Source organism: Limosilactobacillus agrestimuris (assembly GCF_943193105.1).
Classification (GTDB): domain Bacteria; phylum Bacillota; class Bacilli; order Lactobacillales; family Lactobacillaceae; genus Limosilactobacillus; species Limosilactobacillus agrestimuris.
In genome coordinates, this window is the sequence record NZ_CALPCW010000001.1 from 1 (window position 1) to 230,686 (window position 230,686).

Consider the following 230,686-nt stretch of genomic DNA (forward strand, 5'->3'; position numbering starts at 1 on the left):
AACATTAGCGATTAATCATGGGCTTTATCACTTAATTAAGTACAACATTATTCAGATTACTTTCGGTAACATTGTTTTTGCCTTTGTAGTAGCATTAATCATCTCGTTCTTAGCCGCATTATTGCCAGCACGGCGCGCAGCAAACTTGAACCCGATTGATGCACTTGCTGCCGATTAAATTAGAATAAATTTAGCAACCAGCGATTTAGATAAAACGAACCTGATCATTGGTTGTTTTTTTACACTTAATATACTATTTTTTGCTAAAATGACTATTTTATAATATTTAATCAAAAATATTTTTAGGCTACCCCAAATCGGCGTTATAATAGTAAGTGGAGGTGTTATAGATGACGACAGTTTATGTTCGCGATAAAGATAAAGCAACTCAAGAATTTAATTGTTCTGATGGTTCCACTGGGGTATTAAAAGTGGAAGATATGAAAACGGCACCAACATACTATTTTAAGTTTTACGCACACAGTCATCCAAGTTTTCGGTTGGCTGATAACGAATTTCATGATGGGGAAGAATTAACAATTCGGGATATTCTCGATAATGAGCAAGTAGCCCTAAAATTTATTTGATTTTAGTAATAAAAAGTGCGGCTAGACGTCTAAAAAGGTTGTCTTGCCGCATTTTATTGTATTATCGATGAATTATTTGTTCCGCATGTAAAAGAACGTCCGCAATTAATGTCATTACTTGTGGGTCTTCAAGACGGTAAATAATTGCTTTACCATCTCGTTTTTGCCCAACAAGATTGAACTGGCGAAGCAACTGTAATTGATGGGATACTCCTGATTGTTCCCAGTTCATTCGTTGACTGATCTCTGTAACACTCATTGAATCTTGAATTAAGAGATATAGTAATTGAAGTCGTTTGGGATTACCAAGTAACTTGAATAACTGGCTAATCTCCTCAATATCAGAAAAGGATCTCCCCGTTTGACTAATCATGTAATCACCCTTCTCACTATCTAAACAGGCCAAAACATATCAATAATATAATACTATTATATAACAAAAAGCGCTTAAATATGATTACTTTATCATACCTAAGCGTTTTGCCTTAATGATTTAATTATTAATTAAAGGACAATGTGTTGACCAACAATAATTTGGTTAGGGTTAGAAATATTATTTATCCGTGCTAATGTTTGGTAACTCATCCCGTAACGAGCAGCGATTGCTGAAAGAGTGTCACCAGCTTTAACGGTGTAAGAACCGTTATTGCTTGATGAAGTTGCTGCATAACGAGTGCTGGTATTGGCGTTAGCACCTAAGTTAAGAGCTTGACCAACATAGATCCGGTTAGGGTTGGAAATGTTATTTAACCGTGCCAATGTTTCATAGCTCATTCCGTAATGAGCGGCAATTGCTGAAAGTGAATCACCAGCCTTAACGGTGTAAAAGCCATTAGCGGAAGAAGCGGAAGAAGTGGTAGTAACATGATGTTGTTCAACAACATTTGATGAAGTGATCCCAGCACTTAACTTTAATACCTGACCAACATAAATGTGGTTAGGGTTAGAAATGTTATTCAACCGTGCTAATGATTCGTAACTAGTCCCATAGTGAGCAGCGATTGCTGAAAGTGAGTCACCGGCTTTAACGGTGTAGCTTCCAGTTGGAGTATTATTGGTTACTTGGTGACTTGGAGTTGAAGGCGTAGAATTAGCACTTAACTTCAATACCTGACCGACGTAGATCCGATTAGGGTTAGAAATATTATTTAAGCTTGCTAATGATTCGTAATTTGTTCCGAACCTATTAGCAATTCCGGAAAGAGTGTCGCCGGATTGAACAGTGTAGGTTCCTTTAGCATTAGTAGTTGTTGGACTAGTGTTATTGCTGTTGCTTGAAGCAGTATTACTAGTCTGTGAACTTGCTTGTTGCCGGACGAGAAGGTGTTGACCAACGTAAATCCGGTTAGGGTTGCTAATATCGTTTAGAGAAGCTAAATGGTTAACGGTAGTGCTAAACTGGTTGGCAATCCCAGAAAGGGTATCACCAGATTGAACAGTATAGTAACCAGTGATACTTACAGTTGAGCTACCACTGTTATAGTTATTGTTATCTCCATTATTATTTTTGTTAGTGACGACCTTTCCAGAAAGGGCAACTGAATCGAGTTGGGTTAAATTGTAGGACCGGACAAACTTCATTAGTGTATTAGCATAATTTGGATCGGTAGCATAGCCATCCTGGTGGAGCTTATTAGCAACGGAAGCAGGATTTGTATCGCCAAGGAGGTTTCGGTAACGGCTGTTAACATTTAAGAAGCGACCGTGGTCCTTAACGGATTCGGAATTATTAGGATATGCCCGGAAATTAGCGTTAACGTAAACGGAACGACCGCCATAAACTTCACGGGTCCGCATGGTTATGGAATGACCATTGTAGGATCCCTTGATTCCAAAGAGGTTATGGGCGCTGGTAGATAAACCAGAACGACCCCAGCTACTTTCAACGATTGCCTGAGCAACGGTAATGGATGGAAGAACGTGGTATTGGTTCCAGCCATCAACTGCTCCTTGAGCGACACTTTCAATAAATTGTTGTTGATAGGATGTGTTACTAAAGTGAAGAGAATTTAAATCAACTGAAGAAGCTGGTGCTTGAGCTGCATAGGCAGCAGTGGTGGTTGCTGAAGCAGTATTTGACTGTGGGGCAACTGAAGAGTTAGTAGCACTAGCTGGTACTGAAATGGCAGATGATGTGCTAACAGCCGAAGTGGCAGCACTAGCCTCACTAACAGCGGCACTGGTTACCTTAACATTTGATGCGGCTACAGTAGCTGAAGCAGTAACTTCACTACTGTCACTGGTAGCACTCTGACTAGCAGCAGGATCAGTTAAGCTGTTGTTAGTACTATTACTATTGGAATTAGTGGTTACTTCAGTGGCATTACTACTTGGTTGAGTTTCATCGGCATGAGCTACAGCACCGGTTGCGGTTAACAAGGTAACGGCAGTTAAACCGGCGAACATCCACTTTCGACCGCTTTTATACATCTTGTAGTGCGTTGTCGAATTTGATAGTTCTGAACGATTCATTATCTTGACTCCCCCTAGATAAACTTCTTGAAAATTTATTAACTAATCGAACAATAATTAAAAAATAACAAAAAAGTAAAATTGTTAAGAAACTATTAAGATTTCAAACTAAGTCAAAAATAGCATTATTAGCTTAAAAGAGCAAGTGATTTTAACATTTATTATTATAACTAAATTAATATTTAACTATTCTTATCAATTGAAAGGTAAAGCTCTAATACAATAACAAACAATTAACATTATAGTACCATTTGTCTGGTTAAAGTAATTTTATTTTAACTATTGCCTTTAATATTAGGATATAATGAATAACAGTTCGATAAAGATTGGGGAAGAAGTATGGTAGCTAAATTACAAGACGTGGCCAAATTAGCAGGCGTTTCAGTAACAACGGTATCACGAGTAATTAATAATTATAGTTCTTTAAGTGATAAAACAATCAAAAAGGTTCATCAAGCGATGCGCCAATTAAATTACCACCCCAATGCGCTTGCCCGTGCAATGCAAGGAAAACCTTCAAAGTTTATTGGCTTAATCTTTCCAAACCTTACTAACCCATTTTTTGCTGAATTAGTAAATGAACTGGAACATCAATTGTTCTTACAAGGTTATAAGACGATCATTGCGTCATCTGCTGAAAATCGTGAGATCGAGCATGAGTACTTAAATATGCTTTTTGCCAATCAAGTAGATGGAATTATCTCTGGTTCCCATAACCTAGGAATTGAGGAGTACCAGCAATTAACTGCGCCAATCGTTTCGTTTGACCGTTATCTTTCGGATAATATTCCAATTGTTGCTGCTGATAGTTATCGTGGTGGTCAGTTAGCTGCCCAATTTATGGTGAACCACAAAGTAAGACGGTTGGTTGCAATTGTTGATGAAGATACTTCAGTTTCACCAACATTAAACCGTCTTCAGGGAGTGGTTGACTGCCTAAATGATCAGGGACAAGATTTTACAACTTTAGCTAAAGAAGAAATTGCGAAAACTAACTTTGCCGACCAGTTTTCGGGTGTAATTGCGTCAAATGATGTCCAAGCATTAAAAATTATTTCCCAGTATCGGCAAAAGGGCTATCGACTTAATCAGGACTTCTTTGTTACTGGTTACGATGGTTCTCAACTTATTCGCCAAATTGCACCGCAGTTACCAACAGTTGTTCAGCCAATCCATGCCCTTGCTGAGAATCTTATTTCAACCTTACTTAAACGAATTGCTAATCCTACAAGTAAGGTTGATTCAGTAACATTACCGGTAAAATTTGAAGAATAAGCTTGTTTTATATAAAACAAAATGGATTTAGGTGAAATTTTTGAGTTTCACCTAAATCCATTTTTTGTTTGAGACTGTGTAGTACAATCCCTTTTATATCTAATGATTAATTTTGAAATTAATCATTACTACTACTGTTGTTACTTTGCATGAACCGTTCAATTAGTTCTGCTTCTTCTTCTGTTGCGTCACTATTACCAGATTTGATATCGTGAATTCGTTCAACTGATAAGTGGCTACCAAAGGCAACTTGGTTATCATTCATATCTTGTTCACGTTCAAATTTGATCAATTCTTGGGCAATTTCGTTCAAATTATCCATGAAATAAATTTCCCCCTTACTGCAATTAGCATGGCTAATACAAGATTAACTATTCCTATTGTAGAACATTCTTTGTTTCGATGCCAAAGTTAAGTTTATCATAGTTTTAAAAATTGAAATCGAATAAATATTTAAGTTTTGGTGTTGTGGGCGGACAAGGACGTCATTTTGTGTGATAATCAATATAAATCTATTGAGAAGAATGGAGAATTAGAATTATGAGTTGGAACTGGCTAGGCTGGTTAATGTGGATTCTTGGAATTGTATTTTTAGGCTTTGTAATTCACTATATTCGGGTAAAACAGTTAATGTTGATTGCCAAAACTAAAAAGCGGTTTGATGGTAAATTATTTATCCAGTATGTAGTGATGAGTTTAGCGGCAATTTTTTGGTTAGGTGGCTTGCTCTACCTTCACTTTCAACCAGTTGATTATAATGCTCACCAACAGATACGATTATCAACAAAGTATCAGCCATTACAATTGCATGACCAGGGAAACGATTACTACTACGTTCTTGCCAAGCGAAGTGTTGCAGGAAAAAAGACAATTGTTTCCTATACTTATTGGACTAATGATTCTAAATACATGGTTAGTTCTCATTTTAGTTCGATTAGTGATGGTGAACGACTTATCCCAGTTGAAGCGACAAACTTACCATGGAATAAGAAAAAGCTCCAAAAGATTGATAGTGAATCTGGACATGCATTTGCCGCTGTAATGACCGGACATTACCGGAACACGCCACTAAATGGTCTTAGTCTTCGTGCAAATCATGTTGCCTCTAGTTACACCCTTCTTCGGGTACCACAAAAAAACATGGTTGCTGAGCACTAGCTATTGTAAACACTAAATATGAGGCTGGGAGAAACTAACCTGGTCTCTTTCTTTTTATTAAGTAGTTCAAAAGTTGAGGAGTTAGAAAAGGAACGAATGAAAAAAGAAAAAACGGTTAAGCTAAAATGGGTTGCCCTAGCGAGTCTGTTGAATAATACGGGGGCCGCCTTTATTTGGCCACTAACGACGATGTACGTTAATAAATACTTGGGGCAAACACTAACGACAGCTGGAATAGTAATGCTGTTGGTTTCTGTTGCAATGATGTTTGGAAATTATATAGGGGGCTGGTTATTTGATCATTGGAGTTCATACCGAACAGCCTTGTTGGGAGTAATTTGTTCGACAATTCCAATTATTCTTTTAATCTTCATTCATGGTTGGCCCTGGTATGCGTTGCTAATGATAATTAACAGTTTTGGTGACGGGATTAATATGACGATCGTTAATTCCTACGGGACAGCCGTTGCCGATCATCCGGCACGTTTCGTTTTTAATTATGTCTACATGGCATTTAACGTTGGTGTAGTTTTAGGAACGCTCCTTGTTGGGGTCCTCTTACCAATTAGCGTTGTCCTTGTCTTCAGTGTTGCCGCTGTTTTCTATGTCAGCTTAACTTTGATGGTTTTGTTCACCTTTAATATTGAAGTGCGGAGTACAGGACAACGACAAACTAAGGCATCCCTTAAGGTTAAGGGACGACCAAAGTTCATTACTCTAGTAGTTTTGATCCTGGTTAACGTGATGACGATTCACATTAGTTATTCATTATGGGAGAGTGTCATGGCGGTTCACATGACTAATATGGGGATTCCATTTTATGCCTACAGCCTGTTATGGACCTTAAACGGGATTATCATTATTATCGGTCAGCCGTTAGTTAATAAGTTAAGTCCATATATGCGCCTTTCAACGCAGATTGTGATGGGAATATTGATCTTTGCTAACTCGTTTTTCTTCCTGATTTTTGCTAAAAACTTGCCAGAATTTGTAGTTGATTTTGTGATCCTAACGGTTGGTGAAACACTAAGTTTTGCCGGACTTCCTGCCTGGATTACTCAATTAACGGGAACCGAGAATGCTGGTCACTATCAAGGCCTTTACAATATTGTCATTTCCGTTGGGCGAGCAATTGGGCCATTATACGGGGGATATGTAATTGAACATGGCAATTACCAGGAACTATTTCTCTCTGTTTTTGGACTGATGCTGGTCACCTTATTGTTTGTTGGAGTTAAATTATTTCACATTCATCACCAGCAAGCCCGTTGAAAGGTACCAAAAGTCCGCTAGCTATGGTAAAATCACACATGGATAATCAGTAATAATTAAGTTTAACGATTAATTATAGAGAGACGATTTAATTTGCTAGTCGCCCTCTAAGGCGCTATGTCTTAGGAGGGCGCTTTATTTTGAAGGGAGTACCAGTATGGAATACCAAAAACCAAAAGGAACTGCAGACTTACTACCAGGAACAACTAATCTCTGGGAAAAGGTTGAAGGAGTTGCCCGTGAAGTCTTCGATCAATTTGGCTATCGCGGTATCCGGACACCAATGTTTGAAGACTATAATGTTTTTTCACGAAATGTTGGTGATACTTCAGATATCGTTGAAAAGGAAATGTATGACTTCCATGACAAGGGTGATCGCCATATTGCCCTGCGCCCAGAAGGAACTGCCGGGGTAGTTCGGGCATACGTTGAAAATAAGCTCTACGGTCCAGAATACCCGAAACCATACAAGGTTTATTACATGGGGCCAATGTTCCGTTATGAGCGGCCACAATCTGGTCGGCAACGTGAATTTCACCAAATTGGGGTTGAAGCATTAAATAATGAATCACCACAAATTGATGTTGAAGTTATTGCAATGGCAATGCAGCTTTTTAAGCGCTTTGGTGTTCCAAATGTTAAGTTAACAATTAATACTTTAGGTGATAAGAAGGTTCGCGAAGATTACCGAAATGCGTTGATTAACTTCCTAAAGCCACACTACGATGAATTAAGTTCTGATTCCCAAGAACGAATGTATCGGAACCCACTTCGGGTATTGGACAGTAAGGATGCTGGTGACCAAAAGATTGTTGCCCAAGCGCCATCTATTCTTGATTATTTAGATGATGAATCACAACAATATTTCGACCAAGTTCAGGCCCTTTTAAAGGAATTAGGAATTAAATACGAGATCGATACTAACATGGTTCGGGGATTGGATTACTACAACCACACAATCTTTGAAATTATGTCAGATTCTCCAGTATTCGGTGGTGGCTACACCACTGTTTGTGCCGGTGGTCGCTACAATGGCTTAATTAGCCAGCTTGGTGGCCCCGAAGAAGGGGGGATTGGATTCGGAATGGGTGTTGAACGGTTGATGCTCCTCCTTCAACAAGAGAACCCAAAGTTTGCCCCTAAAGATGAACTTGATGTGTTCTTTGCAAGTGCAAACGCTGATGGGGATGACTTGGCTTTTAAGATTTTGAACCAAATCCGTGATAAGGGCGTTGTTGCTGATAAGGATTACAGTGGGGTTAAGGTTGGAAAGCAAATTAAGGAGGCTTTCCGGCGTAATGCTAAGTACTTTGCTGTCTTTGGTGAGCGTGAAGTTGAGGAAGGACAATTCCAATTAAAGAACGCTGCCACTAAGGATACCGTTGATGTTAAAATTGCCGACTTTGTTGCTGAACCAACGAAGTATTTGCGTTAAAAAGAATAGGGTGGGAAAACAGTTTGTTTTCCCACCCTTATTTTGTTTAAATTATTAGTTTTATAAAATTATTTTACTTCAACCGGTGTTTCTGGAGTTTGGCCTTCCACTAACGCGAGGTTATTATCAAATGCCTTTACTACCATGTTGCGGACCGCATGGGTAGTGTAGAAGGCGGTGTGTGGAGTTACCAAAACATTAGGCTGGTCGATTAAATCTTTTAAGACCTTGTCAGGAAATTCCTTTCTAGTCCAATCTTCGTTAAAGATCCCGACTTCGTTTTCGTAGGTATCCATTACAAAGCCGAATAACTTGCCACTCTCAAGTGCGCGAACAACGGCAGCGGTATCCACTAATGGTCCTCGAGAAACATTAACAAGAACTGCGTCGTCCTTCATCTCAGCAATGGTTTCATCATTAATCATATGGTAATTACTATCCATTGCGGGAACGTGGAGAGAAACTACGTCGGCCTGCTTATACAAGTCGTCTAATGAGTCAACATAGTATCCCTTCTTGTCCAATTCAGGGTTCTTGTAAACGTCGTAGGCGATTACTTTAGCACCGAAACCTTCCATAATTTGCATGTAAACGCGACCAATATGTCCGGTCCCAATGACCCCAACAGTCTGATCACGAACTTCACGACCAATTGTTGGTGCCCAGCGAAGGTCGCCATGAGCAATTTTAGCATCAAGCCGTTTTGTTTGTCGTAAAATACGGGCTGTCTGAATTGCGGCATGTTCTGCAATTGCGTTTGGTGAGTAGACAGGAACATTGGTGATCTCAAAGCCTAATTCCTTGGCCTTATCCATATCAATGTTATCAATCCCAACGTTACGCAATGACATCCTGGTAATTCCCAGGTCAGCTAAAGCTTGGAGTGTTTCAGGAGTGTAATCTAACTGTTGGTAGACAACTACACCGTCAGCTCCCTTTGCTAACTTGGCTGTTTCAGGGGTTAATAATTTGTCCGTATAGTCTACCTCAACTGCTGGATGAGCAGCTGCCCATTCTTTTAAGTATGGTTCTTCGTCTTTACGGATACTAAAAGCAAAAATCTTACTCATAATGGTTCCCTCCATAATTAACAGTTCAACTGCAATAGTTAATTGGTTTATATTATTTTAAAAACCTTGAAATAATTATCTGGGATACCCTGAGTAAAATCAAGCGTATTGCACGATGGCTCATGGATTTAAACTAAAAATAAGAAATAATCGCAACAATGTTCTCTTGATAAAGAAGTGGTCATAAATTTTACGGTAATAATCCGCCAACTTTATCGGCAAGAGTGGGGTAAATTGCCATTACTTTTTGCCGATACTCAGCGCCAGTAATATTCAAGCCGATAATTGGTAAGAAGTTATTAATATCGTCAGCCGCGTAATCACCCATTTCGCTTGCACCCACTAGTTGTTGCCCTTTAAAGACTAGTGTTAGGGTACTTATTTTGTCATTTTGGCCAGCATAAAGGCTACTATATTTAAGTGGGATTGTCTTTACTTTATATTGTGGATTACTTTCAACTTCATTAGGGTTAACTCCGGCGCGGGCGACTTCAGGAAAAGTAAATGCCGCTTGACCAATGGTCGGGTAAGTAATCTTTTGGTTTGTTTTACCAGTTAGGTAGTTAAAAAGGTATTGCCCTTCAAATTCAGTGACAGGAGTTAACTTTGGTTGTGTTCGGCTGACAACATCCCCAATTGCGTAAACTCCTTCAACTGATGTCATCAGGTGGCCATCAACCTTAATTCCGTGCCGATCATATTTAATACTAGTGTTTCCTAATGCTAGCTTTTCTATGTTTGGATGGCGACCAGTTGCGTTGAGGACATAATCAGTTTTTATTTCCCCGTGGTCAGTTGTAATTAATAATCCCCTTTCGCGTTGGCTTATTTTTTGTGTATCGGTGTTAAAGCTGAACTTGATTCCCCGTTCTTCCATTGCTTCAACAAGGGCCTGATCTTCCGCCTTGGTAAATTCACGAAGGACACGATCGGAGTGAACGATTATTGTAACCTCAGCTCCAGCTGCTGCCACTAGTGTTGCTAACTCTAAACCAACGAATCCAGCACCGATTACCGTAATTCTTTTAGGAAGTTCTTTTAGTGAAAGAAGATCATAATTAGTGTGCAAATATTCTTTACCGGGGATGTCTAAAATGTTAGGCGTTTGGCCAGTTGCGATAATGATATGGTCTGCTTGATATTGGTGACCATTGACGCTAACCGTTTTATTATCAATAAAACTGGCATAGCCGTCTTCTATATCATGACTTCTCTTAATGATATCCCGAGTTTCAGCTGGCCATGGATCAAAACGGTTAAGTTTAGTTTTCATTAATGATTTCCATTCGAGCTTTGCTGGTTGACTAATTCCATGACCAAGGAGCTGTTGTGATTGAAGAACTGGACGGACGGCGCCTTCAAGGAAGATCTTTGGTTCACAACCATAATTAGGACAGGTTCCTCCGTATTCGAAACCTTCAATAACAAGAACCTTATGTTTCGTCTTTGCCAGTAGATTTGACATCTTGTATGCAGCTGGACCAGAACCAATTAAAATCTCATCATACTTCTTCATATCCATCCCTCCAAAATTCTTGTGTTGTTAGGTTAAGTGTAGTCTAAATCATGGATAGGGTAAAATAAAATTCTAGACAAAAAATCCCCAGAGCTAATACAAAGCTCTGGGAAAATTTAGTTTATTTACAATTACAAATGGCATTTAAGCCAGTGTAGTTAACATCACGATTCTTGTAGTCTTCGAGAAGAATATTAATGATCCGGTCAAGATCACGTTGTTCATTCTCACTCAAAGAACGGTAAGCTGCTTCAGCAATCTTTTCACGACGGGTGAGGAGCTTATGGGCAACTTCGATTCCTTCATCGGTTAAGCGAATCCGATATTTATCATTATCGGTTGTGGTTGTTGCGAGATTATTATTAACTAGAGCACTAGTGGCATTATCCAATTCACTTGGACGGAAATCATAGTCAAAGATTAATTGATCACTAGTAAGGCCATCCTTATGATCACGAAGGATCCGAAGAAGATGGTGGAAATTGTGCCGATCTGGGTATCCAGGTAAGCAGTATTCACCATGGCGTTCTTCATCGATGTGAACTTGGCACTTTAACATTTCTTGGTACTTTTCAAATTCTTTAATATCGAGAAATAATTTAGTTGTTAATTCTGACATTTCATTACCTCCAATTCGGGCTATAGCGTCATACCTTTCATTAATATAATAATATCAATAATAGAAAAATGTTACTATAACGACTTGGAGAGGGAAAATAAATGATTAGTCCTTTACTGGGTAAGTTCCCATATCGCTAGCGACTACGACCCGGCCAGCATAATCTTTACCATGACCTTTAGTTAAACCGATCTTATTCAAGGCAAAGGTAACGGTTGCAGTTGCTTTAACAGCGACACCCATTATTTCACCGGTATCGGTATTAATTCCTGATGGCATATCAACAGCGACAACTACGGCATTCCGATCATTGATAGCGCGGATTACATCAGCATAACTTCCTTCAACTGGCCGGTCAATTCCGATTCCGAAGATGGCATCGACAATTAGCGATGCATCGTTGAGAACATCAAGATCTGTAGTTTGGGGAATCTTGTAGTATTGGCAGATGTGATCCTGAACTTTGTGCTCTTCTGAGGCGTGTTCGGGATTGCCGACATTAAGAATAGTAACTTTTACACCGGCAATATGGAGGAGGCGGGCAATGTCGAGTCCATCGCCACCATTATTTCCACTTCCAGTGACAATGACAACATTTTGCAGGTTGAGTGGGAATGCGTTTAAAATCTCATCCCGAACTGCTAAAGCTGCCCGTTCCATCAATACTAATGATGGGATCCCAATTGTGTTAATTGTGTATGAATCATAGTGCCGCATTTGTTCAGCGGTAATCGCATCTTCTGCCATAATAGTAACCTCCTGAATAGATAAGCTACCTTTAGCTTAGCACTTTTTGGTAAGAGTAGGTGAAGGATAAGTAGAGTAGAATCTCTAGGAGAAGACAGGTAAAATATGGGTAGTTCAAAAGTTCGGAGGAAGATAACGGTGAGTAAAAAGGGAAAATACGAAGTACAGCGGTTTACGTGTATTCCAGTTGAAACTGATGATAACGGGAAATACCAATTAAAGGTCGATCAGCAAGGTAACGCTAAGATCCATATTTGGCGAACCGGAAAACACACCAAGGGGAAGTACCAACGACCGGGCCAATTAATGTTGACGGAAAATAACCTGATGGCGGTTATCATTGCGGCTGAACCAATGGTATTTAAGGATCGCCACAGTGAAACGCCACTCCAACGTTTTTTGACAACCTTTGTGGATGATGCAGTTTTGAAGCAGGGGTTAGCTTTGATGAAATAACTGGAAAAATAACCTAAGATTAGTTCAGAAGCTATGACATAATTAAAAATACTACAGCGCAGTACACAAAGGGGCTCTAGCGTTTGGATTTTCCGAACGCTAGAGCCCCTTTGTGCTTACGGGGTTTCCAAAGGCTAACTGCGTGTCGAATAACGAACTAGCAAGTTAGTTCTGTCACACTCTCTTTTTTAGAAAAATCTGGAAATATGTCATGTATAGTTGACGTGAAAAATATGGGATGATATGATTCTAATATCAAATGTCATGTATATATGACATTAAAATGATTGATAATTAACTGGAATAGGCATCCCAAATACAAAATTTGGTTTATTCTCTGGGAGGAAGCTAAGCATGAGAGAAACAGTTGGTACGAAAGTCATTAAGTGGTTCTATGGTATTCGAGGGCCATTAGATGAATATCGACGAAATGAAATTAATCGAATTGGTAATAATATTGCGATCTTTTTATTAATGTTTAACTTGTTACTTGCATTCATTGCTAGTCTAATAATTCTTGCTACCGATAATTATGAATTTACTCTTAGCGTTGTAGTAGGTTCAATGCTATTCGTTGTTTTTGGTATTTATATATATATTATCTACGAAATCGAACATCATCGTCTGGCACAAGTTGATATTGATGCCAAACAAGTAGTAAAGACTAAGAAAAAGATATTTAAAAAAGCCATTGGTTTAGGAGTTTACTTTGCTGTCGGGATGTATTGCTTAAATATCCTTACTGATTGGTTACCTGATCGGGGTTCTATCGTTCCGTTACTGACAGAGCGATCGAGGGTCATTGAGGCTATTATTATGGGAATTTATTTTGGTTCAGCAATGATGCTTGTTGATTTTCATCATATTAAGAAAAATCCTGAGAGAATTGACGGCAGGGCTTCATCGATTTGGCAACAACAAAAAAGGTGGTCAATTATTTGTATCATTCTCATAGTTGCCGCATTGTTTGCGATTTGTTTATTTTAACTAACGTTTTGGCTAAAGTTTAAATAATTTAGTAAGCTTTTATTCAAAAAGCTATTGCTAGTTAATTAGATCACATGCTATAACCAATTTATTCCATGTAGGTGTCCATAATTTGGATGCAAAAGAGGTACCCATCCCATAACCTAGTCGGGGTACCTCTTTTTTTGTTTAAACAACTAGTCAATGTCTAAATTAGATATCTATATTATGTTAACGAGGGAGCAATCTACCACTAAATACCTGAAATTAATATTTAGATACTTAACAGTATTTGCCGAATTAATAGTCGTTAAATCGTTGTCATGACGCTAATGCAAACAATCTTTGCTTGCCAGTAATTCCTTGGCCTAATATACTTACTTCAGCTTATTTGAAGAAGGGGAAAATGAATTATGAATTTTGGTACACAGCTACGGAAACGACGGGAAAAACTTGGCTTAACCCAAACTGACATTGCTAACAGGTTATTCGTAACACGACAGACAATCTCGAACTGGGAGCAGGGTAAAAGCTATCCTGACCTTAATATGTTAGTAAAGATTAGTGAGGAGTATAAGATTTCGGTTGATTCGTTACTAAAGAATGATGGTCAACTGAAAGGGTATTTAGAGCAAGGAAAGGCTTATAATACATTCAACATTTTTCAAGGATTATTTACCGTACTGTATGGATTATTCTTCCTGATAACAGGAGAACTAAACTATGATTCCTCCGTAACCCAATTTTGTCTGTGGGGAATTATTATTATCTTCTTAATTTTTTTTATTTACGGAGAATACACGAAACCGTTTTTCCTCGGAATAAACCAGAAAACATATTGGCTAAAACGGTCGAAAGTCAGACGAGAACGATCGTTACTTGGTAAATCGTGCAATGTGTTGTTATTAGCTATTATGTTTCTCATGGTAGTGATGAAGAATATTGCCGATTGCTTATTGATGATGGAATTGACGATTGCCGGGCTGATGTATATTTTTCAGAAATACATGTGGAAACAAACTTAGAGCGTTTTTGCATTCTAAAAAAGCTACTAACTTATCCATAATGGAGGTTAGTAGCTTCTTTTGTTACTTGATTGCATGGACCTTAACACCTAAGTCAGCAGCAAGTTTATCTGCAAGAACTACTGCTTGGTTGTGCTCTTCATCTTTGGCACCGTAAAGGAGGATTACATTTTGTGATTTTAACTCTTCCTGAACAATCGCACGGAGAGTGTTGTAGTAAGAAGGTGTAGCCGCAATTTCATTGAGGTAGCGTTCCTTAAATTCTGGGAAACGAGCAACATCGTGACCATACCATTTTCGTAAATCATTGCTTGGAGCCACTTCTTTCAGCCAGCGATCAAGATGGGCTTTTTCTTTTGAAATTCCACGAGGCCAAATTCGGTCGACAAGGATTCGGTAGCCATCTAAATCAGCAGGCTTTGTATAAATTCTTTCTAACTTTAGTTCCATTATAGTGAATCCCCCTCAAATTAGTGATACTTTTAGAATAGTACAAGTTGAGGAGGAATCAAGGATGCTGACAAAATATCAACAGTTTTTTACTGGTCGATCCACTGAGAAAATTGCCCAATCGTTATTAGGAAAGAAGATTGTTTATACCAATTCTGATGGTACAAAGACTGGTGGACTGATTGTTGAAACTGAAGCCTATCTTGGCGAAAATGATTCCGCTTCGCATGCATACAATAGTCGCCGGACAAATTATTCGGAATCGCTATATGGTAACCCGGGAAATATTTATATTTATCAGATTCGCGGACACTATTGTTTTGATGTGGTTGTTCAAGATGCGGAAGAACCACAGGGAGTGCTTATTCGGGGGTTAGAACCAACCATTAACCAAGAACAGATGGCAACTAACCGGAAAATGAGTGGATTTAATATTAGTAATGGGCCTGCTAAACTAGTTCAGGCATTGGGGATTCATTCGCGAGCGCTTGATGGAAAGCCACTAGAAACAAGTCCCCTTACAATTGATATCACAGCTGGTAAAAAGCCACGAGAAATCGTTACGGGTAGCCGGATTGGGGTGAATTTAAACGGTAAGGATGGCCTAAAACCTTATCGCTTCTATGTTAAAGGGAATCCCTATGTTTCAGGATTGCGAAAACGAGAAATGAACTTAGAAGATTATGGATGGGAGGAATAAGATTGGCCTTAACGTACCAACAGCTTTTGATTACGGTCCCATTAGTTTTACGTGCCGGTAATGTTCCGAGCATTGTTGGTGAGGCTGGATTAGGAAAAACTGCCTTAGTTGAAGAGGTTGCCGAAAAGATGGATGCAAAGTTGTTCACGACGGTGGTTAGTTTAAGCGAAAAAGGTGACCTCGCAATTCCAGTTCCCCCATTAACTAGTGATTCATTTGTTGAGACAAAAAATCATGGCCGGTTAGCGAATGTTCAATTTGGGTATTCTGAAACACTGGTATCGATTATTCGATACGCTGAAGAGAATCCCAACCAAGCAATTATTTGGTTTCTTGATGAGTTTAATCGAGGACCGCAAGCTGTTCAAAGTGAATTGATGAACCTGGTTTTACAACGACAAATTAATAGCCTTCACCTGCCAGAAACGGTTAAGATCGTAATTGCTGAGAATCCAGACAATACTATGGAAGGCTTTGAAAATAGTGAGTATGCAGTTTCAACTGGAGATGCGGCGATTAAGGACCGGACAGTTCGGCTTGTAATGACTAGTTCGACTAACGAATGGTTGGAATGGGCAAAAAAGCCGTTAAAACAAGGTGGCCGGTCACAAATTAACCCGTTGGTGATTGAGTATTTAACTCGGTATCCTAGTCGGCTAGTTCAGCCTCACCAGTTTGGCTCAGATTTAACGCCAACACCACGGGCATGGGAACGGGTTTCGAGAAACCTTGATCAGTTACAAAAACTTCCGAATGAGCTTCAAACACAGCTAGCGCCTGATCTCTTTAGTGGTGATCTAGGTACAGAAATAGGAGTTTCATTTGCCGAGTTTGTGCAAGCGCATGGGGTACGGTTACAAGTAACCGATATGATAAGGAAAATTGAATTAGAAGTAGATTTTCAACAACTAGAAGAAGCTGATAAATTAGCTCTTTTACGTGAATGGGTTGAAAAATATCCGGAAACCTTGGCTCAAAATAGTGGAGCAGCAAACTTTAGTGCATATTTAGCGGATATTAGTCCAGACGGGCAGTATGCACTAGTTCAACAAGTTGGTGAAAATGACGAACTTCTAAATAAGATGTACGCTACTGCAAAGGGAAATCCAGCGGGAGCAGTTGCTGAGTTGTATGAAATCGGGGCACAAATCGCAACCTATGGAGATAAGGGTAAATGAACCAGTTAGTAAAAATGCTGGAACAATTACGGCATAATCCTCAAGATAGCGAACTTGCTCAACGAGTTCTAACTCAGGCCATTATTCAGATTTTACAAAGTCAACGGGTCCTCGGGGAAGTCCTTCTTCAAGTTCCACGGCGGATTGTTTCCTACCAGAACCCGAAAGCAGTTGTTGGCTTGTTTTGGCGGAAGGATCAGGTTGAATTAAGGGTTGCTTCAGATAAATTAGCAGATTTACGAAGTGACGAAGTAGTGATCTTGCTAGAGCATGAAGCACTTCATCTCTTATGGCAGCATCCCCTCCGTTACGCAAATTCGCCGACTCCCGAGTTAGTGCAACTAGCAACTGATATTGCAGTTAACCAGTATCTTCCAGAAGTTCCACGGGAAACAATGACTTTAGCCCAACTACAACGATGCTTACATCGGCAAATCTCGCCGTACCAAGATTCGAGTGTTTATCTTCGTCTTTTGCAAAGTTTACCAGAGAAGGATAAAAGAAAGTTACGGAAACTTGGTGAACGGGAAATTCAACAAGCTGCAAATGATAAGTTGATGAAGACTTATCAAGAGACACATCAGGGATGGCAACTAGGTAGTAGTCAGCTTAATCCTGGCAACCAACAGCTGCGGTTAGCTCAATTAAAGAAAATTCTCCGGCAAGCGTGGCAAAATACTCCAAAAAAGGATCGGGGATTACTTCCGGGGGATGTCATGGAAACCTTGACTGAACTTAAATCAAAATCACAATTTAACTGGCAACGATTAGTTAGCCGGCAATTGGGAACGATTGCTGCGGGAAGAGAAGAAGTTGCCTACCGATTTAATCGTCGACAACCTTGGCGGATGGAACTTCCGGGAACAGTGAGTCGTCTTGTGCCCCGAATCCTGGTTTTTGTTGATAACTCAGGTTCAGTAACCGATGAAGAGCTAGTAAAAGTATTAAGTCAAATTAGTTTTTTGGCTAATAGCGATCAATTACCATTAGAAATTTATCCGTTTGATGCCCGAGTTCATTCTGAACAGCGACAGAAAATTGCGAATGGAAGACGGGTTAAGTTTCAACGAATTGGCGGGGGCGGAACAAGTTTCCAGTGTATTTTTGACTTTCTCCACGCGCAAAATGTAAATCCTACTAATTCATTAGTTTTAATTATGACTGATGGCTGGGGTGAGGAGAGTGTTAATACGTATAATTTCCGACATGTTGATTGGTTGTTAACAGGAGCGACAACAGATTTATCTATTCACCATCCGGTTGGTCGTATTTTTAGTCTAAAGAAGGGAACAGAATGACCGAATTATTAAAACCAACAGTAATGAAACAAATTTTAACTCATTCAAAAGAGTATCAACGTGCATTAAAACTCCTCAATGTTGATTGGAATTTAGGTAACCAGATGCTTTTTCGGGACCGGGTTACTGGGGCAGATGTAATGTTAGCTCGTCAACTACAACAACACCACCTGATAGTTGGCAATGTTAATCTTGATGATTATCAAGCGGTTGGGCAGTTATTAAACCAGCATTCTCAATGGTTCAGTGCTGCTGCACGACACGAACTCTTGAAACCGTTTAATGGTTAGTACCCAATTAAAAATAGTATAATGAAATTATGATTAATAAGGAGGATGAAGAGCGTGACAGTGAACGAACAAGAAATCAAAAAAGACCTGTACGATGCGGTTAATGGAGAATGGCTAAAGACTGCTAAAATTCCTGATGATAAACCGGCTACTGGTGGTTTTAACGATTTGGTAGATGAAATTGATAAGCAACTGATGGATGATCTCGATGCTTACGCGCAAGGCAAGGAGAAGAGTGACGATCCACGGTTTAATGAAATGGTAAAGTTGTACCGAATTGCGAAGAAGTTTGACTTCCGGAAAAAGGTTGGCCCACGACCACTAAAGCGGATGTTGACCGGTGTTGAAGAATTAAAGTCATATGATGAGTACCAGGGGCAATGGTGGAACTGGATTATGGTGGGGATGCCATCGCCAGTTGCCTTTGATATTGATGCTGATATGAAGAATGCAACTGTTTATGCGCTCTTTGCTGCGGCACCATCCCTAATTCTTCCAGATAAGAGTTACTATGAGGAAGGGAAGAAGGAACAACACGATCAGCTTCTAGAATTGTGGTCCTCAATGGTTACTGCATTAATGGATAAGCTTGGCTACGATAAAGATGAAGCCGCAAAGCATATTGAAAACGCCAAAAAGTTTGATGCCCTTCTTGCACCGAATGTCAAAAGTGCGGAAGAAGCAGCTGACTACAGTAAAATGTACAACCCACAAACTGTGGATGAACTAGCTAGTTCAACGGATCAACTTGATTTGTCTGATGTGATTAAGCGGTTAGTAGGAACAACCCCTGAAAAGGTAATTGTTACTGAGCCGGAATATTTTAAGGCCTTAGACGGGATTTTGAAAGATCACTTTGAATTATTTAAGAGCTGGGCACTAATTAATGTTATTCGGGCGAATGCAAGCTACCTTGATGATGAGATGCGTGAAATTAACGGCCGGTATAGTCGGGCGCTTTCTGGTAGTAAAAAGCCAATCAATCAGCGGAAATTTGCTTATTACTTGGCACGGGATGTCTTTAGCCAAGTAATGGGTGACTATTACGGGAAAAAGTACTTTGGTCCCCAAGCCAAGGAAGACGTTCACCATATGGTTGAGCAGATGATCAAGGTATACAAGGACCGACTAGCTAACAATGACTGGTTAAGTAAGGCTACCCGTGATAAGGCGATCTTGAAGTTAGATAAATTAGGCATTCAGGTCGGGTACCCGGATAAGATTCCAGCCCTTTATGATCAAATTAAAATTGATGAAGGTGAGTCATTAATTGCAAACCTCAATCAAGCCAACATTGTCGCAAATCGCGAGATGTTTAGTCGGTGGAATAAGCCGGTTGACCGGATGCGTTGGGAAATGAGTGCGGCAACCGTAAACGCATATTATCACCCGTTTAAGAATATTATCGTCTTCCCGGCCGCAATCTTGCAGGCACCATTCTATTCACTAAAGCAAAGTAGTAGTGAGAATTATGGTGGAATTGGCGCGGTAATTGCTCACGAAATTTCTCACGCCTTTGATAATAACGGGGCCCTCTTTGATGAATTAGGGAACCTCAATAACTGGTGGACAGAAGAAGATTCTGCCCATTTCAAGCAGTTAGCACAAAAGATGATCAAAGAATTTGATGGAATTGAATTTGCCGGTCAAAAAGTTAATGGGAAGTTGACCGTTTCCGAAAACATTGCTGATGCTGGTGGATTGAGCTGTGCCTTAGAAGCCGCCAAGCAAGAAGATGACTTTGACGCCAAGAAGTTCTTTATTAACTGGGCAACAATTTGGCGAATGAAAGCCACTAAGCAGTATGAACAACTATTGCTTTCCATTGACGTTCACGCTCCACAAAAGCTCCGGGCTAATGTTCAAGCCGAAAGCCTCGATGACTTCTACTCCGCTTTCAACATCCAACCTAACGACCCCATGTTCAAAGCTCCCGAAGATCGGGTGAATATATGGTAAAGAGAAGAGTGTGTGAGCCGCAACGAACTAGCAATCGAGTACTAAGGAATCCCGGACGATGATTGTTTACAATCAAGGACGGGATAGTTAGACGGAGATTGCGGTCACGGCTAACAGTCCTTGGTAATGTTGCATTAGAACTGTTAGCTCTAGGAAGGTTAGGCTGATCACGTTTTAGCTATGCTGCAGTAGGACTTATTGCGGTCGTGTTAGCAATGCTACACTTCTAAAGTAAGTTCATAAAAAGTTCTACTTGTCTTGTATGAGTAGACAAGCGGAACTTTTTTGTTGCCATGATCCTTAGCGTGACATTTAACGCACTTTTGGTTATCTTGGTATCAAGAATTATTTCCCGGGAAATTAATTTGATATCGGTGGAGGTTAATTATAGATGAATTTTGCTCAAAAAATGAAATCTTATCGACAGAAGAATAACTGGACGCAGCAAGAGGTTGCTGAAAGACTAAATGTTTCACGAAAAACAATTTCCAGTTGGGAAAATAGTCGAAGTTATCCTGATGTTTTTATGCTGGTTCAAGTTAGTGACCTCTATCGTGTAAGTTTAGATGATTTATTACGGGAGGATCATAAAATGATTGATAACTATAAACAAGAACATGAAATAAATAAAAAAGAACGCCAGACTTTTATCTTTAGTTACATTATTAACGTTATTATGTCAGTAATTTTATTAGCAAAGCCTGTGATAATGGGTAACTTAACTCTGCGAAAGTTTACGTGGGTATTAGTATTAGCGCTAATTTTCAACACGGTTGTTCTTCTAAAGTATATTGACTGGAAAAGGTTGAAGATGAAGTACGGATTCTATATTTGTTGGCTTGTCTTGGCTGTGATGCAATTTGAGCTAACGGCTTCGTCACTTTCAGTAATGCCAGGAGATATCCATAACTATTTAGGATATGTTTCTGGAAGAATTACGGGATATATTTTATTCGGCTTTTGCGTTACCGCTACAATTTGGCTATATCCGCAATTTAAATCCAAAATTGAACAATAGGAATCGACAGAGGAATTAAATCTTTGAAAGAGGGGATTTAGTTCCTCTTAAGTTCTATAATAAAAAATATCAGGACAGGAGGGAGAACAATGCACCAACTTAAAGCAATCCAAGGAGATATCACTCAGGTCCACGTGGATGCGATTGTCAACGCTGCTAATACGACATTACTTGGTGGCGGTGGGGTTGATGGGGCAATCCATCGGGCTGCTGGACCAGGACTGTATGCCGCTTGCTTACAATTTCATGGCTGTCCAACCGGTGAGGCGCGGATTACACATGGCTTTCGTCTACCAGCAAAGTATGTTATCCATACTCCAGGACCAATTTGGCATGGTGGCAATAATGGTGAAGATAAATTATTAGCTAATTCATACCGAAACAGTTTGCAGCTTGCTGAAGAAAATGATTGTCATACGGTAGCATTTCCCTCGATTAGTACTGGAGTGTATGCCTTTCCTTTAGCTCGGGCTGCCCATATTGCCATCACAACAATCCGTGACTTTCTTAAAACAAGTCAGGTTGTTGCTGAAGTTGAAATGGTTTGTTTTGATCCAACCACCTATGCAGCTTACCAAAGAGAAATCAAAGAAGAATAGTAAAAATAAACTTCAAGAACTTAATTGCGAAGCTCTTGAAGTTTATTTTTTAAAATCGTTTTCTTCTAAACGCTAAGTATCCTAGTCCTGAAATCAAAACGATATAGCAACAAGTTCCCCAGAAGAGTTGGCTGTTAGAAAGCATGGAAGTGGGGTGATAGGATGCGTAGTTATAATATTGAGTTGTGAGATTAGTCATGTTAAGGGGATTCCACTTGAGAATTTGATCGATTCCCAAGTTAGCGTTTAGTAAACTTGCAGAAAAGCCCCTCCCCATAAAAATGATAATCGCGTTAATCGCAATAACAATTGCATCGGAGTTGATCAGACAAGAGAAGAGACACAGTAAGCTGATAATTAACGTTGAAGTTATGATGTCAATACCAGTCGTCGCCAGCATATTTACTACTAGTGGCTGATGGTATTTATAAATACTTGTCCACGATACTGGTGCATTGAGAAGCGGAATAATATTTAAAAGAACGGTAAAGATAATTGCTAAAAGGTGAAGAGCTACGTTATAGATAAATAGTGCAATGTACTTTGCCATAAAGGTCGCTAGCTTGCTCGATGAATGATAAATCAGTGCAAGGATCGTATTGTTTTGAAATTCTGTTGAAAAAATAGTTGATCCAAGGATGACAAGAATTAGCATAATAATGTCGCTGGAATTGTAGCAGGTCATCACGAGCAGATTGGAATAATCTCTTCCCATTGCCAATCCCATAATAATCATTAAACCGATCATTATCACGGGCATCCACCAAGTGAGTTTGCGGTGACTGAGTTTATAAAGTTCACGGTGTAATTCGGGATACATACTTGTCCCTCCCTATTTTTGGTAGTTTTTAAAGGCCCACAATCCCAAAATAATGAATAGTAGGGTATAGCAACCATTACCGAGAAGTAATTCAAAATTACTGAGATGGGTAATTTTAATTGTACTTTGATTAGATAGTTGAACAATGATGTTAATCATATTGAGTGGGTTCCACGCCCATAATTGTTTCGGAAGGATATTCATTAATAGCCCAGAAAAGTTAGCTCCCAAAAAATCGACTGCGAGACCGATAATGATGACAATTGAATTTGACTTTAACAGGATAACCAAAAGTAGTGAGAGCGAAATGGTAAACATTAGGTAGATAAAGGCGCCTAGAAAGTTATATCCTAACGCGACGATCAGGGGATAACCATGAAAACTATCAGACCACGAATAGTTATTTCCTAGAAACAGCATCAAAATCAGTGAGCAGACAAAACCAGCCAACAACAGAGTAATCCCATAAGCTACTAGAGTAATCAATTTAGCAAGGTAAATGGTAAACGGATGGTTGCTTCTAAAAAGAAGCGTGACCATTGTATTATTACGATATTCCATTGAAATAAAGTCGGCACTAACAGCGACCATGATGATTGTGCACCATTGAATAGCCCCAAATCCTTGAGTGATTAAGAAAGGGTTAACCTTGTATGAAGGAATACTGCTGTAAAGCATTAGGGCAATCATAACAAGAAAGCCATAAAGAGGAGTTCGCTGGTGAGTGAATTTATAAATTTCTCGTGACAAACTATTTCCCATTTGAATTCTCCCGCCTTTCTTTAAGGACAGTAATGATTTTCTTTTCGAAAGATGGGACGTTAGGAACAAGCTCCCGTAACCAGATCTGGTTTTCGAATAGTATTTGCTGGATTTGAGAGAGCGCGTCCTTATTAACAATTAGTCCAGCAGAGGTAGGAATCACGGTAATGGAATTAGCAGTTAATAACTTAATGGCGGTTTGATTGTCAGTGGTCACCAAGCGATATTGCTGACTGTCTCTTTCTTGGAATTGGGAAACTGGAACATCCATAATGATATGTCCCTGGTTTAAAATGATTACGGAAGTCATTACCTTTTGCAGTTCGCTTAAAACATGGCTTGAAATAAGAAATGCGGTTCCCTTGTGTGCATACTCGTGAATTATTTTTCTAATAAGAATAGTGGTTTCGATGTCTAAACCATTCATTGGTTCATCTAAGATCACAAACTGGGGATGGTTAAGCAGGGCTAATGCGATCCCTAATTTTTGTTTCATCCCAATTGAATAGCTTTTAGCTTGGCGCTGAATGTAAGAATTCATTTGTAGCTTAGTAATTAACTCTGCGACCTCGTCCTTATCAGTTGAATAGAGGGAGAGATTATCCTTTCCGCTTAAAAATGGGTAAATTGCAGGGTTCTCGATTAAGGCACCAACATTTTGCAGCGCCTTGTGATTATTGGCAGTAATGGGCTGATTGTTAAAAGAAATCGATCCAGTGAATTTTGTTAGACCCAGAAGAGTTTTCATAATGGTTGTTTTACCTGCGCCGTTTGGTCCGATTAATCCCACGATTTCACCCGGCTTGATACTAAATGAAGCATTCTCGATTATCTGCTTACGACCATAGAAAATATTAAGATTCTTCACGGTTAGCATTGAATCATCTCCCCAATAAGTTGAATTCACCTTAATTCTATATGGGGGGGTTCATTAATCAATAGGTGAACAAACTAAAAACTCTTAGTATGCTGAATCTGGCAATACTAAGAGCTTTTTTGGGATTAATTTTCCTCAATTTGACTGTCAACGATTTGACGATATGTGCGGGTAGTCAATCCATAGAGAATAAGGTAAAGGATAAGGAGACTGATTGCTACAATTATTCCCACAGTGATCATTAGCGGAAGGTTATAGAAGTTAAGTTGGATCATGATTTGCCGAATTGCCGGAATGGCAAAGCAAAGGTTAACGATTGCACCAACTACGGGAAGAAGGAAGACCATCAAGACCTGACTGTGAATACTTTTAACGGTTTCCTTTTCACTAAGCCCAACCTGTTGCATTGTCTTAAATCGTTTCCGGTCAGCATACCCTTCAGAAATTTGCTTGAAGTAAATGACGATTGTTGTTGTGATTGCTAGTGCCAGGCTGATGAGGATTCCAACGAAAACTAGTCCACCGTAGAGGCAGTTAACCAAAGACGTAATCGTTGCCTTACCGGTAAATGAAAGATTATTAATCCTAAGCTTTGCTTGTAAGGCGTTTTCGAATTTAATTCGTTGCTTTTGGCTTCCTGGTAATTGGTAATTAAAAGTGGTTACGCTGGTTAATGGTAAAGACTTCGGAAGCTTATTAGCGATAATAAAGGTCGGGGTATAAATACTATGATCGGGATTGAAGTATCCTGAGAAGCGCTGAAGCTTTCTTGCATGATACTTTTGATCATTAACGATCAGTGCCCCAGCGTGCCCTTTATTATTGGTATAGGTCAAGGCTTCATTACCTGCGAGATGGACATGCTGATCAGTGATGCGGTTATATTCTTTGGTTGTTAATAAAATTACCGAACTGCTGGTTTTATTGTCCATTTTTTGAATGCTGCCCTGACTAATGAATTTGTTATCCCGCCAGTAACCATATTGCGGAGTTGTCATTTTGTAAGTTAGGTAATGATTAATTTTAGCGTGGTGTTGACGAGCAGTGGTGTTGATTATTCTTTTCTGCTCTTTTGTTAATCCTTGATTGCTTGTAATTACAACGTCTTCTGGGGCGTAGGATTTAACCGTACTACTAATCCCAACGTAAAGGGTAATTGAAGTGAAGAGAATTACAAGGATTGAACTACAAAGCAAACAAATAGTGGCAAGACTAGCACCGTTTTGCTGCATTCGCTGGATCATTCCAGAAACAGCAATGAAATGGCGAGGCTTGTAGTAGAAGTGGCTGTTTTTCTGGAGTAATTTTAAGAGAATGATGCTCCCGATGATAAACACTAGGTAGGTACCGATTACTAACAGAATTACTGCTAAAAGGAAATGTGAGATAGCAGAAATCTTGGGCTTAATTGTGAGGGTAATGTAGTATGCCCAGATTAAAAGAGCAAAGCCTAAGAGCCCGGCGATTGAATATAAAATGCCATGACGTTTTGGTGTTACTGCTTCGGGATGCCAGAGTTGGTTTGGAGTTAACCGGTGGAGTTTGACTAGATCAATCATCATAATGATCGCGAAGAGGCATCCGGTTAAAATAATTGTTTTGGTAATTGCTGATGAAACGAACCAAGGTTGAGAGATGTGCCCAATATTTAAAAGATAGCCAAAGCCAAGGAAGGCTAATTTTTCAAAAATGATCCCAAAGACTAATCCGGCAACGAGGCTAATAACCATTAAATAGCACTTCTCGATAATTGTCAGGAGTTGAAGATTATGACTGGTCATTCCTAACATGCTATAAAGTCCGATCTCCCGGCTCCGTTGCTGCCAAAGAAAGCGATTGACATAGATTAGGAATGCTAAGGTAACGAGGAAAATGAACTTGAAACCAAGATCCAACATTGCTGAAGTAACAGCCCCAGTATTAAGTTTCTTTAAGCTTGAGTTAGCTTCAATTGCGAGAAAAATGTAGTTAATAGTGACAAGCATAGTGGTCGCCATTAGGTAGGGACCATAACTTCGCATGTTTCGCTTAAAACTAGAATTGATTAATTTAAAGTACAGCATCCTTATTCACCACCGTTCGTAAGGGTCATCATTGTATTACTAATCTGCTCTTGGTATTCCTTAAGCGAGTCATCGCCACGGAATAATTCATGGTAAATTCTGCCGTCTTTAATAAAAAGAGTTCGCTTAGCATGACTAGCAGCGGCAGCACTATGGGTAACCATGATGATTGTTTGTCCATTACCGTTAACGGTATCAAAGAGATCAAGAATTTCGTTACTGGTATTTGAATCAAGGGCACCGGTTGGTTCGTCAGCTAACAGGAGATCGGGTTGAGCAATTAATGCCCGAGCAATTGCTACCCGTTGTTGTTGACCACCAGATGTTTCTGTTGGAAAGCGATCAATGATTTGGTTAATTCCTAATGCTTTAGCAAGCGGCTTAACCCGTTTAGTCATTTCTGCTACGGAAACCTGGGCTAGAACCAATGGGAGGTATATGTTATCTCGGTTGGAAAGACTATCCAGGAGATTAAAGTGCTGGAAAATAAAACCAAGGTGTTCGCGACGGTACTTAGCTGCCTCGTCAGTAGTCAGTTCGCTTAAATCTTGCCCGTTTAATAGAATTTCACCAGCACTAGCCTTTTCTAAGGTTGCGATAATATTCAACAAGGTGCTTTTCCCAGCGCCAGATTCACCCATGATTGCGATGTATTCACCAGCGTTAACGTCAAAGCTAATATCTTTGAGTGCGTGAACTGGGTGAGCTGAATTAGCATTATATGTTCGTTTAATGTGGCTAAGGTGTAAGAGGTTCATGATGATTGATCCTTTCTTTGATGGTTGCGTTTGTGAGGATTGGGTAACTGAGTTAAAATGTGCTTCGCTTTAATGTTTCTAATGCAACATAGTCAAAACGTGTTTGCCAGGAACTTGCTAGAGCTAACGTTCTAGGCAACTGAGTCGAAACGCGTTCAGCCTAAGCTCCCTCAAGATAACGACCTCTCTCCTAGGTGGTAGCCGCCTTCGTCGAGAGAAATCGTTATCATCCGGGAGCTTTTTACGGCTTCACGCTCTATTTCACGGCTCACACTCTATCATTATTATAAAAAGGCTCTCCGGCAATTGGTACTTACAGAATTGCGGAGAACCTTACAGAATTGTAATGTTTACGGACTGTGTTGTTACTTTTTAATGGCTTTGTGTTTGACATTATTTCCTGGGAAATGGAGAGTAGCACAAGTTCCCTGACCGGTTTTGGACGTGATTGTTAGATCAAAATTTAGTTGGACGGTGATCTTCTTAACTAAATATAGGCCCATCCCCGTTGATTTAGTTGTTTGGTGACCGTTTTTTCCAGAAAAGCCGTTGTCATATATTCGTGGGAGATCGCTGCTGGAGATTCCAACCCCTTGATCAATAATTTGCAGGCTATTATCAACCCAATTAAAGAAAATTGCTGTTCCATTAGGCGAATATTTAATGGCGTTTGCTAGAAGCTGGTTGATACAGAAGCGGAGCCACTTTCTGTCAGTTAAGACAGAGATTCCATTAAGGTGCTGGAGTTTGGGAACGATCTGGCGACTAATGAAAACAGAAGAGTTTTGCTTCAGGATCGTCATGATGAATGCTTGAAGGTTGATCCATTCAAAATTAAAATCATTGCTAGGCATTGCGAGCCGTTCATCATTTAATAACATTTCTAAATGGTAGTCTGCTTGCTGGATAGCTTGACGAATTACCTTGCTGGGGACCATATCGTTATTTTCCGCGGCTGCCTGTAGACTGGTCAATGAATTTTTGATTTCGTGAGAGTACAGTTCAACATGATCTAACTGCTCTTGTTGATGATTATGCAAGCTTCGGATTAAATGATCGCTTTTCCGTCGTTGTAACTTATTAGTGTGGAGAAGTTGAGCTTCAATTGGAGTGTTTGCGAGGATGTCCTGTTCCTTAGTGATTGCTTTTAGCCGTTTAGCAGATTGGTAGCTGTTGATGAAGAACCAGATTACTAGGAAGGGTAAGCTAAAGCGAATAACGTCCCAGAAAAAGCTTTGGGGGATGTAGTACAAAATTGTTAAGAGCTTAATAATCCCGAGAAGAAAAAGGTAAACAATGGTAAGTGGTAAAAATGACTTTAATTGGTAGAACCAGAATTTTTTATTTTGCATGACGGGTCACCAACCGATAGCCAATTCCACGTTCAGTTCGCAGATTATCATTCAAATTGACAGTTGCTAGTTTAGACCGCAGTCGACTGATATTAACGTTTAAAGTATTATCATTAAGGAATTTACCACCCTGCCAAAGCCATTCAAGAAGTTGCTCCTTAGTAACCGTTTGATTTAGGTGGGTAATAAGGACGCTGAGAAGGGCGCTTTCAGTGGGAGATAATTGAACAGTTCCCTTGGGTGTCGTTAGTTCATTAGTGAGTGAATTAAGATCATTCGTGTCCCAATTGAGGCTGTCCACATTGCCCGGTTCCTGACTTCTCCGGAGAAGCGCCTGGATTTTAGCTAGCAGGACAGCAGTAGAAAAGGGCTTCATGATGTAATCGTCAGCTCCAGAGGCGATTGCGTGCATAATATTACTATCAATATCCGCTGCTGAAATAACAATAATCGGTGCTTTTGTAATTTGCCGCACAGCACTAATCCAATAAAAACCGTCAAAAGTTGGTAGGGTAATATCAAATAAGATTAGGTCAGGGTCAGCTTCTTCCACTTCGTCCGCCACGTGATCCCAATTTTTAACGGTGATGATTGTGTGTTTCCATTTTGCTAATTCAGTTCTGATCGTTTTGAGAATTGTGGGATTGTCTTCCACAACGAATACTTTAGCCATTTTTGAACCCCCAAAAAAGTCAAATAACTAATCAGATCATACATTAAGAAAATCCCCAACTCAAATCACAAGGACCTGAGTTGGGGACTAGTAAGTTTATGTTAAGCTTGAGTATTTAAGTTAGCAGAGTACTTAGCTTCTTCTTTTTCAAGCCGGGCACGTTCACGCTTGTTGTACCATGGTGAAATAGTGAAGGCTAAGACATCATTGATGATGTAAACCATACTGTTAACGGCCATTGCTAATGAAGCATCACCTTGGGCAAATGTGATTCCCCAAAGAACCATCTGGAAGATTCCGGAAGCCAACCACCAGAAGTATTGGTTGTTGTACCGGAGGAAACAGATAACACCAGCAGTTAAACTAATTGAGAAGCTAATAGCATCGATCCATGGCCGTGGATCGTTAGTTAAAGCACCGATCAGGTAACCAGAAACAAGGTAAACAGCAATTGTTGAAAGAATTGCAATGACCCAAGTTTTACCGGTGAATTTCCGGATTTTGGAGACCATGTTTATATTCCAATTAGCAGAAAGCAGGACTGGAATATCTAGAGTAACAACGTAAGCAAGCTGTTCACCAATACTGAGATAGTTTTTGGCGCTGAAACCAACAATGATAAAACAGATAGCAGAGAGGATTCCCAACCAACCGTTAACGGATTTAGCAGCATTAATTGCTAAGATACAAAGAACTCCCAGTGTTGTTCCGATAAAGGTAATTACCGTGATCCAGGTAATTTTATCGTTTACCAAGGTCATTACCTGACAGCCAAGGCTGAAGAAAAACAGGTAGTAGTTTTGTTGAGGCCAACCCTTAAGCTGGTGAGCGAGAAAGTGTAAATAGTTCTTCATTACTCAAAGTCTCCTATATCAATATATTGTGTCCACGTTAAATGAATAAAAACAAAAAATACAATATGTTGTGGACAACGTGCGAACGCAACGAGATCTAGTATAGCATTCTTCGCTAGCGAAACAAGCAGAAAAACAGCCGATTAATCAGTCGATATTTGCCTTAATTAGGTTAGTGCAGGGGGCCGAGTTAATTTCAAAATATTTTTTCCAAAACTGGTTTAAACTGATTCCTCAGGTGAGGTTAATCGAACGGCTAAAATTTTAACCTGGTAGGTAGACTGTGGTGCCTGAACGGAAACTGTCTGCCCAACTTTTTGATGCAGTAGTGCTTGTCCAAGCGGTGAGTCAAATGAAATCTTTTGCTTTTGCAAATCAGCTTCTTGCTTACCAACAATCGTATAGTCGACCCGTTCATCATCGTCTATAAATTGAAGGGTGACTGTAGTTCCAAGATCGATGGTTTGTGAGTCAGTAGGTTTGATGATTTCCGCATATTGAAGTTGCTTATTTAAGTAGCGCAACCGGCTTTCCAAATGACGCAATTCACGCTTAGCTGTACTATACTCGGTGTTTTCTGATAAGTCACCAAGAGCTCGGGCGGCTTTTAATTGAGCAATCTTGGCGGGACGCTGTGCTTGCAGCTTTTCGATTTCCTGCTCAATTTCGTGATAGCCGGTTGGTGTCATTTTTTGAAAATATACGTGAGCCATTGCTTCTTGGATCTTTTTACGTTGCATTAAAAATCGCTCCTTGTCGTCTTGCTGGCGGCCTAATTAATTGTTCATCTGTAATTATGATATGATAGAGAAGATAATTCAATTTTTGATGGAGGAATAATTGGGAAATGAGCGAACAGGAAGAACATATTAAAGGGTTCTTAAATTCGTCCACGTATGACCAGTTATCTGCTAATCAGCAGAAACATGCTCAAAATATTTTGACCCGGTTCAATAAGTATATGACCGAAGAGCACCAACTGGATGATACCGCGTGGACACCCCAAGCGGTTCAACAAGTAATGGTTGGTCAATTTATTGCTGATCCAGCGTTAACTAATTCGTTTGGAATTGCCGTGTCACCAGTGCTGAAGGCTTATCAAAAGTTCTTGGGGAATAAGCAATTAGGTGCAATTGAAAATGCCATTGATGATCAACGACCAATGATGAATAAGTGTCGAAAAGCACACCAAACATTAGCTGAAATGAATGGTCAGCCGGAGAAAAAAGCTTCAATAGCGAAGAAAACTGTTGCAAAGACGGCAACCCAGAAAGGGCAAAAGACAACTAGTGAAGAAGTACAACAACCAAGCGCACCAGCAAAGTTGATCCCAGCCGGCAAAATGAAGCAGGAAATTTCTCGGATCAAAAAAGAAGTTGCAACTGCTCCAGAATTTAAGGGGAAAGACCTTAGCATTGCTGATCAGCAGTACTTGGTAGTTGAATTCTTACAATTAATGTACCAAGAATGTCACCAGGGCCTAAATCAATGGCGCTTCAATGACTTGCAATTGGTATTGGGGATGATGATGCCATTAGATCCTAACATTACTAAGCTAGAGATCTTAAACATTGTTCCAACTGCCCAAGCATTGTTTGACTACCTAAAGCGGACTGACCAAATTGATATGGAACAGTATCGGGTTGCTTTAAAGTCGATTGCCTATATGCAAACATCACAGAACATGTTAGCTTCGATGGAACGTCGTCAACGGACCACTCAATTGATGCTTTCGTATATCCAGAGTCAAGGTGTTGATACCGATGACGTGAAAAAGACGGAGAAGTGGATGGATGCCCACCAATCAGAGGTTGCTACCTTTATGCGGTCAATCCTTAGCCCGTGGGGTGAATATGAACGTCAACAACTTCATAAACGTCAGCAAGCTTCTCAACAACAGGTACCGGTTGAAAAAGATCGTCAGTTGTTACGAAAGAAGAGGGCTCCCCAAGGAATTAAGTTTAGTAAGAAGCGGCGAAAGAGACGAAAAAAATAGTCAGTCGCTCATTTTAAGATGAAAGGAAGCGGAGACTAGTGAGTGAATACATTCCTGAAAATATGGAAGAAGTAGCTGTTCAGGTCGCTAAGCACCAAGTTCACGGTGAAAAAGTGACACCTGAAGAAGTGATTGAACAAGCAGTTCCTGATATTCTTCAAGCATTATTAGATGAAGCACTTGAAGGCCGTTATGATGAAGTGAAGCGTGATGGTGATAAACTAATCGTAACGGACGTGATGGGCGAACAAGTTGGCGTAGTAACACCAAAAGGAAAGAATTTTGTTGACGATTTTAAGACTGATTCTGACAGCTTAATCAATTATCTTGAAGCGCAAGTCGCTCATATAGTTGGAGGACGGTAAAACTAATGAAAATTATAATTGCTCCCGATTCTTTTAAAGGGAGTCTGACTGCTCGCCAAGCAGCAAATGCGATTGCTCAGGGATTAAAAAGTGCTATTCCGGATGCGGATTACGATTTAATTCCAATTGCTGATGGTGGTGAAGGGACGGTAGAAGCATTAGTAACCGCTACAAATGGTCGAGTAATTACCGTACCTGCACATGATCCTAATGGGAACGTAATTAAGGCTTCGTTCGGGATCCTTGGTAATTCAAACACCGCTGTTATTGAAACCGCTGCTGCGAGCGGGATCCAGTATTTAAATTCCCAGAGTAACCCATTAACGGTTAATACGTTTGGGACTGGAGAATTAATTAAAGCTGCACTGGATCAAAATGTTAAGCGAATTATTGTTGGCCTTGGTGGTAGCGGGACAACAGACGGTGGTGTTGGAATGATCCGTGCGCTTGGTGCCCATTTTTACGGTCAGGATGACCAAGAACTTTTAGCTGGTGGTGATGAATTATCTCGACTGGAAAGAATCGGTTTGTCTGAGCTAGATCCACGGTTAGCTAAGACTGAAATAATTCTTGCCGCAGACGTGACTAATCCACTGACAGGAAAAGAAGGGGCAGTCACCGTGTTTGGGCCACAAAAAGGGGTAACTAAAGAAGTGATCCCGCACTTGGATCAAGCGTTGCAAAATTACGCTAAAGTAATCCATCGTGATACCGGAAAAAATGTTGCTAATCTTGCTGGTGCAGGAGCTGCGGGTGGACTTGGCGCAGCCTTCTTGGCCTTTACAAATGCGCAAATTAAGTCTGGAATTCAAACAATCCTGAATGCTAGTAATTTTGAACAGCGGGTAAAAAATGCTGATGTTGTAATTACTGGTGAAGGTCAATTAGATTACCAAACCCAATTTGGAAAGGTACCATATGGGGTAGCTAAACTTGCTAAGGAAGTTTCTCCGGAAGTAGTAGTAATTGCCGTTGCTGCAAGTTTAGGAGAGCGGGCTACTGACCTATACCAAACAGGGATGATTGATGGAGTATTTGCTAGCCAAACTACCGTTAAACCTCTATCCGTAGCTATTCAAGAAGCTGCAAGCGATCTTGAGATTACTTCTCAAGGAATCGGTCATTTAATAAGGGCATTTAGATAAAAATAACGAGGTCGGTGAATTATTCACCGACCTCGTTATTCTATACTCGCTTTTTAACCTCATATGCCTTAACTTTATCAGCCTTTGGTTCGGGTTGCGCATCCTTAGCATAGAAGATCGCATACTCCTCATCATCTGGACCTTTAGCAATGACGAGATCATCAGCTTCACGTTCACGTTTGAAGATTTGCCCTTTCCGCACGGCTTCATTGTAGTCATGAATATTGGCGATTGAATCACCAGGGTTAAAGAAAATTCTTGTTTCCATTTGTTTGTTCCTCCTTATGCACGACTTGGAATATCAAATTTAGCTTGGGCTAAAATGTGATCTTTAGCGGTATGGATAAAGTCATTTAGCCAGTACCGGTTCTCAAGTGGTAATTGCTCATCAAGTGCGTAAACCTTTAATGTATAATGATGAGTTTTATCAGGTGGTTGCGGACCAACATAACCACTAGAAATGGCAGGATTACCATTAACTAAAGAACCAGCATTACTGTTGTTTCCTTGAACAAATTTGTCGCTTAGTTCTCGGCTAGCATTTGCTGGAATAGTGGTCATTGTGGTAGGAATATTTGCCGCCAACCAGTGGATCCAAGTAAAACCACAAACCGGAACAGAATCATAGTCAACGAAAACAATGGCAAAGTTTTTCGTTGTAGTCGGGGCGTCACTAATTTTGATTGGAAATGATTTGATTGGGTGATCGGCTAACATTGAATTAGCTGGAGCATATTTCCCATACTCATCGGCTAACATTCCGTTAACAAGCGGGACAGAAATTTTCATTAAAATCACTCCTCTAAGCTAAGTATAACTGTTGCAATTCTTTAAGATCATCTGAAGATAAACCAAGATATTCTTTTAAATAACTTTGAACATTTCCATAATTGGTATTGATTAACCCGATTGCCCGTTTGATGTAGTCGGGAGAGACTGAGCCGAGAGCCCGGCGGTTTTCTACGACAATCTCACTTTCGCCCTTATCGCGAAGTCTTTGAAGCCACTGTTCTCGAAAATCGTGAGTGGCGTCATTGGTCAGAAGGTAATCCTGAAGAATCACTTTTTCCGGTACCTGAAGGGCGCTTAGGATAAAATAGGCAGCCATTCCCGTGCGGTCCTTTCCTGCAGTGCAGTGAAAGAGGCTAGCTTGAGTCGGCTCGTTGCTCAAAAGGAGCTTAAACAATTGCTGGTAAGCTGCTTTTGCGGTTGGTACTTCTACCATCCGTCGATAAACATCGAGCATGTGCTGGTAACCATTTCCCGGTTTCAGGATCCGACTCATAATCTCTTCATCGCTGTGTGAAGCATCGGTTTCATCAGATTTAAACACGGGAAGATGGTAGTAATTAGCAGTTTGGGGAAGTTTATCTGGCGCTTGCTTAACTTCTTCGGGGGCCCGTAAGTCAATATCAATTGTAACGGGGATCGCTGCTAAAGTATTTAAATCATGTTCGTTTAAGTTGGCAAGGGAACCGGAACGAATTAACCGGTGCCATTTTACATGACGTCCATCAGTAGTTTCGTAGCCACCCAGATCACGGAAGTTATGACCGCTCTGAATGTCTAGTAGGCGTTGATCCGTCATGGCAAAACCTCCTTCATTAGGACAATAAAATACTCACTTGTCCTAAGTACTTTACTTTATAATTGTACCCTACTTTAGCCAGTTTGATAACTTCTGTGCTAAACGGACGCCACTTTTTGTTGCTCCTGGCTGATCGGGGTGTAAACCATCAGTATAAGTTGTACACCATCCCGTGGTTTCAATTACTGGTAGCTGGTGGTTACCTGCTAGGCGACGAATAGGCTCCGCAAAGGTTTGACTAAACGGAATCATGATGAGAATCGGGGTAGTTGGAAAAAGAGAAGTAACAAGTGAGAGAAAGTGATCATAACGGCTAGTAAATTGCTCTAATGGGAAACGGCGATCATTAACTCCGAGATTGATGACCACTAAATCAGGATTATTGGCTTTCCAAGGAGTAGAGGCGTCAAGATAAGTTAAGAAATGTTCTGCAGTTGGCACCCCGCCCGTAGCCTGACGCAAGACACCACCCGCAGAATAGGCGATCCGGACGTCAGTAGCATGGAGGAGGTCAACAGCTGTTCCTACATAATTGCTCTCTGGGCGGTAGTCATAGGAGGCATGGTGCCCTGCAACCCAGCATCCTGCAGTGATTGAGTCACCAATAAAGTCAATTACAGGAACGGTTGAGGCACTTTCTAAAGTTCCCTGATCAATTTCAACTGAACTAATCGCAAACCCTTGATTACCACTCCATACCCGATCAAGATCTGTATTTCCAGCGGTTATGATTTCAATTAGGTGGGATTCAGGATTAGTTTTAATCTTCCAGCTATTTTGACTTGCCTGCTCCCGGCGCCACGGACCGTTGTCGATTCGCCAAGCATATATTTGTGAAGGTGAAAGTTCATTCCGGTTGTCTAACACATTAACCGTTAGTTTACTTACACCGTTAGTGGTAAAACGTAGTCGGCTACCGAGGTTAGTAGTATAGAGGGTAGAGACACTGTTTATTTCTTTGATGAACCAACGACCATGTTGGGGAATTAAGTTGTAAAGAGAACGCGGGGAGTAGTAATTCACGATAAATATTCCTTTCGTCATTTAAATAATTATAAAACTTTAGAACTTGCTAATGAGGACTAAATTAGCGGTATGACAGCTTTTTGCAGAAAGCGTTTTCAATGTTAACCATTCAAAAATGAAAGCGCTTGTTGACAAATGAGGTAAAAGAGTCTAAATTATAGTTTAGTAAAAGTTTACTAATTTGTTTAGCCACTTTGTTTAAGTGGTCATGGAGGTATTTTGACATGGATAAGCAAGATTTTCTTAAAGAATATCAAGACACATTTAAGGAACCCGGAAAGGACGTTTTCTTCTCTCCCGGTCGGATTAATGTGATTGGTGAACACACGGATTACAATGGTGGTCATGTTTTCCCATGTGCAATTAGTATTGGTACTTATGGTGTTTACGGTCCACGTGAAGACACTACGGTAGCAATCTATTCAGCTAATTCAGCTAAGGTTGAAAATAGTAAGATCATTACTTTTGATATTAATGATGAACAACCACAATCAGCTGATGATGAAAAGTGGGTTAACTACTTTAAGGGGATGCTTGTTTACCTTAAGCAACGCGGTTACAAGATTGACCACGGCTTTAACCTATACATTCATGGCTACTTACCATACGGTTCTGGCCTTTCATCCTCAGCCTCAATTGAAATGCTGATGGGGGACATTTTAAAGGAAGAATTCAATTTGGACATTGATGAGATCGATCTCGTTAAGCTTGGTCAAAAGACTGAAAATGACTTTGTTGGGTTGAATTCTGGAATCATGGACCAATTTGCTGTTGGAATGGGGAAGAAAGATAATGCTATCTTCCTCGACTGCAATAGTTTGGAATACAAGTACTTACCACTTGAATTGGGCGACTATGAAATTATTATCATGAGTACTAATAAGACCCACTCATTAGCTGGTTCAAAGTACAACGAACGTGTTCAAGAATGTGAGGAAGCTGTAAAGCGTCTCAGCAAGAAGTTAGATATTAACAAACTTGGTGAAATTGATCCAGAAACATTTGATCAATACACTTACTTAATTAATGATGATATTTTAATTCGCCGTGCGCGTCACGCTGTTAGTGAAAATGAACGGACTAAGCGTGCCATCGATGCAATGGAAAAGGGCGATCTTGAAGAACTTGGCCGGTTAATCAACGCTTCTCATGTTTCATTGAAGTATGACTACGAAGTTACTGGTAAGGAACTTGATACTTTGGCAGAAAACGCTTGGGATCAACCAGGATGCCTTGGTGCTCGGATGGTCGGCGGTGGATTTGCCGGTAGTGCAATTGCCATCGTTAAGAAGTCTGAAGCCGAAAACTTCAAGAAGAACATTGGTAAGATTTACCGTGACAAGATTGGTTACGACGCCAGCTTCTACGATGCCGAAGTTGTCGACGGACCACACAAGTTATAAGAGTGCGAAGCCAGTAAAGGACTTGCAGTTGCCTAGAACGTTCGAGGGAGTTTAGGCTGAGCACATTTCAGCTATATTGCCTAGAACAGGCTTGAGAAAAGAATTAAAGTGAGTGGGGGAATTAAAAGATGAAGTTAATCGAAAAATTTGCTGATGATGTAATTGCCAGTGGAGCATATAAGCCACTTGATAAGATTTATGTAATGAACAAGATTCGTGGCTTTGTTGGCGACGAAGATGTTGATGGTAATGAAGACCAACCGGTTGTTGCCCAATTAGTTGATCTAGCTGTTAAGCGGGGCAAGATTGAGGACGGTCAAACAGAACGGGAAATTTTGAATGATCAGCTTTATGACTTAATGACACCACGTCCATCTGTTGTTAATGAAGAGTTCTGGGAAAAATATCAACAATCTCCAGATACTGCTACTAACTGGTTCTACAAGTTAATGACATCAAATGATTACGTTAAGGTTGCTGCGATTAAGAAGAATATTGTTTTCGATCGCCCAACTAAGTACGGTAATCTTGAAATTACTATTAATCTTTCAAAGCCAGAAAAGGATCCAAAGGCGATTGCGGCTGCTGCTCATGACACCAAAAAGAAGTACCCACAGTGTGCCCTTTGCATGGAAAATGAAGGTTACAAGGGTCGTCTTGGACAAGCGGCACGGAGTAATCACCGGGTAATTCGGATGATGATTGGTGGTCATAAGTGGGGCTTCCAATACTCACCATATGCTTACTTCAATGAACACTGCATTTTCCTTGATAGCAAACACGAACCAATGCAAATTAATCGGCAAACTTTAATTAATTTAGTGAAAATTGAAAAGCAATTGCCAGCCTACTTTGTTGGTTCTAATGCCGACTTACCAATTGTTGGTGGTTCCATGTTGGCCCACGAACACTACCAAGGTGGTCGTCACAGCTTTCCAATGATGAAGGCTGAAATCAAGAAGCCATTGCACTTTGACGAATATCCTGATGTTGAATCCGGGATTGTTAACTGGCCAATGAGTGATATTCGGTTAACTAGTGCCAACACGACTGAACTAATTAACCTTGGTTCTCATATTATTGACGTTTGGGATCACTATGATGATGAAAGCCTTTCATTGAAGGCCTTTGACGGTGATACTCGTCACCACACAGTTACCCCAATTATGCACCGTGATGGGAAGAAGTTTGTTCTTGACCTTGTTTTACGTGATAACAACACTAGTGACAAGTACCCACTAGGTATCTTCCACCCACACGAAAAGTTATGGCACATCAAGAAGGAAAACATCGGTTTAATCGAAGTTATGGGCCGGGCAATCTTACCAGCACGGTTAAAAGATGAATTAGCTGAAGTTAAGAAGTTCTGGTTAGGCGAAGCAAATAATATTGCTGATAGTCACCTTCCATGGGCTAAGGAAATCGCTGAAAAGATGGATGTTAACGCTGATAACGTTGATGAAATTATGGAACAAGAATTAGCTAATGTTTTTGCTAACGTTCTTGAAAATGCCGGTGTCTTTAAGGATGATGAAGCCGGAAATGCTGGCTGGGATCGCTTTATCGCTCAATTATAATTCGGTCTAGACAAGTTAAAGGTGCTCCGGGTAAAATAAGTTCTAAAATAAAAAAGGAAGGGGGTGACTACCATGGCGGCAACGTTACGTGATATTGCCAGTCGAGCTGGTGTCTCAATTGCAACTGTTTCGCGAATCTTAAATAATGATTCGACGCTCTCTGTTAACGAAAATACTCGTCAACGGGTTTTAAGTACGGCGGAAGAGTTAGATTACACGAAACATAAACGGACGCGAAGTGACCAAGTGCAACGAGTAGCAATTGTTCAGTGGTACTCCCTTACTCAAGAACTTGACGACCTTTACTACATGGCTATCCGGATGGAAATTGAACGTTCTGCTCAACAGCGGGGAATCCAAACAGTTCCCATCTATCAAAATAACCTGGAAGAGATTCCGCGGAACGTGACGGGAATTATTGCAATCGGTAAGTTTAGTAATTCGCAGGTTCAAGAATTAAAACTAGTAACTAATAATATTGTCTTCGTTGACTTTGATAGTTTGGCCGCGGGTTATGATTGCTTAGTTCCAGACTTTGAAAATGCTGTTCATACGGTAATTAATGAGTTCCTGGATGAAGGAATTCAGGATATCGGGATGTTATCCGGAACTGAAAAGACGACGGATAATGAAGTTGTTCCTGATTTGCGGCGGCGTTATTTTGAGGCTGATTTACGACAACGAGGAATATATCATCCAGAGTTCATGCTTGCGGGTGACTATACTTCAATGTCTGGATACCGGGCAATGAAGAAGGCAATTGAGGAGCTAGGTGATAAGTTACCGCACGCAATCTTTATTGCTAATGATCCGATGGCTGTTGGCGCACTCAAGGCCGTTCAAGAAGCAAAAATTGATATCCCTAATCGGTTAGCGATGATTAGCTTTAATGACACGGCAATTGTAAAGTATGTCTATCCAAGTATGTCAGCAATCCATGTTGGTACTGATGAAATGGCATATGCGGCTGTTGATGTGATGGCTAAACGACTAGCACATCCAGCGAGTGATCCATGTAAAACAGTTGTTGGTACCCATTTGATTAAACGGCAGACAACTAAATAAAAATTAAAGGGGGGAGCGTGACAGAAGTCATTTATGACTTCGTCTTCACGCCCCCGCAAGCACAAATAGAGCTCCAGAGTTCGGATTTTCCGAGCTCTGAAGCTCATTTGTGTACTGCGCTGTTCGTGCTTTATCTATATAATAGGGCTTATGTCACAGCCCCTTTTAATTTACTGTAATTTAGTTCTATTAAATGAACGTGAGATAGTCACTACTCCAAATATTTTCATAGAAATTAATGGTATCTTGAGCCGTCATATATGAGTTATTACGGGTACTACTTGCTCCGTGTTTCATAACTAACTGATATCCTAAGCTATGTGCTACTTTAATTGTTGCATCAACGCAGTATTCGGTTTGGGCACCACAAATTTCTAATCTATCAATTCCTAAATTGGTTAATGTTTCTCGTAAATTAGTTTTATAAAACGAATTTGGATGAGTTTTTTTGATTACAATATCATTCGCTCGATAATCCAAAAGGGAAACAAATTTCCGATCAGTTGATCCTCTTTTTAAGGTGCTACCTTCATGTTGAATGAAAATAATTGGATAATTTTTATTGCGATAAAAACTAATCCTATTATTTACGCAGTTAATTAAGTTGTTAGAGTTAAATAATGATTTACAAACACCATTTTGTAAATCGATTATGAGAAGAGCTGGTGACATAAATTTAATATCCTATCTTGATTTATTTTATCTTAGAATACAAAAATAACTAGGGATTATAAAGTTGTTTTTTTAAAGGTCTAGGTAAGATACTTTAATTTGTATCTTACCTAGACTTTTATTCATAATTATAATCTATTAACAAATTACATAGCCAATATAATGTGACGTTTCTCGGCAACAGAGTCAAAATGTGCTCGCCAGGGACTTGCTAGAGCTAGCAAACTCCTTCCTAGGCGCAAGACGCCTTCGTCAGGAGAAATTGCTAGCCTTCCGTAAGTCCTTTGCTGGCTCGCACTCTAATCTACACACAACCTCTTTATTGCTTGGGCGTAGATTTCCATGGCTTTGAACATGTCCTTAAGTGGCCACTGTTCGTTAGCTTGGTGCATATAATCTGGGGTAGTAGGCAACATTCCACCAAAGGCCACACAATTGTTCATCGTCCGGGCAAAGGTAGCACCACCAGAAATTTGTGGAGTAGAAGAAGTATCACCAGTTTGCTCCTTGTAGACGTCCATAAGCGTCTGAATTAGCTTACTGTCCTTTGGTACGTATAATGGGGCCACGTAGTCAAAGCGGACGTATTTGAGGTCATATGGGGCTACTTTTTCTTGTAATGTTTCAAGAAGTTTATCCCGATCAACCGTTACGGGAATCCGGAGATCAATTTGCATCCGGGTTTCCTTTTCGTTAATCTCTAAGCTTGAAATATTCATTGTTAATTGGCCAGATTCATCTTCAACCTTGCCGAAGACGTTTGAACCAGTGGCATCTTCCTTGAATAATTCACCAATGAACTTTAGTGGCTTGAAGTCAAAGACATCATTCAGTGCAATAGCAAGACGCAAAACAGCGTTGGTGCCTTCTGGTGCTAACATAGCGTGGACAGATTTTCCGAGGACGGTGATTGAGTGATCATCACTGGTATATTTGAAACCGTGTTTATCAAGGGCGGCCTTAACTTCATCTTGCTTTGGCCCGTCATAAACGGCTTTATCTGGAACGGCGTTAAAGGCATTCTTTAGGCTCAATTTAAGTTGATCAGTTCCAGGACCAACAAGGTAGGATTGTTGGAGCCCTTTTTCAGCGTAAATTAATGGGAACTCAGCATCGGGAGAAATCCCACTATCAATTTGACTTTCTTTCTTGTTATACTGAGCAATTCCCCGCCAAAGGATCTCTTCGTCAGTCCCGTAAATAAACCGGATACGTTGATTAAACTGATAACCACGATCCATTAATGCTTTAACAGCGAAGAGGGCAGCGATTCCTGGACCCTTATCATCTTGGGAACCACGACCATAAACTGCATCATTGACGACTGTTCCCTTGAATGGATCATGTTCCCAAGTTTTTGGATCACCTGCTGGAACAGTGTCAAGGTGACAAATCACACCAAAGATCTTGTCACCTTCACCAACTTCCGCGTAGCCATAGTAGCCATCAGGATCTTCATAGGTTTTGAAACCAAAACTCTTGCAAATTTCCATCATTTTATCAAGGGCGTTACGAATGCCGCGGCCAAATGGTGCACCATCTTCAGTGGGTTGGTTAAATGATTGAACAGAAATTAAATCAGTAAGTGCCTTAACAGCTTCTTGTTGTTCTTGTTCAGTTACTAGCTGTGTCATAATTTATTCCTCCTAAAGTATTGCCGCAATTCCTAAGAATACACAAGTGACGATGAAGAGGTAGATCATTAGTTTTAACATCCACTTCCACCAAACACTGATATTAACGTGGGCAATCGTTAAGGCTCCCATAACAATTCCAGACGTTGGTGTAATCAAGTTAACCCAACCTGAAGCAGCTTGGTAAGCGGTAATAACTAAGCTTCCAGAAACATGAGCAAAGTGCCCTATTGGACCAATGATGCCCATTGTAGCAGCAGCTAATCCAGAAGTTGATGGGATCAAGAATGACATTGGAATATAGAAAATGTACGTCAAGATAATAAAGATGCTTTGGGAGAGACCGTGAAGGCCAGTTTCACCCCAATGAAGGACTGTCCCGGTAATCATCCCGTTGTTCATTATTACTTGAATTCCCCGAGCTACGGCAACAATAATTGCAACACTAAGGAAGTCAGCCATACCTTGCATGAAGGCGTCAATAAATTCACTTTCCTTCATATGGTAAACCCACATGATAATAACCGACATGAAGAGAAAGAGCATGGTAATTTCGTTAAAGTACCATGTCCCCAGTGGCGCCATATCTTGGCCTAAGAGTTTCCCTAAGAACGGAATTCCGGTCAACCACTTAGTAAAGCTATCAAAGAATGTCCAGTGACTATTAAGGTTTGTCCATGGAATTAAACCAAGGATCATAATTAAGAAAGTAAGACCGAAAAGCCAGATAACAGCCTTTTGTAGTTTTGTCATCTTAAAATCATCGTCATCAGAACGAACCTTAATGATAAAACGCTTTTCATCTTCAGCTCGTTGGTTATAAATTAACGATTTTTCGGGATGCTTTTCAATCACAGAAGCATAGTGGTAAACGTAAATAATACTAATCGTGGTGGTGATGATTAAAAGAAGAACCCGTGATCCTAAACCGTCACCAGGTGAAATATTTAATGTTTGTGAAGCAACACCAGTGGCAAATGGGTTAACGGTAGATGCCAGACACCCAACTTGGGTACCAACGAGGGCAATCGCAACCGCAACTAGTGAATCAAAACCAACTCCCATCATTACGGGAATTAGTAATGGGTAAAAGGCAATAGTTTCTTCACCCATTCCATAAGTGGATCCACCAATGGCAAAAAGGATCATCAAGATTGGGATCAGTTGCTTTTCACGTCCCTTGTAACGGTGGACAATTGAACTGATTCCTTCATTCAGGGCATCAGTCTTGTTTACAACCCCCAAGAATCCCCCAATAACGAGAATGAATAAGGAAACTGAGATTGCCCCTTCGGTTTTCTTATCGCCGACCATACCGATGACTGGGGCCATGAAGACGTCCCAGATCCCCTGAGGCTTACTAGCAACCGTCCGGTAGGTTCCAGAAATAATATTTCCTGCTTTATCAGTTGCATACGTTCCCGCCGGAATAATCCAAGTTAATATAGCAATAATAACAATGATAATGAATAAAATTGTAAAGGCAGACGGCATATGAAACCGGTGCTTTTTCTTAGCTTCTTGCAAATTCCTCACTCCAATTCTAATAAACCGAATTGCGAATTTATTCACAACCCTATTGTAAACTTCTTTGAAAACGGCTTCAATCACAAATTAGAGTGTGAGCCGTGACGGACTAGCAATCGAGCACTAAGAAATCCCGGACGATGATTGTTTTACAATCAAGGACGGGATATTTAGGCGGAGATTGCGGTCACGGCGAAGCGCAGTAGCTGAGTGGTTCCTGTCACCAACAAGTTGGTAGTTAGAAACCTACTCATCCTTGCGTGGGCTCACAGACGAAATCGATAAATCAATTTCTGGTTTGCTCCAACGTTTCGGCATCGTCGCCTAGTCGCAAGTTTACTAGCTCCAACAAATTCAGGCGAAGCACAATAGCTTGGCCCTAAAAAAACAAAAAGCCAGGACAATTCCCAGCTTCATAATTATTAGTTTTCAAATACTTTCTTCCCGGCCATCCAGGTTTCCTTAACGCGGACATTCTGTAATTCATCATGGGGAACGCTAAAGATATCTTTGTTAAGAATTACGAAGTCAGCAGCTTTTCCGACTTCGAGAGTTCCATTATCATCGAAGCCACCGATCTTGGCACCATCACGGGTGTAACCAAGGACAGCTTGAGGGACGGTAATTGCTTCGTTAGCATTCACAACGTCATCGTTTGCCGCTTTCCTGGTGACCGCTGCATAAATACTGTAAAACGGACTGTCTGGCTCAGCCCACGGGGTGCATGGGGCATCTGAACTTAAACCGAGCATTGCCTTAGAGTTCAGCATCGTCTTTACCCGGTAGGCTAACTTAAACTGTTCGGCATTGAGGTAATGACGGTAAGATTCATCTTCAGCAAAGAAGAAGATTGGTTGAGTTACCAATGCATACTTCATCTTGCTGTGGGCAATTTCATCAAACATCTCATCGGTCATTAGGGACGCATGTTCAATCCGGACTGAAGGCATTTCTTCAAGCCATGGTTCTAGGTCTTTAGTAACATCAATAACAGTTTGAATTGCCTGATCGCCCATCGCATGAACAGCTAATTGTAGTTTGTTTTCGCGGGCCATATTAACAGCTCGAGTTAATTTTTCCTTTGAAGTAAGGCTAACTCCCATCTTGCCTGAAGGGTATGGTTCAGCATTAAAGGCAGTTTCTCCAGAGATACTCCCATCCATAAAGACCTTAATTCCGGCGACCCGGAGTTTAGCATCACCACTTGGTTGAAGTCCCTTTTCTGGATCGATTTCGTCAAAGACATAGTAGATTGATGCTTTTGGAGCAAAACCACCCTTAACGGCATCTTGATAAAGTTTGAGTGAGGTATAAGGCTTCATCCGTCCCATCATTTCACCGATTGCAACGATCCCGTTAGCAAGGTAATGGTCGGAACTATTGATCATGTTTTGCACATCACCTTCATAGCTTTGCGCTGACTTGGCACGGATTAGTAGCTGAGATGCAGCAACTTCCCGCATAAACCCGGTTGGTCGACCATCAGCAAAGCGTTCAATCTTTCCACCAACTGGATCAGGGGTATTTTCGTCGATTCCAGCAAGTTCAAGAGCTTTGGAGTTTCCAACGGAGGAATGGCAATCTGAACGATAAATAAAAATTGGTTGGGTGGTCGAAACAGCATCAAGATCGTCTCGGTTAGGACTCCGGTGCTCAGCTAACTTAGTTTCGTCAAATCCCCAACCTTCGATCCAGACATTGTCGCCCTTACCGTAAGCTGGAGATTGCCGTAATGCTTCCTGCATTTCCTTAATGCTGTTAACGTTTGGTGGGGTACAAGCAACCCCGTGTAAAGCATCAGCAATGTATTTTGGATGTGTATGACAGTCGATTAATCCAGGAAGGACAGTTTGTCCGTGAAGATCAATAGTATCACCTTCAGGGGTTGGATCGTTACCAATCCATTTGATTCGACCATCCTCAACGATCATTCCATTTGCGAAGTGGTCTTCTGAATCACCAACGAAGATATGACCATTAATGTAAGTTTGCTTCATAATTCAATTACCTCTTTTAATGTTTGTAATTTAAGTGGTGGTGTAGCTTACTGAAAAAGTGGCGATCCGACCAACCAATTAGAGCTCCTTGGGTAAGGATGTTATAAACGGTCCCAAAGTTAACGGCAACTAATTGATGAGTCTTGATTACCGAGATAATGATTAAAATAATTGGTGGAATGTAACTTACCCATTGTGACCAAACAGCGGAACCATGCATGAATCTGAATCTCAGAATATAGGGGAAGTCGTCATTAGGGTGCATAATTAGGTTTGCCCGTTGATAGAGTGAAACAGCGGCAGCAATCCCGAAAAGACCAATGATATCAAGAATAATCCGGATCCAGATATTGAGTGAGGGGACGCCAATATAGTTAAAGAGTTCTGCAAACCATTGCAGAATATAACTAAAAGGGATGATGTAAAGAAGATTTCGGATTAACTGAAAGTAATCGAATTTCCCTAACAAGATTAAGTTAGTGATGGCAACGACAACTCCTTCGATTAGCAGCATGTTTCCTAGAGACCAGTGGAGCCAATTGCTAAGATTGGCAGCCGAAGCGGTCCAGATAGCACTCCCCATATTTGTAGACACCGTAAGACCGTTGGAACAAGCATTGAGCAAGATGGAAAATGCCAAGAAGCACCAGCGACCAGTGAGACTATTTGCCCATTGTTTGGTCAATTGTTGATTTCCTCCTTTGAAAACATATTTTAATACTATCCTACTTCTCTTTAGTAAAAAATAAAACCGCTTCCATCGTAAAGAATAAGTGAATAAATAATTATAAATATAAAATAACTGTTCGTCTTTTGATAGGTGAAATTTAAAATTTACTAAGAAAATACTTTGAAAATATGCTAAAGTAGAACAAGACAATTTTTAAGGAGTCTGATTTAAGGTGAAAAAATACCGGATTTCACGCCTAAGTATGGGTTGGCAAATTATGATTGGACTAGTGTTAGGGATTATCTGCGGGGTAATCTTTTATCATAATACCGGCGCCATTAAAGTCATGCAGAGCTTAGGAACAATTTTTATTCGTTTGATCCAAATGATCGTTATGCCGATTGTGGTTTCTTGTTTAACAGTTGGGATTGCGAATATTGGTGATATTAAGAAGTTGGGACGGATCGGTGGAAAGACATTAATCTACTTTGAAATCTTGACGACGGTTGCTATTATTCTTGGATTGGTGATTGGTAATGTTACTCATCCAGGGACATTTATTGATATTCATAAACTTCATGCCACTGATATTTCACAATACATGTCGAGTGCCAAGACTGCTTCACATAATAGTGGCTTCTGGGAATTGATTCTTTCAATTATTCCAACGAATATTTTTAAGTCAATGTCTGATGGGGATATGATGCCTGTAATTCTTTTCTCTGTCCTATTTGGGTTAGGAATTGCAGCAGTTGGTGAAAAAGCCAAGATCCTCATTGATGTCTTAAATGCAGTTGCTGAAGTAATGTTTAAGGTTACCAACTGGGTAATGAAGTTTGCACCGATCGGGGTCTTTGGTCTGATTGGGATGACAATCGGTGAAATGGGAATTAGTGCGCTATTGCCATTAGGATTATTTATTGTTATTGCTTATATGACGATGATCATCTTCGTGGTTGTAATTTTGGGAATTACGGCCCACCTGTTCCATCTGCGTTACTGGAAGACTATGCATGTGATTCTTGATGAAATCATCTTAGCCTTTACCACGGCAAGCTCAGAAGTTACGCTACCCCGGTTAATGGAAAAAACGCAAAAAATGGGTGTAAGCAAGGGGATTGTTTCCTTCGTAATCCCAACAGGATATACCTTTAACTTGGATGGTTCAGCTATCTACCAATCATTAGCTGCACTTTTCCTTGCTCAAGCATATGGGATTCATTTAACATTTGCCCACCAATTTACTTTACTGGTTGTGTTGATGATTACCAGTAAGGGGATGGCAGGGGTGCCAGGAGCATCATTTGTCGTTCTGTTAGCAAGTGTGTCAACGATTGGGGTACCAATTGCGGGATTAACCTTTATTGCCGGAATTGACCGGTTTGTTGATATGGGACGGACAGCAGTAAACGTTGTTGGGAACTCCATTGCGACTCTGGTTATTGGTGAATCTGAAAAAGAATTTAACCGTGAAGAATATAACCGCTACTTAGATTCTTACGGAAAGAACTAGGGTGCGAGTAAGTAAAGAAGCTCATAAGACGACAAATTCTCCCGACCAGATGTAGATATTTAGGAGGGAGTTTGTTGTCTATAGGGGCTTCCTTGGCGAGTTCATTTCGATTATATTGCAGTAGGAATAAGCAGATCCTCAGTTATTATTATCCTTAAAGGAGCAAAAGCCTAAGATCAGTTCAAAATGATTATTTTCACTTTGGACTAATCTTAGGCTTATTTTAGAAGTGTTTAACAAAAATTTTAAGCGTACGTAGTTCTCCGCCAATTACGGAAATTTGTGGAAGACTACCGCACTGCTGGTAGCCAGACTTTTGGAAAAGCTTCTGACTTGGGAGATTGTTTTCATAAACGTAGGCAATTACAGTCTTAATATCAAGCGTGGTTTTAATCTGCTGATCAATAAAGCTTAAGATCTGTTGACCATAACCGTGACCTTGAGCATCAGGTGCCAGGTAGATTGAAATTTCAGCAGAAAAACGGTAGGCACGGTGAGGATAAAATTGACCAAGTGCGCACCAGCCAATAATCTTGCTTTCATCTTTAACTACCCAAATTGGGAAGCGGTCATTAAAATGGTTGAGCCATTCTTGACGACTATCAACCGTAATTGGCATTTCATCATCAGTAATATCATGGCTGGGAACAGCACTATTATAAATTTTAACAATTTGAGGAAGCTCACTGGGAACAGCTCGTTGAAAATTAATCATGGTTAAAAGTCACTATTCCTTTTCCGTCGGTTCGCTTAATTGAACACCACGGTGGTTAACACTAGTGCTGAAAACAATCTGAGTACTGGTTTTTCCAAAGCGTTGTTGAATATCATTGATAAAGTCATCGAGATCGGTGGTGGAAGGGAAAACTACTTCCATTACTTCGGAAAAGTCACCGGTGACACAATTACATTCAATGACGTTTGGAATTTGTTGAACATAAGGGTAAAATTCTTTCTTTTGGCGTGGTTCAAGTTGAACTTGAATAAATGCCTTAACATGAAAATCAATTTTTTCTAAATTGATGGTTGCTTGATAGCCCTTGATAATTCCGGAACGTTCTAGTTTACTAATTCTTGCAGCGATTGCAGGGGAGGAAATAAAACATTTTTTCGAGAGATCCTTTAGGGATGCCCGGGCGTTTTTTTGTAAAATATTGACAATTTTGCGGTCGATTTTGTCCACTTGGATTACCTCTTTTCGTTAGATGCAAAATTAGAATTAATTAAGCATCCCTAATTAAATCTTAATATTATTCACCGTTGATTGTAATTGATTGCTTAGTGCAAGTCAAATAGTTAATAATTACGAGAATATAAATAAAAGTAAATGCATAGTTACAAGCAAGGGACAATTAATGGTACAATAGCCTTATAAATAGAAGAGGCTGAATGGAGGGTCTATTATGGATCAAGAATACGAAAACATCCTGGTTCCAATGGATGGTTCAAAGGAATCTGAATTAGCGTTAGGCCGTGCAGTTGCCGTAGCAAAGCGTAATGGTAAGGCACATATTGATGTATTAAACGTTATTGATACGCGTGCAATGGCTTATAATTTTGCTGGAATGTCTGATGGTAGTATTGCTTACCAATTAGTTGATAAGTCTAAGCAATACCTTGACGATGTTTTGAAGCGGGTTAAGGATAAGGATGGCTTTGATAACATTGATATCCACATTCGTTTAGGGAATCCCAAGACAATTATTGCCTTTGATTTTGTTCGTGACCACCACAATGACATGATTATGATGGGTGCTAGTGGTTTGTCACGGATGCAACGAGCTATCATGGGTTCAGTTACCTCTTATGTTAAGCGGAACGCTCCCGTTGACGTCCTCGTCGTTCGTACAGCGGTTGATCAGGTAAAGTAGGTTAGAGTGTGAGCCAGCAGAGGACTTGCGGAAGGTTAGTAATTTCTCCTGACGAACACATTTTAGCTGTGTTGCCTAGAATCCCAAGTAATATTTAACCTAATAAAACAAAGAGTACGGAGTCAAAACTGCAATTCAGTAAATTACGATTTTGACTTCGTACTCTTTTTAGTCTTATGATTTAATGAGACACTTGATTGCATCGAGAAACATTCCGATTGCCATTAGATCCATTGCAAGCATCATCTTATTCGTGAATGTTAGGAAGAGGACAACTGCCCAAAGAATAACGAAAAACCAAGCAACATATTTATTTTTAGCCATATTGGTCACCTCCATGGGCCATTATAGAACTAAAAAAGAAGCTGAGGAAATTTTCCTCAGCTTCTTTTTTACTATAGAGACGTAAGATTACTTATCTTGTTCCTTCTTTGTAACTTCCATAACGTTATCCGTTGTTGTAACCTTTTGATCTGCAGGGATAAGTTGCTTGAAGTTAAATTCTTCACTGTTTGTAACAGTAACGATAACAGTATCATCAAGACCAGCCTTCTTAATGGTTGGGTCCCAGAATTCCATCAATTCGTCACCTTTTTCAACATGTTGTCCCTTGTGGAAGTATGTAACAAATCCAGTACCATGTAATTTAACGGTATCAATACCAACGTGAATCAGAAGGGCAACACCGCTATCTGATACTAAACCAACGGCATGGCGAGTTGAGAAGGTTGCACGAATAGTACCACTGAATGGTGCGTAAACCTTACCATCAGACGGTTTGATAGCAAATCCTTGTCCCATACTACCATCAGCAAAGGCAGGGTCGCTAACGTTCTTCAAGTCAACAACTATACCAGCAACAGGGGCAGGAATATCTGTTACACCAGGCTTTGGTGCGACAGCAACAGTTTTAGTTGATGAGGTAGTATCTTCTGTACCGTTACCCTTGTTAAATTGCTTACCCCAAGTTTGTTCGAGCTTGTCAACAATCTTAGCGTGCATCTTTTCATCCAACTTAACCTTAGTGGCAAAGATGATGACAGAGATTGCTAACATAATGGCAGGAGCGAGGAACATAACGAGCTTAAATGTTGTTACACCTGATGCAGAAAGAGTAGATGCAGTAGCACCAGCAGTCATTCCGGCAGCAATAGCAGTAGGTCCGATAATCCAGTTAGAAACGGCACCAGCAAACTTATCAAGTAATGGACGAACAGAAAGGGTTAGTGATTCATCACGGTGTCCTAACTTTAATTGACCATATTCAACTGAGTCGGTAATCGTCATCAAAACAACCAAGAAAACAAGTGGTTGTGGAATAAAGAATAATTCAGCACCGATAAGAACAAGTACTAATGATTGACCAGCGAAGGCAAAGATTAGTAATCCTAATGCCAACATAATAATTGAACCGTAGAATAACTTCTTCCGGGAAATCTTACTAGTAAACATTGGGAACGTCAAAACAGAAATAACACCAACAACAGTGTTCAAACCACCAAGGATTGAGAAGGCCTTAGCATTACCAAGAATATAAGTGAAGTAGTAAAGCTCCATACTGTTAACCAGAGTAATACCAGTTGTGTAGAACAAGTAAGACATCGCAATTGAGAACAATTGGTCGTTCTTAACTAAGACCTTGAAAACATCCTTTAACTTAGTCTGTTCCTTGTTTTCACGAAGTAATGATTGTTGTTCATGAGTACCAAGACCAACACCAATTGCAGTAATAGCAGCAATGGCAGCGATAATAGCAGCAAAGATAAACCAACCACGGTCATCACCAGTACCGCCATTTTGGTTAGCTGAGAAGAACAGAACCATTGGCATGATAACAAAACCAACAATCTGTCCACCGACAGTAGAACCAACACGGGCAAAGGTAGCAATCTTATCACGTTCGTGAGAATTGAATGATAATGCTGGAAGCATTGACCAGAAACCAACATCATTAAATGAATAGAAGACATCCATTACGATGTATAGGATGGCAAAAATAATTAAGTAAAGATAAGGGCTAGAAATGTTTAAGCCACCTAGTGGTGTAAACAATACAGCAAGGATGACGGCAGAAATGATTCCCCCACCGACAACCCAAGGCTTAAATTTACCCCAACGAGTATGGGTCCGGTCGATCGCATTCCCGATCATTGGGTCAATTAATAATTCGACAATCCGCAGTACCGCGATGATTGAAGTGATCCAGAGGACCATGTGATCATCGAATACTTTGTTACCGGAATTAAATAAGTGTCCAGTAACATACATAATAAAGTAAGTAGAGAGTAAGGCATAGAAGGCATCGTGTCCAAATGCACCCATCGAGTAGGCAAAACGGGCACGGCCAACATGTTCTTGACTCTTTGAACTATTGTTCATTGTAGACTCCCCTTTTCTGCAACAGCTTTAATATAACTTACAGCCATTATGTTAAGCGCTTTCAAAAGGGATGTCAATATACTTTTAGTAAATTTTTACGAAAAGTTTTGATAAATAATTTGCTAATTGGGTAAAAATGTTTAATTGGTATAGTATTAATAGGCGAATCAGTGCAAACGATTACACGGTAGAAATAATAAAATGATTAATGGCGGAAATGAGTTAGTAAATGTTTATTTATGGTTGAATAAAAAAGACCTATGATCAAATTATCATAGGTCTTTTTTAAACGTAAATTTTATTAATTCTTTATTTATTGTTCTTCGTACCAACTGTAGTGGAAGTTACCAGGGCGGTCAGTCCGTTCATAGGTGTGAGCACCAAAGTAATCCCGTTGTGCTTGAAGAAGGTTTGCGGGGAGAACTTCAGCACGGAAGGAGTCGTAGTAACTGATAGCAGCACTCAATGATGGTACTGGAACTCCAGCTTTAACAGCGAGTGCAACCACATCCCGAATGGCTTTTTGATACTTCTTAGCAATATCTTTGAAGTAATCATCAAATAGCAGGTTCTTTAGGTCAGGGTTCTTAGTAAAGGCATCAGTAATGTTTTGTAAGAATTGTGCCCGAATAATGCATCCCGCACGCCAAATCTGAGCTAATTCACCGTACTTTAAGTTCCAGTCATAACGTTCTGAATCAATCCGCATTTGTTCGAATCCCTGAGCGTAACTCATTACTTTACCAAAGTAAAGGGCTTGACGAATCTTTTCAACTAATTCCTTCTTGTCATCAATTGAGATTGCTTCAGTATCAACAGGTAATTCCTTACTTGCTTGGACCCGTTCCTTCTTCATCATTGAGATGTAACGAGCGTAAACGGCTTCGGTAATAACAGATTGTGGTGCACCACCGTCAAGAGCAGTTTCAGAGCTCCATTTACCGGTTCCCTTGTTAGCCCCACGATCAAGAATCATGTCAACAATTGGCTTAGTCTTATCATCACCAAGGTCATCTTTGCGAGTAAGAATATCAGCAGTGATATCAACGAGGTAGCTAGAAAGTTCACCCTTGTTCCATTCAGCAAAGGTCTTTGCAATATCATCAACAGGCATCTTTAAGACATTCCGCATGATGTTATAACTTTCATCGATTAATTCTTCGTCACCATATTCAATTCCGTTGTGAACCATCTTAACGTAGTGGCCAGCACCATTAGGACCAATGTAAGCAACACATGGCTTGCCATCTTCTTCGGCCTTAGCAGCAATCTTAGTAAGAATTGGTTCAACAAGATCATAAGCTTCTTTTTGGCCACCAGGCATTAATGATGGACCATAAAGAGCACCTAATTCACCACCGGAAACACCCATGCCGATGAAGTTGATACCAGATTTATCTAATTTAGCATTCCGCGCCATGGTGTCGTGGAAGTTAGTGTTACCACCATCGATTAGAACGTCACCCTTATCAAGTAAAGGTAATAATTCATCAATAACAGCGTCGGTTGCTTTTCCGGACTTAACCATCATCAGGATCCGCCGAGGCTTTTCTAGTGAGTCAACAAAGTCCTTGATTGTGTAACTTGGCACTAATTTCTTATCGCCATGATCGCGGATCATTTCGTCAGTCCGATTACGGTGACGGTTATAAACACCAACTGTAAACCCGTGACTTTCGATGTTTAAGGCAAGGTTTTTACCCATAACAGCTAAACCGACAACACCAATTTGTGCTTTTTGATCTGACATATTCTTACGCTCCTTAGCTAAATTTGTGTTTAATTTCACAATAACTATTATACAGCACTCACTACTTAAAATACAAATAAAAAAGAGCCGAAAAGCAATTAATCTTGCTTATGGCTCTTTAATAAATTAAATTTAATTACTTGTTAAGATCGTAAACCCACTTGCGACCGTCACGAGCTAACAATTCGCTAGCTGCGGCAGGACCCATTGATCCTGGAGTGTAGTTAGGGAATTGTGGCTTTTCAATGTCCCAAAGGTTCCGGATAACATCAACGAACTTCCAGGCATAAGCAATTTCAGCCCATGAAGCAAAGTTGGTGTGGTTACCTTCAAGAGCATCGTGGAAAAGACGTTCGTATGGTTCTGGGGATTCCTTCTTAGCAGTGTCGCTTTGAACAAAGTTAAGGTCAACTGGTTCAGTAGTGAATCCTTGACCAACGTGCTTAGCATTAAGACGAAGACCGAAACCAGAGTTAGGTTCAACGTAAATAGTTAAGACATTAGACTTCAATGCTTGCTTGTCAGCAGTATCTGGATTAGCAAAGATGTCAATCAATGGCTTCTTGAAGACAATATCAATCCGTGTGAACTTGTCTGCTAACTTCTTACCAGTCCGAACGTAGAATGGAACGCCTGACCAACGGTAGTTATCAAACATTAATTTAGCAGCAACGAATGTTTCAGTACCTGATTCTGGATCAACGCCATCTTCATGACGGTAATCAGGTTGATCATTAACGGCACCATATTGACCACGAACAAAGTTAGCCGCAGCTTCTGATGGGGTGTAGACACGTAAACTACGCAAAGCTTTAATCTTTTCAACACGAACATCATCATCAGTGAAGGCAACTGGTTCTTCCATTGCTAATTGAGCAACCACTTGCATAATGTGATTTTGAACCATATCACGTAACGCACCAGAGTTGTCGTAGTAACCGGCACGTTCTTCAACCCCAAGTTTTTCACTCAAGGTTACTTGGATGTTATCAATGTAACGGTTGTTCCAAAGGGCTTCGATGATTGGGTTACCAAAACGTAATGCTTGGATGTTTTGAACCATTTCTTTACCAAGGTAGTGGTCAATCCGGAAGATTTGGTTTTCTTCGAATGTTTGTGACAATTCGTCGTTCAACTTCTTAGCTGAATCGAAGTCACGACCAAATGGCTTTTCAATAACAAGACGGTTGTAACCATTGTCAGTTAACAAGCCTTGCTTCTTGATGTTGATAGCAATAGTACCAAAGAATTGTGGAGCCATTGACATGTAGAACAACCGGTTACCTTCAGTACCGAATTGCTTATCAAGTTCTGCCAAACGATCCTTCAACTTAGCATAGTGTTCTGGTTTAGTAACATCGTGAGCGCAGTAGAAGAAGTGCTTTGAAAATGCTTCTGCTTCGCCATCCTTTGCAGGAATATCTTTAATAGAATTTAAAACCATTTCTTGGAATTCTTCATCGCTCATTTCATGACGTGAAGTACCAAGTAATGCAAAGTGATCAGCCAAGTAACCCTTTTGATAGAGCTTGAATAGGGAAGTGTAAAGCTTCCGCTTAGCTAAGTCACCAGTTGCACCAAACAATGTAATTAATGCCTTATTTTCTGTAGCCAAAATGTTCACTCCTTCTGAATATTCAGAAAATCTTCTAACGGTACAATTATATACTTTCAATGGCAATTCTGCATCAAAAATGGTAAACGTTTTCTTTGTGAAATACTTACAAATACAATGGATCAGCCGATTTATCGTCTGTATAAAGAGGACGATAAACCTAAAATAATGATTGGTCTAGAACAAAAGTTTTTTGATTTTTTATGCAAGATTGGCCAATATTTTAAGTGAAAACCTGGAAAAATTTCGTTCTATATAGTAGATGGAAATTTAATGCCTTATTTTGAGACACCTGTTTGACGAGACTCAAAATGAACCATATAATCAAAAAGGAAGATTTTAACGGAGGAAAAACATGACTGCACAGATATACCCGTATTTAACATTTGAGAATGCAAAGGAAGCAATGGACTACTATGTTCAAAACTTTGATGCAGAGATTGTTTACCATCAGCCATTAAGTGAAGAACAGGCAGAAAGTTTAGGCTTGAGTACAAATTCTTTAAGTTCAACAACGTTTCGTGCCGAATTTACAGTAGCTGGTCAAAAAATAATTTGTGCAGATGCCACGATGACTAATCCCCAACCCTCAGCAATGATTTCACTAGTGATAGATTTTGGTGATGATGAGGCAGCAGCAAAACGGTTATTTAATAAACTTGCTAGTTCTGATGATCAACGGGTTACAATTCCGTTTGGGAATCAGACAGCGAATAATCAACTTGGACAGGTAGTTGATAAGTATGGAATCACTTGGCTGATTTGTAGTGGTAAGTTAATAGAAGACTAAAGTAAAAGGAGACCGGAAATTTCTGGTCTCCTTTTACTTTATAGATTTTTATTGGTCATTCCACCGTTTGGTAAGCCGATCGTAAATTACTTCAATGTCTTGGGAAGTTCCCCGGAGTTCATAATCAGCGAGGAATGGTGCGTTAAATTGCTTAGCATACTTACGTGCGGTTAAGCAGTATTGCTCATTGAAGTTTCGGTTACCACTACCGACTACTCCAAGACACTTTTTAGGATTATCACCATAAGCGATGTATTCACCCAGAGAATTAGTCATAATTTCTGTAAAGCCAGAGGTAATACCATCTCCACCGTCCAAGTAGGTTGGAACAAAAACAAAAAATGGTTCCTGTTCGTTAGTTGGTTCAGTTTGCTCGGTGATTTCCTTAAGGTTTAAAAGTGGACTCTTGGGATTGAAACTATGTTGTTGTGTAGCGTATGTCGACATACGTTTAAGAAATGAACGCGTATTCCCCTCGATTGAAATATAAATAATGTTCATTGCTGTCATTTTAGCTCCTCTTTCTATGTGTAACTAACTATAACGTAATTTATCCTTAGTCTATTTTAGTTGAATAGGGCGATAAATAGTAGTATAAATTATTTTATCACACGGTGTTGCTAATTTTTGTATTTATTTGGCACAAAAGTAGCTATTTGTGAGGAAAATAAATAGTTATCTTTAGATAAAGTACATTAATCAAAACTGTGAAAATTATTTTAAGAGAGTAATGATCCAGTCCATTTAGGTAATTACATGATAAAATTAACTTAATAATATTTCTTATTTGGGGAGGACTAAATTTGAGTAGTATTATCTTAGATCAACTGACTTTTGACGCTAAGTCTGGTGATCGCTTAGAAAATGTTTCATTGGAGTTAACTTCACCACAAGTGGTTGCTTTTTGTAGCAATGATAATGGTGCGCCAGCAGCGTTAAAGCAGCTCTTAGATGCTCAAGGAAATATTGAGGAAGGTACAGTAACCGTTAATGGTGAGCCATTAGGAAAGATCAATCGTCGTCATGGTAATCCAATGGTTGCCCATTTTGATGATGTTGAATTAAAAGGGAAAACAGTTTTGAAGGCTGTTAAAAATTTCCTTAAACACCATAAAAATGTTTTAACAGTTGAGCAAACTAACCAAATGCTAGAGTCATTAGGAATAGTCCCCGGGAAGCGGGTTGCGGAATTAACTCCTGATGAACAGCAAAAACTGCGAATCGTTCTTTTACTTTCACTATGTCGTCCAATCGTCCTTCTTGATAGTGCTTTTGATGGCCTTGATGAGAATAGTCGGTTAACAATGGGGGAATTGATTGCGGACTACACTAAAAAGACTGATTCGTTAGTTGTTTTCACAAGTCAAAATGTTTCAACCTTAATGCGATTTTCAAAGACGATCTACTACTTTGAAGGAAGTCACCTTACCTCTGCTCGGAATGTTGAGATGGTTGATAGTGTCGATTGTGTAGTAACGGTTATTGGAACTGGCTTTCCAGTTGAAAATGCAGTGAAGTTAGGTGCTCATATGCTAGAAGAAGCGCCTAAAGAAACCCGTTTTCTTTTTACTGGTAATATTCAGGTTCTTCTCCCCTTGTTAGAACAAAGCACGATCACCGATGTCCGAATTGAAGATGCAACAGTAGAAGATGAATTAATGACTTGGTGACTCAAGGAGGAATGCTTGTGGGTCGAGTAGTATTGATTGATAATCGGGATGATGAGCTTGTGTCTAAACTTATCAAAAAAATGCCAGATGCAGTTGTATCAACTAACTTCAAGGTCCAACTTCAATCAGGAGACATTTTGTGCTGGTTACCGAAGCCAAATGATTATGTGGATGATGAAGTTCAAGAATTAGCCGATTTGATAGACCAGAGTGTCTTCTTACCGACTAAGATTGTAATGTTAAGTATTCCGGGAACTGCAGATGATGCTTCGCTAGAACAAGTTGGGAAATGGTATGGTAAAAGTGCCCGAACGATGATAATGATGCATCAATATGCAGTTAAAATGATTGATGAATTTGAAATACCGTATACAATTGTCCGTGTACCACCACTTACTGTTGCTAATACGGAAACGAAAATCACTGCTGAAGGGCAAGCAATGGATGGTGGTAAGGTCGGAATCGATCAACTGGTTTTGCTATTACAAACGGTTCTAAAAACTAATCGCTACCTTAATCAATCAATTGGGATTGTTAATAGTAAAGGAGGTCAATAATGACAAACTTAACAGAATTTAAACGTTGGGAGAATAGTATTTCCCGGATGCATTTTCCAAAATGGGAAGAACTACCTAGTCTTGGATTATACGTTGATCAAGTTGCTGCAGTGATTAATGAAAATTTGACAAGTTCGGGAATGGAACCCCTTACAAAATCGATGATTAATAATTACGTGAAGAAAAAGACTATCCAGGCACCGATTAAGAAAAAGTATGCTGTTAACCAAATTGTTGATTTATTATTGATTGGCTTCTTTAAAAATACTTTTGCAATTGATGATATCCGTCGGGGAATTCTTCAAATTACCTCGAAGGATTACCCGAAACAAGCTTATGACCGTTTTGTTGAAATCCTCAACGCACGGTTGAGAAACGAAACAATTCCAACTAATCCTAACTTTGATCCAGCAAATGAACAATTAATGAACTTTGGTATTGATGCAGTTTTGGCTGGCTTAAAGGCACGGTACCTGTTAAAGATGATGGCAAAAGAAAGCCAAGTTGAAAAAGATAATCACGAAAACAAAGAATAAAGCAAAAATGGCTCAGATTTCGGAATTCCGAATATCTGAGTCATTTTTGTTTAAATAAACAATTTTTTACTCTGCTGCTAGTCGATTTCGAGTATCTCGTCCAATAATTTTATAGATTGCGGCAAAAAGGGGAACAGTGAACATCATTCCTAAGATACCGTAGATTCCACCACCGATAATAACAGCAGTAAATACCCAGACACTAGGTAGGCCAATTGATTTACCAACAACTAATGGGTAAGTAACTCGATTATCGAATTGTTGAAGGACAACGATAAAGATCAAGAAAAAGCCAGCCTGAATTGGTGAAATTGCAAAAATAATAATTACACCGATACTTGCACCAAGAATTGCACCAACGATTGGAATAAGGGCACCAATTGCGGTTACAACACCAATCATTGATGCGTAGGGCATCCGGAGAATACTCATGCCGATAAAACAACAGATCCCTAGAATGGCAGCATCCTTGCATTGACCGATAATGTAGTTGCTGTAACTATCGTTAATCACCTTAATCACGTAAAAAATATGACTGCTCAACTTAGGCAGGTAAGCGTTAATAAGGTGTTTAATTTGACGAACTAGCATTTCCTTATAGATCAAAAGATAAATAGAAAAGAATAAGGCGATTAATGCTGTTGTGAATGCCGAAACGACTGAAGAGGCAGTTGAAACAACTGCTTTGAAAGTTCCGCCAAAGCCAACGGTGAGGTACTTACCAACTTGATTCCATTTAATTTTTTCTAAATCAAAGCTATTCCATAAAGTGCTAAGATCCTTATTATGTTCAATTGCTTTAATGAACCGGTTAATTACCTGGCCGTGATTAGTAACTAGGAGTTTAATACAAGAAACTAATTCTGGGATTACTAGAGAGGAAACAATAATAAGAATTAAGATAATTGTTATGTAAGCAAAGATTATTCCAAATAAGCGACAGTATTTTTGCGCCTTCTTAGTCTTAAATATTTTTGAATAAAGATGTTCATATTGGTTAAGAAGGAGGTTCACAATATAAGCAACTATACATCCAATTAAGAGTGGCATTGATGCTCTAGTAATTGAATGAATCAATTTAGCTACTGTCGGCCAGTACCGAATGGCAAGGTAGAGGACAAACAGGACAATCACTAGTGATAAATGATTTTTTTGAATTTTGACTTTCACGTTATGCTCCTTGGGCTAGTTTGTTAGCGAGATCAACAAGGTAGTGGTGGCTTTCGATTTGTTCGTGACAATTTGATTGATCACGAAGGTTAATTTCATAAATGCTGGTGGCATTTGGGTTTAATAACTTTAAAACAGGAGCCCAGTCAATTTTCCCTTTTCCTAATTGAAGACTATCATGAGTTTGCCCTAACGAATCCACGAGATGGTAGTGAACGACATGTTCTCGTAGATGCTTAAGGGATGCTTGGAGTGCTTGATTATCACCATGCATTTCGATAAAGCAGTGCGAAGTATCAAACGCTAACCGGTAATTATGACTTAGAATTTCATTCTCTTGCTCTGGATGACCATAAGCAAATACCGGTGCAATTGAGTTCTCAAACATAATATGGTTACCACCAGCACGGGCAAATCGATCGAGACGATCGTAAACTGCTTGGCGGGCCGCTTCAACGTTTGGGTAGAGATTAACCATTTTTTGAACTTCTTTCCCCGCATAACCACCATGGACTAATACCTGGATATTGCGCTCCTGGGCTAAGCTAATTAGTTGTTCAGTTGAGGTTTCGATAAACCGGTAAAGCTCTGGAAAGCATTTTTCAGGAGCGACAACTTCAGAATGCCATTTTTGAAAGACCATGGGATGGTGGATAACAATTTTTGAAACTCCCTTTGATTGAACATACTGAACAGCTTCGTCAAGGTGCTGGTAGCCTTCAGGAGTGAAGTTGTTAGCGTCCGTGTAAAATTCATAAACATCTGGATGGTATTGGAGCCGATCGTCAATTTGCTGACGATTACTGCTCCCTTTTAAACCGAGTAATGGTGAAATCATTTTATTTGCCTCCTCAAAAGTTACCTTTATTCTAACAGATTGAATTTAAATGAAATGGTGAAACTCTACTAAGCAAGTTCTGTTTCATATGAAACAACATAAATCCCCACTAGGAAAACAATGAACCTAGTGGGGATTTGACTTTGATAAAATTAATTACAGATTTTTATCCATAATGAATGTCAGTTTAGAAAGCTCAAGGCCATGCATGATCAAAGAACTCATTAATTCTTTAGTCCGCTTGGTCATTTCTGCGACCATCTTATGTGTTTCATCGCTGAGATAAGTGCAAGCATCCTTATCACTCATTCCCTTAACCTTTGGGGCGACTTCGTTAACCCACCGGTAGAGGTATTCACGTGAATCTTTTAAGTAGTTGAGATCGTCTTGAGCAAATTCAGCATGGTGAGATTCGACGATCATGGAAAGAGCCCGGTACATCCAATAAGCACTCTTCAAATCCATGTTAAGCTTCTTTGGAGTTTCACGGTAACTTACATCAATGTCATCCGCGTTTCCAAAGAATGGAATATAAGGGGTAAAGGTAGGAATACCGAAACTCATCCACATAATGGTTGATGCGGCTTCTGGTAAATCATTTCGTACTTGAAGAACATGTGAGTTTTGTGTCCGGTTGAGTGAGATTGGCCGGAAGAGGTGTTTTTGTTCTTCTGTACCATGACCTAGTGGATCATAAGGAGTGCCTTGATAATGACTACTTAAAATCTTTTGGACATCAGCAAGAGTAATCCGGTGATTAGTCCGCATAATAAATGGAAGGTCAAAATCAAGGGGATCTTGTTCCACACTAGGGTTAAGAACCTTGTGACCATACCATTGCCGTGGCGTGTTGTAATGTTGATCAAAGACGTCAGCAGTTCCAAAAATATGACGGAAATCCCAGCCGTACTTATCTGGATTAAGGTGATTCTTTTCAACAAATTCTTGAATACCTTCTGACCACATAAAGTTATCTGGATCATTAAAGTCTACTTGTTGAATTGCTACCCGGTTACCAGTTACCGCATAGGCATCATCTGGAATTCGTTCAGCTACCCAGTGATGGCCAGTAACAATTTCCATGTACCAAACGTCATTCTTATCACTAAAGATAACCCCGTTACCTTCAGCAGAACCATACTTAGCAATCAATTGACCGAGGTATTTAACACCATCTTTAGCACTATCGATGAATGGAAGTGTTGCGGCAACAATTAGGTCTTCATTGATCCCGGTTTCAGTATTTAGTGGATCACAGGCAAGAACACGTTCGTTAGCGTAAACACTTTCAGTAGCACTCATGCCGACATTCTTTTCGTTAAAGCCACTTTCGTCAAAGACACCTTCAGTCTTGTAGTTAACATTTGGTGTCCCTTGGTACCGGTAACCGTCGGCTGGACGGTCAACAACACACTTGTTTAAGTATGCCTTTACCTGGTTTGGGTGATTATGGTAAGCAGTATAGGTAACAAAACGTTGTGGCGTTAATGGACCAAACGTATCATCATTTCGTGCTGCCATTGTGGAGCCATCAATTGTGGCCTCCTTACCAACCAAGACTGTGGTACAAGCAGATAAGTTTTTCTTCATTTATTTCAAGACCTTTCTAGATAAAACATAAAAATTTGGTCATTATCATTTTAAACTTCTTAATACTGCTTAGCAATTTATCTATTTTATTCAAAAAATTACTAGTATTAGGAATGTTGTTCAAGATCGGCGAATTCAGCATGAACTAAATTAGCTAGGTCCTCAGCGTTTAACTTAACTGACCGACCAATCTTTCCGGAAGAAACGTAAATTTCACCTTGTTCTTTCGCTTCGTTATCGATAAAGATTGGATATTGAAACTTTTCGTAAATTCCGACTGGTGTGTTAGCTCCATGAACATACCCCGTTGTTTTTAAAAGTTTCTTTAGCGGAACCATATTTATTTTCTTGTTCCCAGAAACCTTAGCGAGCTTTTTTTCATCAAGGTGTTGATCAATTGGGATAACACCAACCAGTGGCCCAGTAACATTACCAGAAAGGACAAGTGTTTTATAGATGTGGTGTTCATCAACTCCAGTATGATCCACCGTCATAGAACGGACGTCACCATCTTGGTGAGTGGGAAATTCTGCTTGTTCATAGGCAATTTTATTTTTATCCAGAATTTGTTCAACTTGGGTTTTTTTCATTTTACTTTTTTTCTTTTTACTCATGGTAAATATTAGCCTCCATTTTTGTGGAACGAACCAATTTTTAGTGAAATAGATCCCAATTTTAAATAGGTCTGCTATACTAGAAACAGCATTAATCGTCTATCAAATAATCCGAGGAGTAAATGACATGGCAGATTTAGTATACCGCTCCGTGATGAGTGATATAAAACAAAAAATCCTAGCAAACCAATATCCGGGGATGAAATTACCCGATGAACGAAGCCTTAGTGCAAGCTATAAAGTGAGCCGTAGTTCAATCAAACGCGCACTTGGGGTTTTGGCCCAGCAGGGAATCATCTTTAAGAAACGTGGTTCAGGAACATTCATTAATCCATTATACCTAAAAAACCGTTCGTTATTTCGCTATGAAGGAAGTAACTTGGGGGTTACTGATAGCTTTAAATTTGGGGATAAAAAGCAAAGCATTAAGTTGATGGACTACCAAGTTATTCCAGCAAGTAAAGATCTACAACAGGATCTCTTCCTTGATGATAATGATTTTGTTTATAAGATCAAACGACTTCGTTTAATTGACGATCAGCCGTTTATTATTGAAACAGGATATATTCCAATTAAAATTATCCCAACGCTTTCACCCGACATTGTTAAGAGCTCGATTTTTAACTACTTGGAAACAGCTAAGGGTAAGCGAGTTACCAAGTCCTTTATGTCAATTAGTGTGGCTCCATCAAAGGCAGATGACCAACGGCTTCTTAGACTAAAGCCAACTGAACCAGTTGCTATTATGGAAGGAGTCTTCTTCTTGGATGACGGGACACCGTTTGAAGTATCTAACATGCGGGTTCACTATCGGTACATGAAGTACGATACATTTGTAAGTTTGGATCAGGAAAATTAGCTGTCTAGAAGATAAAAAAGATTAGGTCTGGGAATTTCCAGACCCAATCTTTTTAATTTTTAAGCTTAAACCAGAGCTTATGGAAACCATAGGCTGAGGCAAAAGAACAGGTTACGGTAAGCAGGTAAATAACGACTAATAGTAGAAGGGGATTAAAGACTAACCAGATGCCCTTACCTAACTGCCAAATCCAGTAAAGCCAAAAGACGTGTGAAAGATATGCACGGTGAGCATAGTCTGCAATATGATGACAACGAGCTAGCCAATAGCTACGACTGTGAATGTGATGGAGGTGGAATGCAGCAACAGCAAGAATGGCAGTAAGATTATAGAAAAGCATTGATGGAAGATAATAGGGAGCATTAGTAAAACTTACGGGGAGACCGAATGCAAAGAAATTACGAGTGACGAATATATAGAGCAGTCCCCAACAAATTAAGATTAACCACCAAAATTTGGAGAGAAGAGGAAACAGTTGCCTGTGGAAACACCAAAGAAGGGTACCAAAAATTGCAAAAGCGAAGAAACTAGGAAAGACACGGTCAAGAAGGTACCAGTCATGATCGTGGGGACCGTGAAATACTTGAAATTCATACATCAAGTGCCAGCAGAATTGAAAAATAATTGCTAAAGCAAGAGTAAGCCAGCCACGTTTGCTATTATTGTTAAACCACCTAGCGATCCACCAGAATAGTGGGGTAATAATGATGAATTGGAGCATCATGACGTTATACCAAAGGTGTTGGGCGGCATTTCCGTTAATGAATTGCCAGCAAAAAGTTCCTAAATTAGTGTAAGGACGTCCCTGTTGTAATTGGGGAGTAAGAAGTAAGTAGGCGAAGGTCCACCAGATTGACGGAATAAATAGCATGTGCCAGCGATTTCGCATGTATAGAGGATAGTTCATCATTGTCGCTCCAGGGTTTGTCCGAATTGTGGAATACATAATTCCGAAAATGAACATTGGTGCGGCATATTTAACTAATTCATATATTCCGCCAAATAAGAATTCTTGAGAACTTTTCGTGACTTCACGCATTACAACCGTTAATACTGATTGCAACATTACTGCTAATACTGCAAATGTTTTTGCATAATCTCCAACATCAGCTGGATACAAATGCTTCATGTTAGGTCTCCTCTGTAAACTAAATTTAATATAATTTTTCTGATGAATAGTATACAATAGTTGCTGTTACGTGTAATGGCGGATAGCTAAAAGTCGTGCTAATTTGAATTGTCAAAGTTCAATTTTAAAATTGGATCGGATCAATTTTGAAAAAGGTTGACTTTTTGTTTAAATCCGTTATTATTGTTATTGTAAATTTGAATGATTTACGTATTGTTTAACCGCAAGAACGTATTTATTTATTCAGAAGGAGTGTTTATTAGAATGGCAGTAGATTACGATTCCAAGAAGTACTTGGAAAGTGTTGATGCTTACTGGCGTGCAGCCAACTACCTTTCAGTTGGTACTTTGTTCTTAATGGGCGACCCATTATTACGCCAACCTTTGAAGGCTGAAGATGTTAAGCCTAAGCCAATTGGTCACTGGGGTACTATTGTTCCTCAAAACTTCATTTACGCACACTTGAACCGTGTAATTAAGAAGTACGACCTTGACATGTTCTACATTGAAGGTTCAGGTCACGGTGGCCAAGTTATGGTTAATAACTCATACTTGGATGGTTCATACACTGAAATTTATCCTGAATTTACTCAAGACACTAAGGGAATGGCTAAGTTATTCAAGCACTTCTCATTCCCAGGCGGTACTGCATCACACGCCGCACCTGAAACTCCAGGTTCAATCCACGAAGGTGGGGAACTTGGTTACTCACTTTCACACGGTGTTGGTGCTATCTTAGATAACCCAGACGTTATCGCCGCTGTTGAAATTGGTGATGGTGAAGCTGAAACTGGTCCATTGATGGCATCATGGTTCTCAGACAAGTTCATCAACCCAATCAAGGATGGTGCGGTATTACCAATCATCCAAGTTAACGGATTTAAGATTTCTAACCCAACTATTCTTTCACGGATGAGCGACGAAGAACTTACTAAGTACTTCGAAGGTATGGGCTGGAAGCCTTACTTCGTATCAGCTTACAAGGATGCTGACCGTGATGGTGAATTCAACGGTTACAAGGAACACATGGATGTTCACGAACAAATGGCTAAGACTATGGATAAGGCTATTGAAGACATCAAGGCTATCCAAAAGAACGCTCGTGAAAACAACGATGAATCATTACCACAATGGCCAATGATCATCTTCCGTGCTCCTAAGGGTTGGACTGGCCCTAAGACTGACCTTGATGGTAATCCAATTGAAAACTCATTCCGTGCTCACCAAATTCCTATTCCGGTATCACAAGATGACATGGAACACAAGGACATGCTTATTGACTGGATGAAGTCATACAAGCCAGAAGAATTGTTTGACGAAAACGGTCACCCAGTTGCTCTTGTTGAAGAGAACACACCAGAAGGTAACCGTCGGATGGCTATGAACCCTATCACTAACGGTGGTATCGATCCTAAACCACTTGTATTGCCAAACTACCGTGACTTCGCTGTTGATGTTCAAACACCAGGTTCAGTTGTAAAACAAGACATGCTTGAATGGGGTAAGTACCTTGACAAGATGGCTGAATTGAACCCTAACAACTTCCGTGGATTCGGTCCTGACGAATCTAAGTCAAACCGTCTTTACGCATTCCTTGACAACCAAAAGCGTCAATGGATGGAAGAAATTCACGAACCAAACGACGAAAACGTTGCTCATGAAGGTCGGATGATTGATTCACAACTTTCAGAACACCAAGCTGAAGGATTCCTTGAAGGTTATACTTTGACTGGCCGTCACGGATTCTTCGCAACTTACGAAGCATTCGGTCGTGTTGTTGATTCAATGCTTACTCAACACATGAAGTGGTTACGTAAGGCTAAGGATCTTTACTGGCGTCACCAATACCCAGCATTGACTTTTGTTGATACTTCAACTGTATTCCAACAAGACCACAACGGTTACACTCACCAAGATCCAGGTCTGTTAACTCACATGTTCGAAAAGGAACGTCCAGATCTTGTTAAGGAATACTTGCCTGCAGATACTAACTCATTGATGGCTGTATCAAACAAGGCATTCCGTAACCAAGAATGCATCAACGTTTTAGTTACTTCAAAGCATCCACGTGCACAATGGTTCTCCATTGATGAAGCTACTGAATTAGTTGACAATGGTCTTGGCTACATCAACTGGGCTTCTACTGATCAAGGTAGCGAACCAGATGTTGTCTTTGCATCAGCAGGTACTGAACCAACTGAAGAAGCTCTTGCAGCTATTGACATTCTTCATGACAACTTCCCTGAATTGAAGATTCGTTACATTAACATCATTGAAATTATGAAGTTAATGAACACTGACAAGAACCCAGAAGGTTTGTCTGACGCAGAATTTAACCAATACTTCACTACTGACAAGCCAGTTATTTTTGCATGGCACGGTTTCCGTGACATGATCCAAGCATTGTTCTTCGATCGTGCTAACCGGAACGTTCACATTCACTCATACGAAGAAAATGGTGACATCACCACTCCATTCGACATGCGTGTATTGAATGAACTTGACCGTTTCCACCTTGCTAAGGATGCTATCCAAAACGTACCTGGTTACGAACAAAAGGCTGCTGCTTTTGTTGCCAAGATGGACAACATGATTAACAAGCACAACCACTACATCCGTTCAGAAGGTAAGGACTTACCAGAAGTTACTAACTGGACTTGGAAGGGTCTTAAGTAATCACTGTTGATTACTAATTAAACACTTAATAAGTAAAAGAATGACTAGAGAGATGATATATCCTCTAGTCATTCTTTTTTAAATGAAGATTTGTAAAACGGTTACAAAAGGATTACGATTTAAATGTAGGTATAATTTTTGTTATAAAAGATTGAGGGCGAAAATCATTAGTAGGAAAGTATCAAGTCCCAAAAAGTTATCTTTTATTTCAATTTACTTTTTAGGCATTAATGGTGTTATTGGTTCCGGAGCTTTTGCTACCACAAGTAATTTATCGGGATATGAATCTCGCTAGTGTAATAGTATTGCTATGTGCTGCAATTACAGTTAGTATGGTTGCTGATCTGTCTAGCCGGTTTACTGGTTCAGGCGCAGCATGGTTATATTCGTATAATGCATTTGGTCGCTTCTGAGGTTATGAATTAGGAATCTTCACGTGGTTTTTAGGTTGTTGTCCACTATCAGTGGAAGTAGTTGCACTATTAACGACGCTGAAGAGTTTCTTTCCGATTTTTAGTAATCATTGGGTATATTATGGTTCAGTCTTTGGTTTGATCTTATTCTTCTCGATTATTAACTTCTATGGGCGAACGATTGTTAAGTTTGTCGATAATCTTTCATCGGCAGCAAAGATGATTACAATCATTGTTTTCATTGTTGTCGGGGCCTTTTGTATCCATTTTGCTAGTTATCCCGCATGCAGCAATGACTGGTGCAATGCCATTAGCTAAGCATTTTGGCTCTGCCTTTAGTGTTGTATTTTATATGTTTACTGGATTCTCGTTCATTCCGATTGCTGCTAAGCAGATGAATGATCCTGAAAAAATATTCCACGGGTCTTAATTGCTGTTATGATCAGTGTAACAATTTTGTACTCATTAATGATGCTTGTTGCAATTGGAATTTTAGGAACTAGCATGGTGAAATATAGTACGCCAATTGCGAATGCTTTTAATACTGGTGTTGGTAAGTGGGGTTACATTTTGGTTATTGTCGGAATGCTTATTAGTATTTTTGGAGTGGCATTTACCGCTTCATTTAATACCCCATCCTTGATTGCATCGTTAGCGAGTGAACACGCAATGTTACCAAAGTGGATCGGAAAGAAGAACTCACATGATGCTCCATGGGTAGCGATTATCTTTACTGCAGTTATTTCACTTCTTTTGGTAACTCAATCTTACCTCTTCTTGGTATCTTGTATTGTTCTTGCTTCGTTTATTCAATATGTACCGTCGATTTTGGCAGTAATTAAGTTTAAACACACCAATGAATTTCCAAATCATGGCTTTAAGTTGCCAGGTAAGTACATAATTCCTGCACTTGCCTTACTAATTTCTTGCTACATGGTAACTAACTTTACAATTAAGACGATTACGGTTGGTGTTGTTGTGGCAGTTTTAGCTGCTGTTTCGTACTTCTTTATTGAACGTGATGAAAAGCATGAAGCGCGGCACCAAGCTAAACTTCAAGCGATGAAGCAAAAGTAACTAAAAGGATAAATGGTTCAGGGGTTAACTCTAATGATCCCTGGACCTTTTAATTTGGTGAGTCAAATGTTTATAAAGATGGAGACTTGATCTGCTACTTTCTCGACAAGAGTTGTGTATAATATTAATGATAACTGAAGCGAGGTGTTTGTTAGTATGCAACGACAGTATCTGAGTATTGATATTGGTGGAACAACAATAAAGAGTGCACGAATTGATCATTCTGGAAATATTATGACCAAGGGAAAACTAACGACACCGCATTCTAAGGATGCTTTTATTCAAGCACTTCAGACGATTATTCGTGAGAACCCGATGATTGCAGCTGTTTGCGTAAGTGTTCCGGGAATAGTAGATCCTCAGACTGGTAATGTTCAGTTTACGGGAGTCTTAAGTTACATGGGTGAATTTCACTTAGCTGAATACCTTGAAAAAACTACTAAATTACCAGTTTATGTGGGAAATGATGCCAACTGTGCAACGTTAGCTGAGTTATGGTTAGGAAACTTAGTTGGGGTAGGTGACGGAGCAGTCATCACTCTCGGGACCTCTGTTGGTGGTGGAATTGTAATTAATGGGAAGCTCTTGCATGGTCCCCATAGTCGTGCAGGGGAATTGAGCGCAATTGTGACTAACCGTGATGATCCTGACGTTGAACAACGGACAGTTGGAGCTACCACATCAGCAGTTAAGATGGTTGAAATGATTGCTCGAGTATGTAAACTCCCTGATCCCACCGATGGTCGGCAGGCATTTCAAAAAATTTCTGCTCACGATCCGCTTGCCTGGAAAATTTTTGAGGAATATTGTCGCCGCGTAGCTTATTTGATTATTGATCTTCAGGCAGTATTAGACCTTGAAGTAGTGCTGATTGGTGGAGGAATTAGTGTCCAACCGATTTTAATTAAAGAAATTAAAACTCAATTTGCTAAAGTCCAAAAAAGTGATCGTCGGCTAATGGCTGATATTGCAATGCCGGTTATTAAAGCAGCTAACTTTGGTAATGAGGCTAACCTTCTCGGCGCCCTTTATGGCTTACTTTTAAAAATTGAAAATTAAATTATAGAGAACTCCCTAAGTCGACTTTTGCCGATTTAGGGGGTTCGTTTCAAATGGTTTATTATTTTAAATTACTACCGATTAATTTTTGTGGATCCTTTTCACTCTGCTTAACAAGAATTGAATTAAGAACATCCTGGAGAGAAGTTGCTGCTAACTTTGCTTTTGCAGCTGTTTCTGCTTGTTGGTAGAATTCACTTAAAGTTGATTGGATATTACCACCAACAATGCATTCAGGATTTGTTTTAGGATCAATTGTGAAAATGTGTTGTTCCTCTTCGACAGCAAGAAAAACGTCATAAAGAGAAATATCTTTTGGCTCACGTATTAATTTGGGGTCCGCAGAACCATGGACTGTCTTTATTAAACCGGCACTCCTTAACTTTCCCATTAACCGACGAACGACTACTGGAGACGTTTCGATACTTCCTGCAATGTTTTCACTACTTAATGGTAGTTTACCCTTATAGGTTTCAATAAAAGCGAGAATGTGGATGCTGTCGCTAAAACGGGTCGATATCCGCATACTAACCATTCCTTTCTACATACTAATTGTAACGATTTTAGTTACAATTATCTAGTGGGTAATTATTTTTCTTCCTTGACAAAGGAAATTCTGTAATATATATTTTAAACTGTTTAACGATATGATGAAACTTTTTTAGTTACTAATATACGAGGATGAGAATATGATAATCCGTTTAAGAAAATTAGTGCTTATTTTGGCACTTGCTTTAGGGACCTTGATAGTTGCTGACAGTTTACCGGTTAATGTGAGTGCCAATAGTAAGCCGATCATTGTAGGATCTAAGAGCTTTTCGGAAAGTAAAACGGTTAGTGAGATTTATGCGTTAGCTTTAGAGCATGCTGGGTATAAGGTTGTGCGAAAGCCAAATATTTCTAATTCAGTTGTTTACCGAGCAGTTAAGACTGGGCAGATTGATGTTTATCCGGAATATACAGGAACAATCGTTGAGGCTTACCTGAAAAAGAGTGCTAGTGGCAAGAATGCTTCTCAAATGGCATCCTTGGCCCAAAATGGTGTGAAAAAAGATGGGCTTGTAACATTCAACTATGCTCCAGGTGATAACCGGCAAGGGATTGGGATGCGGTCAAGCGTCGCAAAGAAGTACCATATTAAGACACTAAGCGATCTACAAAAGAATGCTTCAAAGATTCGCTTTGTTTCTCAGGGTGAATTTGACAAACGAGCCGATGCATTACCCGGGATGAATAAGAAGTATGGTAAATATAATTTTAAATCTCATAAGGATTATGACGATAGCCTTAAGTATAAGATTATGTCTCAGAATAAGGGGGATGCGGCACCGGTATCAACTACTGATGGTCAACTGGCTACCAGTAAGTTTACCCTCTTAAAAGATGATAAGGGACTATGGGCGCCATATAATTTAGTTCCGTTGGTCAACAAGAAGGCAGCAAAGAGTCACCCGAAGATGGAAAAGACCTTAAACCAGGTTGATGCGAAGTTAACGACTAAGCAACTGACAGCCCTTAATAAAAAAGTTGATGTCGATGGACAAAATTACAAGACAGTTGCTAAGAACTGGTATAGTGAACATGTTTTGAATCATTAGTGTTTTAAAAGAAGAGGAGAAAAGAACGCGTTGTTAACCCAGATTATTCATTATTTTCAAACTGATAGTAGTCAGTATTGGCTATACGTCTGGCAACATATTTACCTTAGTTTGATTACCCTCTCAATTGCAATGATCATTGCGTTGCCACTAGGGTATATTGGTTCACGGATAAAAACAGTTGCAGCTTTTTGTACTGCCTTTGCCCAGGTATTAAGGATTATCCCTAGTTTGGCATTGCTGTTCTTACTGATTCCGTTTATTGGAACAGGGATGTTTCCCGCCTTGCTTGCCCTTGTTATTTTAGCATTGCCTCCTCTTTTGATTAACACAATCCTTGGTTTTAACGAGGTTAGCCCATTATATGAAGAAGTCGGGACAGCACTAGGAATGGATCGACGTCAGTTAAGACGACAAGTTGAGATCCCGCTTGCCCTTCCTTATATCTTAAACGGGATTAAGTTAGCACTTGTTGAAATTATTGCGAGTGCTACTTTAGCTACCTATATTGGAGCTGGTGGTTTAGGAACGTTAATTTTTACTGGTTTAGGATTATATGATATGACCTATGTTGTTATTGGCGGTGTTAGTGTAGCGATCCTTTCGTTGCTTTCAATGATCGGATTTGATTTTTTAATTAGGAGGATCCAGCGATATGACAGAGCCAGTTATTCAATTTAAAAATGTTCAGAAGCGGTTTGGAAAGAATATCATAATTCCTGATTTAAGTTTTACAATTAACCGTGGTGAATTTATTACCATTCTTGGTTCTTCTGGTTCAGGGAAAACGACAACCCTGAAGATGGTTAATGGACTTTGGAAACCCAATGCTGGTGAGATCTTAATTAATGGTCAGAAAATAAGTAGTCTTAACCTAGTAAAGCTGCGTCGACACATGGGGTATGTCGTCCAACAAATTGGCCTTTTTCCGCACATGACCATTGCGGAGAACATTGCTGTTGTGCCCAAGATGTTGTATTGGGATCAGGAAAAAATTGAACAGCGAGTTGAAAAGCTCCTTGATCTGGTTCAACTCGATCCACAAAAATATGCAAAACGCTATCCAAACCAGCTTTCGGGAGGGCAGCAACAGCGGATTGGCGTAGCGCGGGCATTAGCTGTTAATCCACCGTTCGTTCTCTTTGATGAACCATTCGGAGCATTAGATGCATTGACAAGGATTGAATTACAAAAAGAGATTAAACGAATTCACGAATCATTAGCTGATAAGACCTTTATGTTTGTAACGCATGATATCAATGAAGCGCTTTTTCTTGGTCAGCGGGTAATGGTAATGCATGAAGGCCAGATCGAACAGTTCGCCACACCAGAAGAGATTGTCACCCACCCAGCGACGCATTTTGTGATGGAGCTATTAGGAACAGTTCAGCAAAATCAAAGTCTTTGGGGGCACTACCATGATTGAGTACTGGAAAACTAACTGGCCAATTATGGTAGTCGATTTACAACAGCATGCAACTATGGTTTTAGCTTCTTTAGGGATTGCTTTGGTAATTTCAGTATTAATCATTATTTTGCTGATGCACCGGAAAAACTGGCTGAATGGGTTAGTCTACTTTTTTTCCTTACTTTACTCTGTTCCTAGTTTTGCTTTTTTCGCCCTTCTATTACCCGTTTCCGGCTTGGGAATGCGAACAGCCATCATTGTTCTAACATTGTATTGTGAGTACGTACTCTTAAGAACATTTATTACTGGAATCCAAGAAGTTGATCCATCCCTGGTTGAAGTTGCGAAGGGGATGGGGATGACAGCACAACAGGTCTTCTTCAGGGTGCAGCTTCCCCTTGCCACACCAGCAATTTTTAGTGGATTGCAAGTTGCCCTTGCATCGACAATGGGCATTGCAACAATTGCCGCCACGATTAATGCAGGGGGACTTGGCCAATTATTATTTGAGGGCCTTCAATCGCAACAAGTTGTCCCAATTCTATGGGGCACTCTTTTAACGGTCATCTTAACTCTTGTGTGCGCCGGGATTTTGAAACTAATTGAATGGTTATTAATTCATCGTTGGCAATCGGTCGTTAATCAAAGAAAGGAGAAACGAGCTTGAAAGCAGTTGTAATTAAGAAAGGTGGTGGACCAGAACAACTGGTTTACCAAGATGTTCCTACTCCTAAGGTGAAGCCGGGATGGTCCCTAGTAAAGGTAAAGGGATTTGGAATTAACCATTCAGAGATTTTTACCCGAAAAGGACTATCACCAACAGTTAAATTTCCTCGTATCTTAGGGATTGAGTGTGTAGGGGAGATCATCCAAACTACTGATCCAGTTAAATTGCCGGTTGGTCAGAAGATAATTTCTATTATGGGCGAAATGGGACGAGCATTTGATGGATCGTATGCTGAATACGTTCTTCTTCCTAATTCACAAATCTATCCAGTAACGACCAATCTACCTTGGAAAACACTAGCAACAGTCCCGGAAACGTACTACACGGCATATGGATCATTGCTTAATCTTAAATTGACGAAGGATGATTCAGTATTAGTGCGTGGTGCAAGTAGTGGAGTTGGTGTAGCATTCTTAAAACTAGCTAAAGCTTGCTATCCTGGAATTCAGGTAGATGGAACGACAAGGACTAAGGATAAGGTTGAGAGAATGAAAGAGCTCGGCTTTGATGAAGTTATCCTTGATCAAGATGGTAAATTACAAACCGACAAGCGCTATTCCAAGATACTTGAGTTAATTGGTCCAGCAACAATTAAAGAAACTTTTAGCCACCTTGAAAAAGGGGGAATTGTTTGCAGTACGGGGCAATTAGGGAACCAATGGTATCTTGAAGAGTTTGATCCCATTTTTGACTTAGCGCCAAATAGTTATTTGACCAGCTTTTATTCGGGAAGCGTTAGCGGTAAGAAACTAAACCAATTATTACAAGTAATTGAAGGACACCACATTAATGTGGAACCAACGAAGGTTTACCGACTTGAGCAGATTCCGCAAGCACATCAATATTTAGAGAGTCACCGTAGTTTAGGAAAAGTGATTGTTTTGAATGATTAGGTTGGACGATGCTTAAAGCAAGAAGAGGATGGAAAAATATTTCATTTTTTCATCCTCTTCTTACTTTTTTAGTCTTGCACATGAGCCATTGAGGGAACTTGATCCCACTTTACTGGATAGCCAGCACCGTGGGCACAGAAAACGGAATCAGGAGTATTAGCTAGATCAGCAGTTGGATTATAATTTGCATCTGCAATGATCTCACTCGCATTATGACATTCCTGGTAACCCATTACAGTTAATTCTAATTGCCCTTGCCCGTGAGTATAGGCGCGAACAGTTTGCGCGTATTTTCGCATTTCGGTTACTGGTGCTGTTCCAGTAATAACCGTTGTGGAAGAGCTAGAATTATCATTATTGAGCTTAAAAGTCCCGGCCATTTGCTGAATATCATTAATTGCACGACCAACATGTTCCTGATCAATAGTTAACCGGAATTGATACCAGGGTTCTAATAATTTACACTGACCAGTTTGTTTGAGCATCATTAAGCCTTGGCGAACTGCGCGATAAGTTGCTTCCCGGAAGTCACCACCAACAGAGTGAACAATACTTCCTCGGCCGTTGATTAGGGTAATCTTCGTATCGGTAAGGGGTGCACCGATTAGGACTCCCCGGTGTTCCTTATTATGTAAACTTGTCATTATTTGCTCTTGCCAGTTATGGCTAAGAATATCGACACTACAGTCAGAGTTAAACTGGAGTCCACTTCCTGTCTTTCCTGGTTCAAGGAGAAGATGAACTTCGGCATAGTGACGAAGTGGTTCAAAATGACCGATCCCGATGACTCTTGAAGCGATCGTTTCCTTGTAAAGAATATTACCTTCATTAAACTCAATATCAATTCCGTATCGTTGGTGGAGAAGTTGTTGAATAATTTCAAACTGAACTTCACCGATGATTTGGAGGTGGATCTCCTGAAGGTGCTCTGACCACTGGACATTTAGGTGTGGTTCTTCATCTTCTAACTCCCGTAATGCTAATAAACACTTATGAGGATCAACACCATTTAGTTTAACCGCGTAGCTAAGGACTGGTTGAATTTCATTCAGTGGTTGGTCCTTAGCCTTTCCCAATCCCTGACCAGGGAAGGTAGAGGTTAAACCAGTAATTGCACAGACACCACCAGCTGGAATTGCTTGGTTAACAGTAAACTTAGCACCGTTATAAACTCGCAATTGGTTGGCCTTTTCGCCAGGGAGAACTTCTGCTTTAGCTTTTAGTGTTCCACCGAGGACTCGAATCCAAGTAAGTCGTTCTCCCTTGTTGTCATGAGAAATTTTAAATACCCGTGCCTGAAAGTCGGGGGAGAAAGGTGCTTCAATGGTCCATTTAGAGAAGCCAGAAATGAAGTCATCAACACCAGTGAGCTTCAATGCTGCCCCAGAATAGATGGGGAAGATCTTGCGTCGAGCGATAAGTTGACGGATAGTTTCGTCTTTGAGATTACCAGAATCGAGGTAGTCATTTAAGACATCATCATCCGTCATCGCAATTGTTTCAATTGTATCGGCAGTTAGTGATTCAGTAAATGGGAGGCAAGCAGAAGAAAACTCGGCTTGAAGTTCTTGAATTACCTTATGTGGGTTAGCACCCACCACATCCGTTTTATTAATAAAAATGAAAGTTGGCACTTGATATTTTTTTAGAAGTCGCCAGAGAGTCCTAGTAGAACCCTGGATTCCGTCAGTAGCTGAGATGACAAGAATGGCATAGTCAAGAACCGGGAGCACTTGCTCAGTTTGTCCGGCAAAGTCGACGTGCCCAGGAGTGTCGAGTAAGGTTAAGTTCAAGTCGTTATAGGTGACACTAGCTTGGTGAGAGAAAATAGTAATTCCCCGTTGTTTCTCTAGAGTATCTGGATCAAGGAAAGAGTCACCATTATCAACTCGACCAAGTTGGCGTTGTGTTCCTCCGTGGTAAAGAAGTGCTTCCGATAAGGTTGTTTTTCCGGCATCAACATGGGCAACTACACCCGCAACAATTCTTTTCACCGTTCTTCCTCCTGGCGGTTATTTTCAGTTCGTACAACAAGAACGTCACACGGAGCGTTTCGATTAACGTAATTAGTAACTGAACCGAGAACAAACCGTTCAACGCTTGATAAGCCAGTTGTCCCAATAACAATCAGGTCGTTATGGTGATCCTTAGGGAAATCTTGGGCAATAACTCGTTTAGGATTTCCAAAACGAATGTGGATGCTGACATCGAGGAGGCCCATTTTCCAGGCACGCATTTTAAGATCTTCTAGCCGTTCTTCGGTCGTCTTAACTAAATTATATGTTTGATCGGTACTGACTGTTGTACTGGTAATGTAGCCATCAGTGATTTGCCCCACCTGTTCGATCGTGAGGAGATCAAGATGGGCATGGTTATGGATTGTGGATTTAACAGCAGCGGTGAGTACAGGGAGCGTGGCCTTCGATCCATCAATCGCCGCAACGATATTTTTGTATTGCATATCCTTCATCAGACTTACTTCCTTTCAAGTGCTTTACCTTAATTATAAGGGTTTAGTTGGAGTGGCAGTTAATAAAATTAGGATTTTTAATAAATTTAACGTCAATAATTGAAAACGGTTGCAAAGAGGACTAAACTTTACATATAGATTAAAGAACATTTAACCGAATTTAGTCTAATTTTAGTTAGAATCTTCACAAAGGAGTTGCAGTTAATATGCGATATGTTTCAATGACTTCTCATAATATTGGGATGAATCTGGCAACTGAACAGTATTTGATGAACGATAAGGATTTTGGTCGTGAACCATTAGTACTCTTCTACTATGAAGAACCATGTATTATTGTTGGTCGTAATCAAAATACGCTTGAAGAAATCAACCAAGACTATGTTAGAGAACACAATATTAGAGTAACGCGGCGGCTTTCTGGTGGGGGTGCTGTTTACCAAGACTTAGGTAATCTTTGTTTTAGCTTTGTTGTTCCTAGTGATAGTGAAGAATTCGGTGATTTTAAGTCCTTTACTAAACCAATCGTTGATGTTTTACATAAAATGGGTGCAACTACCGCTGAAGTTAGTGGGCGGAACGATATTTTAGTTGATGGCAAGAAGTTCTCTGGAAATGCAATGTATTCTCGGAACGGCAAGACCTTCTCTCACGGGACATTGATGTTAAATGTTGATTTGAGTGTTGTTGCGGATGCTCTTCACGTTGCTAAGGATAAGATTGCCTCGAAAGGGATTAAGTCTGTTCGCTCGCGGGTCACTAATCTCCGTCCATTCCTTGATAAAAAGTACCAAGATATCGATGTTCCAACCTTCAGGGATGATCTAATTAAAGGATTATTCCATGTTGATAGCTTAGATGAAATTAAGGATAAGCAATACGTGGTTACTCCTGAAGATCAAAAGGAAATTGATAAGATTTACGAACAATACTACAACAACTGGGATTGGGTTTACGGTAAGTCTCCTGAGTTCACGCTTAAGCGGCGGAAGCACTTTGACATGGGAACGATCGATGCCCGGTTGGATGTTAAAGACGGTGTAATCAAAAATATTAAGTTCTATGGTGACTTCTTCGGTCCAGAAGATGTAAGTGCTTTAGCAGAGAAGCTTCAGGGTGTTAAGTATGACCATGACGCAATTGCTAAAGTCCTTAATGAAAATGGTACTCAACAATATATTACCGGGATTCCAACCGATCAGATTGCCGATCTGTTGGCTTAATTGAGCTTTACCGAGATATTTAGTAAAATGTGGTTGATTGATCATTTCCGGATGGTGGATTAGCCACATTTTTGATCCGGTGAGGAGATACGGAATAATGAAATTAACAGTTGCAGATTATTTAGACCAGCTTAGCGGTGAAAAGACGATTGTAACAGAAACCGAAACAACCGCATCAAAGGTTCAACAAAAATCAGTATTAAAAAAAGCGATTGAAGCAGTAATCGATGCCCTAGACACAGGTCATTTAGGTAAGTATCAAATTACGATTAGGGTTAAAAAAGGTGCTCCTGTTATTTTCCACCTTGATACTAACTTGATTAATATTCCGATGGCAGAGGCAGAACGATTAGACGGGAAACTACTGGATAAGGAAATTACTTATCCTGTAAACCTTTATATGGTGATGGAAAGCGAAGATGTTAATAAGTCGGGATTGCGGATTGACGAGTTAGCAAACGAGACGGACTTGGCAGGGGATGTTGATGTTCTTATTAAGCGTCTTCAAGAATGGCTTGCTGAACACCTGGCAGATGTCATGGAGGCACGAGCCGAGGCGTAAAACTTGCGAAAAAGATTAATTCGTGTTAAATTATTATTTGCGATGAGTCGAGAGGTCTGGTAGCAACCCTAATGGCTACCATAAGACATTTCGAATGTGGGGCACATAACTCACCGGATTGTGAGGTGTCCGGAAATAGTCGAAGTGGACATTAACTATTTCCTGAGATAGTATCAATACACGTAAAGAAGCTGGAAATTAACCTTCTTGAGAGTCTGATTGGCTAGCCTAGAACGATGAATGATGATGAAATCATCAGAGTCGTTCGTAGCCAAATAGACTTGCTTTACTGCACTAGACTCTAAGGCTCTGGTTAATTTCCGCGATTAGACTATGTAGGTTCTGAGAACATTAATCATAGTTTAAGGATAAGAAGAAGCTGGAGTTTTTCTCCAGCTTTTTTTGATCGGTTCGCTTAAGTTTACTAGTTTTATGAAATCGGTTACAATGAAGGTAGTAAATATCGAGGTGATCAATATGAGAGATTGGTACTTCTTCGGTTACTTTATTTTATTTGTTTTTCTAGTTTTTGGTTACTGTACACTTTTTCACTAAAAAAATATTCTAACATTATAAAAACTGGGACTAGTATCTAAGCTTGATACCAATCCCAGCTTTTATTTTTTAAAATCGTTTTGCGGTGTACTTCTTACTCAGAGTAAATACGAGAATTGTTGCAGCAATGCCATATACGGCACCAACATAACCAAGATTCCGCATTGGTGTTAAAGCAACTGCTTGAGATGCGGTAAAGGAACCTAATGAAATCCCAATGTTAGCAAAAATTGAGTTAAGGGATGACGCAAGGTCTAATGACTGTGGATATTCCTTTTCAGCAATGTCAAGGAACATTAACTGGGTTGAAGAACCATAGGAAGAAAAGGCCACACAGAGAAGCGCCACAATGGTAATTGCAACCCACTTGAATGAGAGTAGTGGACCGAACAAGAGATAGAGGATCGTCATGGCAATGTAAATAATCCCGAGGCGGTTAACACCACCATTATCTGCGATCCAACCACCAAATTTATTACCGATAATGAAGAAAATCCCCATCCCGAAGAGGAGCCAGTTTAACCAAGTGTTACTAAATCCCATTTCGTTGGTTATTAATGGACGAATATAGGTATAAATAGTATAGTCGGCTGCACAGACAGTAACAATAAAGATAACCCCAAGGAGGATTCGAGAATCCTTTAAAAGAGTAAATTGTTTACTAAGGGTACTCTTAAATTGAGGGGTATCACGAGGTACTAACCAAACGAGTGCTGCGAAGACAAAAAGGGTTAGTCCAGAAATCATCCAGAAACTATCGTGCCAGGAGAAAGTCGTACTAATTACCGTTCCAATTGGGATCCCGATAACTGAAGCAATACTAAATCCAGCAAAAACCCACGAAACCAAACTAGCGCGCTTTTCCCGTGGCGCTACAAAACTAGCCATGACCAAGACAATTGAAATAATTGCCCCGGCAACCGTAGCTGTTAACACCCGTGAAAAGAGCATTGAAATAAAGTTGCTAGCAAGGGCGGTCCAGGTGTTACCGATGAAAAAGACAACCATCAAAGCCAGCAAAACATGGTGTCGTCGCCAGCGGTTTGCTAGTGAAGTAATAATTGGAGTAAAAATGGCATAAACAAGTGCAAAAACAGTTACGAGGAGCCCCAGCTGTGATAGTGAATCATGATATTGAGCGGCGATATCGGGGAGGACCCCAACGATCATGTATTCATTACAGCCAAGCATGAACGCAACAAACACGAATAAAATTGATTGAAGACGGTATTTCATTGTATTCAACCCTTACTGACTGACATTGTGTCGTTCAGTTTTCCTTTCTTTAAAAATTTTAAACTTGCAATATTGTATCGAATAACCAGTCATAAAAAAAGACCCACATTGAAGTGGTTCTTAATTTACTTTGCGAGGTAGACTTGTTCATCGATTAAGTCAAAAGAGTGGAGGTAGTGGTTAACTTGTTGAAGCTTGTCGTCCTGGCTTAACTTTGCCTGTGTCCAAAAGGCCTTTGAGTCGGTTGCACCATCCTTTTCACCGATCACGAGGAGGTTAACTTCAGGATAACCCTTTCTAAGTAGTTGGAGGACTTTCCAATCTGTTTCCTGCTTGTCAGGTGCCCAAGACATGATTACGTACTTAACTTGGTCACCATATTTTTTAATTGCTTCGATCGCATCAAGTTTTTCAATTTGAGTAACGGGGTGTTTGCCGGTTTCGTTTTCCTTGATCCAGGCTTGACTATCCGTAGTGTAAATCTTTTGGGTAGAATTATTATTCCGGAGTCCCTTAGAAATGTAGCCATTACCAGCCATAATCTCGAGAACTGGTTCACCATCCAGGTAATCCGACAAAGCTTTAGCAAAGGGAGCATTAACGTACGACCACATCCCATAGGTGTCTTCCAAATAGTCACGGAAGTTTCGCAGTGCCTTATCTAGCTTTGGAAGGACCGTTGAATACTTATTCCACAGCGCGTCGCCTTGTGCGTCACCCTTAGCGTAATGTTGGTTTACGTATTTGAAAATTTGATCCTGGATATCATCCGGAAGAAGAAGTTGTGGTAATGGTTGCGGCAAGAGACCGTTCTTTAACAACCGATCACTTTCGAGAGCGTTATTAATTAAGAACTTAACTTCAGGGAAGGGATCAAACAAGTCTCGATATTGAGTTAATTCTTCAATGTATTTAGGCTGTTGGACAACCTTTTTGGCTTTTTTAACTCTTTTTTTGAGCTTCTTTAATTGCTTTGGATTCATAATTGCTCCTTATTTTAGCTTTAAATTAAGTTGCTCTTGCTTACCATAAAATTTATCAGTATCAAGGCGGTTGTTCCGTCCCTTTAAGTAACCGTCAATTAATTGAAAGATTTCATAACGGTCATCACTACTAATGTTAGTTTGGTTAAAGGTAAGGTTGCGAGCAGAAATTAATAATTTAGCGAGATCAAAGTCATCTCGATCAGACTTCCCAGTAAGGTAGTCAAGACTGACATCAAAAAATTCAGCTAATTTCCGTGCCTCAACGTAAGATGGCGTCCGAATTCCCCGTTCCCAGTTACCGATTTGTGATGCGGTATTAGGCTTTTCATTTGGACCAAGGTTTTCGTTAAGGTGTTTGGCTAATTCTTTTAATGTGATTTTCTGTCCTTTGCGTAAGGCACGTAATCTTTCTGGAAACATCAAGTCACTCCCTTTAGTACTAACTTTTATTTTAACATTGGAAACCACGATTCGTGGAAAAATGTGCAATTAAAAATATTCTATGATAAAATCAGGACCGTTAATAAAAATGCAACATGGGGTTAATCAATTTGGAAGAACAAAAAAAGAAACAAAAACATTGGCTGCGACGAACGATTATTGCGGTAATATTAGTGATTGTTGTAGCGTTATTTAGCGCAGGTACGTACTTTTATCATGTCGCAATGGTACCGGGGCATAAGTCATTTATTAATAATAGTCAAAAGATCGAAAAAAGTGATTCACTTTATACCCAGAAAATGTGGTTTAAAAATGCCAAAAAGCAACAGTGGGTAATGACTTCGGCAACGATGAACTACCGGTTAGACGCGGATTATATTCCGGCAGCACATAAAACGACTAAAAATGTGGTGATCCTCCATGGCTTCATGGGAAACAAGGAGAAAATGGGAGAATACGCAACACTCTTTCACCAGATGGGCTACAATGTCTTGATGCCTGATGCGCGAGCGCATGGTCAAAGTCAAGGGAAATATATCGGTTATGGGTGGCCGGAACGGTATGATGTTCGTAAATGGACGAAAAAATTAATTGCCCATAACGGTCAAAATAGTCAGGTAGTCATTTTTGGTGTCAGCATGGGTGGTGCTACTACGATGATGACTAGTGGGATCCAAATGCCAAAACAGGTAAAGGCATACGTGGAAGATTGCGGTTATACCAGTCTGAATGATGAATTAAACTATGAAGCAGGGAACTTGTATAGCATCCCAACGCCAATTCGGTGGCCCCTGATTAAGACTCTGAGCTTGATGAATCGGGTTCGAAATGGCTTTTATATTGGTGAGGCTAGTGCAGTGAACAGTTTGCACCATAATCATCGTCCAATGCTCTTCATTCACGGGAGTAAGGATCACTTTGTACCAACAGAAATGGTATACTCAAATTATCAGGCAAGTCGGGGGCCAAAAGAACTTTGGGTTGTAAAAGGTGCCGCACATGCTTCATCCTTTGCTAATAACCCAACTGCTTACCAACATCATATTGAGAAGTTCCTGGCAAAATACGTAAAATAAATGGGAGAGGTAAAATTGGGAATTGCATTTGAAATTGTAACGATCTTAATTGGAATTGAACATCTTGGAATCATGCTTCTGGAGATGTTTGCTAGTCCAGCAAAACAAGCAAGGGCATTTGATATGGATGAGGACTTCCTTCGGCAAAGACCAGCAAGAATATCAATGGCTAACCAGGGAATCTATAACGGAATGCTTGGTTTATCATTGATTGTCAGTCAATTTATCTTTGCGGGGATGACAGCAATTCTCGTTGGTCGTTTATTATTACTTTTTGTTGCAGTAGTAGGACTGTATGGTGCCCTAACTGCAACAAAGAAGATTTGGCTGTTCCAATTTATTCCAGCAATTATTGGATTACTCTTGTCTTTATAAAATATAGGATTAAAAAATTCCCACGATCAGTAGAGATTGTGGGAATTTTTTCTATTCAATTGATTGAACCATTACAAGCTCATCGGTAGAGATATGTTCATTAAGGGCATTGGCAAGAGATTGAGAAAACTTGCCATCAGCGAGGTTTTGTTGAACATAGGAGTGTTCAAGTTGAAATGCCTCAACGAAGAGGGCATTTATTCGGTCATCGTCAACCTTAGAGTCACGGTTAAAGAAATGAGAACGCTGGAGGTAGGCCCGGCGAATCATTGTGATTTCATTGATGTTCTTTGGTGTTTGAACTTTATCGAGGTATTTATTGATTCGCTGGTTAAGGAGGTTAAAGACGTTCTTAAATGACATGAACTGGTCTGGATGGAGTTGGTGTTGTTCAAGGTGGCGGCGATGCTGAGCCTGAATTTTGGTATTCCTGTGACGGATAATTCGCCACTTAATCCGGTGAATAACGGTTGAAATAAATGACATGAAGGTATGATTCCCCGTATTATAGATTGAACGAGCCACAATTCGTGAGTACCAATCTGCCTGACGTTCAGAGATCTTTTCTTCATCGGCAAGCTGTTCAATAACCTCTAACTCTAATTGGTGGGTTTTGCGGGCAATCTTCTCAAAAACATCAGCGTTGATCCGGTGGTATTGGGTCATTTGACTACTCAATTGATCCATAATAATAGCCTTTTCAGTTCGATCCTCAGTATTTGCCTTTAATTCATCGATGGCGTATTGAACTGTTTTAACCAGGGCATTATGGAATTCGGTTGCACTGTAATCATTTGCTTTGCGTGGCAAAATGATTGGAAAGGCAATCGCAGCAACAATAATACTGATTAGGATTATCAGTGCAGAAATAAGGATAATCGAATTTCGAAAGGCGAAGGGGCGTTCACGTACCAGAATTGGAAGGGAGAACGCTAATGAGAGAGTAATTGTCCCGTGAACACCACCAAGTGCGAGTAACCAACTATCACGATTACGGGTTTCCTTCTTTGATTTAAGGTTAACTAGCCGCCAACGAGCCCAGGCATAACGAAGGATAAGCATTACAAGGAAAAGAACCACAGCGAGACCAACGAGTTTCAGTAGATTGGTTGGTGTTGTCCGACCAATTACTTGGGGGATTAAAAGACCAAGAAGGACAAAAACAATTCCGTTTAAAGCCTCACTGATAATTGACCAGATAGTTTTGGTAGCCATTTGAATCTTTGCGGAAGTTAAGCGTAACCGATCATAAAGGATACTATGAATAATTCCGGCAGAAACGACAGCGAGGATACCAGAAAAGTGGAATTCTTCGGCTAACCAGTAGATAACCACTGGTGTCATTACGTTAATGGGAATTACGATTGAACCAATATCAACGTGGCGGCTCATCAACTTCATTCGGAGTGTGATTAAGAGGTTTCCCATAATTGCCCCAAAGATAATCCCACCAAAGAAGACGTAGGAGAAATACCAGATACCGTGAGTAACGGAAAATGTTCCAGAAGTAAAGGCAGCTAAGGCAAGATCTAACAAAACAATACCTGAAGCATCGTTGAATAGGGATTCAACTTCTAGTGTGGTATTAACGTTTTCAGGCATCGTTACGTTAGTAGTGAGTGATTTCACAGCAACCGCGTCTGTTGGTGTAATAATTGCTGCCAGCATGAATGCGAGGGGGAGCGAAAAGACTTGTGGAAAAGTGAAGTGCAAGGCTGTCCCAATAATAATTACAGCAACAAGAGCAAAAGCAACAGTTAAAGACAGAATATTTTTAATGTTTTTCGAAAGAACCTTAAATGACTGGTTCTGGCCATCATTAAACATTAATGGAGCGATAACTGCCATCATGAATAACTCCGGGTGCATTGTAAAGTCGGTAGCAGTAGTTGGTAAAGATGCCATCAGAATTCCGGCAACAATTTGGTAAATTGATAAAGGAATTTTGGGGTAAACCAGGTGAATGATATTTGCGACGACAACGGCGGTAAGTAATAGAAAAATTGTGAAAATAGTGTCCATTTTCTTACTCAGCTCCTTCTAAGAGACACTTTATTCACGACCGAGGAGAACCTTTACCGCCATTGCAATGTTATAGATGTAGAGAATTAATGCGATGAGGAGGGCAAAGGTTAACAGGACACCACTAAAGGCGCCGAGATTCACAACCATTGAATGCCAAGCAGCAACACTAATAAATAATAATGAGAAGATAATGTAAATTAATGGGAAAATTTGCGTCCAAAAAGCTGCTTTAGCTTGTTTCTTAACCCAAGGATTTTCTGGACCAGCAACTATCCACACGATTAATGGGAAGATTACTGGAAGAAAGAGAATACTGAGGTAGGAAAGAGCACCAATAATTCGTTTAGATAAACTAATATTATTCATAGTAAAATCTCCAATTCATTTTTTCTTAATTATGCCCGATCTCTTAATGGAGTGCAATTAGCAGGAATTGTAGTAATACCATACTAATAATCAGGATTATCCAATCTGTCCAATAGAGAGGAACTTTAACGGCGGTTGTTCGCGGCTGTCCCTCACGAAAGCCATGAGTTTCCATTGCTTGTGCTAGTTGATCAGACCAACGGATTGCTGAAAGGATTGCCTTGAAATAGAGCCTCGGTGACCACCAATGAAGATTAATTCCACGCATCTTACCCGCAATCCTGATTGAAATAACGGTTTGTTTAATTTTCGGTAAAATATTTAAGGCAGCCAAGGTCCCGTAAGCAAACTTACTTGGCAAGTGAAAATTCTGTTCTAGTGATCGAGCTAGAAGAAGGGGAGAAGTAGTGAAAGTCATTACACCGCCGGCAAAGACATAAACGTAAAAACGACTTACCATGCTCCAACCCGTAAGCCAATTATGCGCTGACCCGTAACCACCAATAGTAATTAAAACGGCAATTCCCGGAATTAGCGGAATTATCATTAACCACCAAAATTGTCGCCAAGTAAGGTGGTGGAAAAGGAGGACGATAAAGAGGCAGGCAATGAGGATTAAGTTGACAGTAAGATTATTTGTAAAACTTATCTCAAGGGAGAGCAAAAGAAGAAGCAAGAGTTTAACGCTGGGATTCATTTTGTGATCCTCCTTGATATGTAAGCTGCTGGTCTGTAAGTGAAAGGTGGTAATCAACAAAGCCCTCCAGGAAATCTAATTGGTGACTAACGATTAGTAGGGTTTGCGGAAAATGTTGACGACTCTTTTTAATGAGGGCGAGCAATTTCTTTAATGATGATTGATCGAGACCAGTAAACGGCTCATCCATTAATAAGAGCTTTTGTCCCATCATTAGCATGATCAAATTCTGGATCAGCTTCCGTTGCCCACCGCTTAAGGAGTAGATGACTCGTTCAGTAAGGTCAGGGAGCCCGACCATCGCTAAAAGCTCCTGGGATGATTTCCCTTTGAAAAATGTATTTCCCCCATTTTTGATACTTAAGCTTAATTCTTCGCCAACGGTAACGTTTAAAAATTGCTGGTTGGTTTCTTGGAAGATTAAGCCAACTTGAGAATAGTATTTCCCGGAGAATATTTTTTGAATGTTATTTCCATCATATGTTATTTGCCCTGAGTAGGAAGTCAACTTCGCGATAGATTTAAGAAGTGTTGACTTTCCGGAACCACTGGGACCAGTTAGCAGGGTAACCTTATTTTGAATTAATTTTAGGTTCGTTACCTCTATCAATGAAAGCTGGTTACGGGTAATGGAAAAATCGTGTAATTTTATAATTGACGGATCAGTCTGTAGGGGAAGGTTAGTGGATAAATTAGTGGAATGTTGATTAGCATTTATTAAAAGCTGGTGACTAGCATTACTTGAAAGCAGCTTAGCCTGGTGTTTATGAAATTGAATAATGAATTGAATGAAATTCTGGTAGTTCTGAAGGTTATGGTCACTGATAATAATAGTTATCCCTTGTTGAGACTGTAATTGAGCTAATTTTTGAAGTAAAAATTGGCGATTTGGTTCGTCAATACTAGCAAGTGGTTCATCTAATAGGATAATCTCAGCTTTCATAGCGATAATTACTGCTAAGGCTACCCTTTGTAGTTGCCCACCGGAAAGAGTAGTCAACTTTTGGTGCGCCACGTTTTGAAGATTAACAAATGCCAAGGCGGCTTTTACCTGATTGCTAATCTCGTTATGTGGTACTTGAAGATTCTCAAGGGTGAATTCTAGTTCGTGCTGTGGTGTGTCCATCGTAAACTGCATTGCCGGATCCTGAAAGAGCATTCCAATTCGTTGATCGTGCGGAAGCTTGATCTTTCCAGAACATGTCCCACCGTATTTAGGGAGCAGGCCAGCAATCAGCTTTAGGAGAGTCGTTTTTCCACAACCAATCGGACCATTTAAGAGAATCGAAGTGTGGAGTGGCAACTCAAGGTTAACGTTATTGAGAATTGGCTGCCCATCTTTATATGCAAATGTTAGGTTTTGAATAAGTATTTTTTCCATTTTTATCTCGCCAAAACGTGACTACGGTTTAGTAGGTTGATGATTAACTTAACTAGGATGCCGGTGAAGAAAAGCATCGATAGCCAACGAACGATTAATATTACAACTAACATGGAGAATGGGAAGTGGCTATAACCATTACGGAACCAGTCCCAGGCAAATGTAAGAATTGTCGTAGTAGTTGCGGTAAGTAGAAGTGTCACCCAATTGTATATTTTGTAAAGGGTGAAGGTAAATCCAAGCTCGGTACCAATTCCTTGTACCAGTCCCGAAAGTAGGGTGGTCACGCCCCATTGATCTCCAAGAAGCATTTCGACAACAGCACTAAGAAATTCGCCAAGAAATGACGCACCAGGAAGACGGAGCATAAATCCAGCTAATGGTCCGGCCATACACCAAATTCCTAACGTGATGTCATTAGCCATTGGACCGTAACCAAATGGAGTTAGTGCAATTGTAAGGCCATTGTAAATAATCCCCGTTACTAGATAGATTACCCCGAAAATAATCCCAATAATCGCGAGGAGGATAATATCCTTTAAATGAAATTGACGAAACATAATAATTTCCTTTCTTGGGGAAAATAAAAAAGTGGAAAAAGCGTAGTGACTTTTCCCACCTTTGATCTATTATTAATAGACTCCAAACTTACTAAGCATTCAAAATGCGCTTCCTTCGCTAGTATTACCTAGACAGGTTCGATGGGTCTAATCTCAGCCAAGTGGGCACCCCAGACATATATTTACTCTAATCATACAACAAAAATAACTAATTCGACAGCCAATTTAGTGATTAGCTAAAAGGCCAGTAAGGTGTTCCATGAAGTTAGGAACAAACCGCTCTTTATCGACGTTGATTGCAACATTGACATTTGGATGAGAAGTATTGAGCCTCATTTTATCCCCAATTGTTCGAGCATAATTATGTTCTTCAGTGATTACCTTCATCGGTAAAGCAAGGGTTGTGACAAATGTTGGGTCGATTGCAACGCCGACAGCAAGGGGATCATGAATAGCACAACCGTGTTTGTCAATCCCGAGATTATAGTAAGCATCAATGTAAAAATCAGTTAGGTCAGCATAAGCAATCCCCGATTTAGTTCCTAGTTGGCGCCACTTCGCTGTTTCTTTTTTTGTGAGCAGCGTCCGGAGAGTAACGTCAAGCCCCACCATTGTAATTGGAAGTGAACTGGTGAAGACTTCATTAGCAGCTTCAGCGTCTTGATTAATATTTGCTTCAGCAACGTCACTAACATTTCCTTCAACCGTAAGTGCCCCACCCATTAAAGTAACGTTACCAATCAAGTGGCTAATTTGGGGATCCTTGTGTAATGCAGCGGCAAGGTTGGTTAATGGACCAGTTGGAACAATGATTAAATTCTTACCGTATTGGTGTGCTGCTTCGATGATAAAGTCAACACCATCTTGTGTTTGAATTTTATGGGTTGGTTCTGGAAGAGAAATATTACCGATCCCGTTATTACCGTGGATTTCTTTGCTAACTTGCATTACGTTAAAATGATCGCTAGTACTTGAGTGTTCAAGGCCCTTAAATACAGGAATATTTTGTCCAAGCAATTCGAGGAGTTGTAACGAGTTTTTGGCGGTTTGTTCTAGTAAGTTATTACCGTAAGAAGCAACAACTCCGATTAGATCAACTGCTGGATCTGCAATGGCATATGCAAGTGCGAGTGCATCGTCAACACCGGTATCAAGATCCAAAATCATCTTCTTGGTGGCCATGGTAGTTTCCTCCATTTATTCAGTAATTATGTTAATAATAGCTAAATGATAAGTGCACCGCAATTTTAATTTTGTCTAAAATCAATTACAATAGTGAGAAAAGAAAAAGAGAGGAGCCGTCGTAATGGCAAAAATGTATGATATTACAATTATTGGTGGCGGTCCTGCAGGGATGTTTGCGGCCTTTTACTGTGGATTGCACGAACTGGATGCCCAGTTAATCGAGAGCTTACCGCAGCTTGGTGGTCAGGTTAATGCTCTTTACCCAGAGAAGCAGATTTGGGATGTTGCCGGACTTCCTGGTGTCACAGGTCGTGAATTGGTGGAGCGATTACAAAAACAAATTGCTGTGGCACCAATTGATCAATTTACAGGCGAAACGGTTGAAGAAGTTGTAAAGGAAGCGGATGGAACCTTTACTATTAAGAGTGCTAACCGTGTTTCACACTCCCGGGCAATCGTAATTGCATTGGGAAATGGGGCATTTAAGCCACGTAAATTAGCACTTGAAGGAGCAGAAGACCTCGAAGGACAACAACTCCATTATTTTGTCACTCATCGGGATGACTTTGCTGACAAACGGGTAGCAGTTTTAGGTGGCGGTAACTCAGCCATTGATATTGCATTGATGCTTGAACCGGTTGCAAAACAAGTTTCATTGATTCACCGTCGAGATCAGTTCCGGGGAATGGAACACTCGGTTTCTCTTCTGAAAAAATCAAGCGTTAACTTGGTTATACCGTTTCTACCTAAAGAGCTTCAAGTAGAAAGTGATCAATCCGTTACCTTGAAACTAAAGCGGATGCGGAGTGACGAGGTGACGGAATTGAACGTCGATCGGTTAGTTGTGAACTATGGATTTACGTCGAATAATGCTGCACTTGATCAATGGTCATTAGATTTGGCGGCAGAGCATCATTTGATCAAGGTCGACTCAACGATGCAAACTGATATTGATGGAGTATATGCAATTGGGGATGGGGTAACTTATCCCGGCAAGACTGCCTTAATTGCGACGGCATTTGGTGAAGCACCAATAGCAATTACAGCACTAGCTAAGAAACTTTATCCAGAGAAGCGCCTTGCAACGCATAGTTCATCAATGAAGATTCAAACACCCAAAAAAGATAATTAAAAATAGAGATATGAGGGAAAGTCGTTTGGTAACTTTCTTTCATATCTCTTCCTTATTTTTGTAAAAATAATTTAAAAAGATAACAGATGTTCAGGAGAATCCAAAATTTAAAGAAAATTCCCCATGAAATGATGGCTAACTGGAAATGAAATAGGTCATAGATAATCACGAGAAAAATATAAAGAACATTTCCGCGGAGAATATCTTTGGACCACTTATGCGAAATAGTATAAGTCCAAACCTTATTAAAGAGATTTTTAGTACTTTGCATGAAAATGCCTCTCTTGTTAAATTAAGTTAGCGCAAATTACCGTAACGATAAAAAAGAAAATCGCAGTTAAATAAGATATTTTTAAATCTAGACGCATCTGGTTACCTCTCAAAATATAATTGATTATCCAATAGTCTATAATATAATAGAAATGATTTTATTGATAGTTGGATTTAAAAGGGGAAAGTTAAAATCAATGAAAAAAAGTAGATACGTTATTTATGCGTTGTTCTGCCTAATTATTGCGTTTATTGGTGTTCACTCGAGCTTAAAAACAAGTGCGAATGATCAGGAAAAATCGGCGGCAACTACCATGACAAAAAAGGTTGCCCCAAAGCAGGCTACCACATCTTCCAAGAGTGAAATGCGGACGCCGATTGATTGGCAAAAGTCTTCAGAAACTAAGGAGTACCCTGATTTAAGTAAGGTTAAACATTTTTGGATTAAGGTCGATTTAAAAGCAAATCGGACTTACCTTTACGATGGTGACCATGTGATCTACACGATGTATTCTACTGGAGGTATTTATAAAAAGGATTCAAAGACTGGCAAGATGAAGAGCATGACGCCAACCGGAACTTTTTATGTTCAACAGGAACGGGGAGATAGTTTTTATAACGCTAAGTTAAAGGAAGGCGCTAATTACTATACTTCATGGTTGAACCATGGTGAATACTTGTTCCATAGTGTGCCAACAAATGCTGATGGTTCATATAATAAAAAAGAAGCTGCCAAACTAGGAAAATCAACAGGTTCACACGGCTGTATTCGTTTATCTGTCGCAGATGCTCGATGGATGGAAGAAAATTTACCGGTGGGAACTAAGGTTGAAATTGTTGGATAAGGCTAGCTGATTGGAGAAGAAAAAATGAAAAAGGTTATTACTTTTCTTTCGGCATTATTTTTAATGTTTTGCTGTATGGTATTTAAACCCCAGACAGTATCTGCTGATCAAATTGATGCGCGGTCAGCAATTATGATTGATGCTGATACAGGTCAAATTATTTACCAGCAAAATAGTGAAGAAAAGTTGCCAATTGCGTCAATTAGTAAGTTGCTAGCAGCGAGCGTGATTGAGGATGAGATTAACAACCATCAATTAACATGGAACACTAAGGTGAAGGTTGATAAAAAGATTGCTGACGTTTCTAATGATGCTAACTATTCGGCAATTGGGTTGCAAGCAGGTCAATCGTATACGGTTCAGGAACTTTTTAACGCGACACTGATTAAATCTGCTGATGGAGCTGCCCTAGCCTTAGCGACAGCCGATGGAAGCACGATTAAGCAATTTAACGCTAAAATGCAGACGAAAGCTCACCAAATTGGGATTACAGATGCCACAATTGTAAATCCTGTTGGGCTAAAGAATGGTGACCTGAAGGGGCTAAAGCAAAAAGGGATCAGTAGCAATGCTGAAAATGCCATGACTGCCCGTGATGTTGCCTTATTATCACAATATCTTGTTAAACACTACCCAAGTGTTCTTAAAGTTACTAGTCAACCAAAGGCACAATTTACAATTGCTAAGGGGAAGGTCAAAGAGGTGGAGAACCTCAATAAGATGCTTCCTGGCGGTAAGTACACTGTTGATGGGGTTCAAATTGATGGACTCAAGACAGGAACTTCTGATGCTGCTGGCGCTTGCTTTGTCAGTACAGGAACTTATCAGGGACATAGGTTGATTACGGTTGTTCTTCATGCGAACGGAAAAGATAAGGATGCTCGTTTCACCCAAACCCAACGTTTATACCAGTACTTTATTCAAAATGCGCACCAGCAAGTACTAACCCTCAATAAGAAACAATCACAAAAGCGGGTTACTAATGGTACTAAACGAATGTTAACAGTCGAACCATACTCGTTTAGCGTTTGGCAGATGCAAAAGACTGCGCGGTTTACGATCAAGCCGTATTATTATAAGCATTTAACTAACCATAAAGCGAGATTAAATGCCCCAGTTAAGAAGGGTGAACGACTTGGAAATATTATTGTTACCGGCTCTGATATCAGAACTGTCAATAATAAGCCAATTACTATCCCACTCCGTAGCGCCGAAACCATCAATCGCGGTAATCTTTGGCAAAGAATGTGGAACTAGTTAAGAGTGCGAGACCGTGAAAAACTCCCGGTGGCTAACGATTTCTCCGCCGAACGACGAACTTGTCGTCGGAGGGGGAGGTCGTTAGCTCGAGGGAGTTTAGGTCGAGCACATTTCGACCATGCTGCCTTAGATCAATCTTTCTAAAGACACTCAATCAACACACCAAAAAAGCATTTAACATTTCTGATTAACCAGGGACGTTAAATGCTTTTTAGTTTACTTATTATTTGCATCTGGATTAGTAATCTTAATTCGGTTGGAATCAGTTGAAGAGTGGTTTTGTTCTGGAGCATCAGTTGAGTAATCATCAACTGTAGAACGATTACCATTCTTTGAGAAGATACTAGTTGATTTATTACCCAGCTTCTTTTCAATCCGTTTTTCTCGTTTCAAACCATTTGAGTAGTTATAATCGGCTGGATTGACTTTCTTAAAGCCCTTTGGATGATAGAAGCGAAGCAGGTTCTTTTCGTTTAGAGAATCAGAAAGCGAAAGTTCTGTATTTACAAGCTTCTGATCCTTCTTTAACCGTTTCTTCTGCTTTGCTGTTAATTCAGCAATTTTTCCGGTCTTGTTGTTGTAAACTGTCCCACTAATACTAGAAAAATGTGGGGTTACAAAATCGCGGTTCCGGAAAGCAACTACTTGACTGTGCTGGCTAGAAAAGAGATCCGTACCAAACTGAATGTATCGTTTAGTGCTAATCCCGAGAAGGTGCAGGAGCGTTGGTAAAACATCGACTTCTCCACCATATTGATGGTAAATTCCACCGTGACCACCAGAGCCGGGGATGACAAACATTAGTGGAACCCGTTGAAGCTGGGCATTATCATAGTCGGTCCAATCATCAGGATTCCGGTCAAGAGCGGTTGCTAAAGCCTTATTTTCTGAATTTGAAATTCCGTAGTGATCCCCGTAAATCATAACGACTGAGTTTTTATCTAAACCAGTTTTTTGCAAGTAGGCAAAAAATTCGGCAAGTGACTGGTCTAAGTAGTGGGCCGTTACAAAGTAGTTATCAACAGTGGTATTTCCCGTGTTAGTTGTTTGGAAATTTGGATCTTTATCTTCGTCATCTAGGCTATACGGGAAGTGGTTAGTAACGGTAATAAACTTAGTGTAGAACGGTTGCTGTAAATTCTGGAGATAATTAATAGAATTCTTGAAGAGCAACTTATCTTTAAGACCATATCCCGTAGCTTTATCGCCAGAAGTATCGAAGTAACTAGCGTCGAAGAAGTATTGGTATCCTAAATTCTTATAAACGTTATTTCGGTTCCAGAAACTAGCAACATTTCCATGGAAAACGGCACTAGTATATCCAGCACGTTGATTAAGGATTGCTGGAGCACCTTGGAAGGTATTATCACTCCCAAGGGTTGCAAAAAGTGAGCCTTGAGGAAGACCAAATGTACTGGTTTCCAGCATGTTTTCGGCATCACTCGTTTTCCCTTGACCAACCTGGTGGAAGAAGTTATCAAACGCATAGGTATCTTTCCCATGATATAAGGAGTTTAAGAATGGCGTAACTTCTTGACCGTTTACTTTTTTATCAATCAAGAACTGTTGGAAACTTTCTAGGTGGATAACAATAACGTTCCGTCCCTTAGCGATTCCGTACATTTTGGGATTGGGTGCGGCATAATGCTTATCAGTGAACTTTTTAACCTTCAATAGTTCTGATTTAGTAGCACTTTGCCGCATTTTACTAATATGCTGTGATTTAACGACATCATATCCGGTAAAGGCATCGATCCCTAGGTACTTAACAATGTAGGTTCTGTCAAAGGTCCGGGTAAGTAATTGTGGGCGACTCATTTCCGCAAACGATAAGTTTACACCAAAGAGGGTTAATGACATTGAAGTGAACGCAAACGCTAATTTACTACTAACGGCACGTGGATCAAAATGAATCTTCCGCATCAACATCAGGATGAGAATGATAACAATATCAAGCCAATAAAAAAGATCGTGAACGTTTGTTAAAGCTAACGAGCTGCCACTTAAGCCTTGATTAACTTTTGAATAACCAGTCATTGTGGCAATCGTCATAAAATCCGTAAATTCACGATAATAAATGACGTTTAGGTACAGCAATAACGTGTTGGCAATGTCTAACCCCATTAAAACCGGGTAGAAGAAGCGAGCACGTTTAAAATAAAATGCAATGCTGTAAATTAATGCGGTAATTGGTATCGGGTTAATTAACAGAATAAGGTATTGAAAAATCCCCTCTGCCCCTAATTTGAAGTCCGTAAAGTAAGCAAATAATGTCTTTAACCAAAAAAGGACTACTAGAAGGGTGAAGAACCCAATCCTAGTGTCCACAAATTTGCTTAGTTTTTTCATTAGGAATGTTCCTCGCAATCGAGATTTAATAGTTGTTTAGTGCTAGCAAAACTAGCAAATCAACAGCCATTCTACCATAGATTAGCGAAGAAACATCGGTATAAGGAGGATTGTTGTCAAAATTTAATTATTTACTTTAGCTGGAACGGGCACTGGTCCAGTTAGCCAGTCATAGCTAAAGAGTTTCCGTAATTTTTTGTTTACAGGAATCCAAATACCGGCACGAAGGATATCTTTCAATGATTCGAGCATTGTTTTATCTTGACGGTACTCTTTAGTTAAGGGAATCATTAATAGATGACCTTCTTCGGTAACTACTGTAACTTTTTTGTTGCTGATGGCAATAATCTTAGCCGCAACAATATTTGGTTGAGAAGCAGTTTCTTTTAATGTCATTAGTCAATTCCTTCTTTCTTGTATTAAGAATAGGGGGAAAGTATGAAGAAGTTATGAAGAGGAAGATAAGCAAGTTCAAAGACCTGTCTTGCTTCTAAATTAATAATGGGAGCGCTATAATGAAGAAGAATCACAGGAGAACGGAGGATGAGTCATGACAAAATTGAATATTTATTTAGTACGACATGGTCAAACATATTACAACATTTACAATAAGCTTCAGGGATGGAGTAATTCTCCATTAACAGAAAAAGGGAAGCAAGACGCTAAAAATGCGGGTGAACGGCTTAAAAGCATTCACTTTGATGCTGCCTTTTGTAGTGATACGACGCGGGCAATGGAAACTATTCAAGAAATACTTGATTTGAATCAGGCAGACTCCGTTCGTGAACCAGTCACTGCCCCTTATTTCCGGGAAGAATTCTATGGTTCATATGAAGGAACAAATATGGATCTTGCTTGGTACAATGCGGGTGCACCTCACGGCTACAATACCTTTAAGCAAATCGTCCTTGCTAGCTCGATTGGTCAAGCTAAGGATTGGTTGAAGGAAGCCGATCCATTCCATGATGCAGAAAACAATCACGAATACTGGGAACGGATGAATAAGGGGATCGAAATGATCCGACATGCCGATCTCCCTGAAGATGCTAATGTTCTTTGGGTAAGTCATGGTAATACTTTACTGAGCCTTGTGGAACGCTTCGGTGAAGGTAAATATGACGTAACCGTTCGCCCAAAGAACGGCAGTCTCACCACCGCCACCCTAACCGATCATGAGTTTAAGATAGAGGAATATGATAAGTAGAGTGTCTTCGCCTTCGCCCCAAAGAGTTTCCGGAAGGCTAGCAATTTCTCCTGACGAAGGCGACTTGCGCCTAGGAAGGAGGTTGCTAGCTCTAGGAAACTCAGGCGAAGCACGTTTCGACTGTGTTGAAGTAGAATGTTAGCTCGAGGAAAGTTAGGGTGAGCAGATCTTGATTCGGTTGCAGTAGGAACTGTTAGCGCTCTAGCAAGTTCCTGGCGAGCTAAACTTAATAATTGAATAAAAACTTAAGAGCGTCTTCAAACAGTTGGAAGACGCTCTTTCGTAATGCATTTAATAAAAAATTAAAATTTTATTTGAATCTCCTCATTTACCCTGTTATAATTACCGCCAATTAATAAATATTCATTTTATTGAATAAAAGATAAAGCTACTTGAGGGTAAGATAGGAGTTGAGGCTAATGGGTGAGAAAAAAGGAATTAATACCATCGAATTGACATTATTGATTGTTGGTTCGACGATTGGTTCAGGAGTTTTTGGAATTACAAGTGACTTAGCAACAGCGGCTGCACCAGGTCCAGCAATTTTGGCATGGATTATTGTAGGAATAGGTGTTTTAACCCTGGTGCTATCGTTAAATAATCTTTCCCAAAAACGTCCTGACCTTAATTCAGGAATTTTTAGTTATGCTGGTGCCGCATTTGGTCCTTTAGGGGAATTTGTTTCTGGTTGGGCCTATTGGTTATCTGCATGGCTAGGAAATATTGCATTTGCGACGATTACGATGAGCGCACTAGGGACCTTTTTCCCGAAAGTCTTTGAAAATGGGCAGAACTTAGTATCAATCATTGTAGCAATTATTCTAACGTGGGTTCTGACATTTTTAGTTAACCGTGGGATTGAATCGGCAGCTTTTATAAATTCAATTGGAACAATATGCAAAATTATTCCGTTAATTGTCTTTATAATTTGTGTAATCATTGCTTTTAAAGCGAAAATGTTTACGGCGGATTTCTGGGGAAACGTTGCCCAAAATGTTCATGGTTTAAAGCAAACATCATTGTTTGATCAAGTTCGTTCTTCAATCATTGTAATGATGTGGCTCTTTGTTGGGGTTGAAGGTGCATCCGTTCTTTCAAGTCGTGCTCAAACACGGAAAGATGCTGAACATGCTTCAATCCTTGGCCTTGCTAGTCTATTAACAATTTACGTGATTGTCTCAATCCTTCCTTATGGTGTAATGACACGGGCACAATTAGCAGCTGGTGGACAACCCGCATTAGGGGCCATCATGCAACACTTAGTCGGAAGTTGGGGTGCTGCCTTAATTAGTATTGGTTTAATCATCTCGGTACTAGTTTCATGGTTATCATGGACGATGTTGCCGGCAGAATCATTGATGTTAATGGCAGATGACCAAACGTTACCAACTTCATGGGGAAAACTGAATAAAAAGAAGGCTCCTACACGGGCATTAATTATTACTGGAGTTCTTCAATCGATCTTCCTATTCACGTTATTATTCACAAATTATGCGTATAATTTTGCATACACATTATGTACGGCCGCAATTTTGATTTGTTACTTCTTAGTTGGAATTTACCAAATGGAATACAGTGGTCAGAATCATGAATGGGGTCAGTTTATTATTGGGTTAATCACTACCCTATTTGAATTGATGGCAATGATCCTTTCGGGGTGGAAGCAAGTAATGGTTGTCTCCGTTGGCTTTATTCCAGGTTTTATTTTCTACCTACAAGCATGTAAAGAATTCAAACATGTTGTTACCGTAAAGGAAAAGGTTGTGATGATTTTAATCGTTATCTTTGCCATCGTTTCATTAGTGTTAATTGGGAACGGAACAATTGCAATTAATAATTAGGAGGCTAGGAGTTATGGTTGAAATCGCCCCATTTGGTGTAGAAGCGTGGTTAAATAGGTGGGAAAAGAGTGCCACTTATGATATTTCACAGAGTACAATTGCTTCATTAACGATGCATGAAGTACTAAATCTTGACGGTAATAATGGTCATGAATTTTATGAAATGTTAGATCAACAAAAGATGAACTATGGGTGGATTGAAGGATCGCCTGAATTTAAGCAGGAAGTTGCAAAGTTGTATCAACATGTCGAACCAGATAATATTTTACAAACGAACGGTGCTACTGGGGCAAATATTTTGGCTCTTTATAGTTTGATTCAAGCTGGTGACCACGTGATTGCAGAATATCCATCATACCAACAACTCTATGACATTCCAAAGTCATTAGGAGCTGACGTGGACTTCTGGCATATTCACGAAGAAGATAATTGGTATCCAGATATTGAAGAACTGAAAAAGTTAATTCGTCCTGATACTAAGATGATCTGTTTAAATAATGCAAATAACCCGACCGGGACAGTCTTAGATGAGGCATTTTTGAAACAAGTTGTCGAAATTGCTAAGTCAGTGGGTGCTTATGTATTAGTAGATGAAGTTTACCTCCCACTGGATGACCCGACAAAGTTCACTTCAATCATTGATTTATATGATAAGGGGATTGCTACTAACTCCCTTTCAAAGACATATTCAGTTCCTGGTGTCCGGATCGGCTGGACCGCAACGAATAGTGAATTGGCAGAGCTTTTTCGGAAGTTCCGTGATTACACAATGATCTGTGGGGGTGTCTTTAATGACCTGCTTGCAACCTATGTCCTTCGTCACCGTGACCAGGTGTTGGCACGGAATAGAAAACTGGTCCTCGGTAACTTAAAGATTTACCAAGATTGGATTGAACATGAAGATCGGGCGTCAGTTGTGATGCCCCAGGCAGTTTCAACCTCATTCCCTAAACTAGATGTTCCAGTTGATATTCATACCTTCTGCGAAAACTTGTTGAAAGATGAAGGAGTTTTGCTAGTGCCAGGGGATGCCTTTGATACTCCAAAACATGTTCGTCTTGGTTACTGTGCCCCAGAAACAACCCTTAAGGAAGGACTTAAGCGTCTTTCGAAATATATGCACCAATATGATTAATAAAAAAGCTAGGAATTAACTTTCTTGCCAGCCTTAAAAGCTCCTGAGAAGATTAATTTCTAGCTTTTATTTTTTCGTTCCAGTAAGATCAGCTAACCCGTCAATAAAACGCTGGATTGTAATTCTCCCACCTGATTTTTGCTTACCTTGGCGGCAAAGCATTTCCGCGTGGACGTTTTCGTAGCCGAAAAGGAGGTTTGCGAGATCAGAAAGTTGTTCATCATAGGGATTATCAATTAAACGGTTTGCGGTATTTGCTAAGCCAACCTTAATTGCCCGGCGAATTCGTTGCTCAATGACTTTTCTTTCGTGTTCGCTGAGATCCAAAAGAGCATTTAAATCCAGGTCCCGGTAGTTAGTACTTTGACTTTTCATTAGCGGAATGATTTGAAGAATATCGGTAGTTCCTTTTTCTGAAGTCATCCCCAGATACTTTAATGTTGCACTTGCTTGATCTCCTTGCGGTGCACTTTGGGGAGGGTTAGTTTGCTGGTTAAAACTATGGATCATCTGGGAAATTGAAGAGAGTTGGGAAGCCATCGTTAAGCTTTGCTCGACTTTTTCTAAAACCGCCTTAACTTCAATGAGGTTGATCGGCTTATTAATAAAAAATTCGATCCCGGCTTGATAGGCTTTGGCACGCATCTCACTATCTTGGACCTTAGAGATCATTACAAAGCGGGTGTTTGGTTTAACCTTTTTAACTTGCTTAACGAGTTCGATGCCAGATAATTCAGGCATGAGAAGATCGACTAAAACAATGTCTACGTCACGAACCAGGAGATCTTTTAACGCTGCAGGTGAATGATCGTTCATTCCAACAACCTCATCATTAAAGTTTTGTTCAATAATGTTCTGTAAAACATAGAGGATCGATTGATCATCATCAACAATATAGTATTTCATTACCTTATTCTCCTTTCGCAGTCAATTTTTGTCGATTAAGTTTAACAAAGAAGGTTGTCCCCACTTTTGGCGTTGAGTCGACAGTGATTTGGCCACCAAATTCATCTTGAACAATTGTCTGAACATTAGAAAGACCAATTCCTCGGTAAATATCACCAGAAGCATCAAATTTAGTTGAAAAACCAGATTTGAAGATTAAGGGAAGAAGGTTATCCGGGATGCCACTACCGTTATCCGTTATGGAAAGGAAGACCCAATCTTGATTGTCCTTAACCTGGATTAAGATTTCGCCGTTATGTTGGTTACCAATGGCATCGATCCCGTTAAGAATTAGATTGGAAAGGATCGTTACTAGATAATAATGTTGAGGAACCGTAATATCAGTATGATTCTGGACGACCAAGTTAATATGGGCTTTCTTTTCTCGAATAATCATTTGAGAATAATTAGTAACGATCTTGAGGATATCCTTCATTGGCATTGGTTCGTTATTTCGGTCGTCAAAATAATCACCGAGACCCTTAATGACATTTTGGTAGGAATGTTTGATTTCATGAACGTTTTGGGCAATCTGGTAGGCCATCTTTTGTTCTTGGGGACGGTGTTCAGCGCCAAGGCGTTCGTTTAACTGGTAGGCATTCTTCGTTACTTGTTCAATTTCATTAATTGTTTTCTTCATAAAGTAGACTTCACTTTTAACGACCGAAGCGACCCAGATGAAGTGGTAGTATTGGCGTTCGTGACTTTCGCTGCTGACCGTAAGGAGTTGGCAATAATGAAGGATGAAAGAGAGGGCAAAGGCAACTGCGGATCTGGTGAGGGCAAGGATTAAGACCCCTTGTAAAATCCACCGGGAGAACGGCTGAAAGTGATTTAGAAAAGAGAGCTCAGCAAGGTTCGCAAAGTAATCACAGATAATAATTGTAAAGAAAAAGGCAATATTATTCTGGAAGGTCCGTAACCAATACAGGAGATAATAGAGGAGCGTATAGCAAACGAAAAAGATAATATCAGCGATGATATAGGTCACGACAAGAGCTGCGGTTGCCCCCTGGGTAGCTAATAAAACGAATCCCCGAAAAACGGGAGAAGCAATGGCGATTGCTAAGCCAATTTGGAAAGGATTGAGATCCTGATTGAAATACAAGAAAACAGGCAGAATAAATGCCGAGAGGGCGATCGTATTTCCCGGGACAAAGGCACTTACCTCAATCTGTGATGCCAGGGCAACGAGAATTGCAACAATAATAATTCGTTGGTATTTACGATAACGGAGGAAATTGAGATTCCGTAACATGTGAACTCCTTAATTATATTTTTGATGAAACGTGATTATTTTTGAATATTTACGTAAGCGCTTACTAAACTAATAAACGTAAGAGGTTAATTTGTTAATTCGTAATTAGCCCAATCAATTATCATTATACACTTGTCCACAATTAGATTTATGTGGCTAGTAAAATGGTAAAGCAATTATTTTTTAGTGAGGGGTAAGGTTATGGATGCTTCAGTTAAACCAAAGAAGAAGTGGAAATTAAAAATGCCTGGTGCATTTACCATCCTATTCTTCTTAACAGTTATTTCTGTTTTCTTAACATGGTTCATTCCTGCTGGGAGCTATTCAAAGCTAGCTTACAGTCATGACCATCTTCAGGTGACTGCGCCAAGTGGGAAAAAGACAATTTATCCGGCTACTCAAGCGACATTGGATAAGTTACACGTTAAGATCGATGTTGATCAATTTAAGTCTGGTGCAATTAGTAAGCCGGTTTCGGTTCCGGGAACTTACAAGCGACTTAAGCAGCACCCGATGAGTATTTACTCAATTTTCACCAGTATGGTTAACGGGACGATGCAGGCCGTTGATATTATGATCTTCATTTTCGTCCTTGGTGGATTAATTGGGGTCGTAAAAGCTAGTGGGGCCTTTGAATCTGGGCTGTCGGCGTTAACCAAGAAGTCTAAGGGAAAAGAATTTATCTTAGTCTTCATGGTTGCCGTGCTGTTGGCCTTTGGTGGCACCCTTTGTGGGATCGAAGAAGAAGCGGTGGCTTTCTATCCAATTTTGGCACCGGTCTTCATCGCCATGGGTTACGATTCAATCGTTACCGTTGGGGCGATCTTCCTAGCTAGTTCAATTGGGACAACATTCTCGATTATTAACCCATTCTCTGTTGTTATTGCTTCTAATGCTGCCGGTACCCAATTTACTCAAGGGATGATGGGCCGGATTATCGGTTTCACGGTAGCGGTAATTTGTTTACTGCTTTATCTTCACTGGTATGCACGGAAAGTTCAAAAAGACCCGAGTTTCTCGTACTCCTATGAAGATAAGGAGAAATTCGACAAGATGTGGTCAATGGATTCTACAGAAGAACATGACCGGACATTCACCCTTAAAAAGAAGATTATCTTAATCCTCTTTGCCTGCGCGTTCCCAATTATGATCTGGGGTGTTATGGCAAAGAACTGGGCATTCCCTAACATGGCCGCTTCATTCTTAACAATTGCGGTAATCATTATGTTCTTAACCTGCTTTGGTAAGAAGGATGGCTTAGGTGAATACAAGACCACGACTGCCTTTTCTGATGGTGCTGCCAGCTTGGTTGGTGTTTCCCTGATTATTGGATTGGCTCGGGGAATCAATATGATTTTGAGCGATGGTTACATTTCAGATACCATTCTGTATGCATCATCTAAGGTTGTTTCTCACATGAGTGGTTCATTCTTCATCATTGTAATGATGCTGATCTTCTTTGTACTTGGCTTTATTGTGCCATCTTCATCTGGTTTGGCAGTTCTTGCTATGCCAATCTTGGCACCGTTGGCTGATACCGTTCATATTCCACGGTATATCGTTGTTACGGCTTACCAATTTGGTCAATACGCAATGCTCTTCTTGGCACCAACCGGATTAGTTATGGCTACCCTACAAATGCTTGACATGAAGTATTCACACTGGGTACGCTTCGTTTGGCCAGTCGTTGTCTTTGTCCTCGTCTTCGGTGGCGGACTATTAGTTGCAGAAGTATTGATGGCATAGGCAAAGAACAATTAGAATGAGATATTAATTAACTTAATATACGAAACTCCCTAGGATACTAGAGGCTTTTTGTGTTAGAAAATAAATTAATTTATTTAAAATATAAATAGCACGTTAGTATTTAATTAAATACTAACGTGCTATTTTTTATGAGGGCGGTATGTGGGATTCGAACCCACGCGTCCCGGACCCACAAACCGGTGTGTTAACCAAACTTCACCAATACCGCCATATGAATCAAATAAAGTATAACATAATTATTTAAAAAGTTAATTAATTTTTTCTGAATAAACATAACTAAGAAAAAATATGCACTTTGGTAACGAAACATTCATATTATTTTTGTTATTGAATAATTGGTATGCAAGTGATATATTGAATTTGAACATTGTGCATATTCCTATTCCTTACAAATTCGATGTGAGGGATGTGTACAAAATGGCCGATGAAAATAAATCTCAGGCTGAGAAACTGGGACTTGTTGGTTTAGTTGCACTCTGTGTTAGTGCAATGGTCGGTTCAGGAGTCTTTGACTTGCCAAAAAACATGTCGATGGAAGCTGGGGTTACGGCCCAACTTCTCTCCTGGATTATAACTGGTATTGGTATTTGGTTCATTGCTGAAATGTTTGTTATTTTGAGTGATGTCAAGCCAGATTTAACTGCCGGACTTTATAAATATGCTCAAGTTGGGTTTGGTTCCTTTACTGGATTCTTTAGTGCATGGGCATACTTTGTTTGTGAATGTGCTGCTAATGCTGCTTATGCTGTTTTAGTTATGAGCACTCTTGATTACTTCTTCCCAGGAACGTTTACTGGTGGAAATAATTGGCCATCAGTTATTGGTGCTTCAATTATTACCTGGGCAATAACTGCCTTGGTTCTTCGTGGGGTTCAAGTTTCAAGTGGTGTTCAAAAAATCGCTACTGCAATTATGTTAGCTGTTGTTGTTGTTTTCCTTGTTTCAGTGCTATTTCACTTTAATCTTCATACATTTACAACTAACATGAGTGGTACGCATGCAGTCCCATCTGTAAGTGATAAGCCAATGGGTAGTGTTATGCACCAATTAATGAACACAATGATGGTTACTCTATGGCTCTTCGGAGGTATTGAAGGTGCCGTTGTTATGTCTGGTAAAGCCAGAAATGTAAAGCAGGTTGCGCCCGCTACGGTTATTGGTTTTGTCATTTGTTTGGTTATGTACGCTCTTGTTGGTATGCTTTCGTTAGGTGCATACTCATACGGTCAATTAGCTAAGATGACCTCACCTTCAACGGCATATATTTTAACTAACGTTTGGCATAATAATATTGGTCGTGACGTAATTGCGATTGCATTACTAGTTGCAGTGTTCTCAAGCTGGATTTCTTGGATCCAAATGTTAGCTGAATTGCCACAACATGCTGCAGCAGAAGATGGTTCTTTCCCACGGGCTTTTGCTAAAGTTTCTAAAACTGGGGAACCGATATTCTCAATTATTGTTGCCACTGTTTTGATTGAAATTATTATTTTGATCGCTCACTTTGATGAAAGTGCATATCAAATGCTTTTGACTATTGTTGGGGTTATGACTGTTCCGCCATATCTTTTATCTTCAATGTACTTAATTAAGATTAGTCGGAAAGAACACGGTGACTTCCCTACAAATACAAAACACCACCGGAGTTCAGGAATGATTATTGGGATCCTTGCATTCCTATACATCATCTTTATGGCCTATTCTGCTAATATTAAATATACGTTGATTTCATTTATCTTCTATGCAGTTGGTATTCCACTATATGTTTGGGCTCGTCATCAACACGGTAAGAAGATCTTTACGAAAGGTGAATGGATCTTTGCAATAGTTATCGTAGTAGTAGCTATTTATGGGATCTATGCCTTGCTTCACTAACCCCTGAAAATGTGAACTTGTGTGCTAAAAAACAATAATATGGCTGTAAACGGTATCAAAGAGTATTCTTTGGTACCTTTTTTCTTTACAAAAATAAACTAATTATTTTTAAAATTGTAATTTTTTAACAAATTTGGCGTTTCCTATTGACATATATATATTATATATATATAATGAAAATTGTAAGGAATAGGAAGCGCTTTCGTTCATTGCTATTGTTTTGTAATTTTTGCTTTTTAATTAATGGAGGTCTAATTATGTCCGAATTAGATACGAAACTTAATAAACTTGGTGTTGACCGAATTGCTATTAGTCCATATAAGCAATGGAGTCGTGGTTACATGGAACCGGGTAACATTGGTAATGGTTATGTAACTGGTTTGAAAGTTGATGCTGGTGTACGTGACAAAACTGATGACGATGTTCTAGATGGAATCGTTTCATATGACCGTGCCGAAACAAAGAACGCTTACATTGGTCAAATTAATATGACTACTGCTTCATCATTCACTGGTCCTCAAGGCCATTGTATTGGTTACGATATTTTGAGAAACCCAGAAGTTGATACTGCTAAGCCATTATTTACTGAAAAGCAATGGGATGGTAGTGAATTACCTATTTACGATGCTAAGCCATTACAAGATGCCTTAGTTGAATACTTTGGTACTAATGACGAACGTCGTCACTATCCAGCTCCAGGTTCATTCATTGTTTGTGCTAACAAGGGTGTCACTGCTGAACGTCCAATGAATGATTCTGATATGAAGCCTGGTCAAGGTTATGGTGTATGGTCAGCAATTGCTCTTTCCTTTGCTAAGGATCCTTCAAAGGACTCCAGTATGTTTATTGAAGATGCTGGTGTTTGGGAAACTCCTAACGAAGACGAACTAATTGAATACCTTAAGGGTCGTCGGAAGGCAATCGCTAAGTCAATTGCAGAATGTGGTCAAGATGCTAATACTTCATTCAAGAGTTCATGGATCGGCTTTGCTCACACAATGATGGAACCAGGGCAAATCGGTAACGCAATTACGGTTGCTCCTTATGTTTCAATGCCAGTTGATTCCATTCCTGGTGGTTCAATTTTAACACCAGATACAGATATGAATATTATGGCAAACTTAACTATGCCTGAATGGCTTGATAAGATGGGTTACAAGTCATTAACTGCTAACGGTGCTATTAAGTACTAGTAAGATTAAATAGCTAATAAGTTTTTTTAGTGATTAATTGATAGCAGGTCTTTAGTTCCCTTCCAAGAAATATTCTAGTCTTTTTAGTCGGGAAGAGGGATATAACATATTTGATTATATCCCTCTTCCTTTTGTTAGGTAGTGGTATTTATGTCAGATAATTATAGTGTAAGTATTCAAAGAATAAAAAAGGTGGTTCCCAAATCACTTATTACAAACGATTTTGAAAGTGCACTTAAAGATACACAAGATCGCATGTCTCAAGTAATTGTAAATGATAACCATCGCACAAAAGAAATTCTTATGACATCAATTCATAATTTCTATAGATATGTTGATGGTAAGATGACTTGTTTTAAAAAAGATGGAGTTAAAGACGTTAAATTCATTAAAGGAACACCCCACGGAAAATTAGTTATTGACTTTTACAATTTTAGTAGTTTACAACTTGATGATATTGTAAATGGTCGTGCATTTGATTTTATCCAGGATATAAAGCCTAAGACGATTAATCACGCAGGGTATGATAATACTATTCGCGGGGAATTCCCACAATTATTAGACCCAGATCATGCGGAAGAAATTGATCGGCTAAGGCGCTGGATGCAAGATGGACATATTAGTCATTACGAATATGATGATGCAAATCCTGTTTATCCCAAAGCTGGTAAGTAAAATTTTGTAAAAGTATATTGACAAATTCATACAATCGTTTATCATTTAATTAAAGAGCAACATATACTTTATTGTTGTTCTTTAAAAGATTAGTCGACTAATTCTTTTATTGATTTGTGAAACATCTTTAATTCACATTTTACTTATGTGAATACTAAAAATATTTCGTGATGGGGAGCGTTATTACCCCGGCGGGTGGTTATACCATTTACCCGGTGGAACACTTTACCTTTATGGTAAGTGTGAATTAAGGTAGTATAAAAAAGCTCCTCAACAAGTCTTTAAGGCTTGTGAGGAGCTTTTTGAGTTTGAAAAGGTGGGTTCTATATATGGCAAAAGCTAAAGTTAATTATCAACGTCCACGTGGTACAGTTGATATTTTGCCAGGCGAAAGTGAACTATGGCAAAAAGTTGAAAATATTGCACGTAATACATTTGCAGAGTTTGGTTATTCAGAGATTCGAACGCCGATGTTCGAAGACTATAACGTTTTTGCACGAAATGTTGGAGATACATCCGATATTGTGGAAAAGCAAATGTATGATTTCCATGATAAGGGAGATCGACATGTTGCCTTACGACCAGAAGGAACAGCTGGAGTAGTGCGGGCTTATGTTCAGAATAAGTTGTTTGGCCCTGAATATGCTAAGCCTTATAAAGTTTACTATATGGGACCAATGTTTCGTTATGAGCGGCCTGAATCTGGAAGACAACGTCAGTTTACACAAATAGGGTGTGAAGCATTAAACAGTGAATCGCCACAAATTGACGCAGAAGTAATTCTTGAGGCATTAATGTTCTTTAAACGACTCGGTATTTCTGGGTTACGAGTTGCTATTAATACTCTTGGTGATAAGGAAACAAGAGATAATTATCGTCAGGCTTTAATCGACTACTTGAAGCCACACTACGATGAACTTAGTGATGACTCTAAGGAACGCTTATATAAGAACCCATTACGTGTCCTTGATAGTAAGGATGAAACAGACAAGAAGATTGTTGAGAATGCACCTTCAATTCTTGATTCACTAAGTGATTATTCTGCTAAGTATTTCGACTCAGTAAAGAAAATTCTTGATAAGTTTAATGTTGATTACGTAGTAGATAATGAAATGGTTAGAGGACTAGACTACTATACTCACACTATTTTTGAGATTATGTCCAATTCACCAGTATTTGGTGGTGGCTACACAACTATTTGCGGTGGTGGTCGTTATAATGGATTAATTTCTCAAATTGGTGGACCTGATGAAGGTGGAATAGGCTACGGAATTGGTGTTGAACGACTTCTTCTTCTATTAAAAGAAGAAAATAAGAGCTTTGTTCCACAACCGGGACTTGATTTGTTCTTTGTTACTGTTGGTGAAAAAGCTGATGATTATGCTTTTGAATTAATGGAACCTCTTCGTAATATGGGAATTAAAGTTGACAAAGACTACCAAGGATTAAAGGTTGGTACACAAATTAAGGAAGCTAGCCGACGGAACAGTAGGTATTTTGCTGTTATTGGTGATAAAGAAGTTTCATCAAAGGAAATTGAATTAAATCTTACTGAATCGGACAGCAGTAGGAAAGTATCAATTGATGAGCTTTTAAGTAACCCACAAAAATATTTAAAGTAGTAACAAAAGCACAATAGCAATGAAATAAAAGAACGATAAAAAGCAATGACTAAGACGGACACTTAATCATTGCTTTTATTAGTATAAACTCTATTAGTTTTAAGATATATATGGTTAGTTATAGTAATAGGAATAAATGTAATTAACATTAAGAAAAAGGCTGTAATGAACAATGTATTGTATGAATAGGCTTCAATAATAATTCCACCAAGAAGTGGGCCGATTGCCCGACCAATAGAAATAGTACTGCTTATTAGACTCTGGTATCTACCAGATTTATTGATAGGAGTAATCTCTGAAACCCAAGCAGGAATTCCAGGGACACTAAGCATGTCACCAATCGTTAACATGATAAAATCTAAAGTGAATCCCAATAATGTGTGGATAAAAGGTAGAAAGATAAAAGAAAATGTAAATAGGAGTAACCCTGCGTATATTTGTTTATATAGTTTAATATAGGGAGCAAAGTAGCTAATAATTGGTTGACCAATTATAATGATGGCTCCATTCATCGTCCAAAGAAGACTATATGCTACAAAAGGAATGCCAAGATTTGTTATGTGAACTGACATAATACTTTCCCAAAGAGCATAAGCCAAGTAAATCATGATTAGGTTAATAAAAATAGTGTAGACAATAGTTATTCTAATACGCTGAGGACCTCTGACCTTGTGCGATGATATTGACTTCTTTTTTGACCGTTTATGAATTGGAACATTGAAGCAAAATAAAATTGTTAGTAAGAAGATAATGTAAAAACAAGAAGCGATAATAAATGTAAGATCAATACTAATTGGGTAAAGAATTCCAACTAGCAATGTTCCAAGAACAACGCCGACATTAAATGCTAAATATACCATATTGTAGACAAATCGAGTATCTTTACTTGGAACAAAGTTACCATATGAATTAATTGCAGAAGCACATATCCCATCACCAAAACTAACAAAACATATTAGTACTGGAAAAGCTGGCCAATTATGGAAAAAGATCATTAAGATAATAGCAACAGTAGCAATTATAGCGCCCCAAACACTAATAAAATATGCATTCCAGCGGTCAAATAAATAACCACCGAGGTAGTTTCCTAGTATCATAGTAATTGACATAATGAAAAGGACAATTCCAGCAACAGTCAATGATTCTCCTAAATGTTTATTAATAAAGACTGTTGTTAAAGGCCAAAGGAATGCTGCACCTGTACTATTTAATAAACTTGCTAAAGCTAGCCATTTTAGCTTAAGTGTCTTAGCTTTAGGCATAAAAATTCCTCCCTAAGCATTAACAATATCTACTTTTATTCTACTATAAATGGCACACTTTGTAAGTGGTTACAGCGATTAGTCAGAAGATAACCAGAATGTGATTTGAAAAAGGGGCTGTGACATAAGTCCCTAATAATAAGCGGAGTTAGATGAAATCTTCGGATTTCATTTAACTCCGTTTTCCTTTAAAATATGTATTAGTAAAAGAAAAAGACACCGACCAGCCCGTCGATGTCTTCAAAATACCCTCGAAAGGATATATAAAACATTGGAAACTAATTATAACCTGAATCAACTTAGTTTGAACATACCTACTGCCTATGAACTTGAATTAGACCATCCTGCTCGTTATATTAACCAATTAGTTGAAGGCCTTGCGATCCGCAAGCCTAATATTATGGGGCGACCAAAGGAATACGATCCGAGAATGTTATTAAAATTGGTCCTTTTAGCCTACAGTTACGGTATTATTTCCTGTCGGAAAATTGAACGCTTTGCTCGTGAAAATATTGTCGCAATGTGGTTAACTCAAGAACAGCGACCAACTTACCGTACGATCGCTCGCTTTGTGATTTCTAAGGACTTAGAAGAAATGATCCAAAGCAGTTTTAAGGAGTTTCATGACTACCTGAAAGCTCAAGGAATGATTGATGAGGCTTCATTTATTGATGGCACTAAAATTCTGGCTAACGCAAATAAGTACTCCTTTGTTGGGAAGAAGCGTACGATCAAATATAGTGAATTAAACGTTGAAAAAGCCCGTAAACTGCTTCAAGAAATCAAGCAAGCTGAAGTTAAAATCGCCGTTGGCGAGAATAACTTTGACGTTGATCAGCTCGATACTATTATTGCGCTTCTTGAACAACGTATCGAAGAATTGAATCAACAGGTAAGCGAAACCGCTAAGGTTTCCCCTAATCCGGCCAAACAAGAACGACGCCACGCCAAAAAATATCGCCGCGCTTTAGAACACTGTCGCCAAAAAAATTTAGAATATCGTACTCAAATGCAGATCGCTGGTTCACGGAATAGCTACTCTAAAACAGATCACGCAGCTACTTTTATGCGCGTTAAAGAAGATCCGATGCGTAATGGACAAACTAAGCCGGCATATAATCTTCAAATTATGACTAATTCGCAATTTACGCTTGGCTATGACTTAATGCAAAACCCCACTGATACGAGAACACTAATTTCATTTCTTAAGCAGCTCGCCCAGAACGAAGTTTTGGGACGAGAAATTGTAGCCGATGCTGGTTATGGGTCTGAACGTAATTATAAATATCTTGAAGATGAGTTGCCTGATTGCACCGCCCTAATTCCTTATAGCACGATGATTAAAGAGAATAGTCGCAAATGGCGCTCTGATGATCGAAAGGTTATGAATTGGGAATACCATGAAGATGATGATTACTATGTCAATCCAGCTGGAGTCCGCTTTAATTTTAAACGATGCGCTTACCGAAACGATAAATATATCCATCGCGACTTTAAGGTATATCAAGCCGAAAAGTACGATGAAAATCACCAAGTTATTCCTCAGGCATTAACGCCACGTGGAAATACTAAGTATATTATGGTTAATCTACAATGGGAGTATTTTAAAGCTAAAGCACGTAAGTCGCTTTCAAAGTCCACTACGTATTCTCGTCGCAAGTACGATGTAGAAACTGTTTTTGGAAATTTGAAAGCTTATTTGGGTTTCAAGAGGTTCACGGTGCGTGGTCTCAAGAAAGCCAAAAGTCAGATTGGAATTGCCCTAATGGCACTGAATATGAAAAAGATCGTCGGAAGGCTGTCCATATTTAGTATTAATTTTAAAAAAAGGAAGAACCGCTCAGAATTTCAAATGAAATTCCGAACGGTTCTCTTAATTTAAAGGACTTATGTCACAGCCCCCTTGTCGTTATTCTCCCCAATAATTTTGAACCCGTAATCACGAATATGATTTTTAAGCAACTGAATAAATTTCAGACTTAACTGGCTTGGCACAGTATGCTGATGTTGCGCAATCCCGATTGTTATGGGATCGTCAAGCTCCAAAGGAATAGCGACAATTTTGTCATCATTAAGCTTGCTGCTAATGATTCCTGAACTGATGGTGTAGCCATTCAGACCGACCATTAAGTTGAAAATGGTTGCTCGGTCACTAACCTTAATCTCCTTTTTATGGCTCAGAGTTGACTGAATCTCCTCGGAAAAGTAAAAGGAATTATTTTCACCTTGTTCAAATGAGAGATAGGGAAGCTCAGTCAGATCATCAAGGCTGATTGAGTGTCGTTTTGCAAGTGGATTATAACGGCTCAAAAAGACGTGTGGCTTAGCAACAAAGAGTGGCGTGAATTTGAGGCCATTTTCCGTTAACAATTTATTGATAATTCGCCGGTTAAAATTATTGATATAGAGTACACCTAACTCACTCTTAAAAGTTCGCAGATCATTAAAAATATTTTCGGTTTCTGTCTCGCGGAGAGTGAACTTATAGGTTGGCGAATTAATTTCCTTGATTAGTTCTACAAAGGCATTAACAACGAAAGCGTAGTGTTGTGCGGAAACAGCGAAGGATTGGTGAAGCGCTTGCTGATGTTTGAAGCGGTCATCAAGTAGACGAACTTGGTCCAGAATTTGTTTGGCATAATTCATGAATTCGCGCCCGTCAGCAGTTAAACGAGCTCCCGAGTTACTTCTTTGAAAGATCGTGATTCCCATTTCTTTTTCTAAATCCTTGATCGCACTTGAGAGACTGGGTTGGGTAAGGTAAAGTCGTTTAGCCGCTTCGTTAATTGAGCCAGTTTCAATCACGGCTTCTAAATATTCTAATTGTTTAATTCTCATTGGTCTGATCCCTTTTTATTTGCATTATAGTCTTTGCCTATATCCAGTTCAAATATTTAACAGTTATTCAATAGCAAGAATCCATGGTAGATTATTAGACAAATAAAAAGGCGAAAGAGATGAACGAATGATGACAACAACTACTACGATTATTGGCTTCCCCCGGATAGGTGAGAAGCGTGAATTGAAATTTGCTACTGAAAAATACTTTAAGAATAAGATTAGTCAAGAAGAGTTACGGACAACGGCAAAGGAACTGAGAAAAAACAACTGGAAACTTCTTCAACAGGCAGGGATCGATGCAATTCCGAGCAATGACTTTTCATACTACGACCAAACCTTAGACGCTGCCTTCCTATTTAACTTGGTTCCACAGGATGTTCAAGATTTACCGTTTTCTGAGTTGGATAAGTACTTTGCCCTAGCGCGTGGTTACCAGGGTGAAGAAGGAAATATCCTGGCTTGGCCAATGAAGAAGTGGTTTAACACTAATTACCACTACCTCGTCCCGCAGTTTAATCAGGACACCCAATTTAAGCTAACTGGAAATAAAATTTTTGCAGAGTTTGAAGAAGCAAAAGAATTAGGGATCATTACCCGCCCCGTATTGATTGGTCCCTTTACATTACTGAAGCTAAGTGAATATCAAAATGTGACTGCTCGTGACTTTATTAATGACGCTGTAGCTGCCTATAAAGCAGTTTTTGATCGACTTGCAGACAGCGGGGCACAATGGATTCAGCTTGATGAGCCGGCCCTCGTTAAGGATTTAACTGCTGAAGATCGTCAATTATTTAATGAGCTCTACCAGCCACTATTGAACGCTAAAGGAAAATTAAAGGTTCTCCTGCAGACTTACTTTGGTGACGTTCGGGATATTTATGACGACTTGATCGAATTACCGTTTGACGGCCTTGGCCTTGACTTTGTTGAAGGAAAGCAGACACTTCAATTAGTTAGTCATCATTTTCCGGAAGACAAGACTCTTTTTGCCGGAATCGTCAACGGAAAAAATATTTGGCGGAACCATTATGATAAGAGTTTGACGCAACTCAAGAAAGCTGGAGTGAAAAATCTTATAGTTAGCACCTCTTGCTCGTTACTTCATGTGCCAATTACAGTTGAAAATGAAAACTTTGAGCCAGCTGTTAAAGAGCACTTTGCGTTTGCTGTAGAAAAGTTAGCTGAGCTTAAAGAGCTTGCAGCAATCTACGAAGGTTCTGCTAAAGAAAAGCTTCGTGCTAACCAGGAATTGTTTGCGAAGCAGCGAGTTCAGGAGGATGCTGAATTACATGAGCAAATTGCAAACCTGAAGGATGAAGACTTTGTTCGTCAACCAGCTCGTCAGGTGCGAGAAAAGATCCAAAAAGCAGAATTTCACCTACCACTTTTACCAACCACAACGATCGGCTCCTTCTCACAAACTAAGGAAGTTCGGCAGACTCGTCGTCAGTTCCGTCGCCATGAAATTGATCAAAAACAATACGACGACTTTATTAAGGGAAAGATTGACGATTGGTTAAAGTGGCAAGAAAAGATCGGACTGGATGTTTTGGTACACGGGGAATTTGAACGGAATGATATGGTTGAATACTTTGGCCAGCACCTTTCGGGATATATCTTCTCCAAAAATGCCTGGGTTCAATCATACGGAACCCGCTGTGTTAAGCCGCCAATTATTTGGGGTGATGTTAAACGACAACAGCCAATTACCATTAAGTGGTCCAAGTACGCTCAAAGCCAAACCAAAAAGCTGGTTAAGGGGATGCTGACAGGACCGGTAACCATTCTGAACTGGTCATTCCCCCGTGAAGATATTAGCTTAAAGGAATCAACTCTTCAGTTAGCTTTGGCTATCCAAAAGGAAGTTCTTGACCTAGAAGCTAACGGGATTAAGATCATTCAGATTGATGAAGCGGCCTTGAGAGAAAAACTGCCGCTGAGGAAATCTGATTGGTATTCTGAATACTTGAACTGGGCCATTCCAGCTTTCCGCTTAGTCCATAGCAAGGTCAAACCAGAAACCCAGATCCATACCCATATGTGTTACAGCGAGTTTTCCGATATTGTTCCGGCAATTGATGCGATGGATGCCGACGTTATTTCCTTTGAAGCTTCACGTTCTAATTTGGAAATCTTGGATACACTGAAGAAACAACATTTTGAAACGGAAGTGGGACCTGGAGTTTATGATATTCACTCACCACGAATTCCATCCGTTGACGAGGTGAAGGCAACAATCAACTGGATCCTTGCTAAGATTGCTGCTCCAAAGGTCTGGATTAATCCAGACTGTGGTCTAAAAACCCGTGGTGTTGAGGAAACAAGGGCTAGTTTAGCCAATGTAATTGAAGCAACTCGCGAAGTTCGTCGTCAGTTAGGAGAGGGTGATTAAATGACAACTTTATCGTACGAAGTTTTTCCGCCTAATTCGACGGTGGGGATCAATCATCTTAACCAGGTACTAACATCTTTGCGTGATCTTTCCCCGGATTTCATCAGTGTCACTTGTAACAGCAATACAAAACAGCTTGCTCATGAAACGGTTAGGGTAGCTGATTACGTTGAGAACGATTGTCAGGTACCAGCAATGGCCCATCTTCCTGCTTGGTATCTCAGCCGGGAAGACGTTGATCGGATCTTGGAGCAATTGCGAGTATGCCATGTCGATCGGGTACTGGTGTTGCGAGGCGATGAACGACCAAATCTGGAAAAGAAAACTGACTTTGCTCATGCTAGTGATCTGATTGCTTATATCAAACAAAACTATCCTGACTTCCAAATTACCGGAGCTTGCTACCCGGAGAAACATCCCGAGTCACTGAGTATGGTAGATGAAATTCAACATTTAAAACTAAAGGTTGAAGCAGGATGTGACCAAATAATTACCCAGCTTTTCTTGGATAATCACAGTTATTATCGGTTCCGTGAGTTGTGTGCCATTGGCGGGATTGACGTACCAATTATTGCGGGGATTATGCCAGTCGTTAATGAACGACAAGCTAACCGAATTTTGCAAACTAGTGCGGTGACAGTTCCGGAGAAGTTTAAGGATATTCTGGCAAAATATCATAACCATCCCCAAGCATTGAAACAAGCTGGAATCACCTATGCAATTGATCAAATTGTTGATTTAGTGACCAATGATGTCTCCGGGATCCACCTTTACACGATGAACCATTCAGATACTGCCCGACAAGTTAAGCAGAACATTGGATCGCTTTTCCAAGTCTGTTGCTAAGGGAGATTATTGACGGTAAAAAATTGCCTGGGAAATCAATGAAGAAAACTGCTAACGTCCGATGAGACACTAGCAGTTTTCTTCTATTATTTAGTATTTAATTTTTAGCACGTTTTAATCCAATCCCAGTAAATCCGCTAATAACGGAGAAGACTGGTGAGAAAAGGCTGAAGAATGCGAATGGTAAGAAGTGGAGAACTGGTACGCCAAGAGTGGAGGCAGCGAACATCCCGGCAACTCCCCATGGAATCAGGTAGTTAATAACACTACCACCATCCTCAAGAACTCGACTAAGGGCTAATGGAGAAAGTTTCATATCTTTAAAGGCGGTCTTAAATGCTCGTCCTGGAAGGATTACTGAAAGGTATTGTTCACCAACGAAGAGGTTCACGCCAATTCCAGAAAGAATTGTAGTCAGAATTAAGCTCCCTGGAGTCTTAAGGTGCTTAACAAGGGGATCCATTGCAGATTGGATAACGTTAAATTGCATTAAGATGCCCCCAAGAGAAAGGGTCACAATAATCAAGGAGACCGTTCCCATCATACTGGTAATTCCACCACGAGAAAGAAGAGCATTAACTGAAGCATCATTAGTATGAGCAACGAATCCTTCACTAATCAAGTTAGTTAATGATTTAAGGGACGTGTGTGGATCCTGAACAAAAATCATGATTACGGTCACAATGATGTTGATAAATAGAGTTGGAATGGCAGGAACGTGACGCCAAGCACAGGTGAAGAGTAACGCAATTGGTAGCAAGGCCCACCAGCTAATACTAAAGTTGTTCATCAATGCTTGAGTAGTGTGAACGATCTTGCTGGAGTTCATCCTGCTACCGCTTTGACCGATAGCCCAGAAAAGAATAAATGAAACGATGAAAGATGGGATGGTGGACCACATCATGTTCTTAATATGGGCAAACAAGTCACTACCAGCAATTGCTGAGGCCAAGTTGGTAGAGTCGGATAACGGAGACATCTTGTCACCAAAAACTGCACCAGAAATAATTGAACCAGCAACTAAAGCCGGGTTAATTCCCATTGCGTGACCAACAGCGAAAAGTGCTAACCCGATTGTTGAAATAGTTGTAAAGCCACTCCCAATTGAAACCCCAACTAGTGAGCAGACGAGGAAAGTAGAAGGAACGAACCACCGTGCGCTGATAATCTTAAAGCCGATTACCATAATTGATGGAATAATCCCGGCTTTAATCCAAACGGCAATTAATGCCCCAATCAGGATAAAGATAAAAATAGGAATGATTGCTGTACCAATTCCATCTTGGATCCCCTTATGAAGGTCGTCCCAAGAAGCTCCCCGCAGTTTTGCCCAAAGCATGATTAAGGCGATGACGAAGAGGACCGGAATTTGTGGGGAGAGCCCAAACTTAATAACGGCTGTCCCTAAAATAATTAACATAATTAGTAGGATACTAACTGCTTCACCGAATTTAATTGACTTCATAATTCAAATCTCCCTTATAAAATAATTGATTGGTTAGTGTTTGAATTGAAGTTGATAACGGATAATGCCACCACAATTTTTCATTTTTTGCTCCTCCTTAATGAACTGCTTGCATAAAAAATCCCGCTGATGAAATGATTCATCAACGGGACGATTTATTAACCGCGGTACCACCCACATACGTATTGATCTAATACGCTCTCGTATCAGGTGGTAACGGCACTGACTATGGCCGAGCAATCTTATACTCGCGATAATTCATTAACTCCGCCTGACCGGTTCGCACATCCCCACCGGCTCTCTGACACCGAACGAAGCAATTACTGAAACGATAATTGTTGAAATTATTCTAGCGTGACCAAATTAAATTGTCAATACTATTATTAAAATCTAATGAGATTAATCTTTGGCTGGTTTTTCTTTTCCGTAACCGTTGAAGAGTAGGTTAAGAACAACAGCAGCAACACTACCGACAACCACACCGTTTCCCATCATAATCTGAAATTCGGTTGGTAAGAATTGAAAAATGTGTGGGTACATGGTTACACCTAACCCTAAACCAACAGAAACTGAGGCAACCAGGATATTTCCGTTATCAGTAAAGTCAACCTTATGTAGGATTTGAATCCCTTGAACCCCAACGATTCCGAACATAACAATCATGGCACCACCAAGAACCGGATCGGGAATAACAGTGGCTAACGCTCCGGCTTTTGGAAGCAGGCCAAGGAGTAAGAGCATAACGGCTGCATAATAAACGGGACGCCGGGTTTTAACGCCAGACATCCGAATAACACCAACGTTTTCGGAGAAGGTTGAGTAGGGGAAGGTATTAAAGAGACCACCAAGAATGGCGGCAATTCCTTCAGCACGGTAACCCCGTTTGATGTCATCGCTTGTAAGCTTTTGTCCGGTAACTTCGCTTAGGGCAAAGAAAACCCCGGTAGACTCAATTATCGTTGTCAAAGAGACCAGGATCATTGTAATCATGGCGCTCCCGTTAAAGTGTGGGACACCAAAGAAGAATAGTTGCGGGGTGTGAAGCCAGGCAGCTTCAGAAACCGTCTTTAATGAAACCATTCCCATTGCACCGGCAATAAAGGAGCCAATTAAAATTCCTAATAGGATTGCAATTGACTTTAAGAATCCCTTTGCCCAAGCATTAAGGAGCAAAATAACTGCAATGGTAATAAAACCAACAAGAAGGTTCTTTGGATCACCGAATGAATGAGCGGATGGGGTTCCGCCACCGAGATCTTGAAAACCAACAGGGACAAGGGTGAAACCAATGATCGTGATTAAAGAACCAGTAACAACTGGTGGGAAAAGTTTCTTTAATTTTGAAGAGATTCCAGCAATTAAGAAGACAAAGATCCCTGATGCAATAATTGCACCGTACATGTAGGTGATTCCTAATTTACTCCCGATTGATTCAAGAGGAGTAACGGCTTGAACAGCACAACCAAGAACGACTGGCAGGCCAATTCCCGTTAAAGCAGTCCGCTTTAATTGAAGAAGGGTCGCAATTCCACACATAAAAATATCAATGGAGACCAAGTATGTCATTTGCATGGCTGAGAAGTGGAGATAGCTCCCAATAAGTAGGGGAACCAAAACATCTCCGGAATACATTGCAAGTAAATGCTGGAATCCGAGTATGAAATCCTTCGGTGAAAAGAAAACTTTTCTTTGCTTAGAAGTGGTTGTTGAACTGAGCTCTTCCACGATTTAATCCTCCCTTAAATAAAAAAGAGGGGCTGCTGACAAATGCCGCAGTCCCTCTACAAACTAGTATTACTCTTGTTGCTTATAGTCCAAAGTTTAAGGCTTTGGGTAGAAACTCACCGACCATATTACGGTATTATATAGGCAGATAATGTTGTTATCCTACCACGACTTGAAAAAGCAGGCAAGAGAATCATGTTAAAAGTGTTATTATAATAGTAAACGCAACCGAAAGGACGGGACAAAATGAGCGTCAAAAAAATGAGCAGTTGTACTGCAATGTTGGTTGGTAAGAACGCGTCAATTGACGGCTCGACTATGATTGCACGAAACGAAGATTATTACGATGGTGTTAATCCAAAGACTTTTCAAGTATATCCAGCTAAAGACTATACAGGAGAACACTTCACATCCACATATAATGGCCTAGAAGTTGATCTTGAAGGTCAAGGATGTCGTTTTACTGCCACTACTAATGGTGATATTAATAATGGTCGGTGGGATGAGCAGGGGATCAATGAATATAATGTTGCGATGAGCGCCTCTGAAACCGAAATGACTAACCCACGAGTTCTTGGTCATGATCCATTAGTTGAAAAGGGCGTTGACGAAGATTCAATGATTTACCTTGTGTTGCCGTTTATTAAGAGTGCTCGTGAAGGGGTACAACGTCTCGGTCATTTGATTGAAAAGTATGGTACTGGTGAAAGTAACGGGATAGCTTTTAGTGATAACAATGAAGTTTGGTACTTTGAAACAGCTGGGGGTCATCAATGGGTTGCACAACGGATCCCAGATGATGCTTATGCAATTTGTCCAAACATTATGTGTATTGAAGAAATTAACTTTGAAGATCCAGATAACTTTATGTTTGCACCAACGATCCAACAGTTTGTTCAGGATAATAATTTGAATCCATATCCAGGCAGTTTCAACTTCCGGAAGATTTTTGGGACAAATGATGAAGCTGATCAATACTACAACACACCACGTTCATGGTATGGGCAGAAGCTATTTACCCCATCTCTCGAACAAGAACCAACAAGCTTGGATATTCCGTTTATTCAACGGGCAGAAAAGAAGATCGCCGTTGAAGACGTTGAATATTTCTTGTCATCTCACTATAACGGGACGCCTTACGACCCAACTGGTTCATATGCTTCCGGGGATGAAAAGGATCAAAAGAAGTTCCGTTCAATTGCTCTTGACCGCAACCAAAGCTCATGTATTCTTCAAATCCGGAATAATGTTCCGGCTGAATGTGCTGCAATTCAATGGATTAACTTTGGCTTCTTTGCTTACAGTCCATACGTTCCATTCTTTACAAATATTAATGCTACGCCTGCTTCATATAACCACGCAGGAAATGAAGTTGACGATAGCGCATACTGGCTGCAAAAACAACTAGAAGTAATTGTTGAACCACATTATCACGAATTTATTAATGAGGTTAATGCTTTCCGTGATGCTTCACAGAGTTATGCCGTTAAGCGGGTCGATATGATCACAGCAATTGCTAAGACTAAGCAAGGGGATGCCGTTACCGACTTCCTTACTAAGCGGAACGAAAAGACTGCCACCCACGCAATGGATACCACTAGGAGTCTTCTCAACAGTCTTATCCACCAAGCCCTCCTCAACTCCAAATTCCAATTCGAAAGAGGAGACAATTATTAGAGTGCGAAGCCGTAAAGAACTCCCGGTGGCTAACGATTTCTCCACCGAACGACGGTTAGTCGTCGGAGGTGGAGGTCGTTAGCTTGAGGGGGTTTAGACTGAGCACGTTTAGACTATGTTGCCTAAGACTACTATGGAGATTGCTAGCTCTAGGAAGCTCGAGCGAAGCATGTTTAGACTATGTTGAAGTAGAATAAACAAAACTTAACTAATAAAGCCTAAGTATATAGCCTTGAATGACTATGTACTTAGGCTTTTCTAAAGTAATTACGAAATACACCTGCAGGGAAGCACCTATAGACAACGAACTCCCTCCCAGATGCCATCAGCATCCAGTCGGGAGTACGTGCCTTCTCTGCTCGCGCCATGTTATTTCCACCAGTCTTTTCTAATTAAGAAGACGGCGCAAAGGAACATTAGGATCAGTGAAATTACAATGGTAATAATCCAGGAGTAGCTTTTATTTGCAAGGGGAAGGGCGACGTTTTCTCCGTAGAAACCACCAACAATGGTCGGGATAGAAAGCAGGATCGAATAGATCGTTAAGAATTTCATTGTGTGGTTTAGGTCACTATCTAAAACCTTACTGTATGCGTTAGAAACTCGTGCAGAAACGTCAGAAGTCATTTGAGCCATTTCCAAACCTTGCTGTGCTTCGACGATAACATCATCAAGATCGTTTTTCTGCCGAGCCGACATGATTGGGTTCATTCGTCGCTTAAATTCTTCTAGTAAGGAAACATTTCCCTTTAATGAAGTGAGCATATAAACTAGTCCGGTTTCAATTTCCATGAATTCCGTAATGGCCTTGCGACCTGTTCGAGCTTGAAGTGAACGTTGAATTTGCTGACGCTTTTGGTCAACTCGTCGTAAGGGACCAAAGTAATCAGTGGACAAACGATAAAGAACAGCGAGGACTAAGTTTAGCTTTTCAACAACAGTATCATGATTTTGCAACCGTTTAAGCTGATTAGCAATAATTCCATTAACAAAGTTCGTTTTTGCATTTGTAAATGTGATTAAGTTATTATTTGTGATCATGAGACCGATTGGTGCGGTTTGGGGAGCAGTTACCTCGTGCGTAGGAACATAGACGTCGAAGATCAACAGAGTAACCCCAGCGTCTGGATCAACTTCAACCCGGGCTTTTTCGTAGGGGTCAATGGCGTAGTCTAGGAGTTCCTTGGTGACCTCATATTTTTGGATGAGATCTTGACGTTCATGGGGAAGGGGTTCGAAAACACTGATCCACCAGCTATGTGCGTTAATTCTTTCTGTACTAAGCATGCTCTCCATCCCCCTACTTAAAATCGCTTATAATCCTATTCAACTATTTTAACAGACAAAAGTAAAGCGGTCTAAAAGCAAAAATATAACTATTTCCCGGGAAATCATATAGACTTAAAAATAAAGGTTAGGAGGAAAGCGATCATGTGCACGAGTATTTACCAAGTGACATTAGATAAAACACATTTACTAGCTAGAACAATGGATTGGCCAAAATTAGCCGTTTCCCCATTATTTGTTCCCCGGCAATTTCAATGGGCGACGGCATTTGACCACCGAGTTTATACCAATAAATACGCAATGGTTGGTGGTGGGAGCCTTTCAGCAACCAGAATTGATGTTTCGGATGGTGTTAATGAGTATGGCTTAATGGCGCAAAAATTAACCTTTGCTAATGGTGCTCACTGCGTTGATGAGCGGGAGCAGAATAAGGTTCAACTAGCAGCATATGAATTTGTTTTTTGGCTTTTGGGAAATTTTCGTACCGTAGCTGAGATAGAAGAGCATTTTGATGAAGTAGAATTGATGAGTGAAAAGAATAGCGATACCAAGTACGGTAATCCGGAACTTCACTTTGCAGTAGCTGATCGGACGGGGAGGGTCGTTGTGATTGAACCAACCCGTAATCCACTAAGGGTGGTTGAGAACCCATTAGGTGTTGTAACTAACAGTCCTAATTTTGAAAAGCAGCTTCAGCAAATGGAAAAGTACGTTGAATTTACACCTGAGTTTATGGAGCACCGGGTTCCTTTGAATACACCCCGGGTAACTACTGGTCGTCTTTCAGGCAAAACGAATCCTCCAGGCTATTATTCACCGAGTGCTCGCTTTATTCGGGCAGCCTACCTAAAAGAACGATCGGACGTACCACGAGACGAGAAGCATGGGGTGATTAGTGAATGGCACTTATTGGATAGTGTGACTGTTCCGCAAAATACTCGTCACCAAAAGACTTATTCCGTATACCGTGCAGTGACGGTGGCAGAAAGTTGCAGTTATTATTTTCAACCATACCATCGGGGAGATATTACTAAGCTACAGTTAACACCAGAAATGCTGAGTTGGGACAAGCCAAAAGTTTATAATGTTCCTGATCAGTTAACCGTTAGGGAGGTTAAATAAATGGTTGCATTTCGATGGCAGATCCAAGAACGATTGAGTGATGAACAACCCTTAGTTACATTGCGTGAGTTGCTCCAACACCAGTGGCTCCTTCCCAAACGCTTTGTCCATTACTTGCGGAGCCGGCGCCAAGTATTAATAAACCAGGAATACCATTCGGTAAACACGGTTGTTCATCCTGGAGACCAGATTACCCTGTTGTTTCAGGGAGATGAATTTCGTCACCCGGGAAATAACAGGTACCTCCTAACGACTAATCCTCATCTGAATATTTTGTATGAGAACCGCGATTTGCTTGTTGTTAATAAGCCGCGAGGACAAAAGAGTCATCCCAATGAAGAGGGTGAGACAGGAACATTAATGAATGATGTTGCTGGCTATTTACACCATCAAGCCTACATGGTTCACCGGATTGATCTGCAAACGAGTGGAGCAGTGATTGTTGCTAAGAACCCAATAGTTGTCCCAATTTTGAACAGGTTTATTAGTCAGGGGCAAATCCACCGGGAATACTTAGCACTAGTTAGTGGACACTTAACTGGAAAAGGAGAGTGGAATTGGCCGATTGGGGATGATCCAAGCGATCCATGGCGGCGGATGGTGAATGGAAAAAATGCTCAGCCAGCGCAAACGTTCTTTCATGTTTTAGCCACTAATGAAAAGTATTCACTCGTCCATTTGCGTTTAGGGACGGGGAGAACTCACCAACTCCGGGTGCATCTTGCTCACAGTGGGCACCCAATTGTTGGTGATCCGATCTATAATCCTGAATCTAACGGTGGAATGCTTCTACATGGAAGAAAGCAACGATTGGTATTACCATTTTCTAATAGTCAATTGGAGATTACGGCACCCCTCCCTCCCTATTTTGAGCAAGATCTGCTAAAATATCATTGTAGAATAATTAAAAAGGGGGACACTTGTTGTCACTTTTAGGAAAACTGTATGGTCCATTTTTTGATGGTCACAATTGGGCGACTGTCATTACTTCAGGCCAGGATTGGTTAATTATTTTTTCCTTGGTTTTGATTGAATGTATACTGTCAGTTGATAATGCGATTGTTTTAGCTGCGCAAACCCGAGTATTGCCATCATTAAAGGAGCAGGAAGAATCGCTCTTTTATGGGATCTGGGGTTCGTATATTTTCCGGTTCTTGGTAATTGGATTGGGAACTTACCTGATTCATTTCTGGGAAATTAAAGTTCTAGGATCGATATATTTAATCTACTTGGTATACCGGTTCTTCAGTTCAAAGTTCTCTGGTAAGGATAAACCAAAGAAGAAAAAACGGACATTTAAATTTGGTTCAAAATTAACCGGGCGAAAATTGTTCTGGTCAGTTGTGGTTCAAATTGAAATGATGGATATCATCTTTTCAATTGATTCTGTTTTAGCTTCGTTGGCGGTTTCCAATAATCCGGTAATTGTCCTAATCGGTGGGATGATTGGGATCGCATGTATGCGGGGAGTCGCTGAAGTGATTATGAAGCTAATGCGGAAGATCCCTGAACTTGAACCAATGGCTTACGTGTTAATCTTTATTATTGCGATCAAGCTATTTCTTACGATTCCAGCAATTGATATTGAGATCCCATCCAGTGTCTTTGGAATCTTTGTTTTAATTGTCTTTGTGGCAACGTTAGTGATCCACTATCTTCGTCGACCACGAAAAGGGGAGGAAGAATGATGGCAGAAGAAATTACAGATCTGACTTTTGCGGCGGCAACTAAAGATGTCCCACTGGCGATCGTTGACTTTTGGGCGCCATGGTGTGGTCCATGTAAGATGATGGCACCATCCTTAGAAAACCTCGAAAAGAAGTATGGTCAACAAATCAAATTCTTTAAAATCAATGTTGATGACAATAAAGAATTGGCATCCAAGTATAAAATTATGAGCATTCCAACCCTTCTCCTGCTCCGAGATGGTGTTGCTAAAGAAAAAGTCACCGGCTTCTATCCCCAAGTCAAACTCGATCATTATTTGGAGAGAAAGGTAAGGGAATAGAGTGTGAGCCAGCGAAGGACTTGCGGAAGGCTAGCAAGTCTCTGGCAAGCACGTTTTCGACTATACAGCCTAGAACTAATAAATAACAAAATCACCCACCAACATCTTATTTAACTAGAATGTTGGTGGGTGATTATTTATTTTAGTTAACTAATTCTTATCCTTATCAAAATGCGGTTGGTAAAACTTAAAGAAGATTAATGCAAGGATGAATGTTAGAACATCAGAGCAAGCTTGAGCTGCTAGGATCCCGTTGTATCCAAAGAAGTGGTTAAGGATCTCAATTGCAATGGCAAAGATTAATCCTTGCCGGCTAAAGGAAAGCCAAAAGGCAGGAACGGCCTTTCCCATTGATTGGAAGGATGTCGTAAAGACTAAGATAATCCCGGCGAGAGTGGTAGAAATAGTAAGCCACCGGATCATTCCAGTCCCTTCTCGGACAATCACCGGATCGGTCATAAAGAAGCGGATAACCGTTGGCGCAAAAGCAAATAAGATGATGGTTAAGATAAGCGCTAATGAAGCGACCACCATTAGATCAAACCGGATTACCTTATTAAAGCGTTCTTCATTTTTAGCACCGTATGAATAACCAATTAATGGTTGGGCACCAAAGGCAAATCCGGCCATCACCATCCCAATGATCATACTAACTTTAAGGGCAATTCCCATTGCGGCAACACTTGAAGCACCGTATGCAATTAAATAACGGTTAGTTAAAGCAGTCGCAATTGTTGCCATCACGTTGGTAACGGAGGCCGGGATCCCAATTGCGTAAATTTCCGCTTGTAGGTGAAAACTAATTTTTGTTTCGTGGATCGAAGTGGTTAATTTCTTACTCTTATAATGGGTATAGTAAATCATAATAATGTCACTAATTACGGTACTGGTGACAGTAGCGAGTGCGGAACCAGCTGCCCCTAAACCACAGGTGAAAATGAAAATTGGGTTAAGGACGATGTTAATTCCTGTTCCCACCATACTGGCAATCATTGATTGAACTGCAAGACCTTCAGTACGAAGAATGTTAGTTGGTGTTAACCCGAAGATGACAAAGGTTGCACCCCACGCCATAACAAGGTAGTATTCACGAGCATACTTCCAGGTGCTTGGTGAAGCACCTAAGAGATGAAGAATCGGTGTTTGGAATACTACCATAATAATTGTGACAATAATTCCACAAACGATTGATGCGTAAAAACAGTAGCCACTAACAAAACGACCAAGCTTATCCTGACGTTCACCGAAAAGCCGGGAAATTACAGAGCTACCACCAAGACCAAAAATATCCCCAATTGCAATCATCAAGGTAAAGATCGGTGCCCCTTGGGAAACACCGGCAACTAGGTCCGGGTTCCCAGTTTTTGAAACGAAAAAGGTGTCGACCATGTTATAAATTAAAGTCACGGTCATACTGATAACGACGGGCATTGCTAAGGTGAAATAGGCTCGCTTGATTGAAGTGTGTTCAAATAGTTCGTTCATCTTGTTCCTCCATTTAAAATCCAAAAGATTATTTTACATGGGGGAGGTGAGAAGAAGCAAATTATGGAGAATAATATAAGACAAAGAGAAGAACTAAAGGCTTATTTTAGCTTCTAGTTCTTTTTAATGCATATTCTTCGGGTGTGGTTCACCCTTAATTTCATGTTTAACGTGGTTCAGCATATCATCAATCATTTCAACGACGTGAGGGTCATCCAAGAGATAAAAGACTTGGGTGCCTTCTTTTCGTCGACAAACTAATTGGTAGCGATAAAGGATATGGAGTTGCTTCGAAATGATCGGTTGGGCGAGGCCGAGATCGCTGACCATTGTTTTGACATTTACTTCATGATGTTGGTAACGAAGATAATAAAGAATTTTGATCCTTGTACTATTACTTAAGACCTTATAGATTTTCGCGGCTTCATCAATTAGTTCTGATGCGGGGGTCAATATTAACGCGCTCCTTTCAACGAGGTAACTAGTTAATATTATACCAAGAGCTTGAAGAGGTGGCGAATAAGGTCACTATCCCAGAAGACGTACAAACCAACACCAATATAAATTACTTTCATTAGGATCTCGCTGTAACGTTCCATTAACCGGTTAACTACCGGTAGGTTACCGACTAACTTAATAATAATCACCGCAATGATCGCTAAGATGATAACGAAAGGGATAGTTAATAAAAAGCGGTTATAGGAAAGAACAGTAAGGATGGGAAGAAAGATGGAAAGGTTACATCCAGAACAAACAGCTAAATATGTAATTAGTGTGGTAAGTACCGGACGGGTATTGGTTTTACCGTTAAATTCCTCATCATTATCGTGAAGTGCCATATAAATTGGTAAAATACCAAGAAAACCAAGTACCCACTCAGGAAGAAAGAGTCCCAATAATTTACCGACAAAGAAACTGATCGTGATTAGAATTATCAGGCCAATGACATAGCCAATAATTACGTCCTTCACCCTATAACGGTTAAGAAGAAAGAGAAGGATCACAAAAAAATCCAGGTTAACAGCGAGAAAGGTAATCAGGATAATCCACCAATTCATAATAAAAGCTCCTTTAAAATCAAACATTCCAAAAATGATATGTTTAAAATATACCATTTTTGGAATATTATCAAGAGCTAATCTTCAAAATATGAATAAAGCTTGTCAGTATTGAGTTGACGTTTTTCATCGCCCGTAATGTCAGCCTTAATTTGACCATCCTTTAAGACGATTAGCCGGTTTCCGTAGGTGATGGCATCCTCTAAATGGTGGGTGATCATAAGTGCGGTAAGGTGATCCTGGTTGATCCGTTCATTGGTTGCGTGGAGCAAGTTTAAACTGGTATGCGGGTCAAGGGCTGCCGTGTGTTCATCTAGTAGCAGGATATCAGGACGCTTGAGAGTTGCCATGAGGAAGCTAAGGGATTGACGCTGACCACCAGAAAGAGCTCCGGTGGCTGTAGTCATTCGGTTTTCGAGACCATTGTTCATGGTTGCTGCAAGTTTAGTAAAGCGTTCCATGTTTTGCTTTAATTTCCGGAGGACTAGGTGTCGCTTTTCACCACGCTTTGTTGCTAATAGCATATTTTCCGCAACTGTCATCCGGGGAGCAGTTCCTAATTTGGGATCCTGGAAGACGCGGGCGAGAAAGGTTGTTCGTTGTTCTTCGGTTGAACTGGTAATATCTTTACCGTTGTGGAGAATTTGACCACTATCGGCACGCAGGTTACCACCAATAACGTTGAACAGGGTTGATTTACCAGCACCGTTAGTTCCGACAATGGTAATGAAGTCACCTTCGTTAATTTTAAGGTTAATCCCCTTAAGGATCGTGGTCTCGTTTGCGGTCCCCTTATTAACGATGGTCTTAACATCTTTTAGTTGCAAGATTGGTTTACTCATGTGGCTGCACTCCCTTCACGACTGTTTTTCTTAAGTTAACGAATTTTTCAACTTGTGGTAACATCATGCAGATTGCAAGGACGATCGATGAGATAAGGTTGAGGTTGTTGGCGGAGAATCCTAGTTGTAATACGGCTAACAAGATTAACCGGTAAATGATTGAACCAAGGGTAACCGCAACCAGCCGCTGGTTAAGGGTTAGATCACCGAAGGCCACTTCACCAATGATGATTGACGCCAGGGCGATAACGATTGTTCCAATCCCCATATTAACGTCAGCATAACCATTACTTTGGGCTACTAAAGCACCACAAAGGGCTACCATTCCGTTTGAAACCATTAAACCAACGTTAACCATTGAATCTGTGTGGATCCCCAGTGACTTGGCCATTGTCGGGTTATCACCGGTAGCGATAAATCCTTGACCATAATCAGTCGCTAAGAAAAGCATCATCAAGACGGTGATAACGACAATGACAATTAATCCAACAGTTACACTATCGAAGAATTGGGGAAGACTGCGGAGAAAACTACCATTAAAGAGGGTGGGTTTTCCTAGTAATGAGATATTGGATTTCCCCATGATCCGTAAATCAACGGAGTAAATCGCGGTCATGGTTAAAATTCCGGCTAAAAGGCTGGGAATTTTTCCCTTGGTATAAAGGAGACCAGTGATTAAACCGGCAATCATTCCGGCCCCGATTGCTAATAAGGTTGCGAGAAAGGGGTTAATGCCGTTTGCAATCGCAGTAACTGCGGTAGCGGCCCCTAGAGGAAAGGTTCCTTCAACAGTCATGTCGGCAAAATCTAAGATTCTAAATGTAAGGTAAAGGCCGAGACCAAGGAGGGCCCAGAGAAGACCTTGACCAATAGCTGAAACGATTAAATTCATTTGTATACTTCCCCCTTTGTCTGTGCTTCATGTTCGAATCGGGCAGGGATTTGCAAGTGGAGTTTCCGTGCCTGCTTAATGTTAAGAACGGGTTCACCGTGTTGAACGTATTCAATCGGCATGTTACCAACCTTTTTACCTTTAAGGACTTTGACGGTCATTTTGGCGCTCATTACACCAAGCTTATATTGGTTAACACTGTACGTGGCCACACCGCCTTGCTTAACCATTGTATCGGTAGCTGGGAAGATCGGCTTATTTACCGCATTCGCGTTTTTAACTAGCGTTTGCATTGCCCCGGCGACTGTGTTATCCGTTGGGACAATTACAGCATTGACCTGACTCAGCATCTGCTGGGAAACCTGGTTCAAGTCGTTACTATTTGAGATTGAATAGGCTTTAAGCTGGATGTGCATTTTCTTGCATTCACGGGCAATTTGGTGGTAGCCGGTTATTCCAGAACTATCATTTGAGGTATAGATGACACCGAGCGTTTTAAGGTTAGGAATAAATTGCTTAATTAAAGTTAATTGCTGGTGAACCGGAGCTAGGTCAGAAACGCCACTAATGTTGCCACCTGGATGATGGTTATTCTTAACTAAGCCAGCTCCTTGAGGATTTGAAACTGCACCAAGAATAATTGGCGTTTTATTAGTTGAATTTGCTAATGCTTGTGAGGCAGGGGTAGTAATCCCAAAGAGGACCGTTGGATTATTATTAGTTAAAGTGTTGGCCATAGTTTTAAGATTACTTTGGTCACCATTAGCGTTCTCATATTCAATTTTGATATTTTTACCGTTATGGTAACCTTCTTTAGCTAGTTCATCGATAAAACCCTTATAAATCTGATCCAATGCTGGATGGTGCATTAACGTTAGTACCCCAACTTTTGGAACCCGCTGCTTGATAGTACCGTGATTTTCAGTAAAAAAGGCAATCCCGAGAAAACCAAGTAGGAGGACAATCACCGTGTACATCCTTTTCATAAGTTCAACTTCCTTTCTAAAGAAAAACGGGAAACCACATGCAAATGGCTTCCCGCTTTTAAGCAAAAGAAAAGCCTGCATGTAGGATCCATGCAGACTGAATAAATGATCACTTCTCAGCCGGCACAGATGCAATCTGTCATCTCAGGTTGCATCCATGACGAATTCAACCCGAACTACCGGCTTTGCCAAGTATTTAACTTCGTAGTGTGAGACTTAATCATTTAACTTTCTCCCGTTCATATAAGATTGTCTATAGTTTAGCGAAGGAGAATCTGGATGTCAAGGTGAAAAAGGACATCTGACATTAATTAGTTTGGAGGGGAAATTGATTTGTGTTACCATATTAATCAGTTTAAACGGCAAAAATGAGGAGAGAGAAAAGACATGGCAGTATTAGACGTCAAGGGATTGACGATGAGTTATGCAGATAAGCAACTCTATGATGATGCAAGCTTTCAACTTGAGAAGCACGAACACATGGGGATTGTTGGCCAAAATGGTGCCGGAAAGAGTACCCTCATCAAAATTTTAATTGGAAAGGTTCTCCCGGTTTCTGGGACGGTAACCTGGGCAAAGAACGTTAAGATCGGTTACCTTGATCAGTATGTTGATATTCCTAAAGGGATGACGCTGATCAAGTTTCTTCATACTGCCTTTTCGGACCTGTACGAGATCAATAATCGGATGAATAAGCTGTATGAAGAGTATGCACAAAAGATGGACGATGAGTTATTAACCAAAGCTGGTCGGCTTCAAGAACAACTAGACGCTCATAACTTCTACGATATTGAAACGGAAGTTGAGCGAGTAATGAATGGTTTGGGGTTAACCGAAATCGGTAAGGATCACGTTGTTTCCGAATTGAGTGGTGGTCAACGTTCAAAGATTATTTTGGCAAAGATGTTGCTTGAAAAGCCTGACGTGATCCTGCTTGATGAACCGACAAACTACCTTGATACCGCCCACATTGAATGGTTGATTGATTATTTAAATGACTTTGATGGTGCGGCAATGATTATTTCTCATGACTATGATTTTCTGGAACAAGTGACGAACACGATCTGTGACGTTGCTTTTGGAAAAATCACCAAGTACCGGGGAAGTTTTGAACAAGCAATGCGGCAAAAGGAAGAACGAAAAGAAACTCAGGAACGTGAATACGAAAAGCAACAGGTTGTAATTGAAAAGACTGAACGGTTTATTCGGAAAAATAAGGCTGGTTCTAAGTCTACAATGGCAAAATCACGGGAAAAGATGCTGGCACGGATGAAGCGGATTGATCCACCTGCAGACAATTTAAAAGCTACCTTTAAATTCCCGTATGAAAACACCGGATCAGCCAATGCACTTCGGGTAGAAAAACTCTCCGTTGGGTATGGCCACCCGTTGCTTGCACCAGTTACGTTTTCAATGACGATGGGAGAAAAACTTCTCTTTACAGGATTTAATGGGGTTGGTAAATCAACTTTAATTAAGTCGATCTTAAAGAAGATTCCTGCATTAGGAGGTACAGCAACCTTTTCACCATCTGCTCGGATTAATTACTTTGATCAGGATCTAGAATGGAATGATCCTTCATTAACGCCATTGCAAACAATTCAAAATATGTTTCCAACAATGCAACCGAAAACTATCCGCCAGAAGTTAGCGCGGGCCGGAATTAACGCGGCAAACACAATGAAGCCTCTTCACCTGCTTTCTGGTGGGGAACAAACCAAGGTTAAGCTAGCAATCTTAGAGTTAACACCATCGAATTTCCTGATCATGGATGAACCGACTAACCACCTTGATGATGAAACTAAAGAAGGGTTAAAGACTGCCCTTCAAAATTTCCCGGGAAATTTAATTTTAGTTAGCCACGAACAAAGTTTTTATGAAGGCTGGCTTGATAAGATCCTGAATGTGGAAAAGCTTAGTTTAAAGTAGAAAAGTATGAGACAATAATTGATGAAGGGAGGATGCGGGATCATGCATTACTCATTATCAGAAATTATTGTCTTATTTTTTACCTATTCAGTAGTTGGCTGGTTATGGGAAACTTTTTACTGCTCAATTAAGGATCATCACTATGCATATCGTGGCTTTCTTTTTGGTCCATATTGTCCAGTTTATGGTTTTGCCATTACCACGATCCTAATTACTGCGGAACCCGTTAAGAATAATATTATTCTCCTGTTTATTGTCGGCTTTATCGTTGCTAGCATTTTTGAATATTTTGCTAGTTTGTTTTTGGAAAAGTTTTTTCACATGAAACTTTGGGATTACTCCAAATTGAAGGGAAATATCCAGGGAAGGGTTGCTCCTGAGATTTCATTATTTTGGGGAATTGGTGTTGTTTTTCTGGTTAGGGATATTCAACCATTTGTCCAGCGAATAATTAACTGGGAAGAAACCAAAACACATGGTTGGTTAGCGGCCATAATAGTCATTGCTATGGGAACAGATATGGTCTTAACCATGTTCAGTGTCCACAAGCTTCATATTTCTACCAAACAGTGGGATAACCGGATTAATCAACGCCTGGAGAACTTGCGTCAGCGGATTCGTGAAGCAGGTCCAGAAGAAGGGCAGCGGTTGCATCAACGGTTGGCTAACTGGTGTGCGGAAATTATTGACAATGGCGAATTACAACGGTTTAACCACAAGCTTTCTTGGAACCAACGGCGGTTAATTAAGAGCTTCCCGAAGATGAAGATTACCGACACCAAGCACTTTAATGAAATTAAGAAAAACTTGGTAAAGAAGTCTTAAAAGTCCTCACTTAGAATAAAAGAATGTTTTATAATAAGCGACGAATACTTTCTAAAGAGGAATAAAAAATGAAAAAAGAAACCAAAATAATTTCTGCAATTACAGTTATCTTTTTAGTGGTTGTTTTTACGATTTGTGGATTAACAATTAAAAACAGTCCATTGTCAGGATACCCACGGCAGATTCATGATCAGAATATGACCGTACAAGAATTTGTTTCTCAAGTAGCTCCGGCTGCCCAGCGTGAACAAAAAAAGTATGGAATTCCGGCAAGTATTACTATTGCGCAGGCAGGGCTAGAATCTCAGTGGGGGAATAGTCGTCTTGGTAATAAGTACAATAACTTGTTTGGGATGAAGGCAAACAAGGGTGAAGATAAGGTTCGAATGTACACCATTGAAAATATTAATGGCAAACAACGTTATATTCCTCAATACTTTGCCGTTTACCAAACTTGGGATGATTCGATTAAAGCTCATACGAACATAATCGTGAATGGGACTAAAGATAACCATCACCGTTTTGATGGTGTACGAACCAAAACTGACTACCAAAAAGCTGCCCAAGAACTACAAAAGAACGGCTACGCAACCGATCCCAACTACGCCAACAAACTCATCTACGCCATTCATAAATTCGGATTGGAGAAGTATGACAAGTAGTAGAGTGCCTTCGCTCCAAAGAGTTTCCGGAAAGCTAGCAATTTCTCCTGACGAAGGCGACTTGCACCTAGGAAGGAGGTTGCTAGCTCTAGCAGGTCCCTGGCGAGCACATTTCAACCTCGTTGCCTAGAATCTTCTTAGCTCGAGGAAGGTTAGAGCGAGTACAAAATTACACCAAAAACAGCACAGGATTTAATGTCCTGTGCTGTTTTTTACTTAATTTCTAACTTTATTAATTAACTTCCGTTTGGTTAATATTAACTCGATTGCGACGGAAGAAGTGGACAAGGAGACCAATAACTAACCCAACGAGAGCGGGAACAACCCATGAAAGTCCCATTGAAGCAAGTGGTAGCATACTTCTTACATTAGCTACCCAGAGACCAAATGAACTTTGACTAACAACTGCTGGGAAAGCAACCACCATATCACCGAGTGCTGGTACCACAGTTAAGAGGACAACGAAGAAGTAAACAACGCCATCGCGGTGGAAGAGTGGTGAAGCAACGGATAAGACAATCAAGACCATTGATAATGGGTAAAGGAACATGAGCATTGGTGTTGACCAAGCGATGATTTGATCTAAACCAAAGTTAGCAGTGAGGAATGAAGCCAGGCAGCTGAGAGCTAACCAGGTGTGGTAACTAACCTTTGGGAAGTGCTTATGAAAGTCTTGGGCAAACGCAGCGACTAATCCAACAGCAGTGGTTAAACAAGTAACGGTTAATAAGAAGGCTAAAACAACTTGACCAAAGGCACCAGCATAAGCGTTAACTAATTGGTTAAAAGCAACTCCACCATCAGGAGAAACCTTAAAACGACCAAGGGACATTGCACCAAGAACGATCAAGAGAAGGTAGATAAAGCCGATAGCACCAACAGCTAAGACACCTGACTTAGTAACAACTTTTGATACAGCACTGGGACGACGAACGCCCATCCCCTTGATTGCAGTCACAACTGTAACTCCGAAGGCAAGTCCTGCAAGAGCATCCATTGTGTTGTATCCTTCAAGGAAGCCGTTAGTAACCGCTGCATGAGTGTAAGCACTGGTTACCGGAGCGTTGGCTGGATTACCAAGAGGGTTAGCAAAGGCAACGACGAAGACCAAGAATAAGAGTGCGAGGAATACTGGGTTCAAAACCTTACCGACATTAGAAAGGATGCTATTTTCCTTGTAAGAGAATGCGAATGCTAAAGCAAAGAAAACAGCAGAGAAGAGGAAAAGGGCCCAACCTTGAGCAGCCTTGGGAACAAAAGGTGCCACCCCAACAGTGAATGAAACAGTAGCAGTTCGTGGTGTTCCGAATAAAGGACCGATAGTCGCGTGAATCAAAACCATGAAGACAAGGGCAAATACCGCACCAAGCGGACGACCAACATCATAAACCCCTTCTGCTCGGGTGACGGCGATGGCAAGAACAGAAAGTAACGGGAGTAAAACTCCAGTGACTAAAAATCCAAGAGCAGCTGGTCCCCAATTGGCCCCAGCTAATTGGCCAAGGTGAAGGGGAAAAATCAAGTTCCCAGCACCAAAGAATAACCCGAATAATAGCGAAGCAACAACTAAGTATTGCTTAAATGTTAACTTTTTTGTTGTTAAATCCTGCATAATCAATTCCTCCTAGGATATAAAAAGCATTTAATAATTGCTTTGATCCCAACAAAAAAGTCCCTTAACCAAAATTGCTTTGGTTAAGGGACGCTTGAGCGTGGTACCACCCTATCTTCGTATCATCATTGCTGATAATACCTTGTACGTACGGCCCGGGAATGAGCGATACGTCGGCACGTTAATGGGTGCTACCATTAAATCTTACTGTAGTTAAGATTTAAGCTCGAAAGTGATTTTCAATTAACGTTGAACCTATCTCCTTACACCTACCGAGACTCGCTGAAGGTTATCGTCAATCTACTCTTCTTTCTCATTGCGATCGAATAATTAAATTGTTGTTTACTATTCTAATGATTTTCTAATTAAAGTCAACAACTTTTTAGAATTTTTTATTTTTTCTCGTAATTTGCTAAATCTTCGCTCGTTTGTGCGTAGGCTGGATCACCATTTAATGCACGAGCAATTGCACGTTCTACAGCCGTATTTGTGGTTGTGTTGGCAATTGCTAATGGCTTTTCATAACGCTTTGCATGGTGGTTAGCAAGTTGACTAATCCGGTGATGGATCTTATCAATGCAGACCACAACAAAGTCGGCGTCACGAATTTCCCGTTTCATTTTACTGCTAGAAACCTTATCTTCCATGGAGGCATCGAGAGCGTGGTAAAGACCGTGGTGCTTGTCGACAACCGCCTTTAATTCTTGTGAACGTTCCCGATCACCAGTAATTACGAGAACAATTCGTTGCTTCAAATCGTAATCTAATTTTTTCTCATAATCATGTCGTGGGTGTGCAACCTTTTTAACTTGCTTTGGCTTTGCAGGTTGCTTAGTCGTATCAAAGTCTTGTTTTTCGTGTATCCAACGAATTGAACCATTCTTAGCATCTTCAAGACCGTTACCGTGATCGAAGTAGGCGTAGTCAATCACCATGCCAGCTTTAAGGTTTCGACCAGGAAATTTGAACGGATCAACGACAATGGTATTTGCGGAGGCTTCGTCGAGGATGGAGTTTCCTTTTAGTGTCGAATTGATCTGAAGAACGTCGGATCCAGGAACGCTGGTTAATTCAGCATATTCGATTACCTTAATTTTCTCTGGTTCATAGTCGTCAAGGTGATCAGCAGTTACCCGACGGATTGATGGGAGACCACGGACTGTTTGTTGGGGATCGAGTTGGACAATGTCACCATCTTCCACGGGAAAGTGAAGGGAGTGGATTAATGCTTCGTTGTAGTAACGGTGGTTAATCTCAGCACCACTTAGTTTCCGGTGGACCAAGTAGAGATCATCAGCGGCAAGTCGTTCTTTCTGTGAACCTGTTTCAACAGTAACAGGTTCAGGAGTAACTGAGTGGCTCAATGAACTAGTTGTAACTTCATGTGCTGGTCCCGTAAGGAGTGAAGAGTGACTTGCTTGACGGATTCGTGGGGTTGGTCGCTTGGCCTTATTCTCAGAATGGGGGATGCGTTTTGGCCGTTTCGTCACTGGACTTGGCGTTCCATCTTCATAGTGGTTTAAAATATTAATAACAGTGGTTAAACTTTGTAATGTTTGTTTGAGACTTTCTTGATCGTTACTGGTATTTTCCAATAGCTCAATTAGCTCATGACGATAATCATATAGTTGCATAGTACTTTATCCTTTCTAAATGCTTACTAATAATAATCATACCAAGAAGTTTATGAAGTGTCAGGACATAAGTACAGGTATCTTGTATAATTGATTAGGATAAAGCAAAGGGAATGGTATTAATTATGGCAAATCAGGTAATTAAAATTTTTTCACATAACGATTTGGATGGGTTCGGTGCACCCCTACTATTAGAAACCGTTAAAGAGACGATGTTTCCTAATTGTGAGTTTGATCTCACAAATTGTGGGGCCGGGCGGATCGATGAAGAGTTCGCCAAGTGGTTGCAAACAGCAGAAGCAAGTCGCGCTACGGATGTTTATATCATGGATATGACGCCGGATAGTGATTACACCTTTAAACAGTTAAATACTAACTTTGCCAACCACTGGCTAGTATTTGATCACCACGAGACGGAAGCGGAGTTACGGGAACAGTATTCTGCCAATAGTATTCGTCCTGCTAACCCAAAAATTAATCCAAGTGCAACGAGTCTTGTTTGGGATTGGCTAAAAGAGCAGCCTCACTTCACTGACCTTAGTGAGGAACGGCGTCAACAACTTGATTACCTGGTCGAACTTATTCGGGCATATGATACGTGGGACTGGCAAAATGATCCTGATATCAGTGAAGAAGAACGGGTTGCCGCAGATAACTTTGACCAACTATTCTGGTTCTACCCACTCCAGGATTCAGCATCATTTGTTGCAAACGTATTTAATGTTGGTTGGGAAGATTACGTAAAGCAGAACCAGCTTTTAATTAAGACCCTTAATGAGCGACGGGCAAAGTACTTGAAGAGCCACTTAAAAGATACCTTGATTACTAAAATTGATGGTCACCAATTAGGGTTAGTTTATGCTGATGACTATAAGTCCGAAATTGCCCACGAGTTATTAATTCAGCATCCTGATGTCGATGCTGCTTTGGTGATTAGTCCAGTGAGTGTTTCGTTAAGAAGTAATGGAAAGCTGGATGTGGCAAAGTTTGCTGAGAAATACTTTAATGGTGGTGGTCACGCAGATGCAGCTGGTGGCCGTCTTACCATTAACCCAATTGAGATTGGTGAGCAGGCTGTTGCCGATAACTTAGCTGAGGTAATTAAGAATAGCCAGCAAACAAAAGCAGAGAATAATACCGGAACCCTTGCGGATAACCTTGATCCTGAGGTTGCGGCTAAGATGGCACAATTATTTAAAAAATAAGTATGCAAGGGAGTGAGACAGAACTAGCTTGCTAGTTCGTTTTTCGACGCGAAGCTAGCCTCTGGGAACTCCCGCAAGCGCAAAGAGGGCTCTAGCGTTCGGAAAATCCGAACGTTAGAGCCCCTTTGTTGTACTGCGCTGTAGTATTTTTAACTGTGTTGATAACTTATGCCACAGCCTCTTGCGTATTTTTTTAATCAATTTTTAGTAAATCTTGTGGTTCATGAAGCGGATAGTCAGCATTTTGAATACTTTGGGGCTGTGATGAACCATATAAAGCACCGGCAAATTTGATTCCAGCATTATGGGCAGCTTTCAGATCATTAATGGTATCACCAACATAGACTGAATTTTCAGGACGGGCACCCATCTTTTCCATCGCTAACAGGATTGGGTCAGGATCGGGCTTATGCTTACTAGTTAATTCTTCAGTTACAACAACATCAAAGTATTTCGTCCAATCATAGTCGTTTACAAAATGATCCTGGTAGTCTTCCCGAACTTTGGACGTTGCAATTGCTAATTTGGCGTCTGACCGAGCAGCAAGATTCGTAATCATTTCTTTGATTCCAGGGAAAACTGTTACCAAGTTTTCACGTTGAAATGATAGTTTCCGCCATTCGTCAACCATTTCTGGAATATCCTCTTCTTTAACCCCAGCTTGGCGCAGAGAGTCAGCACCAGTAATTCCGAAGAGTTTCCGCTTTAATGAATCAACTTGGTCTTCGGGAACATGGTAGCCATGCTTTTCCATTACATCGATCATTGGTGGCATGTATTTCTCGTAAGTGTTGATGAGGGTTCCATCAATATCAAAAATGAAATTAGTAATTTGGTGTGCCATAAAGTAAACCTCGCAATCTTATGTTTTCCAATTCCATTGTATAATAAATGTGATCACGGATTAACCAATTGAATACTGATAAATAAAAAAGACTAGTTGATCGCCTAAAAAGGGATGAGCTAGTCTTTCATTATTATGCTTGTTCGCATTCACGAATAAAGTCGACCAGGTGCTTGTAGTAAACATCTGGATTATCAACCATGTGGTGGTGACCACCATTTGGCGTGGTAACGAACTTAGCGTTTGGAATTAATTCTGCCATCTTCTTACCAGTTGCAAGTGGCATTGATTCATGTTCACCAAAGGTAACAAGAGTAGGAACCTTGATGTTCTTTAGTTGATCACGGAAATGCCAATCCTTAAGCTTCCCGGTGATGACAAATTCGTTATCTCCTTGGAAAGCATTGTAAACGGCATCCCCACCAATATCTTTAAGGTGGTAAAGCTTCGAAGGTTGTTTCCGGTCAATGTAATTTTCATTCATTACTTGAACGTATTCTTGATACTTTGGATTGCTGTAGTCGTTCTTGGCTTCGCATTCCTTCATAAAGTCAACTGCTTCTTTAGAAAGGGTCTTTTCCCGGAGAGCATTAACGTTCTTAACGTAATCATCAATCTCATCAACCATTGATGAGATAATGGCACCCTTTAAGTGTTGGCCGTACTTAACAGCGTATTCTTGGACAAGCAAACCACCCCAGCTTTGGCCAATGAGGTAGAAGTTGTCGAGTCCAAGTTTTTCCCGTACTTCGTCAACTTCATCCAAAAAGTATTCGTAAGTTAAGTACTTCTTAGCAATTTTAGGATCTGAATAGTCTGGTTGGTCAGAATAAAGGGAACCAAGTTGGTCGTACATTGTAACTTGAACGTTTAACCCTTGTTTCTTTAACTGATCGGCAGCATCTTCCCAGTATTCATGGTTACCACCGGGACCACCATGAAGGGCTAATAGGTGAATATCACCTTCACCCTGAGTATTTGTCCAAAGATGGTAGCCATTATCTAGGGTAATGATCTTTGTTCCAGTTTTCATTTCTCCATCTCTCCTTTATTCGTATATTTATACGATATACAAACCATTTTAGCACAGGATCAAGTGGCTTGTGAAAAATAACGGGTTAGGTGATGAAGACTAGAGTGGCTTTACTCCTGGAATCATAAGTGAACTATCCTTAGTTTTAATGGTATAAGTAATTTCTTCATTACCACGGAGAGTAGCACCAAAATCAGTGCTATAGATGATCAGACCAAGTTGGTGTCCTTTGAGCAGGTGGTGGAAAATTGGTTGAAGTTCAAAGTGCAATTTCACAAATTGGTTTGCTGATAAATCATCAACTTGGGCAGCACTATGACGGTTTTGTAGGTTAATGTGGCCGTCTGCAATTACTTTAAAGTCGCTTGCATTTGCTTGCAACTTGAATTCACGAAGATCATCGCTTGCCCAGTGGAAACCAAGTTGGAGACCGTTGCGTTTCATCAATACTGGTGAGGCCGTCAACCGTTTAGCGTTTCCCAAATCAACTAATTGTGCACTGATCATTCCGTGATCTGCAGAAGCAGCAACCGTAACGTTAACTTCTGGTGTTCCGCGCAGTAAAAGATCTTGATCAACTGGCTCAGTCTTTAATTGGTAAGAGAACTGACCGCTGTCTTTAACTAAGGCGTTCTGCCAATCATTAATATTTTTGCACCATTTTTCAAATGTTTCTGGAGTTTGCTGGTCGTTAAAACGATATTCTGTAGAAAGTTGGGGATCATTTTCAGTTAATTCCGTCTTATTAAAGTAGAGGATCTTTTTACTTCCGGCGGTCCAATTATCATATGTCCACCACGTTTCTGGTTGTGTATTATCTTGAACGAGAACCTTTGGCAACGTTTCATCAGCATGGTTATCTTGATCCCAGAGCTTATTTGCTAGCCAGAGGTTCACCATTTCTGAAAAGTCGAGTGACTGGAATGCATTGATGTAAATGTGCTGTCCTTGGTGGAGAACTAGCTTACTGGTTACGGGAAGTATTTGAAGGCCATCATAGAGTGCTTTAACATTACTTGGCTTAACGTTTGTGTCATTTAGGCCATGAACCATCATTACTGAAGCTTTAATGTTTTTGATGGCAGGACGGTAGTTTCGACTAGCCCAGAAGTCGTTGTAATTACCGGTCTTGCGATCCATTGCTTCAGCAAGACCATCAATGTACTTGTTGTTCGTCTTCTCGATCCGGTGATAGTCAGCAGGGCGTTTTGTTCGGCTAAATGTTTCGTCAGCTAAGACATCCTCATCTTCACCTTGGAAGCCACCTGGTGCACGAACCAGACCATTTTCACGGTAGTAATCGTACCATGATGAAATTGCCGCTTCACTGATGATGGCCTTTAATCCCGGAACAGTAGTTGTAGCAACGGCTGTAGCGAGAGTTCCAAGGTAAGAACGTCCGGTCATTGCAACGTTACCGTTACACCACCAGGCCTTGATTTGGATCCCGCTATGACGATCGGTAAATGCTACCCGATCACCATGAAGCCATTCAACGACAGCTTTCATGGAGTCAGTTTGTTCAGGAGAACCACATGTTTGAAGACCATCGGAATCCTTAGTCCCAATCCCGGCTGAATAAACAATTGCGTAGCCTCGAGCGGCTAAGTAGTTATTAAGAGTATATGCTGGTGTTTCTGCAAAACTCTCCGTTGCATGTTTGCTTTCACTCTTGATTTTCTGGTGAGTAAATTTCTGTGGAAACTTTGGCTCAGCAGGAGCAACCTCTCCTGCATTTTTGTGGGTTAATGGATGATTAACGTGGTGAGTTACCTTTTCGCCCCATTCATCGTTTGTTCCTTGGTTGTATGGACTAGCGGTGAAGACAGCAGGCACTTTTAAGCCACTGTTGCTATCAATTGGTCGGAGAATTTCCACCTTAACCAGGTCTGCTTTGCCATCGTAATCAGTATCCATGTCAGTTTCAACGTAAACGACTTCACGGATAAACTTTGCCGGATCAAAAGAAGCAAGGGGTTTGCCGTTAAAGTAGAGAGGCTTTTTATAAGCCGGGAGTCGGTATGACCACGCCATGAAGCCCTCACTGGTTAGTTGATCGATAAATGACTGACCATCCTTATTGCGAGTGTTAAGGAGGAGGTAGAAGGCTTCCAAAACATCAGTGGTTGACCAGCTAGTGTGTTGACTAAACGGTAATCCAATATGAGCCCAATCTTCGAGGGGATGCTCAAGGTTAAAGTCAACTCCTGGTTCGAAATGAAGGAGCTGGAGAGCAACGAGGTAGAAAACATCTGTGGTTAGTGGTTGGTCGTGTCCAAGCCATTCGTCAATTGCAAGGTCTGGAGTAGCCAGAAAATCGTGAAGCCATTGGCGGACCGCAATCGGTTGTTCACTAGCCATATGGGTACGGGCAAGAAGAGTTAACCACATCTGTGTTGGTTCCAGTTCCGTCGCTTCATTTCCCCTTAGTAAATGTAATTTTTTCATTTCACGTAATTTTTGTTCCAAACTTGTTTTAGCAATACTATATTGATTAATTCGCATGATGATCACCTTTTTGAAAGAGAGTGCGAGCCAGCAGAGGACTTGCGGAAGACTAGCAATTTATCCTGACGAAGGCGTCTTGCGTCTAGGAAGGAGGTTGCTAGCTCTAGCAAGTCCCTGGCGAGCACATTTTGACAATGTAGCCTAGAACCGCTAGCTTTAGCAAGTCCCTGGCGAGTGTATTTCGACAATGTAGTCTATCTCGCCAGTGCCCAGTCAAGTACACATACTTTTATTATATATCTAAATTGTCATTGCATTGTAACCACCGTCAGAATAAATAAAGAGTATAATTAATTGGCTACGATGGACGAATTAAATAAACCGTGAGGGAAGATTATGGGAAAAAATATCTTGGAATTTAAACATGTTGGTAAGCGTTACGATGATAATGTTGTTCTTCGTGATATTAATTTTGAGGTTGAAGCTGGGAAATTTTATACACTTCTTGGCCCTTCAGGTTCCGGAAAAACAACAATTTTGCGAATAATTGCTGGCTTTGATCAGGCTAGCAGTGGGGAAGTCCTTTTTGATGGACAACAAATTAATAATGTGCCAGCTAATCAGCGACAGGTAAATACTGTGTTTCAAGATTATGCGTTATTCCCCCACATGAATGTTGCCGAAAACGTTGCGTTTGGTCTTCAAATTAAGGGAGTAAAGAAAGCGGTAATTCAACAACGAGTAAAGGAAGCTTTGCACCTTGTTCGGTTGGATGGCTACGGTAATCGGGAAATTACGGCGATGTCAGGTGGGCAACGACAGCGGGTTGCGATTGCCCGTGCAATTGTAAACCGACCGAAAGTCCTCCTCCTTGATGAAGCTTTGTCGGCCCTTGATCATAAACTTCGGGTAGATATGCAGCGGGAATTACGACAGTTACAACGGCAACTAGGGATTACCTTTATCTTTGTTACCCATGATCAGGAAGAGGCACTAGCGATGAGTGATCAGATCATGATTATCAACGATGGGAAGATCCAGCAAACTGGGACTCCTGTAGACATTTATGATGAACCGTTGAATCATTTTGTGGCCGATTTTATTGGCGAAAGCAATATTATTCCTGGGGTAATGAAGAAGGATTATGTTGTTGATATTAATGGTCAAGATTTTGAATGTGTTGATGCTGGGATGAAGCCAAACGAAAAGGTAGAAGTTGTCATTCGACCAGAAGATCTGGATATTACTTCAGTGGAAAAGGGAAAACTAAAGGTAACGGTTGATACGCAGCTTTTCCGGGGCGTTGATTACCAGATTACTGCTCATGATCAACGAAACCACGAATGGACGATCAACTCGATCCATAAAACAACTGTGGGTGCACAGGTAGGCCTCACATTTGATCTCGAAGATATCCATGTAATGCGGTATAACGAATCTGAGGAAGACTTTGATGCCCGACTTGATAGTTACGAGGAGGATGAAGATTAATGCGACAAAAAGCAATGTTCATCGTCCCTTATGCCTTATGGATTGTCCTGTTTGTAATTGCCCCGTTGGCACTGATCTTTTATCAGTCATTTTTTGATATTAATAGCCACTTTACCTTAGCCAACTATCATGACTACCTAACTTCGGCAACTTACCTAAAAATGACCCTTAATTCTGTTTGGTATGCGGCTTTAATTACCTTAGTAACCCTAGTAATTAGTTATCCGACTGCCTATGTTCTTACCCAATTACAGAACCGGCAATTCTGGTTACTGATCGTGATCTTACCGACATGGATCAACTTATTATTGAAAACGTATGCCTTTATTGGCCTTTTTTCACGGACTGGTTCGATTAACCATTTCTTGCAATTTGTTGGCTTAGGTAGCCACCAGCTTCTTTTTACGGATGCTAGTTTTATGTTTGTTGCGGCATATATTGAAATCCCGTTTATGGTCTTGCCTATCTTCAATGCCTTGATCGAAATTAAGCCATCGTTATTAAATGCTAGTAGGGATCTTGGCGCAACTTCTTGGCAAACATTCCGGCGAATTATCTTGCCGCTATCAATGCCTGGAGTTAAAGCTGGAATCCAGGCAGTTTTTATTCCCTCCCTTTCTCTCTTTATGATTACTCGCTTAATCGGTGGTAACCGGGTAATTACGTTAGGGACCGCGATTGAGGAGCACTTCTTAACTACGCAGAACTGGGGGATGGGATCAACGATAGGAGTTGTCCTGATCCTAGCGATGTTTATTGTGATGTTTATTACTGGCGATACACGGGAGAAAGGAGGTCGACATTAATGAAACAGAAAGTTGCATGGGGCAAAATCTACTTGGGACTAGTATTTATTATCCTGTACGCACCGATCTTATACTTAATGATTTTTTCCTTTAGTTCCGGAAAAACAATGGAACGTTACCACGGCTTTTCTTTTCAACACTATGTTGACCTATTTGCTGATTCACGGATGATTACGATTGTAATTAATACGGTCCTTGTTGCTGTTTTAGCATCTTTAGTAGCGACAATTATTGGAACCCTTGGCGCACTGGCGATCAAAGAAACTCATGGCCCTTGGAAAAATAGCTTATTATCATTAAATAATGTTTTGATGGTTTCACCAGATGTCATTATTGGGGCCAGCTTTTTGATCTTCTTTACCGTCCTCGGCATTCGCCTTGGTTTTATCTCGGTTCTTCTTAGTCACATTGCCTTTTCAATTCCGATTGTTGTTTTGATGGTGTTGCCAAAGATTAATGAGCTTTCACCAACATTGGTGGATGCGGCTTATGACCTTGGTGCAACACGGTGGCAAGCATTATCACGGGTAGTTTTACCAGCAATTTCGCCCGGAATTATGGCGGGCTATTTTATGGCGTTAACCTACTCTCTTGATGACTTTGCTGTTACTTTCTTTGTGACGGGAAATGGCTTTTCAACTTTATCAGTGGAAATTTATTCTCGAGCACGACAAGGGGTTAACCTGGAAATCAATGCCTTATCAACGTTAATGTTCCTTGTCTCATTTGTGTTAGTAATCGGTTATTACTTTGTTAGTAAGCATGCTGGTCGCCGCCAACGGATTGTGGCGGTTAAGGAGGGGGATGCTCAATGAAGAAACTTTGGGGCGCCCTTCTGGGAATTATTGCACTGTGCTGTGTATTAGCGTTAGGAGATTACCTGATGAACCGCCAGAGTAACGGAAGTGGTGGAAAAACACTGACCGTTTATAACTGGGGGGATTACATTGATCCAGCCTTAATTAAAAAGTTTGAACGACAAACTGATTATCACGTTGACTATGAAACGTTTGATAGCAATGAGTCAATGTTAACGAAAATTCGCCAGGGTGGGACAAACTATGATGTCGTAGTACCAAGTGAATATACTGTTCAACGAATGAAAAAGGAACACTTACTGGCGCCATTGAATCACCGGAAACTAAGCAATCTACATTACATTGATCCCCAATTTTTGAACAAAGACTTTGATCCGGGTAATAAATATTCGGTCCCGTATTTCTGGGGAACACTAGGAATTATCTATAATGACCAAAAGATTAGTGGTCAGGATGTTCAACACTGGGAACAGTTATGGAATTCGCGACTAAAGAATAACTTATTACTGATCGATAGTGCGCGTGATGTTTTCGCAATGGCATTAATTACACAGAGGAACTCGGTTAATACGACAAGTTATGCAAAGTTGAAGCAGGCCCAGCGCCACCTTCAGGCCTTAACGCCAAATGTTAAGGCGATCATTGCGGATGAGATGAAAATGTACATGGAACAGGATGAGGCAGCAGTTGGTGTGACCTATTCTGGGGATGCGCGAGAAATGATGAGTATTAACCATCACTTGCATTACGTTGTTCCTAGTGAAGGAAGTAATATCTGGTTTGATAATATGGTGATCCCGAAGTCAGCGAAAAATAAGCAGGGGGCTTACCAGTTCATTAACTTTATGCTCCAGCCAGAAAACGCAGCGAAAAATGCGGAATACGTAGGGTATGCAACTCCTAATCGGGCAGCCAAAAAATTGCTTCCTCGTTCGGTAACCGCTGATCAACAATTTTATCCACCAGAGTCGACAATGAAGCACTTGCAGACCTATAAGGATCTTCCTCGGCGAGTTCTTGGTGAATATAATGATTTGTTCTTGGAATTTAAGATGTTTAAAAAATGAATCAAAAAATGCTTGGAAAACAATTTATTTCCAAGCATTTTTTGATTAGTATTATTCAATTGTATTATCCCATCCTACGTTGGTCCATCCGTTTAACGAGGTACAAGATTGGTAATCCTACAATTACGATCCCAACGAAAAGCAGGACACCTGCTGGATCATTGAAAAGTTCACTAACGAGAACAAAGATCCCACCACCAATTGCGATGATTGGTACAATTGGGTAAAGCGGGGTACTGAAGGGGCGTGGTCCCTTATTTTTCTTCCTCAGAATGAAGATTCCGAAGAATGCCAAGAGATAGAAGCAGTAAACAGTGAAGACGCAGAGATCCGAAAGGTGGTCAGGATCAAAGAAGAACATCATCACAGTAGCCAAGACAACAATGAATAACGTGGCAACAACGGGTGACTTTCCTTTTGGCGTAACGAACGAAAGAAAACGCGAGAATGGTAGATCACCACGGCGTGCCATTGCATAAACAATCCGGGGGAAGGTAATCATTTTCCCATTTAGTGTCCCCATCATTGAAATAATGATTCCGGCCGAGAGAAGCTTTCCACCGATTGCACCAAAAGCCTTTGTTGCGAGGTAGGCAGTCGCATTTTCACCAAGACGGTGGATTAAGTTAGCTGGTAAGAATTTGAGAATTCCGATTGTAATTAGGGTGTAAATTACCAAGACAGCGGTAATCCCCAAGACGATTGCTTTAGGGAGTAACTTTTGTGGATTCTTCATTTCTCCACCAAGGTTAGCAATTAAGATCCAACCATCATAACCAAAGAGGGTGGCAAGAACAGCGACACCAAAGCCACCAGTAGCGTGTTGAACTTCAGTCACGGTTTGCCCAAAGGCGTGTTGGTCACCAAAGATTAACCCAAAAATGATAATTGCCGCGATGGGGATCATCTTTCCGGCAGTCGTGATGATGGAGAAGATTGCCCCAACCTTGTTTTCAAAAAGGTTCATAATCCCGATTGCGAGAACGGTAATTACCGCCAGTGGGATTCGCCATTCAATCCCGAGACCAAAGAAGTTCGCCATTAAGATACTCATAAACCCAGCAACCGATGCGATAATTGCCGGGCCATACACGATTACTTGCATCCAGCCGGCTAAGAAACCGAGAATTCTTCCGTAGAGGTTCTCGATATAAACGTAAAGCCCCCCGGTGTATGGCATTTGGGCACCAATTTCAGCAACAGTTAGGCCACCAGTTAAGGTAATAATCCCACCAAATACCCAAGCAGCAATGGCGAGGGTTGATGTGCCGGCACTATCAAGGACTGAACCCTGCTTAAAGAAGATCCCAGAACCAATAATTGTCCCCACGACAATCGAAATTGCCGACCAAAAACCTAACGACCGTTTTAATTCATCTGTTGGTTGATTATTCATCGCCATTCCTCCAATTCAAAATCGGCATAATAAAAGCCGGGTCCAATCTTAATCATCTGGAAGCTGCCAAATGATTAAGTGGACCCGGCACTACATTAAACCGTCTTATAGGTACACTAAAATCACTCAGCCCCGAATAGAGTTAGAGGCTGAGGAGGAAGATTGTTGCAATTGGTTAAAGAATACTAACATTGAACTTTCTCCTTCCGTGTACTTGATGTTTCTTAGAATACCATTAGAAAATTAATTTGGCAAGTCCCTGATTAAGATTGAATATAAAAAAGTCGTGAAATGAAATTTTTCATCTCACAACTTTTAAATTTGTTATTTATTTAAGCCTTTTTGTTCTAAAGCGAATCCACTTGTCTCCTTCAGTGAAAATCATGATCAAGCAGGAGAAGAGAATTACGGCACCCCATTCAATGAGGCTAATTCCAGTAACGTGGAAGGCTGCTTGCATGAACGGTACGTAAGTTAAGATTAGTTGGAAGATCACCGTCAATCCAATTACGCCCCAGGTATTTTTACTAATATCGTTAATTTGCGTTAAACCATACTGTTCAGTCCGAATGCTGAAGAAGTAGAAGATCTTACTAATAACGATTGTATTAACCATCATTGTGGTAGCACTAATTTCGCTAGCACCAGCGCGGATGAACCATTCGTAACCGATTAAGGCAAAGATAGCCATTAATGCGGAAACGTATCCCATCTGGAAGAGATCGTGGCGGTTCATTAGGCGTTGAGTAATTGGTCGTGGCGACCGTTCCATGATTCCGTCCTCTGCCTTTTCAAAGACAAAGGCGAATTGAATCGTGATGGCGGCAATTAAGTTAATCCACAATAATTGTGCAGGTTGAAGAGGTACCTGTTGACCAGTCAAAATTGAGAAGGCAACAACTAAACCTTCGGCAAAGGATGTCGGTAGGAGGAAGAGGATACTCTTCTTGATATTGTCATAGATCCGCCGACCTTCCTTGATTACGGCAGCCATCGTTGCAAAGTTATCGTCACCGAGAATCATATCCGCTGCATCTTTAGCAACGTCGGTTCCCTTGATTCCCATTGCTACTCCAATGTCGGCTTTCTTTAATGCTGGGGCATCGTTTACCCCGTCACCAACCATGGCGGTAACCTGTTGTTGGTTTTGCAGAGCTTCCACGATTTCAAGCTTGTTTTGTGGAGTTGTCCGGGCAAAGACTTGTGTATTTAATGCTACGGATTCCCGTTCCTTGCTTGATAACTTGTCCCATTCAGAACCAGTAATGGCATTGATTGGACCGTTAGTTAATCCTAGTTCTTTACCAATTGCCCGTGCAGTTTGCGGGTCGTCACCAGTAATCATCTTAACGTGAACACCAGCAGTATTCATCTTCTTGAGGGCTTCAATCACTTCTTCACGCGGTGCATCAAGAAGGGCAGCCAACCCAAGTAACTTGATTCCGCGGTACAGGTGGTCGTGTTCAATTTCGGTTAAGTTTTCGCCTTTTGGCACTGGTTGGTAACCAACAGCGATCACCCGTTTGCCAGCACTTGACCAGTCGTTAACCCGTTTTTGCCACTTAGCGAGGTCAAAGTTAGGATCTTCTTTTTGGGCCATTTCAAATAACTTATCTGGAGAACCCTTAATAAAGATTACTTTTTCGTTACTTCCTTGGTCTTCTGTCAATTCAGCGATGTACCGGTAGTCAGAATCAAACGGTAGTAAGTCAATTTCTGAGTATTGTGACTTGTGCTGAGGTCCGTATGCCTTGTGATAAAGCGTTAAGAAGGCCCCATCAGTCGGTTCACCGTTAATGTGCCATGCACCATCATTTTCACTCAAAACGGTATCGTTAGCTTGATAACCGGCTTCCACGAAGAGCTTTAATTGCTCAGTAAGTGGTGCTTTTTTACCGTCAAGCTTAATTTCACCATTTGGTGCGTAGCCGGTTCCTGAAACTTGGTAGAGCTGATCGCCAACCCATAGTTCAGTCGCTGTCATTTCGTTTTTGGTTAACGTCCCGGTCTTATCAGTCGCGATTACGTCGACCGAACCAAGAGTTTCAACCGCCGGCATTGACTTGATAATTGTCTTGTACAGCTTGGCCATCTTACTAATCCCGAATGCTAGAATTACAGAGGTAATTGCTGGAAGACCTTCAGGAATTGCACCAACAAGCATTGCTACAACCGCAAGAGCTAATGCAGGTAATGAGTAAATCTTTAACATGAAACCAACGATGAAGACAATAATTGACGTGGTGATGGTAATGTAGGAAACCACGGTCCCAACATGATCGATTTCCTTTGTCAGTGGGGTCTTCTTTGGCTTAATGTGGGCAACTTCTTGGGAGATCTTCCCAATTTCAGTTTGTTCAGCCGTTGCCACTACAATACCCAGACCACTCCCGCTAGTTACGGAAGTTGAGGCATAAGCCATGTTAACCCGGTCAGCCAACGGAACGTCATTATCAGTGAGGGCCTCATCAGTCTTAATCACTGAATTGGTTTCTCCAGTTAAAGCAGATTCCTCAATTCTCAAATTATCTGCAGAAACGATCCGTAAGTCAGCTGGGACATTATCCCCGGCTTCAAGGAAGACAACATCCCCAACTACCAGGTCCGCAGCGTCAATATCTTGCCGCTTGCCGTCACGGTACACCGTTGCTTGGTTAGCCATCATTTCCTTGATTTTTGCTAAAGCATTGGCCGCACTAGTTTCCTGGAAGTACCCGATGAGGGAATTTAGGATCACCACAGCACCAATAACGATGGCATCCGTGTAGTGACCAATGATTACGGTCAGTAAGGTTGCTACTAACAAGATATAAATCACAATGTTGTTGAATTGGCGAAGAAAGATCTTCCACTTTGGCGTTGGCTTTACTTCAAGGACGTTCCGGCCGTCTTCAGCGAGTTTTTGCCTCACTGTTGCGTCACTTAAACCTTGAGTAAAGTCCGTTAAGTTAAATTCTTTCTTCAACTCAGTCGTAGTTAATTGATATTTCTCTTTCATTTTGCTCCCCTCTAATAACTTCTTTAAAGCAATATCGTAGGTTCCCATCCCCGCGAAGAATATTAAAAATGCTTTGAGTTAGATTACTTTAATCAGTCCTTTTCTTATTTTTCGTAAGAATATTATACCATTATGAATGATGGTGAAAGCTGCTGTTAAAGGATTTTTAGATAATAGTTCAATGAAAATTCATATTTAAAAAAGAGCTGGAAATTAACCCTGCTTTGATTAATTTCCAGCATCAGTTTTAGATGAATTTTGGTGAGGTTTCGGGTGCCCAGAAGAGGCAAATGAGGCCACCAACAATTAGGACAATGGTACAAACAAGCATTGCTAAGGGTGCACCACCGAGATTAGTAAGGATGGGAAGTAAGAAGGTTCCGCTTGCGACACCGCCCCGACTAATGGTGATACAAGTTCCTACTCCAGTAGCACGAACTTTAATATCGAATAGTTCCGTCGGGTAAGGGTAGTCGAGCGTTAATCCTGAAGAAAGGATGATGGCAAAGAGGGCAAATATTCCGATTTGAAAGCCAAATGATGATGGCCCAATTAGCATTGCAATCAGAGCGGCAGCCGAAAAGAGAAATGTACCGACAAGAAACGCTCGACGACTAATTCGCTTAAAGACCCAACTACCAACTAAAACACCAATTAGTAAGCAACCGTTGTAAATGATTCCTGATAAGTCACTATCTTCCATCCCCATATTCTCTAGCAGAATTGGCAGAAAAATACTAATTCCAAAGAATGCAAACGCTTGACAGGCATAGAACAATCCACCAACAAGGGTCCGTCGCCGGTATTTTTTTGTAAATAGAATAGTCCATGAAATGTTATCAGCTGGCTTCGCTCTGAGAAGGCGTAATGGAAGGCCCCACCGTTTACCAATATGTTTCTGGATGAGCTTTTGGGCCTTCTTATTTTTACCTTGGCTGGCAAGCCAACTCGGTGAAGCAGGGAGATTTGACACTGAACGAAAAATTCCAGCAATTAGTCCTGGAACAAGGGATGAGGCAAGAATTATTTGCCAATTATGACTCCCAAATCCACTGATGGTGATTCCGGCAATGTAAGAGAGAATAAAGCCAATTGTCCAGTAAACAATTAGCTGACTTTGACGTTTGCCGCTTTCCTTAGTGGGTAACCATTCGACTAACAGGGAGTTACCCACTGTATAATCAATTGCAATCATTAAACCAATTAGGAACCGGAGAATAAATAGTAAGAATAAGTTAGTAGTAACTAATTGGAGAGCTGGAAATAACGAAAAAAGGTACATGTCAACCATTAACATCTTTCTTCGCCCAAATTGATCAGCAATTCGTCCCATTAAGGCGCTACCCATGAGTCCAATTAAACTACCAGCTCCGATCAAACCGACCTAAAATTCATTAATCTGAATGTATTCTTGGGCTTGTGTAAGTGCGGTGCCACTAATCCCTAGGGCATAACCACAGGCAATCTGTCCAAGGATAATTGCCAGGAGAACGCGAAAGTGCACAACTTTAAGTGGAGCTTTTTTATAATTCTTTTTTGTATATTCCATAAAGTAATAGCCGTTTCATAAAGCGGCTATTAATAGATTCCTCCTTGAAATTAAAAGTAAACTATAAAAAACATAACAAAGTTCAAAAAAGACTGTCAAACATCTATCAGTCAATAAGAAAGCGGATTAGCTCTGAAGTTAGAGCCAATCCGCAGCGTTCAAAATTTAATTTTCTTGGTTTATCTTACTGTGACGGTAACCGTATGCAAAGTAGATAATGATCCCGATAGTAAACCAGATTCCTGCACCAATGTAGGTTTCAGGCTGTAGTTGGGTCATCATTGCTAGGCAAAGGAACCCAGAAAGAATCGGAATGAATGGGTAAAGAGGAACCTTGAAGCCTCCCCGATTACCAATATCTTTCCGTCGCCGAAGAGGGATAATCCCAAATGAAACAAGGGTGAAGGCGAATAAGGTCCCAATATTAACTAGACTGGTTAATTGATCAAGTGAAACCAGGCCACCCATTGCAGCAATAATAATTCCGACAATCCATAAAGCAATTTGTGGAGAATGACTTTTTGGATCTAACTTTCCTAAAAATGCAGGTAAGAGACCATCCCGACCAATTGCGTAGATCAACCGTGAGCTGGAATAAATCATTGCCACCATCATGGTGAACATTCCGATTAGCGCCCCAATTGATAGGAGTTCGGCCAACCAGTTTTGGTGAACTAGTTGGAGAGCGTAGGATACTGGGTTAGCAACATCCAACCGTGTGTAATGGACCATTCCAGTTAAGACGATTGCCACTCCCATATAAAGGAGGGTAACAACCCCTAATGTTCCAATAATCCCTAGAGGCATGTTTTTCTTAGGATTTTTAACTTCAGCAGCTGAGCTAGAAACGGTATCGAATCCGAGGTAAGCGAAGAAACCAATCGTTGCCCCATGAACAACCCCACTCATATGGTAAGGAAGAAATGGGTGGTAGTTCTTCGGCTTAATGAAGAATAAACCGGCAATGATGAAGATAACGATAATTGCTACCTTGATTACCACCGCAATATTATTGATTCGGACTGATGATTGAAGTCCACGGGACAGCATTACTGTAACAAGGAGGACGATTACCACCGCAACGATGTTAATGTAAGTACCGTGTGCGGGGTCAAAAGGTCCTGATAAAGCGTGCGGAACTTTTAACCCAAAACTTTCGATAAAAGAGTTAAAGTAGGCTGCCCACCCTGTTGAAACTGACGCTACGGCAAGCATATATTCAAGAACCAACGCCCAGCCAAGCAGCCAGCCGAAAAATTCGCCGAACACCACGTTACCATAGGAGTATGCACTACCGGCAACGGGAAGTGCCGATGCAAATTCGGCATAACACATTGCGGCAAATGCACAAACAATTGCAGACAGCAAGAAGGAGAGGGATACCCCTGGTCCAGCTTGCTTTGCTGCAATGGTCCCGGGAAGAATGAAAATCCCGGTACCAATAACGGTTCCGATTCCGATGGCCATTAAATCGCGAGCGGTCATTGATTTAACAAACAACTTATCCGCTCCAAGATAACGATCAAGACTTTCTTTTCGGAAAATGTTTAAGCCCATCTTTAACCTACCTTTGCTATAATAAATTTAGCGGCAGGAGTAGTACCTGTCGCGCATACTAAATATAATACATTTGGTTAATATTAAAAGTCAATGAGAAAAATTAAATTAATTTTAAGAGGAGTCAATCGACTATGGCAATTGAAATTACTAGTGGCGCTGTTGTTTACCGGAAAAATAATGGTGAGATTGAATACTTATTACTAGAAAGCCAAAATAAGGGTCACTTTTGGGGATTCCCTAAGGGGCATGTTGAAGGAAACGAAGCGCTAGAAGAGACCGCTAAGCGGGAAATTAAAGAAGAAACGCAATTAGTATTGCCAATCGACACTAGTTTTCATGTTTATACGGAATATGATTTACCCAATGGCAACCGGAAGCAAATGACCTTGTATACCGCTGATCTAACACAGAGTGAAGATATTCATTTGCAGGCTGAAGAAATCAAAAACTGTGGCTGGTTTAACTATGCGGATGCTCGTGAGCGTTTGACGTATGATAATTTGAAACAGTTGCTTGATCAAGTTAACGATCACCTAACAAAGTAAGATGAGAACCGGAAAAGTATTTGTAATCGCTGGTGCAGCTGGCTCAGGTAAAACAACGGTAGCAAAGTTTCTCCATGATCGTTACCGTATGGAGCGCGTGATTACCCATACGACAAGAGAAGCGCGCCCGAATGAACGGAATGGGGTTGATTATTATTTTGAAACGCCGACTTCAATGAAGAAACTTCATCTATTAGAGTCGGTTGAATATGATCAGCACCTTTATGGTTCGTCGTTAGAAGGATTGGCTGCTGGATGGCAAAAGGGACATGATGACGTCATTGTCTTGGATACTAAAGGAGCATTTACCTACCACCAAAAGTTGGGCGATCAAGCAGTGATTATCTTTTTAACGGTGAGTCATATTGCCTCGTTAACACAACGGATGATAAAACGTGGCGATGACTTATCTGCCATTCATTCGCGATTGAAGAGCGCAGAGTACCACCGTGATCTTCATTTGCCAGACAGTTTAAAAGAGATTGCCAATGTAGTTGTAAATGATTCGTGGTCGCAAACAGTTGCTCAATTAGAGCAAATTATCAAACAAACTAGTTTAGAAAATAGGTAGACTATGATAGAATAATTTCCTTATTGGGGAGGTGGCATTATGATGACCCTCGTAGAACAAGCTCATAAAATATTAAAAGATAATGGTTCGCGTTGGACAAAACAACGACAGCAAATGATTGAGATCTTAGCAGAACACCCTGATCACTACATTGATTTTACTGACGTTGACCAACGCTTGCGGAAGGATAATCCTGGGCTTAGTTATGGAACCGTCTATCGCAACCTTAAAGAATTTGAGAGTTTAGGGATTGTTGAGACCCGACAAGCTGACGAACGAATGCAGGTTAAGGTCTGTTGTGATTCAAATCATCACCACCACTTTATTTGTGATGTTTGTGGTCGGGTACAGGAAATTCAAATGCCACCAATTGACTATGCCTTTTTTGCTAAGCAATTACCAGGAGCCAAAATTAATGGACATACGTTTGAACTACATGGTATTTGTGCTAATTGCCAAGCAAAAAGGGAAACGACAAAATAACTTCAATTTTCCTTAATGTTTATGGAGGAAAAAAGCGAGTATGATAGGTTGTAGAAAAGGAGCATTTATTTATGTCAAATAAGATCCCACCTATTGTTACCCCCTTTGCTTTATTTTCGATTGTTTTAGCATTGGGGGCGACAAACGTTGTAGTTAATCACGCAACGCATACCTCTGAGGGTGCACGAGTAAGTTCAACCTCATCAGTTCGGCGAATGGATTCTGATGATAGTAGTGCGCTTAGTAATTCTTCTTCGCAACAGGATGATGATCAGCAATCCTCCAGTACTCGTAGTCAGAATAATAATTCAACTACTCAAGAGAACCAGGGTAATGCTGGGAATGATACTGAACGTTCATCATCAACCACTACTACGCATACTCAAAGTAAAGAAAATAGTGGTGGTGGCAATACATCGACTGGTAATCAAAACCAGACTGGTCAATCGAATAGCGGGCAGAGTACTAATACTCAGGCCACAACAAATAATCAGTAAGCGGGGTGAACCTAACAGATGTTTAGTTTTCTCGATATGATTAACTCATCGCTAAGTTACTTCAATCTGGATGTTAAATTAAAGAACCGAATATACATTGCTTTAGCGGCCCTAGGAGATATTTACTTGGTATACGTAACCTTCCGCTTATTTATGAACCATGCATGGATGCGGGGATTCTTATACTGCCTAGCGATGGTAGCAATTACATATTTTATTTATGTTAACTTTGTCTTCTACTTCTTAGGAAAGACCTCGCAGTTTGACTTTTTATCTCCACGAATTGCGAAGGTAACGGGACAAAAGTTTGCGGAAAATAACTCAACGCAACCAGGTCGTCCTGGAGATCGCTATTCAACAGGACTGGCTAACCAGTCAAACGGACTTTTTGCTGGAGCAGATACAATTCCAGCAACAGTTGAAATTGATTCCAAGGAGCAGGAAAACTTACAGAAAGTGGTTAAGCAGCTCCTAGCTAAAAAAGTCTTTGTTAATGATTTTGATGGAATGGGAGAGCGGGAGATTATCCGCCAGTACCAAGAGACAAATAAGCCGGTTCAGGCATTAAATACTGAGTCAATTCCACCGTTCTTTGAATTAGTTCATGACGCCCTTCGTCACCGCCTTGAGATCTATATGGGGATGAACCAAATGGAACGGCGGCCTGTTGGGCATATTACGAAGATTGGTTTGACTGATGTTCATGAGGCACACCAAAAGTACCGGATTTACCTGGCAAACTTAGTTGTTGTTGGTGGACCAAATAAGATCCCTGGTCGGAGCGGTACAACAATTATGACAACTGCTAATTATGGGCTGAAGGCGCAAGTTGCCTATCGTGAACGAACCCCTAAACATAATTAAATAAAATGTTGTATAGTAAAACTATTGTCTCAATTCTATGAGACAATGGTTTATTTTTGTCTTATTTTAATATAAATGTACCAAATTAACTCTGTTGTCTATTTTTGATACGGTTTACAATGCTTATTGTAAAATTTGAGAAAAGGGGGAAAGACTGGTGCGAGTCACAAGAACGGTGCGCGATTTTCAAAATGCATTGTTAACACTACTTGAAGAACATTCTTTTGAGCACTTAACCGTTGACCAGATTTGCCAAGAGGCATTGTTACACCGAAGCAGCTTTTACCGCTACTTTCGGGATAAATACGATCTGTTAGAGCAGACACTCCGGACACAGGTTAATCGGTTGGTTGATAGTAGTGATTCCGAAGATGACTTGATCAAACAATTGATTTATTACGTCAATGACCATAAGAATGTTTTTCGTCATTTGGCCTCTGAAAGTGCACATAATTCGCTGTATGCTGAAATGATGCATATTTTAAGCCAGATTATGTTGGAACGTCGGCAAGAAAAAAGCAATGATCCAATTATTAAATTATTACAGCAAACCGATGATCCAGAAATGCTAGCGTACGTATTAAGCGGTGCATTAATCGGCACATTTTACTGGTGGCAAGGCAAAAATTATGATGTCTCAATTGATCACGTGATTGATTTTGCTAAGCGTTCAATGCAATCACTTTCGGCTAACTGATGATTGAGATAAAACAGTAAATATTTAGGGGATAAGAGGAGAATATAAATGTGGAATGCGATTAAAGCGGAATTTAAGAATGTTCTGCACAATCGACTTTTGTTAATCTCCACTACCGTTATTTGTATTATCCCGTTCCTTTACAGTATCTTCTTCTTGAAGTCTGTTTGGGATCCATACGGGAGTACTGAAAACTTACCGGTAGCGGTTGTTAATAAGGATGTCCCAGTTGAATATCGTGGACAAACGATGGATGTTGGGAATCGAATGGTAAAAGAATTAAGAAAGAATAAGCAATTAAAGTGGGAAATCGTTTCACCCGAAAAAGCACATTACGGTTTGACCCACCGCAAGTACTACACTGTTGTTACAATCCCAAAGGACTTCTCTAAGGACGCAACGACGGTTCTCAATAAGCATCCTCAACAAATGCAACTGAAGTACGAGACTAATGGTTCATTGAACTACATTGGTCAAGTAATTAGCGAATTGGGGATGACCAAGCTAAACGAAAAGATCCGGGCTCAAGTTACCCAAGCTTATGCAACTGCAATGTTTAAGGCCCTCCACACTGTTGGTAAGGGGATGAGTACCGCCGCTAATGGTGCTCACCAACTAAGCACCGGTTTAGTTACCCTACAAAGTGGGACTAACCAATACGTTGCCGGAGTTTCCCAAGTTAATAATGGTGTTCAGAAACTTCGGGTAAGTGTTGCTCCATTAGCTGCTGGTGCGCAACAATTGGCATCTGGTAGCCAAACGCTTGCTAACGGAATTCGCCAATACACTGGTGGTGTTGGTCAACTTGCCGCTGGTTTAGGTCAATTAAACGCCAATTCTGGTGCTTTGAATTCTGGTGCAGGTCAATTACAAAGCGGTTTGGGACAATTAAGTGGTAAGTCTAATGAATTGCGAGGTGGCTCAAATAAGTTAGCTTCTGGAGCAAGTGAGTTGAATGCTGCTGTAAATGGTAGTAATAGTCAATTAACTCAATTAGGTAATATGGACTTTAATGGAATCATGGGTGTCATGAATCAAGCACAAGACCTACAAAGTGGATTGACCCAATTACAAAGTGGGTTAACTACTGCTAAAGCTGCTTTAGCTGGTGTTCAAGAAAGTGCTGGTAAACTCCAACAGGCTTCTGGTGCATTAGCTGGTGTAGGCCAAGTTAAGGGACAATTAACCAGTGCGGCAACTAACGCTGGTAACGTTGCTAAGAGTGATGCTGAAATAGCTGGTAAACTACAAGCTATTGCAGGTTCAACTAGTGATGATAAGATTAAAGGTGAATTAGGTGCATTAGCTGGCCAAGCCGCATCTAATGCAAGTGCTGCTAAGGAAAGTGCCACAACAATTGCTGGTGTCGGTAATACCTTGAATAGTCTAAATAGCTTGGGTAGTTCTTTGAATGACATGCAAGGGCAACTTAACCAGCTATCAAAGATGAATGCAATTCTCGATAATGCTGATGGAACGATTAAACAGGCAAATACATTGCTTAACACCTTAAATGGGTATAAAGGTGCGTTGTCAGGTCTAGCTGGTTCAAAGGATCAAATTAAGGCATTACAATCAGCCACTAGCCAAATTGCTTCTGGTTCTGCAACTCTTAATGCCGGTGTCAACCAATACACTAATGGTGTTGATACTGCAGCTGCCGGTGCTGGAACGCTTACTTCTGGTATTAACCGGTACACTGCTGGTGTTGCTCAAGCGGGTGCCGGTGTTGGTCAATTAACTGCTAACTCTGGTCAATTGAACTCCGGTGCTGGTCAACTTGCTGGCGCACTTGGCCAATTAAACGGGCAGGTACCAGCATTGACTGCTGGTATAAACCAATTAGCTGCTGGTACTCAACAATTAGTTGATAATTCACCTGCATTAGTTCAGGGAATTATTAAACTGAATGCTGGTGCTTCCAAGTTATCTTCTGCCCTTGGTAAGGGTGCGAAGACGATTAACGGTATTAAGACTTCACCACGGACAGCTAAGATGATTGCTGAACCATCAGTTGAAAAGCACACTAATTACAGTTACGTACCAAACTATGGTCACGCATTGGCACCTTACGTATTATCAGTTGCCTTGTATGTTGGTATGCTGGTCTTCAACTTTGTTTACCCAATTCGACGGGTTGCCGATCAAAATGCTTCAGCAACCGCATGGTGGTTTAGTAAGGTTGTTGTCGGTGGCTTAGCAGCAATTGCTATGGCTGTTGTTGAATGTGGAATCATGATGATGTGCGGTTTGACTGTTGATCACGTTCCGTCATTCTTCGCTACCACGATCCTCTTCGGGCTTGCTTCAATGGCTGTTGTGATGTTCTTATCAATGACCTTTGATAACCCTGGACGGTTTGTTGCCATGGTTCTCTTAATGCTACAACTTGGTGGTTCCGGTGGGACGTTCCCAATGGAAGTTACTATGAAGTTCTACAATGTAATCCACTGGTACTTGCCAATGACTTACTCAATTCTTGGCCTTCGTGATTCAATTAGTGGTGGCCTAGGAGCACATTACACATTATTCTGTAACCTTGTTCTCTTGGCGATCGCGGTTGTCTTCAACCTCCTTCTCTTGTTAACAATGAAGGGGATTGCATCCCACAAATTCCATGCACCAACTGTTGAAAGCATGAAAGCTAACCAACATGGTCCAATGGGTAAGGGCGATGGCTTTAGCTCAGATGATCAAAAATAAAAATTTTTAAGATAATTGATTATTCTTAATATATGGACTCAGGTATTCGGAAAACTCTGAATGCCTGAGTTTTTTAATTAAAGTTAAAGAAGGGAGAAAGGTAGTGCTTCTTGCTATTCAGTTATTATTATTGATGATAAAATATACAATGTAAGCACTTACGTATTTTAAATGCGTACATAAAGGATGGGATTACAAAATGAAGTTAATTATGTTTGGCGTCGATGATAAGGAAGTACCTTATGCTAAAGAGTGGGCAGAAAAAACAGGAAATGAAGTTAAGATCGTTGAGGATCAACTTAGTTCAACAAACGTTGATTCAGTTGATGGTTACGACGGAATTTCTGTTTTACAAACCAGTAAGATTGATGATCCAGCAATTTATGCTAAATTAAATCAATTTGGAATTAAACAATTATCAACCCGGACAGCAGGGTACGATATGTTCGATCTTGATTTGGCAAAGAAAAATTGCTTGAAGATTACCAATGTTTCTATTTATTCACCACGGGCAATTGCTGAGATGGGGTTAACGCACGCAATGTACCTCTTACGGAAGATTGGCGAATTTAAGCAACGGATGGTAAATAATGCAGACTTTCGTTGGAGTAAGGATTTGGTTAGTGATGAAATCTATAACCAAACCGTTGCCATTGTTGGTCTGGGACATATTGGTGGGGCAACTGCTCAAATCTATAAGGCCCTCGGTGCGCGAGTAATTGCGGTTACCCGGGCAACCAGCGTTGTGTACGCTCCATACGTGGATGAATTTGTCGACTTAGAAACTGCACTAAAAGAAGCAGACATTATTACTCTTCACGTTCCGTTGACTTCAAGTACGGAGAATATGTTTGCAGCTCCACAGTTTAAGAAAATGAAGAAGAATGCTCTTCTTATTAATATGGCTCGGGGAAAGGTAGTCAATACTGCTGATCTGATTGATGCATTGAAGAACCACGAAATTGGTGGAGCTGGCCTTGATACATTAGGTGATGAAACAACCTACTTTAGTAAGAAAGTTGCCTCAGAAGATGTTCCAGCCGATTTTAAAGAATTAGTCAAGATGCCGAATGTAGTTGTTACACCTCACGTTGCTTTCATGACTGATACAGCTGTTCGTAATATGGTTCAGATTAGTTTAAATGATATTGCGGCAATCGTTGAAGGCAAAAATGTTAAAAATGAAGTTCGTTTTTAATTCATAATTGATAAACATAATGGTAGATGAAAAACGTGGAAATGCTGTTTTAACGGTATTTCCACGTTTTTTGTTATCCTTAATAAAAATTTAATAAGTATTAATGATTTCATAAGTAGAGTGACAAGGTGTCGTCAATGAAACCGCTTCTTGTTATGATTAAACCATCAAATAAAGTTACTAGCCACAGTCACTCAAACAGATGAAAGGAGAGTCGGTTATGACTAGCAAAAAAAGTATTAAAAATAGAGTTGTCGGAAAACTGAAGCAGGTTGAAGGCAAGCTGACTCAGGACAAGGTCCGTGAGGCAGAGGGAAAAGTCCAAGCAACACATGGTAAGGCACAAGCAAAGGCAGAAAAATTAAAGAAAAAGGCTGCCAAGGAAAAAGCTAAACTAGCTGAATAAAAAGGAGGGAATACTAATGTTACACTGGATTTGGGTATTAATTGTTGGTGGAATTATCGGATTGATTGCTGGAGCGATTACTCATCGTGGAGGCTCGATGGGAGTCATTAGTAATATAATTGCCGGATTAGTTGGTTCGTCACTCGGGGAAGCAATTTTAGGCTCCTGGGGACCACAAGTTGCCGGAATGGCGATTGTCCCTTCGATTATTGGGGCTGTAGTCTTAGTATTAATTGTCTCCTTGATTGTCGGAATGATTAATCGCAGGACGGCTTAAATGTTAAATAAATCGAGGCTTGGAAAACAATTTTTCCAAGCCTCGATTTATTTAGTGAATAACGTATTTTTGGTATTTATCGTAATCTTTTTGCGAGAGTTCAACGGTAAGAATTGTCCCGCTGTTTTGGTATTCAGTATTTAGAATATTAGTATTTTCGTTAAGGTAGGAAACAACATTACCATCCGCAAATGGAATCAGCATTTTAGTCTCAACGTAGTCTTTAAAAAGATGTTTCTTAATGGTAGACACAAGAAGATCGAGTGACTCATCATCTTTAGCGGAAATTACGACTTGATCGTCACCTTCCAAAACGGGGTATTCCATGTCAGTTTTATCTGCCTTATTGAAAACATAGATCATTGGGATATTTTCAATTCCAATCTGCTTCAACGTCTTCTCAGTAGTCTTCATCATGTCCTCATAGTGAGGATCAGATGCGTCGATCACTTGAATTAAGAGATCAGCATTTGCTGCTTCAGCCAATGTTGACTTGAACGATTCGACAAGATGAGTTGGTAACTTGCTTACGAACCCAACAGTATCACTAAGGAGGAAACGTTTTTGGTCGGGTAGTGTTAACTGACGAACACTAGTATCCAAGGTGGCAAAGAGCATGTCTTTTTCAAAAACGGTCTTGTCTTCACCAGCACCATATTTTTCAACGAGGCCATTCATGATGGTTGACTTGCCAGCGTTGGTGTAACCAACAAGGGCGGCAGTTGGAATCGCACTTTTATCTCGTTGCTTCCGTTTAACCTCTTCAGAACGATCGATCGCCCTTAATTCTTTTTGCAGGTGACTAATTGAATTCTGAATTGTTCGCCGGTTCATTTCCAGTTTAGTTTCACCAGCACCACGGTTAGTAAAGCCACTCCCACCACCGGTTTGCTGATCAAGGCGTTGGTTAGCACTGGTTTGAAGACGTGGTAGTCGGTATTGGAGTTTGGCAATTTGAACTTGCAGCTTAGCTTCCTTTGATTGAGCACGTTCAGCAAAGATTTCAAGAATTAATGCTGTCCGGTCAAGAACCCGGCAACCAAGTTCATCTTCTAAGTTCCGTAATTGACTAGGTGTTAATTCATCATTAGTAATGACGGTTGAAATGTTTTCAGCTAAAACTGCTTTCTTGATTTCATCTACCTTACCACTCCCAAAATAAGTGGCTGGGTTAGGACGGTCGATTGCTTGATCAATCCGGTCAACGACTTCCATATGGTTAGCCTGAGCTAATTCAGCAAGCTCTGTCATTGAATAATCGAAGTCTTCTTGTTCGGTATTTAATCCAGTGATTAATACTGGTTCTTCAGTTTGTATGTTATCCATTGAAAAGTAGTGTTCCCCCTTTTAATTCAGTTATTTTATTTATCAGGAATATGAAGTTGATTATAAAAGTCTACATGTGTATCAGTATCAGTTAGTGTCATTTTCATGATGCTACCGTTACGTGGCGAAACGTTTTGGTCGACGCCTTCAAGGTAATGATCGGCTATCGAACGAATTGCAGCCCCATGTGAAACAACAACAGCAACGGAACCGTCTGGTAGGTTACGAAGCCGGTTAAATCCTTTGTTCATTCGTTGCCAGAAACGCTGTGCATCTTCAGCATCGCCATATTGATCAGCTTTGGCAATCCGGTCCTTTAATTCATCTGTTCCCCAACCGGCAGCCATTTGTGAGAAGGTATGATAACCGTATTTCCCACCGACAATATCTGCTACTGCGCCACCATTTGCTCCTTCAAAGAAGCCAAAGAAGATTTCACGAAATGCTGGTTCTTGAATTGGTTCTTTAATGTCGGTATTTGGATCGGCAGCGAGGAGTAAGCGCGCGGTATTAACAGCTCGTGAAAGATCGCTACTGAAGATGTAATCGAATTTAATCTTTGCTAGTTCCTTTCCAACACGTTTAGCATCCTCAATTCCCTTTTCAGTTAGGGGAGCGTCAGACCAGCCTTGCATCCGGTTGTAACGATTGAGGTAGGTTTGACCATGACGAACAAAGTAGACAGTTATTGCCAACTTAACCAGCTCCTTTACGTAATTACAATTATCTACTATTTTACCATGCTTTCATGGGGAGTGTGAACCATGACAAACGCTGGTTAGAGCATTTTATTTCGTTTAAGGATCTTTCGCCGGAAGTGGCGGATGAGCGCCAGTATGGCAACAATTGACAAGGCAGCAACGACAAAAATAAGGATGATGAGTGAGAAGTGTTCCTTAACGAATGGGATGCTACCGAAGTAATAGCCAACTAAACTGGCAGCTAAAACCCAAATAATGACCCCGATAAGGTTACCAAGCATAAATCGACGAAAGTCAAAGCGCATCGTCCCAGCGATGAGCGGGATAAAAGTACGAATTAAAGGAACAAAGCGTCCAAAGGCAACGGTTTTTACCCCGTGCTTTTCTAACAATCGGTGGGCTTTAACCATCCCTGGACCATTTACCCGTTTTGAGAGCCATTGCCACCTTGAGAGTGAGCGGCCAATGAAGTAGTTTACAGTATCACCAATAAAGGCCGCAAAGAAGAAGACGGGGATCACAATCTCTAATTTGAGAACTGGGTGAAAGGCGATGAATGAAGCGGTGAGGAAAATCAGTGATTCCCCCGGGAGCCAGGGAAAGACAACTAGCCCGGTCTCCATAAAAATGATTGTAAAGAGCAAAACGTAGCTCCATGGACCGAGCCATTCAAACATTGGAATGATGACTTCAGCAATATGGGTCAAAATATAAAATAAGTTTGCCAATCGACAAGGCTCCTTTCTAAATCGAGTTATTATACTATTTTACCTTCATTCCGTTTTCAAAAGTGATGATTACCCATAATATTTAAAGATAATTTAGCATTCGTCGGCGAAGAAGCGATATTTCTTCGGTCAGCCCGTTATCAATGATATAATAGTAAGACAATTCTACGAATGGAGGTAGAGAGTGTGACCGAACAGTCAGTACAAGAATTTGAACAACAACATCTAGATCATGTTATTGATAAGATCGAACAGGCTAAGGATAAGGCCGAAAAGAAGATCCAAACTGCCCGCACAGACATTAAAGGGATCAATAAGCAGATCGATGACATTCACCTAAACACCACGACCTATTCTGGGATGATGGATACGGCAATGTCGTTCCGCGCCCAGCAACAGATGTTAGATGAACGGCAAAATAGCTGGCAACACGCTGCCGATCACCTTTCAACTCTAAAGAGATTAGAGAAAAAGCCTTACTTTGCCCGGATTGATTTCCAAGAAAAGGGGGCAGAAAAGCCCGAAACCGTCTATATTGGGTTAGCGTCCTTTAGTGATCGACCAGATCATTTCTTGGTTTATGACTGGCGGGCACCGATCTCATCAATTTACTATGAAGGTAAATTAGGGGATGTCAGCTACGAGACTCCTGTTGGGACCCAAGAAGTTAACATGACTTTAAAGCGACAATTCCAGATTGAGGACGGGACAATCGTAACGATCTTTGATACTGATGAACAGGTTGGGGACCAAATGCTCTTGGAAGCCTTAGGAAACCACTCTAGTACCAAGATGAAGAGTATCGTAACCACGATTCAACGGACACAAAATGAGATTATCCGAGACACTAAAGATGATCTTCTCTTTGTTCAAGGGGCTGCTGGTTCTGGAAAGACTGCCGCGGTTTTGCAACGGGTTGCGTGGCTCTTATACCGTTACCGGGGAAATCTAAGTTCATCCCAAGTCGTCCTCTTTTCACCAAACCAACTTTTTAATGACTATATTGACCAAGTATTACCAGAACTTGGGGAACACAATATGGTTCAAATGACCTACTACCAATTTGCTAATCGGCGGGTGCCACGACTTCATGTCCAAACTTTGGCACAACGATTTGAGAGTAGTCAGGATCCCACGACTAAAAAGGCCGTTGCATTAACGACGAGTTTAGCTTACTTCAAGGCAACTGGCCGTTACGCTAAGCACCTTGGTAAGGCAAATATGCGTTTCCGTAACCTGATGTTCCGGGGAAAGGTCTTCATTAGTAAGGAAAAGATCAAAGAGATTTACTACTCATTTAATAATAATTACAATCTTGGAAACCGCCTCGATGGTACCAAAGAGGCATTGATTAAGTACCTGAACCACCGGATTAGCGTGGAAATGCGTAGTAAGTGGGTTGAAGAAGCTGTTCAAAACTTGAGTAAAGAGCAGATTGATGACATGATGGGCAACCAACCACGGGAGTTTGCTGATGAGGATCAACAATTCAAGTTCTTAGCTCGGCAGATTGTAATGCAAGCCCTCACACCTGTAAAACGGGTAATTGACCATAATTTGTGGTTGAACATCAATGCTCAATTCATCCACTTCCTTCGGGCAACACCGAAGCTTTTAGACTTAGATAAGTTTGGAATTACGGTTGATGAGTGGCAAGCCTATGTTGAAAGGACTAAAGAAGAGCTTAAACAGGGAAATATTAGTGCTAATGGGATCACCATTTACCTCTACCTCTACGATCTAATGACCGGGAGAAAGGGACAACGTGATATCCGCTACGTCTTTATTGATGAAGTTCAAGATTATGACGCGTATCAGCTCGCATACTTAAAGTTCCGGTTCCCTCATGCGCGGTTTACCCTTCTTGGTGACTTGAACCAGGCAATTTTTACTCATGAAAATAGTCGTTCATTATTACGGCAGTTAAGTACGATGTTTGATCCGGAAAAGACTAAGGTTGTTCAACTAACTAAGTCTTACCGGTCCACAAAGCAGATTACTGATTTTACAAAGCACCTGTTAACTAATGGTGAAGCAATTGAAGCGTTTGATCGTAATGGGGATCTGCCAACGGTAATTGAAGCTAATGATTACACTGCCGGAGTAGCTAGTGTCGTTAAAACACTAAAGAAGTACCAAAAAGAGCATGATGCGGTTGCAGTAATTGGTAAGACTCTTGAGGATTGCGAAAGACTCTATGATGAATTGAAGCGGCAAAACGTTAAGACAACCCTCATTCGGACTGAAAATCAGCGGTTAGTTGATGGGGTGATTATTGTCCCATCATACTTGGCAAAGGGATTGGAATTTGATGCTGTAATTGCATGGAATACTAACGCTAAGGAGTATTCAGATGATTCTGAACGGCAACTCCTCTACACCATCGCATCTCGGGCAATGCACTCCCTAACGATGGTTTCTGTTGGTGAAGTAACACTATTACTAAAGGATGTCCCAGAAGAATTGTATTCACTTGTAAAAGAAGCTGGAAATTAACCTTCTCGAGAGCCTGGTTGGCTAACCTAGAACGATGAATGATGATGAAATCATCAAAATCGTTCGTAGTTAGACTCTAAGGCTCTGGTTAATTTCCGCGATTAGACTCTATAAGTTCGGAGACTATTAGTGACAAAAAGAGAGTGAGAAAAAAACAAAATGTTTTTTCTCGCTCTCTTTTGCGATCTCAAAAAATTAATTTTCTGTTTTAAGTCTGACCTTTCTGAAATCAAGTTGCATGATCACATTAGCCATGATAATTAAGATTCCACCAAGAACTAAACGTGGTGAAAGTTGATCGTAGCCCAAAAGGACGGAAATGACAGTTGCAAAAAATGATTCACTCATCAAAATCAGACTTGCGGAAGTAGCATCCGTGTATTTTTGGGCTCGAATTTGAATTCCCCGTGCTGCAAAGGTAATTACAACGGCAACAATTAACAGAGGAAGAAGAGCTTGAAGCCAGTTGACATGGACAAGGGATGAGCGCTCCATTGTTAGTGCCAATGGAGTTCCACATATTACCTGAACCAAACCAATAAGGGTAATGATAATCCAGGGGCTCGAGGCACGACTGGCATACTTGCCGAAGATAATGATTTGGAATGCCCAGAAGAAGGCGGAAAGGAAAGTGATCAGGTCACCTGGCTGGAGCCCCCAATTACTTATCGTCATCCCGGTTAAGATTGCCATCCCGGCGAGTGATAAAGGGATGGCAAAGATGATTTTGAATTTTGGTCGTTCATGCCAAAAGAACCACAGGACGAGTGGGGTAAGGATGACATAAGTTACGGTGATAAAGGAACTCTTGGCTGGTGTTGTGTAGTGCAAACCAAGCGTCCGTAAATAGTAGCCACAGAAGTTGACCACTCCAACGATCAGGCCGACTTTGATATCAAAACGAGTGGCTTGGCGTAGTTGACGGTGGAATAAGGTAATGCCACCGATGACGCACATGGCACCGCGAACGGCATTGATGGTTCCTGACTGCATTCCCGCATTGACCACCATTTTATTGAAAATATAAGTACTTCCCCAGAGGACTGTTACAAAAACAAGGAGGAGGTTAGCGGTTGATTTGGAAAGCTTCATGAGCTTCCTCCTTTCGACATCCAGGGAATCCCTGGTAAAAAGATAGTTGCAGGGTATCAATTATATCAATAAAAAGCAACTAATTTGCTCGTTTAAGGAACGGGAGACGGTGAAGATCAGTCTGCATAATGGCATTGGCAAGAAGTAAGATTGCTCCACCAAGAATCAAGGAATGGGTCAACGTATCGTAACCAAGAATAACTGAAAGAACACTGGCAAAAAATGATTCAAGCATCAAGAGGAGGCCAGCAGATGTGGCGTCCGTATACTTTTGGGCGGTGATTTGGAGACCTTGGGCGATAAAGGTAACAAGAATTGCTAGTAAGGCAACCGGGATTAAGGCTTGAAGCCAGTGGATATGTGCAAAGGTTTGGGTTTCAGTCGCAAAGGAAACTCCCCAGCCAGCTGCGCCTTGAATTAATCCGATCATAAAGATGATTACCCAAGGACTAGAAGCTTTAGAAGCAATTTTGCCGAAGAAGATTAATTGAAGAGCCCAGAAAATCGACGAGATCAAGGTAAGAAGATCACCGTAATTAAGAGCTAGGCCACTAGCCGTAACATTAGTTAAAATGCCCATCCCAATTAAAGCCAACGGGATCACAAAGTAAGTTTTCCGTCGCGGCCGTTCATGCCAGAAGACCCACAAAAGGATTGGTGAAATGGCAACGTACATTGTAGTAATAAAGGCATTCTTCGATGGTGTAGTAAAACGAAGACCATCAGTTTGTAAGTAGTAGGCAATAAAGTTGGTGATTCCCATTAGTAGACCAGCTTTGAAATCAAAACAGGTCATTTTACGAATGCTCTTGCTGAAAACCACAAGACAGCCAACAACACACATCGTTCCCCGAACGGCATTAATCATTCCCGAATGCATTCCGGCATTGATTGCCATTCGCACAAAAATATAACTTGCACCCCAAAGAATGGCAACTGTTAATAGGAGTAAGTTTGCTTTCCGTTTTGACATTAAGAATTCTCCTCTCAATATTTTACCTATCTTAGTATAAATTGATTTGTTGCAAATACAACCAAAAATTAAGGATTTGAGGGATTTATTTGGAGCAAACCAGAAATTGATTCATCAAAGCCTATGCAAGGATGAGGAAATTCCTGGCTATTAACTAGTTGGTAAGAGAAGCTAGGCTACTGAAACTGAGTTGAAATGAGCTCGCCCCGACTGCACGCTCGAGCCTAACTACGCCTGATTCCGATGCAAGTCATCGTTCATCAGGCTAGGTTAGTCAACCGCGTGCTAATTCGTCGGGGCTCGCACTCTATTTATAAAGTTTTTTTGAAATAAGTTTTTAAAGGTTGCTCATGCGAAATTGTTGTAATATTGTAAGTATTGATATTTTTTAATGGAGGAACGATTATGAAAACAGCGTTGCAGAAGTTGTGGCATGGCTTGAATACCAAGCTAGGCTTTTTTCTGCTAGTAGTACTCCTATTTGGAATCAAGAGTTACTGGGCATATAGTACTGAGTTTAACTTAGGGGTTAAGGGAAGCGTTCAGCACTTTCTGTTAGCGTTTAATACTATTCCCAGTGCCTTAGTGTTTCTAGGGATCGCATTGTATTTTAGGGGACGACTATCGTACTGGTTAATGTTAATCATTAACGTTCTACTTTCGACGTGGTTGTTTGCAAATATCTTGTACTACCGTGAATTTTCCGATTTCATCACTTTCAATGTTATTAAAGGGTCAGGAGCAGCTTCTAATAATTTAGGGACTAGTATTTTAGGAATCATCCGTCCTGAAGACTTCCTGGTTTATGCTGATGTGGTGATTTTGGCCCTGATATTGCTATTCCATGTTATCCGGGTTGATATGCGGTACTTCAAGCTCCGTTATGCGATGACAATTACTGCTTTAGGCTTTGTCTTATTCGGTGTTAACTTGGGAATGGCGGAATCAAACCGTTCACAATTGTTGACCCGGACATTCGATAATAACTACATTGTTAAGTACCTTGGGTTGCAAGCATATACAATCTATGACGGGGTTAAGACGACCCATAATAGTGTGGTTAAGGCTAAGGCAAATAAGGAACAACTAAAACCAGTTCAAAAGTTCCTAAAGCAAAACTACGCTAAACCGAATATTGAGTATGAGGGGACAATGCGGGGGAAGAACATCTTTGTTATTCACCTGGAAAGTTTGCAGCAATTTATGATTGACTATAAGCAAAATGGTCAAGAAGTAATGCCAAACTTGAATAAGTTGTACCACTCATCAAATACTCTTGCATTTGATAACTTCTTCCACCAAGTTGGTCAGGGGAAGACAGCGGATGCTGAAATGATGCTGGAAAACTCATTATTTGGTTTACCAGAAGGTTCAGCAATGGTTACTGATGGAACCACTAACACTTTCCAATCAGCACCAGCATTGTTACACCAAAAGTTAGGTTATACTACTGCTTCGTTCCACGGTGATGTTCCTAGTTTCTGGAACCGGGATAATGCCTACAAGTCCTTTGGTTACCAGTACTTCTTTAGTAAGGGTTATTATCCAAAGGTTAGGGACCAAGAATTGGGTTACGGATTGAAGGATAAGATCTTCATGAAGGAATCAATGCACTATATCGAACAGTTGCCTCAACCGTTCTATGCTAAGCTGATTACGGTAACGAACCACTATCCATACATTATTGATAAGAAGAATACGTCAATTGAAGCTTGGAAGACTGGGGATGACACGGTTGATCACTATATTCAAACCGCCCATTACCTTGACCAATCAATTGGTGAATTCTTAGACTACCTTGATAAGTCTGGGTTACGGCAAAATAGTGTCCTTATTCTTTATGGTGATCACTATGGGATTTCAAATAACCACCGTCCTGCAATTGCTCAAATTTTGGGTAAGAAGAAGATTACTAATTATGACTTAGCGATGTTCCAAAAGGTACCATTTATGATTAATGCCCCAGGCCTTAAGGGTGGAATTGATCATACTTATGGTGGTGAAATTGACGTTCTGCCAACGCTGGAAGATCTATTAGGAATCAGCTCTGATAAGTACATTCAATTTGGTCAGGACCTTCTTTCTAAAGATCGTAACCAAATCGTACCGTTCCGAAACGGTGACTGGGTAACACCTAAGTATACGAAGTACAATGGTGATTACTACCACACCGCAACCGGAAAACAAATCAAGAACCCAACAGCAAAAGAACAGAAACAGATTGATAAGATTCAAAAGTATGTCACTACTGAACTAGGATTGGCTGATAAGGTAATGAATGGGGATCTTCTTCGTTTCTACAAGCTTTCAGGATTCAAGAAGGTTAATAAGAAAGATTATACTTACAACATGAAGAAGAGTCTGAAGAACCTCAAGAAGGATCAAAAGAAGCACAAGACAAGTGTGAAGGCCCAGAATGATAATCAAAGTACCTATGATGATTACTCAACTGACGCCCCTGAATTACAAGATTCCCAACCATCATTCCCTAGTAATTAAACGAAAGTCTTGTAGCTTAGGACAGACATAAAAACTAAAGAATGGATTGTTCAAATTAGGGATTCAAAGTCTGGCAAACCCACGCTTTGAATCCCTATTCGTTAAAAAAGTAAAAATAGTCCAAATATGGTATGATTGATGTTAATCGCTTACATTATATAATGAAGGAATCAGTAACTATGGATGAATGGATGAACTATGAGCGCTTTGAGCGTCAGCAATGGCATAACTTTTTTCCCACTGACACTGTTCGCTTGAGTCAAGAAAACCTAGATGATATTAAGTCGCTTAATGACCGAATCTCAATTGAAGATGTGCAGGATATTTACCTTCCCCTGATTAAACTATTGCAGTTGCGTTATCAGACACATTTGGAATGGCAGATGCAGAAGGCAAATTTCCTCCACCAAAAAATTGAGCGCGTACCTTATATTATCGGTATTGCTGGTTCGGTAGCCGTCGGTAAGAGCACAATTGCTCGTTTATTGAGTATCTTGCTAAATAAGCTATTACCAGACAAGCGGGTAGAGTTGATGACGACTGATGGTTTCCTCTTTCCTAATGCTGAGTTAAAGCGGCAAGGAATTTTAGATCGCAAGGGTTTTCCAGAATCATACGATATGGAAAAACTGCTCCAATTTATGAATGATGTTAAAGCCGGAAAGTCTGTAGTAAAGGCTCCTACTTACTCACACCAGGTTTATGATGTGATGCCTGATCAACCATTAGTAATAGATCATCCCGATATTCTTATTGTTGAAGGGATTAATACACTTCAGCTGCCATCAAATCAGCAAATTTACGTCAGTGATTATTTTGATACCTCAATTTACGTTGACGCTGATCCACAATTGATTGAAGAATGGTACTTACAACGGTTTGGGATGCTATTAAACTCTGCCTTTACGGATCCAGATAATTATTACTACTCATACAGTAAGGGTCCACGGGAGAAGGCTTTTAAAATGGCTAAAAAGGTTTGGCAAACGGTCGACCTTCCTAATTTGACGGAATATATTTTGCCAACCCGGAATCGGGCGAACATTATCCTTCACAAAACGAATAACCATGTTGTTGATCGAATTTACTTAAAACGAGGATAAATAAAGGACTCCTGTCACACTATCTATTGAATAGTATGCCAGGAGTTGTCTATTTTAAAAACGAACTAATAATGACCATTGACCATTAATCGTCTAGCTTGTAAACTATGATGTTAAGAATAAGAAAATCAGAAAAGGGAAGTGGCAACGTGGCAAAATTAAACTTGGATGCTTTCGACAAGATCATCGTGCTTGATTTCGGTAGTCAATATAATCAATTGATTACTCGGCGGTTACGTGACTTTGGAGTTTATTCCGAACTTCTATCGCATAAGATTACTGCTGATGAGATTAAGCAGATTAACCCTAAGGGGATTATTTTCTCTGGTGGTCCCAACAGTGTTTATGATCCAGATGCCTTTAAGGTTGATCCGGAGATCTTTAAGTTAGGTATTCCAATTTTAGGAATTTGTTATGGGATGCAATTAATGTCATACGACCTTGGCGGTAAGGTTGAAAAGGCCGATAATTCCGAATATGGTCGTGCCGATATTGAAGTCTTAAAAGATGATGCAGTATTGTTCAAGGGCTTGCCAAAGAAGCAATACGTTTGGATGAGTCATGGTGACTTAGTAACCAAGGCTCCTGAAGGCTTTGAAGTTACTGCAACCAGCAAGAACTGCCCAATTTCCGCAATTGCTGATAATCAGCGGAAGTTTTACGGGATCCAATTCCACGCTGAAGTGCGGAACTCCGAATACGGCTTAGACATTTTACGGCGGTTTGCCTTTGACGTTTGTGGCGCAAAGGATAACTGGACGATGGATGACTTTATCGATCTTCAGGTTGAACATATTCGTCAAGAAGTCGGTAATAAGAAAGTTATCCTAGGTCTTTCTGGTGGGGTTGATTCTAGTGTTACTGCTGTTTTGATCCACAAGGCAATTGGTGACCAATTAACTTGTATCTTTGTAGATCACGGATTACTGCGGAAGAACGAAGCGGATCAAGTCATGAAGGCGTTAAACAAGGATCTTGGTGTTAACATCATCAAGGTAGATGCTGCCGACCGCTTCCTTGGTAAGTTAAAGGGAGTTACCGATCCTGAAACCAAGCGGAAGATTATTGGTAAGAAATTTATTGAAGTCTTCAACGAAGAAGCAAAGAAGATTCCTGATGCAGACTTCCTTGCCCAAGGGACCTTGTACACCGATGTGATCGAATCCGGAACTGACACTGCCCAAACAATCAAGTCACACCACAATGTTGGGGGCTTGCCAAAGAAGCTCGGCTTTAAGCTGATCGAACCATTACGGAAGCTCTTTAAGGATGAAACCCGTGAATTGGGTGAAAAGCTTGGTATTCCGCACGAATTAGTTTGGCGACAACCATTCCCAGGTCCAGGGCTTGGGATCCGGGTTATTGGTGAAATTACTCCAGAAAAGCTGGAAATTGTCCGTGAATCAGACGCAATCTTGCGTGAAGAGATTAAGAAAGCTGGACTTGATGAAGAAATTTGGCAATACTTCACTGTCTTACCGGGAATTCGTTCAGTTGGTGTCATGGGTGATGGCCGGACATATGATTACGCCGTTGCCATCCGTGCCGTAACCTCAATTGATGGGATGACTGCTGACTTTGCGAAGATTCCATGGGATGTCCTACAAAAGATTTCCGTACGGATCGTTAATGAAGTAGATCACGTTAACCGGATCCTTTACGATGTCACGAGTAAACCACCTTCGACTATTGAATACGAATAATTCGGCTTTTGCGCTAGGAGAAGGAATACCGATATAACAGCATTTTGGGCTACTACGTCAATTCAAAAATAAGCAAAAATCGGGTTATTCCCTACCAAAAACCCTACCAAAATTCGTGGTAATTATTAATGCTTTTGTGACGAAATGTAATATATACATTGGGGTAAATAGGAGAGGCTAACATAGTCTTTCCTATTTTTTATAGCTGTTCCCTACCAAATGGTAACTTTAGTCTAGTAAACTGTTTCGATTAGCTATTTACTGCTAGCTGCAAGCTACTATTTAGCTGTTTTGCTTACTTTTAATAAAAGTAAATGACTTGCTATCTTGGTCAGTTCAAGATAGTGACTGTTGTCCTACTTATCGTCAGTGATAAGCTGGGCATTTTTTGTTTCTTCTTTGTTGCCACAAAAAGAAATGGCGGAATCCAAACGGGCCAGTCAGTTTGGGCGGTGTTGTTACTTATGACGAAAACATAAGTAAATCGCCTGGGGAATATCAAAAGTTGACCTTGAATGAAATCTCAAGGTACTCAACGCTTTGAATGGAACAGGTGATACAACGACGGGGTGCAGGGAGAGCGTGCAGGCTCCCCGCCAAGCAGTAGGAATGTAATACAAACTCGTTTGGTATTACAGCCTTAATTGCTTGCACGTCTAGTTAGTTTTGCATTATAATATAGCCAGAAAATGTGGAACGTACCAATATTTAATTGATACGTTCCAAAAACTAGACCCGACGATTTTAGAAATTTAGTCAGCCGTTGTCGCGAATACGCGAAGGCTGAAAATTTCTTTTTGCCGGGATGGCAAACATGAGGAGGTAACTGGATGATGAAGCCACTTAAAGATAAGCTAGTTCAAAGTCGTTTAGATGAAAATGAGTTGGCACGGTTCCGTGATGTAAAAAAATTTTTGGGTACTAAAACAAATTCGGAGACCGTTCGTCAGATGGTTGTTGATGAGATTTTTATTCGGCGTGTACAAGATGAATGGAAAGACGGTAATACCGATGAAGTCATGAAATGGGTACAGATAATGAACAATCTTGGACGCCCAGCAATGGCACAAGCATTGATGGGAATTACTGATTCTAAAAGCAAGGTGATGCTGTGTCGTGCTATGGATACCTACCAGGATATGCAAGATCAACTTGCTGGACTGATGTGGTCAGTTGCCAATATCAGCAACAATCTTAACCAAATTGCTCACGTGTTGAACACTGCTAAAAGCGAAGACCCAGCCGATGCCGATACTTGGAACTGGGTGAATAGCCGACTGTCTCAGCAGCAGACGTTAAATGACGATTTGAAGCAACAGCTACAACGGTTCAAACAGAAATACTTGGTGACTAAAGATGAGCGTTCTGGAAACTCACAGTTGTCAGCATAGTTATAACCGGTTAAAGTATATCTTCAACGAGCCAGCTCATTCTTATCAAAAGACCAGCCGCCGGGTTTTAGCAACAACTGGCTTTAATATCCGAATGCTTCATAACAGGAGTGGTCGCATCAGCACAACCCAAAGTGGCGCTTATCTGGAGCATCAGTTCAAGGATAATTTACAACGAGCCCATAATCCACAACGTCGGTATCAAGCACAATCCATCATTGTTTCATTTGACCCCAGCGAGTTTGATACTATCAACCTCCAACGACAATCCCAGCAAGCCTTGCAGTTAGTTCAACTCTATGTTCAGAAGCACTTTGCTGATGCACAGTCGGTTATTGCTATCCAAGCCGATGGCAGTGGCGGTAAACTCCACGCTCATATTCTTATCAATACCATTAAACCCAATGGTAAAACAGTCCCTACTAATCGCTTCAATATCCATAAAATCCGTAAAGATTTTGATCAAATGATGTATGACAATTATCAATATATTACCGGCCAACCATGGTCAGATCCCATACATAATAATCTTCAGTATCGTCAAGACCAAAATAACCTCACTAGCCGCTCAGCGTGGCAAGCATCGTTAAAGAAACTAATTAACCAATTAAAGCAAGAAGCTACTTCTATTAAAAGCTTTCTAGTCAAACTTAGTGACCATGGGGTAACCGTCACTGAACGACAACATAGTCAAGCCTGGACCTATCACCAGTACGTTAAAACTGAACACGGTACTAAAGAGCTGAAAGTCCGTGATTTCTACCAACGGGTGGATAAACGAACCGGAGAAGTTAAATCAACCCGTGGACTAGGTAAAGACTTTACCAAGTCGGCATTAGAACATTATTTTCAACCTAGTCAGCAAGATGAAACGGAGGAAGATAAGCATGACATTGATGAAACCAGTGAACTCGTCAAACTTAAAACCATGGCCGCCGATGCCCGATTCAGAGCACGACAAAAGCAATCTATCAATCAGCTCAACCGCCAGCGACTCCAAGCCGCCCAAGTTGAAGAACAAAAGCAAAGAGCTCAACGACAAACTAGAGAAAATCAACGCAAGCGTCGCGAAGAAAGGCGATTTGAAGAACTTAGCCGACAAAGACGACGTCGCCAAGCTGCACGCCGCCGTCAATCAGAACAACGAACAAGTCAAAAATCAACTGGCGGACCAGAGCTCTAAGGTCGTTAACGCAGTATCACAAGCGCGGGAAATTGGCTTTAATGATGGTTTGGGCAAGCGGGTTGACGCCTTATCTCAAAAGTACGATGGCTTAGAGACTAATATCAATCTAAGGGAAGCTAAGTTAGATAAGACCACTCAAAAGTATTTTGCTCAACTAGCAGACTTGAACCAGGTAGGACGTTACTTACAAAATTACACAGGAGTAGTTAATGACGACTTAGTTCCTGTCTTGCGGTCATTAATTTTAGCAGTTCAGAATGGGATTACTCACCATACCGAAGAGGTAATGCACGATGTTTATCAACAAATCCGGCAAGAAACTGGACTAACAGTTGACCAGATTGTCCAAAGAGCCCTAGCTCAAGAATTTGCTAAACAACGTCGTGATGCCCAAGAAGCGGCACTTGGCGCAAAGCTGAATGCCGAAGCGAGTAAAGAGAATGTTAATCAATTACTAGAAGTAGCTGATGCAGTTAAGGACTATTTAACTGTCCTAGTATTTGAGCTGATTTTCATGATGGCAGTTATACTGATTGTTCCAGGTTGGTGGAAAATCGGCATAGCGCTTGGATTAATAGCAGTTATTGATTTTGTGGATTATGAATTATTGAAAAAGGACGGAAAAACAGATGTCATTTGACGTAAACACATTATCAGACCAGCAAATTGATGCATTATTACACATGACTGTCAAAATTCCACGCTGGAGGTTGGAGAACACTCAAACTGAACGGGAACGAAAACGGATTCGTCGAGCTCAGCGGCATTTGAAAGAACTTGAGGAACAACGACAGGAACAAGAGCAACTCAAAAAGCGACGATTGGTAGGCTTGCGTAAAGCTAGGGCTGAACGTGAAGCGGAAGTCCGTCGTAAGAAGCAACAGCAAAATAAAAAGCCATCACATAGTAAAGATGGTGGCTTAGAACTGTAGCTAAAAAAACGCCTGATCCGAAGACAGGCGCTGAAACTATTACTTGAACAGTTTGTTGATTAGATGTTTAACGTGCTTATTAGGCACGATAATGATGAAGAGGAACCAATGTCCCATAGGAGTTCACCTCCTAGTGCACATGGTTTAAGTGGAGGCTATCCACCCGATGTGCGCTTCTTATTGTATCATACTTAAGATGTGATATAATGTAGTCATGATGATGAAGAGGCCGGTGTGCAAAATGGTATTGAGGTAGCTCCTCGATTACCGAACCGGTTGCGGGCGCTTAATAAGCGTCCTTTTTATTAGGAAAACAAAACCCGAGAGCTTTATTTACACTCTCGGGCTTTTTTATTTGATTACTATATGATTAATGTTGCTTTTTGTAAGCAAAGCCAAATGAGAACATAGCTGCCATAGCTAAGCCTGCAATTGCAAGAATATTATCATTTTCATTACCAGTTTGTGGCAATTGACCGTTGCGTAATGAAGAACGAGATGGAGTTACAGAAGCGGTTGCTGATGGAGTAGCAATCTTTTCACCACCAACCTTGCTACTATCATTTTCAATCTTCACCACATTCCCATTGGCATCGACGCTGTATCCAGCAATTACATGGCCGTTCGCGTCTACAACGTGACCGTTAACAATCTTCCAGCCACTTGGCAATCCGGCAATTGCAGCATCGACATGCAACTTGATTTGCTTAGTAACGGTGCTGCCGTCTGGGAATGTAACTAATACATCTTCGACGTAGTCGCGTGGTACTTGGCTGTCAGCTAAGGCCTTGGCGCTGTCCTTAAAGCTTACCTTGGTACCCGTAGGAATTGTGTCGCCTGGCATGGTAGCCATTTCGAGCATTAAGCCGTCCAGTTCGCTTTGGGTTGGGTCATCAGCCGTGGCGTTCTTCAAGGTTAAGCTTGGGAGTGCTTCCTTGGCGTACATCTTGGCATCGTTGACTTCCACCACGTTGCCATATACCTTGGCGTCCGTGATCAAGTTGGCCTTGGCTTGGGCTAACTTGGCGTTGGCTTTATCTAAGGCCTGCTTGAGATCGTTAATCTTAGCTTGAGCCTGCTTAGCTTCTGGCGCAAGCTTGGCAATTTGTGCTTGATCAGCCTTGATTTGAGCCTTGGCAACGTCTAAGTTGTGTTGCGCGTCCTTAACACTCTTGATGGCTTGTAACAAGGTTTGGTTGCCCTTGGTAACCCGATCTAATTCCGCGTTGGCCTTCTTGAGAGCATCTTGAGCCGTCTTGAGGGCACTTTGGGCTTGGTCGTTAGCCGTCTTAGCAGCCGTTAACTTTGCCTTGGCTTGGTCGGCCTTGGTTTGGGCTTGACTAACGGCTTGGTTAGCAGCTTTTAAGTTGGCCTTAGCTTGGGCTAAGTTTTGCTTAGCCTTGGTCAAGTTAGCTTGTAAAGTAGCTGGGTCCTTAGCTCCATTAGTCAATTGAGCGTAGCTAGCTTGCGCCTGTTGCAAGGCTTGAGCAGCTTGCGCTTGAACATTCTTAGCTTGCGCAAGGGCTGATTGAGCTTGGACCAAAGCTTGCTTGTCTTGGTTGACAGCGGCTTGGAGAGCGGTAGTGTTAGCAGATGCGTTGGAAACAGGCGTAGCATAGAAGATACTTAGATTACCTTCTTGGACTTGGACTGCAATGGCATTGTCATCATTTGAATCTGATAACAGATATCCAAAATTACTATCAGTATAGAGTTGCGTCAAGCCTTCGTAGGCACCGCGGTGTAAATTATCCATTGATTGCCAACCGTATGATGGACTGTCAACCCGATTATGACTGCCTAGCATATTCCCAAAGGCATTGGTAATATCTACTTGGGTGTTATCATTGATATTGAATTGCTTCAATAATTGTTGTTGTGCATCCCATTGTGCTTGAGACATTGGTGGCTCAACATTGTGGGTTTTGGTGAGATTGTATGCATTGTTAATAAGTTGCATATTTGTAGTCAATGGCTTTAAGCCCTTGCTTACCCGAATCGGATTGACTAATTCAAGTACATAGTTGGTTAAATTAATTGATGCATCTTTTTCAAGATAATTATGTTCATCAGTACTGGTTTGGGTAAATACATGTCGAAGATTTGGATCGGTTTGATAATAGTTCATGTCATTACGTCCGTACCAGTGGTTGGAGTCAACTGTGCTTAAGTCTAGGCCACGAAAATGAGTCATTGCAGGAACTTTACTATTACCATTAAGGTAGATAGCATTGCTGCTTGGGTTTTCGTTTGCATATTCTTGGTTGATACGGTTAAAGTTAGCGGACATGGTTTCATTAGTTGTTTGACTGCTATTATCACCATTTCCTGGAACATCAGTGCCGGCGTTGCTCAACTTAGTTTGATCGTTGTCTAACTTAGTCTTGGCGCTATTAAAGGCGCTTTGTTTGGTGTTGACGTCGTTGTCGGCGTTGGTCTTGGCGGTCTTAGCTTGGCTAACCTTGTTAGCCGCGTCATTGATGGCTTGGCCTTGATTGCTCAAAGCGTCCACGTTTTGTTGGGCGGTAGTCAAGTTAGCTTGCGCATTGTTAACGGACTTGGTAGCGGCTTGTTGGATTCCTTGCGCCTTTTGCAAGTCAGCATTAGCTTGGTCACTAGCCTTTTGAGCGTTGCTCAAATCAGTTTGTGCTTGATTAGCCTTGGCCTGTGCACTGTCAGCGTTAGCCTGTGCCGTTTGGGCTTGGTGTTGTGCGTTGGTAACACTGTTAACGTCAATGCCTTGTTGCTTAGCAGTTGTTTCAACTTTTTGTTCGAGTTGGGTCGCCTGGTTGACGTTAGCTTGGGCCTTATCTTGTAAGGCTTGGTCGTGCGTCAATTGAGCTTGTGCGTCGCTAGCCGCCTTGATAGCATCGGAAGCTTGGTTGTAGTTACTTTGCGCTTGCTTTTGCGCTTCGTTAGCCTTTGCATAGTTGGCCCGGCTTTGGTCTTGGGCCTGCTTCAAACTCGAAACGGATTGGTTTTGGGTCTGTTGCGAAGCGGCTGGCTGTTGATCATTGGCTGGTGTGGTAGCATCCGCATGTGCCGTGTTAGTTGCCACAGCCCCCGCAGCCACCGTTGCCGCAGTGGCTAATGTGATCTTGGAAACCTTTTTAACAATAGCTTTATTATTAGACATATATACGTCCTCTCCTTCGTGTATTTAATAGCCATTAAAGTACAAATGAGTGTACATAATCATTATAGTATTGTTTCTATTTAAATAATAGTGAAAATAAAAACACTAATATTTTAACTATATCATTTTGCTAAATTGTAATAACATGCCGTTATAAAATTCACCTTTATACATTAATTTGTAGTTAAAAAATGATTAGGTGATTTTTATGTCAATCGGAGATAATATAAAACGGTACCGGAATGCGGCAGGGTTAACACAACAAGGCCTGGCTGAAAAAGCGGGGTTATCAATTAATTTTGTTTCTCGTGTTGAGTGGTCAGATAATCAAAACATCAGTTTGAAAAATCTAACTAAATTAGCTCAAGCCCTCAGTGTTCCATTAACAAGTTTAGTCAAAAGTGATGATGTGAAAGACAACCCGAACATCGAAAAACTAGTTTCCTTACTATATAGTCTAGAAGGCAAGCAGGCCGATATTTTAAGTCAGTCTTTCGTAAGAATAATTAATTCGTTTAATAAATAAAGACCCGTCAAATTTGCGGGTCTTCTTTTTATTTAATCATTCATTAATATATGTAGGGCCTTATCTACAGCCTTTTCCAATACATATACCCGAACTAAGACGTCTAGTTGCTCGGGACTACAATCTGTTACATTTGAATCAGGACAAATAGTAGTGATAGCTTCTTGTATTAATTTCCAATTACCATAAAGGCAGCGTTCAGCTTTTAGCTCATTACATGAATAAGAACCAGACCCGTTACCGGTTATACTATCCTCAGCATCCAGTAATTCCGTGATCGAGCTGATTAACGCATCTCTGTCGTGATTGCTTAATTTAATTAGCGTGCTTAAATCCAGATTACCTTTAATATAGCTGACCACATCTTTAGTTTCTTCATCTAAATAGTTATATATCTTTATGTTTTCTACATCATAATGTGAATCCATAGTAATGCCTCCGTTTCGTTTGGTACGAAGACAAAAAAGGCCACGCTTGCGTGGCATGAAGATTCTTAAATTAATGAACTAGGGTCAATATCCGGATTACTTTCCATAACGGTTTTGAGTCGCGGTATGAAGTTTAGATCTGAAATAAATTTGTAGGTGTTTTTTTGATTGTAAAATAGATGTTTTGGTATGCCCAACAGTCCATGATTATCCACTAGGTTCAGAAATGATATTTTACAAATTCGATGGTATTCAAAAGTGATTTTTACTTTATCATCATCTATTGGGAATTCCTCAAAAGATGTGATTTCACAGATATAGGCGAATGATGGAATGGCTGGGTTGATTTCTTTTAATTGTCTCATGACTTTAATATAGTTACCGTCTTCATCTGTTAAATAATTGCCGTTTTTATCTGCGTAAACTTCCTCGCCATCTTTATTTGTAATAATTTGGCAGCTTTTACTATCGGTGATGTAGTTTGGAAATTCATAGTCGCTGAATTGACCAAAGGGTGACTCTCTAGATTTATCTTCGTGCGTGTATATGAAGTGGAAAATGATTATGCCGGCGTGCATAAAATTTTCTTTCTGGGATTCCCATTGGCTTTTAGAGATGATAAAACTATCATTTGTGTTTTGAGCAGGGTTTTGATGGGTCACAAGTACTGAAAAATGCTGTTTGAAGAAATTATCATGAAATCTTTTGCTGAAAATTGAAACCACAAGTTTATATTGATTTGAAGGCCTTTTGAGGCCTTTTTTAATTGATTTACTTACTGGAGAGTTTATAGAAGTTGAAGAAAGTTTTGAAGAATTTCCCCAAGCATCGGCATCGGCAATAACCCTCTTTAATTGCTCAAATAAAATATCGGCAACACCACCAGGATAAATTTTTTTGTCGAAGCCTTGCTCTAAAAGGGCGTCTCTTAATTTGGCCCGGCTGATATTAGATATTTTTTGAATATTTTGCTTGAATTTATCCTTGTCAAATTGTCCTTGTATCTTATTAGCAATGTGTTGAATATTTTCTCCACGAGCATATCTACTTGCGGTAGCTCGTGAAATTTTAAGATCATCCTCAGGAACCTTTTCAGTATTAGTTATCCAAGTTAAAAGGTTATTTATTACTTCAAATTGTGTAAATGGAGTGTTGTCCTTAAATATTTTGACAATTTGAGCAAAAGTTAATTTAGGCATTTGCTTACTCATTACTACTCTCCCCCCCTTTAAAGATGAAAATAGCTGCAATTAGGTGAATTTCACTGAAACGGTTTATGGATTAATTAGGTGTAAAACTAATGACGATGGCTGATGTCATACGCACATCCATCATCATTGTACCTTTTGGAAAAGATTTTAGGAAGAAGGCTTGGATAGTGGTCACTTAAAAAAAGATCAGAAAGAAGAATATCACATTGCTAACGGCGTTTACAACGCCGTCACTGCCGCTCCGTCAAGCAGCCCCAAACGAATTAGTTTGGAAAGAGGTTAAAACACCATTATAATGGGTAATTTTATTCTTGATGGCGTGGCGTTCCAAGACTAGAAAGGCAAGCGGATTAAAGTGTATTGCTGATTTGATAGGGCTTATTACCACTTGCCGAATTAATAAGGAAGGAAGTTTTAGCTGTGACAAAAAAGGCAACAATTAATCAAAATTTAGATAAGAAGCGGAAGGCCGCTGAACAGATGTTAGCACGTATGAAGCACTCAAGTGTGCCTTTACATAAGGCAATTGTGGATGTGCTTACCCAGCTACCACTGTCGCAGAGTGATGGCGCAATTAATGTTACGAATGTTAAAGTCGCCTGGCATTACAAGCAGATTGTTGATGATTTAGCGGAATCTTCACGCCGGTGGGCGATCAGTAAACACTACATTTACGATATGTGTCTACCGCGAATTGTTGACGTCAATAATCCAGAATATTCGCCGGTGTACCAGCGATATGCTGGTGATTTACCCGGCGACCAGTTTGGTGAATTGGAACAAGAGATTTTTCTCAAGACTGACTCGAAAAATACTACTGGGAAACTTGTTAAACGCCGTGAACGGTTAACTGGCGATTCCCGGTTGCAAAACATTAGTAATTTTGGTAGCGCGTGGAATAGTACTGGCGAGCTGGTTAAGAGAGACCAAGAAGGCAAACCTGTTTTGGATGGCTACGCTGGTGTTCAGGCTAAACACATTGAGAAGATTGTTCATGATGAGTTGAGACACACCCATCGCGACCGTCACATCCAAGCTTTCATGATCGCGCATACGCGGGACCGCGAAGAGGTTGGGTGGACAAGTGAACCCCGGTTGAAAGAATCTCACATCCATGCTGTCATTGCTCTTTCAGCACAGAAGAGTCGTTACCAGATGATGAAGCTGATGGGGTACAACTTTGACGATATTACTGAAACATTTTCTTGGATTAAAGGTCACAGTAGTAGCGCTAAGAACATGAGTCAACGAGCAGAAGCATTCCTTAGCACGTTAAGTGGGGCTATTAAAAATTACACAGTCCCTGTTGACTACGGTGCGTCGCTACGTTACCTGGTTCACCAGAGCAAAGCAGCCGTTCATGACCCACGAAAGGCTACTTACTCATCAACGGAAGTCATCTCATGGTTACCTGATGATGAAGGGCGAACTTACGACAGTATTGCTGACGTTTACGATAATGAGGCGGTAGCTGATAACTCTAAGAGTCAAGTGTTGTATCATCTTGAGCATTCTGCATACTGCCGGGCTCATCACATTTTAGAAAAGTACGTTGGTGATCACTTAGGTGAAAAGGCCTTGACAGTAAGTCAAGTTGTGGCTTTTCGTCGACTTGGGAAAAAAGAACCTCGTAAGTTCATTTTTACTAAAAAGTCCAAACAACTGATTTTAAACACCTTAATTTTATGGATTAGGTCTAAGAAAATTGAGTTTAGTGACAGTCAGATGTTGATTCACGCTGCATTTGATGATAATGACGCTGATGCACTTCTATCAGATAAGGATTTTGTGGATCGGCTAACGCGAATTTTACAGACCGAGGAGCAAGCAATCATGTCTGATCCAGCCGCAGTGAGAAGCATGACAACTTACTGTGTTTTTGCCGCACAAGGTGGAATTGGAAAAACACGATTAGCCAACACAATGGCCCTTTTAATGGATAAATATCGTAAGCCATTTCAAGTGGTGACACGGAATAGGCAAATTACCTTTGATCCTTTTCAAAATTATGAAAGTGAAACGTCGGTGATCATGGATGAACTGAGTCCGGCAAGCTTCGGGTGGTCACAGCTTAAGGACTTGTTGGATCCTTACAAAATACCGTACATTGGATCGCGTTTCCACAACAAGTCGCCTTGGAATCTCAAGCACACTTTCATCACCAATGTGTTTGAACATGGTATTTCTGACTACGTGACGGGCGTTTTGAGGTATGCCGAAGGGGTGTCGAGTCTTGGGTACCTTCGCAAAGATGATGGTGACTGGAATTTAGTTACTGGTGATATAGAAGCTGGCAAGCATTATGTATCCCAGTTAAGTCAGATTTTAAGACGATTACCCTTTGTCATTACTTTAGCTCCAACCGCAAATGGAGCAGGAACGTCTATTAAAGTTTCAATCATTAATTTTAAACCGTCGGGTCTGCATGTAGACCACTATGACTATGTTCATACAAAAGATAGTGTTCATGTTTTTCGGACAGTGATTAATGATGATTTAAGTGAAGCCGCGATGGAAAAAATTGCTAAAAAAGTTATCGCAATGATTTCTAAGTTGAAATCCCAAACTAAACTGGCGTTTCAACAGCATCCAGGACAGTTACTTGATGAAATTGAGGGATTTATACCTGATCATTGTAACTTCCTGGTTCAGTACAACGGTAATCATGACCCAGTACTAGAAACGGTCAGTACTGCACTTGTTCATACCATGTTTGGTAATAATGAAATTGCTGCACCTAGCCAGAATTTAATTACTATTTTAGGGCGAACCAAGTTATTTTTGTGGCCTGGTACTGATAAGGATAAGGCGCATGTCGAACCATCATTAAATCAGCTGGACGCTTTACTTAAAGGGTACGAAGTTCCTATTGAAAAGGTTGGCTTTGATGAAATCAAAACGGTGCGTCTGACTCCGGAAGCAATGAAACTGGTGAATGCCGGTCAAACAGCGGCAATTTGGAAGGAGCTTAACAAGGCTTCAACGTCAAATGCTACGAGCATTAGTAGTCAGTATTTTGCAATTCAAACTAATGAAAACATTGCCGCTTTTAAAGTTGAACAATAAAGAAAGGGGTTGATATTGTTGGAAGCTAAGTTGCAATTTATTGGGACTTTCTGTGGTGTTGGGCTAGGTCAAGATAATTTTCGGCAACTCCTAGTCCCAAAGATTTTTTTAAGTAACCTTAAGTGGCACGTGGTTAATAGGGTATTTGTAGCTAGTGAGTTTGAATTAGACTATAGTGAAAGCTTTGTATCACTAGGTCAATTAATTCCCGGTGAACGCATTAGTTTTGAAGCTGATATGCGTTGGAAATCAGGGAAATATGAGCTATGCAACTTAATGAATATTAGGTTCATTTACTCATCTGGTGATCGGCGTTATCCATTACCAAAAAACAGGGTGGCTTTAATTGGTTATGTAATGGAGGTTAATAAAAACTATTACCTTAGCCATGACATGTTCTTTGATCAGAGATATGTTGATATTTATGATGCTTGGTGTGATAGCTTAGCATATAAAAAAGACTTTGCCGCCCGCCAAAGCAATGCAAAGTCCTCAACAACGAAATTCTCAAACCAAAATCGTCATTACCATGATTATTACACGATTTCACCTGAAAAGGAAGGAGGTCGTCGTAATGGCAAAGCAAACGGCTAATTATAAGGATTTGATGGCTGTTGGGTTTAAGGAGCACCAAGCTCGGGAAATTATTCATCAAGCTAAGATTAATCTTGTTAATGATGGGTTAGCTCTTTATAATGGAAAACGAATTGGGGTTGTTCCTGCTTATGCTGTTGAAAAAATTATTGGTTTTCCTTTATTTGGAGGTACCGATAATAATGGCTAATACTAAGACTCGGTACCCCAATGTATATGTCGACAAGAATGGGCATTTTTACTATCAGTTAGAGTTAGGACATGATAACTTAACGGGGAAGCGGATCCAGAAAAAGGGACGACGTGATGTCCATCATCATAAGTTTACATCAGCACATGATGCGTATAAGGAAGCACTTCGCATCAAAAATGAGTATCAGGCACGAAACGGTTTTTCCAATTACAGCTTAAGCTATAGTGATTTCTTAGATGATTTCTATATTCCATCGTATGAATCAGATGTTGAGAATAGTACGTTTAAGAGCCGTCAGAGTACTTTCAAGCACTTGAAGAAATGGTTTGGTGATGAGAAATTGAGAGAAATAAGGCCACTTGATTGTGAAAAGTTCCGAGTATATTTATTAGGAAAGAGTGGCTATTCTCAAGGCTTTGCTAGCATGGTTTACTGCTTATTTCGTAACACATTAGACTATGCTGTTCGGATGGATTTCCTAGTTAATAATCCTTCTCGCAAGACTAAGGCGATTAATAAAGGGAAGACCATGGTTGATTATTGGACTAAGGCTGAATTTGAGAAAGTCTTATCAGTGATTTATACCAAAGATTATTATCAACATATGTGTTTTGTGATTTTGTATCTTTACTTTACCTGCGGAATGCGGGTTAGTGAAGGTTTAGCTTTAACTTATGATGATGTTGACTTTAAGCGGCATCGTTTGAAAATTCATAAGACGCTTGAAATGAAGAACAAGCATGACTATGTAATCAAACCTTATACTAAGACCATTAATGGAATCCGAACTATTTCATTAGATAATGATACAATTCGTGTCTTAAAGGATTGGCGAAAAGATCAAGAGAAGCACGGAGTTCATAACTTTATTATGTCGTATGATGATACGCCGATGAGTAGAACAACAATTCCATTGATAGTGAAACGCTTTGCTAAACTAGCTGGTGTAAAACCGATTCAAGCAAAGGGATTACGTCATAGTCACGTTAGTTACCTTATCAACGAATTTAATGCTGATGTATTAACAGTATCACGTCGGCTAGGTCATTCAAGCCCGGAGATTACATTAAAATATTATGCTCATCTTTGGCCACGGAATGATGAAACAATTGCGGATGAAATGGAAGGTAATATTAAGTTTCAACCAGCGAAAGAGAATCGATTACGATTCACAGGCAATCAAAATATTCATTCTACGAAATAAGGTTCCCTACCAAAACCCTACCAAAATAAATAATAATGCTTTGAAATAGCGTCATTATAGGGCCGGTTGCGGGCATCATCATTTGAATACGAATAATAAAAAAAGCGCTGCATAAATTTCTACCATGCAGTGCTTTTTGTGCTCTTGATAAAATTATTGATATTTTTTACTACTTACTTTCTTAATATCAAGCAATTGCTGTTTAGCAGCCTTAGCCAATGATTTTTAATCACTCTTGACATTTGTGATTTTAATAAACTCTTGAAGCTTAATTAGGTTGGATTGATTCAGGGCGTCAATGACTTTACTATCTTGGCAATTGTAGTCGATATATTGAGCATGGTTAGCGGCTAATAATTGAATGAATAATCTAGTTGTTCGTCCGTTACCCTCTCTAAAAGGGTGAAGGTAGTTAAGTGAATCAAGCCACTTATAGGAATGAAATTAGTAATCACATTAGGAAAAAAGCGTTAAAATAAATACTCGTCACTTAATACAAACGATAAGGTAGATTTAGAATGCATAACTTAATTTTTCTTACAGATTTAGCAAGACCCGATTTGGATCCTTACGTTCGCCTTAATGAAGCCCAGCTCTTCCATGCCTTAGAACCGCAACCTGGACTGTTTATTGTGGAAAGTCCAAAGGTGATTGAACGGGCTTTACGAGCAGGGTATCAACCAGCCTCTCTTTTGGTTGAGGAAAAGGCGCTAGAACGTGATCTAGCTGATTTGGATCACGAAATGGCGGCAAACCAAACGAGTGGCTTAGGGCAAACACCAATTTATGTGGTTGGTAGCGAGTTGCTTAGCCAGTTATCTGGGTACAATCTTTTGCGGGGAGCATTAGCCGTAATGCATCGGGTAAAGCGGCCAGGTCTAGCTAGCTTTTTAGCAACGATGCCGAAAGAACATCCAAGAATTGCGGTTCTTGAAAGGGTAGTCAATCCAACTAATATTGGGGCGATTTTTCGTTCAGCAGCGGCTCTTGAAATCGATGGCGTAATTGTGACGAGTGATTCTGCTGATCCGTTTTATCGACGGGCTTCCCGTGTATCAATGGGAACAGTTTTTCAAGTACCGTGGACCTATGTTGATGCGAAACTCTGGCAAACAGAAGGAATTAGTCTCCTTCATCAGTTGGGTTACCGAACCGCAGCGATGGCATTACGGCACAACACCGTTAATATCGACGATCCGCAGTTGGATGAAGTAACCAGGCTTGCTATTATTCTTGGCTCAGAAGGTCCGGGGCTAAGAGAAAAAACGATTGCGCAAAGTGATTTTACAATTAAGATCCCAATGGCACCGGGAGTCGACTCCTTGAATGTGGCTGCGGCTTCGGCTCTGGCCTTTTGGGAGCTGGGAAACCAGAAAGAAAAATAGTGCTCAATGCCCAGCAAACGGTATTGGGCATTTTTTTATTAAGTTTGAAGATATAAACAGATATAAAGCTCGAATCAAGATATAAACAGATATAAAATAGATTCGAGAATATAAAAAGTTATAAAGGATAAACCAATGACATACGAATTTAAAAAGAACAAAAAGAACTTTACTGTCCGGGAAAACGACCAGCAATCATCAAAGTTCCGCCAATGAATTACCTTGCAATGCAGGGGAAAGGTGATCCCAACGCTGAAGATGGCGAATATAGCCAGGCACTTTAGCTTCTCTATGGGATTGCTTATACAATCAAGATGAGCAAAAGGGCGATTACCAGATTCCGGGGTACTTTGACTTTGTTGTTCCGCCACTAGAGGGGCTGTGTGTGCAAATATTACACGTCGGACCATACGATGATGAACCAGCGACCGTTGAAAAGCTGCATGAGTTTATTGCAAATAATGATCTCCAACTAGACATTAATGATCATCGTCATCACCATGAAATCTACTTATCTGATCCCCGACGCACGCAACCAGCTAAGTTAAAAACAGTTCTCCGCTTACCGGTAAAAAAGCAATAATAAGATAATTAAGAAAGTCTGTGGGATGGAGATGATCAGATGGAGTTAAATTTAAATGATGCAATTCAAGCATGCTGGAAGCGGATCGATGAGGGGAAGGTGGCAACCTATATCCCAGCCCTAGCGAAGGTCGATCCTTACCAGCTTGGTGTCTGTCTTTTCAATGTTGATCGTGCTCAAAAAGTCTGTGCTGGGACAGCCAATATCCGTTTTGCGATCGAGAGTGTCTCTAAAGTGATTACCCTTCTTTATGCAATTGAATGCCTCGGTCTAACTGCAGTGGAGGATCAGGTGGGAACCCGCCAAACTGGTTTTGCCTTTGACACGGTTTTAAACATGGAAATTACCAAGGAAACCAAGCCCCTCAACCCGTTTGTTAACAGTGGAGCGATCTTGATTTCGTCGCTGATTGAAGAAGAAGATCAACTTTCACCATTTGACCGGATCCTTAACTTTACACGGCAGATTTGCAATGACCCGCAAATCACCCTGAATGAAGAAATTTATCAATCTGAATTACGAACGGGAGATATGAATCGGTCACTTGCCTATTACTTGAAGGCGAAGGAAACCTTGGCAAACGATGTTACGACAAGTCTGGAGACGTATTTTAAGCAGTGTTCAATGATGGTGACCTGTGAAAGCCTAGCTAACCTAGGGGCGGTCCTTGCCAATGATGGAATTGCCCCATGGAATGGCGAGCGATTAATCTCTAGTGATGCGGCGACCTATGCTAAGTCAGTCATGATGACGACTGGTCTCTATAATGAGTCAGGGACCTATTCTGTAAAAATCGGAATCCCGACGAAAAGTGGCGTTGGTGGTGGCTTAGTCGCCAGTGCCCCTAAATACGGGATTGGTATTTTTAGCCCGGCCTTGGATCAAGCCGGAAATAGTGTTGCTGGTTTAGCATTACTTGAAATGATTAGTCACGAGCTGAATTTGGATATTTTTAGATATTAAATGAGAAAAGCCACTCATCGAAGCAATCCGATGAGTGGCTTTTAAGCTTGAAATTACTGAGTCTGATCGACCAATCAAGCTTCTACCGTATTAACCTGCTTTTGTGGAATCTTAACCAACATCCCGGCAACAACAGTCAAGATGGTTACGAGGAATGGGAAGAACGTCCATGGAATAAATTGCAGTGGGTTGATTTGGAGGGTAGTTGCGATGAAGACTCCGGAAACACTCCACGGAACGATGGCGTTGACCGCGGCTCCAGCATCGTTAAGGATCCGTGTGAGGTCGACCCGCTTCAAACCAAGCTTATCAAATGAAGGTAAGAATGATTGACCGGGCAGGATGATGGCAAGGTAATGTTCACCGACTAACAGGTTAACCCCGATACAGGTAATGGCGGTTGCCAGCGAAAGCCGACCAGGAGTTTTTACGATTCCGGTAAGGTGGTTAATAATTGTGCTAATGATGTTGAATTTAATTAACAAACCACCTAATGCTAGGGCAAAAACGATTAAAGCAAGTGAAGTCAACATGCTTGAAATTCCCCCCTTAGAAAGCAGGGTGTCAATTGTCTTGTTACCAGTGTGGGAAACGAAACCAGTCATAATCGTCTTGGTAATCGTCGAAATGCTAGTACTTGGTGCATGAAGCCAGCCGAGGAGTACGGCAAAGAGGGATCCCAGACCTAATGACGGAATTGCTGGGACTTGAAGGATTGCTAGGACGACTAAGAGAAGGACTGGTAATAAGGCCCAACCGGAAACCCAGAAGCCGTTACTCAAACCGTTCATCATCTGGTGGACAGCGGCAAGGCTAACGTTTTTTGAGTTCCAACCGAGGAATGTGTAGAGAACTAGACAGAGCGCCCAAGCAGGAATATCAGTAGTGAGCAATGATTGGATATGCTTGTAGATGCTAATTTCACCAACACTGGCGGCTAAGTTAGTAGTACCAGAAAGTGGGGAGATGTTAGAACCGCAGAAAGCTCCTGAAACGATGACCCCAGCAGTTAGTCTAGGGTTGATCTGTAAGGTAGCACCAATCCCGATAAAGGCAATCCCCATGGTGGAGACGGTAGTAAATGAACTTCCGCAGGCAACCCCAACTAAGGTACAGACAATGAAGACGGTCGGTAGGAAGAACTTAACGGAAATAATTTTGAAACCGAAGTACATGATTGTGGGGATGGTTCCCGAAAAGATCCAGGTTGCAATCAAAACCCCAATCGAAAGGAAGATTACTAGTGGGTCAACCCCGGCACGGAGCCCTTCCCGCATGCCGTCCATCACTGTTTGCCACTTAAAGCCTCGCAAGTGACCGTAAACGGCGAGCACCATGAACGAAATGAAGAGCGGTGCTTGCGGTTCCTGCTTCTTGACAATGATCAGGTAACCTAGAATATAAAGGATCCCGAGGAGGACTAGTAAACTTTCACCAAAACTGAATTTGGGCTCTGGATGATTAGTATCTTTCTCCTTAAATATTAAAAACCACCAGCTCGCGGGCAAATACTGCTCAATCTAGCTGGCGGTCTAATAGAAAGACGGAATTTATCGAGATGACTCACCATTACTAGGTTTGATCTCACCTAGCAATAGTTCACTAAATACAACCATGCTGAGGTGCGAACAGATTTGCCCGCACCATCATTGTGCAGACATTAAAGTTGCTGAGCATAGCGATAATAATTGGTACTTAGTGAACGTGTAGTCATGCTTTATCTTTCCCTTCGTTAAATGATGGCTTTATTAAAACATTCTCATTTTATTTTGTCAATCTCTAATTTTAATTTAGCGAAAATTATTGCTGGAACCGATTTAACAAATATTGCTTCAAAATTCCTTCAAAACGGTGATACTTTACTTAAAGGCGGGGCGACTGTTTCTTGGGCAAACGACGTTCCAACTGCTAACCAACAAGATGGAAGTGGCTTCTACTCAATTATCTGGGACGATTAAAGTAATGTATACGGATGGCACAAGTACCGATGTTCAGATTCAATATATGGTTGAACCCCAATCACAGCTTCAGCCAAATACCTTCTACTATGTAAATAAAGTAGGGGACACGCTAGATTTTAATATCCCTGACGTTAATGGTAATGATTTCTCTACGATTCTTTATAATAATTTAGCACCCACTTCGACAGCCTTTTCTTACAAGGTATTAGGGACAGTTGATACTAGCACAATCGGTATTCATTGGATTGATGTTTAAATACATTTAGTGGTGGGCCAATTAGTGAAGATAATCCTAAAGACATCGGTGATTCTTACGTTGTTCAGATTCCTTATGTAGTTCAAGGACTAAAATTGCGTGATGATATTCCAACCGATGCTGGCGGTAATCCAGTAATTAATGCACAGCTTGCTACGACCCCGCAGTCGACTATTGCGCTAGGAGAAGGAATCCCAATATAACGGCATTTGTCGGAACTATGCTAATTCAAAAATAAGCAAAAATCGGGTTGTTCCCTACCAAAAACCCTATCAAAATTGATACTTATTATTAAATATTTGGTAGCAAAATTCAGTATAGACATTGGGATGAAATGCTGCTGGGAATTAACTATTAATTTTTAGCCCTCTAGCATTGAAATCCGGGCTATGATTTTGAAACGCTTCAAAATCATAGTCCGGATTTTAGATTCTTTATAAAATAAGCCCTTAATCGGTTAATTGACTGGCCCAATAAGCACTATTACTTAGATAAAAGACGAACAGCGCAGTACACAAAGGGGCGTGAAGACGAAATTATAAATGACTTCTGTCACGCTTCCATTTTCACAGCCCGTTGTCCACGTAAATGAGTTCGGTGTATACTAAAATTCCTCTTTATGTGTCCAAGGACTGGCTCAATGTCGAACTTTCGTCGACGATAGATTGCCTTAATTTTGTCACTTGAGAGGATTGCTTTTACTATAGCCTTGTAATAATTCTAGGTCGGATTAACCTATATGGGGGGCTTTGCCAATTTATCTAAGTGCACTGACAGTTGATGTTTATCAGACTGATAGAGTTTGAAATCACGTTTTAGTTTTTATTGGTTCGCTTACTATATCGATAAAAACTAAAACAGACTTCTAAATGATCAATGTAATAATCATCTTTGGCATTATACTGCCAATTTTGTGATTTGGTTAGATCGTTTTTGAATTTACGTTTCTGTTCCTTTTGATAGGTTGTGTAGGGATAACAGGTTGCTAGCGTGTTGACTACGCCGAAAGTTATTGATGGTGTGGTAACTATAAGTATAATCATGGGCCAGCCAACGTATTGGTAGACTCTTATCCAACATCATTTCAATCTTTCTTCCAGAATAAGTTTGCCGTGAGTAGGCAAGTAATAGGATTTTAAGCATAATCGCTGGATGTGATGCGAAGGGCGCTACGTATTCCGTTAACAAGACATTTTGAGGAATTGAATTGACAAAAGCATTAATTGGTCGCACAACATGATTCTGTGATAGATCATAGTTATAGTTTAGTCGAATTTGGTTTTGCCCTATGGTATAATCTTGATATATGGAAATCGCTCCTGTTGTTTGCTTTTTAGGGGTACATCATATTAGGAATGATTTCCTGTGTACATAAAAACCGGATGATGAATCTGAAAACGGTTCATCATCCGGTTTTTATTTTAGACTAGAAGTTTTTCCAGTCTCATTTATTTTGACTAATTATCAGTGAACTAGGTGGCTGCCGAAACGCACCAAGTAGATAATTAGTTGATTTGATTAATAGCTTGTTCCTCTACAAATGGGTAGGTAATCATCTGGTCACCTTGTGCATCTATCTTGTTGAGGTCAACATGGTTGATTTGGTTATTAGTGTAAGTAGTGTAATAAAGCTGCCTTTGATCAAGGTTGTAGCCAACCGTGTAGATCGTGTATTCAAATTTTGCCGGATTATCAGCTACCTGGTCACTACCGCTTTGTTGTTCAACGGAATGCATAATGTGGAAAAGTTCGGTTACGTTAGACAATTCATCAGTTTTAGCCCAAACAGTATTATACTTAGTAAAGGTAGCCCGAACAAAACGACTTGCTGAATCCATCCCACCAGGTAAATTATGGGTACCGAGGCCACGACTGTAATCCAGTAATGGTACTTGACTATTGAAGGTATTATCTGGATTGTTAGCGGAAAGAGCACGATAATTGTTTAAATTGAAAAGCTGCTTAGGGAAGGAAGGGTTATTAGTGAGGACACTGACAGGGTTATCATAAACATGAATACCATCCTGATCACTTTCCAAAACGACACTCGTCTGCCGATCAGTAATAATCCAGTGAAGGGTAGCCGGTTCTAATTGGGCGCTAAAAGCGTGATTAGTGATATTAACCTTTGCTAATAACTGCTTAACTTCTTGGATAGACGAACATTGACCAAGAACCCAGGGAATAATTTCGTAAGAAGCGATGTTATCCTTTCCCGCGATTGAATCACGGTAGTAAGCATTATCCGGATAATTTAATCCAGCCATTGCTAAGCCCTGGTCATTCATCGCATCGAAAAAGAGTGGTGTGCCATCGAAAACCGCTGCAATACCGAGAAGTGGATAGTGGTGTTCCAGTGTGGGCATTTGATAAAAATTAATGGGATCATTCGCTGGTGAAATCACTACCTCTTCCCCGTAAGATCGCTCGTAATCAAAGTTACGACCAAAATAATGGTGACCATCAACAGTAAAACTAAGTGCGGTACACATGTAAATCATCCTTTCAAATTCGAATCCTGTTAATTATGTAATAATTATAGTAATCTTACGTATTTTTGTAAAAGAATAATTATTATAAACTGGTAAAAAGTTTATATATAGACTTATATTCAGCTAGATAAAATGCCCCCCGAAGTGATAATAGTGATTATCTCCAATCATTAGTGACTAAGTAGATTGCTTGTTACTTAATCATGGGAAGATTCTACTTAAAATAGAGCGATTGAGGAGTCGAAAATGAGTAAAAACAATCAACAATAAAGAGCAATTCCAAAATTCAAAAATTATAAATTATACAAGGCAAAGGAGCAGTAGGCAACTAGCATTTACCGTATTGGTAACGTTAGGAGTGACTACACTTACTAGTGTTAGCGCTGATGCTGAAAATGCATTAGCAGAAAGTAAAGCCCCTAGCGAAAATATTATTCCAGTAGTTTGGGCAACGGCTGAGGGTGCATCAGTTAACTCGAAATTAACTTTAACTGAAGTCGATGCTACTAAGTTTATTAAAAATGCAACAGCAGAGAAGCTGACTGGCAGTTCAAACGCTGATAAGTTAGCATTTGCCATCCTTGCGAATAATGTTGCTTTTTAACTTGACAGCGGAATACCGATGTAACAGCATTTGAACGGTACTAAATATAAAGAAATGACTATTCGTAGAAAATCAAAATAAGCACTGATGTTAAATCTATCAGTATTTAAAATTGTAGAACCGTTATTTCAATTACGATCAGCTGGCCGTCAATCACTTTTTGGAAGACCCTAAATAAACTATTCTAGGATGAGCTAAAGTTATTTTAGGTCTTATCAGACAGTGTATATTTAACTATAATTTAATTGTACTTAACTTAAAGGAGGAAATATGTTGGTTAAATATAATAAACAGGAATATCAACGCAGCCATATGCAAGAGCAGCAGCGGTTCGGTTTGCGCAAACTTAGTATTGGAGTTGCTTCCGTTTTATTAGGAACTAGCATTGTTGTTGCTGGAAACACAACCGCCCACGCCAGTAGTAATGCAGAGCTGGCCGACAGTAACGACCAGTCTGTGGCAACGGTAGCGGCTTCCCCGGTCACCCACCAGGATACGGTGGCACTTAAGGCAAGCAGTCTACCATAACGGAAACGACCCAGGCCACTAGTGACCAATCAGGAGCGTCGATCAATAGTGCCCAGCAGGTGGCTTCACCAGCGGCGGCTCGTTCAGTGCAGGCGATTAGCACTAACAAACCGGTCAAGCAGCCCGCGACGGTGGACTTGACCTTTGTCGATGACGACAATAATGGTGCAATTATCGAAAGCCCGTACTTGCCAAGTGAAAATAACGGCCACCATTATGCACACGGTTTTATTGGCGAGAAAATCAGCACCAACGCGTACAATAACGGTACCCGGAGTGTTGACCGGATGCTGGGGGCACTGACTGGTCGTCATGATCCCTATGTCCTGAATGGCAGCTATACCCTGCCGACAGAATTTACAGATTCGTTGATGACGGTGCAAATCCACCTAAAGCACCGGGTAGAAACACACGCCGACTACCCAACGAAAACAATTACCCGGACTATCCATTACCGCCGGGCCTATCCCTATAATGGCAGCCAGATGGTGGATGATAATGGCAAACTGATTCCAGATTACCAGGTCCAATACGAAGTGACACCGGTGGTGATAATTGATAAGGCAACGGGAAAGCAGACCGTCACTTATACGATTAAAAACCGCCAAACTGGTAAGGCCACGACTATTGAAAATGGTGGGACCGACCCAATTACAATCGACTATGACCAAGTTGCTTCGCCAACTGTTACGGACTGGATTGCAGACGAAGCAACGGTCGAGGGCCACTACCAAATGAACTTTGGAATCGATCACTGGAAGATTGCCGCTAACGACTTGCAGGATCTTCAAACGGTGAACTATAAGTACAACGAGAGCAATCTCAAGATTGGCGATGTGGTTCCTAACGCCGCTCTTCATACTGTCCCAATAGTGGAAACTTCCGCAGACGGTACTCGGATGACGGTTACCCGGACCTTCTACTATGGTTTCACTGACGATTCTGGTGACAACCTTGACCACCCGGAGATTCAGCACTATGGAGGTTCGCAGTCACTTGAATTTACTCGGGAAAAGACCACTGATAGTGACGGTAACATCACTTATAGTCCTTGGCAGGCGGTAACTACGAACACCTTCCCGAAGTACGTTTACCAGGAACACTATGGACACCCGCAGGGCTATGACTTGCCGTATGGCTACTCTCCGGCAGTCACGATTGACCCGAATGCGGATTTAAGCACCCTTTCAGGGATTACCGTTTACGATCCTTACGGGCCAACTTACAAGGTTTCAATTATCGATGATACGAATAACAAGGTCCTAAACGTGTACGGTGGTGACCGTGATAACTACTTATCAGTTCCCGAAGCTGGGGATGGTTACCAGCATACCCGGGATGCGGCGGAACAAACGCGACAGACAATTTATGCCGCGGTTGCTGGTTACCAGGACCAGGGCTACGTGGTAGTTTCCGATGACTTTGGTCAGATCAGTACTAATAATGCTGCCAACCAAAGCCACAGTGAGGGAATTGAGGACTATGCTAAGTATGTCTATACGATTCACCTGGCAAAGAAAGCCACTCCAAAGACGGAGCAAAAGACGGTTAAGCGGATCGTGCACTTTGTGGCTGATAACCCGGCCCACGACCAGCTGCAGGTTAGTCAAACACAATGGGTTCACTACATGACGTCCTATTTCACGGACCCGGACGGCAACTTGGTCAATGCTAAGAAGCTGGTAGATAAGGACGGTAACGTTGTTAAAGATGACGCTGGCAACCCAATTTATATTGTTGATTCAGCTAACCAGACGAAACCACGAAAGACCTGGACGGTTGATAAAACGCAAGGTGCGTCAGAAAATAATGGAAAAGCTAGTTACGACCAAATTAAGCAGGACCAAATTGTTATTGACGATCCCTAGCAGTCCATTGAAGGGACAATGGAATATAGAAAAAGCTACCTCAGAAAAAGTTGATGGATCGCCGATTAATACTAAAGATGCGCCAAAGGAAAATCTGAGTAATGATATCGCCGACGGAACCGTTGAAAATATTTATCTGATTTACACTCAGCCAACGAATCCAGATCCAGTTGAACCACAGCCAACTACTCCAGGCCAGCCAGCTCAACCTGGCGAGCCGGGTGGACAACCGGTAAGTCCAGATGAAGGTGGCAATGGTAATCCAGGGGAAAACGTTAATGTTCCAGTGGACAATAACCAAGTTCCTGGCCACATTGCTAACGATCAATCGCTTACTTCTCAAATCGCTCACCATGTTAACGGTACAAACAAGCAGACTCACCAATTACCACAAACTGGTAATGGAGCAAACGAAAAGGCATCCGCCCTTGGATTCCTCTTCGCCGGGCTCGCAAGTATCTTTAGCTTGGCCGGACGCCGCAAGAAGAAGCATTAAAATTAGGAGAAGGTTAGTTAATTCTCCTTCATAAAAATGACCCTCAGTGTTCGTTAATTCGGACACTGGGGGGTGTTTTGTCTTAAAGATTAGCTTTTCTTAAAGAAGACGAGAATTACTACTGAATTCACATATTCTTCATAGCCATTATGCTATAATTCCCCTACTAAAGTGCTAGTAACTTATTTGAAAATGAAATTTTGGAAAGAAGGGATGAATAATGGCAATTTACATTCGGCGAGCGCAGGAAAAAGATCTTGCGGAGATCAGTAGGCTGATTGAATCTGGTAAGAAAGTACTAAGTGACCGAGGAAACCCGCAATGGCAAGATGGACACCCAACTGTAGCAATGATGAAGGATGATATTGAACATGGCTATAGCTGGGTATTAATTGACGGCAAGCAGGTTGTTGGGACAGCAGTTCTCCAACTGCGGGCTGAGCAAAATTACGCTGAGATTACGGATGGTCAATGGGCAAAGCCGGATGAACCATATGCAATTATTCATCGCCTGACCATTGATCAAACAGCTCATAGTCAACACTTGGGTAAGTTTTTTCTATCAAATTTGATTACAGTTGGCTACCTTCAAGGTGTCCGCAATTTCCGTTACGACACTCACCTGAAGAATATTTCAATGCAAAAGCTTGGTGAGGGGATGGGCTTTGTCCAACGAGGAACTGTTTACATTAAGGATGATACGGATCCAGAACACCTCGGCTATGAATTATGCCTTGAAGATGAGCAAGCAGTTGCGGAAAAATAATGAAAGGTGGGGAATCTAATGAGAAATTGGCAACGGAAATTATTCCGGTCTGCGGCAGTCTTGGTTGCCCAAACTGTTGCGACAAAGGTTGTATACCGTTTGTTTAAGCCCAAACCTGGTCGACGGTAGAAGAACCTAAGAGTGACTTCTAGTATTTCCTTGTAAATATTGGGAGTCACTTTTTATTATGAATTTACTGCCTGAAAAATTACCATTTTATCTCAGCAAAAATAGAGAAGTTTGATTATTTTGATAATAGATATTGAGCATCTACCCTTTAAATGTTATTAATAAAGGCAAACTTGTTGGTAGTTGCACTTTATTATTGGGAGGGCATTACTATAAAACATAATAGTAATAAAATTGTTGCTTTAGTTGCCGGACTGACAACTGTTGCTTCAATGTTTAGTGTAACCACGGTAAACAAGTGTTTTAATTAATTACACTTAGAATGGTCCTTTTAACTTAAGTAAAAGGATCAGCGAATTTGAAGTGCCCTACAATTGTTAGACAAAAAATCTAATGATTGTGGGGCACTTTTCATATGGTCAAATATAAGCCTGAATTAAAGGTACAGATTGTTAATGAAGATCTTTCAACGTCTCAGAACACTTATAATTTAAGAGAGAAATATCAGATTGATAGCCGACGCATTGGAGAATGGGTCCGAAGATATCAGATAGGTGGAATTGACGCGCTTAAACGTCGTCGTCATAAGCGAACCTTTACCCGCGATTTTAAGTTAAATGTGATAGATTACTACCAAACTCATGAGGATTCCATGGCAGAAGTGGCAGCTCACTTTGATATTTTAACGAGTTAAATCTCTATTTGGCGTTCACAATTTAAGCGTGACGGAATTACAGCCTTGGAGCCTCACCCGAAAGGTAGGCCGTCAAAAGTGAAACGAAATAAAAAGCAGGTTCGTCAACTCACTAATAAGAGTGAGTTAGAACGTTTGAAGGAAGAATTGGCGGAGAAGAATCAAGAGCTTTACGACGCAAAGTTGGAGCGTGATATCTTAAAAAAATCGCAATCCCTGTTCGGACCCTCAAGGCCAGGAAGAAAACTCAAATAATAGATCTGATCAGGGACGATCAAGCATCACTCCCCAAAAAACAGCGTTATAAGATTGGTGATCTGCTCAAAGCAATTAAGCTCCCCAAAGCAACTTATCACGATGAACGCAAGCAAATCGCCAATTCTTACGATAAATATCAAGAAGTTAAAACTCAAATTCTTAAGATTGCCCAACGATTTAGGGTTCGTGGACGTTGGATTGCAGGCTATCGCCGCATTCAAACAGAATTAGCGAAACTTGGACTACATTTGTCTGGCGATACAATTCGTAAATTAATGCGGGAATTAAACGTTCAAGTAACGCTATATAATCGGCATCGTAATGCTAAATATTCATCTTATCATGGTAAGGTTGCGGATAATAAATTGAAGCAAGAATTCAATGAAGCTCAGCCCTATCGAATTATTCATACTGATGTAACACAGGTACGATTAGCTAAGCATCAATGGGCTTATATCTCAGTAATGATTGATGAAGCAAGTCAAGAAATTCTGGCCTTCCAGATTAGTACCAGCCCGAATAAAGACTTGATTATGCGAACTCTAGAAGAATTAATTAATAACTTACCTGATGATGCTCGACCAATTATCCATTCAGATCAAGGTTGGCATTATCAGGTGGCTTACTATACGCAAAAACTAGCTGATCATCACTTTATTCAGAGTATGTCACGGAAAGGGAACTACTTAGATAACGCTCCCGTAGAAAGCTTCTTTCACTTGTTTAAGACTGAATTACTAACTGGTTTTCCACCATGCAAAGATATTGAAGAATTAACCGGACTTTCTCGAAACTATGTTCAATACTTTAACCATATTAGAACAACTTTAAAAACAAAGGGCATGACTCCAGTTGAATACCGGAATCACACCTTAGCAGCTTAATATTCTAATTTTGTCTAACTTTTGTCTTGCACTTCAATTTCGCTGGTCCTTTTATATTAACGGTAGCTCTTTCGTTTAAGGTAAATGCTAATAAGAATTGCGAGAAAAAGTGAAAAGCCAAGAATAAGCCAGAAGCCCACGTGGCTATCCTTCCAGGGAAGACCACCAACGTTCATTCCCATAAATCCAGAAACTAGTGCAGCAGTGGCAATGACTAAGCCTGCTGAGTCAAGGAATTTCATGAGGTTGTTTAAACTCGAATTCATCATTTCTGTAAATAAACTACTAATTGAATCAAGAAGATCACGAAAAATATGGATCGCTTTAGTAAGGTGTCGTTGCTGGATCGCTAGTTTGGAGACTAGTGCCTCCACATTACTGGTATTGATTTGTGGATCGTTAAGAAAAGCTTCAATTGTTTCCGTCTGGTCATTCATCGTGTGTTCAAAGAAGACCAATTTTCGGGTTAGGTTAGTTAGTTGTCGCAGCTCGTTGTTACCGAATGAATTTTGTGCTGCAGCATCAAGTCGGTCGATAATTGGTTTGTACGATGTTAAGGTAGCCATTAATTTATTCTGACATTGCAGAACGTACGTGGCAACAAACTTAATAATGTTGTTTTCCCTTCCAATTAATTCTTGATTTGGTCCTGCATTATTAGTACATATAATCAGGTGATCTCGATTAAAGATCATAATGACAGGGGTTAATTGCTCCTAGATTTTAGTTGCTTCCTCGATAAAATCATAAACTACTAAAAGATGGGCATCCGGTAAGAACTGACTAGTAATCTTGTGGTACCGTGAAACCTCTTCAGGTGAAGAATGGTAGGCAAAGGTAAGTGGGGCGAGATCGAAGGTACGACAAACTTGTTCTAGTTCTTGCCGACTCGCTCGGGAGAGAAGAACCAAGTTGGAGTCCTTAAGTCGTCGAGTAGGCTCCTCTTTAGCTCCTTGAGAGGAAAAATGGTATTTTCTCAGCATGATTCACCTCCTGATAGCTACTTAAATTTTTGGTAAGCTAAATCTAACATATATGGACTTAAAGTTGGTGAAACGGGCGCAACCTTAACGGACTTCTTAGTCATTTAGGGAATCCTTTAACTTTTCTTCATTCTTCTTTCTTTTTATAATGAATGATTAATAATTATTCATTTTTTGTTGCATTTACAATAAAAATCACTATAATGTAATTTAGTAAGGAGACATTTACCATGATTGACATTTTGCGCGAAGTTGGGATGATCGAGCGAGCACTGGATTCAATTGCCAACAAGGAGTTTAAGCAGTTTAACTTATCAAATCTTCAGTTCCTCTACGTGGTGCGAATTTATGAGCATCCGGGGATCATTGCTGAGCAGCTTGCCAACTTGATAAAGGTCGATCGGACAACTCTGGCCCGTGCTGTTCGGCGGTTAGAGAAGCAAGGTTATGTTTACCGGGAAAATGATCCCAAGAACAAGAAGATCAAGCACCTCTACGTTACCGAAAAGGGGAGGGAGATTTATCCTTTCATTATGCGGGAAAATACCCATTCCAATGAGGTTGCTTTGAAGGGGTTCACCACCGAAGAAGCACAGCAGGTCCATGATTACTTAGTCCGGATCCGCCAGAATATTGATTCTGACTGGAATTTTGTAAAGCATGGTGGCAAAAGAGAATATTAATTAAAGGAGCGATTGAGATGGATCAAGTTACTGTTGATCAAGGCTTTTGGGATCTCTTCCCAGACGCCCAAGTAAATATTTTGTACGTTGATGGGATTGATAACCACGATAATGACGAGAACTTAGCTGAACGGCGTAAGTTACTTCACAACGCTACTGATGAAGCGCAAAAGTTCTTAACTAACGAAACATTTCGTTTGAACCCTGTTGTTGATCAATGGCGTAAAGCTTACCAACAATTCAAGAAGAAGAAGGGTGCCCGTGCATCTGTTGAAGCATTGTTAAAGCGGGTTGACCAAGGACGGACATTTGACCCAATTGATCCAATGGTTGATGTTTACAACAGTGTTTCCATGACTTACGGTGTTCCAGTTGGAATTGAAGACCGGGATAAGATTTCCGGTGACATGCACCTTGGGATTGCTAAGGGTGGCGAACCATTCCAACCAGTTGGTGCCGATAAGGATGAACCAGCTCTTGAAGGCGAAGTAATGTATTACGATAATGAAGGTGCAGTTTGCCGTTGCTTGAACTGGCGTGATGCCCAACGGACGATGTTGACCCAAGATTCTAAAAACATTGTGGCGGTTATTGAAGCCATTAATCCGGAACAAATTCAACGGGCTAACGAAGCAATGGACGAATTATCGAAGCTTATCCAACACTACTTCAAGGTTGAACCTAGCCAAGTCTTCCACCTTACTAAGGACAACCCAACAGCAGTAGTGCCAAAGTAAAAAAAATAAATGATACAAGGGAGTGAGACAGAACTAGCTTGCTAGTTCGTTTTCGAACCCCCGCAAGCACAAAGAGGGCTCTAGTGTTCGGATTTTCCCGAACGTTAGAGCCCCTTTGTGTACTGCGCTGTAGTATTTTTAACTGTGTAAATAACTTATGTCACAGCCCCTCCTTATTTTTAAAAGATGGCTGGTGATGAGGGACTCTCAGACTGACGCTCTTTCTGGTATAATCAATTTAGTAATATTACACTGGATTTATTAAGGAGTGGTATTGATGGAGTACGCAGGAAAATCACCAGAATTATGGGCAGCAATCAAAAACGAAGAACAGCGTCAACAAGAGACGATTGAGTTGATTGCTTCTGAAAATATTGTTTCTAAGGAGGTCCGGGAGGCTCAGGGTTCCGTTTTAACCAATAAGTATGCCGAAGGATATCCGGGTAAGCGTTACTATGGTGGGTGCCAATACATCGATCAAGTCGAACAGTTGGCAATTGACTACGCCAAAAAGCTATTTGGTGCCGAATACGCAAACGTGCAACCACATTCTGGTTCACAGGCTAATATGGCGGTCTATCAAGCACTCCTCAAGCCCGGCGATAAGATCCTTGGAATGGGGATGGATGCTGGGGGACACCTAACCCATGGTGCCAAGGTTAATTTTTCCGGCAAGGTTTACGAATCTTACAGTTATGGATTAAATCCGGAAGCGGAAGAGCTGGACTTTGATCGGATCGAACAACTCGCTCTTGAGATTAATCCAAGTTTAATCATCGCGGGGGCTTCAGCCTACAGCCGGATTATTGATTGGCAAAAGTTCCGTGAAATTGCGGATGAAGTTGGTGCATACTTGATGGTTGACATGGCCCATATTGCTGGACTTGTCGCTACTGGTGCTCACCCTAATCCAGTCCCGATTGCGGATGTTGTCACGACTACTACCCACAAGACATTGCGTGGTCCGCGTGGTGGAATGATCCTTTCCAAGTCACCAGAAACTGGTAAAAAGATTAATTCGGCACTCTTCCCTGGAACCCAGGGTGGCCCACTAGAACACGTAATTGCCGGGAAAGCTCAAGCATTCTATGAGGATCTCCAACCACAATTTACCGATTATATTAACCAGGTAGTTAAGAATGCTGCTGCTATGGCTGATGAATTTAATCAGTCAGAGAATATTCGGGTCGTTTCTGGCGGAACTGAAAACCACCTCCTAGTAATTGATATTACCAAGACTGGGATCACCGGTAAGGATGCCCAAGACCTATTAGATGAAGTCCACATTACAACCAATAAGGAATCAATTCCTAATGATCAACGGAGTCCATTTGTTACTAGTGGATTGCGGATTGGAACACCAGCTGTTACTAGTCGGGGATTTAAAGAAGATGATGTGCGGCAAGTAGCCGATTTGATCATTAGGTTATTGAATAATGCTAATGACGAAGCAGTTAAGGCAGAAGTTGCTAAGCAGGTCCATGAGTTAACCAGTAAGCACCCAATTACCGAATAAGTGAGTTGATCTTATTCGTGATTTGCATAGGTAATAATAAAAAGAAAGGATTTTCATTTAGGGCTCTTTTTTCTATAATAAAGGAGAATTTTAAAAACGAAGGGAGTCTGCATAATGAAAAAGGCGTTTTTTGCTAAAGCAGGACAGATGGAACTAAAGGACGTCGAAAAGCCGAAGATTCAGGCTGCCGACGACGTAATTTTGAAGATTGTTCGGACCTGTGTTTGTGGTTCCGACCTTTGGTACTTCCGGGGAATTAACCCACTTAAGGGTGGCGAAGAGAACTCTGGTCACGAAGCCTTGGCAATCGTTGAAGAAGTTGGGGATGAAATCACAACTGTTAAGCCGGGTGACTTTGTGATTGCTCCATTTACTCATGGTTGTGGACACTGTGCCGCATGTCGGGCAGGCTTTGATGGTTCTTGCCAAAGCCATACCGATAACTTCAGTAATGGTGTTCAGGGAGAATATTACCGGTTCACTCATGGTCAATGGTCACTAGTCAAGGTTCCTGGTCAACCAAGTGATTACAGTGAAGGGATGCTGAAGTCACTGTTAACTCTTGCTGATGTAATGGCTACTGGTTACCACGCTGCTCGAGTAGCTAACGTTAAAGCAGGTGATACCGTTGTTGTAATGGGTGACGGTGCTGTTGGTCTCTGTGCAATTATTGCCGCTAAGATGCGGGGTGCTAAGAAGATTATTTCTACTAGTTGCCACGCCGATCGTGAAGCTTTAGCTAAGGAGTTTGGTGCAACTGATAACGTTGCTGAACGTGGGGACGAAGCCGTAAAGAAGATCATGGAATTAACCCATAGTAACGGTGCTGATGCCGTTCTTGAATGTGTTGGAACTGAACAGTCTACTGACACTGCAATGAAGGTTGGTCGTCCAGGCGCAATTGTTGGTCGAGTTGGCTTGCCTCATACTCCAAAGCAAGACATGACCACACCATTCTACAAGAACACCATTGTTGCCGGTGGTCCTGCATCAGTTACTACTTATGACAAGGCAGTTCTTCTTAAGGCAGTCCTTGATGGTGAAATTAACCCTGGAAAAGTCTTTACCAAGACCTTTACCCTTGATCAAATTCAAGAAGCTTACCAAGCAATGGCTGATCGTCAAGTTATTAAGTCATATGTGGTAATAGATTAAGCTGAAAATCAACCTTTTAAATCGCCCTTTATCTCGTCGAAGCGTTATTCTTGACGAAATGAAGGGTGATTTTTATATTGTAGACGAAGAGAGAAAGGAGGGTGGTCGATGCGTCGTTACTTTTTGATTCTCATGGCCATCTTTACGGTAGGCATAGTTAGTCAACCGGTATTGGCAGATGATGGTTCATCATTACCGACAAACTATTTTAGCCAAGACGCTGAAGATAATAGTACAAGTGATTTCAGCTTTAATGATCCTAATCAGACGCCAAGCACTAAGAAATTAGCGATTCCTCGTGATACACCGACACCTCTTGAAGGAGTTCGGTGGCGAAAGAAGACGATCCGGATTTATATGCGGACGACTGATCCCCACTTGAAGAGTGCATTTCGGAATGCAGTCAAGAAGTGGAACAAGGTTAAAGCAATCAAAATTAAGTGGACAAAGGATGAGAATAAGGCAAACATCATTGCAGCAGATGGCGACCTTTCAGCCAATAGTACCAATAATGGGGTCGGGTACCAGACTGCGCAGTTAGGTGAAACAAAGACTGAGTACAATCCAGATACCCATGAACTTCATAAGGCAACTTCGATTTTGGATCCGTACCAATTAGATTACACAAATCCTAATTTTCGGAGTGAAGTTGCGCAACACGAATTGGGGCATGCCTTAGGATTAGCCCATGCTCCAGAGTACGAACATAGTGTGATGGTGCCACGAAATATCCGTACCGAGATTACTAAAAATGACCGGAAGAGTATTCAGTTACTTTACCAGTAGTTTTATGTTGACAAGTGTAAACAATGATTTACAATAGAATTAAAGATTACAAACGTAAACGATAAAAGTGGAGGAAGTTATTATGACACAAATCATCGTTTTAATTATCGCTGTTGCTTTAATTCTTGGTATTATTTGGTGGTTCTTTGGTAAGCACGCGGAAAGTAGTGAGACTGCCAAGGTTAATGATCAACACCAAACAGCAACGGTTGTCGTTCATGGTGGTTACTCACCAGAAAAGATTGTCCTGAAGAAGGGGATTCCAGCAACCGTTAACTTTGAAATGAAGGATGGGACTGCTTGCTTATCTCACGTTATTTTCAGTAAGTTAGGAATCGACAAGGATTTGACGAAGAAGCCAGTAACGTCAATCAATATCCCAACTGATAAGGCGGGTGAATACAACTTTGCTTGTGGGATGGACATGTTCCACGGAAAGGTGGTTGTTAAGTAATGAAACTATCTAGTATCCAACGCTTTTGGATTTCATTTATTTTAACCATCCCGATGATTATCCAAATGCTGGCAATGCCATTTCATTGGATGATGCCGGGGTACAGTTGGATTGCGTTTGTTACCACTACTCTAGTAATGCTAATTGCGGCATTGCCTTATTGGACAAGTGGCTGGATGGCATTTAAGAATCATCATGCCAATATGAACACTTTGGTTGCGATTGGTACAGGAATTGCCTACTTTTACAGTATCTTTGCGATGGTAACTGGGCGTGAAGTCTACTTTGAAAGTGCTGATTTTATTGCGGTCTTTGTATTGCTCGGTGACACGATGGAAGAACGGATGCATAATAACGCTTCGAATGCCTTGAAAAAGCTATTAGACTTGCAAGTAAAAGAAGCGGACGTTCTCCGGGATGGTAAATTTATCCAGGTCCCACTAAGCCAGGTGAAGAAAGGTGACATCATCCGGGTTAAGCCGGGGCAAAAGATTCCGGTTGATGGTGTTGTTACTAAGGGATCAACAACGGTTAATGAGTCAATGGTGACTGGTGAAAGTATGCCGGTAAGGAAGAAGGTTGGCGACACCGTTATTGGTTCGACAATTAATGGTGATGGGGCAATTGAGTTTAAAGCTACCAAGGTTGGCAACGAAACTGTCCTTGCCCAAATTGTTGAAATGGTTAAGAAGGCCCAAACCAGCCATGCACCAATTCAAAACCTGACCGACCGAATTTCAGGTATTTTTGTTCCAGCTGTTTTGATTATTGCAATTATCACCTTTGTTGTTTGGTTCGTCTTTCTTGGTGCTACTGCAGTTAATGCGATGCTGTTCGCGGTGGCAGTGATTGTGATTGCCTGTCCATGTGCACTTGGTTTAGCGACCCCAACTGCTTTGATGGTTGGAACAAGTCGTGCAGCCAAGATGGGTGTTTTGATTAAGGACGGTCAAGCACTTGAGGAGATCAATGCAGTTAAGACAATTGCTTTTGATAAGACTGGGACAATTACTGTCGGCAAGCCAGTTGTTACTGATGTTGTTGGTGATCAAACACAAACGCTACAAGTTGCGGGAAGTTTGGAAGCGTCATCTGAACACCCGCTTGCTAAGGCAGTCGTTGAGAAGAGTGAAGGGGAGCAGGTCAAGCTCCTTCCGGTTACTGACTTTAAGGCAGTAGAAGGCCAGGGAGTAACTGGAAAGGTCGATGGTCAAAGGGTGTTTGTCGGCAGCTTGAAGTTAGCGGAAGATACCCAAGTACCGCAAGAATTTAAGGAGCAAGCAAGTAAACTCCAGAATGAAGCTAAGACGGTAGTCTATATTGGCCTTGGAAATAAGGTTATTGGCTTGATTGCAATTCAGGATACACCAAAGAAGAGTTCAGCAACCGCAATTGCCCAATTAAAGGCTCGAGGATTGCGGACTGTAATGATTACTGGTGATAATGAGCAAGTTGCTAAGGCGATCGCTAAGCAAGTCGGTATTGATGATGTGATCGCTGAGGTAATGCCAAACCAAAAGTCAGCGGTCATTGAATCATTGCAAAAGGATGGTCAAAAAGTAGCCTTTGTTGGTGATGGGATTAATGATGCGCCCGCTTTAACAACCGCGGACGTTGGGATTTCAATGGGTTCAGGAACTGATATTGCGATTGAGTCAGGTAGCATTGTGCTAGTTCATAATGATTTGCGTGGGGTCGTTCGGGCATTGTCAATTAGTCAGAAGACCTTTAACCGGATTAAACTCAACCTTTTCTGGGCATTAATCTACAACGTTATCGGGATCCCGATTGCCGCTGGTGTCTTTGTTGGTTTTGGCTTAACTTTAAGTCCGGAATTTGCAGCACTTGCAATGGCATTTAGTTCCGTTTCCGTTGTAACCTCTTCATTGCTGCTAAATTGGACGAAAATAGAAGACGCTGGCGACTAATTTTTAATTTTGGCTAACTTGGTGTGGTAGGTGTGATACAATAAGAATCGAATGCTTTATGAGCAAAATTACGAACGAAGCCGTGAAAACGGGATCAATACGATCCTGGATCATACTCTCACTGTGAGAGCGTAGTTCAAAAATATCATGAAGGAGTTTTTAGTTATGATTCAAACAATCGATCTGAAAAAAGGGATGGTTTTTGAACGCGGTGGCAAGTTGCTCCGGGTTCTCCAAATCAACCACCACAAGCCAGGTAAGGGTAACACTTTGATGCAAATGGACATCCAAGACGTACGGACTGGTTCCATTGTGCACACTACTATGCGTCCATCTGAAAAGGTTGAACAAGTTAACGTTGACAAGCGTCAAGCTCAATACCTTTACGACCAAGGTGACTCTTCCGTATTCATGGACATGGAAAACTATGACCAATACGAAGTTTCTGCTGATCAATTAGGTGACGACAAGAAGTACTTAGTTGAAAACATGAAGGTTACTGTTAACTTCGTTGATGGTGAAATCGTTGGTATCGAATTGCCAACCACTGTTGAACTTGAAGTTGCTGATACCCAACCAATGATCAAAGGTGCTACTATTGATGGTGGTGGTAAGCCAGCTACTATGACTACTGGTTTAGTTGTTAACGTTCCTGCATTCATCAAGAACGGTGACAAGTTAATCATCAACACCACCGATGGCTCCTACAAGTCACGGGCATAAATTAGAGTGTGAAGCCGTTAAAACTTTCCGGTGGCTAACGATTTCTCCACTGAACGACGAATTCGTCGTCGGAGGTCGTTAGCTTGAGGAAAGTTAGGCTGAACACGTTTCGGCTATGTTGCCGAGAACACAAAAGAGGTCGACAAAATTATTTTGTCGACCTCTTTTATTATCCTTTTTATTGGATTTTCATTTATTCAGAAAGTTGGGGATTCGGTTTCAGAAAATCTATTCAGTGAGTTATTTATTTAATTCATTTTGGAATTTTTTTAGCCAGTTTGGTAATGCCTCATTTAGACTATTGTAGGTATTCTGAAATTTATGGGTAATCCACGGATCAACAATGTAGTGGTCTGTTTTACCAGGAGTGGCTTCGTATATTCCATGAACTTTTTTGGCTAGTCCTGCTGGTGCCATGGCTTTCGCATCAGCAACGTTCATTTGATCCATTGCAATAATGTAATCAGCATCGTAATAATCTTGGAGGCTAAGTTGACGAGCAATCATTCCGTCATCTTGAATGTTATGCTGATCTAAAATGGCTTTTGTCCTACTATCTGCTGGAGAACCTTCAGCAATGTTACTTGTTCCAGCTGAATCAACTGTAATTTGATCACTTAAACCAGCTTCAGTGACCATTTGTTTAAACATTGCTTCAGCCATCGGTGAACGACAAATATTACCGAGACAAACAAAAATTACTTTCATCTTGGCACCTCATCTTTATTGAAGATCAGGGTTAATCTTAATCACTGGTTTGATCACTTCACCCTTGGCGGAGTCATCGAATGCTTGATTAATGTTTTCAAAGTCGTATGTTTTGATTAACTTGTCAAACGGGAACCGACCTTCTTGGCAGTACTTTACAAGTTGGGGGATGAATGATTGTGGTTGACTATCCCCTTCAACCACACCAGAAAGTTTCTTGGATTCCAATAGAAGATCGTTCATCAGGTTAAGCTTAATCTCACCACCAACACCGACAAGGACACATTCGCCAGCTGGGGCAAGGGAGTGAATTCCAGAAAGGATTACTCCAGAATTACCAGTGGTATCGATAACATAAGTAACGCCACGTGGCACGGCTTTACGAATTGCTTCTTCAGTATCTTCAACCGAATTATCAATTACTTCGGTTGCACCAAGTTCACGGGCAAGATCAAGGTGGTTACCATTTCTGTTAACGGCAATGATGTGTTTCATGTTAGCAACCTTAGCGGCCATTACAGCAGAAAGACCAACTGCACCAACACCAAGGATTGCAATTGTGTCTTCTGGATTTGGCTTCAGGTAGTTAAGAACAGTTCCAGCTCCAGTTTGAATTCCACAACCAAGTGGTCCCAAAAGGTTGATATCAACGCTTGAGTCAACCTTCACCACGTTATGTTCATCAGCAACAACGTGATCCGCAAATGATGATTGGCCGAAGAAGGTGCTGATATTTTGACCGTCTGGCATGTGTAGACGATGGGAGCCGTCATAGTTAACCCCGGAGAAATTTAATTCATTAAAATGCTCACACATTCCTGGATGACCGTGTTCACAGTTATAACAATGACCACAGTAACTAAATGAGAGGACAACATGATCCCCGGGCTGAACACTTGTAACGTTTTTACCAACCTTCTCGACAACACCCGCACCTTCATGGCCTAATGCAACGGGAAGGAGAGTAGTTGCACCATCACGTCCAATAGCATCCGTATGGCGGACACCGGTGGAAGCAATCTTAACTAAGACTTCGTTATCCTTTGGTTCATCAAGCACTACACTCTGAATTTGCAAAGGCTTTTCTGGAATGGTAGAAACTGCTGCGTGAATCTTCATCTTTTCTGTTCCTCCTTTTGATTGTTGATAATTGAACAATAAAATTGTAGCATCATTCACTAATGGTGTAGACTGGTAGAAAACGACAGGAGCCGGACATAAATATTCGGGTAGGAGGGGAGAAAATGAATCAGGAGCAGCTAGAACTCTTTTTAGAAGTTATTCAACTAGGAAGTTTCCAAAAGGTAGCAGAGAAGAGGTATGTCTCGCAACGTGCTGTTTCTCGTCAAATTCAACGTTTAGAAAGGGAACTGAATACCCAGCTCTTTTCTCGGGAAAAGAATAAAATTACTTTAGCCCAAGCAGGGAAATTTTTTGAGCAGCGTTGCCGGACAATGCTTAAAATGGTCAATGACACAGAGCATGAGTTGCATCGCTTTTCTTATCGTGGAGAAACTCAACTTTCAATTGGTTATTTTTCACCATTTGATGCCATATTTATTCATGATCTTATGGCAGCCCTCCCTCAAGAAATTAATACCTTTATCAGCGAAGAAGGGGTGGAGCATTTAGTATCGGATGTGATGCTGGGAAGTCTTGATTGTGCAATTATTTTAGATAACTATGGCTTTAATTATGATTATTCCAAAATGGGGCTGGAAGCAATACCGATCCACCAGGATAAGATGGTGATGGGAATTAGCGAACACCTTGGCCAACAAGAAAAGATCGACTTGGGGTTAATTAAGAAAATGCCGGTTGCTTATTATAGCAATGAAGATTCAGTTTACCTCAAGCATGCTTTTATTAATAGTTTACAAGGGGTAGTGAAGCCGTTAGAAGTTTTACGGGTTGATTCATACGAGCAATTGCAGTTATTAGTTGGCTCTGGACAGGCGCTTTCTTTTTATCCCCAAAAATTAGTTCAGCGTTTACAGCGTCCGGTAGAACGTATTGATTACTTACCCTTAAAGACTAATGTTGAGCAGAACTGTGAGTTCAAACTAATCTATAAACGAGCGTCAAAGGCTCCGGGATTAAAATTAGTTAGAGATTATTTTCGGGAGAATTGACTTCGAACTAATGTTCTTGTACCCTAGTAGGGTTAGGAGGAACGGAAAATGGAGAAGTTGGTTACCTTAACCTATCAGCGACGAATTGCAATTTTAAGCCAATTAACTGCTGAGCAGGTAGCAGCATTGAACGAATTTACCCGCTATGCCTTGTTATCCCAGTTTCATACGCGGCATTATTTGAAGAATACTGATTGGGAATTTACCGGTTTGGTCATCGATCCGTATTATGATCGGGCTAGTAGTCACCGTGGAGAAAATCTATATTGCGACTGCAGGCGACGGTTAAAGAACCAATTCATCCTTCGTTCTCGGTCATCCGGAAGACAGTTAAAATTAGGAATTACCCATTTCCAACAGCACGCTAGTATTCCAGAGAAGGTCGCTAAGGAGATTCAAGCTGGAGTTAACGAAATTCACTTATACATGGATAGTATTTTACAGCGCTATGTTGCTGGATACTCATTTCCCCATGCTGCCTTTGATTATGTGGTTGAACATGGTGGCTTTACTAACCGTGAAAGTACGATCCTATACCAGCGCTGTCAGTTATTTGCAAACGTTGACTTGCCGCTTTACCAAACCGATGAATTGGCGTTACGACAACTAGTCCGTGAATTAAAAAATGGTACTCGTCCTCGGCTAACTAAAAAGCAAATTTTGCAGTTAAAAGAGACAATTGCAACGGATTGGAGACAACTTGAGCAACAGTTGACGTTAATTCAATTTCAATTAAGTGAAGCTGGTGTGACAGATCAAGATCTTCACCGGATTAAAAGTAACGGGATTAACTATGCTCTCCAGCGGCGAAAGAGCCGTTTCTTAGTTCACCAGTGGAAAGAGATCACTGCCCTAACCTTAAGTAAGGCCCGTGCTCAACTCGCAATTAAGTTACGTGAGTTAGCCTTCTACGCCTTAATATTAGGAGATGAAGAAAAATTCAGCTTGCAACAAACACAAATTCGTCAATCTTTAGCAGCTCATCATATTAGCGTTAAGGGATCCCGGTCATTCGGTGTCCGTGAGGCACAGAAGATTATTGAAGAACTTTCCGCTGCTAGTTAGGGCGTGTAAAATAAACATATAATTTAGAGAGATGAGTCAACGTGGAAACACTTATTGCTTTATTTATTGGCGGAATTGTTATTGGAACGATTGTGGTAATGTTTGGTGGTGGCGGAGCAGCGATTTATTTAGGAATATTAACTGCAGTTATTGGTTTACCCGCTGCCGCCGCGACATCTACCTCATTAGTGACCGCATTACCATCAGTAATTATTGGAGCAATTACCTATTACCGGCAGGGGAGAATTAATTTCAAATATGGTAATCAATTACTGATAGCAGCTTTGCCGACTGTAATTATTGGCTCATTAGTAGCGCCATACATTCCTACACCGCTATATTCATGGATTGTAGGGATCATTTTGATATTATTAGGAATAAATATGTTTTGGCAATTGCACGCACCACAACATGATGAAACAACGATTAATGGGAGTAATCGTTTGAAGGCGGTTCTTTTTGGAATTTTAGCAGGATTAATGGTTGGTGTTGGCGGTATGAGTGGTGGAGCAGCCGTGATCGCAGGGCTTTTCCTATTAGGCTTACCAAGTGTTAGTGCTGCGGCAACCTCTTCATACGTTCTGGCTTGCATGTCCTTGTTGGGAACTACTTTACACATTAGTAGTGGAAATGTTGATTGGTCCATTGCAATTAGTTTGATGATTGGCGCAATGATTGGTGCAGCTGCCGCACCTCATTTGTTGACCGTTGTGATAAACAGTAAGGTTGGTAAATATTTTCAACCAGCAATGGCAGGCTTGCTAATAATTTTGGGAATTAAAACATTGATTGGGGCGAGTTAATGATGACAAAAAAACTTTTTTGCGATTAGTAATGGTCAACCACTTAATGATGCAAAACCTTTAGTAGCTCATCATTTGTTGGTGGTCGGCCAAACGGGTAGCGGGAAAACCACGACGACGTTATCGTTACTCGACCAATTACAACATGCCAATTACACGACGATTATCCTTGATCCGACAGGTGAATACTCAAAGCTCCCCAATTCGGTTACCTATAAGCTAGGTGAAAATGCTTATCTAGAGGCTGGCCAGTTAAGTGCCCACCAACTGCGTGAAGCACTCCAGATTCAGGGAAACCAGCTTTTAAATGATAAATTAGTGCAAGCTGTGAATGCATTACGGATCCAACAGAACCTGGTTCAATCAAAGCAACCTTATGTTAAAATTGGGGTTCCAATTGCAACTTATCAAAAGCAACTTACAAGGCTAAGTGAGTGGGCACGCTCTTTTGCTCCGCAGAAATTAGCTGCCCAACTAATTGAAGAGTTCGTAGTGCCATTTACCGACGAACGAGCTGACTACTCCCTCCTTGGTCAACAGTATGATCGGCAAACGATTAACCGTGAATGGAATCTGATTGCAACCCTCCGCCAGCGCTTAACAAGTGATGCTTTTCGAATGCTTTTTGATCCCGATTCACATCCAGGACAGTTTAAGACAGAATTAAACTTTGTCATTAAGATGTTTCTGGAGCACCGGAGTAGCCACCGGACGTTAGTAATTGATCTTTCAGCATTAAAACGATACGAAGAGAGTCAACGGGTAGTTATTTCACTACTACTTAAGAATTTTCTGACGGCACGTTTACAAAAGCTAAATAACTTCCCGATAAATGTTGTCCTGGATGAGGCTCACCGGTACTTACCAAAGGATGAGCACCAATTAGCCGATAACGGGATTTTTCAGATTCTTCGTGAAGGGCGAAAAGTTGGCTTATCAATGACATTGATAACTCAGTCACCCCTTGATCTTCCCGCTCGCTTACGGTCGTAGTTCGCTAACCTTTTATTGCACCACATGACGAGTCCGGAAGAATTATCCAGTTTAGCCATTGCGGATGAGGTGGATTTAGGTAAAATTAGTAAGCTTTCAACTGGTGAGGCGTTGCTCTTGCTAGCCAACGAGTCACAGAAGAAGGTTAAAGTTAACCTGCCAAAATGGTGGGATAAGCAAGAATGATAGGAATGAAAAAATGAAAGTACAAAAACAAGGGCCGACACCATTCGTAAAGTGGGTCGGTGGGAAACGTCAATTATTAACAGAATTAGAAAAATACTATCCACAAGATTTTCACCGTTATTTTGAACCTTTTATCGGTGGGGGTGCCAATTTGCTGAATCTCTTACCAAAGAATGCAGTGATTAACGACTTTAATGAAGAATTAGTAAATGCTTGGCAAGTAGTTAGGGATCAGCCTGATGAATTGATTAACCTAATTGAGAACCATGCTAGTAATGATAATAAGGAATACTATTTGGATATTCGCTTAGCCGACCGTGATGGGCGTCTTTCCCAAATGTCTCCAGTTGAACGTGCTGCCCGCTTTATTTACCTAAATAAGGCAGGCTTTAACGGTCTGTGGCGGGTTAATTCTAAGGGACAGAATAACGTTCCCTATGGTGCTCATAAAGCCGTTAATGTGCCAGTTGATGCAATCCGTAATGATCACCAATATTTAGCCAGCAACAACGTCAAAATCCTTCAGGGTGATTATCGGGATGCAGTGGTAGAAGCTAAAGAAAATGATTTCGTTTATTTTGATCCGCCATACATTCCTGTGAACCAGACCGCAGCATTTACTAGCTACACGAAGAATGGCTTTGGCTTGGCACAGCAAGAGGAGCTGCGTGACCTAGCACTAGAATTAGCCAGCCGTGGTGTTAAAGTAATGCTGTCTAATTCTGATATACCATTGATTGAACAACTTTATACTGACCAGCAATTCCACATTCACCACGTTCAAGCACGCCGTAGTGTTAATTCAAAGGGGGATAAGCGTGGTAAAGTTGGCGAGGTAATTATTACGACTTATGGAGAAAAGTAATGATAGAGAACGGAACTGGTGGGGCTAATACTAACCGTAATGGTCTTACTTTTGAAAAACAGACTGATCTAGCACAACATTTAAAAAATGATTTTAATGGAAGGTATGTATTAGCAGAATACCCAATTGAAGATAAGAATATGGTTAAAAAAGCTGCAAAGGATCATCGCTTCCTGGTACACGATCAACTCAATAATGAGGATATTGGTGTCATAACGAAGCAATTTCAGTTTTATAACGTATTAAAACAAGTTTATGGAATTGAAAATATTCACCATAAATTCTGGAAACCGGATGAGGCCTTCTTTAATTTTAAACGGCGAACGGTCTTTATCGTGGAGAAAAAATACCAAAATGGTTCTGGATCCGTAGATGAAAAATTATTTGGCTTTAACGCTAAAAGAGTGCTTTATCAAGAGCTATTTAACCGTCAAATGAACGAACCAGTTGTCCCGGTTGAGTTTATTGCGATGTTTAACCGTTCATGGTGGCTAGATGGTCAGACTTCAGATAAAGATACCGGTAAAGTAAGAAAACAGCAATCAGTTGATTATCATGATTACTTTGATAGCTTACGGAATAATGGTGTCCGAATCATGTTTGATCGCTATGAGGACTGGTTTTTAGGCTTAAGTGATTGAATGAGCAAAATAATAATTTATAAATAAAATAGGACAAAATTATCATTTTATGGTATAACTAATTATGGATTGTTTTATCCAATCAATTACTTTGAATCACAAAAAGGGTGACGATGTTTTAAATCGTCGCCCTTTTTGTTTTAAATTATTAATGTTTATAGGCAGTTGATTGAAGTTAATGATAGTATAGAAAACAGGTTGAATTATTTTGGGTGGTGGTAGTTAGTGATTGAAATTTTTAACCATAAATATTCGTTTCCAAAGATCTTAACTTGGGGATTTTTAACCATTATTTTTATGGGGACGATCTTATTATCTTTGCCAATTGCAACGCGCTCTGGCCATAGTTGTGATTTTATGACGGCTATTTTTACTTCCACTAGTGCAACCTGTGTAACGGGGTTAACGTTGGTTACGACAGCAACTTATTGGTCATTCTTTGGCCAAGTAGTAATTATGATCTTGATGGAAGTTGGTGGACTGGGGTTCATGACATTTGCGGTCATGATGTCTCTCCTGATCCACCAACGAATGAGAATGTCGACCCGTTTATTGACACAGGAAGCATTAAACTTAGAGCACCTTTCCCAATTGAATGTGGTGAACCTGATTATTCGGTTATCAATTATTATTCAAATTGCGGGAATGGGTTTGCTATTTATTGACTTTTATCCACGGTATGGCTTAAAGAAGGGATTATGGTTTAGTATCTTCCATTCAATCTCAGCCTTTTGCAATGCGGGCTTTGATTTGACTGGTAATAGTTTAGAGGATTACGCCAATGACCCATATATGTTAACGGTAATGGCAATTTTAATCATTGCTGGTTCGTTTGGATTCTTGGTTTGGCAGGATCTCTTACGTTATCCCAAACGTCACCACCTATCACTCCACACCCACCTTGTTTTAAGGACAGGTGCAGTAATCTTTTTGATCTCACTGGTTGTTTATTTTCTTACTGAACATAACTTAAGTCAGTTTAACAGTGAACTATCCTATCCTAAACGTTTAATTAATACTGTCTTTATGGCAATCACGCCGCGGACCGCTGGACTAATTACTGTCCCCTACACGAAACTTAGTGCTGCGGGAATTAGTACAACGATTATTTTAATGTTTATTGGTGGTGCTCCGGGATCAACAGCCGGGGGGATCAAGACAACAACGATTGGGTTATTAACTCTACAAAGTATTGCGACGCTACGGGGACAGCGTGAGACAACGTTTGCTCATCGGCGGTTTACTGATAAGAATGTCTTTCGGGCTTTAACCTTGTTGTTTGTTGCATTTGCCATCTTGATGGTCTCAATATTAATATTAGTCGAAACACAAGCACTTCCACGGCATGATTCATTAACTTATGTTACGTTTGAAGCAACGGCAGCATTTGGGACAACGGGGATTTCCCTCGGAATTACGCCAAGTTTAAACTTTATTGGTAAAATAATTATCATGTTCCTAATGTTTATTGGTCGGGTAGGGATCTACACCGTAATGTATTCAATTTTGAACGCCCAGCCTAAGCAACGAGAATACAGGTATCCAAAGGAGGGTGTCTTAATTGGTTAAACGTGAGAGTTATGCTGTGATTGGTTTGGGACAGTTTGGTTCATCTATTTGTGAAGCACTTGTTCAAGCGGGTCAAGAAGTTCTGGCAATTGATAGTAACGAAGAGGTACTTAACGAGTATTCTGATTCAGTAATGCGGGCAGTGATTGCGGATGCCCAGGATGAGGATGTCCTTCGTGATCTTGATATTGGTAGTTTCGACCATGTTTATGTATCGATTGGGAAAAACGTTGAAGCAAGTATTATGGTAACGTTAATTGCTAAGGAACTTGGGGCTAAGGATGTGATTTGCCGGGCTGAGAATGCCAATCACGCTCGGGTCCTAGAGAAAATCGGGGCAGATCAAGTTGTCCGGCCTGAGCATGATCTGGCAAAACGACTGGTTTTCCAGCAGTTAAATCCTGGCGTTGTTGACTATGTTCAGCTTAGCAAGGAAGTGACACTGGCTGAGGTAAACATTAACAATCCAAAGTTTTTCGGGAAAACTCTAGATGAACTTGACTTCCGAAACCGCTATAATGTCAATGTGATTATTATTGTGGACGCAAATGATCAGGTTAACCAGATGCCCCAAGCAAATGACGTCATCAAGCCACACGATAAGGTGACTGTCGTTGGTGACCTAAAAGATATTAAAAAGCTCAATAGTATTGTGGCTTGATAAAAAGAAGGTAAATTATGAAAATATTATTAACCATTATTGTTATTTTAATCTTATTAGTTATCGTCACTTACTGTAATACCTTATTTCGGGGACGTCCTTTAATCTGGAAACAGGTCCTAAGTCAATTAAAGATGCCTACGGATTCACAAGTTGCGATCCTCGGATTAAACTACGCTGGCTTGTTTATTGACATTGCTAAAATGCTTAAAGCTCCCGGTAAGGTCACTGGGGTAAACATTGGTAATGACAACGTGGTAAAGCAGGAGCAGCAACGGATTAAGGATAATCAGGTTGCTGATCGGGCAAAGTTAGTTGATGGTAGTTTAGTAAATTTACCGTTGGAAAGCCGTCACTACGACTATGTTTTCTCAGCATTTACTTTCCATAGTGTTAGTCCTGCAATTAATCGTGGACGAGCAATTCAGGAGGCTGCTCGGATAATGAAGCCTGAAGGGACACTTGTAATTGTTGACTTTGGTGACCTCCAGCAGTATCGCCCACTCCTCCATCGGCTTGGTTTCCAAAATGTGCGGATAATTCCTACTGGCATGGACGGCTGGTGGGGCGGTCCATGGTTGAAGACAGGTATTTTGGTAGCAAAACGATAAAAAAGTAAATGAAAAGTCCTTAGCAGTTCGGCTAATTTCGAACGCTAAGGACTTTGCTATTTTAAAATAACTTTTAGAAGAATAGTTTACTCATGATAATCATGTAGATCAGCAGGCAGGTTGAACTAATAACAGCAGCACCAAAGACTGCACCACCGCGTTTGAAGATTACCTTGAAGTTAACGGAAATTCCGAGAGCCGCCATTGCCATTCCCAAGAAGATGTAGGCTGCTTGAACAAGGCCATTAAGAAAGCCAGCAGAAAATGGTAAAAATGTTCCAAGGATACTAGTAAGGATAAAGCCACCAAGGAACCATGGAATTGGAAGTTTCTTTGGTGCTTGTTCGTGTTCCTCAATACTTTCCCGGACTAGTCGCCGTTGGTACCAGTAACCAACAATAAGGGCTACCGGGGCCAGAAGAAGGACCCGGGAAAGCTTCATGATTAAGGCATTATCTAGGCTAGTTTCACCAAAGGCCCCTCCGGCAGCAACTGCGTGGGCAATTTCATGGAGTGATCCACCAGCAACAATCCCAAATTGGGGAGCAGTAAGGCCGAGAAGTGGTTTAAGGCCGATTTCAACCAGTGTAAAAACTGTTCCCATTACACAAACAACTGCAACTGCGAGAACTTCATTTTCGCGTTTTCGTTCTTCATCAGTGGTTTCAATTTGTGGTGAAACTCCCATTACGGCAGCGGCACCACAGATCCCACAACCACAGGCAGAAAGAATTGCTAGCTCATCTTCTGCACCGAACTTGCGACTTAGCCAGTATGTCAGGCAGATCGTTCCGGTAACACCGATCATGGCTACCAGGATAGTTTTAACTCCGGCTTGGGCAAGGGCTTCAAGATTTAGTCGAAAACCCAGCAGGATAATTCCCAGCCGTAAAAACTTGTTTGAAATAAAGCCCATCCCTGGCTTTGCTTCTGTTTGGAGCTTGTTTGGTGTTAATTGCATGGCAATCCCTAGTAGCAATGCGATTACTAAAGCACCAATTAGGTTAACATACGGTAATTTAGCTAAAAGAACTCCGGCAACCGCACAGATTAGGGTCATGATTGCGGCTAACCAAAAGCTCTTAGTTTTTATAATTGACATTATCTAATAAATCTCCTCTCTTTAATCCTGTATAACTTTAGCAGATTCATGGGCATAAACAAGAGGATTGGGTAATAAAAAATAATGTAAACGATTACTTAGATGATTTTCCTTGCAGACGCTTTTAAAAAGCAAGAAAATAAGGGTGTTACTAAAAAAGGAGCGATATTAATGGATATTCAAAACGTTTCACTATTTCAATCTTATTCTTCCCTTGACGTTTACCACAGTAATAGTGATGAACCGCTTCCTGGTGTTGTCATCATCCCCGGTGGCAGTTATAACAAGATTATGGAGCGTGATTCCGAACGGGTAGCAATTACCTTGGCTAGTCAGGCTTTTCAGGCTTTTGTTGTTCGTTACCCGGTAGTTGAGCATAAGGACTACCAGGCGGCCAAATCTGCTGTTGCTCAAGCATTTGATCATATTGTTGCCCATGCGCAAGAATTAGACGTTGATGTTAACCGCTTGGGAGTTCTTGGCTTTTCAGCTGGAGGCCAATTAGCTGCTGCATACGGTAATACCGCTCACACAAAGGCCAAGTTTGTAGGTTTAGGTTATCCGGTAACTAAGCCAACAATCGATCAACGGATGGGCGTTACTACTGAAGATGTTACTCGGTTAGTTAACAAGACAACGCCAGCAACTTTTATTTGGGGATCGTTTAATGATGAGTTAACCCCATTTGATGAACACATCCTTCCCTATGTCCAAGCATTAAGAGAGCACAATGTTCCGGTAGAACTTCATGAATTTAGTACGGGAAACCACGGCTTAGCATTAGCAAACGAGTATACGGGAATCGTAAATAATAACCGGACTGATGAGCATATGGCGCTTTGGTTCCCGCTATTTTTAGATTGGCTAAAGAGACTTGGCTAAAATATTCCTAATAAAAAAGCTAACGATTGTTCAAGCAGTCGTTAGCTTTTCTTAATTTATAGAGTTCTTTTAGTTTAGTTCACCGTCAGCAATCTTCTCAAGTAATGGCCGAGACGGAATGAAGAATAGTTGGCCAGAAAGAATGTCGGAGAATGAAAGAAGGTAATCGTTCTTCTTTAACATATTTTCTAGCATTGTCTTGGTAACCTTCCAGTAACGAGAGTAACCAATGAAGTAAGTACCGGTATTACCAGCGACTGGATCGGAGTAAGGAACGTTCATCCGGATAATCTTTTGCTCTACCCCGTTAATTTTTGCTTGTGAAGCAACATTATGAGCGTTAGCAAACTTTTCGCCATCTTCAAGTTCAAGGTCGCTAAATTTCTTTCGCCCAACTGCTCGTTCCTGATCTTCAGTTGTTAGTTGGTTCCAAATGTCCATGTGGTGACGCCACTTTTGAGCAAAGGCGTAGGAGCCATTTTCAAAGAATGGGTCTTCATCCCCAATGATGGCATAGTGGGCAGCATCTTCAACTTGAGGAGCTTCTGTTCCGTCAATGAAACCGATAATTGCTCGACCTTCAAAGTAACGGAAGCCCTTTGTTTCATCAACTACCGTAGTGAAGTCCTTTAGGAAAAGACGACACTGGCGAAGCAATTCATAAACAACAGCTTCGTCATTTGCCCGGATATGGAGAAAAATGTCACCCTTGGTTGCTGGCATCGTATATTTTTCGCCAGAAAGGGTCTGGTAAGGTTCAAGTTCTTTAGGCTTAGGAGCATTTGGAAAAAGATAATCCCATGCGTCACTACTGAATCCAAGTGCAGTCTTTAAATTACCTTTATTATCCCGGATTCTTAATGAGCGGATAATTGCTTGGTAGCGATCAACAAACTCTTGGATTGCCTCTTGTTCTTTTGCTTGATCTTTACGGTTTAATTCAAGGACTGTAAATTGGACATGTTCACCGACATCTTTCCAGACATCTTGAGCCTTGCTAGGATTCATTACCATTTAATTACTCCCTTTCTAAAGACATTATCTTTCTTTTCTTTCATATTATACCATTCTAAGTTCTTAAAATAATCTTCCAAAGTGCTTTAGTGGGTTATAATAAAAGTGTAAGGAAGAACTAAATCTTTATTATAAAATTAATAGGTAGAGATCGTGATAATAATTGCATTCGACCTACAATAGATATAGGATTTATTCTGAGAACCTAGAACAAGTAAATTAAAAATTTACTTTTAATAAGGAAATATTTTTATTGGTCCATTAGTGATAGTTCTCACGAGGACTTTTTTGATAATGGGTAATAATATGCAAAGAAAAGCAACTTACTACCATGATGGGATGCAAACCATAATTAGAGTCTGTATAGTAAGTTAGAAAGATAAAGTGACGGTGGGATAATGAATATCAATGAGCAAAATCAACCAATAGATACAAGTCAACTATCTGTTGCTAATAATGAATATTTTGATGATGGTCAGGAACAGTATGGATCGGTTATTCTTCATAGTTTGGATCAGGCATTAAAACAAGAAAAATTACATTCAATTCCTTATACGCGAAACGAGGATGGATCATTTAAGAAAATAAGGATCCCTGTTGAAGGCGGTTATGCTGCAGTAACTAGTGACGGGAGAGTTATTAGTACTTTTGATCCTGCAACATTAAAGGATCCGACGGAGAATATTGACGTTTACTATATTGTTTATTACAGTTTAGTTGGACAAACGACTGCAAACCTATCAAATGAGACCCAAGAGATTAAATTGGAGCACTTTTATAGTGTTAGCACTTCAGGAGATGAAATGTGGCCAGCTACTTTTGGTCCGATGACCCTTACAAATAATTTAAACCAAACTTTTGGCAAGAATGCTTCAATTTGGGTTGAAGGAAATTATATTGATACTGGACGGAATTCAGTAAAAATGGTTGCTCAAAAGATAGATGAAAGTGATAAGCCGGTTCCTGAAACCAATATTGGTACTTATACATTAACGTCAAAGGGTGCCCATCGTGGTGCAACGGTTAGTTTTGAATTAACTGATCCGACTTATAACGGACCTGTTGCACCGGCTTACGTCATTCTATCTGATAGTAACTTTGGTTATATTGGTTTTGTTCGTTTCCAACCAAAAATTATTTATGGAAAAGTATCTAGCCCAGTAACAATTGGTTGGCAAGGGAAAGAACAGCATGGAAAAATCTCCATTAAAAATAATTTCCCAGTTATCACTCAAGAAGATAACCCAATAACTGATCCTTTCTACCAGAGGACTAGCCTTGAGAGTAAGATTAAGCAGAAGAAACCATCAAATATCGGTGTTAAGGATATTAAGTTCTGGGTTAACGGGAGTGCTACGGGTGCTCAGACAATGGACGCAATTTTAAATAACGAAAAAATTGGTGTTTACCGTCTTGATCGGCGAAACAATGAGATTATATTCCAGCCAAGTGGAACCTTTGTTGGTCGTCCGCAACCAATTCAGTTTATTGCCTATGGTACGGATGGTCACAGTTATCTCGGTAATTTTAGTCAAGCAGTTTTGGGGATCCAGTTACAAAATACCCATGCAATCCAGGGAGTTGCCCAGACTTCTCAAATTACGATTGTTTCAAGTCCTAATGAGCCTGGCCGGCCACTTGATCCTAATTCACCAATCGATATTATTAGTAATGGTCAAGCAAGTAAGCAAGCAAACGCAACGAAAAATGGTCAGACTGTGGGAAGTTTCCAAATTGATGAAAGTAGTGGGACCGTTTCTTTCATCCCAGATAAGAACTTTATTGGCCAACCAGACAAGGCTACTATTCGGGTAATGTCTGCAAGCGGCGAACCAACAATTCTTCAGTACCAACCAACAGTTGATGCTGTGCGTCCAAGTGCTAAGATTGCACCAACAATTGGTGAGCAGGGGCAAAGCCAAACGTCTAAGGTCAGAATCACTAGTGGAAGTGATCAAGTGATGGCTCGGATTGATGCTAACCACCCGGCACGCTTTATTATTAACGGTCAAGTAAGTAATGCTGAAAAGCTTACTATTACTGGAATTGGTAGTTATATTTTGGAACCAACTACTGGGTTAGTGACATTTTCACCTGACTTTGAATATTTTGGGAAGCCAAAGGGAGTTAATATCCAGGTAACGGATGATAATAATACTCCTGCAGTCGCAACTTATAATGTTACAGTTTTGCGTCACCAAGCTGTCCAACAGCCTTCACCGACAGTAAATAGCGGTGATCAGGGAGTGATTGAAGAGTCACCTGCTGGAACAATAGTTGTTCAACAACCAGCTAATCAGCAAGCCCAATCAACAACGGCTCCACAATCGCAAGAAGTTGTTGTTCAATCAGCACCACAGGAGCAACAACAGCCGGTAAACGGACAACCTCAACCTTCTAATAATCCACAAGAGGTTATTGTTCAAGAAAATGTTCAGCAGCCAGTTCAACATTCTTCGGTTCAATCGCAGGTAGAGGTTCAGCAGACTCAAACGACGCCTTCATCACCAGTTGAGGTTGTTCAAGAAAATAGCCAACCAACAACTGCTCAACAGCAACCAGAGCCAACCACTCAGCAACCAGGAAAAGAGGCACAGCAACCTCAAGAAGAAGCAGAGCAGCAGACCATTAGTGATGCGGAATTGCCAATGATTGATGATACTAATGCTTGGTACTTAATAGCAATTGCTCTTCTGGGTGCATTATCTGGTAATGAAGAATAGTTAATAAGACGAAGCTGGGAATTAACCTCCTTGAGAGCCCGGTTGGTTAACCTAGAACGATGAATGATGATGAAATCATCAGAATCGTTCGTAGCCAAATAGGCTTGCTCCGCTGCGTTAGCCTCTAAGGCTCTGGTTAATTCCCGCGATTAGACTCTATAAGTTTGGAGACTATTAGCGACAGAAAGAGGATGGGAAAAATGTTTTGTTTTTCCCATCCTCATTTTATTTGGTAAATTGATTAATTTACTTCTTCAGAAAATCAGGATCAGCAAATTCTGGGTTTGGGTAGTGGTAGAACCCTTGACCAGATTCTTGACCAACATGTCCGGCATCGATCATTTCTTTTAACTTTTGTGCAATGACTTGGTGAATCTCATTTTTAGTAGTCTGGTAGGCATTTAATTCCATTTGGTATGGGGTCCGTAAACCAACCATATCGAGGATCATAAATGGACCCATTGGTGAATGGGTGGAAATCATCCAATCTTTATCAATAGTTTGGGGATCAGAAACGCCATTTGCCCATAATTGCATTGCAGAAGCAAGGAGGGGCATGAGAACAGCATTAAGGACATAACCATGTTGTTCTTTATGGAGTTCGATTGGAACCATCTTAATTTCCCGAGCAAATTCAACTACTTCTTGGTAGACAGCAGGATCGGTTTGGTCGGTTCCCATGATTTCAGCGACGTTAAACCGCCAAATCTTATTAGCAAAGTGCATGTGTAAAAACTTGCTTGGTCGATCAACAAATTGTACTAATTGACTAGGAACAAAGGATGAGGAGTTGCTAGTGAAGACTGTTTTTGCAGGGGCAACCTTAGAGAGTTCGGCATAGAACTTTTCCTTCAGTTCAAGTGATTCTGGAAGAGCTTCGATAACATAGTCTGCGTCCTTCACTGCTTCTTTAAGGTCGGTGGTAATTGTGGTGATGTTGTCTAACCCAGCTTGAAATTCTTCATCGCTGAGGTTTAAATCCCTCTGGTAATCAGCTTTTAGTGCGTTAATTCGGCTTTCAGCGGTATTAATATGGTGATTATAGACGGTAACCTTAAAACCACTAAGTGCAATCTGGTAAGTAATTTGGCTACCTAAGACTCCGGCACCGGCGACAGTAATATTTTTAAATGACATAGTGACGTGCTCCCTTCTACTTCTTTAGAAAATCAGGATCAGCAAATTCTGGGTTCGGGTAGTGATAGAATCCTTGACCTGATTCCAGTCCTTCGTGACCAGTGTCAATCATTTCC

Annotated in this window: 214 protein-coding genes, 1 tRNA gene, 4 pseudogenes, 2 riboswitches and 1 other annotated feature (1 of these 222 cut by a window edge); of the genes and pseudogenes, 123 read left to right on the forward strand and 96 right to left on the reverse strand. The window is 40.6% G+C overall.

The features are described 5' to 3' along the window. Positions 1-350 precede the first annotated feature (350 nt). Positions 351-587, forward strand: coding sequence for a hypothetical protein (locus NFR46_RS00005; protein WP_251573754.1), 237 nt, complete (start codon positions 351-353; stop codon positions 585-587). Between the two features lie 61 nt (positions 588-648). Here NFR46_RS00005 and NFR46_RS00010 read toward each other — a convergent pair whose 3' ends face one another. Then, positions 649-960, reverse strand: coding sequence for an ArsR/SmtB family transcription factor (locus tag NFR46_RS00010; RefSeq protein WP_251573755.1), 312 nt, complete (start codon positions 958-960; stop codon positions 649-651). Positions 961-1,091: 131 nt separating this feature from the next. Further along, positions 1,092-3,059: a LysM peptidoglycan-binding domain-containing protein gene (locus NFR46_RS00015; protein ID WP_251573756.1), complete on the reverse strand. Its 1,968-nt coding sequence runs from the start codon at positions 3,057-3,059 to the stop codon at positions 1,092-1,094. Positions 3,060-3,398: 339 nt separating this feature from the next. Here NFR46_RS00015 and NFR46_RS00020 point away from each other — a divergent pair, with 339 nt between their 5' ends. Beyond that, the gene (locus NFR46_RS00020) at positions 3,399-4,334 is read left to right on the forward strand and encodes a LacI family DNA-binding transcriptional regulator (protein ID WP_251573757.1); all 936 of its coding nucleotides are present in this window, start codon (positions 3,399-3,401) and stop codon (positions 4,332-4,334) included. 118 nt (positions 4,335-4,452) lie between these two features. On the opposite strand, the gene NFR46_RS00025 is transcribed toward NFR46_RS00020, so the two are convergent. After that, positions 4,453-4,656 (reverse strand): LBP_cg2779 family protein, encoded by a 204-nt coding sequence (locus NFR46_RS00025; RefSeq protein ID WP_251573758.1) that lies wholly within the window; start codon positions 4,654-4,656, stop codon positions 4,453-4,455. Between the two features lie 218 nt (positions 4,657-4,874). On the opposite strand from NFR46_RS00025, the gene NFR46_RS00030 reads away from it, so the two are divergent. The 3 genes from NFR46_RS00030 to hisS (NFR46_RS00040) all read left to right on the forward strand — a co-directional run bounded on the left by NFR46_RS00030 (position 4,875) and on the right by hisS (NFR46_RS00040) (position 8,199). Further along, a complete protein-coding gene (locus tag NFR46_RS00030) occupies positions 4,875-5,492 on the forward strand; it encodes an LVIS_2131 family protein (RefSeq protein WP_251573759.1) in 618 nt (205 codons plus the stop codon). Positions 5,493-5,588: 96 nt separating this feature from the next. After that, positions 5,589-6,764, forward strand: a complete 1,176-nt coding sequence (locus NFR46_RS00035; RefSeq protein WP_251573761.1) for an MFS transporter — start codon at positions 5,589-5,591, stop codon at positions 6,762-6,764. Positions 6,765-6,921: 157 nt separating this feature from the next. After that, on the forward strand, positions 6,922-8,199 hold the full coding sequence (hisS, locus tag NFR46_RS00040) for a histidine--tRNA ligase (protein ID WP_251573763.1): 1,278 nt from the start codon (positions 6,922-6,924) through the stop codon (positions 8,197-8,199). A 68-nt stretch (positions 8,200-8,267) separates the two neighbouring features. Here hisS (NFR46_RS00040) and NFR46_RS00045 read toward each other — a convergent pair whose 3' ends face one another. The 4 genes from NFR46_RS00045 to NFR46_RS00060 all read right to left on the reverse strand — a co-directional run bounded on the left by NFR46_RS00045 (position 8,268) and on the right by NFR46_RS00060 (position 12,151). Then, positions 8,268-9,269 (reverse strand): D-2-hydroxyacid dehydrogenase, encoded by a 1,002-nt coding sequence (locus NFR46_RS00045; protein WP_251573765.1) that lies wholly within the window; start codon positions 9,267-9,269, stop codon positions 8,268-8,270. A 190-nt stretch (positions 9,270-9,459) separates the two neighbouring features. After that, positions 9,460-10,791, reverse strand: coding sequence for a dihydrolipoyl dehydrogenase family protein (locus NFR46_RS00050; protein WP_251573767.1), 1,332 nt, complete (start codon positions 10,789-10,791; stop codon positions 9,460-9,462). Positions 10,792-10,906: 115 nt separating this feature from the next. Continuing rightward, positions 10,907-11,404, reverse strand: coding sequence for a helix-turn-helix domain-containing protein (locus tag NFR46_RS00055; RefSeq protein WP_251573768.1), 498 nt, complete (start codon positions 11,402-11,404; stop codon positions 10,907-10,909). A gap of 105 nt (positions 11,405-11,509) precedes the next feature. Beyond that, positions 11,510-12,151, reverse strand: a complete 642-nt coding sequence (locus NFR46_RS00060; protein WP_251573770.1) for an NAD(P)H-hydrate epimerase — start codon at positions 12,149-12,151, stop codon at positions 11,510-11,512. Positions 12,152-12,289: 138 nt separating this feature from the next. Here NFR46_RS00060 and NFR46_RS00065 point away from each other — a divergent pair, with 138 nt between their 5' ends. The 3 genes from NFR46_RS00065 (at position 12,290) to NFR46_RS00075 (ending at position 14,598) form a co-directional block, all read left to right on the forward strand. Next, positions 12,290-12,607: a DUF7671 family protein gene (locus tag NFR46_RS00065; RefSeq protein WP_251573772.1), complete on the forward strand. Its 318-nt coding sequence runs from the start codon at positions 12,290-12,292 to the stop codon at positions 12,605-12,607. Between the two features lie 354 nt (positions 12,608-12,961). Then, positions 12,962-13,594: a DUF3278 domain-containing protein gene (locus NFR46_RS00070; protein ID WP_251573773.1), complete on the forward strand. Its 633-nt coding sequence runs from the start codon at positions 12,962-12,964 to the stop codon at positions 13,592-13,594. A 392-nt stretch (positions 13,595-13,986) separates the two neighbouring features. Further along, on the forward strand, positions 13,987-14,598 hold the full coding sequence (locus tag NFR46_RS00075; RefSeq protein WP_251573775.1) for a helix-turn-helix domain-containing protein: 612 nt from the start codon (positions 13,987-13,989) through the stop codon (positions 14,596-14,598). 63 nt (positions 14,599-14,661) lie between these two features. On the opposite strand, the gene NFR46_RS00080 is transcribed toward NFR46_RS00075, so the two are convergent. Further along, a complete protein-coding gene (locus tag NFR46_RS00080; RefSeq protein WP_251573777.1) occupies positions 14,662-15,048 on the reverse strand; it encodes a DUF488 domain-containing protein in 387 nt (128 codons plus the stop codon). A gap of 64 nt (positions 15,049-15,112) precedes the next feature. Here NFR46_RS00080 and NFR46_RS00085 point away from each other — a divergent pair, with 64 nt between their 5' ends. From NFR46_RS00085 to NFR46_RS00115, 7 genes are all read left to right on the forward strand, one after another. After that, complete coding sequence (locus NFR46_RS00085; RefSeq protein ID WP_251573779.1) at positions 15,113-15,748, forward strand: DNA-3-methyladenine glycosylase; 636 nt, start codon at positions 15,113-15,115, stop codon at positions 15,746-15,748. A gap of 2 nt (positions 15,749-15,750) precedes the next feature. Continuing rightward, entirely contained in the window at positions 15,751-16,926 is a 1,176-nt protein-coding gene (locus tag NFR46_RS00090) for an ATP-binding protein (RefSeq protein WP_251573780.1), read from the forward strand. After that, positions 16,923-18,224, forward strand: a complete 1,302-nt coding sequence (locus tag NFR46_RS00095) for a vWA domain-containing protein (protein ID WP_251573783.1) — start codon at positions 16,923-16,925, stop codon at positions 18,222-18,224. The genes NFR46_RS00090 and NFR46_RS00095 overlap by 4 nt, the downstream gene beginning before the upstream one ends. After that, positions 18,221-18,514 carry a hypothetical protein gene (locus tag NFR46_RS00100; RefSeq protein WP_251573785.1) on the forward strand — a complete coding sequence of 98 codons (294 nt, stop codon included), beginning with the start codon at positions 18,221-18,223 and terminating at the stop codon, positions 18,512-18,514. Before NFR46_RS00095 ends, NFR46_RS00100 begins: the two co-directional genes overlap by 4 nt. A 45-nt stretch (positions 18,515-18,559) precedes the next feature. Beyond that, positions 18,560-20,473, forward strand: a complete 1,914-nt coding sequence (locus NFR46_RS00105; RefSeq protein ID WP_420908559.1) for a M13 family metallopeptidase — start codon at positions 18,560-18,562, stop codon at positions 20,471-20,473. A 391-nt stretch (positions 20,474-20,864) separates the two neighbouring features. Further along, positions 20,865-21,491 (forward strand): helix-turn-helix domain-containing protein, encoded by a 627-nt coding sequence (locus tag NFR46_RS00110; protein ID WP_251573789.1) that lies wholly within the window; start codon positions 20,865-20,867, stop codon positions 21,489-21,491. An 89-nt stretch (positions 21,492-21,580) separates the two neighbouring features. Next, entirely contained in the window at positions 21,581-22,090 is a 510-nt protein-coding gene (locus NFR46_RS00115; protein WP_102167929.1) for an O-acetyl-ADP-ribose deacetylase, read from the forward strand. Positions 22,091-22,139: 49 nt separating this feature from the next. On the opposite strand, the gene NFR46_RS00120 is transcribed toward NFR46_RS00115, so the two are convergent. The 9 genes from NFR46_RS00120 to greA all read right to left on the reverse strand — a co-directional run bounded on the left by NFR46_RS00120 (position 22,140) and on the right by greA (position 30,989). Beyond that, positions 22,140-22,910, reverse strand: coding sequence for an ABC transporter permease (locus tag NFR46_RS00120; protein ID WP_102167928.1), 771 nt, complete (start codon positions 22,908-22,910; stop codon positions 22,140-22,142). 12 nt (positions 22,911-22,922) lie between these two features. Further along, positions 22,923-23,672 carry an ABC transporter permease gene (locus NFR46_RS00125; RefSeq protein ID WP_251573790.1) on the reverse strand — a complete coding sequence of 250 codons (750 nt, stop codon included), beginning with the start codon at positions 23,670-23,672 and terminating at the stop codon, positions 22,923-22,925. Continuing rightward, complete coding sequence (locus NFR46_RS00130) at positions 23,662-24,549, reverse strand: ABC transporter ATP-binding protein (RefSeq protein ID WP_191912818.1); 888 nt, start codon at positions 24,547-24,549, stop codon at positions 23,662-23,664. Before NFR46_RS00130 ends, NFR46_RS00125 begins: the two co-directional genes overlap by 11 nt. 125 nt (positions 24,550-24,674) lie before the next feature. Beyond that, complete coding sequence (locus NFR46_RS00135; RefSeq protein WP_251573792.1) at positions 24,675-26,612, reverse strand: FtsX-like permease family protein; 1,938 nt, start codon at positions 26,610-26,612, stop codon at positions 24,675-24,677. A gap of 2 nt (positions 26,613-26,614) precedes the next feature. Continuing rightward, a complete protein-coding gene (locus NFR46_RS00140; protein ID WP_251573794.1) occupies positions 26,615-27,370 on the reverse strand; it encodes an ABC transporter ATP-binding protein in 756 nt (251 codons plus the stop codon). A gap of 365 nt (positions 27,371-27,735) precedes the next feature. Further along, positions 27,736-28,722, reverse strand: coding sequence for a sensor histidine kinase (locus tag NFR46_RS00145; protein WP_251573796.1), 987 nt, complete (start codon positions 28,720-28,722; stop codon positions 27,736-27,738). Continuing rightward, on the reverse strand, positions 28,712-29,395 hold the full coding sequence (locus NFR46_RS00150; RefSeq protein ID WP_251573797.1) for a response regulator transcription factor: 684 nt from the start codon (positions 29,393-29,395) through the stop codon (positions 28,712-28,714). Before NFR46_RS00150 ends, NFR46_RS00145 begins: the two co-directional genes overlap by 11 nt. Positions 29,396-29,496: 101 nt before the next feature. Then, positions 29,497-30,249 (reverse strand): nicotinamide riboside transporter PnuC, encoded by a 753-nt coding sequence (gene pnuC / locus NFR46_RS00155; RefSeq protein ID WP_251573799.1) that lies wholly within the window; start codon positions 30,247-30,249, stop codon positions 29,497-29,499. A 221-nt stretch (positions 30,250-30,470) separates the two neighbouring features. Beyond that, positions 30,471-30,989, reverse strand: a complete 519-nt coding sequence (gene greA, locus NFR46_RS00160) for a transcription elongation factor GreA (protein ID WP_191912814.1) — start codon at positions 30,987-30,989, stop codon at positions 30,471-30,473. Between the two features lie 107 nt (positions 30,990-31,096). On the opposite strand from greA, the gene NFR46_RS00165 reads away from it, so the two are divergent. Genes NFR46_RS00165 through NFR46_RS00175 form a run of 3 tightly spaced genes read left to right on the forward strand, consistent with a single transcriptional unit; the run spans position 31,097 to position 33,755 of the window. Further along, positions 31,097-32,245, forward strand: coding sequence for a hypothetical protein (locus NFR46_RS00165; RefSeq protein ID WP_251573801.1), 1,149 nt, complete (start codon positions 31,097-31,099; stop codon positions 32,243-32,245). Between the two features lie 38 nt (positions 32,246-32,283). Beyond that, the gene (locus tag NFR46_RS00170) at positions 32,284-32,610 is read left to right on the forward strand and encodes a hypothetical protein (RefSeq protein WP_251573802.1); all 327 of its coding nucleotides are present in this window, start codon (positions 32,284-32,286) and stop codon (positions 32,608-32,610) included. Positions 32,611-32,615: 5 nt separating this feature from the next. Next, positions 32,616-33,755 (forward strand): glycerate kinase family protein, encoded by a 1,140-nt coding sequence (locus NFR46_RS00175; RefSeq protein WP_251573804.1) that lies wholly within the window; start codon positions 32,616-32,618, stop codon positions 33,753-33,755. Between the two features lie 40 nt (positions 33,756-33,795). Here the strand turns inward: NFR46_RS00175 and NFR46_RS00180 are convergent, their stop codons facing one another. The 4 genes from NFR46_RS00180 to NFR46_RS00195 all read right to left on the reverse strand — a co-directional run bounded on the left by NFR46_RS00180 (position 33,796) and on the right by NFR46_RS00195 (position 36,366). Beyond that, on the reverse strand, positions 33,796-34,023 hold the full coding sequence (locus NFR46_RS00180; protein WP_251573806.1) for a hypothetical protein: 228 nt from the start codon (positions 34,021-34,023) through the stop codon (positions 33,796-33,798). 14 nt (positions 34,024-34,037) lie between these two features. Further along, a complete protein-coding gene (locus NFR46_RS00185) occupies positions 34,038-34,544 on the reverse strand; it encodes a YbhB/YbcL family Raf kinase inhibitor-like protein (protein ID WP_251573808.1) in 507 nt (168 codons plus the stop codon). Positions 34,545-34,557: 13 nt separating this feature from the next. After that, positions 34,558-35,343, reverse strand: coding sequence for a tyrosine-protein phosphatase (locus NFR46_RS00190; RefSeq protein WP_251573809.1), 786 nt, complete (start codon positions 35,341-35,343; stop codon positions 34,558-34,560). Positions 35,344-35,412: 69 nt separating this feature from the next. Then, positions 35,413-36,366 (reverse strand): GDSL-type esterase/lipase family protein, encoded by a 954-nt coding sequence (locus NFR46_RS00195; RefSeq protein WP_420908569.1) that lies wholly within the window; start codon positions 36,364-36,366, stop codon positions 35,413-35,415. A gap of 227 nt (positions 36,367-36,593) precedes the next feature. Between NFR46_RS00195 and NFR46_RS00200 the strand changes: the two genes are divergently transcribed. The 3 genes from NFR46_RS00200 to NFR46_RS00210 all read left to right on the forward strand — a co-directional run bounded on the left by NFR46_RS00200 (position 36,594) and on the right by NFR46_RS00210 (position 40,414). Further along, positions 36,594-37,772: a galactokinase gene (locus NFR46_RS00200; protein ID WP_251573811.1), complete on the forward strand. Its 1,179-nt coding sequence runs from the start codon at positions 36,594-36,596 to the stop codon at positions 37,770-37,772. A gap of 128 nt (positions 37,773-37,900) precedes the next feature. Next, positions 37,901-39,349 carry a UDP-glucose--hexose-1-phosphate uridylyltransferase gene (locus NFR46_RS00205; RefSeq protein ID WP_251573812.1) on the forward strand — a complete coding sequence of 483 codons (1,449 nt, stop codon included), beginning with the start codon at positions 37,901-37,903 and terminating at the stop codon, positions 39,347-39,349. Between the two features lie 72 nt (positions 39,350-39,421). Then, complete coding sequence (locus NFR46_RS00210; protein WP_251573813.1) at positions 39,422-40,414, forward strand: LacI family DNA-binding transcriptional regulator; 993 nt, start codon at positions 39,422-39,424, stop codon at positions 40,412-40,414. A 189-nt stretch (positions 40,415-40,603) separates the two neighbouring features. Here the strand turns inward: NFR46_RS00210 and NFR46_RS00215 are convergent, their stop codons facing one another. The 5 genes from NFR46_RS00215 to NFR46_RS00235 all read right to left on the reverse strand — a co-directional run bounded on the left by NFR46_RS00215 (position 40,604) and on the right by NFR46_RS00235 (position 46,929). Further along, positions 40,604-41,086 carry a cysteine hydrolase family protein gene (locus tag NFR46_RS00215; protein ID WP_251573814.1) on the reverse strand — a complete coding sequence of 161 codons (483 nt, stop codon included), beginning with the start codon at positions 41,084-41,086 and terminating at the stop codon, positions 40,604-40,606. Between the two features lie 299 nt (positions 41,087-41,385). After that, positions 41,386-42,720 (reverse strand): M20 family metallopeptidase, encoded by a 1,335-nt coding sequence (locus NFR46_RS00220; RefSeq protein ID WP_251573816.1) that lies wholly within the window; start codon positions 42,718-42,720, stop codon positions 41,386-41,388. A 12-nt stretch (positions 42,721-42,732) separates the two neighbouring features. Next, positions 42,733-44,214, reverse strand: coding sequence for a YfcC family protein (locus NFR46_RS00225; RefSeq protein WP_420908570.1), 1,482 nt, complete (start codon positions 44,212-44,214; stop codon positions 42,733-42,735). Positions 44,215-44,669: 455 nt separating this feature from the next. Beyond that, positions 44,670-46,244 (reverse strand): amidohydrolase, encoded by a 1,575-nt coding sequence (locus NFR46_RS00230; protein ID WP_251573819.1) that lies wholly within the window; start codon positions 46,242-46,244, stop codon positions 44,670-44,672. A gap of 16 nt (positions 46,245-46,260) precedes the next feature. Next, the gene (locus NFR46_RS00235; RefSeq protein ID WP_251573821.1) at positions 46,261-46,929 is read right to left on the reverse strand and encodes a DUF6198 family protein; all 669 of its coding nucleotides are present in this window, start codon (positions 46,927-46,929) and stop codon (positions 46,261-46,263) included. A gap of 217 nt (positions 46,930-47,146) precedes the next feature. On the opposite strand from NFR46_RS00235, the gene NFR46_RS00240 reads away from it, so the two are divergent. Beyond that, positions 47,147-48,427: a dicarboxylate/amino acid:cation symporter gene (locus NFR46_RS00240; protein WP_251573822.1), complete on the forward strand. Its 1,281-nt coding sequence runs from the start codon at positions 47,147-47,149 to the stop codon at positions 48,425-48,427. 223 nt (positions 48,428-48,650) lie between these two features. On the opposite strand, the gene NFR46_RS00245 is transcribed toward NFR46_RS00240, so the two are convergent. Next, positions 48,651-49,142 carry a GNAT family N-acetyltransferase gene (locus tag NFR46_RS00245; RefSeq protein WP_251573824.1) on the reverse strand — a complete coding sequence of 164 codons (492 nt, stop codon included), beginning with the start codon at positions 49,140-49,142 and terminating at the stop codon, positions 48,651-48,653. Between the two features lie 12 nt (positions 49,143-49,154). Further along, positions 49,155-49,610 (reverse strand): Lrp/AsnC family transcriptional regulator, encoded by a 456-nt coding sequence (locus NFR46_RS00250; RefSeq protein ID WP_251573826.1) that lies wholly within the window; start codon positions 49,608-49,610, stop codon positions 49,155-49,157. A 220-nt stretch (positions 49,611-49,830) separates the two neighbouring features. Here NFR46_RS00250 and NFR46_RS00255 point away from each other — a divergent pair, with 220 nt between their 5' ends. After that, a complete protein-coding gene (locus NFR46_RS00255) occupies positions 49,831-50,298 on the forward strand; it encodes a universal stress protein (RefSeq protein ID WP_251573827.1) in 468 nt (155 codons plus the stop codon). Positions 50,299-50,472: 174 nt separating this feature from the next. On the opposite strand, the gene NFR46_RS00260 is transcribed toward NFR46_RS00255, so the two are convergent. The 4 genes from NFR46_RS00260 to zwf all read right to left on the reverse strand — a co-directional run bounded on the left by NFR46_RS00260 (position 50,473) and on the right by zwf (position 56,042). Continuing rightward, the gene (locus tag NFR46_RS00260) at positions 50,473-50,622 is read right to left on the reverse strand and encodes a hypothetical protein (protein ID WP_191684221.1); all 150 of its coding nucleotides are present in this window, start codon (positions 50,620-50,622) and stop codon (positions 50,473-50,475) included. Positions 50,623-50,709: 87 nt separating this feature from the next. Further along, positions 50,710-52,677, reverse strand: a complete 1,968-nt coding sequence (locus tag NFR46_RS00265) for a sugar MFS transporter (RefSeq protein WP_251573829.1) — start codon at positions 52,675-52,677, stop codon at positions 50,710-50,712. A 313-nt stretch (positions 52,678-52,990) separates the two neighbouring features. Then, positions 52,991-54,427, reverse strand: a complete 1,437-nt coding sequence (gene gndA, locus NFR46_RS00270) for an NADP-dependent phosphogluconate dehydrogenase (protein WP_251573831.1) — start codon at positions 54,425-54,427, stop codon at positions 52,991-52,993. 136 nt (positions 54,428-54,563) lie between these two features. Next, positions 54,564-56,042 carry a glucose-6-phosphate dehydrogenase gene (gene zwf / locus NFR46_RS00275; RefSeq protein WP_251573832.1) on the reverse strand — a complete coding sequence of 493 codons (1,479 nt, stop codon included), beginning with the start codon at positions 56,040-56,042 and terminating at the stop codon, positions 54,564-54,566. Between the two features lie 355 nt (positions 56,043-56,397). Between zwf and NFR46_RS00280 the strand changes: the two genes are divergently transcribed. Continuing rightward, complete coding sequence (locus NFR46_RS00280; RefSeq protein ID WP_251573834.1) at positions 56,398-56,832, forward strand: VOC family protein; 435 nt, start codon at positions 56,398-56,400, stop codon at positions 56,830-56,832. 48 nt (positions 56,833-56,880) lie between these two features. Here NFR46_RS00280 and nrdI read toward each other — a convergent pair whose 3' ends face one another. Continuing rightward, entirely contained in the window at positions 56,881-57,342 is a 462-nt protein-coding gene (gene nrdI, locus NFR46_RS00285; RefSeq protein WP_251573835.1) for a class Ib ribonucleoside-diphosphate reductase assembly flavoprotein NrdI, read from the reverse strand. A gap of 293 nt (positions 57,343-57,635) precedes the next feature. Between nrdI and NFR46_RS00290 the strand changes: the two genes are divergently transcribed. The 3 genes from NFR46_RS00290 to NFR46_RS00300 are packed head-to-tail and all read left to right on the forward strand — an operon-like array spanning position 57,636 to position 59,595. Further along, positions 57,636-58,502, forward strand: a complete 867-nt coding sequence (locus NFR46_RS00290; protein WP_251573836.1) for an ATP-binding cassette domain-containing protein — start codon at positions 57,636-57,638, stop codon at positions 58,500-58,502. A gap of 17 nt (positions 58,503-58,519) precedes the next feature. Then, entirely contained in the window at positions 58,520-59,059 is a 540-nt protein-coding gene (locus tag NFR46_RS00295) for a saccharopine dehydrogenase related protein (RefSeq protein ID WP_251573837.1), read from the forward strand. Further along, positions 59,059-59,595, forward strand: a complete 537-nt coding sequence (locus tag NFR46_RS00300) for a DUF1836 domain-containing protein (RefSeq protein ID WP_251573838.1) — start codon at positions 59,059-59,061, stop codon at positions 59,593-59,595. The genes NFR46_RS00295 and NFR46_RS00300 overlap by 1 nt, the downstream gene beginning before the upstream one ends. 66 nt (positions 59,596-59,661) lie before the next feature. Here the strand turns inward: NFR46_RS00300 and NFR46_RS00305 are convergent, their stop codons facing one another. From NFR46_RS00305 to ybaK, 4 genes are all read right to left on the reverse strand, one after another. Then, positions 59,662-60,765 carry an AI-2E family transporter gene (locus tag NFR46_RS00305; RefSeq protein ID WP_251573839.1) on the reverse strand — a complete coding sequence of 368 codons (1,104 nt, stop codon included), beginning with the start codon at positions 60,763-60,765 and terminating at the stop codon, positions 59,662-59,664. Position 60,766: 1 nt separating this feature from the next. Next, positions 60,767-61,603 (reverse strand): sugar phosphate isomerase/epimerase family protein, encoded by an 837-nt coding sequence (locus NFR46_RS00310; protein WP_251573840.1) that lies wholly within the window; start codon positions 61,601-61,603, stop codon positions 60,767-60,769. 156 nt (positions 61,604-61,759) lie between these two features. After that, positions 61,760-63,193 (reverse strand): C69 family dipeptidase, encoded by a 1,434-nt coding sequence (locus NFR46_RS00315; protein WP_251573841.1) that lies wholly within the window; start codon positions 63,191-63,193, stop codon positions 61,760-61,762. Between the two features lie 107 nt (positions 63,194-63,300). Continuing rightward, complete coding sequence (gene ybaK, locus NFR46_RS00320; protein ID WP_251573843.1) at positions 63,301-63,807, reverse strand: Cys-tRNA(Pro) deacylase; 507 nt, start codon at positions 63,805-63,807, stop codon at positions 63,301-63,303. Between the two features lie 127 nt (positions 63,808-63,934). Here ybaK and NFR46_RS00325 point away from each other — a divergent pair, with 127 nt between their 5' ends. Further along, on the forward strand, positions 63,935-64,666 hold the full coding sequence (locus NFR46_RS00325; protein ID WP_251573845.1) for a GntR family transcriptional regulator: 732 nt from the start codon (positions 63,935-63,937) through the stop codon (positions 64,664-64,666). Between the two features lie 52 nt (positions 64,667-64,718). On the opposite strand, the gene NFR46_RS00330 is transcribed toward NFR46_RS00325, so the two are convergent. Continuing rightward, positions 64,719-65,795, reverse strand: coding sequence for an acyltransferase family protein (locus tag NFR46_RS00330; RefSeq protein ID WP_251573847.1), 1,077 nt, complete (start codon positions 65,793-65,795; stop codon positions 64,719-64,721). Positions 65,796-66,059: 264 nt separating this feature from the next. On the opposite strand from NFR46_RS00330, the gene NFR46_RS00335 reads away from it, so the two are divergent. The 3 genes and pseudogenes from NFR46_RS00335 (at position 66,060) to NFR46_RS00345 (ending at position 71,020) form a co-directional block, all read left to right on the forward strand. After that, positions 66,060-68,471, forward strand: a complete 2,412-nt coding sequence (locus tag NFR46_RS00335; RefSeq protein WP_251573848.1) for a phosphoketolase family protein — start codon at positions 66,060-66,062, stop codon at positions 68,469-68,471. 166 nt (positions 68,472-68,637) lie between these two features. After that, a pseudogene (locus NFR46_RS00340) lies at positions 68,638-69,961 on the forward strand (APC family permease). A gap of 156 nt (positions 69,962-70,117) precedes the next feature. Beyond that, the gene (locus NFR46_RS00345; protein ID WP_251573850.1) at positions 70,118-71,020 is read left to right on the forward strand and encodes an ROK family protein; all 903 of its coding nucleotides are present in this window, start codon (positions 70,118-70,120) and stop codon (positions 71,018-71,020) included. A 61-nt stretch (positions 71,021-71,081) separates the two neighbouring features. On the opposite strand, the gene NFR46_RS00350 is transcribed toward NFR46_RS00345, so the two are convergent. Beyond that, positions 71,082-71,546, reverse strand: a complete 465-nt coding sequence (locus tag NFR46_RS00350) for an Rrf2 family transcriptional regulator (RefSeq protein WP_251573852.1) — start codon at positions 71,544-71,546, stop codon at positions 71,082-71,084. 163 nt (positions 71,547-71,709) lie between these two features. Here NFR46_RS00350 and NFR46_RS00355 point away from each other — a divergent pair, with 163 nt between their 5' ends. From NFR46_RS00355 to NFR46_RS00375, 5 genes are read left to right on the forward strand one after another with little or no spacing between them, the layout of a single operon-like run. After that, positions 71,710-72,618 (forward strand): glycine betaine ABC transporter substrate-binding protein, encoded by a 909-nt coding sequence (locus NFR46_RS00355; protein WP_420908561.1) that lies wholly within the window; start codon positions 71,710-71,712, stop codon positions 72,616-72,618. A gap of 30 nt (positions 72,619-72,648) precedes the next feature. Then, entirely contained in the window at positions 72,649-73,299 is a 651-nt protein-coding gene (locus NFR46_RS00360; protein ID WP_251573853.1) for an ABC transporter permease, read from the forward strand. After that, positions 73,274-74,044: an ABC transporter ATP-binding protein gene (locus NFR46_RS00365; protein ID WP_251573855.1), complete on the forward strand. Its 771-nt coding sequence runs from the start codon at positions 73,274-73,276 to the stop codon at positions 74,042-74,044. The genes NFR46_RS00360 and NFR46_RS00365 overlap by 26 nt, the downstream gene beginning before the upstream one ends. Continuing rightward, positions 74,037-74,693 carry an ABC transporter permease gene (locus NFR46_RS00370; protein ID WP_251573857.1) on the forward strand — a complete coding sequence of 219 codons (657 nt, stop codon included), beginning with the start codon at positions 74,037-74,039 and terminating at the stop codon, positions 74,691-74,693. Before NFR46_RS00365 ends, NFR46_RS00370 begins: the two co-directional genes overlap by 8 nt. Beyond that, the gene (locus tag NFR46_RS00375) at positions 74,690-75,646 is read left to right on the forward strand and encodes a zinc-binding alcohol dehydrogenase family protein (RefSeq protein WP_251573859.1); all 957 of its coding nucleotides are present in this window, start codon (positions 74,690-74,692) and stop codon (positions 75,644-75,646) included. Before NFR46_RS00370 ends, NFR46_RS00375 begins: the two co-directional genes overlap by 4 nt. A 68-nt stretch (positions 75,647-75,714) precedes the next feature. On the opposite strand, the gene NFR46_RS00380 is transcribed toward NFR46_RS00375, so the two are convergent. Both NFR46_RS00380 and NFR46_RS00385 read right to left on the reverse strand, forming a co-directional pair. Beyond that, the gene (locus NFR46_RS00380; RefSeq protein WP_251573861.1) at positions 75,715-77,640 is read right to left on the reverse strand and encodes an elongation factor G; all 1,926 of its coding nucleotides are present in this window, start codon (positions 77,638-77,640) and stop codon (positions 75,715-75,717) included. Next, positions 77,637-78,116 (reverse strand): universal stress protein, encoded by a 480-nt coding sequence (locus tag NFR46_RS00385; RefSeq protein ID WP_251573863.1) that lies wholly within the window; start codon positions 78,114-78,116, stop codon positions 77,637-77,639. The genes NFR46_RS00380 and NFR46_RS00385 overlap by 4 nt, the downstream gene beginning before the upstream one ends. A 206-nt stretch (positions 78,117-78,322) precedes the next feature. On the opposite strand from NFR46_RS00385, the gene NFR46_RS00390 reads away from it, so the two are divergent. Together NFR46_RS00390 and NFR46_RS00395 are read left to right on the forward strand one after the other, a co-directional pair. Beyond that, positions 78,323-79,336 carry a lipoate--protein ligase gene (locus tag NFR46_RS00390; RefSeq protein WP_251573865.1) on the forward strand — a complete coding sequence of 338 codons (1,014 nt, stop codon included), beginning with the start codon at positions 78,323-78,325 and terminating at the stop codon, positions 79,334-79,336. Positions 79,337-79,433: 97 nt separating this feature from the next. Continuing rightward, on the forward strand, positions 79,434-79,898 hold the full coding sequence (locus NFR46_RS00395; RefSeq protein ID WP_251573867.1) for a hypothetical protein: 465 nt from the start codon (positions 79,434-79,436) through the stop codon (positions 79,896-79,898). Between the two features lie 624 nt (positions 79,899-80,522). Here NFR46_RS00395 and NFR46_RS00400 read toward each other — a convergent pair. From NFR46_RS00400 to NFR46_RS00410, 3 genes are all read right to left on the reverse strand, one after another. Continuing rightward, a complete protein-coding gene (locus NFR46_RS00400; protein ID WP_251573869.1) occupies positions 80,523-81,689 on the reverse strand; it encodes an MFS transporter in 1,167 nt (388 codons plus the stop codon). 125 nt (positions 81,690-81,814) lie between these two features. Beyond that, entirely contained in the window at positions 81,815-82,672 is an 858-nt protein-coding gene (locus NFR46_RS00405) for an SAM-dependent methyltransferase (protein WP_251573871.1), read from the reverse strand. Between the two features lie 9 nt (positions 82,673-82,681). Then, complete coding sequence (locus NFR46_RS00410; protein WP_251573873.1) at positions 82,682-83,095, reverse strand: helix-turn-helix domain-containing protein; 414 nt, start codon at positions 83,093-83,095, stop codon at positions 82,682-82,684. 116 nt (positions 83,096-83,211) lie between these two features. Between NFR46_RS00410 and NFR46_RS00415 the strand changes: the two genes are divergently transcribed. Together NFR46_RS00415 and NFR46_RS00420 are read left to right on the forward strand one after the other, a co-directional pair. After that, positions 83,212-84,192 (forward strand): alpha/beta hydrolase, encoded by a 981-nt coding sequence (locus tag NFR46_RS00415; protein WP_251573874.1) that lies wholly within the window; start codon positions 83,212-83,214, stop codon positions 84,190-84,192. Beyond that, the gene (locus tag NFR46_RS00420; protein WP_420908562.1) at positions 84,193-84,567 is read left to right on the forward strand and encodes a DUF1304 domain-containing protein; all 375 of its coding nucleotides are present in this window, start codon (positions 84,193-84,195) and stop codon (positions 84,565-84,567) included. Positions 84,568-84,618: 51 nt separating this feature from the next. Here the strand turns inward: NFR46_RS00420 and NFR46_RS00425 are convergent, their stop codons facing one another. The 6 genes from NFR46_RS00425 to NFR46_RS00450 form a co-directional block, all read right to left on the reverse strand. Next, entirely contained in the window at positions 84,619-86,589 is a 1,971-nt protein-coding gene (locus tag NFR46_RS00425; RefSeq protein ID WP_251573876.1) for a cation:proton antiporter, read from the reverse strand. 30 nt (positions 86,590-86,619) lie between these two features. After that, positions 86,620-86,958: a magnetosome magnetite crystal formation protein family gene (locus tag NFR46_RS00430; RefSeq protein ID WP_251573877.1), complete on the reverse strand. Its 339-nt coding sequence runs from the start codon at positions 86,956-86,958 to the stop codon at positions 86,620-86,622. Between the two features lie 43 nt (positions 86,959-87,001). After that, a complete protein-coding gene (locus tag NFR46_RS00435; RefSeq protein ID WP_251573880.1) occupies positions 87,002-87,655 on the reverse strand; it encodes an energy-coupling factor transporter transmembrane component T family protein in 654 nt (217 codons plus the stop codon). Continuing rightward, positions 87,639-89,036: an ATP-binding cassette domain-containing protein gene (locus NFR46_RS00440; RefSeq protein WP_251573882.1), complete on the reverse strand. Its 1,398-nt coding sequence runs from the start codon at positions 89,034-89,036 to the stop codon at positions 87,639-87,641. The genes NFR46_RS00435 and NFR46_RS00440 overlap by 17 nt, the downstream gene beginning before the upstream one ends. Positions 89,037-89,038: 2 nt before the next feature. Continuing rightward, positions 89,039-89,596 carry an ECF transporter S component gene (locus NFR46_RS00445; RefSeq protein WP_251573884.1) on the reverse strand — a complete coding sequence of 186 codons (558 nt, stop codon included), beginning with the start codon at positions 89,594-89,596 and terminating at the stop codon, positions 89,039-89,041. Positions 89,597-89,688: 92 nt separating this feature from the next. Beyond that, a riboswitch (TPP riboswitch) is annotated at positions 89,689-89,779 on the reverse strand. Between the two features lie 42 nt (positions 89,780-89,821). Continuing rightward, positions 89,822-90,778 carry a nucleoside hydrolase gene (locus NFR46_RS00450; protein WP_251573885.1) on the reverse strand — a complete coding sequence of 319 codons (957 nt, stop codon included), beginning with the start codon at positions 90,776-90,778 and terminating at the stop codon, positions 89,822-89,824. 124 nt (positions 90,779-90,902) lie between these two features. Between NFR46_RS00450 and NFR46_RS00455 the strand changes: the two genes are divergently transcribed. The 3 genes from NFR46_RS00455 (at position 90,903) to NFR46_RS00465 (ending at position 94,285) form a co-directional block, all read left to right on the forward strand. Then, entirely contained in the window at positions 90,903-91,913 is a 1,011-nt protein-coding gene (locus NFR46_RS00455) for an NAD(P)/FAD-dependent oxidoreductase (protein ID WP_251573886.1), read from the forward strand. 584 nt (positions 91,914-92,497) lie between these two features. Continuing rightward, positions 92,498-93,028 (forward strand): L,D-transpeptidase, encoded by a 531-nt coding sequence (locus NFR46_RS00460; RefSeq protein ID WP_420908571.1) that lies wholly within the window; start codon positions 92,498-92,500, stop codon positions 93,026-93,028. A gap of 24 nt (positions 93,029-93,052) precedes the next feature. Further along, the gene (locus tag NFR46_RS00465) at positions 93,053-94,285 is read left to right on the forward strand and encodes a D-alanyl-D-alanine carboxypeptidase family protein (RefSeq protein ID WP_251573888.1); all 1,233 of its coding nucleotides are present in this window, start codon (positions 93,053-93,055) and stop codon (positions 94,283-94,285) included. Between the two features lie 219 nt (positions 94,286-94,504). Here NFR46_RS00465 and NFR46_RS00470 read toward each other — a convergent pair whose 3' ends face one another. Continuing rightward, positions 94,505-96,637 (reverse strand): LTA synthase family protein, encoded by a 2,133-nt coding sequence (locus NFR46_RS00470; RefSeq protein WP_251573889.1) that lies wholly within the window; start codon positions 96,635-96,637, stop codon positions 94,505-94,507. 123 nt (positions 96,638-96,760) lie between these two features. Then, positions 96,761-97,033 (reverse strand): hypothetical protein, encoded by a 273-nt coding sequence (locus NFR46_RS00475; RefSeq protein WP_191684152.1) that lies wholly within the window; start codon positions 97,031-97,033, stop codon positions 96,761-96,763. 154 nt (positions 97,034-97,187) lie between these two features. Here NFR46_RS00475 and NFR46_RS00480 point away from each other — a divergent pair, with 154 nt between their 5' ends. From NFR46_RS00480 to NFR46_RS00490, 3 genes are all read left to right on the forward strand, one after another. Further along, on the forward strand, positions 97,188-97,841 hold the full coding sequence (locus NFR46_RS00480) for a histidine phosphatase family protein (RefSeq protein ID WP_251573890.1): 654 nt from the start codon (positions 97,188-97,190) through the stop codon (positions 97,839-97,841). Between the two features lie 419 nt (positions 97,842-98,260). Then, positions 98,261-99,682, forward strand: a complete 1,422-nt coding sequence (locus NFR46_RS00485) for a basic amino acid/polyamine antiporter (RefSeq protein ID WP_251573892.1) — start codon at positions 98,261-98,263, stop codon at positions 99,680-99,682. A 13-nt stretch (positions 99,683-99,695) separates the two neighbouring features. Next, complete coding sequence (locus NFR46_RS00490; RefSeq protein WP_251573893.1) at positions 99,696-100,817, forward strand: aminotransferase; 1,122 nt, start codon at positions 99,696-99,698, stop codon at positions 100,815-100,817. 66 nt (positions 100,818-100,883) lie between these two features. Here the strand turns inward: NFR46_RS00490 and NFR46_RS00495 are convergent, their stop codons facing one another. Beyond that, positions 100,884-101,723: a response regulator gene (locus NFR46_RS00495; RefSeq protein ID WP_251573894.1), complete on the reverse strand. Its 840-nt coding sequence runs from the start codon at positions 101,721-101,723 to the stop codon at positions 100,884-100,886. 4 nt (positions 101,724-101,727) lie between these two features. Continuing rightward, the gene (locus NFR46_RS00500) at positions 101,728-103,020 is read right to left on the reverse strand and encodes an ATP-binding protein (protein ID WP_251573895.1); all 1,293 of its coding nucleotides are present in this window, start codon (positions 103,018-103,020) and stop codon (positions 101,728-101,730) included. 201 nt (positions 103,021-103,221) lie between these two features. Between NFR46_RS00500 and NFR46_RS00505 the strand changes: the two genes are divergently transcribed. After that, positions 103,222-104,766, forward strand: a complete 1,545-nt coding sequence (locus tag NFR46_RS00505) for a YfcC family protein (protein ID WP_251573896.1) — start codon at positions 103,222-103,224, stop codon at positions 104,764-104,766. A gap of 154 nt (positions 104,767-104,920) precedes the next feature. Here NFR46_RS00505 and NFR46_RS00510 read toward each other — a convergent pair. Then, positions 104,921-104,995 (reverse strand) — tRNA-His (locus NFR46_RS00510). Between the two features lie 209 nt (positions 104,996-105,204). Between NFR46_RS00510 and hdcC the strand changes: the two genes are divergently transcribed. From hdcC to hisS (NFR46_RS00530), 4 genes are all read left to right on the forward strand, one after another. Next, positions 105,205-106,662, forward strand: coding sequence for a histidine-histamine antiporter (gene hdcC / locus NFR46_RS00515; protein ID WP_251573897.1), 1,458 nt, complete (start codon positions 105,205-105,207; stop codon positions 106,660-106,662). Positions 106,663-106,919: 257 nt separating this feature from the next. Further along, entirely contained in the window at positions 106,920-107,855 is a 936-nt protein-coding gene (hdcA, locus tag NFR46_RS00520) for a histidine decarboxylase, pyruvoyl type (protein ID WP_251573898.1), read from the forward strand. Between the two features lie 150 nt (positions 107,856-108,005). Continuing rightward, the gene (gene hdcB / locus NFR46_RS00525) at positions 108,006-108,530 is read left to right on the forward strand and encodes a histidine decarboxylase maturation protein HdcB (protein ID WP_251573900.1); all 525 of its coding nucleotides are present in this window, start codon (positions 108,006-108,008) and stop codon (positions 108,528-108,530) included. A 329-nt stretch (positions 108,531-108,859) separates the two neighbouring features. Then, positions 108,860-110,152: a histidine--tRNA ligase gene (gene hisS, locus NFR46_RS00530; protein WP_251573901.1), complete on the forward strand. Its 1,293-nt coding sequence runs from the start codon at positions 108,860-108,862 to the stop codon at positions 110,150-110,152. A gap of 62 nt (positions 110,153-110,214) precedes the next feature. Here the strand turns inward: hisS (NFR46_RS00530) and NFR46_RS00535 are convergent, their stop codons facing one another. Continuing rightward, positions 110,215-111,414 carry an MFS transporter gene (locus NFR46_RS00535; protein WP_251573903.1) on the reverse strand — a complete coding sequence of 400 codons (1,200 nt, stop codon included), beginning with the start codon at positions 111,412-111,414 and terminating at the stop codon, positions 110,215-110,217. Between the two features lie 271 nt (positions 111,415-111,685). Between NFR46_RS00535 and NFR46_RS00540 the strand changes: the two genes are divergently transcribed. Continuing rightward, complete coding sequence (locus NFR46_RS00540) at positions 111,686-113,296, forward strand: IS1182 family transposase (RefSeq protein ID WP_251573905.1); 1,611 nt, start codon at positions 111,686-111,688, stop codon at positions 113,294-113,296. 5 nt (positions 113,297-113,301) lie between these two features. On the opposite strand, the gene NFR46_RS00545 is transcribed toward NFR46_RS00540, so the two are convergent. Continuing rightward, positions 113,302-114,252 carry a LysR family transcriptional regulator gene (locus NFR46_RS00545; RefSeq protein ID WP_251573907.1) on the reverse strand — a complete coding sequence of 317 codons (951 nt, stop codon included), beginning with the start codon at positions 114,250-114,252 and terminating at the stop codon, positions 113,302-113,304. A 127-nt stretch (positions 114,253-114,379) separates the two neighbouring features. On the opposite strand from NFR46_RS00545, the gene metE reads away from it, so the two are divergent. After that, positions 114,380-116,647, forward strand: a complete 2,268-nt coding sequence (gene metE, locus NFR46_RS00550) for a 5-methyltetrahydropteroyltriglutamate--homocysteine S-methyltransferase (RefSeq protein ID WP_420908564.1) — start codon at positions 114,380-114,382, stop codon at positions 116,645-116,647. Beyond that, entirely contained in the window at positions 116,648-117,493 is an 846-nt protein-coding gene (metF, locus tag NFR46_RS00555) for a methylenetetrahydrofolate reductase [NAD(P)H] (RefSeq protein ID WP_251573908.1), read from the forward strand. Between the two features lie 97 nt (positions 117,494-117,590). On the opposite strand, the gene nhaC is transcribed toward metF, so the two are convergent. Together nhaC and NFR46_RS00565 are read right to left on the reverse strand one after the other, a co-directional pair. Further along, positions 117,591-118,958: a Na+/H+ antiporter NhaC gene (gene nhaC, locus NFR46_RS00560; RefSeq protein WP_251573910.1), complete on the reverse strand. Its 1,368-nt coding sequence runs from the start codon at positions 118,956-118,958 to the stop codon at positions 117,591-117,593. A gap of 399 nt (positions 118,959-119,357) precedes the next feature. After that, entirely contained in the window at positions 119,358-120,617 is a 1,260-nt protein-coding gene (locus NFR46_RS00565; RefSeq protein ID WP_277612835.1) for a nucleobase:cation symporter-2 family protein, read from the reverse strand. A 131-nt stretch (positions 120,618-120,748) separates the two neighbouring features. Continuing rightward, a riboswitch (purine riboswitch) is annotated at positions 120,749-120,847 on the reverse strand. 82 nt (positions 120,848-120,929) lie between these two features. On the opposite strand from NFR46_RS00565, the gene NFR46_RS00570 reads away from it, so the two are divergent. Then, positions 120,930-122,360: a C69 family dipeptidase gene (locus NFR46_RS00570; protein WP_251573912.1), complete on the forward strand. Its 1,431-nt coding sequence runs from the start codon at positions 120,930-120,932 to the stop codon at positions 122,358-122,360. A gap of 369 nt (positions 122,361-122,729) precedes the next feature. On the opposite strand, the gene NFR46_RS00575 is transcribed toward NFR46_RS00570, so the two are convergent. After that, on the reverse strand, positions 122,730-123,647 hold the full coding sequence (locus NFR46_RS00575) for a magnesium transporter CorA family protein (RefSeq protein ID WP_251573913.1): 918 nt from the start codon (positions 123,645-123,647) through the stop codon (positions 122,730-122,732). A 144-nt stretch (positions 123,648-123,791) separates the two neighbouring features. Here NFR46_RS00575 and NFR46_RS00580 point away from each other — a divergent pair, with 144 nt between their 5' ends. Genes NFR46_RS00580 through trxA form a run of 4 tightly spaced genes read left to right on the forward strand, consistent with a single transcriptional unit; the run spans position 123,792 to position 126,777 of the window. Then, a complete protein-coding gene (locus NFR46_RS00580; protein WP_251573915.1) occupies positions 123,792-124,769 on the forward strand; it encodes a linear amide C-N hydrolase in 978 nt (325 codons plus the stop codon). Continuing rightward, on the forward strand, positions 124,770-125,705 hold the full coding sequence (locus NFR46_RS00585; RefSeq protein WP_251573917.1) for an RluA family pseudouridine synthase: 936 nt from the start codon (positions 124,770-124,772) through the stop codon (positions 125,703-125,705). Continuing rightward, positions 125,693-126,457, forward strand: a complete 765-nt coding sequence (locus NFR46_RS00590) for a TerC family protein (protein ID WP_251573919.1) — start codon at positions 125,693-125,695, stop codon at positions 126,455-126,457. The genes NFR46_RS00585 and NFR46_RS00590 overlap by 13 nt, the downstream gene beginning before the upstream one ends. Then, positions 126,457-126,777, forward strand: a complete 321-nt coding sequence (gene trxA, locus NFR46_RS00595) for a thioredoxin (protein WP_251573920.1) — start codon at positions 126,457-126,459, stop codon at positions 126,775-126,777. The genes NFR46_RS00590 and trxA overlap by 1 nt, the downstream gene beginning before the upstream one ends. A 150-nt stretch (positions 126,778-126,927) precedes the next feature. On the opposite strand, the gene NFR46_RS00600 is transcribed toward trxA, so the two are convergent. The 6 genes from NFR46_RS00600 to trpX all read right to left on the reverse strand — a co-directional run bounded on the left by NFR46_RS00600 (position 126,928) and on the right by trpX (position 132,040). Beyond that, entirely contained in the window at positions 126,928-128,262 is a 1,335-nt protein-coding gene (locus tag NFR46_RS00600; protein WP_251573922.1) for an MATE family efflux transporter, read from the reverse strand. 123 nt (positions 128,263-128,385) lie between these two features. After that, a complete protein-coding gene (locus NFR46_RS00605) occupies positions 128,386-128,715 on the reverse strand; it encodes an ArsR/SmtB family transcription factor (protein WP_251573924.1) in 330 nt (109 codons plus the stop codon). A 38-nt stretch (positions 128,716-128,753) separates the two neighbouring features. Then, complete coding sequence (locus tag NFR46_RS00610; RefSeq protein WP_251573926.1) at positions 128,754-129,320, reverse strand: cadmium resistance transporter; 567 nt, start codon at positions 129,318-129,320, stop codon at positions 128,754-128,756. Positions 129,321-129,397: 77 nt separating this feature from the next. After that, positions 129,398-130,162, reverse strand: coding sequence for an ABC transporter ATP-binding protein (locus tag NFR46_RS00615; RefSeq protein WP_251573927.1), 765 nt, complete (start codon positions 130,160-130,162; stop codon positions 129,398-129,400). Continuing rightward, positions 130,155-131,054: an ABC transporter permease gene (locus tag NFR46_RS00620; RefSeq protein ID WP_251573929.1), complete on the reverse strand. Its 900-nt coding sequence runs from the start codon at positions 131,052-131,054 to the stop codon at positions 130,155-130,157. Before NFR46_RS00620 ends, NFR46_RS00615 begins: the two co-directional genes overlap by 8 nt. Continuing rightward, the gene (gene trpX / locus NFR46_RS00625; RefSeq protein WP_251573931.1) at positions 131,051-132,040 is read right to left on the reverse strand and encodes a tryptophan ABC transporter substrate-binding protein; all 990 of its coding nucleotides are present in this window, start codon (positions 132,038-132,040) and stop codon (positions 131,051-131,053) included. The genes NFR46_RS00620 and trpX overlap by 4 nt, the downstream gene beginning before the upstream one ends. Positions 132,041-132,427: 387 nt before the next feature. Here trpX and NFR46_RS00630 point away from each other — a divergent pair, with 387 nt between their 5' ends. From NFR46_RS00630 to NFR46_RS00640, 3 genes are all read left to right on the forward strand, one after another. Beyond that, the gene (locus tag NFR46_RS00630; RefSeq protein WP_251573933.1) at positions 132,428-133,969 is read left to right on the forward strand and encodes an ABC-F family ATP-binding cassette domain-containing protein; all 1,542 of its coding nucleotides are present in this window, start codon (positions 132,428-132,430) and stop codon (positions 133,967-133,969) included. Positions 133,970-134,011: 42 nt separating this feature from the next. Continuing rightward, the gene (locus tag NFR46_RS00635; RefSeq protein ID WP_251573934.1) at positions 134,012-134,794 is read left to right on the forward strand and encodes a putative ABC transporter permease; all 783 of its coding nucleotides are present in this window, start codon (positions 134,012-134,014) and stop codon (positions 134,792-134,794) included. 68 nt (positions 134,795-134,862) lie between these two features. Then, positions 134,863-135,456 carry a glycoside hydrolase family 73 protein gene (locus NFR46_RS00640; RefSeq protein WP_251573936.1) on the forward strand — a complete coding sequence of 198 codons (594 nt, stop codon included), beginning with the start codon at positions 134,863-134,865 and terminating at the stop codon, positions 135,454-135,456. A 232-nt stretch (positions 135,457-135,688) separates the two neighbouring features. On the opposite strand, the gene brnQ is transcribed toward NFR46_RS00640, so the two are convergent. Beyond that, positions 135,689-137,068: a branched-chain amino acid transport system II carrier protein gene (gene brnQ / locus NFR46_RS00645; protein WP_251573938.1), complete on the reverse strand. Its 1,380-nt coding sequence runs from the start codon at positions 137,066-137,068 to the stop codon at positions 135,689-135,691. An 83-nt stretch (positions 137,069-137,151) separates the two neighbouring features. Beyond that, positions 137,152-137,394: a binding site (T-box leader), on the reverse strand. A gap of 66 nt (positions 137,395-137,460) precedes the next feature. Then, positions 137,461-138,702: a DUF2325 domain-containing protein gene (locus tag NFR46_RS00650; protein ID WP_251573940.1), complete on the reverse strand. Its 1,242-nt coding sequence runs from the start codon at positions 138,700-138,702 to the stop codon at positions 137,461-137,463. Positions 138,703-138,827: 125 nt separating this feature from the next. Between NFR46_RS00650 and NFR46_RS00655 the strand changes: the two genes are divergently transcribed. Further along, a complete protein-coding gene (locus NFR46_RS00655) occupies positions 138,828-139,907 on the forward strand; it encodes a DHHA1 domain-containing protein (protein WP_251573942.1) in 1,080 nt (359 codons plus the stop codon). A 193-nt stretch (positions 139,908-140,100) separates the two neighbouring features. On the opposite strand, the gene NFR46_RS00660 is transcribed toward NFR46_RS00655, so the two are convergent. From NFR46_RS00660 to NFR46_RS00670, 3 genes are all read right to left on the reverse strand, one after another. Then, entirely contained in the window at positions 140,101-140,751 is a 651-nt protein-coding gene (locus NFR46_RS00660) for an HAD family hydrolase (protein WP_251573943.1), read from the reverse strand. A gap of 133 nt (positions 140,752-140,884) precedes the next feature. Continuing rightward, entirely contained in the window at positions 140,885-141,784 is a 900-nt protein-coding gene (locus NFR46_RS00665) for a proline-specific peptidase family protein (RefSeq protein WP_251573945.1), read from the reverse strand. A gap of 99 nt (positions 141,785-141,883) precedes the next feature. Then, on the reverse strand, positions 141,884-144,289 hold the full coding sequence (locus NFR46_RS00670) for a Xaa-Pro dipeptidyl-peptidase (protein ID WP_251573947.1): 2,406 nt from the start codon (positions 144,287-144,289) through the stop codon (positions 141,884-141,886). Positions 144,290-144,628: 339 nt separating this feature from the next. Here NFR46_RS00670 and NFR46_RS00675 point away from each other — a divergent pair, with 339 nt between their 5' ends. The 4 genes from NFR46_RS00675 to NFR46_RS00690 are packed head-to-tail and all read left to right on the forward strand — an operon-like array spanning position 144,629 to position 148,414. Next, entirely contained in the window at positions 144,629-145,723 is a 1,095-nt protein-coding gene (locus NFR46_RS00675) for an ABC transporter ATP-binding protein (RefSeq protein ID WP_251573948.1), read from the forward strand. Then, entirely contained in the window at positions 145,723-146,529 is an 807-nt protein-coding gene (locus tag NFR46_RS00680) for an ABC transporter permease (RefSeq protein WP_251573950.1), read from the forward strand. The genes NFR46_RS00675 and NFR46_RS00680 overlap by 1 nt, the downstream gene beginning before the upstream one ends. Further along, positions 146,529-147,344, forward strand: a complete 816-nt coding sequence (locus tag NFR46_RS00685; protein WP_251573952.1) for an ABC transporter permease — start codon at positions 146,529-146,531, stop codon at positions 147,342-147,344. The genes NFR46_RS00680 and NFR46_RS00685 overlap by 1 nt, the downstream gene beginning before the upstream one ends. Then, positions 147,341-148,414: an ABC transporter substrate-binding protein gene (locus NFR46_RS00690; protein WP_251573954.1), complete on the forward strand. Its 1,074-nt coding sequence runs from the start codon at positions 147,341-147,343 to the stop codon at positions 148,412-148,414. The genes NFR46_RS00685 and NFR46_RS00690 overlap by 4 nt, the downstream gene beginning before the upstream one ends. A 64-nt stretch (positions 148,415-148,478) precedes the next feature. On the opposite strand, the gene NFR46_RS00695 is transcribed toward NFR46_RS00690, so the two are convergent. The 4 genes and pseudogenes from NFR46_RS00695 to NFR46_RS00710 form a co-directional block, all read right to left on the reverse strand. Further along, positions 148,479-149,810, reverse strand: a complete 1,332-nt coding sequence (locus tag NFR46_RS00695) for an APC family permease (protein ID WP_251573955.1) — start codon at positions 149,808-149,810, stop codon at positions 148,479-148,481. A gap of 328 nt (positions 149,811-150,138) precedes the next feature. Then, entirely contained in the window at positions 150,139-152,808 is a 2,670-nt protein-coding gene (locus NFR46_RS00700; RefSeq protein WP_251573957.1) for an HAD-IC family P-type ATPase, read from the reverse strand. A 247-nt stretch (positions 152,809-153,055) separates the two neighbouring features. After that, positions 153,056-154,357, reverse strand: a pseudogene (locus NFR46_RS00705) (MFS transporter). A gap of 165 nt (positions 154,358-154,522) precedes the next feature. Beyond that, a complete protein-coding gene (locus tag NFR46_RS00710; RefSeq protein ID WP_251573959.1) occupies positions 154,523-155,914 on the reverse strand; it encodes an APC family permease in 1,392 nt (463 codons plus the stop codon). A 134-nt stretch (positions 155,915-156,048) separates the two neighbouring features. Here NFR46_RS00710 and NFR46_RS00715 point away from each other — a divergent pair, with 134 nt between their 5' ends. The 10 genes from NFR46_RS00715 (at position 156,049) to NFR46_RS00760 (ending at position 164,158) form a co-directional block, all read left to right on the forward strand. Next, positions 156,049-156,462 (forward strand): bis(5'-nucleosyl)-tetraphosphatase, encoded by a 414-nt coding sequence (locus NFR46_RS00715; RefSeq protein WP_242334626.1) that lies wholly within the window; start codon positions 156,049-156,051, stop codon positions 156,460-156,462. Position 156,463: 1 nt separating this feature from the next. After that, positions 156,464-157,033: a guanylate kinase gene (locus tag NFR46_RS00720; protein WP_251573961.1), complete on the forward strand. Its 570-nt coding sequence runs from the start codon at positions 156,464-156,466 to the stop codon at positions 157,031-157,033. Positions 157,034-157,072: 39 nt separating this feature from the next. Further along, positions 157,073-157,516 carry a Fur family transcriptional regulator gene (locus NFR46_RS00725; protein ID WP_251573963.1) on the forward strand — a complete coding sequence of 148 codons (444 nt, stop codon included), beginning with the start codon at positions 157,073-157,075 and terminating at the stop codon, positions 157,514-157,516. A 71-nt stretch (positions 157,517-157,587) separates the two neighbouring features. Continuing rightward, the gene (locus NFR46_RS00730) at positions 157,588-158,013 is read left to right on the forward strand and encodes a hypothetical protein (protein ID WP_251573965.1); all 426 of its coding nucleotides are present in this window, start codon (positions 157,588-157,590) and stop codon (positions 158,011-158,013) included. Positions 158,014-158,031: 18 nt separating this feature from the next. After that, complete coding sequence (locus tag NFR46_RS00735) at positions 158,032-158,877, forward strand: DUF6681 family protein (RefSeq protein WP_251573966.1); 846 nt, start codon at positions 158,032-158,034, stop codon at positions 158,875-158,877. Positions 158,878-159,034: 157 nt separating this feature from the next. Further along, positions 159,035-159,574 (forward strand): TetR/AcrR family transcriptional regulator, encoded by a 540-nt coding sequence (locus NFR46_RS00740; protein WP_191684125.1) that lies wholly within the window; start codon positions 159,035-159,037, stop codon positions 159,572-159,574. Between the two features lie 48 nt (positions 159,575-159,622). Beyond that, complete coding sequence (locus tag NFR46_RS00745; protein ID WP_251573968.1) at positions 159,623-162,277, forward strand: YhgE/Pip domain-containing protein; 2,655 nt, start codon at positions 159,623-159,625, stop codon at positions 162,275-162,277. Positions 162,278-162,476: 199 nt separating this feature from the next. Continuing rightward, complete coding sequence (locus NFR46_RS00750; protein ID WP_251573970.1) at positions 162,477-163,475, forward strand: D-2-hydroxyacid dehydrogenase; 999 nt, start codon at positions 162,477-162,479, stop codon at positions 163,473-163,475. A 220-nt stretch (positions 163,476-163,695) separates the two neighbouring features. Next, on the forward strand, positions 163,696-163,881 hold the full coding sequence (locus tag NFR46_RS00755) for a CsbD family protein (RefSeq protein WP_251573971.1): 186 nt from the start codon (positions 163,696-163,698) through the stop codon (positions 163,879-163,881). 16 nt (positions 163,882-163,897) lie between these two features. Then, a complete protein-coding gene (locus NFR46_RS00760; protein ID WP_251573972.1) occupies positions 163,898-164,158 on the forward strand; it encodes a GlsB/YeaQ/YmgE family stress response membrane protein in 261 nt (86 codons plus the stop codon). 51 nt (positions 164,159-164,209) lie between these two features. Here the strand turns inward: NFR46_RS00760 and hflX are convergent, their stop codons facing one another. The 3 genes from hflX to NFR46_RS00775 all read right to left on the reverse strand — a co-directional run bounded on the left by hflX (position 164,210) and on the right by NFR46_RS00775 (position 166,913). Further along, complete coding sequence (gene hflX, locus NFR46_RS00765) at positions 164,210-165,484, reverse strand: GTPase HflX (protein WP_251573973.1); 1,275 nt, start codon at positions 165,482-165,484, stop codon at positions 164,210-164,212. Positions 165,485-165,519: 35 nt separating this feature from the next. Beyond that, a complete protein-coding gene (locus tag NFR46_RS00770; protein ID WP_191684118.1) occupies positions 165,520-166,179 on the reverse strand; it encodes a histidine phosphatase family protein in 660 nt (219 codons plus the stop codon). An 83-nt stretch (positions 166,180-166,262) separates the two neighbouring features. Further along, positions 166,263-166,913: a DedA family protein gene (locus NFR46_RS00775; protein ID WP_251573974.1), complete on the reverse strand. Its 651-nt coding sequence runs from the start codon at positions 166,911-166,913 to the stop codon at positions 166,263-166,265. A gap of 171 nt (positions 166,914-167,084) precedes the next feature. On the opposite strand from NFR46_RS00775, the gene helD reads away from it, so the two are divergent. After that, entirely contained in the window at positions 167,085-169,409 is a 2,325-nt protein-coding gene (helD, locus tag NFR46_RS00780; RefSeq protein WP_251573975.1) for an RNA polymerase recycling motor HelD, read from the forward strand. A gap of 195 nt (positions 169,410-169,604) precedes the next feature. Here the strand turns inward: helD and NFR46_RS00785 are convergent, their stop codons facing one another. After that, the gene (locus tag NFR46_RS00785; RefSeq protein WP_251573976.1) at positions 169,605-170,501 is read right to left on the reverse strand and encodes a DMT family transporter; all 897 of its coding nucleotides are present in this window, start codon (positions 170,499-170,501) and stop codon (positions 169,605-169,607) included. A 79-nt stretch (positions 170,502-170,580) separates the two neighbouring features. After that, positions 170,581-171,474, reverse strand: coding sequence for a DMT family transporter (locus NFR46_RS00790; protein ID WP_251573978.1), 894 nt, complete (start codon positions 171,472-171,474; stop codon positions 170,581-170,583). 405 nt (positions 171,475-171,879) lie between these two features. Here NFR46_RS00790 and NFR46_RS00795 point away from each other — a divergent pair, with 405 nt between their 5' ends. The 7 genes from NFR46_RS00795 (at position 171,880) to NFR46_RS00825 (ending at position 180,288) form a co-directional block, all read left to right on the forward strand. Next, entirely contained in the window at positions 171,880-173,973 is a 2,094-nt protein-coding gene (locus tag NFR46_RS00795; protein ID WP_251573979.1) for an LTA synthase family protein, read from the forward strand. Between the two features lie 179 nt (positions 173,974-174,152). Beyond that, a complete protein-coding gene (gene coaA / locus NFR46_RS00800; RefSeq protein ID WP_251574177.1) occupies positions 174,153-175,076 on the forward strand; it encodes a type I pantothenate kinase in 924 nt (307 codons plus the stop codon). A 149-nt stretch (positions 175,077-175,225) separates the two neighbouring features. Then, on the forward strand, positions 175,226-176,779 hold the full coding sequence (gene guaA / locus NFR46_RS00805) for a glutamine-hydrolyzing GMP synthase (protein ID WP_251573981.1): 1,554 nt from the start codon (positions 175,226-175,228) through the stop codon (positions 176,777-176,779). 830 nt (positions 176,780-177,609) lie between these two features. Continuing rightward, on the forward strand, positions 177,610-178,170 hold the full coding sequence (gene mobC / locus NFR46_RS00810) for a plasmid mobilization relaxosome protein MobC (RefSeq protein WP_251573983.1): 561 nt from the start codon (positions 177,610-177,612) through the stop codon (positions 178,168-178,170). Next, entirely contained in the window at positions 178,136-179,353 is a 1,218-nt protein-coding gene (locus tag NFR46_RS00815; RefSeq protein ID WP_251573985.1) for a relaxase/mobilization nuclease domain-containing protein, read from the forward strand. The genes mobC and NFR46_RS00815 overlap by 35 nt, the downstream gene beginning before the upstream one ends. Continuing rightward, positions 179,253-179,996, forward strand: a complete 744-nt coding sequence (locus NFR46_RS00820) for a hypothetical protein (protein WP_251573986.1) — start codon at positions 179,253-179,255, stop codon at positions 179,994-179,996. Before NFR46_RS00815 ends, NFR46_RS00820 begins: the two co-directional genes overlap by 101 nt. Beyond that, positions 179,986-180,288, forward strand: a complete 303-nt coding sequence (locus NFR46_RS00825) for a hypothetical protein (RefSeq protein ID WP_251573988.1) — start codon at positions 179,986-179,988, stop codon at positions 180,286-180,288. Before NFR46_RS00820 ends, NFR46_RS00825 begins: the two co-directional genes overlap by 11 nt. Positions 180,289-180,658: 370 nt before the next feature. On the opposite strand, the gene NFR46_RS00830 is transcribed toward NFR46_RS00825, so the two are convergent. Beyond that, the gene (locus tag NFR46_RS00830) at positions 180,659-183,424 is read right to left on the reverse strand and encodes an LPXTG cell wall anchor domain-containing protein (RefSeq protein WP_251573990.1); all 2,766 of its coding nucleotides are present in this window, start codon (positions 183,422-183,424) and stop codon (positions 180,659-180,661) included. A 208-nt stretch (positions 183,425-183,632) separates the two neighbouring features. Between NFR46_RS00830 and NFR46_RS00835 the strand changes: the two genes are divergently transcribed. After that, positions 183,633-183,950, forward strand: coding sequence for a helix-turn-helix domain-containing protein (locus NFR46_RS00835; RefSeq protein WP_251573992.1), 318 nt, complete (start codon positions 183,633-183,635; stop codon positions 183,948-183,950). 32 nt (positions 183,951-183,982) lie between these two features. Here the strand turns inward: NFR46_RS00835 and NFR46_RS00840 are convergent, their stop codons facing one another. Next, on the reverse strand, positions 183,983-184,378 hold the full coding sequence (locus tag NFR46_RS00840; RefSeq protein ID WP_251573993.1) for a hypothetical protein: 396 nt from the start codon (positions 184,376-184,378) through the stop codon (positions 183,983-183,985). 65 nt (positions 184,379-184,443) lie between these two features. Continuing rightward, a complete protein-coding gene (locus NFR46_RS00845) occupies positions 184,444-185,589 on the reverse strand; it encodes a hypothetical protein (RefSeq protein WP_251573994.1) in 1,146 nt (381 codons plus the stop codon). Positions 185,590-186,009: 420 nt separating this feature from the next. Between NFR46_RS00845 and NFR46_RS00850 the strand changes: the two genes are divergently transcribed. From NFR46_RS00850 to NFR46_RS00865, 4 genes are read left to right on the forward strand one after another with little or no spacing between them, the layout of a single operon-like run. Beyond that, positions 186,010-188,655, forward strand: a complete 2,646-nt coding sequence (locus NFR46_RS00850) for a hypothetical protein (protein WP_251573995.1) — start codon at positions 186,010-186,012, stop codon at positions 188,653-188,655. Positions 188,656-188,673: 18 nt separating this feature from the next. Beyond that, positions 188,674-189,249 carry a hypothetical protein gene (locus tag NFR46_RS00855; protein ID WP_251573996.1) on the forward strand — a complete coding sequence of 192 codons (576 nt, stop codon included), beginning with the start codon at positions 188,674-188,676 and terminating at the stop codon, positions 189,247-189,249. Beyond that, entirely contained in the window at positions 189,230-189,439 is a 210-nt protein-coding gene (locus NFR46_RS00860) for a DUF3173 domain-containing protein (RefSeq protein WP_251573997.1), read from the forward strand. The genes NFR46_RS00855 and NFR46_RS00860 overlap by 20 nt, the downstream gene beginning before the upstream one ends. Then, positions 189,432-190,646: a tyrosine-type recombinase/integrase gene (locus NFR46_RS00865; protein ID WP_420908566.1), complete on the forward strand. Its 1,215-nt coding sequence runs from the start codon at positions 189,432-189,434 to the stop codon at positions 190,644-190,646. The genes NFR46_RS00860 and NFR46_RS00865 overlap by 8 nt, the downstream gene beginning before the upstream one ends. A gap of 225 nt (positions 190,647-190,871) precedes the next feature. Here NFR46_RS00865 and NFR46_RS09420 read toward each other — a convergent pair. Beyond that, positions 190,872-191,036 (reverse strand): annotated as a pseudogene (locus NFR46_RS09420) (Fic/DOC family protein); the annotation flags it as partial. Between the two features lie 128 nt (positions 191,037-191,164). Here NFR46_RS09420 and NFR46_RS00875 point away from each other — a divergent pair. From NFR46_RS00875 to glsA, 3 genes and pseudogenes are all read left to right on the forward strand, one after another. Next, positions 191,165-192,031: a TrmH family RNA methyltransferase gene (locus NFR46_RS00875; protein ID WP_251573999.1), complete on the forward strand. Its 867-nt coding sequence runs from the start codon at positions 191,165-191,167 to the stop codon at positions 192,029-192,031. A 135-nt stretch (positions 192,032-192,166) separates the two neighbouring features. Continuing rightward, positions 192,167-192,614 (forward strand): annotated as a pseudogene (locus tag NFR46_RS00880) (GyrI-like domain-containing protein). A 39-nt stretch (positions 192,615-192,653) separates the two neighbouring features. Continuing rightward, on the forward strand, positions 192,654-193,577 hold the full coding sequence (glsA, locus tag NFR46_RS00885; RefSeq protein WP_251574000.1) for a glutaminase A: 924 nt from the start codon (positions 192,654-192,656) through the stop codon (positions 193,575-193,577). Between the two features lie 74 nt (positions 193,578-193,651). On the opposite strand, the gene NFR46_RS00890 is transcribed toward glsA, so the two are convergent. Further along, a complete protein-coding gene (locus tag NFR46_RS00890; RefSeq protein ID WP_420908567.1) occupies positions 193,652-195,085 on the reverse strand; it encodes a Na+/H+ antiporter NhaC family protein in 1,434 nt (477 codons plus the stop codon). 228 nt (positions 195,086-195,313) lie between these two features. Here NFR46_RS00890 and NFR46_RS00895 point away from each other — a divergent pair, with 228 nt between their 5' ends. Next, the gene (locus NFR46_RS00895; protein WP_251574002.1) at positions 195,314-195,535 is read left to right on the forward strand and encodes a hypothetical protein; all 222 of its coding nucleotides are present in this window, start codon (positions 195,314-195,316) and stop codon (positions 195,533-195,535) included. Continuing rightward, positions 195,498-195,794 carry a hypothetical protein gene (locus NFR46_RS00900; RefSeq protein ID WP_251574004.1) on the forward strand — a complete coding sequence of 99 codons (297 nt, stop codon included), beginning with the start codon at positions 195,498-195,500 and terminating at the stop codon, positions 195,792-195,794. Before NFR46_RS00895 ends, NFR46_RS00900 begins: the two co-directional genes overlap by 38 nt. Positions 195,795-196,346: 552 nt before the next feature. On the opposite strand, the gene NFR46_RS09485 is transcribed toward NFR46_RS00900, so the two are convergent. From NFR46_RS09485 to bsh, 3 genes are all read right to left on the reverse strand, one after another. Further along, on the reverse strand, positions 196,347-196,499 hold the full coding sequence (locus tag NFR46_RS09485; RefSeq protein WP_338146915.1) for a transposase: 153 nt from the start codon (positions 196,497-196,499) through the stop codon (positions 196,347-196,349). Between the two features lie 234 nt (positions 196,500-196,733). After that, a complete protein-coding gene (locus NFR46_RS09490; RefSeq protein WP_251574005.1) occupies positions 196,734-197,027 on the reverse strand; it encodes a transposase in 294 nt (97 codons plus the stop codon). A 272-nt stretch (positions 197,028-197,299) separates the two neighbouring features. Further along, positions 197,300-198,286 (reverse strand): choloylglycine hydrolase, encoded by a 987-nt coding sequence (gene bsh / locus NFR46_RS00915; protein WP_251574006.1) that lies wholly within the window; start codon positions 198,284-198,286, stop codon positions 197,300-197,302. A 358-nt stretch (positions 198,287-198,644) separates the two neighbouring features. Here bsh and NFR46_RS00920 point away from each other — a divergent pair, with 358 nt between their 5' ends. The 8 genes from NFR46_RS00920 to NFR46_RS00955 all read left to right on the forward strand — a co-directional run bounded on the left by NFR46_RS00920 (position 198,645) and on the right by NFR46_RS00955 (position 204,513). Continuing rightward, entirely contained in the window at positions 198,645-198,890 is a 246-nt protein-coding gene (locus NFR46_RS00920; protein ID WP_251574007.1) for a hypothetical protein, read from the forward strand. A gap of 312 nt (positions 198,891-199,202) precedes the next feature. Then, positions 199,203-199,418, forward strand: a complete 216-nt coding sequence (locus NFR46_RS00925) for a YSIRK-type signal peptide-containing protein (protein WP_277612836.1) — start codon at positions 199,203-199,205, stop codon at positions 199,416-199,418. A gap of 59 nt (positions 199,419-199,477) precedes the next feature. After that, complete coding sequence (locus NFR46_RS00930; RefSeq protein WP_251574009.1) at positions 199,478-201,286, forward strand: hypothetical protein; 1,809 nt, start codon at positions 199,478-199,480, stop codon at positions 201,284-201,286. Continuing rightward, positions 201,267-201,782, forward strand: a complete 516-nt coding sequence (locus NFR46_RS00935) for an LPXTG cell wall anchor domain-containing protein (RefSeq protein ID WP_251574010.1) — start codon at positions 201,267-201,269, stop codon at positions 201,780-201,782. The genes NFR46_RS00930 and NFR46_RS00935 overlap by 20 nt, the downstream gene beginning before the upstream one ends. 220 nt (positions 201,783-202,002) lie before the next feature. Further along, positions 202,003-202,548, forward strand: a complete 546-nt coding sequence (locus NFR46_RS00940; protein WP_251574012.1) for a GNAT family N-acetyltransferase — start codon at positions 202,003-202,005, stop codon at positions 202,546-202,548. Between the two features lie 544 nt (positions 202,549-203,092). Further along, positions 203,093-203,371, forward strand: coding sequence for a helix-turn-helix domain-containing protein (locus NFR46_RS00945; RefSeq protein WP_251574014.1), 279 nt, complete (start codon positions 203,093-203,095; stop codon positions 203,369-203,371). Between the two features lie 78 nt (positions 203,372-203,449). Beyond that, positions 203,450-203,626, forward strand: coding sequence for a hypothetical protein (locus NFR46_RS00950; RefSeq protein WP_251574016.1), 177 nt, complete (start codon positions 203,450-203,452; stop codon positions 203,624-203,626). 8 nt (positions 203,627-203,634) lie between these two features. After that, positions 203,635-204,513: an IS3 family transposase gene (locus NFR46_RS00955; protein WP_338146916.1), complete on the forward strand. Its 879-nt coding sequence runs from the start codon at positions 203,635-203,637 to the stop codon at positions 204,511-204,513. Between the two features lie 56 nt (positions 204,514-204,569). Here NFR46_RS00955 and NFR46_RS00960 read toward each other — a convergent pair whose 3' ends face one another. Then, on the reverse strand, positions 204,570-205,208 hold the full coding sequence (locus NFR46_RS00960; protein ID WP_251574017.1) for a CorA family divalent cation transporter: 639 nt from the start codon (positions 205,206-205,208) through the stop codon (positions 204,570-204,572). Between the two features lie 21 nt (positions 205,209-205,229). Next, positions 205,230-205,496 carry a hypothetical protein gene (locus NFR46_RS00965; protein WP_251574019.1) on the reverse strand — a complete coding sequence of 89 codons (267 nt, stop codon included), beginning with the start codon at positions 205,494-205,496 and terminating at the stop codon, positions 205,230-205,232. 230 nt (positions 205,497-205,726) lie between these two features. Here NFR46_RS00965 and NFR46_RS00970 point away from each other — a divergent pair, with 230 nt between their 5' ends. The 8 genes from NFR46_RS00970 to efp all read left to right on the forward strand — a co-directional run bounded on the left by NFR46_RS00970 (position 205,727) and on the right by efp (position 213,478). Continuing rightward, the gene (locus NFR46_RS00970; protein WP_251574020.1) at positions 205,727-206,179 is read left to right on the forward strand and encodes a MarR family winged helix-turn-helix transcriptional regulator; all 453 of its coding nucleotides are present in this window, start codon (positions 205,727-205,729) and stop codon (positions 206,177-206,179) included. A 17-nt stretch (positions 206,180-206,196) separates the two neighbouring features. Beyond that, a complete protein-coding gene (locus NFR46_RS00975) occupies positions 206,197-206,916 on the forward strand; it encodes a B3/B4 domain-containing protein (protein ID WP_251574022.1) in 720 nt (239 codons plus the stop codon). Positions 206,917-207,193: 277 nt separating this feature from the next. Continuing rightward, entirely contained in the window at positions 207,194-208,432 is a 1,239-nt protein-coding gene (gene glyA, locus NFR46_RS00980) for a serine hydroxymethyltransferase (protein WP_251574029.1), read from the forward strand. Positions 208,433-208,546: 114 nt separating this feature from the next. Next, the gene (locus tag NFR46_RS00985) at positions 208,547-209,587 is read left to right on the forward strand and encodes a zinc-binding dehydrogenase (RefSeq protein WP_251574030.1); all 1,041 of its coding nucleotides are present in this window, start codon (positions 208,547-208,549) and stop codon (positions 209,585-209,587) included. A 108-nt stretch (positions 209,588-209,695) separates the two neighbouring features. Then, positions 209,696-210,373, forward strand: coding sequence for a matrixin family metalloprotease (locus tag NFR46_RS00990; protein ID WP_251574032.1), 678 nt, complete (start codon positions 209,696-209,698; stop codon positions 210,371-210,373). A gap of 82 nt (positions 210,374-210,455) precedes the next feature. Next, entirely contained in the window at positions 210,456-210,827 is a 372-nt protein-coding gene (locus NFR46_RS00995; RefSeq protein ID WP_251574034.1) for a cupredoxin domain-containing protein, read from the forward strand. Then, positions 210,827-212,755: a copper-translocating P-type ATPase gene (locus tag NFR46_RS01000; protein ID WP_251574036.1), complete on the forward strand. Its 1,929-nt coding sequence runs from the start codon at positions 210,827-210,829 to the stop codon at positions 212,753-212,755. The genes NFR46_RS00995 and NFR46_RS01000 overlap by 1 nt, the downstream gene beginning before the upstream one ends. A 165-nt stretch (positions 212,756-212,920) precedes the next feature. Next, on the forward strand, positions 212,921-213,478 hold the full coding sequence (efp, locus tag NFR46_RS01005; RefSeq protein WP_182580814.1) for an elongation factor P: 558 nt from the start codon (positions 212,921-212,923) through the stop codon (positions 213,476-213,478). A gap of 240 nt (positions 213,479-213,718) precedes the next feature. Here efp and NFR46_RS01010 read toward each other — a convergent pair whose 3' ends face one another. Both NFR46_RS01010 and NFR46_RS01015 read right to left on the reverse strand, forming a co-directional pair. Next, positions 213,719-214,186: a low molecular weight protein-tyrosine-phosphatase gene (locus NFR46_RS01010; RefSeq protein ID WP_251574037.1), complete on the reverse strand. Its 468-nt coding sequence runs from the start codon at positions 214,184-214,186 to the stop codon at positions 213,719-213,721. Positions 214,187-214,201: 15 nt separating this feature from the next. Further along, positions 214,202-215,305, reverse strand: a complete 1,104-nt coding sequence (locus NFR46_RS01015) for an NAD(P)-dependent alcohol dehydrogenase (protein ID WP_251574038.1) — start codon at positions 215,303-215,305, stop codon at positions 214,202-214,204. Positions 215,306-215,430: 125 nt separating this feature from the next. On the opposite strand from NFR46_RS01015, the gene NFR46_RS01020 reads away from it, so the two are divergent. The 10 genes from NFR46_RS01020 (at position 215,431) to NFR46_RS01065 (ending at position 223,712) form a co-directional block, all read left to right on the forward strand. Then, positions 215,431-216,318, forward strand: coding sequence for a LysR family transcriptional regulator (locus tag NFR46_RS01020; RefSeq protein ID WP_251574039.1), 888 nt, complete (start codon positions 215,431-215,433; stop codon positions 216,316-216,318). Between the two features lie 48 nt (positions 216,319-216,366). Beyond that, on the forward strand, positions 216,367-217,383 hold the full coding sequence (locus NFR46_RS01025; RefSeq protein ID WP_251574040.1) for a hypothetical protein: 1,017 nt from the start codon (positions 216,367-216,369) through the stop codon (positions 217,381-217,383). 41 nt (positions 217,384-217,424) lie between these two features. After that, positions 217,425-218,186 carry a sulfite exporter TauE/SafE family protein gene (locus NFR46_RS01030; protein WP_251574041.1) on the forward strand — a complete coding sequence of 254 codons (762 nt, stop codon included), beginning with the start codon at positions 217,425-217,427 and terminating at the stop codon, positions 218,184-218,186. Positions 218,187-218,267: 81 nt separating this feature from the next. Beyond that, complete coding sequence (locus NFR46_RS01035) at positions 218,268-219,179, forward strand: ATP-binding protein (protein ID WP_251574042.1); 912 nt, start codon at positions 218,268-218,270, stop codon at positions 219,177-219,179. A gap of 24 nt (positions 219,180-219,203) precedes the next feature. Continuing rightward, positions 219,204-219,365 carry a hypothetical protein gene (locus NFR46_RS01040; RefSeq protein ID WP_251574043.1) on the forward strand — a complete coding sequence of 54 codons (162 nt, stop codon included), beginning with the start codon at positions 219,204-219,206 and terminating at the stop codon, positions 219,363-219,365. Positions 219,366-219,378: 13 nt separating this feature from the next. Further along, positions 219,379-220,230, forward strand: a complete 852-nt coding sequence (locus tag NFR46_RS01045) for a DNA adenine methylase (RefSeq protein ID WP_251574045.1) — start codon at positions 219,379-219,381, stop codon at positions 220,228-220,230. Further along, the gene (locus tag NFR46_RS01050) at positions 220,230-220,871 is read left to right on the forward strand and encodes a hypothetical protein (protein WP_251574047.1); all 642 of its coding nucleotides are present in this window, start codon (positions 220,230-220,232) and stop codon (positions 220,869-220,871) included. The genes NFR46_RS01045 and NFR46_RS01050 overlap by 1 nt, the downstream gene beginning before the upstream one ends. Before the next feature lie 225 nt (positions 220,872-221,096). Further along, on the forward strand, positions 221,097-222,440 hold the full coding sequence (locus NFR46_RS01055; protein WP_251574048.1) for a TrkH family potassium uptake protein: 1,344 nt from the start codon (positions 221,097-221,099) through the stop codon (positions 222,438-222,440). Beyond that, the gene (locus NFR46_RS01060; protein WP_251574050.1) at positions 222,433-223,101 is read left to right on the forward strand and encodes a potassium channel family protein; all 669 of its coding nucleotides are present in this window, start codon (positions 222,433-222,435) and stop codon (positions 223,099-223,101) included. The genes NFR46_RS01055 and NFR46_RS01060 overlap by 8 nt, the downstream gene beginning before the upstream one ends. 17 nt (positions 223,102-223,118) lie before the next feature. Beyond that, positions 223,119-223,712, forward strand: a complete 594-nt coding sequence (locus NFR46_RS01065) for a class I SAM-dependent methyltransferase (protein ID WP_251574052.1) — start codon at positions 223,119-223,121, stop codon at positions 223,710-223,712. A gap of 73 nt (positions 223,713-223,785) precedes the next feature. Here NFR46_RS01065 and NFR46_RS01070 read toward each other — a convergent pair whose 3' ends face one another. After that, positions 223,786-224,814: a YeiH family protein gene (locus NFR46_RS01070; RefSeq protein ID WP_251574054.1), complete on the reverse strand. Its 1,029-nt coding sequence runs from the start codon at positions 224,812-224,814 to the stop codon at positions 223,786-223,788. 171 nt (positions 224,815-224,985) lie between these two features. Here NFR46_RS01070 and NFR46_RS01075 point away from each other — a divergent pair, with 171 nt between their 5' ends. Then, positions 224,986-225,696, forward strand: a complete 711-nt coding sequence (locus NFR46_RS01075) for an alpha/beta hydrolase (RefSeq protein WP_251574056.1) — start codon at positions 224,986-224,988, stop codon at positions 225,694-225,696. 69 nt (positions 225,697-225,765) lie between these two features. Here the strand turns inward: NFR46_RS01075 and NFR46_RS01080 are convergent, their stop codons facing one another. Beyond that, entirely contained in the window at positions 225,766-226,710 is a 945-nt protein-coding gene (locus NFR46_RS01080) for a Dyp-type peroxidase (protein WP_251574058.1), read from the reverse strand. Between the two features lie 398 nt (positions 226,711-227,108). On the opposite strand from NFR46_RS01080, the gene NFR46_RS01085 reads away from it, so the two are divergent. Then, positions 227,109-229,433: a hypothetical protein gene (locus NFR46_RS01085; protein WP_251574060.1), complete on the forward strand. Its 2,325-nt coding sequence runs from the start codon at positions 227,109-227,111 to the stop codon at positions 229,431-229,433. Between the two features lie 246 nt (positions 229,434-229,679). Here NFR46_RS01085 and NFR46_RS01090 read toward each other — a convergent pair whose 3' ends face one another. Both NFR46_RS01090 and NFR46_RS01095 read right to left on the reverse strand, forming a co-directional pair. Next, positions 229,680-230,570 carry a 3-hydroxyacyl-CoA dehydrogenase gene (locus NFR46_RS01090; RefSeq protein ID WP_251574061.1) on the reverse strand — a complete coding sequence of 297 codons (891 nt, stop codon included), beginning with the start codon at positions 230,568-230,570 and terminating at the stop codon, positions 229,680-229,682. Positions 230,571-230,586: 16 nt separating this feature from the next. Continuing rightward, positions 230,587-230,686 carry the final stretch of a 3-hydroxyacyl-CoA dehydrogenase gene (locus NFR46_RS01095; protein ID WP_251574063.1) on the reverse strand. 788 nt of this gene lie beyond the right edge of the window, so only the last 100 of its 888 coding nucleotides appear in the window; its start codon lies off the right edge, out of view; the stop codon is at positions 230,587-230,589.

Bases quoted from the DNA above. Each gene is read 5' to 3' on its own strand.
- NFR46_RS00460 (WP_420908571.1), top strand. From the start codon at position 92,498: ATGACAAAAAAGGTTGCCCCAAAGCAGGCTACCACATCTTCCAAGAGT.
- NFR46_RS00875 (WP_251573999.1), top strand. From the start codon at position 191,165: ATGCATAACTTAATTTTTCTTACAGATTTAGCAAGACCCGATTTGGAT.
- hisS (WP_251573763.1), top strand. From the start codon at position 6,922: ATGGAATACCAAAAACCAAAAGGAACTGCAGACTTACTACCAGGAACA.
- NFR46_RS00630 (WP_251573933.1), top strand. From the start codon at position 132,428: ATGGCAGTATTAGACGTCAAGGGATTGACGATGAGTTATGCAGATAAG.
- NFR46_RS00830 (WP_251573990.1), bottom strand. From the start codon at position 183,424: ATGTCTAATAATAAAGCTATTGTTAAAAAGGTTTCCAAGATCACATTA.
- NFR46_RS00120 (WP_102167928.1), bottom strand. From the start codon at position 22,910: ATGTATCCCGAATTACACCGTGAACTTTATAAACTCAGTCACCGCAAA.
- NFR46_RS00960 (WP_251574017.1), bottom strand. From the start codon at position 205,208: ATGATCTTTAATCGAGATCACCTGATTATATGTACTAATAATGCAGGA.
- NFR46_RS00030 (WP_251573759.1), top strand. From the start codon at position 4,875: ATGAGTTGGAACTGGCTAGGCTGGTTAATGTGGATTCTTGGAATTGTA.
- NFR46_RS01075 (WP_251574056.1), top strand. From the start codon at position 224,986: ATGGATATTCAAAACGTTTCACTATTTCAATCTTATTCTTCCCTTGAC.
- NFR46_RS00010 (WP_251573755.1), bottom strand. From the start codon at position 960: ATGATTAGTCAAACGGGGAGATCCTTTTCTGATATTGAGGAGATTAGC.
- NFR46_RS00310 (WP_251573840.1), bottom strand. From the start codon at position 61,603: ATGATTTCACCATTACTCGGTTTAAAAGGGAGCAGTAATCGTCAGCAA.
- NFR46_RS00750 (WP_251573970.1), top strand. From the start codon at position 162,477: ATGAAGTTAATTATGTTTGGCGTCGATGATAAGGAAGTACCTTATGCT.
- NFR46_RS00640 (WP_251573936.1), top strand. From the start codon at position 134,863: ATGAAAAAAGAAACCAAAATAATTTCTGCAATTACAGTTATCTTTTTA.
- NFR46_RS00535 (WP_251573903.1), bottom strand. From the start codon at position 111,414: ATGCCTAAAGCTAAGACACTTAAGCTAAAATGGCTAGCTTTAGCAAGT.
- NFR46_RS00985 (WP_251574030.1), top strand. From the start codon at position 208,547: ATGAAAAAGGCGTTTTTTGCTAAAGCAGGACAGATGGAACTAAAGGAC.
- NFR46_RS00570 (WP_251573912.1), top strand. From the start codon at position 120,930: ATGAGCGTCAAAAAAATGAGCAGTTGTACTGCAATGTTGGTTGGTAAG.
- NFR46_RS00300 (WP_251573838.1), top strand. From the start codon at position 59,059: ATGACAAACTTAACAGAATTTAAACGTTGGGAGAATAGTATTTCCCGG.
- NFR46_RS00755 (WP_251573971.1), top strand. From the start codon at position 163,696: ATGACTAGCAAAAAAAGTATTAAAAATAGAGTTGTCGGAAAACTGAAG.
- NFR46_RS00835 (WP_251573992.1), top strand. From the start codon at position 183,633: ATGTCAATCGGAGATAATATAAAACGGTACCGGAATGCGGCAGGGTTA.
- NFR46_RS00175 (WP_251573804.1), top strand. From the start codon at position 32,616: ATGAAAATTATAATTGCTCCCGATTCTTTTAAAGGGAGTCTGACTGCT.
- NFR46_RS00405 (WP_251573871.1), bottom strand. From the start codon at position 82,672: ATGAATCCAAAGCAATTAAAGAAGCTCAAAAAAAGAGTTAAAAAAGCC.
- NFR46_RS01065 (WP_251574052.1), top strand. From the start codon at position 223,119: ATGAAAATATTATTAACCATTATTGTTATTTTAATCTTATTAGTTATC.
- NFR46_RS00330 (WP_251573847.1), bottom strand. From the start codon at position 65,795: ATGAAGCATTTGTATCCAGCTGATGTTGGAGATTATGCAAAAACATTT.
- NFR46_RS00255 (WP_251573827.1), top strand. From the start codon at position 49,831: ATGGATCAAGAATACGAAAACATCCTGGTTCCAATGGATGGTTCAAAG.
- NFR46_RS00125 (WP_251573790.1), bottom strand. From the start codon at position 23,672: ATGGGAAATAGTTTGTCACGAGAAATTTATAAATTCACTCACCAGCGA.
- NFR46_RS00205 (WP_251573812.1), top strand. From the start codon at position 37,901: ATGAAGTTAATCGAAAAATTTGCTGATGATGTAATTGCCAGTGGAGCA.
- bsh (WP_251574006.1), bottom strand. From the start codon at position 198,286: ATGTGTACCGCACTTAGTTTTACTGTTGATGGTCACCATTATTTTGGT.
- NFR46_RS00100 (WP_251573785.1), top strand. From the start codon at position 18,221: ATGACCGAATTATTAAAACCAACAGTAATGAAACAAATTTTAACTCAT.
- NFR46_RS00325 (WP_251573845.1), top strand. From the start codon at position 63,935: ATGGCAGATTTAGTATACCGCTCCGTGATGAGTGATATAAAACAAAAA.
- NFR46_RS00745 (WP_251573968.1), top strand. From the start codon at position 159,623: ATGTGGAATGCGATTAAAGCGGAATTTAAGAATGTTCTGCACAATCGA.
- NFR46_RS00790 (WP_251573978.1), bottom strand. From the start codon at position 171,474: ATGTCAAAACGGAAAGCAAACTTACTCCTATTAACAGTTGCCATTCTT.
- NFR46_RS00415 (WP_251573874.1), top strand. From the start codon at position 83,212: ATGGGGTTAATCAATTTGGAAGAACAAAAAAAGAAACAAAAACATTGG.
- NFR46_RS00095 (WP_251573783.1), top strand. From the start codon at position 16,923: ATGAACCAGTTAGTAAAAATGCTGGAACAATTACGGCATAATCCTCAA.
- NFR46_RS00715 (WP_242334626.1), top strand. From the start codon at position 156,049: ATGGCAATTGAAATTACTAGTGGCGCTGTTGTTTACCGGAAAAATAAT.
- NFR46_RS00840 (WP_251573993.1), bottom strand. From the start codon at position 184,378: ATGGATTCACATTATGATGTAGAAAACATAAAGATATATAACTATTTA.
- greA (WP_191912814.1), bottom strand. From the start codon at position 30,989: ATGCAACGTAAAAAGATCCAAGAAGCAATGGCTCACGTATATTTTCAA.
- NFR46_RS00610 (WP_251573926.1), bottom strand. From the start codon at position 129,320: ATGAATTGGTGGATTATCCTGATTACCTTTCTCGCTGTTAACCTGGAT.
- NFR46_RS00400 (WP_251573869.1), bottom strand. From the start codon at position 81,689: ATGAAATACCGTCTTCAATCAATTTTATTCGTGTTTGTTGCGTTCATG.
- NFR46_RS00025 (WP_251573758.1), bottom strand. From the start codon at position 4,656: ATGGATAATTTGAACGAAATTGCCCAAGAATTGATCAAATTTGAACGT.
- NFR46_RS00050 (WP_251573767.1), bottom strand. From the start codon at position 10,791: ATGGATATGAAGAAGTATGATGAGATTTTAATTGGTTCTGGTCCAGCT.
- NFR46_RS00575 (WP_251573913.1), bottom strand. From the start codon at position 123,647: ATGCTTAGTACAGAAAGAATTAACGCACATAGCTGGTGGATCAGTGTT.
- NFR46_RS00465 (WP_251573888.1), top strand. From the start codon at position 93,053: ATGAAAAAGGTTATTACTTTTCTTTCGGCATTATTTTTAATGTTTTGC.
- NFR46_RS00075 (WP_251573775.1), top strand. From the start codon at position 13,987: ATGAATTTTGGTACACAGCTACGGAAACGACGGGAAAAACTTGGCTTA.
- NFR46_RS00975 (WP_251574022.1), top strand. From the start codon at position 206,197: ATGGATCAAGTTACTGTTGATCAAGGCTTTTGGGATCTCTTCCCAGAC.
- NFR46_RS00430 (WP_251573877.1), bottom strand. From the start codon at position 86,958: ATGAATAATATTAGTTTATCTAAACGAATTATTGGTGCTCTTTCCTAC.
- NFR46_RS00580 (WP_251573915.1), top strand. From the start codon at position 123,792: ATGTGCACGAGTATTTACCAAGTGACATTAGATAAAACACATTTACTA.
- NFR46_RS00005 (WP_251573754.1), top strand. From the start codon at position 351: ATGACGACAGTTTATGTTCGCGATAAAGATAAAGCAACTCAAGAATTT.
- NFR46_RS00445 (WP_251573884.1), bottom strand. From the start codon at position 89,596: ATGTTTCGTCAATTTCATTTAAAGGATATTATCCTCCTCGCGATTATT.
- NFR46_RS00435 (WP_251573880.1), bottom strand. From the start codon at position 87,655: ATGAATCCCAGCGTTAAACTCTTGCTTCTTCTTTTGCTCTCCCTTGAG.
- NFR46_RS00500 (WP_251573895.1), bottom strand. From the start codon at position 103,020: ATGTTACGGAATCTCAATTTCCTCCGTTATCGTAAATACCAACGAATT.
- NFR46_RS00600 (WP_251573922.1), bottom strand. From the start codon at position 128,262: ATGAACGAACTATTTGAACACACTTCAATCAAGCGAGCCTATTTCACC.
- NFR46_RS00490 (WP_251573893.1), top strand. From the start codon at position 99,696: ATGGTTGAAATCGCCCCATTTGGTGTAGAAGCGTGGTTAAATAGGTGG.
- pnuC (WP_251573799.1), bottom strand. From the start codon at position 30,249: ATGAAGAACTATTTACACTTTCTCGCTCACCAGCTTAAGGGTTGGCCT.
- NFR46_RS00265 (WP_251573829.1), bottom strand. From the start codon at position 52,677: ATGAACAATAGTTCAAAGAGTCAAGAACATGTTGGCCGTGCCCGTTTT.
- NFR46_RS00455 (WP_251573886.1), top strand. From the start codon at position 90,903: ATGGCAAAAATGTATGATATTACAATTATTGGTGGCGGTCCTGCAGGG.
- gndA (WP_251573831.1), bottom strand. From the start codon at position 54,427: ATGTCAGATCAAAAAGCACAAATTGGTGTTGTCGGTTTAGCTGTTATG.
- NFR46_RS00070 (WP_251573773.1), top strand. From the start codon at position 12,962: ATGAGAGAAACAGTTGGTACGAAAGTCATTAAGTGGTTCTATGGTATT.
- hdcB (WP_251573900.1), top strand. From the start codon at position 108,006: ATGTCAGATAATTATAGTGTAAGTATTCAAAGAATAAAAAAGGTGGTT.
- NFR46_RS00665 (WP_251573945.1), bottom strand. From the start codon at position 141,784: ATGAAAACTGGAACAAAGATCATTACCCTAGATAATGGCTACCATCTT.
- mobC (WP_251573983.1), top strand. From the start codon at position 177,610: ATGATGAAGCCACTTAAAGATAAGCTAGTTCAAAGTCGTTTAGATGAA.
- hdcA (WP_251573898.1), top strand. From the start codon at position 106,920: ATGTCCGAATTAGATACGAAACTTAATAAACTTGGTGTTGACCGAATT.
- NFR46_RS00725 (WP_251573963.1), top strand. From the start codon at position 157,073: ATGATGACCCTCGTAGAACAAGCTCATAAAATATTAAAAGATAATGGT.
- NFR46_RS00925 (WP_277612836.1), top strand. From the start codon at position 199,203: ATGCAAGAGCAGCAGCGGTTCGGTTTGCGCAAACTTAGTATTGGAGTT.
- glyA (WP_251574029.1), top strand. From the start codon at position 207,194: ATGGAGTACGCAGGAAAATCACCAGAATTATGGGCAGCAATCAAAAAC.
- efp (WP_182580814.1), top strand. From the start codon at position 212,921: ATGATTCAAACAATCGATCTGAAAAAAGGGATGGTTTTTGAACGCGGT.
- NFR46_RS00450 (WP_251573885.1), bottom strand. From the start codon at position 90,778: ATGGCCACCAAGAAGATGATTTTGGATCTTGATACCGGTGTTGACGAT.
- NFR46_RS00785 (WP_251573976.1), bottom strand. From the start codon at position 170,501: ATGAAGCTTTCCAAATCAACCGCTAACCTCCTCCTTGTTTTTGTAACA.
- NFR46_RS00615 (WP_251573927.1), bottom strand. From the start codon at position 130,162: ATGAGTAAACCAATCTTGCAACTAAAAGATGTTAAGACCATCGTTAAT.
- NFR46_RS00940 (WP_251574012.1), top strand. From the start codon at position 202,003: ATGGCAATTTACATTCGGCGAGCGCAGGAAAAAGATCTTGCGGAGATC.
- NFR46_RS00115 (WP_102167929.1), top strand. From the start codon at position 21,581: ATGCACCAACTTAAAGCAATCCAAGGAGATATCACTCAGGTCCACGTG.
- NFR46_RS00480 (WP_251573890.1), top strand. From the start codon at position 97,188: ATGACAAAATTGAATATTTATTTAGTACGACATGGTCAAACATATTAC.
- NFR46_RS00425 (WP_251573876.1), bottom strand. From the start codon at position 86,589: ATGGACACTATTTTCACAATTTTTCTATTACTTACCGCCGTTGTCGTC.
- NFR46_RS00505 (WP_251573896.1), top strand. From the start codon at position 103,222: ATGGATGCTTCAGTTAAACCAAAGAAGAAGTGGAAATTAAAAATGCCT.
- NFR46_RS00110 (WP_251573789.1), top strand. From the start codon at position 20,865: ATGAATTTTGCTCAAAAAATGAAATCTTATCGACAGAAGAATAACTGG.
- NFR46_RS00365 (WP_251573855.1), top strand. From the start codon at position 73,274: ATGACAGAGCCAGTTATTCAATTTAAAAATGTTCAGAAGCGGTTTGGA.
- NFR46_RS00055 (WP_251573768.1), bottom strand. From the start codon at position 11,404: ATGTCAGAATTAACAACTAAATTATTTCTCGATATTAAAGAATTTGAA.
- NFR46_RS00760 (WP_251573972.1), top strand. From the start codon at position 163,898: ATGTTACACTGGATTTGGGTATTAATTGTTGGTGGAATTATCGGATTG.
- NFR46_RS00180 (WP_251573806.1), bottom strand. From the start codon at position 34,023: ATGGAAACAAGAATTTTCTTTAACCCTGGTGATTCAATCGCCAATATT.
- metE (WP_420908564.1), top strand. From the start codon at position 114,380: ATGATGACAACAACTACTACGATTATTGGCTTCCCCCGGATAGGTGAG.
- NFR46_RS00395 (WP_251573867.1), top strand. From the start codon at position 79,434: ATGAAATTAACAGTTGCAGATTATTTAGACCAGCTTAGCGGTGAAAAG.
- NFR46_RS00350 (WP_251573852.1), bottom strand. From the start codon at position 71,546: ATGCGGATATCGACCCGTTTTAGCGACAGCATCCACATTCTCGCTTTT.
- NFR46_RS00385 (WP_251573863.1), bottom strand. From the start codon at position 78,116: ATGAAGGATATGCAATACAAAAATATCGTTGCGGCGATTGATGGATCG.
- NFR46_RS00670 (WP_251573947.1), bottom strand. From the start codon at position 144,289: ATGCGAATTAATCAATATAGTATTGCTAAAACAAGTTTGGAACAAAAA.
- NFR46_RS00245 (WP_251573824.1), bottom strand. From the start codon at position 49,142: ATGATTAATTTTCAACGAGCTGTTCCCAGTGAGCTTCCTCAAATTGTT.
- NFR46_RS00145 (WP_251573796.1), bottom strand. From the start codon at position 28,722: ATGCAAAATAAAAAATTCTGGTTCTACCAATTAAAGTCATTTTTACCA.
- NFR46_RS00420 (WP_420908562.1), top strand. From the start codon at position 84,193: ATGGGAGAGGTAAAATTGGGAATTGCATTTGAAATTGTAACGATCTTA.
- metF (WP_251573908.1), top strand. From the start codon at position 116,648: ATGACAACTTTATCGTACGAAGTTTTTCCGCCTAATTCGACGGTGGGG.
- NFR46_RS00200 (WP_251573811.1), top strand. From the start codon at position 36,594: ATGGATAAGCAAGATTTTCTTAAAGAATATCAAGACACATTTAAGGAA.
- brnQ (WP_251573938.1), bottom strand. From the start codon at position 137,068: ATGCAGGATTTAACAACAAAAAAGTTAACATTTAAGCAATACTTAGTT.
- NFR46_RS00190 (WP_251573809.1), bottom strand. From the start codon at position 35,343: ATGACGGATCAACGCCTACTAGACATTCAGAGCGGTCATAACTTCCGT.
- hflX (WP_251573973.1), bottom strand. From the start codon at position 165,484: ATGGATAACATACAAACTGAAGAACCAGTATTAATCACTGGATTAAAT.
- NFR46_RS00650 (WP_251573940.1), bottom strand. From the start codon at position 138,702: ATGCAACTATATGATTATCGTCATGAGCTAATTGAGCTATTGGAAAAT.
- NFR46_RS00970 (WP_251574020.1), top strand. From the start codon at position 205,727: ATGATTGACATTTTGCGCGAAGTTGGGATGATCGAGCGAGCACTGGAT.
- NFR46_RS00655 (WP_251573942.1), top strand. From the start codon at position 138,828: ATGGCAAATCAGGTAATTAAAATTTTTTCACATAACGATTTGGATGGG.
- NFR46_RS01085 (WP_251574060.1), top strand. From the start codon at position 227,109: ATGAATATCAATGAGCAAAATCAACCAATAGATACAAGTCAACTATCT.
- NFR46_RS00495 (WP_251573894.1), bottom strand. From the start codon at position 101,723: ATGAAATACTATATTGTTGATGATGATCAATCGATCCTCTATGTTTTA.
- NFR46_RS00085 (WP_251573779.1), top strand. From the start codon at position 15,113: ATGCTGACAAAATATCAACAGTTTTTTACTGGTCGATCCACTGAGAAA.
- NFR46_RS00620 (WP_251573929.1), bottom strand. From the start codon at position 131,054: ATGAATTTAATCGTTTCAGCTATTGGTCAAGGTCTTCTCTGGGCCCTC.
- NFR46_RS01050 (WP_251574047.1), top strand. From the start codon at position 220,230: ATGATAGAGAACGGAACTGGTGGGGCTAATACTAACCGTAATGGTCTT.
- NFR46_RS00015 (WP_251573756.1), bottom strand. From the start codon at position 3,059: ATGAATCGTTCAGAACTATCAAATTCGACAACGCACTACAAGATGTAT.
- NFR46_RS00945 (WP_251574014.1), top strand. From the start codon at position 203,093: ATGGTCAAATATAAGCCTGAATTAAAGGTACAGATTGTTAATGAAGAT.
- NFR46_RS00680 (WP_251573950.1), top strand. From the start codon at position 145,723: ATGCGACAAAAAGCAATGTTCATCGTCCCTTATGCCTTATGGATTGTC.
- NFR46_RS01015 (WP_251574038.1), bottom strand. From the start codon at position 215,305: ATGAAGATTCACGCAGCAGTTTCTACCATTCCAGAAAAGCCTTTGCAA.
- NFR46_RS00165 (WP_251573801.1), top strand. From the start codon at position 31,097: ATGAGCGAACAGGAAGAACATATTAAAGGGTTCTTAAATTCGTCCACG.
- trxA (WP_251573920.1), top strand. From the start codon at position 126,457: ATGGCAGAAGAAATTACAGATCTGACTTTTGCGGCGGCAACTAAAGAT.
- NFR46_RS00035 (WP_251573761.1), top strand. From the start codon at position 5,589: ATGAAAAAAGAAAAAACGGTTAAGCTAAAATGGGTTGCCCTAGCGAGT.
- NFR46_RS01040 (WP_251574043.1), top strand. From the start codon at position 219,204: ATGACGAGTCCGGAAGAATTATCCAGTTTAGCCATTGCGGATGAGGTG.
- NFR46_RS00045 (WP_251573765.1), bottom strand. From the start codon at position 9,269: ATGAGTAAGATTTTTGCTTTTAGTATCCGTAAAGACGAAGAACCATAC.
- NFR46_RS00895 (WP_251574002.1), top strand. From the start codon at position 195,314: ATGATGGCTTTATTAAAACATTCTCATTTTATTTTGTCAATCTCTAAT.
- ybaK (WP_251573843.1), bottom strand. From the start codon at position 63,807: ATGAGTAAAAAGAAAAAAAGTAAAATGAAAAAAACCCAAGTTGAACAA.
- NFR46_RS00260 (WP_191684221.1), bottom strand. From the start codon at position 50,622: ATGGCTAAAAATAAATATGTTGCTTGGTTTTTCGTTATTCTTTGGGCA.
- NFR46_RS00585 (WP_251573917.1), top strand. From the start codon at position 124,770: ATGGTTGCATTTCGATGGCAGATCCAAGAACGATTGAGTGATGAACAA.
- NFR46_RS00230 (WP_251573819.1), bottom strand. From the start codon at position 46,244: ATGAAGCAAACTTACATTAATGGTCATATCTTCGTTGGTGATTCAGAA.
- NFR46_RS00965 (WP_251574019.1), bottom strand. From the start codon at position 205,496: ATGCTGAGAAAATACCATTTTTCCTCTCAAGGAGCTAAAGAGGAGCCT.
- helD (WP_251573975.1), top strand. From the start codon at position 167,085: ATGGAGGTAGAGAGTGTGACCGAACAGTCAGTACAAGAATTTGAACAA.
- hisS (WP_251573901.1), top strand. From the start codon at position 108,860: ATGGCAAAAGCTAAAGTTAATTATCAACGTCCACGTGGTACAGTTGAT.
- NFR46_RS00185 (WP_251573808.1), bottom strand. From the start codon at position 34,544: ATGAAAATTTCTGTCCCGCTTGTTAACGGAATGTTAGCCGATGAGTAT.
- nhaC (WP_251573910.1), bottom strand. From the start codon at position 118,958: ATGAAGTCAATTAAATTCGGTGAAGCAGTTAGTATCCTACTAATTATG.
- NFR46_RS00390 (WP_251573865.1), top strand. From the start codon at position 78,323: ATGCGATATGTTTCAATGACTTCTCATAATATTGGGATGAATCTGGCA.
- NFR46_RS00410 (WP_251573873.1), bottom strand. From the start codon at position 83,095: ATGTTTCCAGAAAGATTACGTGCCTTACGCAAAGGACAGAAAATCACA.
- NFR46_RS00900 (WP_251574004.1), top strand. From the start codon at position 195,498: ATGGAAGTGGCTTCTACTCAATTATCTGGGACGATTAAAGTAATGTAT.
- trpX (WP_251573931.1), bottom strand. From the start codon at position 132,040: ATGAAAAGGATGTACACGGTGATTGTCCTCCTACTTGGTTTTCTCGGG.
- NFR46_RS01080 (WP_251574058.1), bottom strand. From the start codon at position 226,710: ATGGTAATGAATCCTAGCAAGGCTCAAGATGTCTGGAAAGATGTCGGT.
- NFR46_RS00660 (WP_251573943.1), bottom strand. From the start codon at position 140,751: ATGGCACACCAAATTACTAATTTCATTTTTGATATTGATGGAACCCTC.
- NFR46_RS00995 (WP_251574034.1), top strand. From the start codon at position 210,456: ATGACACAAATCATCGTTTTAATTATCGCTGTTGCTTTAATTCTTGGT.
- NFR46_RS00735 (WP_251573966.1), top strand. From the start codon at position 158,032: ATGTTTAGTTTTCTCGATATGATTAACTCATCGCTAAGTTACTTCAAT.
- NFR46_RS00135 (WP_251573792.1), bottom strand. From the start codon at position 26,612: ATGCTGTACTTTAAATTAATCAATTCTAGTTTTAAGCGAAACATGCGA.
- coaA (WP_251574177.1), top strand. From the start codon at position 174,153: ATGGATGAATGGATGAACTATGAGCGCTTTGAGCGTCAGCAATGGCAT.
- NFR46_RS00845 (WP_251573994.1), bottom strand. From the start codon at position 185,589: ATGAGTAAGCAAATGCCTAAATTAACTTTTGCTCAAATTGTCAAAATA.
- NFR46_RS00730 (WP_251573965.1), top strand. From the start codon at position 157,588: ATGTCAAATAAGATCCCACCTATTGTTACCCCCTTTGCTTTATTTTCG.
- NFR46_RS00990 (WP_251574032.1), top strand. From the start codon at position 209,696: ATGCGTCGTTACTTTTTGATTCTCATGGCCATCTTTACGGTAGGCATA.
- NFR46_RS01025 (WP_251574040.1), top strand. From the start codon at position 216,367: ATGGAGAAGTTGGTTACCTTAACCTATCAGCGACGAATTGCAATTTTA.
- NFR46_RS00690 (WP_251573954.1), top strand. From the start codon at position 147,341: ATGAAGAAACTTTGGGGCGCCCTTCTGGGAATTATTGCACTGTGCTGT.
- NFR46_RS00105 (WP_420908559.1), top strand. From the start codon at position 18,560: ATGAAGAGCGTGACAGTGAACGAACAAGAAATCAAAAAAGACCTGTAC.
- NFR46_RS00060 (WP_251573770.1), bottom strand. From the start codon at position 12,151: ATGGCAGAAGATGCGATTACCGCTGAACAAATGCGGCACTATGATTCA.
- NFR46_RS01090 (WP_251574061.1), bottom strand. From the start codon at position 230,570: ATGTCATTTAAAAATATTACTGTCGCCGGTGCCGGAGTCTTAGGTAGC.
- NFR46_RS00635 (WP_251573934.1), top strand. From the start codon at position 134,012: ATGCATTACTCATTATCAGAAATTATTGTCTTATTTTTTACCTATTCA.
- NFR46_RS00020 (WP_251573757.1), top strand. From the start codon at position 3,399: ATGGTAGCTAAATTACAAGACGTGGCCAAATTAGCAGGCGTTTCAGTA.
- NFR46_RS00150 (WP_251573797.1), bottom strand. From the start codon at position 29,395: ATGGCTAAAGTATTCGTTGTGGAAGACAATCCCACAATTCTCAAAACG.
- NFR46_RS00860 (WP_251573997.1), top strand. From the start codon at position 189,230: ATGGCAAAGCAAACGGCTAATTATAAGGATTTGATGGCTGTTGGGTTT.
- NFR46_RS00345 (WP_251573850.1), top strand. From the start codon at position 70,118: ATGCAACGACAGTATCTGAGTATTGATATTGGTGGAACAACAATAAAG.
- NFR46_RS00825 (WP_251573988.1), top strand. From the start codon at position 179,986: ATGTCATTTGACGTAAACACATTATCAGACCAGCAAATTGATGCATTA.
- NFR46_RS00215 (WP_251573814.1), bottom strand. From the start codon at position 41,086: ATGTCACCAGCTCTTCTCATAATCGATTTACAAAATGGTGTTTGTAAA.
- NFR46_RS00315 (WP_251573841.1), bottom strand. From the start codon at position 63,193: ATGAAGAAAAACTTATCTGCTTGTACCACAGTCTTGGTTGGTAAGGAG.
- NFR46_RS00280 (WP_251573834.1), top strand. From the start codon at position 56,398: ATGACTGCACAGATATACCCGTATTTAACATTTGAGAATGCAAAGGAA.
- NFR46_RS00475 (WP_191684152.1), bottom strand. From the start codon at position 97,033: ATGACATTAAAAGAAACTGCTTCTCAACCAAATATTGTTGCGGCTAAG.
- NFR46_RS00335 (WP_251573848.1), top strand. From the start codon at position 66,060: ATGGCAGTAGATTACGATTCCAAGAAGTACTTGGAAAGTGTTGATGCT.
- NFR46_RS00485 (WP_251573892.1), top strand. From the start codon at position 98,261: ATGGGTGAGAAAAAAGGAATTAATACCATCGAATTGACATTATTGATT.
- NFR46_RS00710 (WP_251573959.1), bottom strand. From the start codon at position 155,914: ATGGGCTTAAACATTTTCCGAAAAGAAAGTCTTGATCGTTATCTTGGA.
- NFR46_RS00130 (WP_191912818.1), bottom strand. From the start codon at position 24,549: ATGCTAACCGTGAAGAATCTTAATATTTTCTATGGTCGTAAGCAGATA.
- NFR46_RS01010 (WP_251574037.1), bottom strand. From the start codon at position 214,186: ATGAAAGTAATTTTTGTTTGTCTCGGTAATATTTGTCGTTCACCGATG.
- NFR46_RS00470 (WP_251573889.1), bottom strand. From the start codon at position 96,637: ATGAAAAAACTAAGCAAATTTGTGGACACTAGGATTGGGTTCTTCACC.
- NFR46_RS00220 (WP_251573816.1), bottom strand. From the start codon at position 42,720: ATGACACAGCTAGTAACTGAACAAGAACAACAAGAAGCTGTTAAGGCA.
- glsA (WP_251574000.1), top strand. From the start codon at position 192,654: ATGGAGTTAAATTTAAATGATGCAATTCAAGCATGCTGGAAGCGGATC.
- NFR46_RS00720 (WP_251573961.1), top strand. From the start codon at position 156,464: ATGAGAACCGGAAAAGTATTTGTAATCGCTGGTGCAGCTGGCTCAGGT.
- NFR46_RS01000 (WP_251574036.1), top strand. From the start codon at position 210,827: ATGAAACTATCTAGTATCCAACGCTTTTGGATTTCATTTATTTTAACC.
- NFR46_RS00140 (WP_251573794.1), bottom strand. From the start codon at position 27,370: ATGAACCTCTTACACCTTAGCCACATTAAACGAACATATAATGCTAAT.
- NFR46_RS00225 (WP_420908570.1), bottom strand. From the start codon at position 44,214: ATGCCGTCTGCCTTTACAATTTTATTCATTATCATTGTTATTATTGCT.
- NFR46_RS00080 (WP_251573777.1), bottom strand. From the start codon at position 15,048: ATGGAACTAAAGTTAGAAAGAATTTATACAAAGCCTGCTGATTTAGAT.
- NFR46_RS01020 (WP_251574039.1), top strand. From the start codon at position 215,431: ATGAATCAGGAGCAGCTAGAACTCTTTTTAGAAGTTATTCAACTAGGA.
- NFR46_RS01045 (WP_251574045.1), top strand. From the start codon at position 219,379: ATGAAAGTACAAAAACAAGGGCCGACACCATTCGTAAAGTGGGTCGGT.
- NFR46_RS00370 (WP_251573857.1), top strand. From the start codon at position 74,037: ATGATTGAGTACTGGAAAACTAACTGGCCAATTATGGTAGTCGATTTA.
- NFR46_RS00700 (WP_251573957.1), bottom strand. From the start codon at position 152,808: ATGAAAGAGAAATATCAATTAACTACGACTGAGTTGAAGAAAGAATTT.
- NFR46_RS00685 (WP_251573952.1), top strand. From the start codon at position 146,529: ATGAAACAGAAAGTTGCATGGGGCAAAATCTACTTGGGACTAGTATTT.
- NFR46_RS00545 (WP_251573907.1), bottom strand. From the start codon at position 114,252: ATGAGAATTAAACAATTAGAATATTTAGAAGCCGTGATTGAAACTGGC.
- NFR46_RS00440 (WP_251573882.1), bottom strand. From the start codon at position 89,036: ATGGAAAAAATACTTATTCAAAACCTAACATTTGCATATAAAGATGGG.
- NFR46_RS01070 (WP_251574054.1), bottom strand. From the start codon at position 224,814: ATGTCAATTATAAAAACTAAGAGCTTTTGGTTAGCCGCAATCATGACC.
- NFR46_RS00815 (WP_251573985.1), top strand. From the start codon at position 178,136: ATGAGCGTTCTGGAAACTCACAGTTGTCAGCATAGTTATAACCGGTTA.
- NFR46_RS00355 (WP_420908561.1), top strand. From the start codon at position 71,710: ATGATAATCCGTTTAAGAAAATTAGTGCTTATTTTGGCACTTGCTTTA.
- nrdI (WP_251573835.1), bottom strand. From the start codon at position 57,342: ATGACAGCAATGAACATTATTTATATTTCAATCGAGGGGAATACGCGT.
- NFR46_RS00795 (WP_251573979.1), top strand. From the start codon at position 171,880: ATGAAAACAGCGTTGCAGAAGTTGTGGCATGGCTTGAATACCAAGCTA.
- NFR46_RS00695 (WP_251573955.1), bottom strand. From the start codon at position 149,810: ATGAATAATCAACCAACAGATGAATTAAAACGGTCGTTAGGTTTTTGG.
- NFR46_RS00675 (WP_251573948.1), top strand. From the start codon at position 144,629: ATGGGAAAAAATATCTTGGAATTTAAACATGTTGGTAAGCGTTACGAT.
- NFR46_RS00210 (WP_251573813.1), top strand. From the start codon at position 39,422: ATGGCGGCAACGTTACGTGATATTGCCAGTCGAGCTGGTGTCTCAATT.
- hdcC (WP_251573897.1), top strand. From the start codon at position 105,205: ATGGCCGATGAAAATAAATCTCAGGCTGAGAAACTGGGACTTGTTGGT.
- NFR46_RS00865 (WP_420908566.1), top strand. From the start codon at position 189,432: ATGGCTAATACTAAGACTCGGTACCCCAATGTATATGTCGACAAGAAT.